At 38.8% G+C, this 230,686-nt stretch carries 234 protein-coding genes, 1 tRNA gene, 1 other RNA gene, 1 riboswitch and 7 other annotated features (1 of these 244 cut by a window edge); of the genes, 29 read left to right on the forward strand and 207 right to left on the reverse strand.

Going from position 1 to position 230,686, the window contains the following annotated elements:
- Positions 1 to 132 precede the first annotated feature (132 nt).
- Both ACFX4R_RS14355 and ACFX4R_RS14360 read right to left on the reverse strand, forming a co-directional pair.
- The gene (locus tag ACFX4R_RS14355; RefSeq protein WP_043976211.1) at positions 133 to 618 is read right to left on the reverse strand and encodes a DUF456 domain-containing protein; all 486 of its coding nucleotides are present in this window, start codon (positions 616 to 618) and stop codon (positions 133 to 135) included.
- Positions 619 to 704: 86 nt separating this feature from the next.
- Positions 705 to 2,360, reverse strand: coding sequence for a Na/Pi cotransporter family protein (locus tag ACFX4R_RS14360; RefSeq protein WP_377569858.1), 1,656 nt, complete (start codon positions 2,358 to 2,360; stop codon positions 705 to 707).
- A 220-nt stretch (positions 2,361 to 2,580) separates the two neighbouring features.
- Between ACFX4R_RS14360 and ACFX4R_RS14365 the strand changes: the two genes are divergently transcribed.
- Positions 2,581 to 3,372, forward strand: coding sequence for a DUF1189 domain-containing protein (locus tag ACFX4R_RS14365; protein ID WP_237074129.1), 792 nt, complete (start codon positions 2,581 to 2,583; stop codon positions 3,370 to 3,372).
- Between the two features lie 147 nt (positions 3,373 to 3,519).
- On the opposite strand, the gene ACFX4R_RS14370 is transcribed toward ACFX4R_RS14365, so the two are convergent.
- A complete protein-coding gene (locus ACFX4R_RS14370; RefSeq protein WP_377569860.1) occupies positions 3,520 to 4,731 on the reverse strand; it encodes an MFS transporter in 1,212 nt (403 codons plus the stop codon).
- A gap of 76 nt (positions 4,732 to 4,807) precedes the next feature.
- Here ACFX4R_RS14370 and ACFX4R_RS14375 point away from each other — a divergent pair, with 76 nt between their 5' ends.
- Positions 4,808 to 5,140 (forward strand): hypothetical protein, encoded by a 333-nt coding sequence (locus ACFX4R_RS14375; RefSeq protein WP_013059203.1) that lies wholly within the window; start codon positions 4,808 to 4,810, stop codon positions 5,138 to 5,140.
- Positions 5,141 to 5,291: 151 nt separating this feature from the next.
- The gene (gene ispG / locus ACFX4R_RS14380) at positions 5,292 to 6,395 is read left to right on the forward strand and encodes a flavodoxin-dependent (E)-4-hydroxy-3-methylbut-2-enyl-diphosphate synthase (RefSeq protein ID WP_201763664.1); all 1,104 of its coding nucleotides are present in this window, start codon (positions 5,292 to 5,294) and stop codon (positions 6,393 to 6,395) included.
- A gap of 37 nt (positions 6,396 to 6,432) precedes the next feature.
- Here ispG and ACFX4R_RS14385 read toward each other — a convergent pair whose 3' ends face one another.
- On the reverse strand, positions 6,433 to 6,798 hold the full coding sequence (locus ACFX4R_RS14385) for a G protein-coupled receptor family protein (protein WP_013059205.1): 366 nt from the start codon (positions 6,796 to 6,798) through the stop codon (positions 6,433 to 6,435).
- Between the two features lie 259 nt (positions 6,799 to 7,057).
- Between ACFX4R_RS14385 and ACFX4R_RS14390 the strand changes: the two genes are divergently transcribed.
- Complete coding sequence (locus ACFX4R_RS14390; protein ID WP_013085038.1) at positions 7,058 to 7,633, forward strand: 5' nucleotidase, NT5C type; 576 nt, start codon at positions 7,058 to 7,060, stop codon at positions 7,631 to 7,633.
- Positions 7,634 to 7,663: 30 nt separating this feature from the next.
- Here ACFX4R_RS14390 and ACFX4R_RS14395 read toward each other — a convergent pair whose 3' ends face one another.
- The 3 genes from ACFX4R_RS14395 to ACFX4R_RS14405 are packed head-to-tail and all read right to left on the reverse strand — an operon-like array spanning position 7,664 to position 9,692.
- On the reverse strand, positions 7,664 to 8,077 hold the full coding sequence (locus ACFX4R_RS14395) for a Fur family transcriptional regulator (protein WP_013059207.1): 414 nt from the start codon (positions 8,075 to 8,077) through the stop codon (positions 7,664 to 7,666).
- Positions 8,074 to 8,916, reverse strand: coding sequence for a metal ABC transporter permease (locus ACFX4R_RS14400; protein ID WP_013059208.1), 843 nt, complete (start codon positions 8,914 to 8,916; stop codon positions 8,074 to 8,076). The genes ACFX4R_RS14395 and ACFX4R_RS14400 overlap by 4 nt, the downstream gene beginning before the upstream one ends.
- Positions 8,913 to 9,692: a metal ABC transporter ATP-binding protein gene (locus ACFX4R_RS14405; RefSeq protein WP_013059209.1), complete on the reverse strand. Its 780-nt coding sequence runs from the start codon at positions 9,690 to 9,692 to the stop codon at positions 8,913 to 8,915. The genes ACFX4R_RS14400 and ACFX4R_RS14405 overlap by 4 nt, the downstream gene beginning before the upstream one ends.
- A 273-nt stretch (positions 9,693 to 9,965) precedes the next feature.
- Here ACFX4R_RS14405 and ACFX4R_RS14410 point away from each other — a divergent pair, with 273 nt between their 5' ends.
- Positions 9,966 to 10,217 carry a DUF2624 domain-containing protein gene (locus ACFX4R_RS14410; RefSeq protein WP_013059210.1) on the forward strand — a complete coding sequence of 84 codons (252 nt, stop codon included), beginning with the start codon at positions 9,966 to 9,968 and terminating at the stop codon, positions 10,215 to 10,217.
- A gap of 49 nt (positions 10,218 to 10,266) precedes the next feature.
- Here the strand turns inward: ACFX4R_RS14410 and ACFX4R_RS14415 are convergent, their stop codons facing one another.
- Positions 10,267 to 11,154 carry a deoxyribonuclease IV gene (locus tag ACFX4R_RS14415; RefSeq protein ID WP_016765580.1) on the reverse strand — a complete coding sequence of 296 codons (888 nt, stop codon included), beginning with the start codon at positions 11,152 to 11,154 and terminating at the stop codon, positions 10,267 to 10,269.
- A gap of 28 nt (positions 11,155 to 11,182) precedes the next feature.
- Entirely contained in the window at positions 11,183 to 12,502 is a 1,320-nt protein-coding gene (locus ACFX4R_RS14420) for a DEAD/DEAH box helicase (RefSeq protein ID WP_013059212.1), read from the reverse strand.
- Between the two features lie 176 nt (positions 12,503 to 12,678).
- Between ACFX4R_RS14420 and ACFX4R_RS14425 the strand changes: the two genes are divergently transcribed.
- Positions 12,679 to 13,392, forward strand: coding sequence for a YqfQ family protein (locus ACFX4R_RS14425; RefSeq protein WP_223272395.1), 714 nt, complete (start codon positions 12,679 to 12,681; stop codon positions 13,390 to 13,392).
- A gap of 128 nt (positions 13,393 to 13,520) precedes the next feature.
- On the forward strand, positions 13,521 to 14,471 hold the full coding sequence (locus ACFX4R_RS14430; RefSeq protein ID WP_013059214.1) for a 4-hydroxy-3-methylbut-2-enyl diphosphate reductase: 951 nt from the start codon (positions 13,521 to 13,523) through the stop codon (positions 14,469 to 14,471).
- Between the two features lie 47 nt (positions 14,472 to 14,518).
- Here ACFX4R_RS14430 and ACFX4R_RS14435 read toward each other — a convergent pair whose 3' ends face one another.
- From ACFX4R_RS14435 to gpr, 35 genes are all read right to left on the reverse strand, one after another.
- Complete coding sequence (locus tag ACFX4R_RS14435) at positions 14,519 to 15,640, reverse strand: Nif3-like dinuclear metal center hexameric protein (RefSeq protein WP_237074126.1); 1,122 nt, start codon at positions 15,638 to 15,640, stop codon at positions 14,519 to 14,521.
- Positions 15,637 to 16,341 (reverse strand): tRNA (adenine(22)-N(1))-methyltransferase, encoded by a 705-nt coding sequence (locus ACFX4R_RS14440; RefSeq protein WP_377569863.1) that lies wholly within the window; start codon positions 16,339 to 16,341, stop codon positions 15,637 to 15,639. Before ACFX4R_RS14440 ends, ACFX4R_RS14435 begins: the two co-directional genes overlap by 4 nt.
- A gap of 168 nt (positions 16,342 to 16,509) precedes the next feature.
- A complete protein-coding gene (cccA, locus tag ACFX4R_RS14445) occupies positions 16,510 to 16,869 on the reverse strand; it encodes a cytochrome c550 (protein WP_013059217.1) in 360 nt (119 codons plus the stop codon).
- Between the two features lie 131 nt (positions 16,870 to 17,000).
- Positions 17,001 to 18,140: an acyl-CoA dehydrogenase family protein gene (locus ACFX4R_RS14450; RefSeq protein ID WP_043976200.1), complete on the reverse strand. Its 1,140-nt coding sequence runs from the start codon at positions 18,138 to 18,140 to the stop codon at positions 17,001 to 17,003.
- A gap of 382 nt (positions 18,141 to 18,522) precedes the next feature.
- Positions 18,523 to 19,656, reverse strand: coding sequence for an RNA polymerase sigma factor RpoD (rpoD, locus tag ACFX4R_RS14455; protein WP_013059219.1), 1,134 nt, complete (start codon positions 19,654 to 19,656; stop codon positions 18,523 to 18,525).
- A gap of 65 nt (positions 19,657 to 19,721) precedes the next feature.
- On the reverse strand, positions 19,722 to 21,530 hold the full coding sequence (gene dnaG / locus ACFX4R_RS14460; protein ID WP_377569865.1) for a DNA primase: 1,809 nt from the start codon (positions 21,528 to 21,530) through the stop codon (positions 19,722 to 19,724).
- Positions 21,531 to 21,571: 41 nt separating this feature from the next.
- Positions 21,572 to 22,042 carry a YaiI/YqxD family protein gene (locus tag ACFX4R_RS14465; RefSeq protein ID WP_026106699.1) on the reverse strand — a complete coding sequence of 157 codons (471 nt, stop codon included), beginning with the start codon at positions 22,040 to 22,042 and terminating at the stop codon, positions 21,572 to 21,574.
- Between the two features lie 315 nt (positions 22,043 to 22,357).
- Entirely contained in the window at positions 22,358 to 23,161 is an 804-nt protein-coding gene (locus tag ACFX4R_RS14470) for a pyruvate, water dikinase regulatory protein (RefSeq protein ID WP_013059222.1), read from the reverse strand.
- Between the two features lie 33 nt (positions 23,162 to 23,194).
- Positions 23,195 to 23,833 carry a transcriptional regulator CcpN gene (gene ccpN / locus ACFX4R_RS14475; RefSeq protein WP_025750542.1) on the reverse strand — a complete coding sequence of 213 codons (639 nt, stop codon included), beginning with the start codon at positions 23,831 to 23,833 and terminating at the stop codon, positions 23,195 to 23,197.
- A 258-nt stretch (positions 23,834 to 24,091) separates the two neighbouring features.
- Positions 24,092 to 24,856, reverse strand: a complete 765-nt coding sequence (recO, locus tag ACFX4R_RS14480; RefSeq protein WP_377569867.1) for a DNA repair protein RecO — start codon at positions 24,854 to 24,856, stop codon at positions 24,092 to 24,094.
- A 27-nt stretch (positions 24,857 to 24,883) separates the two neighbouring features.
- A complete protein-coding gene (locus ACFX4R_RS14485) occupies positions 24,884 to 25,027 on the reverse strand; it encodes a YqzL family protein (RefSeq protein WP_014458193.1) in 144 nt (47 codons plus the stop codon).
- A gap of 155 nt (positions 25,028 to 25,182) precedes the next feature.
- The gene (gene era, locus ACFX4R_RS14490) at positions 25,183 to 26,088 is read right to left on the reverse strand and encodes a GTPase Era (RefSeq protein ID WP_013059225.1); all 906 of its coding nucleotides are present in this window, start codon (positions 26,086 to 26,088) and stop codon (positions 25,183 to 25,185) included.
- Positions 26,081 to 26,479: a cytidine deaminase gene (locus ACFX4R_RS14495; RefSeq protein ID WP_013059226.1), complete on the reverse strand. Its 399-nt coding sequence runs from the start codon at positions 26,477 to 26,479 to the stop codon at positions 26,081 to 26,083. The genes era and ACFX4R_RS14495 overlap by 8 nt, the downstream gene beginning before the upstream one ends.
- Before the next feature lie 91 nt (positions 26,480 to 26,570).
- Positions 26,571 to 26,942, reverse strand: a complete 372-nt coding sequence (locus tag ACFX4R_RS14500; protein WP_043976196.1) for a diacylglycerol kinase family protein — start codon at positions 26,940 to 26,942, stop codon at positions 26,571 to 26,573.
- A complete protein-coding gene (gene ybeY / locus ACFX4R_RS14505) occupies positions 26,926 to 27,396 on the reverse strand; it encodes an rRNA maturation RNase YbeY (protein ID WP_025750544.1) in 471 nt (156 codons plus the stop codon). The genes ACFX4R_RS14500 and ybeY overlap by 17 nt, the downstream gene beginning before the upstream one ends.
- Complete coding sequence (locus ACFX4R_RS14510) at positions 27,393 to 29,501, reverse strand: HD family phosphohydrolase (RefSeq protein WP_043976703.1); 2,109 nt, start codon at positions 29,499 to 29,501, stop codon at positions 27,393 to 27,395. Before ACFX4R_RS14510 ends, ybeY begins: the two co-directional genes overlap by 4 nt.
- Positions 29,502 to 29,564: 63 nt before the next feature.
- Complete coding sequence (locus ACFX4R_RS14515; protein WP_043976192.1) at positions 29,565 to 30,539, reverse strand: PhoH family protein; 975 nt, start codon at positions 30,537 to 30,539, stop codon at positions 29,565 to 29,567.
- 3 nt (positions 30,540 to 30,542) lie between these two features.
- Positions 30,543 to 31,730 (reverse strand): sporulation protein YqfD, encoded by a 1,188-nt coding sequence (gene yqfD / locus ACFX4R_RS14520; RefSeq protein ID WP_016765592.1) that lies wholly within the window; start codon positions 31,728 to 31,730, stop codon positions 30,543 to 30,545.
- 16 nt (positions 31,731 to 31,746) lie between these two features.
- Entirely contained in the window at positions 31,747 to 32,031 is a 285-nt protein-coding gene (gene yqfC, locus ACFX4R_RS14525) for a sporulation protein YqfC (protein ID WP_013059232.1), read from the reverse strand.
- Between the two features lie 59 nt (positions 32,032 to 32,090).
- Positions 32,091 to 32,552 carry a hypothetical protein gene (locus ACFX4R_RS14530; protein ID WP_043976190.1) on the reverse strand — a complete coding sequence of 154 codons (462 nt, stop codon included), beginning with the start codon at positions 32,550 to 32,552 and terminating at the stop codon, positions 32,091 to 32,093.
- Positions 32,553 to 32,583: 31 nt separating this feature from the next.
- Positions 32,584 to 33,567 (reverse strand): flotillin-like protein FloA, encoded by a 984-nt coding sequence (gene floA, locus ACFX4R_RS14535; RefSeq protein WP_013059234.1) that lies wholly within the window; start codon positions 33,565 to 33,567, stop codon positions 32,584 to 32,586.
- Positions 33,567 to 34,898 (reverse strand): NfeD family protein, encoded by a 1,332-nt coding sequence (locus ACFX4R_RS14540; protein ID WP_377569869.1) that lies wholly within the window; start codon positions 34,896 to 34,898, stop codon positions 33,567 to 33,569. The genes floA and ACFX4R_RS14540 overlap by 1 nt, the downstream gene beginning before the upstream one ends.
- 178 nt (positions 34,899 to 35,076) lie before the next feature.
- Positions 35,077 to 35,520: a GatB/YqeY domain-containing protein gene (locus ACFX4R_RS14545; protein ID WP_013059236.1), complete on the reverse strand. Its 444-nt coding sequence runs from the start codon at positions 35,518 to 35,520 to the stop codon at positions 35,077 to 35,079.
- Between the two features lie 15 nt (positions 35,521 to 35,535).
- A complete protein-coding gene (gene rpsU / locus ACFX4R_RS14550) occupies positions 35,536 to 35,709 on the reverse strand; it encodes a 30S ribosomal protein S21 (protein WP_013059237.1) in 174 nt (57 codons plus the stop codon).
- Between the two features lie 226 nt (positions 35,710 to 35,935).
- Positions 35,936 to 37,294 carry a tRNA (N(6)-L-threonylcarbamoyladenosine(37)-C(2))-methylthiotransferase MtaB gene (mtaB, locus tag ACFX4R_RS14555; protein WP_025750549.1) on the reverse strand — a complete coding sequence of 453 codons (1,359 nt, stop codon included), beginning with the start codon at positions 37,292 to 37,294 and terminating at the stop codon, positions 35,936 to 35,938.
- 5 nt (positions 37,295 to 37,299) lie between these two features.
- The gene (locus tag ACFX4R_RS14560; protein WP_377569871.1) at positions 37,300 to 38,052 is read right to left on the reverse strand and encodes a 16S rRNA (uracil(1498)-N(3))-methyltransferase; all 753 of its coding nucleotides are present in this window, start codon (positions 38,050 to 38,052) and stop codon (positions 37,300 to 37,302) included.
- Between the two features lie 19 nt (positions 38,053 to 38,071).
- Complete coding sequence (prmA, locus tag ACFX4R_RS14565) at positions 38,072 to 39,013, reverse strand: 50S ribosomal protein L11 methyltransferase (protein WP_043976702.1); 942 nt, start codon at positions 39,011 to 39,013, stop codon at positions 38,072 to 38,074.
- Between the two features lie 117 nt (positions 39,014 to 39,130).
- On the reverse strand, positions 39,131 to 40,261 hold the full coding sequence (dnaJ, locus tag ACFX4R_RS14570; protein ID WP_013059241.1) for a molecular chaperone DnaJ: 1,131 nt from the start codon (positions 40,259 to 40,261) through the stop codon (positions 39,131 to 39,133).
- A 235-nt stretch (positions 40,262 to 40,496) separates the two neighbouring features.
- The gene (gene dnaK / locus ACFX4R_RS14575) at positions 40,497 to 42,314 is read right to left on the reverse strand and encodes a molecular chaperone DnaK (RefSeq protein ID WP_013059242.1); all 1,818 of its coding nucleotides are present in this window, start codon (positions 42,312 to 42,314) and stop codon (positions 40,497 to 40,499) included.
- Between the two features lie 30 nt (positions 42,315 to 42,344).
- Positions 42,345 to 42,905, reverse strand: a complete 561-nt coding sequence (gene grpE, locus ACFX4R_RS14580; RefSeq protein ID WP_013059243.1) for a nucleotide exchange factor GrpE — start codon at positions 42,903 to 42,905, stop codon at positions 42,345 to 42,347.
- Positions 42,906 to 43,010: 105 nt separating this feature from the next.
- Entirely contained in the window at positions 43,011 to 44,039 is a 1,029-nt protein-coding gene (gene hrcA / locus ACFX4R_RS14585; RefSeq protein ID WP_043976185.1) for a heat-inducible transcriptional repressor HrcA, read from the reverse strand.
- A gap of 91 nt (positions 44,040 to 44,130) precedes the next feature.
- Positions 44,131 to 45,270 carry a radical SAM family heme chaperone HemW gene (gene hemW / locus ACFX4R_RS14590; RefSeq protein WP_043976183.1) on the reverse strand — a complete coding sequence of 380 codons (1,140 nt, stop codon included), beginning with the start codon at positions 45,268 to 45,270 and terminating at the stop codon, positions 44,131 to 44,133.
- Between the two features lie 175 nt (positions 45,271 to 45,445).
- Positions 45,446 to 47,269 (reverse strand): translation elongation factor 4, encoded by a 1,824-nt coding sequence (lepA, locus tag ACFX4R_RS14595; RefSeq protein ID WP_013059246.1) that lies wholly within the window; start codon positions 47,267 to 47,269, stop codon positions 45,446 to 45,448.
- A gap of 128 nt (positions 47,270 to 47,397) precedes the next feature.
- Positions 47,398 to 47,733 carry a DUF3679 domain-containing protein gene (locus ACFX4R_RS14600; protein ID WP_013085063.1) on the reverse strand — a complete coding sequence of 112 codons (336 nt, stop codon included), beginning with the start codon at positions 47,731 to 47,733 and terminating at the stop codon, positions 47,398 to 47,400.
- A gap of 84 nt (positions 47,734 to 47,817) precedes the next feature.
- Positions 47,818 to 48,930, reverse strand: a complete 1,113-nt coding sequence (gene gpr / locus ACFX4R_RS14605) for a GPR endopeptidase (protein ID WP_043976177.1) — start codon at positions 48,928 to 48,930, stop codon at positions 47,818 to 47,820.
- A gap of 256 nt (positions 48,931 to 49,186) precedes the next feature.
- Between gpr and rpsT the strand changes: the two genes are divergently transcribed.
- Positions 49,187 to 49,453, forward strand: a complete 267-nt coding sequence (gene rpsT / locus ACFX4R_RS14610; RefSeq protein ID WP_013059249.1) for a 30S ribosomal protein S20 — start codon at positions 49,187 to 49,189, stop codon at positions 49,451 to 49,453.
- 34 nt (positions 49,454 to 49,487) lie between these two features.
- On the opposite strand, the gene holA is transcribed toward rpsT, so the two are convergent.
- Complete coding sequence (gene holA / locus ACFX4R_RS14615) at positions 49,488 to 50,504, reverse strand: DNA polymerase III subunit delta (protein WP_043976175.1); 1,017 nt, start codon at positions 50,502 to 50,504, stop codon at positions 49,488 to 49,490.
- A 326-nt stretch (positions 50,505 to 50,830) separates the two neighbouring features.
- On the opposite strand from holA, the gene ACFX4R_RS14620 reads away from it, so the two are divergent.
- Complete coding sequence (locus ACFX4R_RS14620; protein ID WP_013059251.1) at positions 50,831 to 50,965, forward strand: YqzM family protein; 135 nt, start codon at positions 50,831 to 50,833, stop codon at positions 50,963 to 50,965.
- 57 nt (positions 50,966 to 51,022) lie between these two features.
- Here the strand turns inward: ACFX4R_RS14620 and ACFX4R_RS14625 are convergent, their stop codons facing one another.
- The 3 genes from ACFX4R_RS14625 to ACFX4R_RS14635 all read right to left on the reverse strand — a co-directional run bounded on the left by ACFX4R_RS14625 (position 51,023) and on the right by ACFX4R_RS14635 (position 54,681).
- Complete coding sequence (locus ACFX4R_RS14625) at positions 51,023 to 53,314, reverse strand: DNA internalization-related competence protein ComEC/Rec2 (RefSeq protein WP_377569873.1); 2,292 nt, start codon at positions 53,312 to 53,314, stop codon at positions 51,023 to 51,025.
- Between the two features lie 68 nt (positions 53,315 to 53,382).
- Complete coding sequence (locus ACFX4R_RS14630; RefSeq protein ID WP_025750557.1) at positions 53,383 to 53,949, reverse strand: ComE operon protein 2; 567 nt, start codon at positions 53,947 to 53,949, stop codon at positions 53,383 to 53,385.
- Between the two features lie 96 nt (positions 53,950 to 54,045).
- On the reverse strand, positions 54,046 to 54,681 hold the full coding sequence (locus ACFX4R_RS14635; RefSeq protein WP_043976171.1) for a helix-hairpin-helix domain-containing protein: 636 nt from the start codon (positions 54,679 to 54,681) through the stop codon (positions 54,046 to 54,048).
- A 96-nt stretch (positions 54,682 to 54,777) separates the two neighbouring features.
- Between ACFX4R_RS14635 and comER the strand changes: the two genes are divergently transcribed.
- On the forward strand, positions 54,778 to 55,608 hold the full coding sequence (gene comER, locus ACFX4R_RS14640) for a late competence protein ComER (RefSeq protein ID WP_025750559.1): 831 nt from the start codon (positions 54,778 to 54,780) through the stop codon (positions 55,606 to 55,608).
- Between the two features lie 40 nt (positions 55,609 to 55,648).
- On the opposite strand, the gene ACFX4R_RS14645 is transcribed toward comER, so the two are convergent.
- From ACFX4R_RS14645 to ACFX4R_RS14680, 8 genes are read right to left on the reverse strand one after another with little or no spacing between them, the layout of a single operon-like run.
- Entirely contained in the window at positions 55,649 to 56,407 is a 759-nt protein-coding gene (locus ACFX4R_RS14645; RefSeq protein WP_043976170.1) for a class I SAM-dependent DNA methyltransferase, read from the reverse strand.
- Positions 56,404 to 56,757 (reverse strand): ribosome silencing factor, encoded by a 354-nt coding sequence (gene rsfS / locus ACFX4R_RS14650; RefSeq protein ID WP_013085071.1) that lies wholly within the window; start codon positions 56,755 to 56,757, stop codon positions 56,404 to 56,406. Before rsfS ends, ACFX4R_RS14645 begins: the two co-directional genes overlap by 4 nt.
- On the reverse strand, positions 56,750 to 57,322 hold the full coding sequence (gene yqeK / locus ACFX4R_RS14655; protein WP_162214981.1) for a bis(5'-nucleosyl)-tetraphosphatase (symmetrical) YqeK: 573 nt from the start codon (positions 57,320 to 57,322) through the stop codon (positions 56,750 to 56,752). The genes rsfS and yqeK overlap by 8 nt, the downstream gene beginning before the upstream one ends.
- Complete coding sequence (locus ACFX4R_RS14660; RefSeq protein ID WP_377569876.1) at positions 57,309 to 57,881, reverse strand: nicotinate-nucleotide adenylyltransferase; 573 nt, start codon at positions 57,879 to 57,881, stop codon at positions 57,309 to 57,311. The genes yqeK and ACFX4R_RS14660 overlap by 14 nt, the downstream gene beginning before the upstream one ends.
- 60 nt (positions 57,882 to 57,941) lie before the next feature.
- Positions 57,942 to 58,241, reverse strand: a complete 300-nt coding sequence (yhbY, locus tag ACFX4R_RS14665) for a ribosome assembly RNA-binding protein YhbY (protein WP_043976166.1) — start codon at positions 58,239 to 58,241, stop codon at positions 57,942 to 57,944.
- Between the two features lie 18 nt (positions 58,242 to 58,259).
- A complete protein-coding gene (aroE, locus tag ACFX4R_RS14670) occupies positions 58,260 to 59,099 on the reverse strand; it encodes a shikimate dehydrogenase (protein WP_080781554.1) in 840 nt (279 codons plus the stop codon).
- Between the two features lie 19 nt (positions 59,100 to 59,118).
- Positions 59,119 to 60,225, reverse strand: a complete 1,107-nt coding sequence (gene yqeH / locus ACFX4R_RS14675; RefSeq protein ID WP_043976164.1) for a ribosome biogenesis GTPase YqeH — start codon at positions 60,223 to 60,225, stop codon at positions 59,119 to 59,121.
- 3 nt (positions 60,226 to 60,228) lie between these two features.
- Positions 60,229 to 60,741: a YqeG family HAD IIIA-type phosphatase gene (locus ACFX4R_RS14680; protein ID WP_013059263.1), complete on the reverse strand. Its 513-nt coding sequence runs from the start codon at positions 60,739 to 60,741 to the stop codon at positions 60,229 to 60,231.
- A gap of 549 nt (positions 60,742 to 61,290) precedes the next feature.
- Between ACFX4R_RS14680 and ACFX4R_RS14685 the strand changes: the two genes are divergently transcribed.
- Positions 61,291 to 61,431 carry a sporulation histidine kinase inhibitor Sda gene (locus ACFX4R_RS14685; RefSeq protein WP_013059264.1) on the forward strand — a complete coding sequence of 47 codons (141 nt, stop codon included), beginning with the start codon at positions 61,291 to 61,293 and terminating at the stop codon, positions 61,429 to 61,431.
- Positions 61,432 to 61,504: 73 nt separating this feature from the next.
- Here ACFX4R_RS14685 and ACFX4R_RS14690 read toward each other — a convergent pair whose 3' ends face one another.
- The gene (locus ACFX4R_RS14690) at positions 61,505 to 62,287 is read right to left on the reverse strand and encodes a phosphatidylserine decarboxylase (RefSeq protein WP_280560322.1); all 783 of its coding nucleotides are present in this window, start codon (positions 62,285 to 62,287) and stop codon (positions 61,505 to 61,507) included.
- A gap of 114 nt (positions 62,288 to 62,401) precedes the next feature.
- Here ACFX4R_RS14690 and pssA point away from each other — a divergent pair, with 114 nt between their 5' ends.
- Complete coding sequence (gene pssA, locus ACFX4R_RS14695; protein ID WP_013059266.1) at positions 62,402 to 62,941, forward strand: CDP-diacylglycerol--serine O-phosphatidyltransferase; 540 nt, start codon at positions 62,402 to 62,404, stop codon at positions 62,939 to 62,941.
- A 175-nt stretch (positions 62,942 to 63,116) separates the two neighbouring features.
- Here the strand turns inward: pssA and ACFX4R_RS14700 are convergent, their stop codons facing one another.
- Positions 63,117 to 63,266, reverse strand: a complete 150-nt coding sequence (locus ACFX4R_RS14700; RefSeq protein ID WP_014458166.1) for a hypothetical protein — start codon at positions 63,264 to 63,266, stop codon at positions 63,117 to 63,119.
- Positions 63,267 to 63,482: 216 nt separating this feature from the next.
- Between ACFX4R_RS14700 and sigK the strand changes: the two genes are divergently transcribed.
- Positions 63,483 to 64,211: an RNA polymerase sporulation sigma factor SigK gene (gene sigK / locus ACFX4R_RS14705; protein ID WP_013059268.1), complete on the forward strand. Its 729-nt coding sequence runs from the start codon at positions 63,483 to 63,485 to the stop codon at positions 64,209 to 64,211.
- A gap of 170 nt (positions 64,212 to 64,381) precedes the next feature.
- Here the strand turns inward: sigK and ACFX4R_RS14710 are convergent, their stop codons facing one another.
- The 6 genes from ACFX4R_RS14710 to ACFX4R_RS14735 all read right to left on the reverse strand — a co-directional run bounded on the left by ACFX4R_RS14710 (position 64,382) and on the right by ACFX4R_RS14735 (position 68,780).
- Positions 64,382 to 64,522, reverse strand: coding sequence for a YrzI family small protein (locus ACFX4R_RS14710; protein ID WP_013059269.1), 141 nt, complete (start codon positions 64,520 to 64,522; stop codon positions 64,382 to 64,384).
- 390 nt (positions 64,523 to 64,912) lie between these two features.
- Positions 64,913 to 65,143 carry a YrhC family protein gene (locus ACFX4R_RS14715; protein ID WP_043976163.1) on the reverse strand — a complete coding sequence of 77 codons (231 nt, stop codon included), beginning with the start codon at positions 65,141 to 65,143 and terminating at the stop codon, positions 64,913 to 64,915.
- 81 nt (positions 65,144 to 65,224) lie between these two features.
- Positions 65,225 to 66,358: a bifunctional cystathionine gamma-lyase/homocysteine desulfhydrase gene (locus tag ACFX4R_RS14720; protein ID WP_280560325.1), complete on the reverse strand. Its 1,134-nt coding sequence runs from the start codon at positions 66,356 to 66,358 to the stop codon at positions 65,225 to 65,227.
- Position 66,359: 1 nt separating this feature from the next.
- Positions 66,360 to 67,283 carry a PLP-dependent cysteine synthase family protein gene (locus ACFX4R_RS14725; protein ID WP_043976161.1) on the reverse strand — a complete coding sequence of 308 codons (924 nt, stop codon included), beginning with the start codon at positions 67,281 to 67,283 and terminating at the stop codon, positions 66,360 to 66,362.
- A 142-nt stretch (positions 67,284 to 67,425) separates the two neighbouring features.
- Positions 67,426 to 68,121 (reverse strand): 5'-methylthioadenosine/S-adenosylhomocysteine nucleosidase, encoded by a 696-nt coding sequence (gene mtnN / locus ACFX4R_RS14730; RefSeq protein ID WP_028411671.1) that lies wholly within the window; start codon positions 68,119 to 68,121, stop codon positions 67,426 to 67,428.
- Positions 68,122 to 68,138: 17 nt separating this feature from the next.
- Entirely contained in the window at positions 68,139 to 68,780 is a 642-nt protein-coding gene (locus ACFX4R_RS14735; protein WP_013059274.1) for a class I SAM-dependent methyltransferase, read from the reverse strand.
- A gap of 139 nt (positions 68,781 to 68,919) precedes the next feature.
- On the opposite strand from ACFX4R_RS14735, the gene ACFX4R_RS14740 reads away from it, so the two are divergent.
- Complete coding sequence (locus ACFX4R_RS14740; protein WP_013085082.1) at positions 68,920 to 69,135, forward strand: DUF2536 family protein; 216 nt, start codon at positions 68,920 to 68,922, stop codon at positions 69,133 to 69,135.
- A 13-nt stretch (positions 69,136 to 69,148) separates the two neighbouring features.
- Here ACFX4R_RS14740 and ACFX4R_RS14745 read toward each other — a convergent pair whose 3' ends face one another.
- From ACFX4R_RS14745 to cymR, 21 genes are all read right to left on the reverse strand, one after another.
- Positions 69,149 to 69,832 carry a YrrS family protein gene (locus ACFX4R_RS14745; RefSeq protein ID WP_057274045.1) on the reverse strand — a complete coding sequence of 228 codons (684 nt, stop codon included), beginning with the start codon at positions 69,830 to 69,832 and terminating at the stop codon, positions 69,149 to 69,151.
- A gap of 117 nt (positions 69,833 to 69,949) precedes the next feature.
- On the reverse strand, positions 69,950 to 71,716 hold the full coding sequence (locus tag ACFX4R_RS14750; RefSeq protein WP_043976159.1) for a peptidoglycan D,D-transpeptidase FtsI family protein: 1,767 nt from the start codon (positions 71,714 to 71,716) through the stop codon (positions 69,950 to 69,952).
- Positions 71,717 to 71,838: 122 nt separating this feature from the next.
- Positions 71,839 to 72,396, reverse strand: coding sequence for an isochorismatase family protein (locus tag ACFX4R_RS14755; protein ID WP_026106703.1), 558 nt, complete (start codon positions 72,394 to 72,396; stop codon positions 71,839 to 71,841).
- Between the two features lie 119 nt (positions 72,397 to 72,515).
- Entirely contained in the window at positions 72,516 to 72,992 is a 477-nt protein-coding gene (gene greA, locus ACFX4R_RS14760; protein ID WP_013059279.1) for a transcription elongation factor GreA, read from the reverse strand.
- 218 nt (positions 72,993 to 73,210) lie between these two features.
- Positions 73,211 to 73,846, reverse strand: a complete 636-nt coding sequence (udk, locus tag ACFX4R_RS14765; protein WP_013059280.1) for a uridine kinase — start codon at positions 73,844 to 73,846, stop codon at positions 73,211 to 73,213.
- Positions 73,847 to 73,853: 7 nt separating this feature from the next.
- Positions 73,854 to 75,116: a peptidase U32 family protein gene (locus ACFX4R_RS14770; protein ID WP_013059281.1), complete on the reverse strand. Its 1,263-nt coding sequence runs from the start codon at positions 75,114 to 75,116 to the stop codon at positions 73,854 to 73,856.
- 39 nt (positions 75,117 to 75,155) lie between these two features.
- Positions 75,156 to 76,085, reverse strand: coding sequence for a peptidase U32 family protein (locus ACFX4R_RS14775; RefSeq protein ID WP_028410597.1), 930 nt, complete (start codon positions 76,083 to 76,085; stop codon positions 75,156 to 75,158).
- On the reverse strand, positions 76,082 to 76,738 hold the full coding sequence (locus ACFX4R_RS14780) for an O-methyltransferase (protein WP_013059283.1): 657 nt from the start codon (positions 76,736 to 76,738) through the stop codon (positions 76,082 to 76,084). The genes ACFX4R_RS14775 and ACFX4R_RS14780 overlap by 4 nt, the downstream gene beginning before the upstream one ends.
- A gap of 181 nt (positions 76,739 to 76,919) precedes the next feature.
- Positions 76,920 to 78,023: an endolytic transglycosylase MltG gene (gene mltG, locus ACFX4R_RS14785; protein ID WP_013085087.1), complete on the reverse strand. Its 1,104-nt coding sequence runs from the start codon at positions 78,021 to 78,023 to the stop codon at positions 76,920 to 76,922.
- 412 nt (positions 78,024 to 78,435) lie between these two features.
- The gene (locus tag ACFX4R_RS14790; protein WP_013059285.1) at positions 78,436 to 78,720 is read right to left on the reverse strand and encodes a DUF1292 domain-containing protein; all 285 of its coding nucleotides are present in this window, start codon (positions 78,718 to 78,720) and stop codon (positions 78,436 to 78,438) included.
- Positions 78,721 to 78,874: 154 nt separating this feature from the next.
- Positions 78,875 to 79,291, reverse strand: coding sequence for a Holliday junction resolvase RuvX (gene ruvX, locus ACFX4R_RS14795; protein ID WP_013059286.1), 417 nt, complete (start codon positions 79,289 to 79,291; stop codon positions 78,875 to 78,877).
- Positions 79,292 to 79,561 carry an IreB family regulatory phosphoprotein gene (locus tag ACFX4R_RS14800; protein ID WP_013059287.1) on the reverse strand — a complete coding sequence of 90 codons (270 nt, stop codon included), beginning with the start codon at positions 79,559 to 79,561 and terminating at the stop codon, positions 79,292 to 79,294.
- A gap of 84 nt (positions 79,562 to 79,645) precedes the next feature.
- Positions 79,646 to 82,279 (reverse strand): alanine--tRNA ligase, encoded by a 2,634-nt coding sequence (gene alaS, locus ACFX4R_RS14805; protein ID WP_097824621.1) that lies wholly within the window; start codon positions 82,277 to 82,279, stop codon positions 79,646 to 79,648.
- A gap of 388 nt (positions 82,280 to 82,667) precedes the next feature.
- Entirely contained in the window at positions 82,668 to 83,729 is a 1,062-nt protein-coding gene (locus tag ACFX4R_RS14810) for an AI-2E family transporter (protein WP_013059290.1), read from the reverse strand.
- A gap of 114 nt (positions 83,730 to 83,843) precedes the next feature.
- Positions 83,844 to 83,978 carry a YrzQ family protein gene (locus tag ACFX4R_RS14815; RefSeq protein ID WP_013059291.1) on the reverse strand — a complete coding sequence of 45 codons (135 nt, stop codon included), beginning with the start codon at positions 83,976 to 83,978 and terminating at the stop codon, positions 83,844 to 83,846.
- Between the two features lie 25 nt (positions 83,979 to 84,003).
- Positions 84,004 to 84,195 (reverse strand): hypothetical protein, encoded by a 192-nt coding sequence (locus ACFX4R_RS14820; protein ID WP_013059292.1) that lies wholly within the window; start codon positions 84,193 to 84,195, stop codon positions 84,004 to 84,006.
- Between the two features lie 141 nt (positions 84,196 to 84,336).
- Positions 84,337 to 86,694 carry an SF1B family DNA helicase RecD2 gene (recD2, locus tag ACFX4R_RS14825; RefSeq protein ID WP_013059293.1) on the reverse strand — a complete coding sequence of 786 codons (2,358 nt, stop codon included), beginning with the start codon at positions 86,692 to 86,694 and terminating at the stop codon, positions 84,337 to 84,339.
- A 24-nt stretch (positions 86,695 to 86,718) separates the two neighbouring features.
- Entirely contained in the window at positions 86,719 to 87,378 is a 660-nt protein-coding gene (locus ACFX4R_RS14830; RefSeq protein WP_013085089.1) for a tetratricopeptide repeat protein, read from the reverse strand.
- A gap of 157 nt (positions 87,379 to 87,535) precedes the next feature.
- Positions 87,536 to 88,648 carry a tRNA 2-thiouridine(34) synthase MnmA gene (gene mnmA / locus ACFX4R_RS14835; protein ID WP_043976151.1) on the reverse strand — a complete coding sequence of 371 codons (1,113 nt, stop codon included), beginning with the start codon at positions 88,646 to 88,648 and terminating at the stop codon, positions 87,536 to 87,538.
- A 106-nt stretch (positions 88,649 to 88,754) separates the two neighbouring features.
- Entirely contained in the window at positions 88,755 to 89,897 is a 1,143-nt protein-coding gene (locus tag ACFX4R_RS14840) for a cysteine desulfurase family protein (RefSeq protein ID WP_025750574.1), read from the reverse strand.
- Between the two features lie 23 nt (positions 89,898 to 89,920).
- Complete coding sequence (gene cymR, locus ACFX4R_RS14845; protein ID WP_013059297.1) at positions 89,921 to 90,337, reverse strand: cysteine metabolism transcriptional regulator CymR; 417 nt, start codon at positions 90,335 to 90,337, stop codon at positions 89,921 to 89,923.
- 226 nt (positions 90,338 to 90,563) lie between these two features.
- Here cymR and ACFX4R_RS14850 point away from each other — a divergent pair, with 226 nt between their 5' ends.
- A complete protein-coding gene (locus tag ACFX4R_RS14850) occupies positions 90,564 to 91,841 on the forward strand; it encodes a replication-associated recombination protein A (RefSeq protein WP_340447095.1) in 1,278 nt (425 codons plus the stop codon).
- 46 nt (positions 91,842 to 91,887) lie between these two features.
- Here the strand turns inward: ACFX4R_RS14850 and pstA are convergent, their stop codons facing one another.
- From pstA to ACFX4R_RS14890, 8 genes are all read right to left on the reverse strand, one after another.
- A complete protein-coding gene (pstA, locus tag ACFX4R_RS14855) occupies positions 91,888 to 92,817 on the reverse strand; it encodes a phosphate ABC transporter permease PstA (protein ID WP_043976149.1) in 930 nt (309 codons plus the stop codon).
- The gene (pstC, locus tag ACFX4R_RS14860) at positions 92,814 to 93,701 is read right to left on the reverse strand and encodes a phosphate ABC transporter permease subunit PstC (protein ID WP_013059300.1); all 888 of its coding nucleotides are present in this window, start codon (positions 93,699 to 93,701) and stop codon (positions 92,814 to 92,816) included. Before pstC ends, pstA begins: the two co-directional genes overlap by 4 nt.
- 124 nt (positions 93,702 to 93,825) lie before the next feature.
- Complete coding sequence (locus ACFX4R_RS14865; RefSeq protein ID WP_043976147.1) at positions 93,826 to 94,710, reverse strand: phosphate ABC transporter substrate-binding protein PstS family protein; 885 nt, start codon at positions 94,708 to 94,710, stop codon at positions 93,826 to 93,828.
- 422 nt (positions 94,711 to 95,132) lie between these two features.
- Positions 95,133 to 95,897, reverse strand: a complete 765-nt coding sequence (locus tag ACFX4R_RS14870; RefSeq protein WP_043976145.1) for a tRNA threonylcarbamoyladenosine dehydratase — start codon at positions 95,895 to 95,897, stop codon at positions 95,133 to 95,135.
- A 162-nt stretch (positions 95,898 to 96,059) separates the two neighbouring features.
- Positions 96,060 to 96,241: non-coding RNA, 6S RNA (gene ssrS, locus ACFX4R_RS14875), on the reverse strand.
- 119 nt (positions 96,242 to 96,360) lie between these two features.
- Positions 96,361 to 98,139, reverse strand: a complete 1,779-nt coding sequence (gene aspS / locus ACFX4R_RS14880) for an aspartate--tRNA ligase (protein ID WP_377569879.1) — start codon at positions 98,137 to 98,139, stop codon at positions 96,361 to 96,363.
- 12 nt (positions 98,140 to 98,151) lie between these two features.
- Positions 98,152 to 99,420 carry a histidine--tRNA ligase gene (hisS, locus tag ACFX4R_RS14885; RefSeq protein ID WP_016765628.1) on the reverse strand — a complete coding sequence of 423 codons (1,269 nt, stop codon included), beginning with the start codon at positions 99,418 to 99,420 and terminating at the stop codon, positions 98,152 to 98,154.
- A 68-nt stretch (positions 99,421 to 99,488) separates the two neighbouring features.
- Positions 99,489 to 99,721 (reverse strand) — a binding site (T-box leader).
- 87 nt (positions 99,722 to 99,808) lie between these two features.
- Complete coding sequence (locus ACFX4R_RS14890; protein ID WP_013059305.1) at positions 99,809 to 99,985, reverse strand: hypothetical protein; 177 nt, start codon at positions 99,983 to 99,985, stop codon at positions 99,809 to 99,811.
- Positions 99,986 to 100,151: 166 nt separating this feature from the next.
- Here ACFX4R_RS14890 and ACFX4R_RS14895 point away from each other — a divergent pair, with 166 nt between their 5' ends.
- Complete coding sequence (locus ACFX4R_RS14895) at positions 100,152 to 101,036, forward strand: N-acetylmuramoyl-L-alanine amidase family protein (protein ID WP_340447102.1); 885 nt, start codon at positions 100,152 to 100,154, stop codon at positions 101,034 to 101,036.
- On the opposite strand, the gene dtd is transcribed toward ACFX4R_RS14895, so the two are convergent.
- The 6 genes from dtd to ACFX4R_RS14925 form a co-directional block, all read right to left on the reverse strand.
- Positions 101,027 to 101,488 (reverse strand): D-aminoacyl-tRNA deacylase, encoded by a 462-nt coding sequence (gene dtd / locus ACFX4R_RS14900; RefSeq protein WP_377569882.1) that lies wholly within the window; start codon positions 101,486 to 101,488, stop codon positions 101,027 to 101,029. The genes ACFX4R_RS14895 and dtd overlap by 10 nt on opposite strands.
- 15 nt (positions 101,489 to 101,503) lie before the next feature.
- Positions 101,504 to 103,702: a RelA/SpoT family protein gene (locus ACFX4R_RS14905; protein ID WP_013059308.1), complete on the reverse strand. Its 2,199-nt coding sequence runs from the start codon at positions 103,700 to 103,702 to the stop codon at positions 101,504 to 101,506.
- A 185-nt stretch (positions 103,703 to 103,887) separates the two neighbouring features.
- On the reverse strand, positions 103,888 to 104,400 hold the full coding sequence (locus ACFX4R_RS14910; RefSeq protein WP_013059309.1) for an adenine phosphoribosyltransferase: 513 nt from the start codon (positions 104,398 to 104,400) through the stop codon (positions 103,888 to 103,890).
- 15 nt (positions 104,401 to 104,415) lie between these two features.
- Entirely contained in the window at positions 104,416 to 106,758 is a 2,343-nt protein-coding gene (gene recJ, locus ACFX4R_RS14915) for a single-stranded-DNA-specific exonuclease RecJ (RefSeq protein WP_340447104.1), read from the reverse strand.
- Between the two features lie 140 nt (positions 106,759 to 106,898).
- The gene (secDF, locus tag ACFX4R_RS14920) at positions 106,899 to 109,136 is read right to left on the reverse strand and encodes a protein translocase subunit SecDF (protein ID WP_237074117.1); all 2,238 of its coding nucleotides are present in this window, start codon (positions 109,134 to 109,136) and stop codon (positions 106,899 to 106,901) included.
- A 137-nt stretch (positions 109,137 to 109,273) separates the two neighbouring features.
- Positions 109,274 to 109,567: a post-transcriptional regulator gene (locus tag ACFX4R_RS14925; protein ID WP_025750585.1), complete on the reverse strand. Its 294-nt coding sequence runs from the start codon at positions 109,565 to 109,567 to the stop codon at positions 109,274 to 109,276.
- A 124-nt stretch (positions 109,568 to 109,691) separates the two neighbouring features.
- On the opposite strand from ACFX4R_RS14925, the gene spoVB reads away from it, so the two are divergent.
- Entirely contained in the window at positions 109,692 to 111,242 is a 1,551-nt protein-coding gene (gene spoVB, locus ACFX4R_RS14930) for a stage V sporulation protein B (RefSeq protein ID WP_322552438.1), read from the forward strand.
- 20 nt (positions 111,243 to 111,262) lie between these two features.
- On the opposite strand, the gene ACFX4R_RS14935 is transcribed toward spoVB, so the two are convergent.
- Positions 111,263 to 111,916, reverse strand: coding sequence for a DUF421 domain-containing protein (locus tag ACFX4R_RS14935; protein WP_405105263.1), 654 nt, complete (start codon positions 111,914 to 111,916; stop codon positions 111,263 to 111,265).
- Between the two features lie 146 nt (positions 111,917 to 112,062).
- On the opposite strand from ACFX4R_RS14935, the gene ACFX4R_RS14940 reads away from it, so the two are divergent.
- Positions 112,063 to 112,446 carry a TIGR04086 family membrane protein gene (locus ACFX4R_RS14940; RefSeq protein WP_014458132.1) on the forward strand — a complete coding sequence of 128 codons (384 nt, stop codon included), beginning with the start codon at positions 112,063 to 112,065 and terminating at the stop codon, positions 112,444 to 112,446.
- 35 nt (positions 112,447 to 112,481) lie between these two features.
- Here ACFX4R_RS14940 and yajC read toward each other — a convergent pair whose 3' ends face one another.
- The 7 genes from yajC to ACFX4R_RS14975 all read right to left on the reverse strand — a co-directional run bounded on the left by yajC (position 112,482) and on the right by ACFX4R_RS14975 (position 117,693).
- Positions 112,482 to 112,745, reverse strand: coding sequence for a preprotein translocase subunit YajC (gene yajC, locus ACFX4R_RS14945; protein WP_013059316.1), 264 nt, complete (start codon positions 112,743 to 112,745; stop codon positions 112,482 to 112,484).
- Between the two features lie 72 nt (positions 112,746 to 112,817).
- On the reverse strand, positions 112,818 to 113,957 hold the full coding sequence (gene tgt, locus ACFX4R_RS14950; protein ID WP_013059317.1) for a tRNA guanosine(34) transglycosylase Tgt: 1,140 nt from the start codon (positions 113,955 to 113,957) through the stop codon (positions 112,818 to 112,820).
- A gap of 23 nt (positions 113,958 to 113,980) precedes the next feature.
- Entirely contained in the window at positions 113,981 to 115,009 is a 1,029-nt protein-coding gene (queA, locus tag ACFX4R_RS14955; RefSeq protein WP_013059318.1) for a tRNA preQ1(34) S-adenosylmethionine ribosyltransferase-isomerase QueA, read from the reverse strand.
- A 23-nt stretch (positions 115,010 to 115,032) separates the two neighbouring features.
- Complete coding sequence (locus ACFX4R_RS14960; RefSeq protein WP_013059319.1) at positions 115,033 to 115,233, reverse strand: DUF2905 domain-containing protein; 201 nt, start codon at positions 115,231 to 115,233, stop codon at positions 115,033 to 115,035.
- On the reverse strand, positions 115,230 to 116,231 hold the full coding sequence (ruvB, locus tag ACFX4R_RS14965; protein ID WP_013059320.1) for a Holliday junction branch migration DNA helicase RuvB: 1,002 nt from the start codon (positions 116,229 to 116,231) through the stop codon (positions 115,230 to 115,232). The genes ACFX4R_RS14960 and ruvB overlap by 4 nt, the downstream gene beginning before the upstream one ends.
- Positions 116,232 to 116,247: 16 nt before the next feature.
- Positions 116,248 to 116,859 (reverse strand): Holliday junction branch migration protein RuvA, encoded by a 612-nt coding sequence (gene ruvA / locus ACFX4R_RS14970; protein WP_013059321.1) that lies wholly within the window; start codon positions 116,857 to 116,859, stop codon positions 116,248 to 116,250.
- Between the two features lie 297 nt (positions 116,860 to 117,156).
- On the reverse strand, positions 117,157 to 117,693 hold the full coding sequence (locus ACFX4R_RS14975; RefSeq protein ID WP_116372478.1) for a BofC C-terminal domain-containing protein: 537 nt from the start codon (positions 117,691 to 117,693) through the stop codon (positions 117,157 to 117,159).
- A gap of 291 nt (positions 117,694 to 117,984) precedes the next feature.
- Between ACFX4R_RS14975 and ACFX4R_RS14980 the strand changes: the two genes are divergently transcribed.
- Positions 117,985 to 119,064 (forward strand): YsnF/AvaK domain-containing protein, encoded by a 1,080-nt coding sequence (locus ACFX4R_RS14980; RefSeq protein WP_013085108.1) that lies wholly within the window; start codon positions 117,985 to 117,987, stop codon positions 119,062 to 119,064.
- Positions 119,065 to 119,170: 106 nt separating this feature from the next.
- On the opposite strand, the gene ACFX4R_RS14985 is transcribed toward ACFX4R_RS14980, so the two are convergent.
- The 6 genes from ACFX4R_RS14985 to nadB all read right to left on the reverse strand — a co-directional run bounded on the left by ACFX4R_RS14985 (position 119,171) and on the right by nadB (position 125,918).
- Positions 119,171 to 119,842 (reverse strand): YhcN/YlaJ family sporulation lipoprotein, encoded by a 672-nt coding sequence (locus tag ACFX4R_RS14985; protein WP_165575786.1) that lies wholly within the window; start codon positions 119,840 to 119,842, stop codon positions 119,171 to 119,173.
- 94 nt (positions 119,843 to 119,936) lie between these two features.
- Positions 119,937 to 120,902: a phosphotransferase gene (locus ACFX4R_RS14990; RefSeq protein WP_241771328.1), complete on the reverse strand. Its 966-nt coding sequence runs from the start codon at positions 120,900 to 120,902 to the stop codon at positions 119,937 to 119,939.
- On the reverse strand, positions 120,892 to 122,172 hold the full coding sequence (safA, locus tag ACFX4R_RS14995) for a SafA/ExsA family spore coat assembly protein (protein WP_043976124.1): 1,281 nt from the start codon (positions 122,170 to 122,172) through the stop codon (positions 120,892 to 120,894). Before safA ends, ACFX4R_RS14990 begins: the two co-directional genes overlap by 11 nt.
- A 214-nt stretch (positions 122,173 to 122,386) precedes the next feature.
- Positions 122,387 to 123,487: a quinolinate synthase NadA gene (gene nadA / locus ACFX4R_RS15000; protein WP_377569885.1), complete on the reverse strand. Its 1,101-nt coding sequence runs from the start codon at positions 123,485 to 123,487 to the stop codon at positions 122,387 to 122,389.
- A complete protein-coding gene (gene nadC / locus ACFX4R_RS15005) occupies positions 123,444 to 124,337 on the reverse strand; it encodes a carboxylating nicotinate-nucleotide diphosphorylase (RefSeq protein ID WP_195695863.1) in 894 nt (297 codons plus the stop codon). Before nadC ends, nadA begins: the two co-directional genes overlap by 44 nt.
- Positions 124,338 to 124,373: 36 nt before the next feature.
- The gene (gene nadB / locus ACFX4R_RS15010) at positions 124,374 to 125,918 is read right to left on the reverse strand and encodes an L-aspartate oxidase (RefSeq protein WP_377569887.1); all 1,545 of its coding nucleotides are present in this window, start codon (positions 125,916 to 125,918) and stop codon (positions 124,374 to 124,376) included.
- An 89-nt stretch (positions 125,919 to 126,007) separates the two neighbouring features.
- On the opposite strand from nadB, the gene ACFX4R_RS15015 reads away from it, so the two are divergent.
- Together ACFX4R_RS15015 and ACFX4R_RS15020 are read left to right on the forward strand one after the other, a co-directional pair.
- Positions 126,008 to 127,144 (forward strand): IscS subfamily cysteine desulfurase, encoded by a 1,137-nt coding sequence (locus ACFX4R_RS15015; protein ID WP_377569889.1) that lies wholly within the window; start codon positions 126,008 to 126,010, stop codon positions 127,142 to 127,144.
- Between the two features lie 15 nt (positions 127,145 to 127,159).
- A complete protein-coding gene (locus ACFX4R_RS15020) occupies positions 127,160 to 127,705 on the forward strand; it encodes a transcription repressor NadR (protein ID WP_043976116.1) in 546 nt (181 codons plus the stop codon).
- 28 nt (positions 127,706 to 127,733) lie between these two features.
- Here the strand turns inward: ACFX4R_RS15020 and pheA are convergent, their stop codons facing one another.
- From pheA to ACFX4R_RS15135, 23 genes are all read right to left on the reverse strand, one after another.
- Complete coding sequence (pheA, locus tag ACFX4R_RS15025; protein WP_028410569.1) at positions 127,734 to 128,606, reverse strand: prephenate dehydratase; 873 nt, start codon at positions 128,604 to 128,606, stop codon at positions 127,734 to 127,736.
- A gap of 28 nt (positions 128,607 to 128,634) precedes the next feature.
- The gene (locus ACFX4R_RS15030) at positions 128,635 to 129,084 is read right to left on the reverse strand and encodes an ACT domain-containing protein (protein WP_013059332.1); all 450 of its coding nucleotides are present in this window, start codon (positions 129,082 to 129,084) and stop codon (positions 128,635 to 128,637) included.
- A gap of 33 nt (positions 129,085 to 129,117) precedes the next feature.
- Positions 129,118 to 130,404, reverse strand: a complete 1,287-nt coding sequence (gene obgE, locus ACFX4R_RS15035) for a GTPase ObgE (RefSeq protein WP_013085117.1) — start codon at positions 130,402 to 130,404, stop codon at positions 129,118 to 129,120.
- Positions 130,405 to 130,455: 51 nt separating this feature from the next.
- Positions 130,456 to 130,992 (reverse strand): Spo0B C-terminal domain-containing protein, encoded by a 537-nt coding sequence (locus ACFX4R_RS15040; RefSeq protein WP_013085118.1) that lies wholly within the window; start codon positions 130,990 to 130,992, stop codon positions 130,456 to 130,458.
- Positions 130,993 to 131,163: 171 nt separating this feature from the next.
- Positions 131,164 to 131,457 (reverse strand): 50S ribosomal protein L27, encoded by a 294-nt coding sequence (gene rpmA, locus ACFX4R_RS15045; protein WP_013059335.1) that lies wholly within the window; start codon positions 131,455 to 131,457, stop codon positions 131,164 to 131,166.
- A gap of 16 nt (positions 131,458 to 131,473) precedes the next feature.
- Positions 131,474 to 131,806, reverse strand: a complete 333-nt coding sequence (locus ACFX4R_RS15050) for a ribosomal-processing cysteine protease Prp (protein ID WP_013059336.1) — start codon at positions 131,804 to 131,806, stop codon at positions 131,474 to 131,476.
- 9 nt (positions 131,807 to 131,815) lie between these two features.
- Entirely contained in the window at positions 131,816 to 132,124 is a 309-nt protein-coding gene (gene rplU, locus ACFX4R_RS15055) for a 50S ribosomal protein L21 (RefSeq protein WP_013059337.1), read from the reverse strand.
- A 14-nt stretch (positions 132,125 to 132,138) separates the two neighbouring features.
- Positions 132,139 to 132,210: a sequence feature (ribosomal protein L21 leader region), on the reverse strand.
- A 78-nt stretch (positions 132,211 to 132,288) separates the two neighbouring features.
- Positions 132,289 to 133,758, reverse strand: coding sequence for an Rne/Rng family ribonuclease (locus ACFX4R_RS15060; protein WP_280560353.1), 1,470 nt, complete (start codon positions 133,756 to 133,758; stop codon positions 132,289 to 132,291).
- Positions 133,759 to 133,839: 81 nt separating this feature from the next.
- Positions 133,840 to 134,706: a M50 family metallopeptidase gene (locus ACFX4R_RS15065; protein ID WP_280560354.1), complete on the reverse strand. Its 867-nt coding sequence runs from the start codon at positions 134,704 to 134,706 to the stop codon at positions 133,840 to 133,842.
- Positions 134,699 to 135,481: a M23 family metallopeptidase gene (locus tag ACFX4R_RS15070; RefSeq protein WP_043976110.1), complete on the reverse strand. Its 783-nt coding sequence runs from the start codon at positions 135,479 to 135,481 to the stop codon at positions 134,699 to 134,701. The genes ACFX4R_RS15065 and ACFX4R_RS15070 overlap by 8 nt, the downstream gene beginning before the upstream one ends.
- A 120-nt stretch (positions 135,482 to 135,601) precedes the next feature.
- Positions 135,602 to 136,402 carry a septum site-determining protein MinD gene (gene minD / locus ACFX4R_RS15075; RefSeq protein ID WP_013059341.1) on the reverse strand — a complete coding sequence of 267 codons (801 nt, stop codon included), beginning with the start codon at positions 136,400 to 136,402 and terminating at the stop codon, positions 135,602 to 135,604.
- A gap of 2 nt (positions 136,403 to 136,404) precedes the next feature.
- Complete coding sequence (minC, locus tag ACFX4R_RS15080) at positions 136,405 to 137,088, reverse strand: septum site-determining protein MinC (protein ID WP_013059342.1); 684 nt, start codon at positions 137,086 to 137,088, stop codon at positions 136,405 to 136,407.
- Between the two features lie 116 nt (positions 137,089 to 137,204).
- On the reverse strand, positions 137,205 to 137,723 hold the full coding sequence (gene mreD / locus ACFX4R_RS15085; RefSeq protein ID WP_013059343.1) for a rod shape-determining protein MreD: 519 nt from the start codon (positions 137,721 to 137,723) through the stop codon (positions 137,205 to 137,207).
- Complete coding sequence (gene mreC / locus ACFX4R_RS15090) at positions 137,723 to 138,604, reverse strand: rod shape-determining protein MreC (protein WP_013059344.1); 882 nt, start codon at positions 138,602 to 138,604, stop codon at positions 137,723 to 137,725. Before mreC ends, mreD begins: the two co-directional genes overlap by 1 nt.
- Before the next feature lie 19 nt (positions 138,605 to 138,623).
- Positions 138,624 to 139,649: a rod shape-determining protein gene (locus ACFX4R_RS15095; protein ID WP_013059345.1), complete on the reverse strand. Its 1,026-nt coding sequence runs from the start codon at positions 139,647 to 139,649 to the stop codon at positions 138,624 to 138,626.
- Positions 139,650 to 139,878: 229 nt separating this feature from the next.
- Positions 139,879 to 140,565, reverse strand: coding sequence for a RadC family protein (radC, locus tag ACFX4R_RS15100; RefSeq protein WP_013059346.1), 687 nt, complete (start codon positions 140,563 to 140,565; stop codon positions 139,879 to 139,881).
- A gap of 15 nt (positions 140,566 to 140,580) precedes the next feature.
- Complete coding sequence (locus tag ACFX4R_RS15105; RefSeq protein WP_043976108.1) at positions 140,581 to 141,150, reverse strand: Maf family protein; 570 nt, start codon at positions 141,148 to 141,150, stop codon at positions 140,581 to 140,583.
- 110 nt (positions 141,151 to 141,260) lie between these two features.
- The gene (locus ACFX4R_RS15110) at positions 141,261 to 142,334 is read right to left on the reverse strand and encodes an SPOR domain-containing protein (RefSeq protein ID WP_377569892.1); all 1,074 of its coding nucleotides are present in this window, start codon (positions 142,332 to 142,334) and stop codon (positions 141,261 to 141,263) included.
- A 118-nt stretch (positions 142,335 to 142,452) separates the two neighbouring features.
- Positions 142,453 to 143,208 carry a prepilin peptidase gene (locus ACFX4R_RS15115; RefSeq protein ID WP_340596358.1) on the reverse strand — a complete coding sequence of 252 codons (756 nt, stop codon included), beginning with the start codon at positions 143,206 to 143,208 and terminating at the stop codon, positions 142,453 to 142,455.
- On the reverse strand, positions 143,205 to 143,396 hold the full coding sequence (locus ACFX4R_RS15120; RefSeq protein WP_097824636.1) for a hypothetical protein: 192 nt from the start codon (positions 143,394 to 143,396) through the stop codon (positions 143,205 to 143,207). The genes ACFX4R_RS15115 and ACFX4R_RS15120 overlap by 4 nt, the downstream gene beginning before the upstream one ends.
- A 185-nt stretch (positions 143,397 to 143,581) precedes the next feature.
- A complete protein-coding gene (locus tag ACFX4R_RS15125; protein ID WP_013059351.1) occupies positions 143,582 to 144,139 on the reverse strand; it encodes a DUF420 domain-containing protein in 558 nt (185 codons plus the stop codon).
- Positions 144,140 to 144,295: 156 nt separating this feature from the next.
- Positions 144,296 to 145,594, reverse strand: a complete 1,299-nt coding sequence (locus ACFX4R_RS15130) for a bifunctional folylpolyglutamate synthase/dihydrofolate synthase (RefSeq protein WP_377569894.1) — start codon at positions 145,592 to 145,594, stop codon at positions 144,296 to 144,298.
- Positions 145,595 to 145,690: 96 nt separating this feature from the next.
- Entirely contained in the window at positions 145,691 to 148,333 is a 2,643-nt protein-coding gene (locus tag ACFX4R_RS15135) for a valine--tRNA ligase (RefSeq protein WP_013059353.1), read from the reverse strand.
- A gap of 82 nt (positions 148,334 to 148,415) precedes the next feature.
- Positions 148,416 to 148,660 (reverse strand) — a binding site (T-box leader).
- 230 nt (positions 148,661 to 148,890) lie between these two features.
- On the opposite strand from ACFX4R_RS15135, the gene ACFX4R_RS15140 reads away from it, so the two are divergent.
- The gene (locus ACFX4R_RS15140) at positions 148,891 to 149,088 is read left to right on the forward strand and encodes a hypothetical protein (protein WP_013059354.1); all 198 of its coding nucleotides are present in this window, start codon (positions 148,891 to 148,893) and stop codon (positions 149,086 to 149,088) included.
- Between the two features lie 11 nt (positions 149,089 to 149,099).
- Here ACFX4R_RS15140 and ysxE read toward each other — a convergent pair whose 3' ends face one another.
- The 8 genes from ysxE to hemA form a co-directional block, all read right to left on the reverse strand.
- Entirely contained in the window at positions 149,100 to 150,149 is a 1,050-nt protein-coding gene (gene ysxE / locus ACFX4R_RS15145) for a spore coat protein YsxE (RefSeq protein ID WP_025750608.1), read from the reverse strand.
- 77 nt (positions 150,150 to 150,226) lie between these two features.
- On the reverse strand, positions 150,227 to 151,390 hold the full coding sequence (gene spoVID, locus ACFX4R_RS15150; protein ID WP_377569896.1) for a stage VI sporulation protein D: 1,164 nt from the start codon (positions 151,388 to 151,390) through the stop codon (positions 150,227 to 150,229).
- 147 nt (positions 151,391 to 151,537) lie between these two features.
- Positions 151,538 to 152,827: a glutamate-1-semialdehyde 2,1-aminomutase gene (gene hemL, locus ACFX4R_RS15155; RefSeq protein WP_377569898.1), complete on the reverse strand. Its 1,290-nt coding sequence runs from the start codon at positions 152,825 to 152,827 to the stop codon at positions 151,538 to 151,540.
- A 16-nt stretch (positions 152,828 to 152,843) separates the two neighbouring features.
- Entirely contained in the window at positions 152,844 to 153,824 is a 981-nt protein-coding gene (hemB, locus tag ACFX4R_RS15160; protein WP_043976082.1) for a porphobilinogen synthase, read from the reverse strand.
- Positions 153,825 to 153,841: 17 nt separating this feature from the next.
- Entirely contained in the window at positions 153,842 to 154,615 is a 774-nt protein-coding gene (locus ACFX4R_RS15165) for a uroporphyrinogen-III synthase (RefSeq protein WP_043976079.1), read from the reverse strand.
- A complete protein-coding gene (gene hemC, locus ACFX4R_RS15170; protein WP_043976077.1) occupies positions 154,615 to 155,547 on the reverse strand; it encodes a hydroxymethylbilane synthase in 933 nt (310 codons plus the stop codon). Before hemC ends, ACFX4R_RS15165 begins: the two co-directional genes overlap by 1 nt.
- Positions 155,548 to 155,560: 13 nt before the next feature.
- Positions 155,561 to 156,394: a cytochrome C assembly family protein gene (locus tag ACFX4R_RS15175; RefSeq protein WP_025750612.1), complete on the reverse strand. Its 834-nt coding sequence runs from the start codon at positions 156,392 to 156,394 to the stop codon at positions 155,561 to 155,563.
- Positions 156,395 to 156,408: 14 nt separating this feature from the next.
- On the reverse strand, positions 156,409 to 157,749 hold the full coding sequence (gene hemA / locus ACFX4R_RS15180; RefSeq protein WP_013085134.1) for a glutamyl-tRNA reductase: 1,341 nt from the start codon (positions 157,747 to 157,749) through the stop codon (positions 156,409 to 156,411).
- Between the two features lie 329 nt (positions 157,750 to 158,078).
- Here hemA and ACFX4R_RS15185 point away from each other — a divergent pair, with 329 nt between their 5' ends.
- Positions 158,079 to 158,564, forward strand: a complete 486-nt coding sequence (locus tag ACFX4R_RS15185) for a LiaF transmembrane domain-containing protein (RefSeq protein WP_013059363.1) — start codon at positions 158,079 to 158,081, stop codon at positions 158,562 to 158,564.
- A 93-nt stretch (positions 158,565 to 158,657) separates the two neighbouring features.
- Here the strand turns inward: ACFX4R_RS15185 and yihA are convergent, their stop codons facing one another.
- The 24 genes from yihA to ACFX4R_RS15305 all read right to left on the reverse strand — a co-directional run bounded on the left by yihA (position 158,658) and on the right by ACFX4R_RS15305 (position 186,316).
- Positions 158,658 to 159,245: a ribosome biogenesis GTP-binding protein YihA/YsxC gene (gene yihA / locus ACFX4R_RS15190; RefSeq protein WP_013059364.1), complete on the reverse strand. Its 588-nt coding sequence runs from the start codon at positions 159,243 to 159,245 to the stop codon at positions 158,658 to 158,660.
- A complete protein-coding gene (gene lon, locus ACFX4R_RS15195; RefSeq protein ID WP_016765665.1) occupies positions 159,242 to 161,566 on the reverse strand; it encodes an endopeptidase La in 2,325 nt (774 codons plus the stop codon). Before lon ends, yihA begins: the two co-directional genes overlap by 4 nt.
- A 259-nt stretch (positions 161,567 to 161,825) precedes the next feature.
- The gene (gene lonB / locus ACFX4R_RS15200) at positions 161,826 to 163,493 is read right to left on the reverse strand and encodes an ATP-dependent protease LonB (RefSeq protein ID WP_029320070.1); all 1,668 of its coding nucleotides are present in this window, start codon (positions 163,491 to 163,493) and stop codon (positions 161,826 to 161,828) included.
- Between the two features lie 151 nt (positions 163,494 to 163,644).
- Complete coding sequence (clpX, locus tag ACFX4R_RS15205) at positions 163,645 to 164,910, reverse strand: ATP-dependent protease ATP-binding subunit ClpX (protein WP_013059367.1); 1,266 nt, start codon at positions 164,908 to 164,910, stop codon at positions 163,645 to 163,647.
- 384 nt (positions 164,911 to 165,294) lie between these two features.
- Complete coding sequence (gene tig, locus ACFX4R_RS15210) at positions 165,295 to 166,581, reverse strand: trigger factor (RefSeq protein WP_016765666.1); 1,287 nt, start codon at positions 166,579 to 166,581, stop codon at positions 165,295 to 165,297.
- A gap of 221 nt (positions 166,582 to 166,802) precedes the next feature.
- On the reverse strand, positions 166,803 to 167,804 hold the full coding sequence (locus ACFX4R_RS15215; protein ID WP_043976072.1) for a tetratricopeptide repeat protein: 1,002 nt from the start codon (positions 167,802 to 167,804) through the stop codon (positions 166,803 to 166,805).
- Between the two features lie 101 nt (positions 167,805 to 167,905).
- Complete coding sequence (leuD, locus tag ACFX4R_RS15220; RefSeq protein WP_162215004.1) at positions 167,906 to 168,496, reverse strand: 3-isopropylmalate dehydratase small subunit; 591 nt, start codon at positions 168,494 to 168,496, stop codon at positions 167,906 to 167,908.
- Positions 168,497 to 168,510: 14 nt separating this feature from the next.
- Entirely contained in the window at positions 168,511 to 169,926 is a 1,416-nt protein-coding gene (gene leuC, locus ACFX4R_RS15225) for a 3-isopropylmalate dehydratase large subunit (protein ID WP_013059371.1), read from the reverse strand.
- Between the two features lie 58 nt (positions 169,927 to 169,984).
- Positions 169,985 to 171,094 (reverse strand): 3-isopropylmalate dehydrogenase, encoded by a 1,110-nt coding sequence (leuB, locus tag ACFX4R_RS15230; protein WP_013059372.1) that lies wholly within the window; start codon positions 171,092 to 171,094, stop codon positions 169,985 to 169,987.
- A 19-nt stretch (positions 171,095 to 171,113) separates the two neighbouring features.
- Positions 171,114 to 172,649, reverse strand: a complete 1,536-nt coding sequence (locus ACFX4R_RS15235) for a 2-isopropylmalate synthase (protein ID WP_025750618.1) — start codon at positions 172,647 to 172,649, stop codon at positions 171,114 to 171,116.
- On the reverse strand, positions 172,636 to 173,661 hold the full coding sequence (gene ilvC, locus ACFX4R_RS15240) for a ketol-acid reductoisomerase (protein WP_013085141.1): 1,026 nt from the start codon (positions 173,659 to 173,661) through the stop codon (positions 172,636 to 172,638). Before ilvC ends, ACFX4R_RS15235 begins: the two co-directional genes overlap by 14 nt.
- 64 nt (positions 173,662 to 173,725) lie before the next feature.
- Positions 173,726 to 174,238, reverse strand: coding sequence for an acetolactate synthase small subunit (gene ilvN, locus ACFX4R_RS15245; protein ID WP_013059375.1), 513 nt, complete (start codon positions 174,236 to 174,238; stop codon positions 173,726 to 173,728).
- Complete coding sequence (gene ilvB, locus ACFX4R_RS15250; protein ID WP_155660677.1) at positions 174,235 to 175,962, reverse strand: acetolactate synthase large subunit; 1,728 nt, start codon at positions 175,960 to 175,962, stop codon at positions 174,235 to 174,237. The genes ilvN and ilvB overlap by 4 nt, the downstream gene beginning before the upstream one ends.
- Positions 175,963 to 176,030: 68 nt before the next feature.
- Positions 176,031 to 176,284, reverse strand: a binding site (T-box leader).
- A gap of 323 nt (positions 176,285 to 176,607) precedes the next feature.
- Positions 176,608 to 176,681, reverse strand: a tRNA-Arg gene (locus ACFX4R_RS15255).
- 126 nt (positions 176,682 to 176,807) lie between these two features.
- Positions 176,808 to 177,320, reverse strand: a complete 513-nt coding sequence (locus tag ACFX4R_RS15260) for a metallophosphoesterase (protein WP_013059377.1) — start codon at positions 177,318 to 177,320, stop codon at positions 176,808 to 176,810.
- Between the two features lie 15 nt (positions 177,321 to 177,335).
- The gene (locus ACFX4R_RS15265; protein ID WP_013085142.1) at positions 177,336 to 177,929 is read right to left on the reverse strand and encodes an XTP/dITP diphosphatase; all 594 of its coding nucleotides are present in this window, start codon (positions 177,927 to 177,929) and stop codon (positions 177,336 to 177,338) included.
- 9 nt (positions 177,930 to 177,938) lie between these two features.
- Entirely contained in the window at positions 177,939 to 178,685 is a 747-nt protein-coding gene (gene rph, locus ACFX4R_RS15270; protein ID WP_043976065.1) for a ribonuclease PH, read from the reverse strand.
- Between the two features lie 134 nt (positions 178,686 to 178,819).
- Positions 178,820 to 179,905 carry a GerMN domain-containing protein gene (locus ACFX4R_RS15275; RefSeq protein ID WP_162215007.1) on the reverse strand — a complete coding sequence of 362 codons (1,086 nt, stop codon included), beginning with the start codon at positions 179,903 to 179,905 and terminating at the stop codon, positions 178,820 to 178,822.
- A gap of 114 nt (positions 179,906 to 180,019) precedes the next feature.
- Positions 180,020 to 180,814, reverse strand: coding sequence for a glutamate racemase (gene racE, locus ACFX4R_RS15280; RefSeq protein WP_025601441.1), 795 nt, complete (start codon positions 180,812 to 180,814; stop codon positions 180,020 to 180,022).
- A gap of 10 nt (positions 180,815 to 180,824) precedes the next feature.
- Positions 180,825 to 181,268, reverse strand: a complete 444-nt coding sequence (locus ACFX4R_RS15285; RefSeq protein ID WP_162215008.1) for a MarR family winged helix-turn-helix transcriptional regulator — start codon at positions 181,266 to 181,268, stop codon at positions 180,825 to 180,827.
- A gap of 211 nt (positions 181,269 to 181,479) precedes the next feature.
- Positions 181,480 to 182,094 carry a PH domain-containing protein gene (locus tag ACFX4R_RS15290; protein WP_043976058.1) on the reverse strand — a complete coding sequence of 205 codons (615 nt, stop codon included), beginning with the start codon at positions 182,092 to 182,094 and terminating at the stop codon, positions 181,480 to 181,482.
- Positions 182,095 to 182,208: 114 nt separating this feature from the next.
- Positions 182,209 to 183,207 (reverse strand): inorganic phosphate transporter, encoded by a 999-nt coding sequence (locus ACFX4R_RS15295; protein ID WP_025750624.1) that lies wholly within the window; start codon positions 183,205 to 183,207, stop codon positions 182,209 to 182,211.
- A 15-nt stretch (positions 183,208 to 183,222) separates the two neighbouring features.
- On the reverse strand, positions 183,223 to 183,855 hold the full coding sequence (locus tag ACFX4R_RS15300) for a DUF47 domain-containing protein (RefSeq protein WP_218039679.1): 633 nt from the start codon (positions 183,853 to 183,855) through the stop codon (positions 183,223 to 183,225).
- A 442-nt stretch (positions 183,856 to 184,297) separates the two neighbouring features.
- Positions 184,298 to 186,316 (reverse strand): penicillin-binding transpeptidase domain-containing protein, encoded by a 2,019-nt coding sequence (locus ACFX4R_RS15305; RefSeq protein ID WP_237074113.1) that lies wholly within the window; start codon positions 186,314 to 186,316, stop codon positions 184,298 to 184,300.
- 240 nt (positions 186,317 to 186,556) lie between these two features.
- Here ACFX4R_RS15305 and ACFX4R_RS15310 point away from each other — a divergent pair, with 240 nt between their 5' ends.
- The gene (locus ACFX4R_RS15310) at positions 186,557 to 186,763 is read left to right on the forward strand and encodes a hypothetical protein (protein WP_013059387.1); all 207 of its coding nucleotides are present in this window, start codon (positions 186,557 to 186,559) and stop codon (positions 186,761 to 186,763) included.
- A gap of 66 nt (positions 186,764 to 186,829) precedes the next feature.
- Here ACFX4R_RS15310 and ssuD read toward each other — a convergent pair whose 3' ends face one another.
- The 13 genes from ssuD to ACFX4R_RS15375 form a co-directional block, all read right to left on the reverse strand.
- The gene (ssuD, locus tag ACFX4R_RS15315; RefSeq protein WP_043976051.1) at positions 186,830 to 187,954 is read right to left on the reverse strand and encodes an FMNH2-dependent alkanesulfonate monooxygenase; all 1,125 of its coding nucleotides are present in this window, start codon (positions 187,952 to 187,954) and stop codon (positions 186,830 to 186,832) included.
- Positions 187,951 to 188,505: an NADPH-dependent FMN reductase gene (gene ssuE, locus ACFX4R_RS15320; RefSeq protein WP_165575775.1), complete on the reverse strand. Its 555-nt coding sequence runs from the start codon at positions 188,503 to 188,505 to the stop codon at positions 187,951 to 187,953. Before ssuE ends, ssuD begins: the two co-directional genes overlap by 4 nt.
- 69 nt (positions 188,506 to 188,574) lie before the next feature.
- The gene (locus ACFX4R_RS15325; protein WP_016765676.1) at positions 188,575 to 189,429 is read right to left on the reverse strand and encodes an ABC transporter permease; all 855 of its coding nucleotides are present in this window, start codon (positions 189,427 to 189,429) and stop codon (positions 188,575 to 188,577) included.
- A 10-nt stretch (positions 189,430 to 189,439) separates the two neighbouring features.
- The gene (locus ACFX4R_RS15330) at positions 189,440 to 190,426 is read right to left on the reverse strand and encodes an aliphatic sulfonate ABC transporter substrate-binding protein (protein WP_237074112.1); all 987 of its coding nucleotides are present in this window, start codon (positions 190,424 to 190,426) and stop codon (positions 189,440 to 189,442) included.
- Between the two features lie 33 nt (positions 190,427 to 190,459).
- Positions 190,460 to 191,203, reverse strand: a complete 744-nt coding sequence (locus tag ACFX4R_RS15335) for an ABC transporter ATP-binding protein (protein ID WP_026106708.1) — start codon at positions 191,201 to 191,203, stop codon at positions 190,460 to 190,462.
- Between the two features lie 190 nt (positions 191,204 to 191,393).
- A complete protein-coding gene (locus ACFX4R_RS15340) occupies positions 191,394 to 192,605 on the reverse strand; it encodes a cation:proton antiporter (RefSeq protein WP_025750630.1) in 1,212 nt (403 codons plus the stop codon).
- Positions 192,606 to 193,106 carry a cation:proton antiporter regulatory subunit gene (locus tag ACFX4R_RS15345; protein ID WP_013085158.1) on the reverse strand — a complete coding sequence of 167 codons (501 nt, stop codon included), beginning with the start codon at positions 193,104 to 193,106 and terminating at the stop codon, positions 192,606 to 192,608.
- A 148-nt stretch (positions 193,107 to 193,254) separates the two neighbouring features.
- Entirely contained in the window at positions 193,255 to 193,581 is a 327-nt protein-coding gene (locus ACFX4R_RS15350) for a hypothetical protein (RefSeq protein WP_026106709.1), read from the reverse strand.
- A 203-nt stretch (positions 193,582 to 193,784) separates the two neighbouring features.
- On the reverse strand, positions 193,785 to 194,009 hold the full coding sequence (gene gerE, locus ACFX4R_RS15355; protein ID WP_013059396.1) for a spore germination transcription factor GerE: 225 nt from the start codon (positions 194,007 to 194,009) through the stop codon (positions 193,785 to 193,787).
- A 174-nt stretch (positions 194,010 to 194,183) separates the two neighbouring features.
- The gene (locus ACFX4R_RS15360) at positions 194,184 to 194,633 is read right to left on the reverse strand and encodes an acyl-CoA thioesterase (protein WP_043976044.1); all 450 of its coding nucleotides are present in this window, start codon (positions 194,631 to 194,633) and stop codon (positions 194,184 to 194,186) included.
- A gap of 63 nt (positions 194,634 to 194,696) precedes the next feature.
- Positions 194,697 to 195,470: a succinate dehydrogenase iron-sulfur subunit gene (gene sdhB, locus ACFX4R_RS15365; RefSeq protein WP_013059398.1), complete on the reverse strand. Its 774-nt coding sequence runs from the start codon at positions 195,468 to 195,470 to the stop codon at positions 194,697 to 194,699.
- A gap of 3 nt (positions 195,471 to 195,473) precedes the next feature.
- The gene (gene sdhA, locus ACFX4R_RS15370; RefSeq protein ID WP_013059399.1) at positions 195,474 to 197,261 is read right to left on the reverse strand and encodes a succinate dehydrogenase flavoprotein subunit; all 1,788 of its coding nucleotides are present in this window, start codon (positions 197,259 to 197,261) and stop codon (positions 195,474 to 195,476) included.
- A 29-nt stretch (positions 197,262 to 197,290) separates the two neighbouring features.
- A complete protein-coding gene (locus ACFX4R_RS15375) occupies positions 197,291 to 197,899 on the reverse strand; it encodes a succinate dehydrogenase cytochrome b558 subunit (RefSeq protein WP_013059400.1) in 609 nt (202 codons plus the stop codon).
- A gap of 489 nt (positions 197,900 to 198,388) precedes the next feature.
- Between ACFX4R_RS15375 and ACFX4R_RS15380 the strand changes: the two genes are divergently transcribed.
- Complete coding sequence (locus ACFX4R_RS15380) at positions 198,389 to 198,916, forward strand: YslB family protein (protein WP_013059401.1); 528 nt, start codon at positions 198,389 to 198,391, stop codon at positions 198,914 to 198,916.
- 51 nt (positions 198,917 to 198,967) lie between these two features.
- Here the strand turns inward: ACFX4R_RS15380 and ACFX4R_RS15385 are convergent, their stop codons facing one another.
- The 8 genes from ACFX4R_RS15385 to ACFX4R_RS15420 all read right to left on the reverse strand — a co-directional run bounded on the left by ACFX4R_RS15385 (position 198,968) and on the right by ACFX4R_RS15420 (position 208,365).
- Positions 198,968 to 200,200 carry an aspartate kinase gene (locus tag ACFX4R_RS15385; RefSeq protein ID WP_043976041.1) on the reverse strand — a complete coding sequence of 411 codons (1,233 nt, stop codon included), beginning with the start codon at positions 200,198 to 200,200 and terminating at the stop codon, positions 198,968 to 198,970.
- 141 nt (positions 200,201 to 200,341) lie between these two features.
- Positions 200,342 to 200,519, reverse strand: a riboswitch (Lysine riboswitch).
- A gap of 65 nt (positions 200,520 to 200,584) precedes the next feature.
- Positions 200,585 to 202,351 (reverse strand): excinuclease ABC subunit UvrC, encoded by a 1,767-nt coding sequence (gene uvrC / locus ACFX4R_RS15390; protein ID WP_013085164.1) that lies wholly within the window; start codon positions 202,349 to 202,351, stop codon positions 200,585 to 200,587.
- 224 nt (positions 202,352 to 202,575) lie between these two features.
- On the reverse strand, positions 202,576 to 202,890 hold the full coding sequence (trxA, locus tag ACFX4R_RS15395) for a thioredoxin (protein ID WP_013059404.1): 315 nt from the start codon (positions 202,888 to 202,890) through the stop codon (positions 202,576 to 202,578).
- A 421-nt stretch (positions 202,891 to 203,311) separates the two neighbouring features.
- A complete protein-coding gene (locus ACFX4R_RS15400) occupies positions 203,312 to 204,292 on the reverse strand; it encodes an electron transfer flavoprotein subunit alpha/FixB family protein (protein WP_013085165.1) in 981 nt (326 codons plus the stop codon).
- A 33-nt stretch (positions 204,293 to 204,325) separates the two neighbouring features.
- A complete protein-coding gene (locus tag ACFX4R_RS15405) occupies positions 204,326 to 205,099 on the reverse strand; it encodes an electron transfer flavoprotein subunit beta/FixA family protein (RefSeq protein WP_016765685.1) in 774 nt (257 codons plus the stop codon).
- An 18-nt stretch (positions 205,100 to 205,117) separates the two neighbouring features.
- Positions 205,118 to 205,891: an enoyl-CoA hydratase gene (locus ACFX4R_RS15410; RefSeq protein WP_322552447.1), complete on the reverse strand. Its 774-nt coding sequence runs from the start codon at positions 205,889 to 205,891 to the stop codon at positions 205,118 to 205,120.
- Positions 205,892 to 205,970: 79 nt separating this feature from the next.
- Positions 205,971 to 206,555: a fatty acid metabolism transcriptional regulator FadR gene (locus ACFX4R_RS15415; protein WP_013059408.1), complete on the reverse strand. Its 585-nt coding sequence runs from the start codon at positions 206,553 to 206,555 to the stop codon at positions 205,971 to 205,973.
- Positions 206,556 to 206,667: 112 nt separating this feature from the next.
- Positions 206,668 to 208,365, reverse strand: a complete 1,698-nt coding sequence (locus ACFX4R_RS15420) for an AMP-binding protein (protein ID WP_237074111.1) — start codon at positions 208,363 to 208,365, stop codon at positions 206,668 to 206,670.
- A gap of 212 nt (positions 208,366 to 208,577) precedes the next feature.
- Between ACFX4R_RS15420 and ACFX4R_RS15425 the strand changes: the two genes are divergently transcribed.
- Positions 208,578 to 209,684, forward strand: a complete 1,107-nt coding sequence (locus tag ACFX4R_RS15425; RefSeq protein ID WP_322552448.1) for a 5-methyltetrahydropteroyltriglutamate--homocysteine S-methyltransferase — start codon at positions 208,578 to 208,580, stop codon at positions 209,682 to 209,684.
- Between the two features lie 151 nt (positions 209,685 to 209,835).
- Here ACFX4R_RS15425 and ACFX4R_RS15430 read toward each other — a convergent pair whose 3' ends face one another.
- From ACFX4R_RS15430 to zapA, 5 genes are all read right to left on the reverse strand, one after another.
- The gene (locus tag ACFX4R_RS15430) at positions 209,836 to 210,243 is read right to left on the reverse strand and encodes a DUF350 domain-containing protein (protein WP_013059411.1); all 408 of its coding nucleotides are present in this window, start codon (positions 210,241 to 210,243) and stop codon (positions 209,836 to 209,838) included.
- A gap of 181 nt (positions 210,244 to 210,424) precedes the next feature.
- Positions 210,425 to 212,788 (reverse strand): endonuclease MutS2, encoded by a 2,364-nt coding sequence (locus ACFX4R_RS15435; RefSeq protein WP_013085170.1) that lies wholly within the window; start codon positions 212,786 to 212,788, stop codon positions 210,425 to 210,427.
- Positions 212,789 to 212,807: 19 nt separating this feature from the next.
- Entirely contained in the window at positions 212,808 to 214,520 is a 1,713-nt protein-coding gene (gene polX, locus ACFX4R_RS15440) for a DNA polymerase/3'-5' exonuclease PolX (protein WP_377569904.1), read from the reverse strand.
- A gap of 198 nt (positions 214,521 to 214,718) precedes the next feature.
- On the reverse strand, positions 214,719 to 215,276 hold the full coding sequence (locus tag ACFX4R_RS15445; RefSeq protein ID WP_014458067.1) for a CvpA family protein: 558 nt from the start codon (positions 215,274 to 215,276) through the stop codon (positions 214,719 to 214,721).
- Positions 215,273 to 215,533, reverse strand: a complete 261-nt coding sequence (zapA, locus tag ACFX4R_RS15450) for a cell division protein ZapA (RefSeq protein WP_013059415.1) — start codon at positions 215,531 to 215,533, stop codon at positions 215,273 to 215,275. The genes ACFX4R_RS15445 and zapA overlap by 4 nt, the downstream gene beginning before the upstream one ends.
- Before the next feature lie 143 nt (positions 215,534 to 215,676).
- On the opposite strand from zapA, the gene rnhC reads away from it, so the two are divergent.
- The gene (gene rnhC, locus ACFX4R_RS15455; protein ID WP_377569906.1) at positions 215,677 to 216,591 is read left to right on the forward strand and encodes a ribonuclease HIII; all 915 of its coding nucleotides are present in this window, start codon (positions 215,677 to 215,679) and stop codon (positions 216,589 to 216,591) included.
- Positions 216,592 to 216,624: 33 nt separating this feature from the next.
- Here the strand turns inward: rnhC and pheT are convergent, their stop codons facing one another.
- The 3 genes from pheT to ACFX4R_RS15470 form a co-directional block, all read right to left on the reverse strand.
- Positions 216,625 to 219,039: a phenylalanine--tRNA ligase subunit beta gene (gene pheT, locus ACFX4R_RS15460; protein ID WP_162215016.1), complete on the reverse strand. Its 2,415-nt coding sequence runs from the start codon at positions 219,037 to 219,039 to the stop codon at positions 216,625 to 216,627.
- 13 nt (positions 219,040 to 219,052) lie between these two features.
- On the reverse strand, positions 219,053 to 220,087 hold the full coding sequence (gene pheS, locus ACFX4R_RS15465; RefSeq protein WP_014458064.1) for a phenylalanine--tRNA ligase subunit alpha: 1,035 nt from the start codon (positions 220,085 to 220,087) through the stop codon (positions 219,053 to 219,055).
- A 54-nt stretch (positions 220,088 to 220,141) separates the two neighbouring features.
- Positions 220,142 to 220,377, reverse strand: a binding site (T-box leader).
- Between the two features lie 48 nt (positions 220,378 to 220,425).
- Positions 220,426 to 221,190, reverse strand: coding sequence for a TrmH family RNA methyltransferase (locus tag ACFX4R_RS15470; RefSeq protein ID WP_198530619.1), 765 nt, complete (start codon positions 221,188 to 221,190; stop codon positions 220,426 to 220,428).
- Positions 221,191 to 221,330: 140 nt separating this feature from the next.
- Here ACFX4R_RS15470 and sspI point away from each other — a divergent pair, with 140 nt between their 5' ends.
- On the forward strand, positions 221,331 to 221,537 hold the full coding sequence (gene sspI / locus ACFX4R_RS15475) for a small acid-soluble spore protein SspI (protein WP_013059420.1): 207 nt from the start codon (positions 221,331 to 221,333) through the stop codon (positions 221,535 to 221,537).
- A gap of 56 nt (positions 221,538 to 221,593) precedes the next feature.
- Here the strand turns inward: sspI and ACFX4R_RS15480 are convergent, their stop codons facing one another.
- Positions 221,594 to 222,679, reverse strand: a complete 1,086-nt coding sequence (locus ACFX4R_RS15480; RefSeq protein ID WP_016765694.1) for a M42 family metallopeptidase — start codon at positions 222,677 to 222,679, stop codon at positions 221,594 to 221,596.
- Between the two features lie 77 nt (positions 222,680 to 222,756).
- The gene (locus ACFX4R_RS15485) at positions 222,757 to 223,245 is read right to left on the reverse strand and encodes a dUTP diphosphatase (RefSeq protein ID WP_016765695.1); all 489 of its coding nucleotides are present in this window, start codon (positions 223,243 to 223,245) and stop codon (positions 222,757 to 222,759) included.
- Between the two features lie 132 nt (positions 223,246 to 223,377).
- Here ACFX4R_RS15485 and ACFX4R_RS15490 point away from each other — a divergent pair, with 132 nt between their 5' ends.
- Positions 223,378 to 223,755 (forward strand): hypothetical protein, encoded by a 378-nt coding sequence (locus tag ACFX4R_RS15490; RefSeq protein WP_016765696.1) that lies wholly within the window; start codon positions 223,378 to 223,380, stop codon positions 223,753 to 223,755.
- 18 nt (positions 223,756 to 223,773) lie between these two features.
- On the opposite strand, the gene ACFX4R_RS15495 is transcribed toward ACFX4R_RS15490, so the two are convergent.
- The 8 genes from ACFX4R_RS15495 to ACFX4R_RS15530 form a co-directional block, all read right to left on the reverse strand.
- On the reverse strand, positions 223,774 to 224,034 hold the full coding sequence (locus tag ACFX4R_RS15495) for a DUF1294 domain-containing protein (protein ID WP_013059424.1): 261 nt from the start codon (positions 224,032 to 224,034) through the stop codon (positions 223,774 to 223,776).
- A 60-nt stretch (positions 224,035 to 224,094) separates the two neighbouring features.
- Positions 224,095 to 224,454, reverse strand: a complete 360-nt coding sequence (rplT, locus tag ACFX4R_RS15500; protein WP_013059425.1) for a 50S ribosomal protein L20 — start codon at positions 224,452 to 224,454, stop codon at positions 224,095 to 224,097.
- 39 nt (positions 224,455 to 224,493) lie between these two features.
- Positions 224,494 to 224,694, reverse strand: coding sequence for a 50S ribosomal protein L35 (gene rpmI / locus ACFX4R_RS15505; protein WP_013059426.1), 201 nt, complete (start codon positions 224,692 to 224,694; stop codon positions 224,494 to 224,496).
- Positions 224,695 to 224,715: 21 nt separating this feature from the next.
- Positions 224,716 to 225,219: a translation initiation factor IF-3 gene (gene infC / locus ACFX4R_RS15510; protein WP_013059427.1), complete on the reverse strand. Its 504-nt coding sequence runs from the start codon at positions 225,217 to 225,219 to the stop codon at positions 224,716 to 224,718.
- A 69-nt stretch (positions 225,220 to 225,288) separates the two neighbouring features.
- Positions 225,289 to 225,411, reverse strand: a sequence feature (ribosomal protein L20 leader region).
- Positions 225,412 to 225,582: 171 nt separating this feature from the next.
- Positions 225,583 to 227,541, reverse strand: a complete 1,959-nt coding sequence (gene thrS, locus ACFX4R_RS15515) for a threonine--tRNA ligase (RefSeq protein WP_377569940.1) — start codon at positions 227,539 to 227,541, stop codon at positions 225,583 to 225,585.
- Between the two features lie 44 nt (positions 227,542 to 227,585).
- Positions 227,586 to 227,834 (reverse strand) — a binding site (T-box leader).
- Positions 227,835 to 227,894: 60 nt separating this feature from the next.
- Entirely contained in the window at positions 227,895 to 228,755 is an 861-nt protein-coding gene (gene ytxC, locus ACFX4R_RS15520) for a sporulation protein YtxC (RefSeq protein WP_016765699.1), read from the reverse strand.
- Between the two features lie 96 nt (positions 228,756 to 228,851).
- On the reverse strand, positions 228,852 to 229,784 hold the full coding sequence (gene dnaI, locus ACFX4R_RS15525; RefSeq protein WP_013059430.1) for a primosomal protein DnaI: 933 nt from the start codon (positions 229,782 to 229,784) through the stop codon (positions 228,852 to 228,854).
- Positions 229,785 to 229,816: 32 nt separating this feature from the next.
- A protein-coding gene (locus tag ACFX4R_RS15530) for a replication initiation and membrane attachment family protein (RefSeq protein ID WP_043976021.1) crosses the window boundary here: on the reverse strand, positions 229,817 to 230,686 show its 3' portion. It continues 558 nt past the right edge of the window; only the last 870 of its 1,428 coding nucleotides appear in the window; the start codon falls outside the window, past its right edge; its stop codon occupies positions 229,817 to 229,819.

The following is a 230,686-nucleotide window of genomic DNA, read 5'->3' on the forward strand; positions in this document are numbered from 1 at the left end:
CCACAGGTAGGACTCGAACCTACGACCGATCGGTTAACAGCCGATAGCTCTACCACTGAGCTACTGTGGAACAATATAACATTTACTAGCGACATTAAAAATTTAACATGTTTCTAGCCTAAAGTCAATATATTATTTTAAAACAGCGTATAAAAAATAGGCAATCATCAGCAGTTGAATAAATCCTTTTGAAATAGCGCCACTAAAAAAGCCAATAACCGAACCTACTCCAATTTTTACTGCGTTGCTAATTGTGGTCCGATGAACAATCAGTTCTCCTACAATCGCTCCGATAAACGGCCCTAAAATAATTCCAAATCCCGGAATGACAAACGGACCTACAAGCAGCCCAACTGTACTTCCCCAAACACCTGCTCTAGTGCCTCCGAATTTTTTCACACCAATAATATTAGCTATATAGTCTGCTAAAAAAAGTGCGACAACTAACAATCCTTGTATCACCCAAAATAACCAGCTATAGGAGCTGAAATCATAAAATAAACCGTATATAACAAATCCTAGAGCTACAAATAGCACGCTTGGGATGATGGGATAAACCAACCCAACAAACGATACAACAAAGCTAACGATAATTAATGCCCAACATAAAATAGCCACGTTCGCACCTATCCTTTTTAGTATTACTATTTATCATACAATAACTACACCTATAAAGAAAGACCTTGCTTAAGCAAGGTCTTTCTTTATGTTACCTGTGAATAGGTCTTTGCATAACGATCGCCCAGTACCGCTTCCGCAATATTAACCGCATGATCCCCGACCCGTTCTAAGTTGCTAATAATATCGACAAAAACAATAGCAGCAGATCCTGTACAAATGTTTTCATTCAGACGTAAAATGTGCTTCTTACGAAGTAGACGCTCCATCGCATCAATCTGTTCTTCTTTTTGAATGACTTGTACTGCTTTTTCTCTATCCACTTTTTCTAAAGAAGAGACAGCTTCTTTAACTGTTAGAATAGTCAATTCGAACATATCAGCTAAATCGTTATTAGCTTCTTTGGTCATCTTTACTTTGTTCGTAATTTGATAATCAACAAGCTCAATAATGTTCTCAAAATGATCGCCAATACGCTCAATATCTCGTGCTGTATCTAGAAGAACCGAATGTTCCTCACTTTCTGCTTCTGACATTGAAGAGCGGGATAACAGCACTAAATAATCAGTAATTTTTTTATCCAGATTATTAATCGCATTTTCAATTTGCATAGTAGCATCAGCATGTTGAGGCTGACGTGTTTTTAAATAGCCGTTTGCCTCTTCCAACCCAAGCGTCGCAAACTCTCCCATACGAATCAGCTCTGCCTTTGCCTGACCAAGAGCAATTGAAGAGGACTGCTCAATAAAAATCGGATCAAGATGCTTAGGCTTAAAGTCTATAACAGCATCTTCTCCAGGAATTAGTTTTGTCACAATTAAAGCAAGCAGACCGATCAACGGGAACTGGATAATTGTATTGGTTGTGTTAAAAATACCATGAGCAAACGCAATCGTCATTTCAGGATTCAAATCCATTGCTACTTTCAAATATTCCACAAAACGAGTAAATAGAGGCAAGATAATCAAAAAGATTGTTGTACCAATTAAGTTAAACATGACATGCGTTAAAGCAGCCCTTCTTGCAGCTACACTTGTCCCGATTGAAGCTAAAATGGCAGTAATAGTTGTGCCAATATTATCTCCAAACAGTACAGGCAGCGCTGCCTGTATATCAATAGCGCCCTGTCCAAAAAGTTCTTGTAGAATGCCAATAGTAGCGCTAGAACTTTGAACAATTACCGTAAATAAAGTGCCAATTACGACTCCTAAAATAGGATTATCGCTCATGCTTACAGTTAAATCTTGAAATTGTTGAAGGGACCTAAGCGGCTTCATTCCACTTCCCATAAGCTCTAAACCAAAGAAGAGCATGCCAAAACCAAAAGCGATCTGGCCAAAGTTTTGAACTGCCTTACTTTTAAAGAAAAAGAGTAAAATAGCTCCCACTGCGAGAATAGGAAGAGCGTAGCTCGAAATGTCAATTCCGATTATAAAAGCTGTAACTGTCGTACCGATATTTGCTCCCATAATAACGCCTATAGCTTGGCGCAAAGTCATAAAACCAGCACTTACTAAGCCTACCGTAATAACAGTAGTTCCTGAGCTGCTCTGAATAAGAACAGTAACTAGGATACCTGCTAGAACTCCCATAAACGGATTAGTAGTAAATCTGTCTAAAATATCACGTAATTTATCTCCTGCTGACTTTTGCAATCCATCTCCCATGAACTTAATTCCAAATAAAAAGATTCCCAGTCCGCCGATAAACTCAAAAATCATTTTTTGAACATCTAGTTCCAAATATCTCAGCTCCTTGATTTTTTTCTAACGACATAAATAAGTCCCTACCATTATTAATGAAGTTTGAAAGTACTGTAAACGGCTTTCCCTTAATGTTTACAATAACTTAACAGTATATTTACATTGTAATTGGAAACGATTTCTAGAACCTATTGTAAACCTTGAATTCTCGCTATAAAATAAGAGATAGTTAGAATTTTTAATATAAGGAGGCTTTACAATGAGCATGCTGAAAAAGATGGCATGGAGTTTTACTTCCTTCAAAAAAATAAGGTCGCTTCGCTTTGAGCATACGAATAAAACAATTGGCTTTGTGCTGTTTTTAACATTTATTTCTTTGCTGCCTACATTTTTCTTTATGACTTTGACGATTGTAAACGGCTATCATATTGCTACTACAGATCTTCCGAAATCTGTTTCTTCTTTTTCTATTTCAAACTCACAGCTTACGTCAAATCAACCTTTCACAAAAAAAGTAAACGGTACCGCTTTTATCTTAAACCCCTCACAGTCTATTGAACGATTTCATTCCCCTGCTCATGCCATTGGTTTTTTAAAGGATGGAATTTACATCACGACTAATTCACAAACACAAACGTATTCATATGAGTTGCTAAACTGGCACCATAAAGATAAAAATGAACTGTTAAACTTGCTGCACGAACAAAAATTTTCTTTATACATACTTGTCCCTATCGCTATGCTTTTACTGTACGTATTAACATCTGGACTAAACTTCCTTTCTATTACCTGCCTTGCTTATCTTGGAAAACTGATTGGACTCATTGCTAAAAAGCAGCTTCCTTTCAAGCAGCTATGGGCACTGAGCGCTTATAGTACGGTAGCCTTCACGCTGCTTTATACGCTTTTTGAAGCTTTTTCTTTGTCTCTAGCACTACATAGCTCTCTTTACTGGATAGGAACATTCTTCATTTACTTGTTGCTCGTCACAAGGGTTCCTATAAGAAAAAAGGTAAAACCTAATAAAGATGCTGGGACAAACGTATTTTAGTTGAAGGAGAATCCAAACGAGGAATCTAGATTCTTGATAGAGAATCCACCTCTTTTGGATTTTTTTATTGATATAGTGAACGCAGGTTTCATGTATGCGGCTGCTTCTAGCTGGTGATTGGAGTGATTTAGTTAAGTCTCAGCCTCTTTATTTCGGTACAACTTTTCTTCTTCCCATTGCAGAAGAAAGAATTTTCAACTGATACAAAACCCACAAACCTCCTGCTGTGAGCAGAATAAAGCTGTAAACAAACATCAGCCTTTCAGTATGCATCCACACTTCAAAAACAACAGGTCCCAACGCTACTCCTAAAAATCTCACCGTTCCATAAATGGATACAATAAACCCTCTTTCTTCGTCTGAAGCCGCTGAAGTAATCATCATATTAATACACGGAAGAACAAATCCTAAGCCGCCAAAGGCGACTGTCAAACAAAACATCAGCACAGGAAGCGTATAAATAATCGTTAATACTCCAAACATCAGGAATAAAAAAATTATCCCTACTATCATTAATTTTTTCATGAGCTCTACATCTGTTTTGATGCGTTGACCGGTCCAATAAGAAACGAGCGTCATCGCACCAAGAGGAAATAAAAAAGCGGTTCCTTTAAAAAAACCGTCTATATGATACGTTTCCTCTATTAGAAAAGATAAATAATATAAAATGCCAAATAATAAAAACAACCCCAATCCCCCGACAAAGAATAAAGGAAAAAGCGATTTTCTTTTATCATAGACAATCCCAATGGCTCTCTTTAAATATTCTTGAACAGATACTGAATCCGAACCTGTTTTCCCTTCTCTCACATACATCACTATACCTACTAAAGCAGCACCTGCAGCTAAAGGATAGACAAAAAACGCGGCATACCATACGACGAGTGCTGCCGATGCTCCAATTATCGGTGCAACCACTTTTCCAACTCCGTTATACACTTCTAAAATCCCGAGGACTTTTGCTCTTTTTTCCCCTTCAAATACATCTCCAGTTAATGCCATTGCCAACGTTGTAGTACCTGCAGCTCCAATCCCTTGAATGACTCTGCCTGCTATCAACACAGCAAAGTTTCCAGAAGAGAATGAAGCACTACTAGCAGCGATGACACTACCTATTATCATCATGATGAGTGAATATATGATTAACTTTTTACGCCCATACCGGTCTGATAAAATCCCTACAGCAGGAATACACAATGCGGCTGGAATTGAAAATGCACTCAGTATCAAACTGGTTTGAACTCCGCTTAAGTGAAGTGACTTTTGAATGCTTGGCAGCAGAGGAATGAGCATGGAATTTCCCAGCACCATGATTAAAGGCAATAAGCCTAATGAAACAATCATTAATTTTTCTTTCAATTTTCGTTCTCCAATCATATTTAAGTAAGACAAGCATAGGCTTTACACATAAGCAGAAGAATGAAGGAGGAGCATAATGAAAAAGCTATGTGCATTAGCCGCTTTCGCTTTTATCGGATATATTTGTCACTACGACATTAAATACGGGACCATTCCCACTGCTACTGAAGCAGTTCAAGTCAGCAAAGCGCAGCCTGCAGAAACAAAAGCCGCCAGCTCTTCTTCCACCTATACAAAAATAAAAATTAAGCCAGGCGATACAGTTTTGTCCGTCATTGAGGAGCTTACAAAAAAATCGATACCGGTTTCTATGAACCAAATGATTACAGACTTCAAAAAGTTAAATAACGGTACAGCGCCTGAGGATATTCAAATTGGAAAAACGTATAAGTTCCCTATTTACAAGTAATGACAGCATTCTTCTTGTCAAGATGGGATAGTCATTGTTAAAATAGCTAAGGTAGTACTTTCTACTAGTTATTTTGTTCATAAAGAGTTATTCTATTAATGAATTCAAATTCTTGATTTCATTTTGAAGGAGAGATTATCACGTGAGTGAAATTATACATCGTACAAAAACACGCCCGGTTAAAGTTGGAGATTTAACAATCGGAGGCAGCAACGAGTTAGTTATTCAAAGTATGACAACCACTAAGACACATGATGTTGAAGCAACGGTTGCAGAAATTAAACGTTTAGAAGAAGCAGGATGCCAAGTTGTTCGTGTTGCTTGTCCAGACGAGCGCGCAGCAGATGCAATCCCTGAAATTAAAAAACGCATTAACATTCCATTAGTTGTGGATATTCATTTTGACTACCGCTTAGCATTAAAAGCAATTGAAGGTGGAGCGGATAAAATCCGTATCAACCCTGGTAATATCGGTCGCCGTGAAAAAGTGGAAGCTGTTGTAAATGCTGCAAAAGCTAAAAATATTCCAATTCGTATTGGAGTTAACGCTGGTTCACTTGAAAAACGTATTTTAGACAAATACGGCTATCCGACAGCAGATGGCATGGTAGAAAGTGCACTTCATCACATTAAAATTTTAGAAGACCTTGATTTCCATGACATCATCGTTTCAATGAAAGCATCGGATGTTAACTTGGCAATTGAAGCTTATGAAAAAGCTGCTCAAGCATTTGACTACCCTCTTCACTTAGGAATTACAGAATCGGGTACATTATTTGCAGGAACTGTAAAAAGTGCAGCAGGTCTTGGCGCTATTTTATCTAAAGGAATCGGAAATACATTACGTATTTCTTTAAGTGCGGATCCTGTAGAAGAAGTAAAAGTTGCGCGCGAATTGCTAAAATCATTCGGTTTAGCTTCCAATGCCGCAACGCTTATTTCTTGCCCAACTTGTGGACGTATTGAAATTGATTTAATTAGCATTGCTAATGAAGTTGAAGAGTATATTTCAACTGTAAAAGCACCGATTAAAGTAGCGGTACTTGGCTGCGCTGTAAACGGTCCTGGTGAAGCTCGTGAAGCTGATATCGGGATTGCGGGAGCACGCGGTGAAGGTCTACTATTCCGCAAAGGCGAAATCGTACGCAAAGTTCCTGAAGAAACAATGGTTGAGGAACTAAAAAAAGAAATTGATAAAATTGCTGCTGAATATCACGCAAAGCAAGAAGCTGAAAAAGCTGCAGCTAAATCATAACTAAAAAAAGCGAGGCGCATATGCGCCTCGCTTTTTTTTATGAAAAGAACGGTAATATAAACGTACCGACAATAATCGATACAACTCCGATCCCTATTGCCCATGCTCCTAGCGTAAGTGCTCCTTTTCTGCGTGCGATAAACCCTAGAATAATCCCAGCGGCACCAAGAATAATTGGTAAAAAGAATAGTGAAAGAATCGAAAGCACGAGTGCGAAACGACCGTATCCCGTTCCTTCTCCTCGTCCAGCGACTTCATGATTGCGATTGCGATCAATATCTATAACTTCACGCTCTGCATGAGGCTCTCCTACTCGGTAAGGAACGCCCACTTCAGCTGCAGTTTCTTCCATGAAATCAGCTTCATATACATCTTTTCTACGCCTTTGTTCTTCATTCTCCATGCTTAATCCCTCGCTTTCGTAAATAAGGAGCATTTATAGTATCTGAATGCGAGGAAAAATTATAAGTGTTAATCTTATACAGCCGCTCACTCTCTTACAAGAAATAGGTACAGACGCAATCACCAGGCCGTGCAGTGATCATTACGTTTTGCCAAAGGCGTATAAAAAGTATTACTGTTTCTCTTTGGGCTTTATGTTACACTAGACAAGAATAATCAAGCACCTAAGTAGAATAAACGTATTAAAGGAGTGCACGTAGTTGACGAAAAAGTTTGGAATTGACATTGATGGAACTGTTACTTCTCCTGAAACTTTTGTTCCTCATTTAAATAAAGCCTTTAACTTAAATTTAACACTTGAAGACATTACAGAATATGATTTCAGCCCTTTTGTAAATGTATCACCTGCTGAACTCGGGAAATGGTTTAAAGCAAATGAACGCTCTATTTACGAAACCTCTCCACTTGCAGACGATGCAAAAGCTGTTTTGCAAAAATGGCATCAAAAGCACGAATTATTCTTTATCAGTGCAAGGCACGATAAGCTATTGGACGTCACGGAAGAATGGTTTCAAAAAAATGAACTATCGTTTCATCACATTGAGTTAGTCGGTTCTCATTTTAAAGTTGAGACAGCAAAACGATATGATGTTGATATCTTTTTTGAAGACAAACATGATAATGCTTGTGAAATCAGTGAAGAATGCAATATCCCCGTTATCTTATTTGATACTCCTTATAATCGCTTACCTGTTCCAAAAGGAGTGGTTCGCGTATACAATTGGCTAGAAGCAGATCAGTGGGTAGCCAGCTGGTTAAAAGAACAGCAAAAATAAAAAAGAGAGGTGCATAACGCCCTCTCTTTTTTATTGATTACATTCTATACATTGACCGTAAATTTCAAATTTATGGCCTGTAATATTGTACCCTCGCAAATCCTCGTCTACATACTCCATCGGACAAGCTTCAATTTCTTTTGTTTTTCCACAATCTAAACAAATGAAGTGGTGATGATGATGGGCGGTCGCACATTTAAATCGAAAGTGCTTTTCGCTCGAAAGCTCCGTCATTTCAAGTACACCTAACTCCACAAACAATGATAAATTACGGTAAATTGTATCAAAACTCAGGCCAGGATAATCGGGCTTCATGTACTCTAATACATCTTTTGCCGTTAAGTACTTATTTGATTTTGAAAACAAGGCAAGCATTTCTTCACGCTTTCCTGTATGTTTATATCCTTGATCTTTTAATAAATGAATGGCTTCAGTTAAATTCATTTTTGTTTCCCCTTCCGTCCTTTATTAATCATAATAGATATGATTAAAATAACAACAGCAATGACAACAATTGTACCGCCTGGTGCTAAATCCAAGTAGTACGCTGAAAATAATCCGCCTAAAACAGATATTTCACCAAAAATCACCGAAAGCAGAATCGTTTGTTTAAAGCCTCTAGCTAAGCGAATGCTTGCTGCTACAGGAAGAGTCATAAGAGATGAAACTAATAAGATACCGACGATACGCATTGATACAGCAATGACAAGAGCAACCATCACAATAAATAAAAAGTGCATCCACTTTGATTTAATCCCAGAAGCAGAAGCGTGCTCCTCGTCAAAAGATAAAATAAACAATTCTTTATATAAGAAAAAGACAATAGCTATAACAAATACGGCTATGACAACAACTGTCCAAAGATCCGAACGACTCACCGCACTTACGCTTCCAAACAAATAATTCATTAAATCATTATTAAAACCGTCCGCTAGCGAGATACAAATTGCACTAATACCAATTCCGCCCGATAAAATAATCGGAATGGCCAGCTCTTGGTAATGCTTGTAGACGCTTCGAAGTTTTTCAATAAAAAGAGCGCCTGTAACGGAAGATACCATCCCTAAATAGACGGGGTTCACTCCTTGCATAAACCCTATTTTCTGACTAAGAAGCAAGCTCGCAGAAATCCCCGCTAGCGTCACGTGACTTAACGCGTCTGCAATTAAAGAAAGACGTCTTACTACGATGAACGTGCCCAATAAAGGAGCTAAGACGCCAATAATCATACCGGTTAAAAATGCATTTCGTAAAAACTCAAATTGAAATAAACTGCTTATCATACGTGCTGCCCTCCATGATGATGATCATGGGTTAACACATGAACATTATGACCATAAAACATAGATACATCATGTTCACAAAGCTGTTCGAATTCTTTGGCATTCCCATGAAAGTGTAGAAATTTATTTAAACAAGCAACGTGGGTTACTTTTTCTGAGACAGTGCCAATATCGTGAGTAACAAGCACAAGCGTAATGCCTTTTTCTTTATTTAACTTTTCAAGAAGCTCATAAAAAGTGTACACATTTTGTGCATCCACTCCGACTGTTGGCTCATCTAAAATTAACAGCTCGGGTTCGCTTACAAGCGCGCGCGCAATAAAAATTCGCTGCTGCTGGCCACCGGATAGTTCTCCTATGTTTCGATTTAAAAATTCGCTCATCCCCACTGCTTCTACCGCTTCTTTCACTTTTTGTTTATGAGAAGCATTCATAAAGCGAAACAAACCTAATTTTGAAGTAAGACCCGTGGAAACCACTTCAAAAACGGTAGCAGGAAAGCCGCTGTTGAAACTATTCGCTTTTTGCGATACATATCCAATTTTACTTCGTTCTTTAAACCTTCTCTGATCTTTTCCAAATAAACGAATTGCACCTTGAGATGGTTTTTGCAAACCAAGCAAACATTTGATTAGCGTTGATTTCCCAGAGCCATTTGGACCAACGAGACCCAAAAAAGCTCCTTTTGGAATTGAAAAACTTATATCTTCTAATACATTCACTCCATCATATTGAAATGATAAATGATCAATTTCAATGATATCAGGTGTATTCATATGCGCCTCACCATTCTTTTTTTATATTTCTCCATACAAAAGAGGGCACGGTTTCTATCGTATACTCCGTTACCCATTTACTTTCTCAGAATCATTACGATTTAGTCATTAATGTAGTATACAGGATTGTCTTTTATTTGTAAACTAAGCCGTTTCACTTCTTCGCTTTCTTGCCTCCGTAAGTTCATCCGGCTCGAAATGTTGTTTTATTACACAATATAGTCACATCTTTCTTTTTTATTCATAAACTGTATATGACGAGGAGGTAATCATATGAAAATTGTACAGCAGATTGTCAATAAGAAAGTAAACAACATTACCCCGAAAGAGCTTTTAAAGTATAGCAAACAATACAACATCCCCATTACAGATCAGCAGGCACACACACTTGTATCCGTCATTAGACAGCAGCCCGTAAATATTTATAACCTTGAAGAGCGCCGAAATTTAATCAAACAAATTGCTCAAGTTACAGATCGTGAAACTGCCAGACGAGTGAACGAATTATTTCAGCAGTTGATGTAAAAGAAGAGGTCATGTCTATAGACATGACCTCTTTCAATCACATATGAAATTACATAAGCTTTTGTTTTAGCTCTGAATCAAAGCTTTGTGCACGAATCATATCAATTTCCAACTGATATGGTGCTTTTTTATTCTTCTTATCTTCTCCTACATAAGGAGTTTCTAGAATTTTAGGAACTTCTTTAAACGCTGGGTGATGAACAATATAATTCAGTGCACCAAATCCAATTTCACCAAACCCAATGTTTTCATGGCGGTCTTTTCGAGCACCGCGTACATTTTTACTATCATTGATGTGAAGCACTTTAATTCGCTGTATTCCTACGGTTTTGTCAAATTCATTTAATACACCGTCAAAGTCTTGAACGATATCATAACCAGCGTCATGAACGTGACATGTGTCAAAACAAACAGAGAGCTTTTCATTGTGCGTCACGCCATCAATAATTTGGGCAATTTCTTCAAAGCTTCTTCCACACTCTGTTCCTTTTCCAGCCATTGTCTCAAGCGCAATTTGAACTTCTTGATCAGCTGTCAACACTTCGTTTAGACCTTTGATAATTTGCTGAATACCGGCATCTGCTCCAGCGCCCACGTGAGCTCCTGGGTGAAGAACAATTTGCTTTGCGCCAAGAGCATGGGTGCGCTGAATTTCAGACGTTAAGAAATCTACTCCAAGCTCAAATGTTTCGGGCTTTGTTGTATTTCCTAGATTAATGATATAGGGAGCATGTACAACAATATCTGTCATTCCATGCTCTTTCATATGCAAAAGACCAGCTTCAATATTAAGCTCTTCAATCTTTTTGCGACGAGTATTTTGTGGAGCGCCTGTATAGATCATAAACGTATTTGCTCCGTAAGAAGCTGCCTCTTCACTTGCTCCTAAAAGCATCTTTTTGCCGCTCATTGATACGTGAGAACCAATTTTCAACATTACTTTTTACACCTCTAACCTATTGCGATTAACGATTGTTGCGTCTTTCACTACGCTTTTTCTTTTGCACATACTTTGTAATTTCACGAGCACGTTTTTTCTTGTAGCCAGGCTTTACTTTCTTCGGCTTTTGAATAAAGCGATGTGCCTCTTCTCCCACTTCATCCGCTTTCTTCACACGCTTTTTACGGCGGTTACGGTCATCGATGGAAACCCATTCTTGCTTTTGAAGATCTTTGTTTACAAACTCGATTCCCATTTTCTCTAGCTTATTTACTGCATCTTCATCTTCCACATCGAAGATTGTAGCAGCAATTCCAGAATGACCGGCACGAGCTGTACGTCCTACGCGGTGAATGTAGAAATCTAGATCTGAAGGAAGCTCAAAGTTAATGACGTGTGAAATTCCTTCAATATCAATACCGCGAGCTGCTAAATCTGTCGCTACTACGTATTGAAATTCTAAATTATTAATTTGCTTCATCATTTTCTTACGGTCACGAGGAGATAAGTCTCCGTGAATTCTTCCTACTTTTAATCCTTTAGACAGTAGGTCATCTGCTACTTCGTCCGCCATTTTCTTTGTATTTGTAAAGACGATAGCTAAATAAGGATTATACGAAATAAGCATATCATGCAGCAGCTTAAACTTGTTACGATGACGCAGTGGAACTAATACATGCTCTAATTTAGCTGCTGCTGCTTGCTTCGGCGAAACATGCGTAAATTTTGGATTTTCCATGTATTTTTTTAAAAATGGCTTTAATTTTTCAGGAATAGTTGCTGAAAAAACAAGCATCTGTAATTTTTCAGGCATATTGCTTGCTAAACGGTCCACATCTTCTAAAAATCCCATATCAAGCATTAAATCAGCTTCGTCTACTACTAACGCCTTTGTTGTATACACAACTAACGCTTTTTCATTTACTAAATCAAACAAACGAGCCGGTGTTCCTACAACAACTTGAGGCTGCTTCTTTAATTTGTCGATTGTACGCTGCTTATCTGTACCGCCGATAAAACATTTTGCTGAAATTTCTTCTCCTTCAGCACTGTGTTTTGTTAGCTTTAATACTTCTTGATAAATTTGAGAAGCAAGCTCACGAGTTGGAGCGGTGATTACAACTTGTACTTCTTCTTTTTTAGGGTCTACCTTTTCAAGTAAAGGCAATAAATAAGCGTGTGTTTTGCCGGTCCCTGTTTGCGACTGACCAATTACGCTTTCCCCTTTCAAAACGGAAGGAATTAAGCGCTCCTGAATCTCTGTAGGCTGATAAAAACCTAATTGTTTAATTGCTTCTATTAAAAATGGTTGAAACTCAAAACGTTCAAAGTTTGTTTTTTCCATAATAGTCTCCTTTTTTACATTCACGTTCATCTTTTAAGGCACAATATATGATTATAATCGATTTTTCCTTCTGTGACTACTTCTCATTCATATTACTAAAACTTATTACCTGTTTCAAAAACATTTTATCGCGAGTTGCATACGATAGTAAAAGAAAATCTACTTTACTAAAGGAGGTGCGTCCTTTGCTACAGCGAAGACCACCATTTCCACCCGGTATGCAAAGAAGAATGATGCCAGGAATGCCACCACAAAACGGCTTTGGGCAACAACCTGGTAACTTTGGCCAATTTAATCCATTACAGCAGTTTCGTAACTTTGCCCAGCAAACAAATGCTCAACAATCATTTTACCCGAATCAGCAAGGCCTGAACCGTGGAGGAGGTAACTTCTTAACTCGCCTATTCCGAAGAGGCGGAAATAGAAACATACCATTTCAACAAGCGGCTGCAGCTGCTCCTCGAGGTTCTTTGTTTTCTGGCCTTTCAGGAGCCCAAGGTGCTGCAGGAGCGACTAACTCTTCTTCCCTGCTTGGAGGTTTGCAAGGATTAACGAACCCTGCTAACTTGAGCTCCATGATGGGGAATGTTCAGCGAGTACTAAAAGCAGCGGAAACGATGGGACCTATGATTCAACAATACGGACCTCTTGTCAAAAATGCTCCTTCTCTGTGGAAAATCTATCAGGCCTTGCGCTCAAGTGATGACACAGATGAAGTACTCGAAGCAGAAGGAACAGAGGTTTCTGAAACTGATGAAAGCAAAGACAGTAAGGTTTTATCGGCAGGCGCAGAAAGTACGGATTCATCCGATGATGAGCTGGATTTCTTTGAAGAAGAAATTGAACATTCATCCAGAGATCGGGTGTCTAAACCAAAACTTTATATTTGATAAATCTGCTGATTCCTTAAGGAAATACCGTGAGCAAAAAAAGAATATCTTTGTATTCTTCCTTCCTCTTTTATATAATAGAAGCGAGTTGAATTGCTCGTCAGGATTATGATGAGGAGGAAATTGAAATGAAAGTTATTAAAATTGCACCGCGCGGCTATTGTTATGGTGTAGTAGACGCAATGGTCATTGCACGAAACGCCGCTTTAGATAAATCATTGCCTCGACCAATCTATATCTTAGGAATGATTGTTCATAATAAACACGTTACAGATGCGTTTGAAGAGGACGGCATTATCACACTGGACGGTGCTAATCGCCTAGAAATCTTAGACCAAATAAATGAAGGAACCGTTATTTTTACTGCGCACGGAGTATCTCCAGAAGTAAAAGAACGAGCAAAAGAAAAAGGCTTAACAACAATCGATGCTACATGTCCGGATGTTACAAAAACCCATGACCTTATTCGCCAAAAAGAAAAAGAAGGTTATGACGTTATTTATATCGGAAAACGAAATCATCCTGAGCCAGAAGGTGCACTTGGTATCGCGCCAGATATCGTTCATTTAATTGAAAAAGCAGAAGACGTAGCCCATTTAAATATTCAACGTGAGAAAATCATTGTAACAAATCAAACAACCATGAGTCAGTGGGACGTTGCAGAAGTAATGGAAAAGGTAAAAGAAAAATATCCGCACGCTGAAGTTCACAAAGAAATTTGTTTAGCTACACAAGTTCGCCAAGAAGCTGTAGCCGAGCAAGCAGGTGAAGCAGATGTTACAATTGTTGTAGGAGATCCTAAAAGTAACAATTCAAACCGTTTAGCTCAAGTATCAATGGAGATTGCCGGCACTGAGGCATATCGTATCGGTGACATCTCAGAGCTGCAGATTGAATGGTTGATGAATGCGAAAACCGTAGCTGTTACGGCAGGCGCATCTACCCCTACTCCAATCACAAAAGAGGTCATCAATTTTCTAGATCAGTTCGATCCAGAAGATGAAACAACGTGGACACGTGAAAAAAGCGTGCCTCTTTCAAAGATTTTACCAAAAGTTCGAACAAAAAAATCGTCTTAATAGACACAAAAGAAGGTGTTGACATTTTTCAACACCTTCTTTCTTTGTTACATAAACGTAAATGGGTTTGTGTCTACTTTTGAATCAAATACTTCACACTCAAAGTTTTTTGCATCAAAAAGACTGTTTAATACACGCGTTACACCTTGTCTCATGACTTTTTCAACATGATGACCAGGATCTACAACGTTTAATCCCATTGCCATTGCATCATGCGCCACGTGGAAATACAAGTCCCCTGTTACATAGGCATCTGCTCCGCTAAATTTTGCGTTTGTAATATATTTGTTTCCATCTCCGCCAAGAACAGCTACTTTTTTCACCGTGGCATCCATAGACCCTACTACTCTAACACCATCCACATCCAATGCTTGTTTAACATGAGCGGCAAACTGTTTTAACGTCATCTCTTCTTTTAACTTACCAATTCGTCCAAGTCCAAGCGTCTCGCCCGTTTGTTCCACTGGATAAATGTCATAGGCCACTTCTTCGTAAGGATGAGCACTGAGCATGGCGCGAATAATTTTATTTTGCTGAACCGCTTCAAAAATAGTTTCAACTTTTGTTTCATTGACACATTCTAACTCTTCTTTTGAGCCAATGTATGGATTGGCTTCTGAAGAAGGTTTAAATGTGCCTTCCCCTTCAGTTGAAAACGTACAGTCGCTGTAAAGACCCACATGTCCAGCTCCCGCATCACAAATAGCTGTGCGCACTGCTTCAGCATGATTTGAAGGAACAAATACAGCAAGCTTTTTCAGCTGAATAGACGTTGTTGGAACCAGCACTTTTGTCTCTTGTAGCCCCAATGCTTCGGCCAACAAGTCATTTACTCCGCCTTTAGCTATATCTAAGTTTGTATGAGCAGCATATACAGCAATATCATGTTTGATGCATTTCTCTAAAATACGCCCTTCAGGACGATCTGTAACCACTTGTTTTAGAGGTCTAAAAATAGGAGGATGATGAGCAATAATCAAATCCACTTGTTTTTCAATCGCTTCGTCTACGACCGTTTCAAGAACATCTAACGTTACCATTACTTTTTTTACAGGCTTGTTTAACGTTCCAATCTGTAAACCAATTTTATCTCCTTCAACCGCTAAATGCTTGGGAGAAAATGATTCAAATGCTTCAATTACTTGAAATCCGTTAGGGATTTTACTCATTTTAACGCCTCCTCAATTAATGAGATGTCTTGGGTAAGCTTTTGAAGTTTTGCTTTGCTTTCCTCGGACTGAGCCTGCTCCATTTGGCTGACAATTTGTTTAAGATGATTTAGTTCATGCGTCCACTTTGTTATAAAAGCAGAAGAGCACTTTTCTTTTAAAATAGGGCCCATTAACACACCGGCTTCCACTTCACCGTTATAAGGAGCTAAGGCGTTTCCAGGTTCAGCGACGATGACTTCATACATACGACCGTCTTCTTCGATGATTTTTTCATCAATGATTTCCCAGTTGTGTTCAATCAGCCAGCTGCGAATATGATGTGAACCAATATTCGGCTGAAGTACAAGCCTTTTTACTCCTTCTAACTTTTCTTTTCCTTCTTCTAAAATCATCGTAATAAGCGTTCCGCCCATTCCGCAGATTGTAATACAGTCTACTTCATTCGGTGATATTACTTCTAGGCCGTTTCCTTTTCGAACGTCAATAACGTCCGTTAAGCTTGTTTTTTTCACCTGCTGAATAGCAGATTGAAGAGGCCCTTCTGTAATTTCTCCTGCTACGGCACCGCTAATATATCCATTTAAATAAGCAAAACACGGCAAGTATGCATGATCTGAGCCAATGTCTGCTATCTTTGCTCCCAAAGGAATCGACTTTACTACTTCTTCAAGTCTTGTTGATAAGTTTAATTCATTCATTTTGTCACCTATTCTCTATGTGATTACTGTTCATTATTTTAACATAGATAGCTGCATGATTCCTATTTCTCTTCATGTTTTCCTTTTAGCTGAATGCTTATAAAAAATCACAAAAAAAAAGCCTGCTTTATAAATGAGCGGCTTTCCAGAAAATCATGTTTCTGAACTCTATTTAATTTCTGATACCCATTTAGCCATTTCCTTCGCTTTTTCCGGAGGAACCAGCCCAGGCGGCATGTTTCCTTTACCGTTTACAACAATATCTGCAATTTCGTCTTGAGAAACTTTTTTCCCAATTCCTTTTAACGAAGGACCTACTCCACCTTGATACTGATCACCGTGACAACCAATACAAGTTTTTTGATAAATTTCTTCTGGTTTAGCTGAAGCCTGCTGTTCCGCGCCACCGCCTTCTTTTTCAGCCGCGATTTCTTTTGCATTATTCAATCCGTTGAACGAAAGCGTTAACATTAAAGCAATCCCAATTACCGCAATTAATAAAAATGGTATTAGCGGATTTCGCTTCACTCACTATACCCCCTTTATGTATTCCCATCCCTAGAAATAACAAAATAGTATAAGCACTTTTATTTTACTTGAAAATGCTCATAAGTGAAAGGGTTTTATTTACATAATTAACTAATTTCTTATTGCGTATCTTAACAGCCAATTTGCCTTGCAATAACCGAGCGCTGAATTTCTGAAGTTCCTTCTCCAATTTCTAAAAGCTTGGCATCTCGTAAATACCGCTCCACGTGATACTCTTTCATGTAGCCATATCCTCCATGAATTTGAACAGCTTGACTGGCTACTTCCATACAAATTTCAGAAGCATACAGTTTACACATAGCAGCTTCTTTCGTAAATGGCTTTCCTTGGTCTTTTAACCACGCTGCTTTATACACCATATTTCTTGCTAACTCAATTTTCATCGCCATATCAGCTAATTTAAACTGAATCGCTTGAAACGATGAAATAGCTTTTCCAAATTGCTTTCTTTCCTGCGCATATGACAGTGCTTTTTCATAAGCCGCTTGAGCGATTCCAACGGCCATTGCGCCAATTCCAATTCTTCCCCCGTCAAGCGTCATTAGAAATTGTTTAAAGCCTTCTCCTCTTACACCGAGTAAATTCTCTTCAGGCACTTCAACATCCTCTAAAACGAGTTCAGTTGTATTTGAAGCATGTAGACCCATTTTCTCGTAATTGTCTATTACAGTAAAACCTCGAGCTTCTGTAGGCACGATAATAGCTGAAATTTCTTTTTTACCTTCTGTACGATTTGTAACAGCTGTTAAAGCTAAAAACTTTGCATAGCTGGCATTCGTAATATAGCATTTACTTCCATTAATCCTAAATGTTCCATCCTTCAACACTGCTTCTGTCTCTGTTCCCCCCGCGTCACTTCCTGCGTTCGGTTCGGTTAAACCAAACGCTCCAAAAGATTCCCCGGAGCATAAAGCAGGTAGGTACTGTTCTTTTTGCTCCTTTGTTCCGAATAAATAAATAGGTGCGCCCCCGAGCGAAACATGAGCTGAGTATGTAATTCCTGTAGAGCCACAAGCTTTACTTAATTCCTCTACGACGATAGCAAAACTAACCGTATCTGCTCCTCCGCCTCCATACTCTTCAGGAAAAGGAAGACCCATTATCCCAAGCTCACTTAACTTTTTAAAAACATCAAGCGGAAATTGCTTACTTCGATCGCGCTCTAATGCATTCGGTGCTACTTCCGCCTCTGAAAACTCTCTCAGCGTCCGTTGAATCATCTTTTGTTCATTGGTTAATTCAAAATTCATTTTTATTCCCCCTAAAAAAATGTATACGCTTACATTATTTAATTATAATTCATTTTTGTAAATTTTCTCAACTTTTAAAACGTTTTAATTTTTTCATGTTATAATAGAGAAGTACCAATCAAAGCAAGAATAAAATGATAGCGATTCCATTTTTCGGATGTTTAAAAGGAATTTGAACAGCTTATGCTCTGTAACAAAAGAATATAAAGGAGCATTTGCAAAACGAAGGACAATTCAGTAAAATATATAAAAGAAGAAAAGTTGGTAAAAAAATCAATATACTTCTTCAAAATGCGTTTTTATGAAATTTATTCCATAAAAAATAGATAGCCCCTTTCCTCTAGGAAAGAAGCTATCTCATAAGCGTTATTTACGCTTTTATCTATTCTAAGAAATCTTTTAAACGTTTGCTTCGGCTAGGGTGACGAAGCTTACGAAGCGCTTTAGCTTCAATTTGACGAATACGCTCACGCGTTACGCCAAATACTTTTCCTACTTCTTCAAGCGTACGCGTACGTCCATCGTCCAGACCAAAGCGGAGTCTAAGGACATTTTCTTCGCGATCTGTTAACGTATCAAGGACGTCTTCTAACTGCTCTTTTAATAATTCATATGCAGCATGTTCAGAAGGTGATGTTGCATCCTGGTCTTCAATAAAGTCACCTAAATGCGAATCATCTTCCTCACCAATTGGTGTTTCAAGGGAAACCGGTTCTTGAGCAATTTTTAAGATTTCACGAACTTTTTCTGGTGTTAAGTCCATATCTTCTGCAATTTCTTCAGGAGATGGTTCGCGACCTAAATCTTGTAAAAGCTGACGTTGAACACGAATTAGCTTGTTAATCGTTTCAACCATATGGACGGGAATACGAATCGTTCTTGCTTGGTCAGCAATTGCACGAGTAATAGCTTGACGAATCCACCATGTCGCATACGTACTGAATTTATAACCTTTGCGATAATCAAATTTTTCTACCGCTTTAATAAGACCCATGTTTCCTTCTTGAATTAAATCAAGAAACAGCATACCGCGCCCGACATAGCGTTTAGCGATACTTACAACAAGACGTAAGTTTGCTTCAGCAAGACGACGTTTCGCTTCTTCATCGCCTTCTTCAATACGTTTTGCTAAATTGATTTCTTCCTCTGCTGACAATAAGTCAACGCGTCCGATTTCTTTTAAGTACATACGAACTGGATCATTAATTTTTACACCAGGAGGTACACTTAAATCATTTAAATCAAACTCTTCTTCTTTTGACAGTTCTTGAATATCGGGATCGGCATCGTCATCATTTGCTTCAGATTCACTCATTACTTCAACACCTTGTTCTCCAAGGTATTCATAATATTCATCCATTTGATCGGATTCAATTTCGAAGTTTGCCATACGCTCTGCAATTTCTTCGTATGTGAGCACACCACGTTTTTTTCCGATTTCGGTCAATTGATCTTTTACTTGTTCAATTGTTAAATCTGAATCAAGTTGTTTTGATTGAGCTGATTTTTCAGCCATCAGATCCCCTCCTTCCAAAATTTTAAGGAAAACCTTCTAAAAGTGGGACTAATACGCAATATCGTTTATTTTAACGTTTTTTTCAACTGTAAAATTTCCATTGCTATTGTCGCAGCTTTTAAATAATCTTTTTGACGCTCTGCTTCTTGCTTTTCTGCTTCTTTTTTTTCTATCGCTAACCTTTGTGGGTAAATCAATATCGTTTGGACATAATCATTCAAAGCTTGCTCCGACAATTCATCATTGATTGACATCATCGCCAATTCTGAAGCTAGACTAGACAACGAAGACTCGGGCAACCGTTCGATAAATTCGCTCGGATTAGGCTCGTGTCCTTCCTCGTAATAAGCATACAAATATAGAACAAGCGCACGATGTTCCTCAACATTGAACTGACCTTGAAGTCGGTCTTGAATTCTAAATGCTACATCCTTATCTTTCAACATATGAGCGATCAAAAAACGTTCTGCATTTTGATAAGCCGGTAATAAGCTTCTCTTTACGACTGGTTGTCTATTTATATTATTTCGATTTGGAGAATCATTATCCTTTTTCTTTTTTTCAGTTCGATACACTTGATACTGCTGTTCTTTAAGCGCATCTAATGAAATGGAAAACTCTTGTGCCAATTGGCGTAAATAATGATCTCGCTCTACAGCTTTCGTAAGGAGGCTTATTTCTTTCAAAACGTCTTCAATGTATTGCATACGTTCAGATTCATTTTGTAGATTTCGTTTTCGACGGAGATACCTCATTTGAAATGCCATAAAGGTCAAGCTGCTATTAATAACATCATTTTGAAACTTCTCTGCCCCGTATTCTTTAATATAATCATCCGGGTCATAACCATCCGGCATCACAGCAATCTTAACGGTACAACCTACATTTGTTAAGATAGCAGTTGCTTTGTGCGCTGCTTCAATTCCGGCAGAATCTGCATCATAGCAAATGATAACGGACTCTACATTTCGGCGAATAATCTTGGCTTGTTCTTCTGTTAAGGCAGTTCCCATTGTTGCGATTGCGTTCGGGCACCCCGCTTTAACAGCCGAAATAACATCTGCAAATCCTTCAAATAAAATAACCTGCTGATTTTTGCGTATATGTTTTTTAGCGCGGTGAAAGTTGTAGAGTGTGCGACTTTTGTTAAAAATAGAAGTTTCGGGACTATTTAAATATTTAGGCTGCCCTTTTATCTCTTTTAGCAGGCGCCCTGAAAATGCAATTGTTTTGCCTTGCAAGTCAGCAATAGGAAACATAATTCGATCACGAAAACGATCAAAGTACGTTTCATCTTGGTTGCGTTTAATGATTAAACCTGCATGTTCCATCTCTTGCGGATTAAACCCACGTTTTGTTAAGAACTTACTTACAAATTCCCACGAATCTAAAGCAAAACCTATCTCAAATTCATCGATAATTTCTCGTGAAAACCCTCGATTTATTAAATAATCATAAGCATCTTGGCCTTCTTTTGTATTTACCAATAAATGATGGTAAAATTTCTTTAAAAGCTCGTGTGCTTCAATCATTTTATTGCTAGGCTTTTGATTATCTTCTTCATGAGGATGTATCTCATGTTCGAAAGGAATATCTCCTTTTTCAGCAAGCTGCTGAGCTGCTTCCGTGAAGGACAGTCCTTCTAATTCCATTATGAATGAAAATGAATTCCCTCCTGCACCACATCCAAAGCAATGATAAATTTGTTTATCAGGCGATACTGAAAAAGACGGTGTGCTTTCCCCATGAAACGGACAGAGTCCAAAATAATTGCGCCCTTGTTTTTTTAGTTGTACATAATCGCTTATGACGTCGACAATATCTACTGAATGCCGAATACGGTCGATTACTTCATCAGGAATTCGATTTGCCATAGTAACAGCTCCGTATTTCATATAATATTCTTCACTAAGTGCTAAATTCCTGCAAGTTTCGACAACATTTTTTCAAAAGCTTGAATGAAATGCTGGCGATCTTCTTCACTAAATGCCTTTGGGCCTTTAGTATGACGGCCTGACCGTCGCTCTTTTGCAGAAACATAACGAAAGAAAAGCACCGTATTCATTTCGTCGTCATTATAGTACTTTCCACGAGGAGACAGTGCGTAAACCCCTCGACTTACTAACATGCTTGCTAAGCCAGTATCTTGAGTTACTACAATATCCTGCTTGACTGCGTGATTTAAAATATATAAATCTGCGGCTTCCTTTTCTGCATCCACATAGACCCATTTTCCTGGTGTAGGATTTGTTTGCATGTGAGCATAGGAAGCAACAAACACAAGATCGATGTCATATGTATGTGTAAGTTCAACGATTTCTGCTTTAACAGGGCATGCATCAGCATCGACAAAAACTTTACTTTTTCTTTTGCTATAACTCTGTATTCTACATCCCTCCAGAGATTCCTTCTAACAATTTGTTATTTCCTGTAGATGGCATTTGTCGAATACTTTTTTCGATTTTGACTTGACTTTTATATAAATAGTTTATTCGTTCTTAACAAAGTCTAAACCTAAAACTATTCTTTTTTATCACAATTTTTTATTATAATATAAACAACCTATATTTTCTATACCAAAGTCACTTGTTTTTAAAAGTTCTGTCATATTCATCTTTGGGATATTTTCTTAGGCTTACAGCACACAAACATAAGAAAGCAATCTCCTTTATGTCACGCACAGAGGAGATCTATCGTTTATTTATTTCTTTTTGATGGTATTAAGAATGATACCAGCTGTTTCTTCTACGGCTCTGTTGGATACGTCCACCACTTCACAGCCAATCTTATCTACAATCCCTTGGAAAAATTCAAGTTCTTCTTTAATACGGCCAATATTAGCATAAATTGCTTTATCGTTTAGCCCAAGAGACTTTAAACGCTCTTTACGAATATCGTTTAACTTTTCAGGACTAATAGTAAGTCCTATACATTTCTCAGGTGATACGTGAAACAGCTCTTCTGGTGGATCTACCTCAGGTACAATTGGAACATTGGCTACTTTCAAACGCTTGTGTGCTAAAAATTGAGAAAGAGGTGTTTTAGATGTTCTTGATACACCGATTAATACAATATCCGCTCTAAGAATGCCTCTCGGGTCACGCCCATCATCATATTTCACTGCAAATTCAATTGCTTCTACTTTCTTAAAATAATCTTCGTCTAATTTTCTAGCCATTCCAGGCTCATAGCGAGGAGAAAGTTGATAAGAAGATTGAATTTTATCAATTAAAGGTCCAATAATATCAAATACCTCTACCCCGTTCTTGGACGCTTCTTGAATTAAAAATTCTCTCATTTCAGGCTTTACTAGCGTAAAGCCAATAATAGCGTTGTTCATCTTCGCTACTGAAACCACTTCTGAAAGTGTTGCGATGTCCTCTACGTAAGGTACTCTTTTAATTACAAAGTCCGTCATATTGAACTGACTTGATGCAGCCTTTACAACTAGTTCAGCCGTCTCACCTACAGAATCCGAAATGACATAAAGACATGGGTTGTTCATATTTTGTGCATCCCCTTTTTAATCCTTTTTCACTTATAATACTTCATCATTTGCTAATGCTACTAGTAATTTTGTAATATTTGTTTTGGTAATGCGTCCCACCACTTCAAAATTGCCGTCCCCCTCTTTAATAACGGGCATAGCATCAATCTGTTTTTCAATTAAGATCTTAGCAATATCAATTAACAAATCTTCGCGATAGCAATATGTAATGTTGGGCATTCTCGTCATGATAATATGAACAGGAATAGATGTGAGCTCTTGCTTTCCGATACTCGCGCGCAATAAATCTTTACGCGACAGTACTCCCACCAGCTGGGATTTCTCATCCACTACAAAAAGGGTCCCCACGTCTTCTAGAAACATTGTACAAATAGCATCATATACCGACACATTTTCGTTCACAACCACCGGGATAGACTGATATTCTTGCACCTGTATTTTTTTTATTTTATCTGTAAGAAGCTGTGCTCCTGTTTTACCTGTGTAAAAGTAACCTACGCGCGGTCGCGCTTCTAAATAACCAGCCATTGTTAAAATAGCCAAGTCCGGTCTTAGCGTTGCCCGCGTAAGGCTAAGCTGATCTGCAATATGCTCGCCTGTAATAGGGCCTTCGTCTTTGACAATTTGCAAAATTTGTTCTTGTCGTTTGTTCAGTTCGATTGTACTCACCACCTAATCATTAAATGTGACATACTATTTATAAAACATTATATACTTTTTAAGCAAAAGTAAAAGCTATAACTTATTAATTTTAGCATTTTATCTTTTTAGAATGCCGTTTATTTTACCACGGCTTCTCAAAAAAAGCAGGCATTACGCTTATAATAAGTGAAGCTACCTCTTCGCTCCACAGTAAAAAGGGTGTCCTCTACACACTACGAGGCACCCTAGCGACAGCAATTCCTTGCATATCACTGATTATCTTTTCTATTTCTCATCAGAGAGCGATTGTTTTAAAGACTCCATCTGATTCAAAAAACGCTTTGTTTTTAAAAACAATCCTGAATATTCTTCGTAATATTGATCAATTACAAACTTTAATTGTTTTTTTGTTTCAGGCTTAACAGAAATAGAACCTAACCGCTTTAAATCAATATAATAAAATAGCCTTAATAGTTTAACCGTCATCGGACTAATTTTCAAATGATAAGGATCTTTTTCTAAGCATCGATGACAAATAAACCCGCCTTCTCGAATGGAAAAATGAAATGTTCCTTCACCTTGGTGGCAGACTGCACATTCATTTAATGTAGGATGAAGACCTAGAACGTTTAACATTTTCATTTCATAAATAAAAGTTAAGATCTCTGCATCATACTCTTCGTTCATATAATGAATGGTTTGGTGCAGCAGCTCAAAAAAAAATGGATTTGGTTTATTGTTCTCAGTAGCTTTATCCGTTAATTCAAGAATATAAGAAGCATACGCTGTTGTGAAGATATCTTCGCGTATGCTTCTCATAGATGAGATAACTTCTCCTTGATGGAGAGTGCCCATTCCTGAACCTGCTTGTATAAAAAAGTATCCATACGTAAATAATTGTGTGACAGAAGCCAAGCGACTACTAGGCTTTTTTGCCCCTCTTGCCATGAGACCCACTTTTCCGAGTTCACGTGAATAAATGGTGACAATTTTATTTGATTCACCGTAATCATTCGTTCGAATGACAATTCCTTCACACTTTTTAAACAATCATCATCACCGCCATCTTACAGAAGGCTAAGACAAGGGAGAATTGAGACTTTCGCTGTTGTCCTCATATGTTTCGGGTCTTTCTTTCACTTCATTTTCAAGTTCCTTAAAAATGAGATAAGTATCAATGCTACCTGTTTGTGAAAAAATGTTCCAAGTAAAATTCAACATAGAACTCCCACCTTTCTAACCATAAAGATCAGATACATATTTCAATTCCTTATGTTTAGAATAGCCTTCCGACGTAAAATCATGTAACACAATTTTTTACAAATTACCTTCTTTTATGAAGGGATATAAATCAATGCAAACAAGAACTCAAATGATTAATATTCGTCTTCTCTAAATCCAAAGTCACGGAGATGCGACGCTCGGTTTCGCCAATCTTTTTGCACTTTTACCCATAGTTCTAAAAATACTTTTGAACCTAAAAGGGCTTCAATGTCTGCTCTTGCTTTTCTTCCTACCTCTTTTAACATCTTTCCTTGCTTTCCAATTACGATGCCTTTTTGTGAATCTCTTTCGACGATAATTGTAGCGCCCACGTAAACAGCACCATTATCTCGTCTTTGCATAGAATCCATCACAACGGCAATAGAATGAGGTATTTCTTCCCTCGTTGCATGCAGTACTTTTTCACGAATTAATTCCGTAATAATAAAGCGCTCTGGGTGATCAGTTACTTGATCTGCCGGATAATATTGCGGACCTTCCGGCAATCGCTGCTTAATTTGATCAAGCAAACGCTCCACGTTATTTCCTTGTAAAGCTGAAATTGGCACAATTTCAGCAAAAGGATATAAGTCTTTATAATTCGTGATAATTGAAAACAATTCGTCTGGATGAATTTCATCAATTTTATTAATCACAAGGAAAACAGGCGTTTTTGTGTCCTTTAAACGCTCGATAATAAATTCATCGCCTCGACCTAAGCCTTCTGTTGCGTTAATCATAAATAAAATTAAATCTACTTCTTTAAGCGTATTTTGCGCTACCTTCATCATAAAGTCGCCTAATTTATGCTTTGGTTTATGAATTCCTGGTGTATCAATAAACACAATCTGCGCCTGATCTTCCGTGTACACACCCTGAATTTTATTTCTAGTTGTTTGCGGTTTGTCACTCATAATCGCAATCTTTTGACCAATTACTCGGTTCAAAAAAGTTGATTTCCCTACGTTTGGTCTTCCAATAATTGAAACAAAACCTGACTTAAATTCATTATTACTCATGTAAATCCTCCGATGAAAATGCTCCTGGAAGTAATTCTTCCACAGTTAATTCTTGTATGTCATTTTTTAAATTGGTTAATATAACTTTCATTTCTTTTGGACAAAGCTCAGAGATTACTTGTCTGCATGCTCCACACGGAGAAACAGGACGATCAGTATCAGCTACTACAGCAAGTGCTGCATACTCTTTATCACCTTCTGAATAGGCTTTAAATAAAGCCGTACGCTCAGCGCAATTGCACATGCTATAAGCTGCATTTTCAATATTGCAGCCGCGATAAACCTTTCCATCTTTCGTCAATAAAGCTGCACCAACTTTAAATTTTGAATACGGTACATAAGCCATTTCACGAGCTTTTTTCGCCTCATCAATCAGTCCGGTCTTATCCATTTATCCGCTCTCCTTTTGCCCTTCTACATGTCTTTTAACTTGTCCTTTTTTATTATACCACGGGGGTGTAAAGAACCAAAAAGAATCCTTTTTAAAACAAATACTTTAAGAAAATAATTCCTCCTATAAGGACAGCAAAACACGCATAGACCAACACCGCGGCTGCGGCTGCATCTTTTGCGTGTTTTGCTAGTATGTGATATTCAGGAGAAACTAAATCGACAACTTTTTCAACCGCTGTATTCATTAACTCCAAGCTGAACATGCCTGCAATCAGAAGCAGCACAACCACCCATTCACCAGCTGTAATTGACAGCACGGCTCCTAAGAAAAGGACGATGAAAGAAGCTGCTACGTGAATTTGCATATTTCTCTGTGTTTTACAAACATAGATAAACCCTTCTATTGCATAACCAAAGCTACTGACAACTTTAGCTATCCCCTTTTTATCGCGAGAGTCCATATTGTTCTAAAATATCTTTTTGACGTGTAAACATCTCTTTTTCATCTTCTGATGTTTCATGGTCATATCCAAGCAAGTGCAAGAAACCGTGAACCGTTAAGAATCCTAGCTCCCTCATAAACGAGTGATTGTATTCTTCTGCTTGCTCATGAGCTTTTGGAATCGAAATGACAATGTCCCCTAGGACTCTTGGCATCTCATCTCCGATAATTTGCATTTCATCTTCGCCCATTTCTTCTAGCGCAAACGATATTACATCCGTTGGCTGATTTTTATGGCGGTATTGATGATTGATTTCTTGAATTCGATCATTATCCACAAATGTAACGGATACTTCTGCATCCTCTTGCAGATTTTCATATATAGCAGCGGCTTCAAGCAGCTTTTCAAGCTCTTTTTGCTGTTCTTCACTTACTTCGTTTGTTTCATCAATAAAATCAATAACTAAACTCATACCTTCACCTTCTCTTTTTTTATCTCTGGATATTCGATTCGGGAATGAAAAATCCCATTTAAAGTTTCACATAGTGCTTGGCGAATTAACTCTAGCTCTTTGAGCGTTACGTTACACTCGCTAAGCTGCTCGTCCTGCAAGCGATCTTTAATAATATTTCGCACCAAGTTCTCAATTTTTTCCGGAGTCGGATTGGACATTGACCTTACGGCTGCTTCTACACTATCAGCTATGCAAATAACCGCTGCTTCTTTCGACTGAGGCTTTGGTCCAGGATAGCGATATTCTTTTTCATCAATTTTTTCTTCTGTTTGTTCGAGTGCCTTATGATAGAAAAACTTAAGCAGAGTGGTTCCGTGATGCTGCTCTGCAATATCTACAATCTCTTTTGGAAACTTGTGATTCCGCAAAATGGTCGCTCCATCTGTAGCATGTGCGATTATAATATTTTTACTAGTCTTAGGACTTAGTTTATCATGCGGATTAGTAATATTCATTTGATTTTCAATAAAATACTGCGGTCGCTTCGTTTTACCAATATCGTGGTAATAAGCCCCGACTCTCGCTAATAAACCGTTAGCTCCTATCGTTTCGCACGCCGCTTCAGATAAGTTTGCCACCATTACGCTGTGATGGTATGTTCCAGGTGTTTCGGTTAAGATTTTGCGTAATAGCGGATGAGTAGGACTCGATAATTCAATCAGCTTCATCGTAGATAAAATGCCAAATCCACTTTCAAAAAACGGTAGCAAACCTATAGCTAAAACGGAAGCGATAACACCAGATGCAATTGACATCATGCTGTAATAGCCAAGCTCTACAGTGCCGATATGACCATTTTTAATAAAAATAATCGCAAAGCTGATAATTACGTTTACCATAGCCACAAATAGACCTGCCTGCAAAATCCGTGAACGTCTGTGCTGCCTGCTTAAAAATAAAATAGCAGCAATATTGCTAATTAAAAAGTAGATCCCAATGTTCATATTAAACGAGGTTGTTAATTCACCATTAAAAATAATGCTTCCACAAATAGCAAATACAATGCTTGATAAAATAGCAATGCGTTCATCCATTAAAATTCGAATCAGCAAACCTCCCACCGCAACAGGAGCTAAGAAACCAATTTCTGATAAATCAATTTGCTGAAACAAGCTTAAGATTTTCATGAGGCCAATCGTAATGGTTGCTACTAATACATACAACAGCAAGGGCTGATATGTCTTGGTGTGAAATTCACGCAAATAGTAAATGAGGCCCGCTATCATCATTACAATCAGCAAAGCTAACCCCGCAAAAGGCTGAATAGATCCTTTATTATTCAACAATCCCGCGAGCTGGAGCTGACGATATATATCAGGATTAATAAGCTGATTTTCTTCTACGATAATCTGGCCTTGTTTGATTCGGACAGGCTCCACTTTTTCCACAGCTGCTTGACGGTTTTCAGCTGTTTTTTGTGGATCATAAATCACGTTTGGAATGATAGCGAATTTAGCAATTGCATTCATTGAATCCTTTAGAGAATTGCTGACATTGGTGTAAACAAGCTGACTTTCTACTTGATCTTTTTTCTCTTCTACATCGCTAATCTTCACTTGATCTTTCATCACGTGATGAACGGCCGTGACTACAGCATCTTTCGCAATCGATAAATCACTGTTAGAAGACTGAAGCAACTGCTTAATGGTATCCTTTGGCAAGTTTTTTTGAATGTCTTCAGGAAGCTTGTCCTCTAGCATTTTTTGTTTGGTTTTTAATACGGCATCGATACTGTCATCTTCATGATCTTCTTTTTCATATTCTGTATTAACTTCCATCATCGCATCAAAAATAGATGCAACAAGGTCGACTTGGTTCTGTGCGTATTCTGTTTTTTGTGTATACACATCTTCAACGGCTTGTTCTGCCTCTGCCCGTTTTTTCTCTGTGCTCTCTTTATCTTCAATGGTAACGGGTGAGTAAATGGTTTGCGGAGAAATAGATAGTAATCTGAGATCTAATTCCTGCGGCTTTACATTGCTATACATAGACGCAAACATCATTACACCTAACAAGGCATATAACCCAATTTGAATTAACCGTAATCGCTCGATCTGTGCCATTGTTTGCTTGATTATCCGAAACGTTGACACAAACGTACCCCCTTTTACAAAAAATAGACCCTATTAAGAAAGGGTCTTTTGGTCAGCTTGTTCGTACGCTTGAACGATGCGTCCCACAAGTGGATGGCGCACAACATCTGACTGTTCTAGATGAACAAACGAAATACCTTTAACATTGGTCAGGATTTTCGAGACAGCCGCTAGACCAGACTGAGCTCCTTTTGGTAAATCAATTTGTGAAATATCTCCTGTAATCACCATTTTAGACCCAAATCCTAGTCGTGTTAAAAACATCTTCATTTGCGCCATCGTGGTGTTTTGCGCTTCGTCTAAGATAACAAACGCATCATCTAGTGTACGACCTCGCATATAAGCAAGAGGTGCTATTTCAATAACTCCGCGTTCGATTAGGCGTTGCGTATGTTCTGTTCCTAATACATCATGTAATGCATCATACAGAGGCCGCAAGTACGGATCTACTTTTTCTTTCAAATCTCCTGGCAAGAAGCCAAGACTTTCACCTGCTTCAACAGCAGGACGTGTTAAAATAATACGCTGCACGTGACCATTTTTAAGAGCATTAACGGCCATGACAACGGCTAAATACGTTTTACCAGTACCAGCAGGCCCAATTCCAAATACCAAATCATTTTTCTTAATAGCCGAAATGTATTGACTTTGTCCTAATGTCTTAACACGAATAGTCTTACCTTTTACATTTTTACCAATCTCTTCTTCATATACATCTTCAAAAAACTCGAGAGAATTTTTCTTAGCTAATTGAATCGCATACACAACATCTCGTTCAGATATGGAAATATTTTTCCGGATAATGTTCAGTAACTTTTTAAGCATTTCTTCCACTAGCTGAACATTTTCTGTACTTCCGGAGACTACAACAGTCTCACCTCTTGATATGATAGAGACCTGCATTTCTTCTTCAATTCGCTTTAAATTCGCATCTTGTACGCCAAATAATGAAATGGCTTCATTTGAATCATCAAGTTGTACGTTAATTGTTACTAGCTGTTCTGACATTCATCAATCTCCTTGAATAATTGGTTGAGTGTTCGCAATATTTTCTATAACTTGGTAATGTATTGATAATCTAACTTTACCATTGTCCTGTTCTTGGTGCAAAACTTTTTCACCTTTTATTTTAGCATCCTCACCTAAAGTTGATAGTAATTTTTTTCGACCGATTTCCAAAGCTTTTTCCACCGCCTCTTGTTTAGAATAGACGCGCTGCGAGTTCTGTTCTTCTCGTACAGCAACTTTCTCATACGACAGAGGTAATTTCCATTTAAAAAAATAGAGTGGATGCTCCACTTTTTCTGTCACCTTTGAGGCGTATTTTTCTTTGTTAAAAGCCCAAAGAGGCATTTTAAAAGCTTGAAAATCTAAATAGTGCTTCGTATATCCATTACCCGTTAATACCTGAAAATCAGTTTTTAAAGGCACTTCCACCTCAGACTTATACCATGTTTCACCGTAGACTTTCCCTTTAGCAGCTACTACTTTTTTATTTTTTTCGTTTCCAATAATACCCGAAACTAGGACCTCGCCTTCGTTGACAAAATCATTAACCTTGACTAAAGGTTGTCCTTTTTCGACAAACAAATTCGTAATAATGGCTTTCTTTTTAGCAATTAAATGTTGGTAAGGTGTTTTTTGCTGAGGCTTGGGCTCATTTTTTTCAACCACTTGGAAGTGATAAGAAGTGCCGCGCACTTCTACTCCCACCCAGGTAATATTGTTCATATTATCTGTTAAATAGCGCTGAATTTTTTCAGGACTTTCTAACAGAAATTGAAACTCTCCTCTTTTTACACCTATTTTGGCAAGCTGCTTAGTCATTTGATGTTCCGTTTGTGGTTCTGCACCGCTAATTTCCACTTTCCACACCATGTTGGAAAGCAAACCAAGAATAATAAAAAAAGAAAGAAAACCTAAAGCAAATCCACTATTTTTGATCACTCGTTTTGTTAAAAAAGGAAAACCTCTGCCTCTTATAAAATAAATTTTACAATCTGCGTTGCGAATTAGTATACGAATTTTTTTTACATCTTTCAATAATATCGTTGCTGTCGCTAGCTGACCGTCAACTTTATGGACATTCGAAATCATAATCTGTTGTCTCACACAATTATTTAAAAAACGTTCAATTCCTTTTCCAACAATTCGAATACGTACGGTACCAATAACAAAGTTTGTCCATCCATTCTTCATTTTTTTCCTCCTTGTGTTATTGTTCTAAATAAAGAACTTGATTGATTTTACCTTCTAAAACCAGTTCTTCTGGCAGTATTACTTTAATGACCAGTCCTTCACCTCGAATTAACATTTGTCCCTGTTTTAGTAACACGCGTATTTCAGTATCAGAAAAGGCTAATAAACCTTTATGATTTTCAATATAAATGTGTATTTGTCCAACTAACGTAATACGGGGAAGATCCATTAATACATCAGCGGGTAGTTCCATTGTTTTTGTCATCCATCTTTTCATTTGGTGTCTCCACTTTTTGCTCATAAAAAGAACCCCCTTTCATCTCATGTTTATGAGAAAGGGGGTTAATGTATCACATCTATTTATCGTTTATATTTACGTTGTTTCGATTTTGGCGGCCCTAGAATTTCGGACCATATCACTCCTTGAACAGCTTCTTTACGAGAAATGGGCTTAAAAACGTTTTTCTCACCCGTGATTTTTGGTTTGTCAACTGTGATTTTCTTTTGAATAGATGGTTCATGATACGGACGATTTTTTAGCTCTTCCAATTTTTCTTGCAAAGGATTTGTTTCTGCTGAAGAAACAGTTTCCGGCTCCATACGAGCTGTTTTTGGCTCTTCTTTGACAGGTCGATATCTAGGTCTTTCCCGCCTTGAAGGATTGTTTACAGGAGGCATAGGAGCTCTTTTAGAACGCTGCTGTTCTTCCTCTTTTGACTGAGCCATAAAACGCTGCACAACGTTAAAAATAATTCCTCCAATGATGACAAAAATGAAAGCATTATTAATAATTAGTTTAATAAGCGTTTCAACGATATTCATTAGGAGAAAACCTCCTTGTTAAGCTGATTCATTATTTCTCATCGTCTTCTTTAGACATTTTCCCGATTGAATCACGCATATCCGTATCAGCAGTCAAGTTTTGAATATTCATATAATCCATGACGCCAATATTGCCAGAGCGCAGTGCTTCTGCCATCGCTAACGGTACTTCTGCTTCTGCTTCTACTACTTTTGCACGCATTTCTTCTACTTTTGCACGCATTTCTTGTTCTTGAGCAACGGCCATAGCACGACGTTCTTCGGCTTTTGCTTGTGCAATATTTTTATCTGCTTCCGCTTGGTCTGTTTGAAGAACTGCCCCAATATTTTTACCAATATCGATGTCAGCAATATCAATGGATAAGATTTCAAACGCTGTTCCTGAATCCAGTCCTTTTCCTAACACCGTTTGAGAAATCATATCGGGATTTTCCAATACTTTTTTGTGATCTTTTTGCGAACCGATTGTAGAAACAATCCCCTCGCCAACACGGGCAATAATCGTTTCTTCTCCAGCTCCCCCTACTAGTCGATCAATGTTTGCACGAACAGTAATTCGAGCTTTTGCTTTGACTTCGATTCCATCCATAGCCACCCCTGCAATAAAAGGTGTTTCAATAACTTTTGGATTAACGCTCATTTGTACAGCTTCTAGCACATCACGGCCCGCTAAGTCGATAGCTGCTCCGCGCTCAAATGTTAACTCAATATTTGCTCGGTGCGCTGCAATCAGCGCATTTACCACACGGTCAACGTTACCGCCTGCTAAATAGTGGCTTTCTAATTGATTAATGGTAATACCTAAACCTGCTTTACTTGCTTTAATTAACGGGTTCACAACGCGAGATGGTATCACTCGACGAAGTCTCATTCCGACCAGTGTGAAAATACTAATACGAACACCTGCTGCTAATGCTGAAATCCATAGCATAATCGGTACAAAAGTGAAAAAAACAGCTAAAGCAATAATTGCTAGACCAATAACTACAAAAAACAATACGCTACCTACTTCCATTAATTAAGGTCCTCCTTTTTCAAAGGCTCTGTAAGCTTCCGCACCACAACCCTTGATCCCTCTACTTTTATAATATTTACTAACACATCTTTGTCTAAATATCCGCCTTCAGTGACTACATCCACATACTCTTCATCGATGAGCACGGTACCTGAAGGACGAAGCGGTGTTGTTGTTTTACCTTGTTTTCCTATTAATTCATAACGATTTTGATTCGACACGTAGCCAGATTCAGTATTAAGTGAATCATTAAGCACCATTTTTTTGAAAGGTGTAAGCTTCCTTTTAAAAAATTTCATCATCACCAACGCACCTCCCAGTGCCACCACTATTGCAATTACAAGAGAAATTCCCATTTCGACATTATTATCTGTTGACATAAAAAAACTTAAAATGATAGCTCCAAGTCCTAGTAGTCCTAAAACTCCGCCTGGTACTACAATCTCTAACAGAAGCAATATAATTCCTGCTATAAATAAAACGAGCGCTTCCATGCCAGCTAATCCTGCTACCATATGACCATAGAAAAATAAAAGAAGTGAAGCTATTCCAATAGAGCCCGCAATACCAAATGAAGGCGTAAACAATTCAATTACAATTCCTAAAGCACCAATGGATAATAAAATGGGAACAACAAGCGGATGGGTAAGAAAACGAGCAATTTGTTCACTTACACTCATTTTCGCATACGTCAGTTTAGCATCTTCATAGCCAAGTACGCTTAGGAGACCGTCTAAATTTTTTACAGTCCCTTCTGAATAACCAACTTGCTCGGCTTGCTTAGGAGTGAGCGTCAGCAATTCATTTCCTTTTAAGTTGAGCTCAGGTATTACCATCTTGGTATTTGCCATCGCTTCTGCATATTTAGGGTTTCGGTTATTTTGTTCTGCTGCGCTCTTCATAGCCGATAACCAGTAGGACTGAGCTTTTTTTCCTGCGGCATTTCCCTGTTGGTCAATCACTGCTGCCGATCCCATTGTAGAACCGGGTGTCATATAAATTTGATCGGCGTTAAGTGCAATATACGCTCCGGCTGATAATGCTTTTTTATCGACAAAAGCAGCGGTAGGAATAGGTGTTGAGGTTAAGCTTTTAGCTATTTCAGAAGCTGCATCTACAGCTCCTCCAGGAGTATCTATGTCCAATATAATCAAATCTGCACCGTCATTTTCCGCATCTTTAATGGATCTGTTTAGAAAAGAAAGCAGTCCATTTTCTACCGTTTTATTTACAGGAATAACGTGTACACGCTTCACGTCAGCGGTGCTAATAGTGGGGAATAACCCAGTGGCTAAGATAAGAAAGCACACGAAAGAAAATAAGGTTTTCACCGAATACACTTCCCTCCTTCCATAGATAGTATGAGCATGTATCTGTATATACGAATAACTTTAACAATAGTTTCAAATTTTTTAAAATTTATCTATTTTATTCTTTGCACAAGAAAAATAAAACATACGTTCGATTATTATCCATATAAAAAACACCTTACACAAGGTAAGGTGTTTTTTATGATAAGTGTTGAAGGACAAGCTTATTAACAAGAGAGCCATCCGCTTTGCCTTTTACTTTCGGCATAAGCGCTCCCATAACTTTCCCCATATCAGCTTTAGAGGAAGACTGCGTTTCTTCAATCGTCGTTTTAATAATTTCAGATAACTCTTCTTCAGTTAGCTGTTTAGGAGCGTAAACTTCTAAAACCGCTAATTCAGAATGAATTTTATCAACAAGATCTTGACGACCTGCTTTCTCAAATTCATGGAGGGAGTCTTTACGTTGTTTGAATTCGCGAGAAATAACCGTCAACTCGTCTGCTTCAGTTAGGTCGGTTCCTAACTTAATGGCTTCGTTTTGAAGAGATGCTTTGACCATACGAATGACCCCAAGCTTCTCTTTCTCTTTGTTTTTCATCGCTTGTTTCATATCACTATTTAAACGCTCGAGAAGACTCATAAATCCACCCTCTTATTAGAACTTGCGTTTTCTAGCAGCTTCAGATTTCTTCTTACGCTTTACGCTAGGCTTTTCATAGAATTCGCGCTTTCTTGCTTCTTGTAACGTACCAGTTTTTGAAACTGAACGTTTGAAGCGACGAAGAGCATCTTCAAGCGATTCGTTTTTACGAACAACTGTTCTTGACATTCTAATTCCCTCCCTCCGAACAAAACCACTAACATCATAATGAAATGACATGTTAGACATGTCTTTTGCAATTATAATATAATGATTCCTTAAGGTCAACCGCTTTACATAAAGTAATGCAGTTATTCCCCCTTTATTTTATGAACTTTCTTGATAAAACATTACTCGTTCAGCTTTTTTACACGTATGAAAAAAGCTGCGTATACACGCAGCTTTTCAATAAGTGTTATGAGCTCATTTTCACCTGATCTTGAAGATGAACCTCATCTAGCACGCGAACAAACTCACCTTCATTATAAGGATATCCAGCTTTTGAAATTTTCACTTTTACAAGCTTTCCAACCATTTCTTCAGACGCTTTAAACACAACCTTTAAGTAGTTATCAGTATATCCTACATATAAACCACTTTCAGGATCTTCTTTATATTTTTCTTCCGGAATTACTTCTAGTACTTCTCCTTCAAACGTTGAAGCATATTCTTTTGCCAATTGATTTGAAAGTTCGATTAAACGATGCACACGTTGATTTTTTACTTCTTCATCAATTTGGTCGGTCATACGAGCCGCTGGCGTACCTGTACGTTTAGAATACGGGAATACATGAAGCTCTGAAAAACCGTGCTCTTTAATAAAGTTATACGTCTCCATAAACTCTTCTTCTGTTTCACCTGGGAAGCCAACAATAACATCTGATGTAATCGCTAATCCAGGAAGAGCTTCTTTCAGACGGTTTAAGCGCTCACCAAAGAACTCCATTGTATACTTACGACGCATGCGCTTCAATACCGTATTTGAACCTGATTGAAGAGGAATATGCAAATGACGTACAACCATTTCTGATTGATCTAGTACCTCAATCACTTCGTCCGTAATTTGACTTGCTTCAATTGACGAAATACGAATGCGTTTTAATCCTTTTACTTGAGACTCTAAATCACGAAGAAGCTGGGCAAGATTGTAATCTTTCATGTCTTCTCCGTATCCGCCAGTGTGAATACCTGTTAACACGATTTCTTTATAGCCCGCATCCACTAGCTGCTGTGCTTGTGCTACTACTTCTTTAGGATCACGAGATCGCATTAAACCGCGCGCCCATGGAATAATACAGAATGTACAGAAGTTGTTACAGCCTTCTTGAATCTTTAACGAAGCACGCGTACGGTCTGTAAAAGCCGGTACATCTAGCTCTTCATATACGCGTGTTTTCATAATGTTTCCTACGCCGTTAATCGGCTGACGCTCTTTTTTAAATTGTTCAATATAATCAAGCATCTTAACGCGGTCTTGTGTACCTACTACGATATCAACACCAGGAATGGCCATAATTTCAGCTGGCGAAGTTTGAGCATAACACCCAGTTACACAAATAACCGCATCTGGATTTTTCCGCACAGCTCTACGAATAACTTGACGGCTTTTTTTATCTCCTGTATTTGTTACCGTACATGTATTAATTACATATACATCGGCAGTTTGTTCATATTCAACACGCTCATAGCCTTGGCCTTTGAACAATTGCCAAATTGCTTCTGTTTCATAGTGATTTACTTTACACCCTAGCGTGTGAAAAGCAACTGTTGACATAATCGTCACCTCATTAACTCAGTTTGATAAGATATAGCAGACAGCGCATATAAAGGAGCTGTTTCTGCTCGTAAAATCCGCGGACCAAATCCGCTTATTGTAAATTCATTTTCTTCTAATACTTCTACTTCCTGCTCGGTCAAACCACCCTCGGGGCCTACAACCACAAGCACGGAATGGCCCGGTTTTAAAGCCGAAAGAACAGCGTGCAGATGAGATGTTTTTCCTTGCTTTGCTCTTTCTTCATAGGCTACAACTTTATGAGTATAGTCACCGCTAATTTCTACTAGCTTTTTAAAAGAAATTGGGGCTTCTACTGCTGGTACAATCGTACGATGAGATTGTTCTGCAGCCTCTTTAGCAATCTTGTTCCAGCGATCTACTTTTTTTTGACTCTTTTTATCATCCCATTTAACAACTGAACGAGCCGCAATAAAAGGGATAAACTTATACGCCCCAAGTTCTGTCCCTTTTTGGATAATAAGCTCGAGCTTATCCCCTTTAGGCAGACCGTTCACAATTGTAACATGGACTGGAAGCTCTTTTTCTTCGCTTATCCATTCTATAATAGATGCTTTCACTTCGTTAGCGGAAATATTTTCAATTTCACACAAAGCAGCTTGCCCCTGTTCATTACAGGCAATAAACTGTGACCCTTCATTCATTCTCATGACGCGTGAGATATGATGGGCATCATCCTGTGTCACTATGACACTTTGCTCTTGAAATTGATCATTTGGCAGAAAATAACGTTGCATCTTGACACCTTCTCACTTGTTAAGCTTGTTTTTGCGCAATAATTGCTACCCAGTCTTCCATAAGCGTTACTTCTTGAATAACAAAGCCCGCTCCCGTTAGCGCTTTTTTGACATCTTCTTTTTTCGCACTAATAATACCTGATGTAATGAACATGCCTCCTGGCTTTAATACCTTTGCAGCATCGTCTACAAAACGAACGATTACTTCAGCTAGAATATTCGCCACAACAATGTCAACAGGTCCTTCTATACCTTGCAATAAGTTGTTTTGACCTACTGTTACGACGTTCCCAACTTGATTCAGTTCAATATTTTCGCGAGCAGAACGGACGGCTACTTCATCAAGGTCTAGAGCTTGTACATTACTTGCTCCTAACAGAGCTGCGCCAATGCTTAGCACTCCTGAACCTGTACCCACGTCAATAACAGTATCTCCTGCTTTCACTGTTCTTTCCAATGCTTGAAGAGACATAACCGTTGTTGGATGCGTACCTGTCCCAAAAGCCATTCCGGGATCAAGCTCGATAATCAATTCATCTGTGCTGACTTTTTCATAGTTTTCCCAAGTTGGTACAATCGTAAAACGCTCTGAAATTTTCACGGGATGGTAATATTTTTTCCAAGCAGTGGCCCACTCTTCCTCGTTCACTTCACTGATCGTAACTTTGTTAGCTCCTAAATCAAAGTCGTAAACAAGCAGTCCATTAATTTCTTTTTTGATACCATCCACAGTTTCTGCTAAAAAGCTGTTAACTGGAAGATATGCTTTAATCACTACACCTTCTTCTGGGTAGTCTTCTACGTTTAAATCGTAGATTTCACCAAAAGTTGTATCTCTTTCTTTCACTAAATCAGCAGGATCTTCGATGACTACCCCGCTAGCTCCTGATTCATGTAAAATATGAGAGATGGGTTCAATTGCTTCTTGCGCTGTATGAATACAAATTTCAGACCATTTCATTGCTACCAACTTCATCCTTTCTGCCTTCAGTAATATAGGATTTTAAATATGAACATGACAGATGACAGGTTGGCAAAGTACCTTTACCAACCTGTCTCTGTTTACTATGAAAGACAATTATTCTCCTTTAATTGCTCGTTTTACTTTTGCAAAAAAGGAATCATGCTGCTCATCAACGGCTTCTTGACCGCTCAGTTCAGCGAACTCACGCAATAATTGTTTTTGTTTTTCTGATATTTTTGTGGGAGTTACAACTCGAACGTGAATATGCTGATCTCCTTGACCATATCCTCGTACGTTTGCCACACCTTTTCCTTTTAAACGGAATTTCGTTCCCGTTTGTGTACCAGCAGGAATCTTCAACTTCACCTTGCCGTGTAGAGTTGGTACTTCTACTTCATCACCTAGCGCTGCCTGAGCAAACGTTAAAGGCATTTCGCAGTAGATATCGTCTCCATCACGTTCAAAGAATTCATGAGTGCGCACGTGGAACACTACGTATAAATCTCCCGGAGGACCACCATTTACCCCTGGTTCTCCTTGAGCACTTACGCGCAGCTGTTGACCATCATCTACACCAGCTGGAATTTTAACATTAATTTTACGTCGTTTTGTTACTTTACCGTCACCGTGGCACGTTGCACATTTGTCTTTAATGATTTTTCCTGTACCATTACAATGATGACACGCACGTCGATTTACCACGCGGCCAAACGGCGTGTTTTGTTCAACGTTTAACTGACCTGAACCATTACAGTGCGAACATGTATCGACTTTTGTTCCAGGTTTTGCACCTGAACCGTGACATGTTTCACACGTTTCTTCACGTGGAATTTCAATTGTTGTTTCTTTTCCGAAAACAGCTTCTTCAAAAGAAAGTGTCATCGTGTATTGTAAATCGGCACCTTGTCTCGGAGCATTAGGGTCACGTCTGCGACCACCACCACCAAAGATCGAGCTGAAAATATCTTCAAAGCCGAAGCCGCCAAAGTCTGAGCCGCCTCCACCAAAGCCGCCAAAGCCTTGATTTGGATCAGTATGACCAAATTGATCGTATTGTGCTTTTTTTTGGTCATCACTCAATACTTCATATGCTTCTTTTACTTCTTTAAATTTGTCAGCAGCATCTTCCGCTTTGTTAATATCTGGATGATATTGTTTAGAAAGCTTGCGGTATGCTTTTTTTATTTCATCTTTTGTAGCGCTCTTACTGATACCGAGTACTTCATAGTAATCTCGCTTACTCATCAATACTCACTCCCGAATCGTTTCACATAAACGTAATTGTATCATTATTAATAATTCCATAGCAACATAAAAGTTACTTTCTATTGCTCCCGTGCGCGCAGAGAGCTAAGTGAAAAACTTTCCCTTTCGCTTTTCCACGTTAAAAAAGTCAAAGCCAAGAAATAAGCTTGACTTTGACTTTTTAAAAAGATGTGAATCGCACCATGGCGTCATTCACGTTAGTCGTCAAGATGCATTATTTTTTGTCGTCGTTTACTTCTTCAAACTCTGCATCTACAACATCATCATTTTGAGCGCCTTGTTCACCTGCTTGCTGAGCTTGTTGAGCTTGCTCATACAATTTTACAGTTAACGCTTGAACGATTTCTTGAAGTTCATCTTTTTTCGCTTTGATTTCTTCAAGGTCATTCTTTTCAATCGCTGCTTTTAAAGCATCTTTTGCTTCGTTAGCTTTTGTTACTTCAGCTTCTTCTACTTTTCCTTCAAGATCTTTTAGTGTTTTTTCAGTTGTAAACACTAATTGATCTGCTTCATTGCGTAGTTCCACTTCTTCTTTACGTTGCTTATCAGCATCTGCGTTTTCTTCCGCTTCTTTTACCATGCGGTCGATTTCGTCATCTGATAAACCTGTTGAAGATTTAATTGTAATAGCTTGCTCTTTGTTTGTACCTAAATCTTTTGCACGAACGTTTACGATACCGTTTTTGTCAATATCGAATGATACTTCGATTTGAGGTACTCCGCGTGGTGCAGGTGGAATATCAGTTAACTGGAAACGACCTAGCGTTTTGTTGTCTGCAGACATTGGACGCTCACCTTGAAGAACATGAATATCTACAGCCGTTTGGCTATCTGCAGCCGTTGAGAATACTTGTGATTTACTTGTTGGAATCGTCGTATTACGCTCAATTAGCTTTGTAAATACGCCACCCATTGTTTCGATACCTAGTGATAAAGGCGTTACGTCTAGTAATACAACGTCTTTTACATCACCAGTTAATACGCCACCTTGAATTGCTGCACCAAGTGCAACTACTTCATCAGGGTTTACACCTTTGTGAGGATCTTGACCAGTTTCTTTTTTGATTGCATCTTGTACCGCTGGGATACGAGTTGAACCACCAACTAAGATTACTTTATCAAGTTCGCTTGCAGAAAGGCCTGCATCTTTTAAAGCTTGACGCACAGGAGCCATTGTACGCTCTACAAGGCCTGCTGATAACTCGTCAAATTTAGCACGTGATAAAGATACCTCTAAGTGAAGAGGGCCAGCTTCTCCAGCAGTGATAAATGGTAAAGAAATTTGTGTAGATGTTACGCCTGATAAATCTTTTTTCGCTTTTTCAGCCGCATCTTTTAAACGTTGAAGCGCCATTTTATCTTTGCTTAAATCAACGCCGTTTTCTTTTTTGAATTCAGCGACTAAATAGTCGATGATTACTTGGTCAAAGTCGTCACCACCAAGGCGGTTGTCACCTGCAGTTGCGCGAACTTCAAATACGCCGTCGCCAAGTTCTAGAATAGATACGTCAAACGTACCGCCACCAAGGTCATAAACTAAAACTGTTTGATCTTCATCTGTTTTTTCTAATCCGTATGCAAGTGCTGCTGCAGTAGGCTCGTTAATAATACGCTCTACTTCTAAACCAGCAATTTTACCAGCATCTTTTGTTGCTTGACGCTCAGCATCATTAAAGTAAGCAGGAACTGTGATAACAGCTTTTGTTACAGGCTCACCTAAATACTCTTCAGCATACCCTTTTAAATGTTGAAGAATGATAGCTGACATTTCTTGAGGCGTGTATTGCTTGCCTTCTGCTTCAACCTTATGGTCTGTACCCATATGACGTTTAACTGAAATAATTGTGTTAGGGTTTGTAATAGCTTGACGTTTCGCTACTTCCCCAACTTGACGCTCACCGTTTTTGAATGCCACAACTGATGGCGTTGTACGGTTTCCTTCTGGATTTGGAATTACTTTTGGTTCGCCGCCTTCTAATACAGCGACACAAGAGTTAGTTGTACCTAAATCGATACCAATGATCTTACTCATTGACAATGACCTCCTTCATAATATGTAGTGTTATTGATTCACTTTAACCATCGCAGGGCGGATGATTTTATCTTTTAATTTGTAACCTTTTTGAAGCTCTTCTACTACTGTGTTCGGTTCGTATTCATCGTCTTCTACTTGCATCACTGCTTGATGCTCGTATGGATCGAATGTTTTCCCGACTGATTCAATTGCTTCAACACCTTCTTTTTGAAGTGCCTCTACTAATTGACGGTATACCATTTCTACACCTTGCAGCACGGATTTAGTTTGTTCATCCGCTGTGTTAACTTGTAATGCACGTTCAAAGTTATCAAGTGCTGGTAAAATATCCGAAACTAATGATTGAGCACGGTATTTTTGAGCAGCTTCTGCATCGAGACGTGAACGACGACGGAAATTATCGAAATCAGCTTGTAGACGTAAGTAGCGATTCTCTTCTTCTTCAAGCTGTTGCTTTAATTGATCATTTTCTTGTTGAAGAGGGTTTACTTCCTCAGACACTTCAGCTTCAGTTGCTTCAGCAGAGTCTGTTTGAACTTCTTCAACCACTTCTTCGTTTTGTTCTTCTACTTGCTTTTCGTTTGACAATTCATTCACCTCCCTTAAATGTTTACACACATTTTCACATTTTAAACAACGTTTTTTATTTTATCACAGGGAAAGGATGGAAGTAATATATTCCACCCGATTCCTTTATTCTTTATACAAGTTTGTTAACACTTGAGACATATCTGATGACAGCAGCGTAAGCAAACTAATCACACGCGCATATTCCATGCGGGTCGGTCCCAGTATAGCAATTGTACCAAGCTGTTCGTGACCAAAGGAATAACTAGCTGTAATTAAGCTGCACCCTACCATTTCATTCAATTTATTTTCATGACCGATTTTCACATGTATGCCAGCCTCATTTGGGCTTAACAGCTTATAAAACTGCTGTTCATGTTCAATAATGTTAAACAGCCCGCGAATTTTATTAAGATCATGAAATTCCGGCTGAGCAAACATATTCGTTTTGCCGCCAACTACTAATTTGCCATTCATGTTGAGCTTTAATGCATCATTGAGTATATCCATCGTCTGCTCATATCCTTGAATGTGGCTTTTTAAGAGCGTCGCTACTTCTTTGTACATTTTATCATGTAAATCAGTAATGCGAACGCCGATGAGCTTTTCGTTTAAAATGTTAACCATTTTTTCAATATCGGAAGGTTGAATACTGCTCGGCAGCGTAATCGTCCGACTTTCAACGTGTCCTGTATCGGTCACAATAATGGCAACAGCTGACTGAGCCGTTAAAGGTAAAATCTGCAGCTGTTTTAACTTATGGCTGACCGCTTTTGGTCCTAGCACAATAGACGTTAAACTCGTTAAATCAGATAAAATTTGCGCTGACTTTTGAACGAGCTGCTCCAGTTCTACAATGCGTTCAGCGAATACCGAACGTACCGTGGAAACGTCGCTTGCTTTCAAGTGCTCGGGGGACACTAGATGATCAACATAATAACGATAACCTTTCTCAGACGGAACGCGCCCTGAAGAAGTATGAGTTTTTTCAATAAATCCAAGTTCTTCTAGGTCTGACATCTCATTACGAATCGTAGCCGAACTAAAATTAAACTCTTCTTTCTTAGATAATGTTCGAGAGCCTACCGGCTGCGCAGATCGAATGAAATCATCAATAATGACTTGTAAAATTAATAACTGTCGATCAGTAAGCACGCTTCATCACCTCTGTTAGCACTCTAAAACTCTGAGTGCTAAATCTAATAATAAATTACCAAATCACTATAGCGATGTCAACGATTTGATATTAGATTATCCCAATAAAGGCTTGAAAAACTTCATTCCCCAAAAATCGACCATTGTGTGTTAAAAAGACTGAGCTGTTGTCTTCACCCAAAAGTCCTTTCTCTTTGTATTCTTGAATAGGTTCTCCAAATACATCTTTTAATTCTCGATTGAATTTTTTCTTAAACTCCTCTTTTGAGACTCCCTTCGTTTTACGAAGGCCCAAAAACATTTCTTCTTCCATTTTTTCAGCCTCGGTCACGCTCACTTCATTGAGATATGCATTTCCGTTTTGCTCAACCGAATCAATGTACTTTTTTAATGGTCCAATATTTGCTCGTCTTATTCCGTCTATATAGCTATGTGCGCCTGCGCCAATTCCGTAATAATCGTCGTTGTTCCAATATGTTAAATTATGAATACTCTCGTAGCCTGGCTTTGCGAAATTACTGATTTCATATTGATGAAAACCTTGTTTGTCCATTTCTTTCATGAGCAGCTCATACATAGCTGCTTCTTCTTCTTGAGCAGGCAGAGGCAGCTTCCCTTTGTTCATTAAATTATAAAACACCGTTTTAGGTTCAATAATCAACGAATAGGCAGACATATGCTCCACCTCTAATGAAAAAGCCGTTTGAAGCGTCGAAGAGAAATCAGCTACCGTTTGCTCCGGCAGGCTATAAATTAAGTCTAAGCTTATATTCGACATTCCAATCCTTCTCGCTTGCTCAACACAATCAAATACCTGTCTGTTTGAATGCACACGTCCAATTTTCTCCAATAATCTTTCATTAAACGTTTGTACACCAATGCTTAAACGATTCACACCATAATCATGGAGAAGCTGAAGCTTTTCTTTTGTCAATTCATTCGGATTCGCTTCAAATGTAAACTCACCTTTTTCGTCATAAGGGAGGTACATACGAATCGATTCTAAAAAATACTCCAGCTGCTGTTCATCTAAGGCTGTGGGCGTTCCGCCCCCAACGAATATCGTGTTTAAATTGGTCGTTGGATAACGTTCGACTGTTTGTTTCATTTCTTCTCGCATGCTTTCCAAATACGGCATAACGGGCTGATTTTTGAAAAACACTTTATTAAAGTCACAATAATGACAAATATGATGACAAAACGGGATATGCAGATATGCTGCCTTCACCATGGACTTCCACCTCAATCACATTTATAAATGATAAAAATACCGCAGAGTCTCTCTGCGGTATTTTTATCTATGTTTGTTCACACTTATTTACAGCGCTCAAAACTCTTTACTATCGTATCAGATTAGCTTGATTTTCAAAACTAATTTGACATGTTAAATAATAGAATTTCAGCTATTAATCTTCGTCCATGCGAAGCACAGCCATGAATGCTTCCTGCGGTACTTCAACAGAACCGACCTGCTTCATACGTTTTTTACCTTCTTTTTGTTTTTCAAGAAGTTTACGTTTACGAGAGATATCTCCTCCGTAACATTTTGCTAAAACGTTTTTACGAATGGCTTTAATTGTTGAGCGCGCGACGATTTTTTGACCGATTGCCGCTTGAATAGGCACTTCGAACTGTTGACGTGGAATAAGCTCTTTAAGCTTTTCTACAATGACTTTACCACGATCGTACGCCGAATCTCTGTGTACGATAAAGGACAGTGCATCGACCGTTTCGCCGTTTAAGAGAATATCCATCTTCACAAGCTTCGAAGGCTGATATCCAATAAGCTCGTAATCAAACGAAGCATAGCCTTTTGTATTTGATTTTAATTGATCAAAGAAATCATATACAATTTCAGCCAGTGGAATTTCATATACAATACTCACGCGATTAGCATCCAAGTACTGCATATCAATAAAGTTGCCTCGCTTCTTCTGACAAAGCTCCATCACAGCACCTACATAATCGTTTGGTACCATCATCGTTGCCTTTACATACGGTTCTTCCACACGTTCAATCTTTTGTGGGTCCGGCATATTAGACGGATTATCTACAGACAGATGAGTCTCGTCTGTTAAATACACGTCATAAATAACGCTTGGAGCTGTTGTAATTAAATCAATTTTAAATTCGCGTTCAATACGCTCTTGGATAATTTCCATGTGAAGCAACCCTAAGAATCCACAGCGGAAACCAAACCCTAAGGCCTGAGACGTCTCTGGTTCAAACTGAAGTGCAGAGTCATTTAGCTCTAACTTTTCTAGTGCTTCACGAAGATCGTTATACTTTGCTGTATCAATTGGATACAGTCCGCAGTATACCATTGGATTCAGACGACGATAACCAGGAAGAGGTTCACTTGCTCCATTTTTAGCAAGTGTAATCGTGTCCCCTACTCGCGTATCTCCAACGTTTTTAATAGCTGCTGTTAAAAACCCTACGTCGCCAACAGAAAGTTCATCTTTAGCAACGGCTTTTGGCGTTAACACACCTAGCTCCGTTACCTCAAACTCTTTTCCTGTTGCCATCATTTTAATTTTGTCGCCTACTTTTACTCGTCCCTGTACGATACGAATAGATGCAACTACACCTCTGTATGCATCATAAAATGAATCAAAGATCAGCGCTTGAAGCGGTGCATCTGGATCCCCTTCAGGAGCAGGAACTTTTTCAACAATTTGTTCTAAAATTTCTTCGATACCAATTCCTGCTTTAGCTGAAGCTAATACAGCTTCCGACGCATCTAATCCAATTACGTCTTCAACTTCTTGACGCACTCGCTCTGGCTCTGCACTCGGCAGGTCAATCTTATTAATAACAGGTAAAATTTCAAGGTTGTTATCAAGTGCTAAATACACGTTTGCTAGTGTTTGAGCTTCAATACCTTGAGCTGCATCTACTACTAGAATTGCACCTTCACACGCGGCTAAACTTCGCGACACTTCATATGTAAAATCGACGTGTCCCGGTGTATCAATTAGATGAAAAGTATACTCTTCTCCATCTTTTGCTTTGTATTGAAGCTGCACAGCATTTAATTTAATGGTAATTCCACGTTCACGTTCCAAATCCATCGAATCTAAAAGCTGAGCTTTCATTTCTCGCTGTGTTAACGCATTTGTTTTTTCTAAAATACGGTCTGCTAATGTTGACTTACCGTGGTCTATATGAGCAATAATCGAAAAGTTTCTGATTTTCGATTGTCGTTTCAATCTTGCTTCTCTATCCATATTTTTTTCACTCCTACTGAAAATCGGCAAAATACACTAAACTAAATTATAACAACACATTCGTCAACATTCAATAAGCATTCCATTGGGGATTTTTCCATACAAAAAAGCAGAAAGAGATTCTGCTTTTAATTAAGAAGATGATGGATAGCCTTAAAAGCTTTTCCTATTGTACTTTTCACGCCTTCCGCTAAACTTTGACCTAGCGAGGAGAAAAAGTTAAAAGCCTTTCGTTTTTCTAGAAACTGCTGTTTTTCGTCAATATTCACGACTTTTTTTGAACCTAAAACAGCCGCTTCCACCTGACCATCTGACGTTTTAGAAACATTAATAACATGTTCAATCGAAGGATCATTATATCCCTTCATTTTAATCAACCCTTGCTGAGCCGTCTGCATCCCTAAAAATACAATGCACAGTAAAAAAATGGTTAGCACTACTGATTTTAAAGTAAATTTAATCATATTATTAGGCCCCTTACTTCTTTATCTTCTGTAGTACTAACCATTATGACTATATTGTGAAGAACTCATTCATCTAAAAGCGTATTAATGAGTATAGGCTCCAAAGTTCTCTTGATCCACTTCATGATGCAAAGCAGCGTTAAGTCCTCCTGCAACTACATTAGCCATATCTTCAATAAACATATCCACTTCTTTTGGCGTAACCATCAAATTATGGCCTAAAGGTGCAAGCACTTCATGAATAAGACGTCTTTTTTCTTCATCGGGAAGGGTGCCAATCATACCGAGATACGTTTGACGCTGCTCTTCATTAGGTAAATCATCCTCCGTGAGCTTCTTTTTTTCTCCAAACGTCATACCAGACGGAAGCAGCGACTTAGACGGCTTTCCCTGCTCTTTCATTTCTCGGCCAAAATGTTTTAAGATAAAGTCAATTGTATCGCTTGTAATGGAAACAGCATCCACCACCGTTGGAATACCTATTGCAATAACTGGAATGCCAAGTGTTTCATAACTGATTTCTTTGCGTTTGTTTCCAACCCCAGACCCCGGATGAATACCTGAATCTGAAATTTGAATGGTCGCATTTACCCGTTCAATCGAACGAGCGGCCAGCGCGTCGATTGCAATGATAAAATTTGGATTCACTTTCTTTACAACGCCAAAGATAATATCACTTGTCTCAATACCCGTCATTCCCATTACTCCCGGGACAATGGCGCTAACGGGTCTAAAGCCATCTTGCACGCTTTCAGGCTGTAGCTCAAACAGATGTCTTGTAATCAACAAATTATCTACTGCCTTTGGTCCAAGCGCATCTGGTGTAACACTTAAGTTTCCAAGACCCACTACAAGACAGCTAGCATCATCTGGAATGTTGAGGCTTTTAATAAAAAAATTCAGCTCTTTAGCAAATACTTCTTCCATGGCCTCTTGCTTTTCAGTATCCTGCTCGCGAATGCCTACCGATTCAAGGGTTACATATCGGCCTTTTTTCTTACCGATTGCTTCTGCGCCTTCTTCCGTAATTTCTACCATTGAAATTTTGACACCTTGTTCTTCTTTTTCTTTTACAATTACGCCTTTGATTTCTGACTGATTATTCGGTTTAGGCTGATTTTCTAACGCTATGTCTTTTGCTTCGACAGCTAAATCCGTGCGCACGCTATATTGACTTAAATCAAGTTCTTTTTCCATTTCTTAACCTCCTAGACAATCTTTGTTGAAATTATTGTCACCGAGGACTGGCAGATTCATGCATTTAAGAAATGAAAAGTGGAAGGAAGGGCGCAATATCAGCTACAAGCTTTTAAAGAGAGCTCTGTCATATAAAATTCCTTGTCAAGGCTATTGCATTCTGTCCTTGTGTTTGATAAAATATCTTTTGTTCTTATTGTGAAGAATGTCGAGTTCTATATAATCTCGATTGTTATCATTTCGGGAGGTGAAACGGATGCCAAACATTAAATCAGCTATCAAACGTGTAAAAACTACTGAAGCTCGCCGTGCTCATAACATTCAAGCTAAATCAGCTATGCGTACTGCAATCAAAAACTTTGAAGCTTTAGTTGAAAACAACGATGTAGATAACGCAAAAGCAGCATTTGCTGTTGCTTCTAAAAAATTAGACAAAGCTGCACAATCTGGTATTATCCACAAAAATGCTGCAGCTCGTCAAAAATCTCGCTTAGCAGTAAAACTTAACGGTTTATCTGCATAATTGAGACAAAAACGATCCCATTAGGATCGTTTTTTTATTGCGCTCTTTTTAATAAAAACAGCTGTAAAATAAGCGCTTTATCCATTTTCCCCGTCTTCATTTCATAATCTGCCTCTGCTAAATCCTTTAAAATTTCTTTAAGCTGCTGTTCCTCAAAACTTCTGCTCTGCTGCAAAGCAATTTTCACACGAAACGGATGAACCTTAATCGTTTGAGCAATTTGCTGCTGACCGTACCCTTGACTAGACAGCTGCTTCGTATGATAAATCAAACGAAACTGCGTCGCTAACAAAGATAAAATTTTAATAGGCTCTTCGTTATTACGCAGTAAATCCTGATACATATTTAAAGCAGTAGAAACCTTTCGCTGAATAACAGCGTCAATAAGTGTAAATACATTTTGTTCAAGCGTTTTTGCCACAAGCTTAAGCACAACTTCTTTTGTAATGACTCCGTCTTGTCCAACGTATAACACCATTTTTTCAATTTCATTTGTCACAAGCGTTACATTAAGACCCACAAGCTGAATAAGCAGCGTCACAGCATCTTCATCCATATTCACTCCATCTTTTGAAAGTAAATTATGAATCCACTGCTTCATTTCTTTTTCACCAAATTCGTTCGCTTCGATGTAAGCTGCTTGTTTTTTTAATAATTTTGTTATTTTTTTTCTTTCATCCAGCTTTTCATAAGGGGCTAGTAGAATTAACGTTGAAAAAGACGGGGGCTGCTCCACATATTGCTGCAGTTTTGCTAGATCATGCTCTACTTTATCTTTCGATTTTTCAGCCGTTAAAAATGCTGCATTTTTCGCAACCACTACACGCTTGTCTCCTAAAAAAGGAAGCGTTTCAGCATCTTCTAGAACTTGATCAATCGATGTTTCTTCTAAATCGTATAGTGACAAGTTAAATTCTTTATCTTCTTCATTTAACGTATAGCCGACGATTTTATCTCTAATCTTTTTACTCATAAATGCATTGACCCCGTGTATTAAGTAAACGGGGGCTATATTATTTTTGGTAATACTTTTTAAGCTATCAACTGCCAACGTATATACGCTCCTCTTTTTTATTCATCTATATTGATTATGTATAGTTACTGATAAACAAAATACAATTTCTATCGTAAAGGTGTTATGAGTTTTTGGCAACAATACAAAAGGAATTGCCTTAAAACGACAATTCCTCAGTTTATGATAAACATTAACAATATAAGCCCTAGGTTACTTATTTGTTAATGATTAAACCCTTATCTCTATTTTCTCCTCATGTCCATAAAGTATAGTTGTTAACTGTTGTCAGTTTGTGAAAACGCTTTTAAATTGTCTAGATTTTTAAAAAAAGTTAGATTATACTGTAAACAGGAGGGGTGTTAATGAACCAATTTGAAGAAAGTGTCCAAAGTAAACGCAACGACGCTGTCGATTCTGCCGTAGGATTTGGTGTTTCATTTGGCTTTTTCACTGCCTTATTTGTTATTGCAACTGTGATTCACTACTTGGGTTCGTAAAATTGCTTCAAGGCTGCTTCTTAGCAGCCTTTTTTAGTTCGTTTTTCTTACTATAGACTATGGAAGTTGCTGCGAAAACGTTCCTGACTTTTTTGTAAATTCATACATTACCCCACCATCTTCATCCGTTCGATAAATATACACTCCGTAGCTTTTCAGAAGCTCTAATATTTCTTGATGAGGATGACCATAACGATTTTTTTGTCCCGCTGAAACAAGCGCTACTTTAGGATTTAAATGTTGAACAAACTCTTCTGAAGTTGAAGTTTTACTGCCATGATGCCCAACTTTTAATACATCTGCTTTAAGGTTTGGAAAGGCTTTCAATATTCTTTGTTCTCCTTCCCTTTCTAAATCTCCGGTGAATAGCCATCTTAAATTTCCTAACTTAGCGTCTATTACAATTGAGCCGTTGTTGCTCGTTTCTTCGAAACCTGTCGGAGAAATAATCTGAAATAACACACCTCCTTCTTGCCAGCTATCTCCTTGTTGAACAATTTGAACAGGCACGCTTTGTTTTTGAGCAGCGATCACCAAGCCAGTCTCTACATCATTTAATTCAGCTTTTTTCCCAAGCACCAGCTCTCCGACAGCCACTTGTGAAAATAAATGCTGTGCCGCCCCTGCGTGATCATAATCGCCGTGTGTAATAATCATTTTATCTACCCTTGTTATTCCTTTTGAATGCAAAAAGGGAACAAGTACATCTTCTCCCACGTCAAAAGAAGAACGCCGTTTTTGCCATGGTTCTTTTGGAAATGAAACGGTTCCTCCGGTATCGATCATATACACACCTTTTCGATAAGGAAGCTCAATGATAAAGCAGTCTCCTTGTCCTACATCGACCATTGTGACCGTTCCTTTTGGATTCAAATAAGGATACATACATTGTGCGGCTAACAATGCCACGAGAAGAAACATATAGCGAACGAAAAATTCTCCTTCTTCGACCGCCACAAATAAAGCATAAATGCATAAGTACATGCCCAAAAACAGCACAATGTGGGGTTTTCCCGTTACAAAATCAGCGGGAATCCACTCAAAAAAGCCAAGCAATTTTTCACAAAAAAGTAAAAGAATATGAAGAATCTGCTCCAGCAGTTCACTCACTCCCGGCAAGAGGATACGAACAAAAAGAATGAGCAAACAAAGAGGTAATATAACAAGAGAAAACAGCGGTACAAAAACCATATTTAATGGCAAACTGAGGAGAGATACTCCATAAAAATAGTACAACAATAAAGGAAGTGAACTGACTTGTGCAATCGCTGAAACAACCATGAGCTGGCTGAAAGAAGAATGAAAACGAGGTAAAATCGTCTGACTCGATAAAATCAATGCAAAACTAACGGCAAAAGAAAGCTGAAATCCTACATCAAATAAATAGTACGGCTTAAAAAGCAGCATGGCTATAAAAGCAAGGCTGATGCTATCAACCAAAAGAATTTTTCTTTGTATCTTTATCGATATAAGCATCAGCATACTCATAAAAACAGCTCGGACAACTGAAGCGCTGCCACCAGCCAAAACCATGTATACAGGAAGAAGCACAAGTAAAAGCGTAATGGCTCGCTCGCGCGTTATTCCAATCCGAATGAGCAAATAAAAACACATTGCTGTCAGCAGTCCAACATGAAGACCTGATATGGCAAGCAAGTGTATTAAACCAAATTGCTGATAGCGCTTGATACTCTCTTCTTCGATGCCGGTGCGCTCGCCGTAAATTAGTGCCTGCATAAACCCAGCGCCTGGATCCGACATATTTTGTTGAATATAATTAATTCCTTTTTGACGAATAAAGGTAAGGTACGTAAGTGGAGTTAGAGTGGGGAGCTGGCATTTTACCAAATCAAGTCTCTTGACGTTAAGCTGCCAATGAATAGACTGATGGTACAAATATTGCTGATAATCAAATGCATGAAGGTTGCGAGCAGGTGAAGGAGAAGTTAATTGCCCCGCTAGTTGACAAACTTGATGAATCGTTAGCTTTTCGAGCTGCTGTTTCTCTTCCAACGTTTTTAGTTTATAAAAAGCCATGACCTCTTCATTTTGAACCGTAAACTTAAAAGTAAGCTTGTCGCCGTCACTATGCGGCACAGATGAAATTTCGCCTGTAAAAGAAGAAGATTCAGTTAAAAGAACCGTTTTGTTATGCTTATTTGTCTCAGCTAATAGGCAGACGCACAAAACACTCAACAGTGCAGAAGTAATAACCACTTTCCTCGGACATTGTAGCCATTGAAAAATGAAAAGCACGATTAGCAAAAACAGGCTTACAGCGGAATGATTATCATATACATATAAAGCTATCATCATGCTAAAAGCACAGTAAATATAATATCCTTTCACTTTTAGCTCCTTTCTTCTTAAAAGAAAGAGGCTTCTTACTGTTACTAAGTAAAAAACCTCTTTTACCTTTAATTTGCAGTAAACAAAGCGAGAGCTTCACGCTGTAAATTCATCACTTCTGCTTCGTCCGCTCCGCTTTTTTCTAAACGAGCGAGAACATCCGTCACAAATTGAAGCTTCTCTTTACTTTTTAAGTCAATGATTGCTTCATCAAGTTCAACTTTTGCTGTTTTCACTCCCGCCTGTTGAAATAACTCAACAGCATACGGATGATTTTTGTAATCATTAGCGTAATATACTGTTTTAATTCCCGCTTGAATAAGGGCTTTACAGCAGTTTAAACACGGAAAATGCGTGACGTATACTTCCGCATCTTCTGTTTTCACACCAAACTTAGCACACTGCAAGAGTGCATTCACTTCTGCATGAACAGTTCTTACACAGTGTCCATCAATCACATAACAGCCTTCGTCAGCACAATGCACGCCTCCGCTGATCGAGCCGTTGTATCCTCCAGCTATAATACGTTTATCACGCACCACTGTAGCCCCAACAGCCAGACGTTCACAAGTGCTTCTTAAGGCTAGCAAATGGCTTTGTGCCATAAAATATTGATCCCATGAAATCCGGTTCATCTCATTCCCTACCTTTTTATTTAAAACTGAATAATTATAATTATACTTGTCTCTTTCATAGTGTAGCGTTTCTTTTCCTTCTTCGTCAATAAGTCTCTACTGTACCGTAATTTGAGCTTTAATTTTTTCTAGCGACTTCTCGCCAATACCTGATACTTGCCCCAAATCCTCTACTGTTTGAAACAAGCCATTTTCCTCTCGATATGAAACGATGGCACTCGCTTTTGAAGGTCCAATGCCATTTAGTGTTTGCAGTTCATCAGTGTTCGCTGTATTGATATTAACAAGGGGCTGATCATTTGAGGTTCCTGAGGAAGAGATTGAAGAAACTGGAGATGAAGGCGGGATTTCTTCTCCAGCAGCTGGGATGTAAACAGCCATTTCATCTTGTAGCTTGCTAGCTAAGTTGAGCTGTCTTAAGTCCGCTTCTTTTGTAGCGCCTCCGGCTTGTGCTAGAGCATCTTTTACCCTTGCATCTTTCGGAAGCTGGTATACACCGGGCTTCTGAACAGCTCCTTTAATATCCACCATAACAAACGGAGAATCTTGGCTCGAAATTACTTGATCAGACGACTCTCCTTCTTTTTTTACAGCAGAAGATTCTGCCTTTATCATATCTGAGGTTTGAAGAGAACTTTCCGGTTTCTCTCCGCCTGTGCGATAGATATAAAAAGCCAAGCCAACTGCTAAGCAAATACACCCAATTAGCCATTGTTTTTTTGAAAAAGTCAAATTGTACACTCCTTTGAATTTTGAAGTAACGTCATAAATTCCATTACGTCTTCATAGTGTTTAGAAGAAAAGGCTTTTGAAGGAGGGAATGAATCAGTGAACATAGGGTTTATCGGAACAGGAAACATGGGGAAAATATTAATTGATGCGTTTATTGAATCAAAAGCCGTACGTCCTTCTAAAATTACTATTATGAATCGCACAAAAAAAAGAGCCAAAGAGATTCAACAGCAGCATAAAAAAATTCATGTTGCTGATACAGCTGAAGAAGTTGTTCACGCATCCAAAGTCATTTTTATTTGTGTTAAGCCATTGGATATTCACCCCCTTTTAATAAAATTAGAACCACTGCTGACGAAAGATCATTGCATTGTATCCATTACCAGTCCAATTAGCGTAGAACAAATCGAACGCCTCATTCCGAGTCAAGCAGCTAGAATTATCCCCAGCATTACGAATCGGGCATTAGCAGGTGTTTCTCTTTTCACGTTTGGAGAAAGGTGTACGCCTTTTTACCAAAATTATTTACATGAATTATTTTCATCTATGTCAAAGCCTGTGGCTATTGATCAAACGATTACGCGCGTATCATCCGATATCGTAAGCTGCGGTCCTGCATTCTTCAGCTTTTTGCTTCAACGCTTTATTGATGCAGCAGTTCAAGAAACAAATATTTCTGAAGAAGAAGCTACCGTCATGGCCAGTGATATGATTATTGGAATGGGAAAACTGTTGGAAAAAGAAATATTTACGCTTCCTACCTTGCAGGATAAAGTATGCGTAAAAGGCGGTGTAACCGGAGAAGGTATTAAAGTTTTAGAAGCTGAACTCGGAGAGATGTTTGTGCACGTATTTCAAAAAACACATGAAAAATTTGACGAAGACATTGAGCTTGTTCACAATCAGTTTGATAGTCTTATTCCATAATTTCTGTAGAAATCCTGCTTTGAAACAAAAAAAGAAGCCTCTACTCGGCTTCTTTTTTTTGCGCAGAGAAAAAGATGCGCTCACTGTTTGAAGTAGGCTCACTCATTTTGAAATCTGCACTTACTTCTATATTTATAAAACCAGCTTCGCTCAGCCATGATTGATAATGGTCAATCGACCAAGTGCGCTGAGCATGCACCTCATCAAAGCGATGATATGCATCCATTTCTTCATCATAAGCAAAAAACGTAATATCATGCTCTACGCGCGTGTCTGTATCGTCATAGGTGCAGTTCCAAATGTATGACACGTCTTCATCTACGTAAGAAAAAGATTGATTTCCAAATACGTCTTTCATCTTGTGCACTGAATGAACATCAAATATAAAGAGCCCACCTGGTTTTAAGTGCTTATATACACGTTGAATGGTTTCTTGAACTTCTTTATCACTTTGCAAATAGTTCAAAGAATCACAAAAGATTACTACACAGTCGAACTCTTTCAATAACTCAAGTTCCGCCATGTTTTGCTGAAAAAGAGATAGCGTTAACCCTGCTTCTGCCGCCTTTTCCTGGGCTACCATAAGCATATCATCAGACAAATCAACGCCTACTACGGAGAAACCTTCTTGTGCAAATCGAACGGAGAGTTCTCCCGTGCCGCAGGCAAGGTCTAATATACTGTCAGGCTTTGTTTTCGCTTTTGCCACCTGCTGATTAAAAAATTCAGCCCAATCGTCATACGGAACGTCTGCCATTAGCTGATCATATACGTAGGCAAATTCTCCGTACCTGCTCATAGCTGTAGCTCTTCTGAACTTACAAATGGTGCATCTCCCCATAAGCGTTCTAAGTTATAATATCCGCGCTCATCTTTATGGAAAATGTGAACCACAACATCTCCAAGATCAACAAGAACCCACTTAGCCTGCTCAAATCCTTCTAAACGCTTCACAGAAATGCCTTGTTCGTGTGCTTTTTCTTTAATTTCACGAGCGATTGCCTGCACTTGTTTATCTGAGTTACCGTGACAAATAACAAAATAATCTGCCACAAGTGAGATTCCTTCCATATTTAACGCTACGATATCGATTGCTTTTTTATCGTCTGCTGCTTCTACAACAAGAGATAGCAATTCACGTTCAGTCATGTGTTTGACCTCCTAAGATTAAATCATTATATGTCATCATCGTATCGGGATAAACGGCCTGATGTTTAGTCATTAAAAAAGAAATGGTGTTTTTCAGTGATTGAATAAGTGCTGCATTTAAGTCCGTTTTAGCTAACTCCCGCACTTCATCAACACCTGGAAATCTCCTTCCGGGTTCAATGTAATCAGCAACGTACACAATTTTTTCAAGTAACGTCATGCCAGGTCTTCCAGATGTATGGTAAGCAATCGCATCCAATACTTCCTTATCCGTAATCCCTATTTCATTTCTCACTAAAAACGCGCCTACTGGAGCATGCCATAATTCTGTATTGTATTCCAATAAAGAAGGGCTCATGTTTTGATCAATAATAATTTGCTTCATCTCTTCCTTCGGACGAAACTTGGCGTAGTCATGAAAAATAGCAGCCAATTCTGCTTTTTTTTCGTCTGCTTCAAAACGCTTAGCTAATTCAATTGCTGTTTCCATTACCCCGACAGTATGAATATAACGGCGTTCTGTTAACTGTTTCTTTACGATTTCTAATGCCTCAGTTCGATTCATATAATTGATTCTCCTCGATATATTGTTTAACACCAGCAGGTATAAAATAACGAATGGTTTCTTTCTTTACTACTCGTTCGCGAATAAAGGAAGAGGAGACATCAAACTGCGGAACTTCTACTTCTTTTATCGGGTAAGGGGACGTAATGGTATACCCCGGGCGTTTTACACCTACAAATGTAACCAAATTGACTAATTCATCAATTTCATACCACTTCGGCAAATATTCTACCATATCAGCACCAACGATGAAATAAAACTGATATGTTGGATATTTCTCCGTTAGTATTCTCATCGTATCATATGTATATGAAGGCTCTTTGCGCTCAAATTCGATGGGCTGCAGGGTAAATTGATCATGTTCTTCAATAGCTAGCTTTAGCATGTGTAAACGATGATATGGCTCAATAGGCTCTCTGATTGTTTTATGAGGTGGAATATACGACGGCATGAACCATATCTCATCTAATTTCAAGGCATGCAAAACCTCATTTGCCATCATTAAATGCCCCAAATGAGGCGGATTGAATGTTCCACCTAAAATTCCAATACTCTTCAACAATCCCCGACTCCTTTAATTTACTTCATTTTTAAATAGAGCGGGTTTCCCCGCTCTATTTCATTTCACTTTTGGAAGCATTAACTGCTTATTTTCGCGTGATTCTTTATATAATACAATTGTATTTCCAATCACTTGTACAAGCTCTGCTTTTGCTCCTTTTGTTAATCGAGCAGCAACCGTGTCACGATCTTCGTCACAGTTTTGCAGAATGCTTACTTTTAATAATTCTCTTGCTTCTAATGCATCAGCAATTTGACCAATCATATTTTCATTGACTCCACCTTTTCCTACTTGGAAAATTGGATTTAAATGATGTGCTTTTGAACGTAAAAAACGTTTTTGTTTACCTGTTAACATAAAAACCTCCGTTGTATCTTATCTCTTAGTTAGTGTTGAAAGAACAATGTGTTCCATTGCCTCTTCGTCAGGACGGACGTTCGTCCACTTTTCAAATGCAAGTGCACCTTGCAGTACAAACATACCGACACCGTTATGAGTGCCTGCCCCTTTTGCTTCAGCCTCTTTTAAAAGCTTTGTTTTTAAAGGGTTGTAAATAATATCGCTGACTACGGCTTCTTTTTGCAATAAAGTAAGTGCTAATGGCAGCTCATCCACGTTAGGGTACATTCCCACTGAAGTGGTATTAATAATAATATCGAATGTATCTAATTGTTTTTCTGCATCAGAAATAGACATCGCCGCTGTTTTCGTCGAAAAAGGCAGCTCGTTAGCTAATACAGCTGCTTTTTCGGCGGTACGATTGCATATCGCAATTACCTCAGGAGCATGCTGAGCTGCAATTGTATAAAAAATAGCTTTTGCAGCTCCTCCAGCTCCAATAATTAAAATTCTTTTTTGGGATAAGCTTCCTTCTACTGCTTTGAGCAAAGACGTCACATACCCCTCACCGTCGGTATTGTATCCAATATAACGGCCATCTTGATTAACAACTGTATTTACAGCGCCAATTGCCTTTGCTAATGGATCGACTTCATCCAAATGCTTCATAATATCAACTTTATAAGGAATCGTGACATTAAATCCTTGAATGTTTTTATCTTTTAGCTCTCCAATGGCTGACTCAAAATGAACAGGTTCAATTGGAAAAGCTTCATAATGAGCATCCATATTCAGACGTTTAAAGGCATCATTTTGCATCAATGGCGATAGTGAATGCCCAAGCGGATAACCAACTAGCCCATATAATGTACTCAAGATTTTTTCCCCTTTTTGTTTAAATTAAAGAATCGCGCACAAATACGCCGACTCCTTTTGGTGCATGCGCCACAACTTTTGAACCTGACTCATTAACCGTCACCCAGCCCAGCCCTGAAAAAACAATATCCGTTTTTTCATTTTTTATTGTAAATTCATGTGCAACCAGTTCAGGAAACTCATCCATTTGCTCTGGGCGCGGCGGCTGAAGCAGTTCACCTGCTTGCTTTTCATACAACTCATCTGCTTTTTCAAGCTTCGTACGATGGATATGCAAATCGTTCGATACATAACATGTTAATGACTTGCGGCCCCCCTGTACATAATCTAAGCGCGCCAGTCCTCCGAAGTATAACGTTTGCCCTTCATTTAGCTGATAAACCTTCGGCTTTATTTCTTTTTTAGGAGAAATCAGCTTTAAGTCTCGTTTATCTACATAGTGAGCCATTTGATGGTGATTAATAATACCAGGCGTATCATATAGAGATGCGCCGTTATCAAGCGGGATATCAATCATATCCAGCGTTGTGCCCGGATATTGAGATGTAGTAATAATATCTTTTTCTCCCGTTACTTCTTTAATAATGGCATTAATAAATGTTGATTTACCAACGTTTGTACATCCCACAACATATACATCTTTACCTTCGCGATAATGTTCAATGGCTTCGGCAATTTCTCGAATTCCTTGTCCTTTTTGCGCACTCATGAGGAACACATCCACTGATTTTAGCCCAAGCTCTTTCGCTTCTCGCTTCATCCAATGAATTAGTTTATTTTTCTTTATAGACTTTGGCAGTAAATCTGCCTTATTTCCCACTAAAAGGACCTTGTTATTTCCAACAAATCGATGCAAACCAGGTAACCAGCTGCCGTTAAAGTCAAAGATATCTACAACTTTTACAACTAAACCGTCCGTTTGACCAATTCCATTTAAGATTTTTAAAAAATCATCATCTGTTAAGGAAACATCTTGTACTTCATTATAATGCTTCAAGCGAAAGCATCGCTGGCAAATAATAGCTTCTTTTTCTAGTGCTGATTTTGGAGCATAACCAAGTTCATTTGGTCGTTCTGTTTGAATCTCCACTCCGCATCCTACGCACTGTAATTTTTCTTCACTCACGTTTTAATCCTCCCAGTTAATCATACCTTTTCGTTTCATCCAACCTAGAATTCTTCGTTCCATTTTACGGTTAAATTTCGTTACAAATCCATCTGTTTGCGCAACTGGTACAACCAAAACCGTATATACGCCGAGACGATTTCCTCCTAATACATCCGTTAAAAGCTGGTCACCAATCACTACAACCTCATCTTTTTGCAGCTCCATATCACGAAGAGCTCTTCTAAATGCTTTACGCATCGGTTTGCGTGCTTTATATACAAATGGAAGTCCAACTGGATCTGAAAACAGCTTGACTCGTTTCTCCACATTATTCGATACAATCGTAATTTTAATTCCACTATCTTTCATTAACTGAAACCACTCAATTAATTCCGGAGTGGCATCAGGGCGATCCCATTCCACCAACGTGTTATCTAAGTCGGTAATAATTCCTTTTATTCCGCGCTCTTTCAAATCGTCTGGCTTAATTTGAAACACGTTTTTCACATGTTCATTTGGTAAAAAAAGTTTCAACACGTATCATGCACCTCGAATATATAGTTACATACTAAAATTAACGCCGTCTATCATTATAACGACTTCTTGTTATTTTCCAACCTAAAATTTTATTCTCTTCAAAAACAGGTCTTTTCTTAGTATAAAGGATATGCCTTGTGAATGCTTTAACTTTATACAGAAAGTTATTGACAAAAGGTAGCAAACCTCTATTTGTTCGTAGGCTTACGATATATTCACCCTCTGCAAACTTAAAATAAAAAATAGTGCAGAAAACGTTTATTACTGATCAAATAGGGTAAGTGGTAAACAAATTCTGTTAAAAGTTTTCGACAAAAAATGATAAGCCTAATTATGTGGATAAGTTTATACACATTATCCTCTGTTATAGTTCAGCAATTAATGGTAATTATAAACAACATACCCACATTTTATCCACCGAAAGCTGTGGATAACAGAACGATTGTTCCTTTATTTGATTCATGTTAGATTATAAATAAGGAATTTATTAGCATTTAAATATAACTTTTTAGGATATTTATTTTAGTAGGAGGTGGCGGCAATCTTATGAGAAAATTATCAGATGAGCTGCTTATTGAATCATACAGCAAAGCAACCGAACTGCAATTAAGCCCTGATTTTATAAAATTAATTGAAGAGGAAATTGAAAGAAGATCATTAAAGATTAGCATACAAATTCCTTCTTAACGAATAAAAGAGCCTTCTTAATAAAAGAAAGCTGCATCTTCATTTATCTATCTACTCTTTTATTATATAGGCTCTATTTTTTCAAATGAGCAATTGGTTCTCCATACTTTACATAAGAACCTGAGTGGACGTTAGAATCAAAAATGATTGAGTTCTTCTCAAATAATAAAATGACAGTCGAACCAAACGTGAAGTAAGCCATTTCTTCCCCTTTTTCGACTACTTCTTTTTTAGAAACCGCTTCAATGCTGTTGATAAACATGGCTCCTACTTTTACCATCAGCATGTGACCATTTTCAAATGTTAACTCCGTGAGCTTCCGGAAATTTTTCACCAGCGGTTCTTTTCCGTACTTGATTCCTAATGAATTTACTGGATAAGACTTTTGTCCAACGGTCCACGTATTCCCCACTTGGGCTTTAAGAGGACTGTGAATACGATGATAGTCTTTCGGACTAAGATAGAGAATAATAAACTGTCCCTCTATATATTTTTCAAGAATGAGATCATTTGAAACCATTTCCTGTATAGAATAAGGTTTGTTTTTTACAATCATTTCTTTTTGAGGCGTAATGACTCCATATGCTTCTATCTTTGCATCTACAGGACTGACAACGCTGTCTTTCTGCTGGTCGACCGGACGGGCAGAAGGATTCAAACGGCGAATAAATAGCTCGTGTAAGGTTTGATAGTGATGCAGAGGCTTGTCCATTTCTTCTTTATTTACTTTAAAAACTTTTGTATAGGAGGGTATAACAAACCGACTCCATTTAGAAAAAGTGAATTTCCGAATGAGCTTCGATGATCCTTGATGATTCGTAAGCTCAATAAACGTTCGATACAGGTGCTGCAACAATAATTTTACCTCCACATACTGAATAGTTCTTTACTAGAATAAGGTTTGCGTCTACAATGAAATTACCATTATTTTTACCTTTAGTTCATTCCATCCTTTAAAGGAGTGAGGAAATTGTTTTTATTAGACTATCTAGATCATACAATTAAAAAGCTGAGATCCCAAGCGGCAAACTCCTTAACGATTGTTAATTTAAGTTTAGGAAGCTTTGCTATTTTATTTGTCATGAAAAATGAATTGAACTTAAGTTTATTACTGATTTTTTTAGCAGCGTTAGCAGACCGATTCGACGGCATGGTAGCCAGAAAGCTGCAAATTGAATCTGAACTTGGAAAACAACTGGACTCCATGTGCGATATTATATCATTTGGCATCGCTCCAGCTCTACTACTTTATCAAAGTATTTTGTCTCACTTTGGTGCTGCAGGTTCAATTGTTACCATCTGTTACATTGCTTGCGGAGCACTTCGTCTTGCTCGCTTTAACATCACAGAAAATACTGGGTATTTTACAGGGCTCCCTATTACCGCAGCAGGTTGTTTATTAACTCTTAGCTACTTGGGCGTCCCTTATTTGCCTTCACACTTTTATATGTTTTTAATTATCGTACTCGCTTGCTTGATGATTAGTACTTTCAAGCTAAAAAAAGTGTAGAGCTCCATTTACTTTTGCAGAGGAATATTATCGTCTTGCTTCTTTTCCTAGTTATAGAATAAATCATCTTCTTTAAGAAACAAAGCAAAAATTCCTTAAGAATTCTTAAGAATGAATGGTTCTATTCGGTAGGATATGTCATCTAAAAAAACTCATGCACATGCATGAGTTTTTTTTAACACCAGCAGCTAAAAAACCAATAGAAGCTTCCGAAAATTAATAACAGGACAAACAGAACAATCAACAATCCAAGTCCCCAGCCGAAGCCTCCTCCACATGGGTAAGCTGGATAATTAGGATAACAGCAGCCTCCGTAACCGTACATACTTTCCCTCCTTACACTATGAACTACTACTAGCGTATGTACATACTTTTTCTCTGTATAGGCTGGTAACTATCTATAAAGAAAAATCTGTGGACTTTTTCAAACTCTCTTGTCCCCGGGGGGAATTTTAAACGTACAGGCAAAGACATCCTTCTTTTTACATATAGTGTAATGTTAGTCTCTCACAAGTTGATATCCCCTTATGGAGGTGAAGAGATGTCTGCATTATTTACCGCACTAGGCTATTTCTTTAAAGAATTGGTTTTCCTTGTTTCCTACGTAAAAAACAATGCCTTTCCTCAACCCTTGTCTGCTGCTGAAGAAAAGAGATATTTATCTTTAATGGAACAAGGAGATCAAGAAGCGCGAAACCTTCTTATCGAACACAATCTCCGGCTCGTTGCGCATATTGTTAAAAAGTTTGAAAACACGGGAGAGGATGCGGAAGATTTAATTTCAATTGGGACAATCGGTTTAATTAAAGCAATCGAAAGTTATTCGCAAGGAAAAGGAACAAAATTAGCTACTTATGCCGCACGATGTATTGAAAATGAAATATTGATGCACTTGCGAGCGCTCAAAAAAACAAAAAAAGATGTGTCTCTGCATGATCCAATTGGCCAGGATAAAGAAGGAAATGAAATCAGTTTGATTGATGTATTAAAATCAGAATCAGACGATGTAATTGATATGATTCAACTAAATATGGAATTAGAAAAAATAAAAGAATACATCGATATTCTCGATGATCGGGAAAAGGAAGTAATTGTTGGTCGCTTCGGTTTGGATCTGCAGGATGAAAAAACCCAGCGAGAAATTGCAAAAGAATTAAATATTTCAAGAAGTTATGTTTCGCGAATTGAAAAGCGAGCGCTGATGAAAATGTTTCACGAATTTTACAGAGCCGAAAAAGAGAAAAAAAAGAGCGGAAAGAAGGAGAATTAATCCTTCTTTCCGCTCTTTTTTTAAAATAATTTCCAAATAATAATCCGTAGCAAACACATCATTACTCCCCCTACTAATCATTTAGGTGGAATCTTTCTCCACAAGTAGCCATACAACGATATATCCTTTTTGATTAATCATCATTCATCCACTCCTTTCCACTGTTCAAATTAGAAATGACGGTAAAACTCATACTTGCGGTCTTTTATTTCTTCTTCTAATTGTCTTACATACTGTTCATGCTTAATTTCTGCCTCAGAGTATTGACGAGACTTTATGGTAATAGTTAAAAAGAAAATGTTCAGTGTCATTACAATCACCTCCTTATACACAAAAAAGCCACAGTAATGCATAAGCATCCTGTGGCTGAAAAATAATAAAAACCACAGGGCTACTATTCGCACCTGTGGTGAATTAACGTGTTTTAATGATCAAAGTAAGAAAGTTACTTGATACAGGAACACGGCCGAATAGTATACGTATATAGACGATTTTTGAACATAGTTGAAACTAGATGACCCATAACTGATAAACGTCTTAACATATGACTCGACCTCCTTTTAATAAAGTATTTTCCTTACAATGGTAATTATATCCACGGACTCATAAAAAGTAAACTGTTTTTTTGAAAAATAGGGAATTTTTTTATTTTTTCAACCCTCATAAAAAAAAGACGATGTATGATCGTCTTTTTATATCTATTATTCTTTTTCTTTCATTAGTTCTTTTTTCAGTTTTTTAGTTTGATAACTAAAATAAAAGGCAAGGGCGGCAAAAAGAATAACGATGGCTTCCATTATTCCAAGCTGCATATCACTTTTTTCACCTTGGCCAATCATAACACCAATGTACAAGAATGTACTTACGGCTAGAAGGACGTAAATAAAGCGGCTGTAATCTTCAATTTTTGCTTTGATGCTTTGAGCTTTCATACAATCACCTTCTCAGTAGAATGTTATAACTCTACTCTATCATAGATCTATAGGTCTATAAAAATCCTATTTTTACCACCCTCATTTCAATGCCTCTTCTAAGTCTTCAATTAAATCTTCTACATCTTCAAGGCCTACAGAAATACGAATTAATCCATCTGTAATTCCTAGCTCTTCACGTCGGTCGCTCGGTATAGAAGCATGAGTCATTTTAGAAGGAATGGAAATAAGGCTTTCAATGGCTCCTAAACTTTCTGCTAATGTAAAATACTTCACTTTGCTCAGTACTTGTTCGGCTTTCTCTTCGCTTCCCACATCAAAAGAAACCATTCCTCCAAAACCTCTTGCCTGCTTTTTAGCAATGAGGTGGTTTGGATGGGTTTTTAATCCTGGATAATATACTTTTGTAACAGCAGGATGAGCAAGTAAAAATTCTACTATTTTCCCAGTGTTGAATTCATGTTCTTCCATTCGTATTCCTAATGTTTTAATCCCCCTCATCAAAAGCCAAGAATCTTGGGGCCCTAAAATGCCTCCAGTCGCATTTTGAATAAAATGAAGGTCTTCTGCCAATTTAGACGAATTCACAACGGCTAGCCCTGCTACAACGTCACTGTGGCCGCCTAGATACTTAGTTGCACTGTGCAGAACGATATCCGCACCTTTTTCGATAGGGTTTTGCCAATACGGGGTACTGAATGTGTTATCAACGATGGTAAGTAAATGATGCTGTTTAGCTACTGAAGAAGCCTGCTGCAAGTCAGTAATTTTTAGGAGAGGATTCGTGGGAGTCTCGATATAAATAGCTTTTGTGTTGGGGCGAATTTCTTTCTTAATATTTTCGATGTCGCTTGTATCAATAAAAGTAGCTTCAATGCCAATACGGCTCAGCACTTTTGTAATCACTCGGTACGTTCCTCCGTAAACGTCATCTGTAATTAGCACATGATCTCCGCTGTTAAACAGCATGAATACAGCAGTAGTAGCTGCCATACCAGATCCAAACGCAAACCCAGCATATCCTCCTTCAATTTCTTTGATAAGTTCTTCTAAGGCGTGTCGTGTAGGGTTACCGGTTCTAGAATATTCGTATCCCGTATGTTTCCCAGCTCCCTCTTGTTTATAAGTGCTCACTTGATAAATAGGAACAGAGACAGCACCCGTCTGTTCATCGCCAACAATTCCACCATGAATTAACTGTGTTTTACGTTTCATCTTATCTTCCTCCACTGTAAATATTTTTACTTAAGTACCGTTCGCTGCTATCGGGAAAAATAGTGACAATATGAGCGCCTTTTTCTGCATTTTTTGCTTCGAGCAGGGCTGCTTCGAAGGCTGCTCCTGAAGAGCTCCCTACTAGTAACCCTTCTTTTAAAGCCAGCTCTTTCACTCTTTGAAAAGCATAAACATCTTCAACAGTATGAATAGCATTAAAATAAGACCGCTCCATATAATCAGGGATGAACTCCATTCCAATTCCTTCAGTTAAGTGAGGGCCGGATTTCCCTCCGTTTAAAATCGAACCTTCTGGCTCAACAATGACTGTTTTTAGAGAAGGATTTTTTTCTTTCAAAAATTTTGCTGTACCCATAAATGTTCCACCTGTACCTGCTCCAGCTACAAACACGTCGATTTTTCCATCAAGCTGTTCATATATTTCTGGCCCTAAGGTTTTGTAATAAGTCATAGGATTGGCCGGATTAGCAAACTGCTGAGGACAATAAGAACCAGGTATTTCACGCAGCAGCTCTTGAGCCTTGTTTATAGCACCTTTCATACCAGCTTCAGTAGGTGTTTGAACCACCGTTGCCCCCAAAGCCTTCATAAGCTGCTGTTTTTCAATACTGAATTTTTCTGGAACACATAGTATAACATTTATTTCGTGCTGAAGAGCAGCTAAAGCCAGCCCAATCCCCGTATTTCCAGCAGTAGGCTCAACCACCGTTCCGCCTCGATTCAGTCTTCCAGAGCTAAGAGCTTCTTTCAGCAGTTCTTTTCCTAAACGATCTTTTACACTTCCTCCTGGATTAACATATTCCAGTTTAGCAAATATCCTGATTTCTCTGGGTAAATCAAATTGTGTAATCTCAATCATAGGTGTGTTTCCAATCAATTCATGAACGTTTTTGGCTACCTTCATAAGCTTGAACACCTCGCTATCGAATAATATAACTTAACCTATAAATAAAGTCGGAATTAAGGTAAAAATATAGTCTACACCCCATGTTATGATAAACGATGCAGAGTGTAGACGAAAACAAACTCTATATTTTACGAACAGCTTATTTTAATTTTGTAATAAAATTCAATACTAATTTCGTTGAATTAACAGCTGCTTTTTCTAAAAATTGCTCAAAAGAAACATTTGATTCTTTGCCGGCGATGTCAGAAAGAGCACGAAGAATAACAAACGGTACGCCAAATTGATAGCATACTTGAGCAACAGCCGCCGCTTCCATTTCAGCTGCATACAGGTCTGGAAACTTAGAGCGAACAAACTCTACGCGCACAGGATCGTTCATGAACGAATCACCTGTAGCAATTAGCCCTTTTACAATTTTCATATCCGTTACTTCAAGAGCGCTTTCTTCAGCAAGACGAACTAGTTTTTCATCTGCTTTAAAAGCTGCAGGCAAGTTTGGTACTTGACCGTATTCATAGTTGAATACCGTTACATCTACATCATGATGACGAACTTCTGTTGAAATAACCGCATCTCCTACGTTTAACTCCGGATGGAAGCCGCCTGCTGATCCTGTATTAATAACGTAATCAGGTTTGAACTTCTCTAGTAAGATGGCTGTAGATAACGCAGCATTTACTTTTCCAATACCTGATTTTAATAATACAACCTCCACACCGCTGATTGTTCCTGTCGAGTATTCACATCCTGCGATTACTGTTTCTTGACGATTTTCAATTTTATCGCGTAAAATCGTCACTTCTTCTTCCATTGCTCCAATGATTGCTACTTTCATTTTAAAACCTCTTTCTACTATTGTTTCGTTGCCTCCAATACCCACACAAAGTGATTAAATTGTGTAAAGGTTATGTGAAAACCATTGCTTTCAAAGATTTGCTTTAAGACGGGAATCGTTGTATAGTATTCCCTCTCTAGATCTTCTGCTAGTTGCGTATACCCTTTTTGTTTTGCCTGAACAATGGTATCAGCAAATGAATCTGCTGTTTCAAACATTGTATCAGCAAACACTATTTTACCACCGGTTTGAAGTAACTTTCCATAGTTTATCACAGCTTCTTCTTTTTCTTTATCTGTCAAATGATGAAAAGCATACGTACTAACTAAGCTCTCTGCTGGAAACAATGATGTATCAAATTGTAAAAAGTCTCCTGGTGTGACTAAAACATCTGCCCCTAATTTCTGGTGTGCCAATTGTCTCATTGGTACTGAAGGTTCAATTCCTACTACAGTCAGTTCTTTTTCTAACAGTTTTTTTGTTAAGTTTCCAGTCCCTGTTCCAAATTCTATCACATGCCCTATTGAACGGTCTGCTACATACTCTAAGATTTCATTATAATTGCGAAACACTTCTCTATACTGTTCATCTTTCCCGCTTACCGATGCATCATACTCATTCGCCCACTTTTCAAAGATATCTAAAAACTCTAACCCCATAAAAAACGCCTCCTTATAACTAATAATTCTTATGGATATAGTATGTTTTTAGCTATCGTTTGTTCTTCATTTACAAATTATTTTAAGCTTTTAACTTTCTATTTGCTATACTATAGTAATGAGGTAAGGAGGTCGTAAGATGAATTTTGAATTTGAAATGATTGAAGATAAAATAGAATTTTTTGAAGCGCCTGATGTTAAAATGCTTGAGAAACAAATTGCGGAAAAAATTGATCAAAATAAAGCGATTTTGCTTGAGGTTCATAGCGTATCTCATCAAATGTCTGTGGACTATGAACAAGGTAAAAAACTGTACTCTGCGGTTGTTCATTTCAAATTAAAAAAGCAGCGCTAGCGCGCTGCTTTTCTTATTGAAGCTTATCCACTACTGCGGGCTTCCAGCCTTCTCCATCTACCCATTCAATTTGAACGCGGTATTTTGTTGATGAGTTGCCTTTAGGACTAACCGTAGCTACCGCTTTACCTACGCCACCGTTATTCCCTAAACGCCATACGGTCATATTGCTTGGGCTAATGCCTGACCCTTCGCCTACAGCTTTTAGCATTTCGTTCCAATCCGTTGATCCTTTTTTATAAGTTGCTGCAGGTGCATCTTGTGACGTACCTACTGAATCCCATGAAGGATCTACCTTGCGTTCTGCCACGCCAGGCTCTGGATTTTTCTCTACTTCAGCCTGTGAATCTGAGTCATTTGATTCTTCATCTGTTGCTTGATCATCTTCAGAGCTTTGGTCATCTTCAGAGCTTTGGTCATCTTCAGAACTTTGATCGTCCGTTGCTTGATCATCTGTTGCTTGATCATCTTTCGAAGAATCATCGTCTTTTTTAGCCGTCTTGTCCGTTTTTTGGTCATTTGTTTGCGGATTGTTTTGAGTTGTTTCCGCTTGGTTATCCGATTTATCCTTGTTTCCAAGAATCATCGTACCACCGACAAATACAATTAAAACTGCTACGACAGCAATTAACAGATTATATAATCGGTTTACTTTTTTTTCTTTGTTTTCGTGTCTTGAAGAACGATTGTTATTCATTGCTACAATTTCCTCCAACTTTTATAATGCTTTATTCTAACATGTGTTTTCTTATACATGAAGCATCAAAATTTATTTGAAGTATATTTGTAATATTTTTTACAAATTCTTCTTGTTTTAACGTGTATTTAAGTCATACATCCCTTTAACAATATCATAAAATACGCTGTTTGTGGGAGATATCGCACTTTTTGTATTTAAATCCACTACTACCATTGCATATTTTGGATCATCTGCAGGAAAGTAACCCGCAAACCATTTATTGACGATATCTTCTTTCACATTGATTTCAGCAGTTCCTGACTTTCCTGCCACTTCATAAGGAAGCGTTTGAAATCTTCTTCCTGTTCCTTTTTCGCTCTGTACGACACCTTTTAAAAGCTGTTGCATAGAAGCAGCTGTGGCTTTATTAATGGTATCTCCTTTTAGCTCGTGCTCTTTAAACGTATACAATGACGTGTTGTTTTTATACTCTAGTGCATCTACAGCTTTTACCTGTTTCTTTTCTCCTCCGCGTGCAATTGTCGCCATCATATTTGCTACTGCAAGCGGGGTCACTTTTACATCAAGCTGTCCAATTGCCGTTTGAGCTACAGCATTTGGTACTTTCTTTTCTCTTTCATTTGTCCAAACTCTTCCCGATTTTTCTCCTAAAAACTGCTTAAAATGTTCAAAGTGAAACACATCACCCGTCCATCCTACAGGCTGAATAAGCCCTAACTTATCGGCATATTGTTCAAGGATATTCGGATTAGATATTATCATTTCTTTTGCTAGCTGTGCAAACGTTGCATTACAACTTTGCGCGAAGCTTTCTTCAAACGTCAGCTGCCCTTTTTGATGATCTTCTTCTACATTATTGCCATAAATACTTTTATCACAGTTATAGGTAAAAGAAGGCTGAATTTTATTTTGTTCAAGCGCTGCAGCTGCTGTTATGGTTTTAAATATAGATCCAGGAGTTTGTGGCGTCAGCAAACGATTTTCTACGCTGTCTGAACCATTTTGCTTTTTAAATGGATCTTTCTTATTAATCGAAGGCCTACTGGCCATCGCAATTACTTTATTGTTTTTTATATCAATTAAGACGGCTCCTCCGTCTTTTAACTTATAATGATTTAATGTATTCTCTACTAGCTCCTGAGCAGACAAATCAAGCGTCGTACGCACACTGACTGGATAATACGGGTTAGCTGTGCCCGTGTATTTTACATCGATGCCAAACATAGGCCCACCTAGGCGATCAACATGATAAAGGAGCTTAGACTCCTGTTCCGGCAGCAAAAACTCGTCAAAAGCCCTCTGCATCCCTGAGATACCTACAGGCGTAGTTGATTTAATTGCTCCATTTTTTAATTTGTCACTATACTTCTCTTCAATTATTTGTTTGCTTTGTGCCTCTAGTCCGATTAAATGTTCAGCAAGAGGAACTGGACGCTCATCTTTTAGAGGAATTCCAAATACGCCAGGTACCTTTAATGCATTTATTTTTTCGACTTGTGCATGGGATAATTCTTTTGTAATAACAACCGGTGTTTTAGCATTCGCTAGTCTGTTCGTTAGTTCCTTTGGTTGCATTCCCACGATTTCACTTACTTGCTGAACAGGCCACTTCATTTTTTCTAAAAATGGAAACAGGACTAAGCGATTATGGGTGATAGATGTTAAAGACTGTCCATTTTTATCTTCAAATTTCCCTCGCCCGTCATCTACCACCATTTCCTGCGTACGCTGTTTTACGCTTCCTTCAATTAAGTTAATCTTTTTGTCAGTAAAAGATTCTGTGCTGACAAGCTGAAGTTGAACAAGCCGTGCTCCCAGTCCACTAATTAATAATAAAATAAAAATAAGAGTAATATAAATTCGCTTGTGAATTATTTTCATGACTACACCTCACTCTTTACAAGTGTCGACGTTGCCATTACTTTTAAAACCATTATCTTAAGAAATATTCATTCTTTTTTTCGTTTCACAAAAAAACTTGCTGATTCAGCAAGTTTTTATTATTAATTTTCTGTTAAAAATTGTTGAGTTGTTCTTAGCTTTCCTATTTTCGGAAAGATGTAAGAAAGAGTTGCTTCATGCTCTTCTTTTGTAAATGTCGCCATGGCATCCGTGATAAAAATTTGGTTATACCCATACTGAAATGCTTCACGAGCTGTGCTTTCCACACCAATATTTGTTGCAATCCCGCAAAGGACAATTGTATCAATTCCTCTTCGGCGAAGCTGAAGGTCTAAATCTGTCCCAAAAAAGGCTCCCCACTGACGTTTTGTCACAATATAATCATTCTCTTGAACATTAAGTCTTGGATCGAATTCCGCCCAGTCTGCAGGTCTTTCTTGAGGAGCAGATGGCTTTTGATCCGTTTCTGGCGTTAACGCATCTTTTCCATCTTGAAAATCTACTCGTACAAAACTAATAAATCCATTTTGTTCGCGGAAACGATTCACAAGCTGAACAGATTTCTCCACAATTTCGTCTCCTCCAATTGGAACAATCCCTTTTTGTAAATCAATTAAAACAAGCGCTGTTTTAGCAAAATCGATATCTTTCATTTTCATCTTTCCTTTCTTACATATCTTTTCTATTCACTCCGCTTTTTAAAATCATATAAAAAAAGCTGACGCGTGTCAGCTTTTTTACTTACGAGCATTCAGTAGAACGCTTCCAACCAAATGTTTTACTTAACAGATACAATTTTCACTGACATATCTCCACCAGGAGTTTGAACAGTTACTTGATCTCCAATTTGTTTGCCCATTAGACTTTTAGCAATTGGCGAATCATTTGAAATTTTCCCTTCAAACGGATCTGCTTCTGCACTACCTACAATTGTATACGTTTCTTCGTCACCATCTGGCAGCTCTACAAATGTTACAGATTTACCTAATGATACAATAGAAGAGTTTTCTACATCTTCTTCAATAATTTTCGCATTGCGAATCATATTTTCAAGCGTTGTAATACGGCCTTCTACGAAAGCCTGCTCGTCTTTTGCAGAATCGTACTCAGAGTTCTCCGATAAATCTCCAAAACTGCGGGCGATTTTGATACGCTCTACAACTTCTTTACGTTTTACTGTTTTTAAATATTCTAGCTCTTGCTCTAGCTTTAGCTTTCCTTCTTCTGTCATTGGAAATACTTTTTCTTGTGCCATAATCCCTTCACTCCTTCTTGAACTCAAAATCTCTAGTGTATACAGTCCATTTCTGTATGTACAAAAAATTTTCCACTCTGTGGAAAAATCAGTTAATAGAGAAATGACAGCTTCAAAACAGAAGCTGCTCGTTTCTCTATTCTTTATAATGTTTGTGTTTAGTTAGCAGAATATGTCTGCATTGTCTTCAAAAAAATTCCTGCATCTATGCTATGTTATTATAAAATGGCATTTTGTTCAAGAATTGTTTGAATTTTAGTGACCATCAAGTCAATCGCTACGTGGTTTTGACCGCCTTCAGGAATGATAATATCTGCATAACGTTTTGTTGGTTCAACAAACTGATTATGCATCGGGCGAACGACAGATACGTATTGATCAACAACTGACTCAAGCGTACGCTCTCGTTCTTTAATATCACGAAGCATACGACGAATGATACGAAGATCCGCATCTGTATCTACGTATAGCTTGATATCCATTAAATTACGCAAGCGCTGATCTTCTAGTACAAGAATACCTTCTAAGATAATAACATCTTTTGGTTCTTCTCTAATTACCTTTTCAGAGCGCGTATGAATTGCGTAATCATATACCGGTTTGTCAATGCTCTCATAATTTAATAAGTTTTGCAAGTGTTCAATCAGCAAATCATTATCAAATGCTAAAGGATGATCGTAGTTTGTTTGCAAACGCTGTTCAAACGGTACATCGCTTTGATCTTTATAATAATAGTCTTGCTCAAGAAGCATAATAGAATGCCCTTTAAAATATTCATAAATAGCTTTGGTTACAGTTGTTTTACCAGAACCGGATCCACCAGCGATACCGATTACAACGGGCTTTTTCCCCATTTTATATTTAAATCCCCTTTCGCATCATGTTATATGAAAATAGAGGTTGGTCCACTTTAAATTTCACAATTTGCAGCGGATGACGCGCAGCATCTAGTTCATTGCCATCTTCGTCCCAAATTTTATCTATTTTTTGCGTAAAGTTTTTAATTTCCGGACCGAAAAATTCCACTTCTTCTCCCGGTTTAAAATAGTTACGCTGTTGCAATGTCACGATGCTTGTTTCTTCATCATAATTCAATACTAAACCAGCAAAATCAAATTTTGTTTTCTTGCCGTGTACGCCAAACATTTGCTCATCTACTCCAGGAACTCCTTCAAAAAAGGCAGGAGCCGTATCGCGGTTTGCACATTTGTCTAGCTCATCAAGCCATTCTTTTTGAATCACAAAATTCTCAGGATCTGCACAGTATGCGTCAATCACCTTGCGATACACGCTCACCACTGTTGCGATATAGTGAATCGACTTCATACGTCCTTCAATTTTTAAGCTATCAATACCCAGCTCAATCATTTGAGGGATAGATTGAATTAAATTTAAGTCTTTTGGACTCATTGCAAACGGATCGTCTTGCTCATCAAATAAAGCCGTTTCCGTTTTACCGTCTTCTACTTTAAATAAATCATAGTCCCAACGGCATGATTGACAGCAGCCTCCGCGGTTTGAATCACGCGCTGTCATATGGTTACTTAGCACGCAGCGGCCTGAATAGGCAATACACATCGCTCCATGAATAAAAGCTTCAATTTCAATATCCACTTTTTCTTTCATTTCGCGCATTTCTTCAGCACCCGTTTCACGAGCAAGTACAACACGTTCTAATCCTTCTTCTTTCCAGAACTGAACGGCTTTCCAGTTTGAAAGTGATTGCTGCGTACTTAAATGTACTTCAAGCTTAGGTGCAACGCGTCGACAGGTTTCGATAATTAACGGATCAGCGACGATGATTCCAGAAACACCAGCGCGCTCTAATCCCATTAAATAATCTTCAAGTCCGTCCATATTTTCATTATGAGCAAAAATGTTTGTTGTAACATAAATACGTGCGCCGTATTTGTTTGCAAACTGAACACCTTCTGCCATTTCTTCAAATGTAAAGTTATCTGCATTTGAACGAAGGCCAAACTCTTTTCCTCCGATAAACACAGCATCTGCTCCATAGTGTACGGCAACTTTTAATTTTTCAAGGTTACCGGCTGGAGCTAACAACTCAGGCTTCTTAGTAATCACTCGTTTACCTTCTACTACAGTATCGATTTGAACAGCCATCGTTTGTACCTCCTTTGTTTATCTTTCTTTGCATGCTTTTTAATATACCGTTTCTTTAAAGAAAAACCCTGTGTCTAACGGACGGTTAATCGGCTGCAAGCTTTCAATTTCTTCTAACAAATCGTCTTTAACGTTTTCGTATTCTTCACGGTCATCTACACATAAATCAATCGCTTGACGATATTTTTTTGTTACTTCTAAAATATATTGCGGTGACTTTAATACGCCGTCAATTTTGAATACATCTACTTCAGCATCAATCATTTCGGAAAGCTCATCGATAATGCACATATCATTTGGACTCATAATGTGCGTTCCATTTTCATCTTCGAAAATTGGATACTTATTGTTTCGCTCATTATCAAGTAAAAACATATCTTTTTCCACTTTACGATTTTCAATTTCCATGACTTTTCCTTGATACTCAAAGTAGTTGCCAAGAAGTGAACGTTTTGATTGGAACATGCACGTCATGCCATGCACCTGAACTTCAATTTCTACTTCGGCTTTTTCTTTGATATCAATGATGCTATCCATGCTTAGCTCACGAGCAAGAACTGCGCGCTTAGCTCCTTTACGCCCCCAGTAGTTACATGAATACCAGTTTGTGCCCGTTGTTTCAGTACTCCAGTGCATCTTCATTTCTGGAGCTGTTTCACGCACTGCCATCAATACAGCAGGATCTCCAAATACAATCGCATCCACGCTTGCTTCTTTTAAGAATAAAATATATTCATTTAGTTCGGCGATTTTATCATTGTGAAATAATCCGTTCATCGCTACGTAGACTTTTGCATTATGCTGATGAGAAATATTTACAGCTTCTACGATATCTTCACGTTTGAATTCACCTGCTAAACGCAAACCGTAGCGCTGTTCACCAACCATAATAGCTGTTGCTCCAGCTTGTAGTAATGATTCGATTTCTGAAACTGCAGTTGGTGTCACTAATAGTTCTGGTTTTTTCATTCTTGGTCACCTCTTTTAATACTAATCGCGATTCCGTCTCCAATAGGGAGAATAGTTGTATAATAATCGGGATGATTCATCAGCCACGTATTGTATGCCTGAATTTTTTTAATTAAGCTGCGACGTCGACGTGTTTCTACTTCGGCCAAATCGGTCGCTACATGACCTTTAAATAGTACGTTATCCGAAATAATCATTCCTTTAGAAGAGAGCATCGGCTCATAATGTTCAAAAAAACGCTGATACTGACCTTTAGCTGCATCAATAAACACTGCATCATAAGGACCATGACGTTCAATCTCATCTCTAAGCTCTAGTGCATCTCCAAACAACGACACAATTTTATCTTGTTTTCCCGCCCGTTCAATAAATTCTTGCGCTTTTTGGTAACGCTCTTCATTTCGTTCTACCGTAACCACTCGTGCCTCTGGAAGCGCATGGGTCATTCGAATAGACGAATATGCAATCGCTGTTCCAATTTCTAATATATGTTTTGGCTGATGAAGACGAAGAATTTGCAATAGCGTTTCAACACCAATCAATTCCATAATCGGAACGTGATGTTCTTTTGCATAAGCTTCCATTTCTTCAATAAGCTCCTGGCGCTTAGGAATAAGCTTTTCCACATACTGCTCTACGTTTTGTAAAAGCAAAACACTTCCTCCGTTCTCAGAAGTACATTTTACATTATGTTTTCATAACGTTTTATTACTGCAAAATAGTAAGACAACTAGTCTATTATAAGTTTTTTTCGTTTTTACGTAAACCCGATATATTTTAACATAAAAGATGGGGAATGCGAAGTATCGCGATTCCCCAATTTTAAATTTCCACTTATTTTTCGGTATTTTGCTTTTCTTTACCTGTAATATGCTTGGCTTTTTCTTTGTTATGTTCTTCTAACGTTTTGGTAAAAATAACTTTTCCTTCAGGTGTGGCCAAGAAGTATAAATAATCTGTATTGGCTGGATGTAACGCAGCTTTGATTGACATCAAACCAGAGCTGGCAATTGGTCCTGGAGGCAACCCTTTCACTTTATAAGTATTGTAAGGGGAGTCCACTTCTAAATGCTTATAGAACACGCGGTCTTTATGCTCTCCTAAGGCATATAAGACGGTTGGATCCGTTTGAAGAGGCATATTTTTTTCAAGGCGATTATAAAAGACGCTGGCAATTTTTTCTCGGTCGACTTTTGCAGTTGCTTCCTCTTCAATCAGAGAAGACATGGTTAACAATTTATGTGCACTGAATTTTTTCTTCTCCATTTGCCCACTGTACTGACCTAATACATTATTTGTTTTCCCTACCATTTTATCCAATATTTCATCTAACGACACATTTTTATCATAAAAATCATACGTAACGGGATATAAATAACCTTCTAGCGGATGTTTAATATCTTTTTGCATCACTTCATCCGTTACTAAATCTGGATATTTTTCTTTCATTTTATTGACGAATGCCTTATCGTCTAGCTTTTTCATGACTTCGTCTTTTGTAAACTTTGTATTTTTAGCAATGATATCAGCAATTTCGACAAGCTGACGTCCTTCTGGAATGGTGACACGAATATCCGGTTGTTTTGAAACCTCGCCTTTTTCCATTTTTTCAACCATTTCCCCTAAGCTCATGGAAGGAGAAAATAAATACGTTCCAGCTTGAAATCCAGACACATGGGTTAATTTTACGTAATAGCGAAATGCACTTTTACTTTTAATTAAATCTTCTTTTTGCAATACCGTACCAATCGATTGGACGGAAGAACCTTGTGGAATGGTCACATTTACTTTTTTATTGCTGTTTCGATCCACGGGCGTTAAGCGGGATTGAGCATAGAAAAATGCACCGCCAACTAGTAAAAGAAGTACGATAATTGTAATAAAAATAACTCGTTTTTTTCTTGAACGATTAGGTGGTAAAAATGTTTGTTGCGACAAGCAGCTTCCTGGTTAAATCTACTTCTGTAAAAGAAGATACAACCAGTTTCACCTCTTTTCTTCTTGATTTTTTATAAGTATGAACAGAGAGGAGACATGAGATTGCGATTCATTCGTATCGCCTATAGGTGTGAGATGGTATCGCTTCCTTAAACTCTCGCCTCTTCTAAAATTTTTCCATGATTTATGTTATTGTCTGCCCAAAGTCTAGTTTCATCCGTTCAAACAATGAATTCTTTTATTAAAATGCACTCTCACACGCAGGAATTATTATACTACAATTTATCTTATTTTTCGTCATTATCATACAATCTGCCCTAAGAATGCAAGGAAAAACCTTTTTATATCTAAAAAGAACAGCCGCTATGTAAAAAAAAGCTGATAACGATTGTCATCAGCTTTTTCACTATAATTATTCGCCTTCTTCGTCAAGGAATGTATTAACCATTTCCTCAACCATGTCCCACTCTTCTTCTGTTTCAATCGGTTGAAGCTCACCGTCTTGACCGTCTTCACTTGGTGTGAAAGCAGATGCATGAATTTCAATTTCCTCTTCATCATCTTGGTCTGCTCCGATTGGATAGTAAATTACATATGATTTGTTATATTGATCAGAATCAAATGTGAATAAAATTTCGCATAGCTGCTCATTTCCATTCTCATCGACGATTGTAATTTTATTTTCTTCTACGCTCATGTTTGCACCTCATTTTATATTGTAAGCTCTTAGCTTAACTTTTTCTTCAGCGAAAAGCAAGCCGTTCAGTTATTTCACTTCCCTTTTACGTACAAAAGAATATGCAAAAGGGAAATTCATAACTTTTCAGCTGAGGCAAAGCCTGCTGCTTTTCTTACTGCTTGCTGTCTAAGTATCCTTGAAGAATCATAACAGCTGCCATTTTATCGATTACTTTTTTGCGTTTCTTGCGGCTTACATCGGCAGACAGCAGTACTCGCTCTGCTGCCATCGTCGACAAGCGCTCGTCCCACATCATCGTTTCAATGTTAAGTTTTTCTTTGACGTTGTCAGCAAACTCAATGCACGCTTCGCCTCGAGGGCCAATCGTACCATTCATATTTTTAGGAAGACCCACTACGATTTTCTCTACGGAATATTCGTCAATTAGTTGCTGTAAACGAGGATATGATTGCTCCATCTGCTCATCTGCAATTTTAATTGTTTCAATTCCTTGCGCTGTCCATCCCATTTCATCACTAACTGCCACACCAATTGTTTTGGTTCCTACATCTAATCCTAATACGCGCATTTATGAATCCTTTCGATGCTGTTGTAAATAAGATTTAACAAGTTCTTCAATGAGCTCGTCTCGCTCTAACTGGCGAATTGTGTTTCTCGCATCGTTATGACGAGGAATGTAAGCAGGGTCTCCTGATAACAAATACCCAACGATTTGGTTGATCGGGTTGTAGCCTTTTTCTTGCAGTGCGTCATAAACCGTAAACAATACTTCATGTACGTTTGTTTCAGCTGGCTCATCTTGAAAATTAAATTGCATGGTTTTATCAAATGAACTCACGGTCCCACCTCACTCTCTTAATTTGTGAACACATTGTGCACTATGCTAAGTCTTATTTATATTGTACACCAAGAAAGAGGAGAATTAAACGGATTTAACCCATTCTTCTACAGTGCCAAGTGCTTTTTCAATTTGGCTAGCGTCTTTTCCTCCAGCTTGCGCCATGTCAGGACGTCCGCCTCCGCCTCCGCCGCAAATCGTCGCTACTTCTTTAACAAGTTTGCCTGCATGATGGCCCTTAGCAATTAAATCTTTTGTTACACCTGCAATAATATTTACCTTTTCACCTTGTGGAGAAGCTAATACGATCACAGCGGATTCTAATTTTTGTTTTAAATCGTCAACCATTGCGCGAAGGTTATTCATATCCGTTGCATTCACTTTCGCTGCTAGTACATTCACACCATTAATGTTTTGCACGCGGTCAACGAGATTGCCAGCTTCAATATTGCCAAGCTTTGTAGATAGTGAATCATTTTCACGCTGAAGGTTACGAATTTCTTCTAGTAATCCTTCAACTCGCCCTACTAAATCACGCGGGTTGGATTTTACTTTTGCCGCAGCTTCTTTTAGTAAGCCTACTTGATCGTTCATTAACTGATAGGCAGCTTTTCCAGTTACAGCTTCAATGCGTCGAGTACCTGCACCGATTCCCGATTCTGATACAATTTTAAATAAACCGATAACAGACGTATTTGGCACGTGACATCCACCACATAATTCTAAGCTGTAGTCGCCTACTTGTACTACGCGCACGATATCTCCGTATTTCTCACCAAATAGCGCCATTGCACCCATCGCTTTTGCTTCGTCAATTGCTTTGTTTTCAATTTGTACAGAGATGCTGTCCCAAATCTTTTCATTAACGATTTGTTCAATTTTCTCGAGCTCTTCTTGTGTCACTTGACCAAAGTGAGAGAAGTCAAAGCGCAAGCGATCCGCTGTTACTAAAGAACCCGCTTGATTAACATGCGTTCCTAACGTATCTTTTAATGCTTGATGCAATAAATGCGTTGCCGTATGGTTTTTCACAATCGCACTGCGGTTTTCTTCATCAAGCGTCGCCGTATATGTTTCACCTTTTACAAGCTCACCGTTTGTTACAGCTACCGTTTGGACATTTTGGCCGTTTGGCGCTTTTTGAACGTCTTTTACTTGCGCTGTTCCTGCAGCACTTTGGATCGTACCTTGGTCCGCAATTTGACCGCCGCTTTCTGCATAGAATGGCGTGTGGCTTAAGATGACTTGCGCTTCTGTTCCAGCTTCAGCGCGGTCAACAAGCTCACCGTCTACAATAATTGCTTCAACAACTGTTTCTACTTCATTTTTATCATAGCCAACAAACTCACTTGCAACGGTTACTTCACCAAGTACGCCGCCTTGAACTTGCATAGAACTAGAATCTTGACGAGCAGCACGCGCACGCTCACGCTGTGCTTCCATTTCACGTTCAAAACCTGCATGATCAATTTTCATGTTCTCATCTTCTGCATATTCTTCCGTTAATTCAACAGGGAATCCATACGTGTCATATAAACGGAAAACATCTTCGCCTTGTACCGTATCACTGTTTTGCGCTTTTTCTTTTTTAATAACGGTTGCCAAAATAGCTAGTCCGTCATTTAACGTTTCGTGAAAACGCTCTTCTTCATTTTTTACTACGCGCTGGATAAAATCCGTTTTTTCCTTTACTTCCGGATAGAAATCAACCATGATTTCACCTACTACCGGCACTAGCTCGTACATGAACGGACGATTAATGTTTAACTTTTTAGCATAGCGAACTGCTCGGCGTAACAAACGGCGCAGCACATACCCACGGCCTTCATTTGAAGGAAGCGCACCATCACCTACAGCAAATGTTACCGTACGAATATGGTCAGCAATGACTTTAAATGCCGTATCTTGCTCATCATTTGTACGATATTTAGCGCCTGAAATGTTTTCTGTTGCTTCAATAATTGGCATAAACAAATCTGTATCAAAGTTTGTTTGCACGTCTTGAATAACAGAAACCATACGCTCTAAGCCCATTCCCGTATCGATGTTTTTCTTTGGAAGCGGCGTGTACGTGCCATCAGGATTGTGATTAAATTGAGAAAATACAAGGTTCCAAATTTCTAAATAGCGCTCATTTTCTCCACCTGGATATAATTCGGGATCAGTTAGGTCATTTCCATATGCTTCTCCGCGATCATAAAAGATCTCTGTATTTGGACCACTCGGACCTTCTCCGATATCCCAGAAATTACCTTCTAAACGAATGATGCGCTCTTTAGGCACGCCCATTTTTTCATTCCAAATCTTAAATGCTTCTTCATCTTCAGGGTGAACTGTTACAGATAGCTTATCTGCGTCGAATCCAATCCATTTATCGCTCGTTAAGAATTCCCATGCCCATTGGATGGCTTCTTCTTTGAAATAATCACCGATAGAGAAATTGCCAAGCATTTCAAAAAACGTATGATGGCGAGCCGTTTTACCTACGTTTTCGATATCGTTTGTACGAATGGATTTTTGTGCGTTACAAATACGCGGATTTTGAGGAATAACACGACCATCAAAATATTTTTTTAATGTAGCTACTCCACTGTTAATCCATAATAAAGATGGATCTTCATGCGGAACTAAAGATGCGCTTGGTTCTACATCATGGCCTTTTTCTTTAAAGAAATCTAAATACATTTGACGAACTTGTGCTGACGTCAGTTTTTTCATGATTGGTCCTCCTTTAATACTCTTCTTATTTATAGACAAAAAAATGATGACATAAAAGCATCTATTTTCTCCGTGTACAAAAGCAATTGCTAGTTATTTGCACACAAAAAAACTCTCATCCCTGTAGCAGGGACGAGAGTTGAACTCGCGGTACCACCCTGATTATAAATGCCAAAAGCATTTATCACCTTCATAGCGTTAACGTTGCTGACACGGCAGGTTTTAGCCTGCACTCTGGACTAGCGTTCAGCTGCTCTTTGTTTAGCGCTTCTTTCAGCCAAGGAAGCCCTTCTCTAAAAACCAGTGTGCAACGTACTCGATCCATCATTGTGTTTAAAATATGTAGCGTTTTCTTATGGCGATATTATGACAAATTAACCGCTCTTTGTCAATGTTTGAGCGTATAAGAGCGGATATGCAAAATAGATATTTTAATGACTGCTAAAATTGGCACAGCCAAAATGAGACCCAATACTCCTCCAAATTCTCCTCCTAAAAGGAGCGCAAGCATGATAAACAAAGGATGAATATGAAGACTCTTTCCTACGATAAGCGGAGACAGCACATTTCCCTCTAGAAACTGCAGCACAAAGATTATAATGACAATGGTAATAACCAACTTTATCGAGATTGTGGCTGCAATAATAGCCGCTGGAACTGCACCAATAATCGGGCCAAAATAAGGAATGATATTCGTTACACCAATAATGAAGCCTAAAAGAAGTGCATAAGGTACATGAAAGAACCACAGTGCTGCCGTGGCAATCACACCAATAATGAGACAAACAAAAAACTGCCCTCTAATATAATTGCCGAGCGATTCATTCACATCCGATAAAAAACGTTCGCCTGGTTTGTGCCACTTTTTAGGCGTGACATAAGCCGTTGCTTTCTTAATAGAGGAAAAATCCTTCAGCATATAAAAAACAATAAATGGAATAATGATTAAAATTAAAAAAGAGGTAATCAATGACTTTAATCCTTCGGCCACTTTTGTAAGCCACACGTTGAGCGTAGCCTCTACATCATCAATGCTGCCTTCAATTTTCTCATGTACACCGTTTGGAAGTGAAGTTGTACGATCATGAATCGATTCTACCCAATGTCTATATGTATTCGTAAAATGAGGCAGCTGTTCGTTTAAATCTTTTACTTGTTCCACAAAAATAGGATACGACTTATAGGCTCCAAACCCAATTCCTCCAAAAAAGATGATGTAGATCAGTAAAATAGCTAGAGGACGAGGCACGCCTTTATCATGCGTTTTTTCAATAAGCGGATGAAGTAAATATGTAATGAATGCTGCAATAAAAAAAGGCAGCAGTGCTTTTAAAAACATGTAAATAACAGGAAGCCATAAAAACTGGACTTTAAAAAAGACTAATATGCACAGCAGCGCTAATAACAGCAGTCCGAATCTATAGAACCATTTGAATGAACTATCTTTCAACGTAAACTCCTCCTCTCTTCTATTTTTTGATAAAGGAAGGAGTTTATACATGCTGTTGTCTCTTCTGCCTGCAAAAAAGCACTATTGCAGCTCAGTGCAATAGTGCTTTTTTTATTAGTGAATAGCTTTCATCATACGTTTACGCATTTTTTTCATATTTCTTTTTGTAAACATCTCTCGATCATCTGCCATTTTAAATGCATAAGCTCCAAGACCGAAAGCGACTACTGACGGAATAATTCTGCCCATTGCTCTTCCTCCCGGTAAAAAAGAATTAGAAATTAATTGTGCGCTCGTCGTCTGAGAACAAATCATCAAGCGAGCTCAATGTTCCATCTTCTTCTACTTGGTGAGTATTAATTTGTCCTTTTGAAATAGTCATTTCAATAAAACAATTCCAACAGTAATACTGATTTACACCAATTTTGCCAACGTCAATACTTTTACAGTTTGGACATTTAAACAAAGTCGACACCTCTTTATACGTTCTACTTATATAAACGCATTATGTCCACTTCTTTCCATGTCCATACTTTATTTTCTGACAATTAGCAAAGAAGGATGGCAACAAAGGAGTTTATTTAACTCTTTGTTAGCATACGAAAGGTTACATGAAATCATACGGCGTAACGTTTTCCATCCCAATATTTGCATCTTTCATAAATGGAATTTCGGGATCTTCTATGTCGTTATCCAAGCTTTCTCGAAGCAACGGCTGTAAATTCGTTTGGCGAACGCTGTCTTCATTTCGGCTAACTCCCAGCTGAAACGCTTCGTCTTCTCCGCATAAAATTAAAAACTGTTTGCTTCGCGTAACGGCGGTATAAAGTAAATTACGTCGCAGCATCCGGTAATAGCTTTTAACAATTGGAAGCACAACAATTGGAAATTCACTTCCCTGTGATTTATGAATGGAACAGCAGTATGCATGAGTTATTTGATTAAAGTCTTGCTTTGTGTAAGTTACTTCATTTCCTTCATATGAAATAACCAGCATATCCTGTTTTTCCGTATTTTCTTTGGCAAAGAAAACCGAGACAATTTCTCCCATATCTCCGTTAAATACGTTGCTATCCGGCTGATTTACAAGCTGCAGCACTTTATCTCCGACTCGGTACGTAATATCTCCGTGCTTAAGCTCTCTTCTTTGTTCAGAAGCCGGGTTGAATAATTCCTGAAGAACTTCATTCAGCTTATCAATACCTGCAGGACCTTTATACATAGGAGCTAAAACTTGAATATCTTTAGCCGTATAGCCTTTTTTTAACGCATTCCCGCAAACTTGTTGCACGACGTTCGTGATGTGCTGTCCTTGACAACGAATAAAAGAACGATCTCCTTGCTGCCTTGATAAGTCTTCCGGAAGCTTTCCTTTTTTTATTTCATGAGCCAAATCAATAATTGACGATCCTTCCGCTTGCCGGTATACATCTGTCAGCCGGACGGTAGGAACTACTTCTGAACTCAGTAAATCTTTTAACACCTGTCCCGGCCCTACTGAAGGAAGCTGGTCTTCGTCTCCAACTAAAATAACCTGTAAATTAGCAGGAAGAGATTTAAACAGCTGATGAGCAAGCCACAAATCTACCATTGATACTTCATCCACAATCAGTAATTTTCCGTCAATTGGATTTTCCTCATTATGATCAAATCCTTCTTGTCCGTTCCATTTTAATAATCTGTGAATGGTAACTGCCGGAAGTCCCGTCGCTTCGCTCATTCGTTTAGCAGCGCGTCCAGTAGGTGCCACAAGTAAAACAGGAAAAGCTTCATCTTTTTTATAATCCCCTGGATTTAACGAACATCCGTGAAGTTCTGCATAGAGTTCGACTATTCCTTTAATAACCGTTGTTTTCCCTGTACCTGGTCCACCTGTTAAGAGAAGCATCGGAGACATTAAAGCGGTTTGTATGCCCTTGCGCTGAGAAGGTGCATATTGCACGTCTAATCGCTCTTCTAGTTCACCCAGTGCCAATAAGAATTCTGATTCTGGAAACTGCTCTTCGTACTGTGTTTGAGCCATAATTTTTTGAATAGCTTTAACCAGCCCTTTTTCAGCATAGAAAAGGGGAGGAAAATAAATTTTTTCGTCTTGAATGATAAGCTTTTTGTCTGCTTTTAATGCGTCCACTTCTCTTGTAAGATCCATTTCAGACAGGTTCTCATGCCTGCTTTTTCGAAGAAGCTCTGCTGTTTTTCCATATAGTTGATCTGCCGTGACGTATACATGTCCCATTTGATTGCATTCTTGCTCAATGACATATAAAATACCTGCACGCAAACGATCAGGATGATTGGTTGCCATACCAAGCCTCTTTCCAAGTTCATCGGCCCTGCTAAAGCCAATACCTTGAATATCTTCTACGAGCTGATAAGGATTATTTTGAACAATTTCAAGCGCTTCTTGTTTGTACGCTTGGAAAATCTTCATCGAAAGCTGCGGTCCAAACCCAAGGTCTGTCAGCTTTACCATTACTTCTTCTAACCCTTGATGTTCACGAAGCTGCGTGACTAAAGCTTCTGCCTTGTCGGCTGAAAGCCTCGGAACCTCTTTTAGCACAGACTCATTTTGCAAAATACGAAAAATAGCGCGTTCTCCTAGAGCGTCCACAATGTTTTCAGCAGTTTTTTTACCGATTCCGTGAAATAAATCGCTAGACAGGTACTGAACAACCCCTTGCCTTGATTGCGGAAGTTCTTTTTTAAACTGTTCAACATGAAACTGCAGACCAAACTTTGGATGCTCTTTGAAGTCTCCGTAAAACGTGTATACTTCATCTTCATTCAGCTTAGGAAAATAGCCTGTAACGACCGTTTCTTTATCTTCAATCTCTAAATTTGTTTTTTTGATCCGTATCCGCGTAACGTTATATAAGTTTTCTTCGTTATGAAAGACCGTTACAATCGACGTGCCGCTTATATAATGACGTTCTGGCTGTGAAGGGTTCACTTGTTCTTCGTTCATGTTATCCTTCCTTTACCCGCTTTCTTAATGTTCTAATGTAGACAGAACTTGTTTGGCATTTGCTGCCATTACGTGATCTGGCTGCACGTTTAAAGCTTCATCTAACATCTCAATCGCCTTGTCTTTGTCATCTTTCATAGCATACGCTACGCCTAAATTATAAAAAGCATCGGCGTGTTCTGGCTCTTGATTGACTACCTTAAGAAATTCAGCAATCGCTTCATCTACCATTTCGAGCTGTGCTAAACAAAGACCGTACTGAAATTTTGCTTCTACATCATGTTCGTTTAGTTCTACCGCCCGCTGAAGATAAGGCATCGCAAAACGAATTTCTTCCATATGAAACAGCGTTAAACCAAGCATAAAGTACGCATCGGATGAATCTAAGCCTTTTTTGATTGCTAAATCAAAGTAGTGCTTTGCCTGCTCAAGCTGCTCTGCATTAAAATAAATATTTCCTGCTCCGTAATACGCTGTTGCCGTTTCTTCATCTAATTCAATCGCACGTTCATAAAATTTCAAAGCACGATCCATCTCACTAACAGCCGCTAACAAATTGCCAAAATTCACATACACAATTGGATCTTTTGGATTATCTTCAATTGCTTCTGAAAATGTTTTAGCAGCCTCTTCAAATTTCCCTTCCTGCATATACTGAATTCCTAGCTGATTTTTATCTGTCATTTTTTCGTTCACTCCACTGTTTTAGTTATGATTTAAGAGATTTTCACATCATGAAAATCTACAATATGTAAGTTATTAGTTTACCCAGTAAGTAAAGTATATCATAGAAAAACCTCAGCTATATACGGCCGAGGTTTTTCGTTCTTGCTTATATGAATTATACGTACCAGATTTGCTCTTCTTCTTGAAATACTTTGTCAATTGTTGCTCCGCCAAGACATTCATCGTCTTTGTAAAACACAACTGCTTGACCTGGCGTAATTGCGCGAACAGGTTCAGCAAAAATAACCTTAATTGTATCATCATCGACTTTTTCAACGGTTACTGCTGAATCAGTTTGACGATAGCGGAATTTTGCTGTGCACGTCATTGGTGACGACCAGTCACGTTCGCTTACCCAGCTGACATTGGTTGCTGTAAGAGATGTAGAATAAAGAAGCTCATTGTGAAAGCCTTGATCGACGTATAAAACATTTTTTTCTAAATCTTTTCCGACTACAAACCAAGGTTCACCGCTGCCTCCAATACCTAAACCGTGGCGTTGACCAATCGTGTAGTACATAAGACCGTCGTGCTTGCCTTTTACTTCGCCGTCAAGCGTTTGCATTACACCTGGCTGAGCAGGAAGATACTGACTTAAAAATTCTTTGAAGTTGCGTTCACCGATAAAGCAAATACCTGTGCTGTCTTTTTTCGTTGCTGTAGCAAGGCCTGCTTCTTTCGCAATTTCACGCACTTTTGATTTCTCAATTTCACCAATCGGGAACATTACTTTTGAAAGCTGATCTTGTCCTAATTGATTTAAGAAATACGTTTGATCTTTATTTCCATCTACGCCTCTAAGCATTTTATACTCCCCGTCGCGGTACGCAACGCGTGCATAATGTCCTGTCGCTAGATAATCTGCTCCTAGCGTCATTGCATGCTCTAAAAAGGCTTTGAATTTAATTTCTTTATTACACATTACATCAGGATTCGGTGTACGACCTGCTTTATATTCCTCTAAAAAGTAGGTAAATACTTTATCCCAATATTGTTTTTCAAAGTTGACTGCATAGTAGGGAATACCAATTTGATTACATACGCGAATAACATCGTTATAATCTTCAGTCGCAGTACAAACGCCGTTTTCATCCGTATCGTCCCAGTTCTTCATAAAGATTCCGATCACATCGTATCCTTGTTGTTTTAATAAAAGAGCTGCTACGGATGAATCAACGCCTCCGCTCATTCCGACTACTACACGTGTATCTTTAGGTGATTTTGTCAACTTCGCCACCTCCGTTTTCTTCATTTTAATTAAATTGTTCGCTAAAAAGCGAAAGAAACGACACAAACCATCAGTGAGGGATGAAGACCCTACTGATGGCTGCTATTTACATCGTTAGTCGCTTAACGATGTTTGCTGTTTGACGTGCGGTTTTTTCAATTTGCTCAGCTGAGTTTCCTAAGCCAAAGCTAAATCGAATAGAAGTTGTTAAACGTTCAGAACCTTTTCCAAACATAGCAACAAGCACATGAGAAGGATCGATTGCTCCCGCTGTGCAAGCTGAACCGCTCGATGCCGCAATTCCTGCTAAGTCTAAATTCACGAGCATCGATTCAACATTTGTTTTTGGAAATGATAAATTTAACACATGTGGCAGAGAATTTTCAAGATGTCCGTTAATTTCAAATGAAATACCTTCTTCTTTCAACACAGCTACCATTATTTCTTTGTATCTTCTATATTCATCTGCACGTGTTTGCAGCGTTTGTTGCGAAATTTTCACAGCTTCTTCAAACCCGACAATACTTGTCATGTTCTCAGTTCCAGCTCGTCGTTTGCGCTCTTGTTCTCCTCCAAATAGCAAAGGAGACAGTGAAACATGAGCAGCTGCATATAAAAAGCCCATCCCTTTTGGTCCGTTAATTTTATGAGCAGAAACGGATAAAAGATCGACACCTAATTGTTGCACATTTAACGGAATTAATCCATAAGCTTGCACTGCATCCGTGTGGAAATATGCTCCATGCTCTTTTAATAGAACTCCAATTTCTCCAATTGGCTGAATAGCACCTACTTCATTATTTCCAAACATCACCGACACAAGAATTGTTTGATCGGTTAGGGCTGATTTTATTTCATCCACAGATACTTGTCCGTACTCATTAACTGGTAAGTAAGTCACTTCAAAGCCCTGTGTTTCTAAATATTCACACGTATGAAGCACAGCGTGGTGTTCAATTTGCGTGGTAATAATATGATTTCCTTTATGGCGGTTTGCAAGAGCTACTCCGATCAGTGCCATATTATCTGCTTCTGTCCCACCACTTGTAAAAATCAGTTCATTTTCGTGTGCTCCAATACTTGCTGCAATCGTTTGGCGAGCTTCGTCTAAATAGCGTCGACTTTCCCGCCCGTAGTGATGAATACTAGACGGATTTCCAAAGTACTCATGCATAAAAGTCGTCATTTTCTCAACGACTGCTGGATGTATTGGAGACGTTGCTGCATGATCAACATAAATACGTTCCAAAATAAACGCCTCCTAGCTCATTATTAAATATAAAACATATAAGACGCTTGATCATCATCAGAATGATTTGCTAAATCTTCAAGCGTTGTACTATCTAGCACTTCTTTAACCGCATCTCGAATACGAATCCACAGCTCGCGTTTTGCAGGCTCTTCATCTTCAATTCCTTCTACAGGACTAATAGGACCTTCTAAAACAGAAATAATATCACCAGAAGTAATGTTAGCAGGTTCATGTGCTAAGATGTAACCTCCATAAGCTCCGCGCACGCTTTTTACAAGCCCAGCGTTACGCAGCGGTGAAATAAGCTGCTCTAAATAATGTTCAGATAAGTCATGCGTTTGAGCAATAGTTTTAAGCGAGATAGGACCTTCGCCAAAGCGCTTCGCAAGCTCAATCATAATCGTTAAACCGTAGCGTCCTTTTGTTGAAATTTTCATACGATACACTCCTTCAATACACTTTTTTTATTTATGAAAAAAATAAGACCCTCACGTTGTCACTGAATGCTGTGATGAGTCGTTTTTTACTAAGCTATATGAACTTCTCTATATGCATTTCTTGCAAATGTAACTGTTGATATTATAACATACTATGCCTATAAGATAAATTTCCACCACCTATTCACCGCTTGTGATACAGTGAAAGAAAAGAAAGGAGAAAAACATGGCTACAAAACCTCTCGCATTTCGAATGCGTCCGACTCATTTAGATGACGTTATCGGACAGCAGCATTTAGTTGGCAAAGATAAAATGATTTATCGAATGGTAAAAGCAAATCACTTAAGCTCGATGATTTTATATGGACCTCCAGGCGTTGGAAAAACAACAATTGCCACGGCTATTGCAAAAACAACCAACACGGCGTTTCGTCAGTTGAATGCCGTTGTAAACAATAAAAAGGATATGGAAATTGTCGCCGAAGAAGCCAAAATGTCAGGCAAAGTAATTCTCCTGTTAGATGAAGTTCATCGCCTTGACAAAGCTAAGCAAGACTTTTTGCTTCCTTACTTAGAAAACGGCATGATCATTCTAATCGGAGCGACAACAAGCAATCCTTATCACGCAATTAATCCTGCTATTCGAAGCAGATGCCAAATCTTCGAATTAAAATCTCTTACGCCAGATGATATCAAAATGGCGCTAACAAGGGCGCTCAACGACTCATCAAACGGATTTGGGGATAGAAAAATTATTGTAGAAGATGACGCCATGAACCACTTTGCCAACAGCTGTAACGGTGACGTGCGCTCGGCTTTGAATGCTCTGGAACTGGCTGTTTTATCAACAGGTGAAAGCGATGGTAAAATCATTATTACCTTACAAACGGCAGAAGAATGTCTGCAGCAAAAATATTTTTCACATGATAAAAATGGTGACGCTCACTATGATGTATTATCGGCTTTTCAAAAATCGATTCGCGGCAGCGACGTAAATGCCGCTCTTCATTATTTGGGACGGCTAATTGAAGCAGGAGACTTGATCAGCATCAATCGTCGCCTTTTAGTCATTGCCTATGAAGACATTGGACTAGCTGATCCGGATGCCGGCATGAGAACTCTCGCAGCTATTCAAGCAACTGAGCGATTAGGACTCCCAGAAGCACGTATCCCGCTTGCAAACGCCGTTATTGAGCTTTGTCTATCACCGAAGTCCAACGCTGCTTACAAAGCATTAGATGAAGCGATAAGCGATATTAAAAAAGGGCTTTCCGGCGACGTTCCCCCTCATTTGAAGGATGCTCATTACAAAGGAGCAGAGAACCTTGGCCGAGGCGTTGAATATCAATACCCGCATGATTTTGATAACGGATGGGTCCTTCAACAGTATTTACCGGATCGCATCAAAAACAAACAATATTTTCATCCTAAACAAAATGGACAAGAAAAATACTTTTCAAAAGTTTTCAATCGTTTAGAGACATTAAAAAAAGAAAATGGCTGAAACTGTTGCTCAGTTTCAAAGCCATTTTCTTTTTTGTCTTTATCTATTAAGCTGCACTTTTAACGTCTTTGCGTTTTTTCGTTTTTGTTGAACCTTTAAAGTAGCTGTCTAAAAGTTTAGCGACTAAACGAGCGATTATGTTAAACAACAGAACCATAATGATTAAAATAGCAGCTGACTTTGTTGCAATCAATCTTGCATCAGGTACGATTCCTTCAGAGTTTAATTTCCAAATGTGAACGGCAAGCGTCTCTGCTGGTCGAAAAATATTAAACGGGTTTACAGGACTCGTTAAGTCAGCATTTGAATTTAACATCGGCGTCGTTAAGCCAGCCGTATAAATCAACGCAGCTGCCTCTCCAAAGATTCGTCCCGCTGTTAAAATAACGCCTGTGATAATTTGTTGAATCGCTGATGGAATGACGACTTTGACAATTGTTTGCCATTTAGTCGCACCCAACCCTAAACTCGCTTCTTTTACACTCGCAGGAACAGATGCAATCGCACTTTCACATACGCGTGTTAAACCCGGTAAATTTAAAATTGTAATCACAAGTGCTCCGCCGATAAGCGTATAGCCCCAGCCTGAAAATGTGACAAAAATTAATAATCCAAATAAACCAACTACAATGGACGGTAATGACGCCATTGTTTCGATACATAAGCGGACGAAATTTAAGAAACGACCTTGCTTCGCGTACTCCGCTAAGTAAATTCCGGCTCCTAAACCAAGAGGAATAGAAATGATCAGCGTTAAAACAAGCATGTAGAACGAGTTAAACAGTTGGGGTCCGATACCGCCTCCTGCCATCGTATTGCTTGGCTTTCCAAATAAAAAGTTCGGATCCCAAAATCCCCAACCTTTAGCGATAATTTCAACAACTAAATACACTAATAGCAACACAACTAGAGCGGCAATGCCATAAAAAATACCTGTCCATATATTATTTACTGTGCGTGCATTTTTGTTTCTCATTGATGAGCACCTCGTTTCCCAATTGCTCGGATAATTAAAATGAACACGAAAGAAATAAGCAGTAAAATCATGGCTAACGTCCACAGTGCGTTATTCCATGCCGTTCCGTTTAACGTATTAGACATATCCATTGTTAAAATACCTGTTAATGTTGCCGTTGGGCTATATAAGCTTTCAGGAAGCTTAACCGTGTTTCCGATAACCATTTGAACAGCTAGCGCTTCTCCGAATGCGCGGGCAAGCCCTAACACGATACCTGTTAAAATACCTGTTTTAGCAGATGGAATAATGACTCGGCTAATTGCCTGCCATCTTGTTGAACCTAGTCCATAAGAAGCTTCTAAATATTCAGGTGCTACGCTTCGAATTGCATCGTCAGCAATACTTGCAATTGTCGGAAGAATCATGACGCTTAAGACAATAATTCCGGCAATCAAACTAAAGCCCACTCCGCCGAAGTTATCGCGAAGAAGCGGCACTAAAATTGTAACCCCTAAAAGACCGTATACCACTGAAGGAACTCCTACTAAGAGTTCTAAAACGGGTCGTAAAACCGTTGAACCAAATTTAGGCGAAATATAGTTGTTAAAAATGGCGATAGCAATTCCAATTGGAGCACTTATAATAACGGCTCCGATTGATACAAGCATGGAACCTAGAATAAACACAAGTGCACCGTATTCTTTATTGTTTGGACTCCATTTTGTTGAAGTCAACATTTCACCGATTGATATATTACTCTGTAAAAATGACTGTATGCCTTTTTCACAAATAAATACGATAATAGCTAACGTAACAAGTACAATTAAAATACCGCAAAATGTAGAAAGCGTACGGCCAATGTATTCGCTTTTTACATAATTAATGGATTTTTTCCCCTTCATCGCTCTGTCTCCTTACATATTCAGTATATATTCGCTTTTCTTTTTATTCGCTATATACTTTATTAACATTCAAATAGAATAAGACTGACTGTGTTAGTCAGCCCTATTCTTTTTAAAAACACTCTTATTTTTTGAACTCAGTCATTGGGATATATCCCATATCTTTTACTTGCTTAGCAAAGTCTTTACCAGCTACGTAGTCAATGTACTCTTTTGCACCATCTTTTGGCTCACCGTTTGTAATCATGTACTCATAAGACCAAAACGGATATTTTTTAGAAACAATGTTTTCTGTTGTTGGCTCTACACCATCAATATTAAGCATTTTTAAACTTTCTTTTTTATCGCCAATTAAATACGACATAGCAAGGTAACTTACTGCTCCTGGCGTTGAGTTTACTGATTGCTCAACCGCTCCGTTTGAATCTTGAGCTGTACCAACGCTGTCATTTACTTTTGCGTCACCCATTAATGTTTTCTCGAATGTAGCACGTGTACCAGATGATGCTGGACGGTTGATTACGTTAATTTTCTCGTCGTTTCCGCCAACTTCTTTCCAGTTTTTAATTTCACCAGAGAAAATCTTTTGAATTTGCTCTTTTGTTAACGATTCTACTTTTACATCTTTATTTACAACAAGTGCGAACCCAATGCCCGCTACTTTCGTATCGACAAGTTTATCTGCTTTTGATTTATCTTCGATTTTATCGGCTGCTGGAACGTCAGAGTTTCCAATGTCAACTGCTCCTGATGCTACTTGGTTAACACCCGTTCCACTACCTCCACCTTGTACCGTTACTGAAAGGTTTGGATATTTTTCAGTAATTCCATTGGCTGCTTCTTCTGCAAGTGGTTGTAAAGCTGTAGATCCCGCCGCTGTTAACGTACCTGAAACTTCTTCTTTGCTGCCCGAACCACTGTCGTTGCTTGCTCCGTCTTTACCACATGCTGCTAGTGCTCCTACCATTAAAAAAGCTGCTAATGTTACTTTAAAACCCTTTGTTTTCATTACATTACCCTCCAATAAATATATGTGTAATTAGTACTAGTCCTTTGTACTCGAACAACAGGTACAAGACACATTATACGAGTAGATTGTTGTCTTTATATGAAGTGAATTTTAAGTTACTGTAAACTTACTTATTTGGGGTTTATTTTTTCTTATTTCTATCAAAACCCTTGATACATAAGACTTTCTGAATATTGCTGTAGAAGATATAAAAGAAAGAAAGCCAAAACGTAAATTTTATGTAAATAAAGCGTTAAATAAATTTACATAAATCTCTTTTTTTAATACAGTGTAAATTCACCATCAAGCCATATTTTTCAATTTATTAGTACTTTTTATACATATCAAACAGAAGATTCCATCCAAAGCATAAATAGAACAGATATTTCCATAAAAAAAAGAAGGCTGCGATAGCCTTCTTTTTATTCATCACCTACGCGGCGAATCTTAATATCACTTAATAATTCATTGATAACATGGCCGCCCATAATTAATCCTGCTACAGATGGAACAAAAGCATTAGAAGATGGGGGCATTTTCGCTTTGCGAATTTGCGCTTGATCGTTTCCTACTTCTTTGCGAACTTCTTCGCGAATAACGATTGGACGTTCATCAGAAAAAACGACGTTAATTCCTTTGCGAATTCCTTCTTTACGCAGACGAGTACGAACCACTTTTGCAATCGGATCTGTATGTGTCTTTGAAATGTCTGCAATTTTGAAACGTGTTGGATCCATTTTATTCGCAGCACCCATACTTGAAATAATCGGAATATCACGTTTTAAACATTCTTTCATTAAATGAATTTTATACGAAATCGTATCGGATGCATCCACTACGAAGTCCGGTTTGTAACTAAAGAACTCTTCATACGTTTCTTCCGTATAAAACATTTGAAGAGAAACGACGTCACATTCTGGGTTAATATCCAAAATACGCTGTTTCATTAATTCTGTCTTGGGCTGACCTACCGTAGAAAGCAGCGCGTGAATTTGACGATTTACGTTTGTAATATCAACATCGTCTTTATCTACAAGAATTAAACGCCCTACTCCTGACCGAGCCAAAGCCTCAGCAGAAAACGACCCTACTCCTCCTATCCCTAAAATAGCAACTGTGCTACCTTTTAAAGTAGCTAGCCCTTCTTTTCCTATCGCCAGTTCATTACGCGAAAACTGATGCAACATGTTAAAACACTCCTCTATTAAATACACCAACGTGTATGATTAATTCAAATAAACAACGAAATTGACTATATCATATTTTTAGCAAAACGAACATGAGCATTCGTTATTTATCCATAAAAAAACTCTATGCAAATAATTACATAGAGGATTTTTTATATGTATGCTAGTCCCGATCGTGCCGTCTCGAGTGCCTTCGTTTTGAACCCGCTCTCGGCAGGTGGGTGCTCTGCTTTAACCATTGTAAGTCCTCGAGATGAGGCATGTACGCTCGTTAAAAACTCCGAGCTCCCAAGCAAAAAATTGTTCGGTCAAAACTGGATTAAGGACGAACACATCAGGACTATTTAGTTCTTGAAAGTATCTTATCACAGAAAAAATCACTTTGCAATTAATAAGTAAAACAAAAAAAATCGAGCCTGTCACGTTCCAGTGACAGGCTCGATTTAACAGACGGTTCAATCGATTACGCTTCTGTTTTTTGCTTTTTCACCTGCAAATGCAGCTCGTCTAATTGCGCTTCACTTACTTCACCAGGTGCGTTTGTTAATAGACAGCTTGCACTTGCTGTTTTAGGGAAGGCAATTGTATCACGCAAGTTTGTGCGTCCTGCTAGAAGCATAACCAAACGATCAAGACCTAATGCAATTCCGCCGTGAGGAGGAGTACCGTATTCAAATGCTTCAAGTAAGAAACCGAACTGCTCATATGCTTCTTCTAATGTAAATCCAAGCGTTTTAAACATTTTTTCTTGAATATCACGCTCGTAAATACGTAAAGATCCTCCGCCAAGTTCGTAACCATTCAATACTAAGTCATATGCTTGTGCACGGACTTGTCCAGGATCGCTTTCTAACATTGGTAAATCTTCACGAACTGGCATTGTGAATGGATGATGAGCCGCGTAGTAACGGTTGTCTTCTTCATCATGCTCAAGAAGAGGCCAATCTGTTACCCATAGGAAGTTAAATTTCGTTTCATCAATGATTCCTTGTTCTTTTGCAAGCTTTAGACGAAGAGCGCCAAGTGCATCTGCTACAACTGACTTTTTATCAGCTACAAATAAAAGTAAATCTCCTTCTTCCGTTTGAAGAGCTTCAGCAAATTGCTTTTGCTCATCTTCATTGAAGAATTTTGCGATCGGTCCTTTTAAGCCGCCAGCTTCAACTTTCAGCCATGCTAACCCTTTAGCACCGTAAATTTTCACGAACTCTGTTAGAGCATCGATATCTTTACGTGAATAGCTAGAAGCGCCACCTTTCACGTTAATTGCTTTTACTTCTCCGCCGTTTTCAACTGCTGCGCTAAATACTTTGAACCCGCAGTCTTTCACAAGCTCTGATAAGTTGACTAGCTCCATTTCAAAACGTGTATCCGGCTTATCTGAACCGTAGCGACTCATCGCTTCATCATATGACATGCGCGGGAAAGGCGTCGTTATATCTAAATCTTTTACTCGCTTCATTACTTTAGACATCATTTCTTCCGTCATTGTCATGATGTCCTCTTGAGATAAAAATGATGTTTCAATATCGATTTGAGTAAATTCAGGCTGACGATCTGCACGCAAGTCTTCATCGCGGAAGCAGCGAGCGATTTGATAATAACGCTCAACTCCGCTTACCATTAGCAGCTGCTTAAAGATTTGCGGTGATTGAGGAAGAGCATAAAACTCCCCTTCGTGCACGCGGCTTGGCACAAGATAATCACGTGCGCCTTCTGGCGTACTTTTCGTTAAAATAGGTGTTTCAACATCTAAAAAGTCATTTTGATCCAAGAAGTCACGAATTGTTTTTGTAATGTCATTGCGCATTTTAAGCGTGTTAAACATCTCAGAACGTCGAAGGTCTAAATAACGATATTTTAATCGAACATCTTCTGATACTTCCGTTTGATCTGCAATGGCAAAAGGAGGTGTTTTGGCTTTGTTTAATACCGTAATCTGCTCAGCGTGAACTTCAATTTTACCTGTTTTTAAGTTCGAGTTAACAGTTCCCTCTTCACGAGCTACAACAGTTCCTTGCACTTCCAGTACGAATTCATTACGTACATCTTCAGCAATTTTTAGCGCTTCAGCAGATTTTTCAGGATTAAATACAACCTGTACAACTCCGCCGCGGTCGCGTAAATCAATAAAGATTAATCCCCCTAAATCACGGCGTTTTTGAACCCATCCTTTTAATAGAACTGTTTCGCCAGTTGCTTGTTCTGTTACATCTCCACAGTAGTATGAACGTTTTGTCATCATGGTTCCCCCTTATACTTGTTTTTGCAAATAGCTGACCAATTGATCAATTGATACTTCTTGCTGTTCGCCAGATTCCATATTCTTTACATTTACAACTTGTTTTGCTAGCTCATCTTCACCTAGAACAACAACAAATTTTGCTTGTACACGATCAGCTGCTTTGAACTGAGCTTTCATTTTTTTATCTTGATAATCTTTATCGGCTACAAAGCCTGCGCGTCGAAGCGTATTTACAATTGAAACGGATTTTTCTTTTGCTTCATCGCCCATGGTTACTACATAGCAATCTACGCCTGTTTCTACCGGAAGCTCAATTCCTTCTGCTTCCAATGCAGATAATAAGCGTTCGATACTTAAAGCGAATCCGATACCCGGTGTTTCAGGTCCGCCGATTTCTTGAATCAGCCCATTATAACGGCCTCCGCCACAAAGAGTTGTAATGGCGCCAAATCCTTCTGCTTCACTCATTAGTTCAAATGCTGTGTGATTATAATAATCTAACCCGCGTACCAGCGTCGGATCTACAACATAGTCAATATCTAAATCGGTTAAGTACTGCTGTACTTTTTCAAAATATTCTTTTGAATAGTCGTTTAAATAATCAAGAATAGACGGCGCTGTAGCCATCAGTTCATGGTCACGATCTTTTTTACAGTCTAAAATACGAAGAGGATTTTTCTCCAATCTGCTTTGGCAGTCGCTGCAAAATTCTCCAATGCGAGGTGCAAAGTGGTCGATAAGCGCTTGACGGTGAGCTTGACGACTTTCTGTATCTCCTAAACTGTTAACAACCAACTTTAATTTTTTTAATCCAAGCGATTGGTAAAAGCTCATTAACAGGGCAAGAACTTCAGCATCAATAGCTGGATCATTTACTCCTAATGCTTCTACGCCAAACTGAACGAATTGACGGAAACGTCCCGCTTGAGGTCGTTCATAGCGAAACATAGGGCCAATATAAAACAGCTTGGTTGGCTGCGTTGGATTTCCAAACATTTTATTTGAAACAAATGATCGTCCAACTGCAGCTGTTCCTTCTGGGCGAAGCGTTAAGCTGCGGTCACCTCGATCTTTAAATGTGTACATTTCTTTTTGCACGATATCTGTTGTTTCTCCCACTCCGCGCAAAAATAATTCAGTGTGTTCAAACATTGGTGTACGAATTTCTTGGTAGTTGAACGCACGGCAGATCTCTCTTGCTCGCTGTTCAACAAACTGCCAATATTCTACTTTGCCCGGTAAAATATCTTGTGTGCCTCTAGGTATTTGAACTGACATAACGTGATATGCCTCCTATTTTTAAAATTTACAATACAAAAAAACTCTCGCCTCTACTATTTTTCCATAGTAGGGACGAGAGTTAATCTCACGTGGTACCACCCTAATTGAAACATATGACATGTTTCCACTCATTTCGTTAACGCACGAACACGTTCATCTCCTACTAAGTTTCCCTTTTCAGAGTGAAGCCTCCTGAGTGTTCTTTCATAAAGTCATCATGTAGAAATGCTTTCAGCCTAAGACATTTCCTCTCTAGCCATGTGTCATCTTTACTACTTTTCTCGATCTTTGGCTTATCAATATAAAAATGTTATACATTCATTTTAATTTAGCAATTGCTTTCTATATTACGAATGAAATGAGCAGTTGTCAAGCACCTTTCATGTTAAGAGCGGTCTAATTGTTTTCTTAGTTTCTGAATATCTCGAAGCGTTAAACCAAATTCAGAAGCCAATTCAAGGGATGAAGCTTCACTTTCTCTGTCAATAAAATCATGAAAATGAATGCCGAATACCGGATTTACCTGCTGAAATGATTGTTCACCTTTTTCACTAAACTTCATCGTTTCTTCCTCCCTGCCTACACTTACTTATCCTTTTATTAGCATTGCCCAAAAAAGATGTTTTTACATAAGAGAAAGGATTTTTTTTATTTTCATCGAATACTCTATTTTGTTATAAAAAGGAGGTCTATCTATTCGCCATCTAAACATGAAGTCTGTATCTGTTTTGGCTGCAAGTATCCTTTTATTACTGTGCTCTTCCTCATTTGAGCGCCCAAATGTACCGGTGCATCAACCCATTATTGTAACAGCTGACTCTCTTCATGTACGGAGCGGTCCAGGACGTTCATTTTCAATTACAAATAAATTGACGAAGAATACAAGACTATCCGTTTCAGACCGTCAAGGAGATTGGTATTATGTAGAAAGTTCGGGTATTCAAGGCTGGGTGTTTAAAAAATTCACGAAAACCGTAGCGCTTGGCAGCGTTCAACCTAGCATGCAGGTAGCACAGCGTCAGCCTGTCTATACGCTGAGTAAAAGCTTGCGGCACCTAAAGGGCAAAACAATTATTATTGATGCAGGCCATGGTGGAAAAGACAAAGGAGCCATCGGCACACAGGGCACATATGAAAAAGACCTCACTCTCCGAACAGCACTTATTTTACAAAACAAACTTCAAAAAGAAGGCGCACACGTCATTTTAACCCGCACCCATGATGAGTACCTTCTACTTTCACAGCGCACGCTGCAATCGACTAAAGCAGATGCTTTTATAAGCATTCACTACAACAGTACGAACAGCTCACAGCTAACTGGCCTTATGACGTATTATTACCATCAGCATCAGGACAGTCCACTCACACATTCTATTCATCAGTCCCTTATTAATCATGCAAAATTGAAAGACAAAGGAGAACGTTTTGGAAACTATTATGTTCTTCGCGAAAATACACGTCCGAGTACATTAATTGAACTGGGCTTTTTAAGCAACGAAAGGGAAGAAACGTATATTAATTCCATCAGTTATCAGCAAATGATTACGTCCGCTATCGCTGAAGGATTAAATCACTACTTTCAAAGCAAAGAAAAAACGCAGGCTCATCTGTGAGTCTGCGTTTTTTCTTTGCTTTCTACAATAAGTGTGACCGGTCCGTCATTTGTAAATGATACGTCCATCATTTCACCAAATGCGCCGGTCTCTACTCGAACATTTTTTTCTGATAATACTTTATTAAAATAGTTGTAAAGCGTTACAGCATGATCTGGCCTAGCAGCTTCCATAAAGTTTGGTCTTCTGCCTTTTCGGCAATCTCCGTACAGCGTAAATTGAGATACCGATAAAATTTCTCCTTCTACATCTAGAAGCGACAAATTCATTTTGCCAGACTCATCATCAAACACTCGCAAATTCACAATTTTATCTGCTACATACTCTGCATCAGCTTCAGTATCGTCATGGGTAATGCCCACTAAAAGCATATATCCGTGCTTAATCTCACCGACCGTCTCTCCTGCAACAGTTACTTTTGCATTCTTTGCTCTTTGTACGACTACTCTCATGTATAACTACCTTTCTTAATGCATAATTCGGCGAACTGAATAAATGTCTCGAAGCTGCTTAATGCGCTCAACCACTTTATGAAGGTGACTGATGTTATGAATAGAAATTGACATATGAATCGTAGCCATTTTGTTTCGGTCCGATTTTCCTGAAACGGCTGAAATATTCGTTTTAGTCTCGTTTACAACCTGCAGAACTTCATTTAGTAAGCCTCTGCGGTCGTATCCGGAAATTTCAATTTCCACGTTAAACTCTTTGCCTTCTTTAATATGTGTTTCCCACTCTACAGGAATAAGGCGGCTTTCAGCATCATCTGTGTGAACGTTTAAACAATCTGCTCTATGAACAGATACTCCTCGCCCCTTTGTAATAAAACCAACAATCTCATCTCCAGGAACTGGATTACAGCATTTAGACAAGCGAATCAGCATGTTCTCTACACCCGGTACGATAACCCCGGAATCTTTTCGTTTATGCTGGCGAACACGCTTGGCTGCAGTGTCGCGTGCAATATCATCAATTTGGATCTCTTGTTCTTGATCACGCTGCTTTCTCCACTTCTCGGTTAAACGATTAGCTACTTGAGCCGCAGTTAATCCGTTATACCCAATAGCTGCATACATATCATCTTCGTTTGAGAAATTAAACTTCTCCGCTACTCGTTTGATATTATCAGCTGTTAATACTTCTTTTAAGTCAAACTCCATTTGACGAATTTCTTTTTCAACCAGCTCTTTGCCTTTTTCAATATTTTCATCGCGGCTTTGCTTTTTAAAGAATTGGCGAATTTTATTTTTGGCTTGAGACGTTTGAGCAAGCTTTAACCAGTCCTTGCTTGGACCATACGAATGCTTAGACGTCAAAATTTCGATAATGTCCCCCGTTTTCAAACGGTAATCAAGCGTAACCATCTTGCCGTTGACTTTTGCTCCAATGGTTTTATTTCCGATTTCAGAATGAATACGATAGGAAAAATCAATTGGAACAGAACCCGAAGGAAGCTCAATGACGTCGCCTTTTGGCGTAAAAATGTAAACCATGTCAGAAAACAAATCAACTTTTAAAGATTCCATAAATTCTTCTGCATCGTTTGCGTCATTTTGAAATTCTAAAATTTCTCTGAACCACGTCAACTTTTCTTCAAATGAAGCATGCTCAGCTGTTTTTCCTTCTTTGTAAGCCCAGTGAGCAGCAATTCCATACTCAGCAATTTGGTGCATGTCAAACGTCCGAATTTGAACTTCTAACGGATCACCTTTTGGTCCGATAACCGTCGTATGAAGAGACTGGTACATATTTTGCTTTGGCATTGCAATATAATCTTTGAAACGTCCCGGCATTGGCTTCCAGCACGTGTGAATAATTCCTAACACCGCATAGCAGTCTTTAATGCTATTTACAATAATGCGCACAGCTAGTAAATCGTAAATTTCATTAAACTGCTTGTTTTGCAGTGCCATTTTACGATAGATGGAATAAATATGTTTTGGACGTCCTGAAATTTCAACTTTAATCGACACTTCATCTACTTGCTCTCGAACTTCATCAATAACTTCAGCCAAATACTGCTCGCGTTCCGCACGCTTTTTCTTCATCAAATTTACAATGCGATAATATTGCTGAGGATTTAAGTAACGTAAAGCTGTATCTTCAAGCTCCCACTTAATTTTTGAAATACCAAGACGATGAGCAAGAGGAGCAAAAATTTCAAGCGTTTCATTTGAAATGCGTCGCTGTTTTTCCTGCGGTAAATGCTTTAGCGTACGCATGTTATGAAGACGATCCGCAAGTTTGATCAGTATGACTCGAATATCTTGAGCCATTGCTACAAACATCTTGCGGTGATTTTCAGCCTGCTGCTCTTCTTTAGACTTATATTTAATTTTTCCCAGTTTTGTTACGCCGTCTACTAACATTGCTACTTCTTCATTAAAAGCTTTTTCTAAATCTTTTAGTGTTATCTCTGTATCTTCAACCACATCATGTAGAAATCCAGCTGCAATTGTTGCTGGATCCATGTCTAGATCAACTAAAATTCCTGCGACTTGAATCGGGTGGATAATATATGGTTCACCCGACTTGCGATATTGTTCTTTGTGAGCTTCTTTTGCAAAATCATATGCTTTTTGTACAAAAGCCACATCTTCTTCATTTAAATATCGCTTCGTATTGTCAATGACCTGTTCCGCTGTTAGGACTTGCTCATTTGCCATGAAATCACCTTTTATCAACTAGCATTTTTAATTCATATTGTAACTATTATCTTGAAAAAATCCAAGGATGTAAAGCCTTTGCGTTTAATTTATCAAATTTACATCATTTCCATTTTACGTATTAACGTTTTTTAACGAAAAAAGAGCACCTGTATCAGGTACTCTTCTTTATGTGATCGTTCTTCTTAATACGTCATTAATGTGAATACATCATAACCGTCTAGTTTGTCACGGCCATCAAGGTAAGAAAGTTCAATTAAGAACGCAGCTCCAACAACAATTCCGCCTAATTCTTCGACAAGCTTAATTGTCGCTTCAATTGTACCGCCTGTTGCTAATAAATCATCTGTAATCAACACGCGCTGACCTGGCTTAATTGCATCTTTGTGAATCGTTAATACGTCTTTACCGTATTCTAAACCGTAATCTACTTTGATTACTTCACGCGGTAATTTTCCTTCTTTACGAACAGGTGCAAAACCGATACCTAACGCATATGCTACTGGACAACCAACGATAAATCCGCGAGCTTCCGGTCCTACGATAATATCAACTTGTTTATCATTCGCATATTTTACAATCTCATCCGTTGCGGCACGGTATGCATCACCATTGTCCATTAATGTTGAGATATCTTTAAATGTAATACCTGGTTTTGGCCAGTCAGGTACAATTGTAATATAATCTTTAAAATTCATTCTAATGTTGCCTCCTCATTCCATCGAACGCTTAAAAATATCTTGAAATTGATTTTTAAGCTGTACATATGACGTATAAATAAAGTTTTTTTCTATTTCAATCTGCTGCTGCTTTTGGCGATAAGTCGCAGATTCTATTAAATCACGTTTCGCAGAATTTTTCACTAACGAAATTAAGCCATTGTTTATTGTAACAAATTCTAACTCAAAAAACACCTTTGCCATAAAATCAATCGTTTCTTTTGACCAGCCCTTATGAATCGCTAAATCTTCTTTGTAGCGTTTTAAATCAAATGGACCCTTTTTCGCTAAAAAGCCGTAAAACCATTTAAAATGATCGCGAGTTGGGATTGTATCAAAATAATGGTCTTCTTCCGTTAAGAAAATAGCGTATAGTCTAGAAGGGATACCTTGGACAAACAAACATTCAAGCCATTTCTGTGAAGGAGGCAAATCTAATAAAACGATTTGTTCCCCTGCAAACATACATGCTTTTGCCTGTTCTTCATCTTGAATAAGAACAACATGCTCCATCGGCAGCAACGACTTGTATTTATCAATTGTTGAAGCGTGGAAAGCAACAACTTTCATTTGATCCGTAAATACCTGCTGAAAGAAACGTTTGACATCAACTGCACTGCGATAATCAAACATCTGCCATTCATCTACAGAAATATCTTCCACCATCAGCTGCGGCTTGCGCATATTATTCCACTCATTAATAGATAGTTCACCTACTAATGATACTTTAGCTATAGGAGATACTTCATCTAATATATAGCCTAACCCAAATCCTACTGCATCAACCGATACACCGCTGTCTTCAAACACGAGTTTTAAATGATTTTTATTAGCACCAATTTTCCGCATAGATGTTGTATGAACATCTTTAATGAGAACTTTTGGCTTCGGGTTATGCATACCAAATGGAGCAAGCGCACTCATTTGTTCAATGTTTTCCAGCGTAATTTCCTCTGTTGTGCATACTGTATCAACTGATGTAATTGGAATAAAATCCTGTTCGGTTAACACGTTGCTTGCTTGTTCATTAAGACGTCTGCGCAGCTCTTCTACATCATCGCTGTTTAATGTCATGCCGGCTGCCATTGGGTGCCCTCCAAAATGTGGCAAAATGTCACGGCACTTAGATAAGTTCGCGAATAAGTCAAAACCTTCGATACTTCTTGCTGAACCCTTGGCAATACGGTTTTCAGAGTCAATACTTAGTACAATTGTTGGTCTGTAGAATTTTTCTACGAGCCTAGAAGCGACAATTCCAACAACGCCTGCATTCCATCCTTCTCCCTCTACAATAAGAACGCTGTTTTCACCCGGAGGATACATACTCTCAACAAATTCAACGGCTTCTTCTGTAATATCGTTTACGATTTGCTGCCTTTCCTTGTTTAACGCATCAATTTCTTTAGCTAAACCTTTTGCCTCTTCAGCATTTGTCGTCATAAGCAAATGAACAGCTGGATCCGCATCTTGAAGACGTCCTACTGCATTAATGCGAGGAGCCATCGCAAATCCAATTGTATCCTCATTAATTTCTTCACGTTTTACTCCACATACGCTCAGCAGCGCTTCAATTCCGGTGCGCTTCGTGAGCTTGAGATAATCAAGACCTTTGCGAGCAATTAAGCGGTTTTCGTCGACTAAAGGAACTAAGTCAGCAATTGTCCCAATTACTGCTAGTTCTAACAAATGTTCTGGAAGCTCCCCTAACAGCGCATGAGCGAGTTTAAAAGCCACCCCTACACCTGCCAGTTCTTTAAATGGATATGTACTTCCCGGCAGCTTTGGATGAATAATTGCATAAGCATCCGGTAAAACTGGCCCTGGCTCGTGGTGATCGGTAATAATTAAATCAAAATTTAATTCACGTGCATACGCAGTTTCTTCGACTGCCGAAATACCTGTGTCGACCGTAATCACCAGCTGATAGCCGCCCGCGTTTATTTTATCAAATGCCGCCTTATTCGGCCCATAACCTTCTGTAAAGCGATTAGGAATATAAAAATCAACATCAGCTCCAAGCTGCTGTAAAGCAGATAACATAACAGAAGTGCTGCTGACGCCGTCAGCATCGTAATCTCCATAGATCATAATTTTTTCATTATGATCAATTGCTTGCTGAATACGAGCTACTGCTTTGTCCATATCGTGCAACAAAAACGGATCGTGGAACGTTTGTGCATCAACGTGTAAAAACTCACGCGCCGCTTCTACTGTTGTCATGCCTCTATTAAGTAATAACGAAGCTACTAGAGGTGTAATATTGAGGTTTTCTACAAATTCATTAACAAGTTGTTCATCACATTCTTGAACATTCCAACGTTTTTTTGACTGTAACATGTCTCTTCACCCCTTAACCCACATTATTATACTAGAGTGGATGAAATGGAGCAACGAAAGAAAATAAGCACATTTTTCTGACAGTACGTCTTGAATTTTCACGCACAAAAAAACGTGCGAATACTTCGCACGTTTTTGAATTACTTGCTTTCTACTTCTTTTTGTTCCTCACGCTTCAACTGTTTTCCTTTCCACACAAGCCATAGCTGAGCAGCAATAAACACAGATGAATATGCACCAAGGATTAAACCTACTAACAGAGCAATTGAGAAGTTTTGAATCGATTCACTTCCGAATAGAAGAAGTGCTACAACTGCAATCACAACTGTTAACACGGTATTCATCGAGCGAGTAAACGTTTCACGCAAACTTAGATTTACGATAAACGCTAAGTCGTCAAACGTTTTGGATTTAAATTTCTGCATATTTTCACGAATGCGGTCAAACGTAACAATCGTATCGTTAATTGAGTAACCAACAATCGTCAAGACAGCGGCAATAAACGTTAAATCAACCTCTAACTTCGTTAAGCTGAAGACCGTAACGATAAAGAACGCATCATGCAACAGGGCAAGCACGGCTGCAAGTGCCATGTAAAACTCAAACCGTATCGTTACATAGATGATAATTCCAATTGAAGCAATGGCAATTGCCATCATTGCATTTTTCGCCAGTTCTTTTCCAACCGTCGGCGAAACGGTGCTTACATTTGGTTCAGAACCATATTTATCTTTAAAATGATCTTTTAAATTGGCAATTTCTTTTTTATTCAAGACCCCAACTACACGTACGACACCCGTGTCATTACCTTTTCCTGTAATGACTACGTCATCCGTTTTGATATTAAGGGACTTCATTTCACCCTGTATCTCAGACTGTGTAACGGTATGATTTGCTGGAATCTCTATACGAGTTCCGCTCGTAAAGTCAATACCAAGGTTCAATCTGAACACAACAACCGAGATAATACCGATAATAACAAGCACGCTTGAGAACGTGAAGAATGCTTTACGGTATTTAACAAAATCAAGTTTATCCCATGCTGTAGGCAAAACGGTTGTGCCGTCGTCTTTACTTAGGTCGTGAATTTGTTCTTTCTTTACGCCAAAGTAGCCTGGTTTTTTATCAAACCAGCGGCTGTTTACTAAAAGACTCATTAATAACCGCGTACCGTATACGGCCGTAATAAAGCTTAGTACAATCCCGATCATTAACGTTGTAGCAAATCCTTTTACTGAACTTTGACCATAAAAGAACAATACAAGAGCCGCTAGCATCGTTGTAATATTGGCATCAAAAATGGTCGCAAGAGAGCGACGATTTCCTGCCCGGTATGCAGATATAACAGACCTTCCTGTTTTGAGTTCATCTTTAATCCGCTCGTAGGTAATGATATTCGCATCTACTGCCATACCTACGCCGAGAATAAGAGCCGCGATACCTGGAAGCGTCATAACCACGTGCATCAAGTCAAATACAACTAAGTTCAAGTAGATATAGAAACTGAGTGTAATAATAGCAATAAGCCCCGGTAAACGGTAGAAAAACAGCATGTAAAGGAAGATAATTCCGATGCCGATAATACCCGCTAATATAGTCGTGTGAAGAGCTTCTTCTCCAAACTGTGCTCCAACGGATGTAGAGTATAGCTCATCCAATTTAACCGGCAGCGACCCGGCGTTTAGTAATTCCGCCAGCTGTGTTGCACTTTTCACTGTGAAGTTTCCACCTGAAATCTCAACATCTGGCTGTGTTAACACGCTGCTAACAGAGGCTGCAGATAGATACTTCGGATTTTGTTTTGTCGCTTCTTTTTGGTACGAGTCTTTTCCTTCTTCATAGTCCAGCCAAATGACAATTAAATTGTTAGGTGCTGGTTTTTGAGAAAGCTCTCGCGTGATCTTTTCAAATTTTTTCGCATTTTTTAACTTTAGTGAGACGCTAGGCTGATTGCTTTGGTCAAACGATTGCTTTGCTCCGCCTTGCGCTAAGTCTGTACCATCCATCAACACCTTATCGTTCACGTCACGGAACGTTAAGTTTGCTTGAGTTGATAACAGATCCCTGGCTTGCTTTTGATTCGTGACACCAGCTAGCTGAACGCGGATACGGTCATTCCCTTCAATTTGAATGCTAGGCTCACTAACTCCCAGTACATCGACACGTTGACGCAGCGCTTCAACCGTGCTGTTAAGTGCCTTTTTGTCAATGACATCGCCTTTTTTAGCTGGACTGACTTTATATAAAATTTCAAATCCACCTTGAAGGTCGAGGCCAAGTTTAATATCTTTTGTAATTCCAGTCATCGTTGTTCCGATTGTACTAAACACAAGCAGTACTAAGAGGAAAAAGGCAACGATACGTCCTCTTTTAACCATCGACAGAAAATCCTCCTTCTTATGTAAAAAACATGAAATGATAACAATAGATAAATGACCAATCTAATTATCATTCATAACCTAATGTCTGTCAAATAAAGACCTTATCAAATTTTAATACATGTATTTTACAAACTCTACTTTAATAATTCTTTCCAGTCTTCTCCATTATTAACACTTGAGAACATATCAGATTTATAAGATTCAATTGTTACATAGCTCATCACCTGCGTGATCTTAACAGATAAAATATCATTTACCACTTGATGGAGAGATAGCTCCTTTTCTTTTTTCCATTTTTTCATTTCTAAATAACTCAATAAATCGTTCTCCGTTACTTCTTCATATCCAAGCATATGAAATTCTTCCATTTTGCTGGATAAGACAGGCTGTATAAGTTCTTTCGAAGCTGAAATAAATGGATGTGTCATATCGATCCTCCTTTCTGTTTGACATGTCGCGTAAAATTTCTTTCTCGTATGAGGAATACTTGTCATGCTTGGACACCGGGGGCGCATATATTCACTGTATAAACCTCAAGAAAGCAGTGAGTATATGTCTAAATTTTTACAGGGAACTATTATTTTAATAATTGCTGGCTTAATTACACGTGTACTCGGGTTTGTCAATCGAATTGTGGTGGCTCGAATGATTGGAGACGAAGGTGTGGGACTTTATATGATGGCGGTCCCCACGCTGGTATTAGTAATCACCTTAACACAGCTTGGGCTACCGGTTGCCATATCCAAGTTAGTGGCAGAAGCAGAAGCTTTAGGTGACAGGCATAAAATAAAAAAAATACTTGTCGTCTCTTTAAGTATTACGTGTACGCTGAGCGTTTTATTTACGCTCGGACTAATATTATTCGCTCCCGTTGTAGCAAAAACCTTCTTTACAGATTCACGTACGATCTATCCGCTGCTTGCGATTATTCCAGTTATTCCAATCATCGCCGTCTCGTCTGTCATCCGCGGATATTTTCAAGGAAAGCAGCAAATGAAGCCTGCTGCTTATTCTCAAATTATCGAACAAGTGGTGCGCATTACGTTAATTGCCGTATGTACAAAAGCATTTTTGCCCTATGGAATTGAGTACGCTGCGGCTGGTGCTATGCTATCTTCCGTATTTGGAGAACTAGCTTCACTGTTTTATATGATGTTTATGTTCAAGCGAAAGAAGAAAATAACGGTAAGACGAAAATTTTTTGCTTCTTTACATGCGGGCAAAGATACGTTCTTTGACTTAATGCGAATTGCTCTTCCCACGACAGGAAGCCGCATGATTGGGTCAATTTCTTGGTTTTTAGAACCGATTGTAGTAGCTCAAAGTTTAGCAATTGCAGGAGTAGCGACAGCTGTAGCAACTAAGCAGTACGGAGAATTAACAGGCTTTGCACTCCCTCTCCTGATGCTGCCTTCTTTTGTAACGGTGTCTCTATCCACGTCTTTGGTTCCCGCAATCAGTGAATCTCTTGCACAGAATCAAATGAAGCAAATCGAATATCGGCTTCATCAAGCTCTCCGCTTGTCGTTTGTAACAGGCGGGCTAGCCGTTGTTGTTCTTTATGTATTTGCTAATCCGGTAATGGAATTGATGTATGGTTCTGACAAAGCTGCTATTTTTGTCAAAGTCATGGCGCCTTTTTTTATCTTTTATTACTTTCAAGGGCCGCTTCAAGCTGTTCTGCAGGCGCTAGACCTTGCAAAAGCCGCCATGATTAACAGTTTTATAGGAGCAGCGGTCAAAACATCTCTTATCTTCTTACTCGCAACTCAGCCAAACCTAGGCATTATGGGAGCTGGTCTTGCAATTGTTGTGGGAATGATGCTTGTCACTCTTTTACACCTGTCTACCGTCATGAAAAAAATCACGTATAAGATTCATGTGTTTGAGTATCTTCGCAGTTTTTCTGTAATGGGAATATCAGGTTTTACCGGACACTTCGCTTATATGAACCTTTTTATTTCCATCCCTTTGAGCTTAAGAACCGTTTTATCGATTGCACTTACAAGCGTTGTATACGTACTGTTTTTGCTGCTTTTTAGACTGATAACAAAAGAAGAATTAAACCGTTTTTCTTTTTTACGCTATTTTAAACGAAAATAAAACGCGGAGCAATCCGCGTTTTATTGTTTCACATCTACCAAATCTATAAAAAATTTTCCGTTGTCGTAGCTGCAATATGAAATCTTATCTAAGTTTGAATACCCTCGCTTTTCCAGCTCTGTCCTTAACCATTCCGTCGTTTTATGTTCATGCAGCAGATGCTCTTCTTGAATAATGCCGTCAATGATAAAAGGCAAATTCAAATTGCCTTTTTCACCTGATTGCTGATCTTTCTCAAATACGGATAGCCTTCCTGAAGATTCTAAAATAGCAAATTCAACATCAGCTACATTTTTTATATTTTTATCACGCAGCTGCACGAGCAAGTCATTGAAATTATATCGCTGCCTTTTCATTTCATGTTCGTTTATTTTTCCGTTTTCAATGATAATACTAGGTTTGCCATCAATAAAATTTCGCATTCGATTGCTTTTAAGAGACCATATAGCTAAGCCGATTTGAATAATAAGAAGCGTTAACATCGGAAGAATTGAATACAGCAAGGGATCTTTTGGGTTTTCAATAGCCATTACTGCCATTTCAGCAATCATAATAAAGACAACTAAATCCAAAATGCTCAGCTCTCCTATTTCCCTTTTACCCATGACGCGAAAAATAATTAAAACTACTACGTATAAAAGCACGGTTCGCGCAACCATGATCAATAGTTCCACTGCAAAGACCTCCTTTATGTATTCCCTTGTAGTTTGTACCATTTATTTTAAAATAGCCTTACTTTTATGCGTCTATTTTGAAGTCATCCCGAATATGCTCGTACTAAGGGTTCACCTATCTTTTTATTTCATGAGGGGGAAACAAGTTGGGTGCAAAACGAATGAGCAACGCTGTATTTGCAGGAGTAGCAACAATCTTAGTGATGGCTTTAGCGATTAGCATTATCTTTTCGCTTATTTTAAAGTTTACATCGCTTGAAGAACAGTCGGTCCGTTTATTTTTACTTATTCTCTCATTTATTACACTGTTTATCGGAGGATTTATCGCGGGAGGACGAAACGGTTCAAAGGGACTTCTCGTTGGAGGAGCCACTGGTATTTCTTATTCTTTTTTAATGTTTTTACTACAATTTCTCGGCTATAGTCACCTGTTTTCTGCACAGCAGCTTTTATTTCACGCTGGATTTATTGGAGTCGCTATTCTCGGGGGAATTGTTGGCGTAAACATTGCCGGTTCACGAGAAGCATAAAAAAACGTCACGTACATGTACGTGACGTTTTTTTATTAATCTACGCTTCTTACTTCACGAATAGCATTGCGGTCAAACGTTAATTTTGAACCGTCAGTGCTGCGAACCACAACTTGTGACTCATCGATTGCGTCTACCAAACCGTGCATACCGCCAATCGTTACAACTTTATCGCCTTTTTTAAGTGCTGATTGCATTTGCTGTACGTTTTTTTGACGTTTTTGCTGTGGACGGATTAACAAGAAATAGAAAATGACAAACATTAAAAGTAATGGCCAAATATTTTGTAAAACACCCATGAAAACTCCTCCTTTTATTTATATTATCAACAGGTACTCATTCATAAATTTGATGAAAATTCCTGTAGTGACCTAGAAATTCTTTGCGTCTGGACCGTTAAACCCATATTTTTCAAAGAACTCATCACGGAAATCGCCAAGTCGGTCTTCGCGAATGGCTTCACGGACTTGCTCCATTAAGTTTAGCAGAAAATATAAGTTATGGTAAGATGTTAAACGAATTCCAAACGTTTCATTACAACGAATTAAGTGGCGAATATACGCTCTTGAATAATTTTGACACGTGTAGCAGTCACAGTTTGGATCAATCGGACCGAAGTCTTCTGCATATTTTGCATTTTTAACAACAAGACGACCTTCGCTTGTCATAAGCGTTCCGTTACGTGCAATACGCGTTGGTAATACGCAATCAAACATATCGATCCCGCGAATCGCTCCATCAATTAACGAGTCAGGTGATCCTACTCCCATTAAATAACGTGGTTTATCGGTTGGTAAGTATGGCGTCGTAAACTCAAGCACACGATTCATCACATCTTTTGGTTCTCCAACTGACAGCCCTCCCACAGCATAACCTGGGAAGTCCATTGAAACTAAATCAGCTGCACTTTGACGGCGTAAATCTTCAAACTCTCCGCCTTGAACAATTCCAAAAAGACCTTGGTCTTGAGGGCGGCTGTGAGCCTCAAGGCATCGCTCTGCCCAGCGGCTTGTGCGTTCAACTGAACGTTTTAAGTAGTCATATTCTGCTGGATAAGGTGGGCATTCATCAAATGCCATCATAATATCAGACCCAAGCGCATTTTGAATGTCCATCGCTTTTTCTGGAGATAAGAAAAGCTTGTCTCCATTCAAATGGTTGCGGAAATGGACGCCTTCTTCTTCAATACGGCGCAAATCACTTAAGCTAAAAACTTGGAAGCCGCCTGAATCCGTTAAGATGGGACGATCCCAGTTCATAAATTTATGAAGGCCTCCCGCTTTTTTAACAATTTCATGACCAGGACGAAGCCATAAATGATACGTATTACTTAAAATAATGCCTGCTCCCATTGCTTTTAAATCTTCCGGAGACATTGTTTTTACTGTAGCTAATGTGCCTACCGGCATAAAAATAGGTGTTTCAAATGAGCCGTGAGGCGTATGGACAATCCCTAAACGCGCTCCTGTTTGTTTACAAGTTTTTATATGTTCGTAACGAATTGCTGTCATTGATGTATTCCTTTCATGTTAAATTACAAAATTAGCATCGCGTCGCCGAAGCTGAAAAAGCGATACTTCTCTGCTACAGCTTGTTCATAGGCAGAAATGACGTTTTCTCTTCCTGCTAAGGCACTTACAAGCATAATGAGCGTAGATTTTGGAAGGTGGAAATTTGTAATCATTCCATCAATTGCTTTAAATTCATACCCTGGGAAGATAAAAATGTTGGTCCAGCCTGAAGAAGCAACAAATTTGCCGTTATGCTCAGTTGCAATCGTTTCAAGGGTACGGGTAGAAGTTGTGCCTACTGAAATAATGCGACCGCCTTTTTCACGTACGCTGTTTAGTAAAGCAGCGGTTCCTTCACTCACTTGATAAAACTCTGAGTGCATATCGTGCTCTTCTAAGTCGTCAACGCTGACTGGACGGAATGTACCCAATCCGACATGAAGCGTTAAAAATGCAATATGCACACCTTTTTCTTTTAACTGTTCAAGCATCTCTTCTGTAAAGTGAAGACCTGCTGTTGGCGCTGCTGCAGAACCTTGTTCGCGAGCAAAAACCGTTTGGTAGCGCTCTTGATCATCCAAGCGTTCTTTAATATAAGGCGGCAGCGGCATTTCTCCCAGTTGTTCCAGAACCTCATAAAAGATGCCTTCATAGTTGAATTCCAACAAACGTCCGCCTTGGTCGCTCGTTTCTTTACATACAGCTGTCAGACGTCCGTCACCAAACGAAATAACCGTGCCTTCTTTTACTCGCTTAGCCGGTTTTACAAGCGTCTCCCACGTATCGCCTTGTGTTTGTTTTAAAAGCAATACTTCAATATTAGCACCTGTATCTTCTTTTGTCCCAAATAATCGTGCAGGAAGAACACGCGTGTCGTTTAACACTAAACAATCTCCTTCTTGCACATAATCAAGAAGGTCATGAAACATATGATGCTTCACACTTCCTGTTTCCTTGTTTAATACCATGAGTCTTGACGCATCTCGCTGCTCAAGCGGCGTTTGGGCAATCAATTCTTCTGGTAAATGAAAATCAAATAAATCTACTTTCAAAATGTTCACCTGTTTCTACTTAATTATTTAAATTTGCCAATTACATAAAAAATAAGTGATAACACAACGCTTACTAGAATACATGTCACAATCGGGAAATAAAAGGTTGTATTTCCTTTTTTGATAAAAATATCGCCAGGAAGCTTGCCAACGAACTGCCATAACAGCCCAATGACGACTAAAATGCCCCCTAATGTGATAAGCATCTTAGGCATATCATTCACTGATCAGGCACCTCCAGCTGAAAATGATCATAAACCAAAGGCGTCACAATTCGTCCTCGCGGCGTTCGCTGTAAAAAGCCGATTTGTAATAGATACGGCTCGTATACGTCTTCAATTGTGTGAGACTCTTCACCAATAGTAGCCGATATGGTGTCTAACCCTACAGGTCCGCCCCTAAATTTTTCGATAATCCCTCTTAATAATTTATGGTCAATATGATCAAGACCTAAACGGTCCACCTGCAACATTTCTAATGCTTCGTTGGCAAGCCTTTCGGTTATGGCTCCGTCTCCTTTGACCTGAGCAAAATCTCTGACTCTTCGAAGCAAGCGATTCGCAATACGCGGGGTTCCCCTAGCACGCCTAGCCATCTCAAACGTAGCTTTCTCATCAATCTCTACATCTAAAATAGCGGCTGTCCTTTCCACTATCGAAGCAAGATCTTCTTCTTGGTAATATTCTAAACGGCTTAAAACGCCGAATCGATCACGCAAAGGAGAAGATAAAAGCCCTGCTCTTGTCGTTGCACCTACTAGCGTAAACGGAGGCAAATCCAGACGGACGGAACGTGCACTCGGTCCTTTTCCAATAACAATATCTAAACAGAAATCTTCCATTGCTGGGTACAGTACTTCTTCAACCGAACGATTTAATCGATGAATTTCATCAATAAAAAGCACATCTCCAGGCTCTAAGCTGGTTAAAACTGCGGCTAAATCGCCTGGACGCTCAATAGCTGGTCCTGAGGTCGTTCGGATTTGCACGCCCATTTCATTAGCGATAATAGTAGCAAGAGTTGTTTTCCCCAATCCTGGAGGACCATATAAAAGCACGTGATCTAACGTTTCGCTTCGCATTTTGGCAGCTTTAATAAAAATGTCCAGATGGGATTTTACTTTATGCTGACCAATATACTGCTGTAAGGTTTGCGGCCGCAAACTTTGCTCGATGATTTCTTCTTCACCAAGAACATCTCCCGTTACAATACGATCGTCCATTTTACTCCTCCCTTACTTATTGTTTCAATAATCGCTTTAACGCTTCTTTAATATACTGATCCGTTGTCATCGTTTCCTTCATTAAAGCCGGAACAATTTTTTTGATTTCTCTTTCTGCATAACCTAATACTTTAAGTGCTTCAATCGCTTCATCCAGTGCTTCTGAACTTTGAGATTTGACTTCTTGTGCGTCCAAATCTGCGAATAAAGAAGGAACGGCATCTGGTACAATATCATGCAGCTTTCCTTTTAAATCTAGAATCATCTGTCGAGCTGTTTTTTTACCTACTCCTGGAAACTTAACTAAAAACTTCTCATCTTCCTCTTCCACAGCTTGGACAACCTGCGCTGGATTACCTGACGCTAAAATAGCTAAACCGCCTTTTGGGCCAATTCCTGACACGCTAATTAACTTCATAAATAAATCCTTCTGTTCTCGGGAAGCAAACCCGTAAAGTGCAATTACGTCTTCTCTTACATATTGATAGGTGTAAACCGTCTTTGGTTGTTCATCAATTGAAAATACATATGGATTCGGCGTAAAGACTTGATAGCCTATCCCATTGTTTTCGATTACTACATACTCAGGATTTATATATGTAACAGTACCTTTGATATAATCAAACAATAAGCTCTCTCCTTAATCACGTACGCGCGGGCAGTGACCTTCCACTTTGCCTACGAAGAATCCTGCCCGCATCGTTCTCTATTTTCCTTTAAAGCTGCTTTTTAAAAAGACGTTCAAGAGAACGTTTGCCTCTTTTCATCTTTGCCAACCTATTTTTACAATAGCTATAAAAAATAGAACCGCACACTTTTATTGATGAATGACCTTTTAAAATATATACAATACTAGACTGCTGAATACCATTTTAACATATCGCCAAAAGCAAATAGAAGCAATTTAGAATGTTGCATTCAATAATTATTTTACCATACTAAAAAACGGCTGCTTGATTGAAAGCGGCCGCTGCTGGAGCTGATAGATTTTATAGAAATTAATGAGGGAAAGATATTCATCTTTTGATTGAATGCGAATACCTTTCTTTAATTGTTCATGCTGATAGCTCTCAAGCCTTTTGATGTCAATTTGAAAAAACGATTGTATAATGTGCTGCGACGAAGCTGGTTTGCCTTCAAATGCTGAGAGAATACCGTTAACAGAAAGCCCTACATAACCGTTCTCTTTTAAAATAGGTGAAATATCGTCTATGCTTGTTCTAAAAACTAGCTCTTGATCCGTTTCTTTAAGCAGTCGCCAATTTTTATATTTTTTCATTAATTGTTTTTTCGTCATAGAAGGGCTTTTGATCATCTCTTGACTTACAACTCCATCCACATACACGCGCTCAAGAAATAATGTCATCGGCTCCTTTTCATTCGCATCTGCACGGTATGGCATTATACAAAGCACAATACTTACTAGCATTAAAAAAGCTGCTTGATGAATGACTTTCTTCACTCACCTTCACCTCACACGTTAATCATACTCTTTTTAGTATTATCTAAAAAGGTTTTGTGAAAATCTACACTAATAGTTTGACCTACTTATTTTCTTTTATCCTCTTATTTTATGAAGCAAATCCCTTTTACGATATTATGTTAAGAAAACATGGCGTATTTGTTACACTTGCACACTATTTGTAAAATTTTCTCTTGAACGTTTTAATTAAATTTTCGCAGGGTATGTACATAGTGGAAGTAATTGTAAGGACTTCTATTATCTATTTTCATAAAAAAGGGAGCTGAAGTAATGAGAATGAATAAACGTGTAGTCGGAACTTTTTTTTCAGAGAAAGAAGCTTTAGATGTTATCCATAATTTAAAGCGTCAAGGTTATCGAGAAACAGACATTATGGTTATTTCTAACAGTAAAAGCAATACATTTCAAATAGGTCACGATACAAATGTAATTATTGAAGCTGGTTCACCTGCCGTAAGTTCATTAGCTGGCGTCATGATGGATAACTTTTTTACCATGATGACAGGCGGCATGGGGCTCAAACAAGGAAACGGCTTGAAATCAAAATTAATCCGCATGGGCATACCAGACTTCTCAGCCGTGCAGTGCGAAACAGATGTAGCTGCTGGTAAAATTCTAATCTTGATAGATGCCGTAAGCTCTGAACAAACTCCAGCGTACGGAACCTATACGGAACACAACGAGCATAGAGCCGTCCAACTACGTGAAGAAAAATTAGATGTCTTAAAAGAACGCGTCCAAGTGGGTGAAGTAAAACTCCACAAAAAAGTAATAGAGGAAGAAAGAACTGTACACGTTCCTGTTACGAGAGAAGAGTTTTATATTGAACGTCGCCCTGTAGTTGATGGAGACTATAACGCTGGGCCACTTACAGAAGATGAAATTATTCGTGTTCCAATCATGGAAGAACGAGTGGAAATAACCAAAAGACCAGTTATTGTTGAAGAAGTAATTATAGGAAAAAAACTTATTCAAGAAACAAAAGAATGGACTGAAACAATTAAAAAAGAAGAAGCAAGCGTAGAACCTGATGGACTCGCGAGCCCTGAAGTATACGAAAATATGATGAACTATACAGACCATACTTACGCTCAAGTTTCTGCAGCTCTAGCAAGCGACGTGGAAGCTGAATACGAAAATAGTCAGACAACTAACAACGAGAAGCCAAACACACAAGCTAATGAGACAAGCTCTTCTGCAAAAAATGTAAAAAATACAAAGAGTGTTGCTACGGCACCAGCAGATACGAAAAAAAGAGAAGGTCGCCTCAAACAAAATGAAACTAACGCTCAAAAGGAAGAAGCGGAATCCAAAACAACAAACAAATCTGCTTCTAACAAGAAAAATTAATAGTTACATGTTCGAGGAATAGCTGCCTGGCTTCAATGGCAGCTTTTTTATATGTCTTCTCATCAAAAAAAAAACAGCCGTCCTTCACAGACAGCTGCTTCTTCATTTAACGATGTTTATGATTGACATTCTCATCGACTGATTCAAATAGACCATTGAAATTAGTTTGAATCGTATTTCGGTCTTTTCCATTTCGAATATCGTCATCAAGAGAGCGAGCGTTCATAAATACATCATGATCTACTTTTACTTGAACATTGTAGTCCTTTGCAATAGGCTTTACTTTATCGAGCACGTTTTGTTTTAAACGGCCGTTATTTATGTCTTTGGCCGGATCCACAGCAACTAATAGCTGATCTCCACGGACAACGGCGCGACTATTTTCTACACCTTTAACACTTGCAGCCCGATCAGCCACTTTTTCCGTAAAGTCTCTTGGATAATCTTCACCATAATACATATTAGCAACGCCATTTGTACGATCATTTGTACGATCATTTGTATTATTGATGTTTCCATAAGGGTTTGTCGGATTGTCAAAACGTCCATCACTTACGTTTAACGGATAATTAGGTGTTCCATTCCCATCTAAAACTTCAGTCATTGGACCTTTCGGATTATCTACGCGATGTTCATTCGCTTTTTCATTTGTATGATACCCAACAGGCTGTGTCGTATCTGTATAGCGCTGTTCCATACCTTGGTCTTTGTTATTACAAGCGCCAAGTCCCATCATACATGCAAAAGCTAAAGAAGTTGCTACATACCTATTCAACATAATCGCCCCCTAATTTAAGCTCTATTTACTCTGAGCTTACTATTAGGATTAAAAGACGAGCCGTTTCTTATTCGATGAAGTGTTTATAAACTCTTTACATGTCATGTAGGTTTTGTAAGTGCTGGTAAATCACTCGATAAAAATGTGTACGCTGTGACCATTCTTCGACTGATTGTTGCATTAACCTTTGGCGATTTGCCCATGATAAAGCAGAGGCATTTATATTCCAGTTTCTCATCAGCATCGATGGAAATAGTAAAGAAGCAAGAAAAAAACGCTGCTTGCTTAATTCTTTTATTTTCGAGTGTTGAAGTAGTTCTTTCATCGACCACTGGACGTAAGGCAAAAAGCGCTGCACAAGCTGAACATAGTCATAAAGAGCAGGAGCTTTAGCCGATAAGTCAAAATCAATCATAACAATACCCAAGTGGTTTGTTTTCAAGAAATTATGTGAAGCAACGTCACCGTGAATAATGGAACAGTTCAACTCACTATCTTTGAAACGTTCCATTAAGACTAAAGCTTTTTCTCCCCAATTCACAATGTCTTTATATACATGAAATTGATTAAATTCCCTAAATATATGTGAGGTTTCTCGAAAAGAGGAAAGCCGCTTTTTCCATTTTAAAATAAGATCATACTCAGAAAGCTTGGTATACGCGGCTAGTTTCTTTTTATGAACTTCTCCATGATAGCGGATCAATGCTTGTAATACTTCTTCGCGATCCTGAAAACTTTCATACGTTACCTCTTTTACTTGCTTAACAAAAGGCATCATCGCCCAATACAAATGACGGTCCTTTATATAAAGTTCACCTTCTGGGTAAGCTTCGAAATTAACAGCGTACCCTTGTTGAATCTGAGATAAAAAATGATAAACATGTTCAATTTTACTTTTGTCTCTGTATGCTTTTATTACTTTTTTTCCTTTATTCGTATCCGCTATGATGACATGAGGCTTTTTCATACGATAGGTCTCAACGTGAATATCTCTTTTTTTCAAATAGAGAAAGAGACGATTTAAATTAAAATCGTCTCGTGTATAATAATCAATCTTCATCTTCGTCGTACTCATCATATTCTGGAATACTAAATGCATTTGGGTCAAACGCAGGATACGGAGGTACACCAATCATGCCATATGGGGCTGGATAGGGTGCCCTTGGGTCCTGAAAGCCATAAGGTACCTGCTGTTGGTACTGTGGATAAGGCTGCTGTGGTGCATAGTCTTCAGGTCTTGGTTCACCGCAGCCGCAGTCTCCTTGCTGCTGTGGCGCATAGTGCTGCCCATAATGGTAAGGCGCGTTTCCATAACCATCGGAAGAACTTTCATAATGGCCACCTGTCATAGCTCCTTGTACTTGTGGATACATCGGTGCTTGATGATAGGCCGGATAAACGGGCTGCTGATATCCCCATGGAGGCGGACAAGGAGAACATTGTACCGGTCCATAGCAGCTGTGTGGCATCATTGGATACATTGGCATCGGTGCCATGTGAGCGCCCATCGCATGTTCTTCGAACGACTCGTTTTCATAACCGTGATGATACATTGGAGCCTGTTGATACATTGGCATTGGATATGGCTGCGGTGCATACATTGGCGGATGACACGGCATATAATTAAATCCGCAGCCTGGCATTACAGGCGATATCGGCATGATTGGGTAACATGGCATTTGAGGAGGCATTTCTATACTCTCCATCTCTGGACTTTCTGGCGATTCATGCTTAGGTAGTTCTTTTGGTGCTTCTTTTTTTGGAGCCTGCATCGCCATATTAACGGTGTAATAATTGTTAATATCAATCTCAGGTGCAATTGGCTTTAATTTAGGAAGCTTTGGCGCAACTGGCATTTCTTTTTTAGGCTGCGCAATGGGTGCTTCTTTTTTAGGCTGCGCGACCGGCGCTTCTTTCTTTGGCTGCGCAATCGGCGCTTCCTTTTTCGGTTGAGCAATCGGTGCTTCTTTCTTTGGCTGTGCGATTGGTGCTTCTTTTATCGGTTGCATAAACGGTGTTTGAGCAGGCTGATTAGCTGACTTTTTCTCATCCGGACTTTCATCAATTTCCGTTACTGGATAAGCTTTTGTGGATTGGTCACTATAAGGGTGTTGAACTTTAGGCATTTCTTTTATACCAGGTGAAGGAGCTCCTTCTTTTTGAACAGGCACTCCGCTTGTCGGCACTTTAATTTTCATTCCAGGCATAATCATGTCTGGATTGCTTAATTGAGAATTCGCTTTTTTTAACTCTTCAAAATTAACCCCATACTTTTCAGCGATTTTCCAAAGGGTATCCCCTTTTTGAACGATATGGATTTTCAACGTCATTCCCCTCCCGAGTAGAGTCTCTGCCATCTATATGTGCAAAATCAAAGTAAGTTCTGTTTGTTCATCACAAGATATGCCTTGAACCATTTTTTTATTCATTTTGCCCACAGTTTGGTTCAAGTTTTTATGATAAAGAAAAAAAGACTTATCAACACAAACAATATGTCAATAAGTCTTCTTTTAGACCTTCTCTTTTTAATTGTCTTAAAAATCTTTATGCTCGTTCTAACATATTCGTTAGCGCTTTGATCGCCCCTTGTGCTGTATGTTTATCCACCTTGATTTGATTCACTTCTGTTCCTTCTTCGATGCTTTCTAAAGCCCAAAGCAAGTGAGGTAAATCAATTCGGTTCATCGTCAAACAAGGACACATATAGGGATTAAGCGAAACAATTTCTTTATCCAGATGACTGTTGATAATCCGTTTTACTAAGTTCATTTCCGTGCCAATGGCCCATTTAGAGCCTGAAGGGGCTTTTTCAATTGTATCAATAATATATTTTGTAGAACCTGCATAATCTGATTTTTGCACCACTTCATAAGAACATTCCGGATGAACAATAATATTCATCTCAGGCTGCTTCTCGCGTAAATAATCAATATTTTTAACCGTGAAATTTTCGTGCACAGAACAGTGACCTTTCCACAGAATCACCTTGATATTGTTTATATCCCCTTCATATTCAAGCATTTCTTCAATAGGATTCCAAATGGCCATTTCATCTAGTCCAACACCTAAATCATAAGCTGTGTTTCTGCCCAAATGCTGATCTGGTAAAAAGAGAATGCGCTCTTTTTTAGAAAATGCCCACTCCACCATATTTTTTGCATTTGAAGATGTTACAGTTGCCCCATCATGTTCGCCCACAAAAGATTTAATTGCAGCTGTAGAATTCACATACGTAAGCGGAATAATCGTATCTCCGAAAAGATCCTGTAAGACAGGCCATGCCTTTTCTGTTTGCTGAATAGTAGCCATATCAGCCATTGAACAGCCAGCTCGCATATCGGGTAAAATGACTTTTTGATTTTCAGCTGTTAAAATATCAGCTGTTTCTGCCATGAAGTGAACGCCGCAAAACACAATATGCTCAGCTTCTCTATTTTCAGCTGCTATTTGAGCCAGCTGTAAGGAGTCTCCTACCGCATCTGCAAATTCGTACACTTCATCTTTTTGATAATGATGGCCGAGCAGAAACAATTTGCTTCCGAGCTTTTTCTTGATTTCTAGTACTCTTCTTTTCATTTCATTTTCTGTGAGCTCTATATATTTAGCGGGCAGCGTTTGCTGCTGAAGCGTTTGTAATAAACTCATGATTTCCTGTTCCCCTTTCTGTTAATAAGTCCAAGCTGATATCGATAGCCCCTGCTGAATGCGTTAAAGCTCCAAGTGAAATATAGTCCACTCCGCTGTCCCTAAAAGAATGGAGCGTGCCAAGCGTAATTCCACCGGATGCTTCTGTGACAATATGAGCGGGAACCAGTGGTATCCAATCTTTAATGACTTCTGGAGAACAGTTATCGAACATAATGACATCTGCTCCTGCCTCTATTGCTTCTAGCAACTGACTTTTGTTTTCAATTTCTACTTCCACCTTAACCATATGTCCAACCTGCTCTCTTACTTTCACAACAGCGTCTAGAATAGATCCTGCATGTGCAATATGGTTATCTTTTAACATGACGCCATCGTACAATCCAAAACGATGATTATAACCTCCTCCAGCACGAACGGCATACTTCTCTAACATTCGCATACCAGGCGTTGTTTTTCGCGTGTCACATATACGCGTATGTGAGCTGCCAAGCAGCGCTACGGCTTTGTGCGTCATCGTGGCAATGCCACTCATTCTTTGAAGTAAGTTTAAGATTACCCGTTCACCGGTCAAAATAGATCGCACGGGTCCTGAAACGGTAGCTATTTTATCTCCAGGCTTAAGAACATCTCCATCTTTTTTCTCCAAATTCACTTTCACGTCAGGGTCTATTAAATGAAATCCTTCTTTAATCAATTCCACACCTGCGATAATACCTGATTGCTTTGCCGTGAACACAGCTTCCCCTTGGTCAGACGGAGAAAAAATAGCTTCACAGGTTATATCTCCATCTCCAATGTCTTCTATAAAAAAAGACTGCAATAGTTTTTGTAATTTCAACGTGTTCATTGTGCTACCTTCACCTTTCTTTTTAGATTTTCTTGCTTATAAAATCAATGATTGTTTTGTTGAAGCAGCAGACTGCTTAATAATTCGCTTATGCTCCCATTCTTGGTTTTCATGCGGAAAGTCACTTCGGTAATGACCTCCTCTACTTTCTTTTCTTGCAAGAGAGGACTCGGCAATAAGCAGACCTGTAGCTAGCATATTGCAGATGGTCGCAGCTTTCCTCGAATATATAACTTCTTGGTCAAGAGGTATTCCATCTAGATAATTTGTGAATTCATGCACAATAGTAGACAATTCGTTTTCATGACGAATGATTCCTACACAATCCATCATTTTATGCTGAATTTGTCTTGTGGCAGGCAGTGTTTTAGGCATGTCTTTATAGACGTAACGGACGGGGGGATAACGAGATATCGTTCTCGCTTTATGTAAAATATGACGCCCTGTCCGTTTTCCAAATACAAGACACTCTAACAATGAATTGCTTGCTAGACGATTTGCTCCATGAACGCCTGTAGAAGAAGCTTCCCCCACGGCATACAATCCTTCAACGCTTGTTTGTCCGTAACCATCTACTTCAATTCCACCCATTAAAAAATGTGCGCCGGGAGTAACAGGTATTCGTTTTTTGTCCAGTTGAATTTTATACTTCCGACACAGTGCCGTAATCGTAGGAAATTTTTGTTGGAAATGAGCCACTTTTTCAATGTCTAAAAATACAGAGCTTCCTTTTTTCATTTCATTAAAAATTGTCCTTGCTACAACATCTCGCGGTGCTAAATCCTTAAAGGGATGAACGCCTTCCATTATGCGTTCATTCCATTCATTTACCAGTACGCCACCTTCACCTCGAACCGCTTCGGATACTAGACCTTTCGCTTCATTTTGATACAAAAGCGTCGGATGAAACTGAACAAATTCTAAGTCCGCTAATTTTGCTCCAGCCCTGTACGCAAGCGCTAGCCCATCTCCCGTCGCAAGCGGCTGGTTGGATGTATGCTTGTACAAAGCGCCGATTCCTCCGGTAGCAATAACCGTTTGACGAGCATGATATATAGTAATTTTGTTGTTTTCACCTTGTCCGATAGCACCTCTGCACGTTCCATCTACAGTTATTAAATGCTGAATCATTTCGTTTTCAATGACTGTAATATATGGCAGTACTTCTTTTCTCAAAAAAGCGAACAGCGCTTGTCCTGTTGCATCCCCACCTGCATGCAGAATACGATTCGTACGATGGGCTCCTTCTTTTCCAAAATGCAGCGTACCATCTGGATTTTTATCAAACTTCATTCCTTTATGAATCAATTCATTTACTACAGCCGCACCTTCTTCCACTAAAGTGCGTACCGCTTGTTCATTGCAATGCTTATTGCCCGCAACCAACGTATCATAGAGATGTTCACTCCAGTGATCGCTGCTTCCAATAGCAGCTGCTACTCCGCCTTGAGCAAGAACTGAGTTATTGCGGTCAAGTTTCCCTTTCGTTACCATTACAACTCTGTTATGACGACACAGTTCATAAGCTGCAGAAAACGCTGCTACTCCGCTTCCAATAATTAAAACATCCGCCTCTAACATTTTACACCTCTTTATTTACATGTGTCTTGACACCTATATTTACATATTATTAAATGAAAGACAAGAAGTTTTTTTATCGGAGGGAGAAAATGATTTATCTGGACTATGCAGCAACAACGCCAATGAGACAAGAAGCAATTGAGGTATATACTGAAGCGGCAACAAGCTATTATGGAAACTCCAGCAGTCTTCACACACTTGGAACACAAGCAGAAAATTTACTGACGCTATGCAGAAAAAAATTAAGCCTGTTAGTAAATTGCCGAGAGGATGATCTTTTTTTTACAAGTGGGGGAACAGAAGCTAATTACTTAGCTATTCATTCTCTTTTAAAAGGAAAAAATGATGAAAGAAAACATATAGTGACAACGAAGCTTGAACATTCTTCAGTCCTTCATACGTTGCAGCAGCTTGAAAAAGAAGGATTTTCCCTATCTTATGTACCTGTAGATCAAAGCGGAGTTGTGTCTGTAGACGACTTAAAGAAGACGATTCGACCTGACACTGTGCTAGTAGCCATTCAGCATATCAATCATGAGCTCGGTGCAATTCAGCCAGTTGAGGATATTGGCCATTTTTTATCTAAAAAAGAAATTCTCTTTCACTGTGATTGTGTTCAATCTTTTGGTAAGCTTCCTATTGATGTTAAAAAGCTGAAAGCTGATAGCATCTCAGTCTCTAGTCATAAAATTTACGGACCAAAAGGTGTAGGAATGGTATACATGAATTCAAGTTCTTCTTGGAAGCCTATTTACCATAAAGCAACTCATGAAAAAGGCTTTCGCCCTGGGACTGTAAATACAGCGGGCATTGCTGCCTTTACTGCAGCAGCTGAATGCGCATATGCAGAAATGAAAACCGCCCGAAGCCATTATGAACGCTTAAAATCGTACTTACTGGAAAACCTAGATCCTCTTGCTCCTTTTATAGAAGTAGAAGGCCTTGGGAACTCTCATTTTCCTGGAATTATTGGACTGACGTTTTCAAACATACAGGGTCAATATGTTATGTTACAATGTAATCGTCACGGAATTGCTATATCTACGGGAAGTGCCTGTCATGTAAATCAGCAGGAACCATTAGCTTCTCTGCTTGCGATTGGCAAATCGACTGAGAATGCTAAGAACTTTGTACGTATTTCATTCAGTCAACATTCAACGTTTAAGCATATTGATCGACTCATATCCGTTTTTCATTTATTACAGCAAGAATTTATGACAGTGTAAAAGGAGGGATTAAAGGTGCCAGGAACTCAAAAGAAAATTCTTGGAGAAGAAAGAAGAGAACTTATTCTACAATGGTTACAAACAGAGAATAAACCAATGACAGGCAGTGAGCTTTCGAAACGAACGAACGTTAGCCGCCAAGTCATTGTACAAGATATTTCGCTGCTTAAAGCTAAAAATGAGCCCATTATCGCAACAAGCCAAGGATATATTTACATTCAAAATCCATCTCAAACTACCGTGCATCAGCGAATTATTGCCTGTCAGCATACGCCAGAAGATGCTAAAAAGGAGCTTCTCCTGCTTGTTGACCACGGCGTTCTCGTAAAAGATGTAACAGTTGAACATCCTGTGTATGGTGAATTAACTGCTTCCGTTATGATTCAAACCCGAAAAGAAGTAGAAACGTTTATAGAAAAAATTCAAGAAACAAACGCAACTTATTTATCTCAGCTAACAGATGGGATTCACCTTCATACGATTGAAGCAGATACAATTGAAAAACTGAATGCTGCCTGCTTAGCTCTTGAAGCGGAAGGCTATTTAGTTTCGAATGAATAAAAAGGTGTTATAACAAAAAAATCCCGCTTTAAAGCGGGATTTCTGTTTCAAGTAGTGTATGGGGATAGCTTCCTAAAAGCTCTACGCTACAGCCTAGTGCCTCAAGTTCAGCCATAGCCCCAGGGATTAATACTTCATCCATTTTTTGTTCAATATCAACGATAAAGAAATAGTTTCCAAGCCCTGTTTTCATAGGACGGGATTCTATTTTAGACAGATTTAGCTTACGCCAGGAGAAGGCTGAAAGCACTTGATGAAGTGCTCCTGCCTGATCAGATGGAAGTGTAATCATTAACGTGGTCTTGCACCCATTTCCAGCTAAAAATGGCACCTCTTGCGCTCCATCTTTATGCAAAATAACAAACCTCGTTGTATTATGATCATAATCATGAATGTTCGGGCAGGCAATATGTAATCCATATTCATGGGCTGCTAACCCATTCGCAATAGCTCCAATATTAAGCTCAGGGTGTTCGCTTACATACTTAGCAGCAAACGCCGTTGATGTCATCTCTTCTACTGCAGTTGACGTACATTCTCCGTGTAAAAATTTATGACACTGCGCAATTGCATGAGGATGAGAATAAATCGTTTCAATGTTTTTCCACTGTTCTGCACGAGATGGATGAACCATTAAATGCTGACGAATTGGAAGCACAATTTCTCCAACAATCGGCAGACGACGTTCATGAATAAGATAATCAAGTGTTAAATTTACAGATCCTTCAAGTGCATTTTCTAACGGTACAATTCCATACTCAATTTCTCCGTTATCCACTGCATCAATGCATGCTGGAATTGTTTTGTATGGAATATGGTCGTGCTGTTTAAATACGCCTTGGACGGCTACATGTGTAAATGTTGCCTTTGGTCCTAAATATCCTACTTTCCCCACAATCATGCCTCTCCTTATCTATATCTGTTTGCCATTATGCCCCTGAACCAAGCACGTCCACTTTATCTACAAACTCTAAGCTTTTCAGTCTTCGCAGCATTTCATTTAATTCAACATTCATGCTTGCTGTATCTAATGAAAGAGTTACGTTGGCACGCCCTTGTAAAGGGATGGTTTGGTGAATCGTTAACACATTGCATCCTGATGATGCAACGGTGCTTAATAAATGTGATAAAGTTCCTGATCGATCTTCAATATGAAAAAATAATGAAATAATTCGCTGTTTGACAACCGTCTGAAACGGAAAGACCGTGTCGCGGTACTTATAAAAAGCACTGCGACTCAAGTCTACGGCTTGTACAGCATCTGCTACCGATTCAGCTTTTCCCCGTTCAATTAACAGCTTCGCATCCAATGTTTTTTTCATCGCTTCTGGTAATACATCTTCGCGAACTAAATAAAACTGCTTATCGCTCTTATGCAAGTAAAGCCCCTCCCCTTATCCTATGAACAACAATTAGTCAATAAATTCAAATTCATATTCAAACAGCTTTACAATATCGCCATCTTTTGCTCCTCGTTCACGAAGGGCTTCATCGACGCCCATGCCTCGAAGCTGACGCGCAAATCGACGAACGGATTCTTCACGTGAGAAGTCAGTCATCTTGAATAATTTTTCGATTTTTTCACCGCTTAATACGTATGAGCCATCGCTATCACGCGTAATAACAAATTCCACTTCTTTCTTTTCATGCTTGTACAGTACGCGGTGCATAGATAGATCTTCCTCTTCTTGCATTGGGAATTCCGGCGTAGTTTCTACAAGATCAGCTACTGTAAATAACAGTTCGCGGATTCCATTACGCGTTGCTGCAGAAATTGGAAAGACTTTCACTTCGTCTCCTACTTTTTCTTTGAATGCAGCTAGATTCTCTTCAGCTTGCGGGATATCCATTTTATTTGCTACCACTACTTGCGGACGTTCTGTTAAACGCATATTATATTGACGCAGCTCTTCATTGATGGTTAAGTAATCTTCATATGGATCACGGCCTTCTAAACCTGACATATCGATTACATGGACAATAACGCGGGTACGTTCAATGTGACGTAAAAACTGATGACCTAATCCTACACCTTCATGTGCACCTTCGATTAGCCCTGGTAAATCTGCCATCACAAAACTGCGATTATCTTCTGTTTCAACTACTCCTAAATTCGGATTAATTGTTGTAAAATGATATTCAGCAATTTTTGGCTTTGCAGCAGACGTTACGGATAATAACGTTGACTTTCCAACACTTGGAAAACCAACTAATCCTACATCGGCTAATACTTTTAATTCAAGAATTACATTTCTCTCTTTACCTGGCTCTCCATTTTCTGAAAGCTCCGGTGCTGGATTTGCAGGTGTAGCAAAACGCGTATTCCCACGCCCTCCGCGTCCACCTTTAGCAATCACTGCGCGCTGGCCGTGCTCAACTAAATCAGCAATCGTTTCGTTCGTATCTTCATCTAACACAACCGTACCTGGTGGAACTTTTACAACCATCGGCTCAGCGTTACGTCCGTGCTGTCCTTTTGACATTCCATGTTCACCGCGGCTTGCTTTAAAGTGACGCTTATAGCGGAAATCCATCAGCGTACGCAATCCTTCTTCTACTTCAAAGATGACATCTGCACCGTGACCACCGTCACCACCTGCAGGACCTCCTTTTGGTACGTACTTTTCGCGACGAAAGGCAACCATTCCATTTCCTCCGTCGCCACCTTTTACATATACCTTGACCTGATCTACAAACATTTCTTTTTCACTCCGTTCTATATCTTAGCTCCTGCAATAGCAAAAGCGCTGTTAACTTATTGTGAGCATAAGGCTAAATTCATCTTCAGACATATGCTGTTCAACCAATGCAACTCCTTGAGCGCACTCATAACATTGTAGCTTGTTTTGTAGCTTCTGTATATCTGTTAGTATTCCACTAAAGTCAAAAAAGAAACGAATTCCCTGTTCTTCAATGCATACTGAAATACTCAAATAGTTTTCTGCATGATAATCAACATATTTTTCGAGTGCTTCTGTCAAATAGCAACACCAGTTGTATACGAACTCATCGTATTGTGATAAATCCTTCAATTCTCCGAGCACTTCCACATCTAAGCGAACAGCATGGTTATTCCAATGATAGGTCATAACAAAGCCCGCAAACAGTCGCATATTGATGTTTGTTAACTTGGATTCATGTTTGGATTCATTTACAATTTCTTCAATGATTTCATTCGCTCGATCAAGCCGATTCAACGCTAGATTGCCTTTGATTAATTGCAGCTTATTTAACCAATCATGCCGCGCGTATCTTAATACTTCTACGACATCCCATTCTTTTTCCATCTTAGCACTCCTAACTTTGACTCGAGCATAAGTATTTCACAACGCTGACAAACATCTCGTATCAATCTTCTTAGATATGTTCGATTATAACAAATTCCAATGGGTAATAGGTGAAATATTCTACAAAAAGAAAACTCTAACCTACTTGGGTTAGAGTTTTCTTTTTGTATCTTATGCTTCTTGAGCAACAGGGTATACAGATACTTTTTTACGGTCACGACCGAAACGTTCAAATTTAACGATACCGTCGATTTGAGCGAATAAAGTATCATCTCCACCACGACCTACGTTTGCACCTGGGTAAATTTTAGTACCGCGTTGACGGTATAAAATTGAACCACCAGATACGAATTGGCCATCAGCACGTTTAGCACCAAGACGTTTCGAGATTGAATCACGACCGTTTTTAGTACTACCTACTCCTTTTTTAGAAGCGAAGAATTGAAGGTCTAATCTTACTAACATGACATCCACCTCCTGTTTAGTTGTCGTTAATTTTTATATAATTACTGTAATCTAATTCGATCGTTTTCAGTGAAACAACCATACCTTCTAATAGCAATTGAATCTGTTCCAATGTGAACGAATCCACATCTTTTGGAATCTCACAACGGAGATACCCACCATCTCCACCTTGCTCTAAGTGCGGTTCAACCCCACTTATTGAAAAGATAGCATTAATTGTCCCAAATGAAACTGCAGATGCTCCCGCACAAACAAGATCTTTTCCGTGTTCGGAAAAGTCAGCATGTCCACTCATCGTGAACCCGTCAACTTTCTTATTTGCATCACGAGAAATCGTCACCTTAATCATTTGTTATAATTACGCGTTGATAGCGTCGATTACAACTTTTGTGTAAGGTTGACGGTGACCTTGCTTACGACGATAGTTTTTCTTTGCTTTGTATTTAAATACAGTGATCTTTTTAGCGCGACCTTGTTTTTCAACTTTAGCCGTAACTGTTGCACCTTCTACGAAAGGAACACCAACTTTCACGCTGTCGCCACCTACAAATAATACTTTGTCAAAAGTAACTGTTTCGCCTTGTTCACCAGCAAGTTTTTCAACGTAGATTGCTTGACCAGCCTCTACTTTAATTTGCTTACCACCAGTTTCAATAATTGCGTACATTCTCTGCACCTCCTCTAAAAACTAAGACTCGCCATCACAGGTGTTCAAGTGAACTTAAAACCTGTTCTGAGCGGTTGTAGCACGGGTGCTACAAACCAACATATTAAATCTTACTACAAATCAAAGGTTAGTGTCAATTGGAATTCATGTTTTCTTCTAAAATTTTATATAGAAGCAGAGACCCTTTTTTGGATCTGCTCATTCGACCCCAATTGACGCAAAACAAATGCGTTTGTATAATCATTGCTTGGCGTAAGATATACGGTTTTTTTTACCATTTTCTCTAAAGCGTTGAGAAATCCTTGAGCCTTCATTTCATTTATAACATCACTTCGCGCCTCAATCCAAATAGCCTCTTCTTCCGCGCCGCGATGTTCCCAAATTACACGTTCAATTTGAAAAGCAGCCGTTTTGGAATCAATCATTTTACCGGTTCCTTCACATACTTCACAAGGCATAGTTAATGTTGATCCAATACTATTGCGCACTTTCTTCCGCGTTAATTGCAATATGCCAAGCTCTGTAAAGCCAACTACATTCGTCCGCACTTCATCTTGTTCACATAGCTTTTTCATGTATCTTTCTACTTCTGTCCGATCTTCTTTATGAGGCATATTTATAAAATCAATTAAGATCATGCCGCCTAAGTGACGTAATTGCATCTGTTTGGACAGTTCATACGCAGCTTCCATATTTGTTTGAAGCATTGTCTTTCGAATATTATCTTTTCCTGAAAACTTCCCCGTGTTCACATCCACGACCGTCATCGCTTCCGTTTCGTCAATAACGATATAGCCTCCGCTTTTGAGCCACACGATTCGCTTTAAAAGCTTCTCTATTTGCCGTTCCACATCGTAAAAAGAGAAAATATTTTCATTTCCTTTATAGTACTCTATTGACGAGTTAGGGTAGGTAGTTTGAAGATGCTGATATAGCTCGAAGTCATCTACTACTATCCCATCAATTCCTTGTTGAAGTGCAGCTTCCACTCTTGTTTCGAGAAAATCTTGTCCTTTGCTGACTAGGGCAGGAGCTTTCATTCCCTGTGTCTGTCGTTCAAGGCGCTCATATTTTTTCTGTAGCTCTTTTATTTTATGTTGGACCGCGGCTTCTGATTTTTCTGCAATCGCTGTTCGAAATAAAAAGCCTTCCATCCCTTGTTTTAACCGCTCACCAAGCTGTTTCCACTGTTGTCGTTTTGGCTCAGCTATTTTTTTGGATACAGCGACATAGTTTCCGTGCGGTAAATATACAAGCTCATCAGAAGAAAATTCAATGATACCCGTCAGCTTGGGCCCTTTTGTCCCAATGCCTTCTTTTACAACTTGAACCAATACTTTTTCTCCTTCACGGATAAAAGCAGACATCGGCTGCTGATCTTTGTGAGGATTCTCTGACTGCTGATAGGATACAAGTTCATTTCGATGAATAAATCCGTTCATTGATAAACCGATATCGATAAAGGCTGCTTGCATATGCGGTAGTACTTTTACTACTTTACCCCAATATATATCACCAATAATCTGATTCTCGCTTTGTTCTTGTAAATAGATTTTTTCTAGTGCTTTATCGTTTATCACGGCTATACGTTTTGAAGAAGTAGCCGCGTTAATAATACATGCCTTCACATACATTGCCTCACTTTAATCTAAATTCATAGGAAAAAGTTCGGTCAGTGCACCGAACTTTTTCATTCTATTCTATGTTACTAGAAATCAATAAACTGTTACAAGTTCGTCTAGTTGGCTATTTGTTCTTTTTTCTACAAAGTAAGCGTGTAAAAGTTCATTTTCATCAATTTGTACATGCTCGCCTGTTTGAGATGTAGCAATAATCATATGCTTACAACCTCTTTGGAATTTTTGCAGAACTTGATGGAGCGTCTCACTGGTTGATACACTTAGTGTTTTTAAAGCTCCAATTTGATGCTCTTTGCCATGATATCTCTCCAACAAAAAGCGCATGTAGACAAATTGCCTGCTCTTCCATTCTAAATATCCGGATATAATTAAAAATGAAATAACAATCCATAAGTGCAGCTGAAAAGGATGCATAATGACGGCATAAATAATACCAACAGCTAAAAAAAACGTTGATAACCGGAGCGCAAGCTTATGCGCTTCTAAAAATGGTAAAGACCGACTGCAAATTAAAAAAAGCAGCTTCCCTCCGTCCAATGGCCAAATGGGCAAAAGATTAAACAGTAAAATCACCGTGCATTGAAACATAAATTGCTCATACGTTTCCAAAGACAACACATTTATTTTCATTAATAAGAAAGCAGCTCCAAACATCCAGAGATGCTGAAGAGGTCCACTTATTATCACAATAAACTCTTCTCGAAATGGACGATTCCCATGTTCATCTACTTCTGCTACTCCCCCAAAAGGTAAGAGCATAATTCTGCGAATCCGCCAAGAAAAACACTGAGCCGCTACGGCGTGGCCCAGTTCATGAATAATTACAATAATAAATAACAAAAAAAGCTGCTTTACCGTAGCCGTTAAGATACCAATTACGAAAATCCCCCAAAACAATGGATGAATGTGAATTTTCATCAATAACGAAAAAGCACTATTCAAATTGAATCACCTGACTAGGATCAACAAACTTATCGCCTTTTTTAATAGCAAAATAGAATGTTCCAGCATCGCCTTTTTTACTGTTTTCCACAATTCCTACTTCTTTGCCTTTATTCACAAAATCATACATACTAACATTGATTTTTTTGAGCTGTCCATACCAAGTTTCGGTTCCATCGGCATGTTGAATAATAACGGTATTCCCAGTATCATCACGTTTCCCTACATACCTTACGATACCTTCACTCATTGCTTCTACAACCGAATCCACTCCTGTTTGAACCGTCACGCCTTGCTTACTTTGAGCAAATGTTTCCGTTACTTTCCCTGAAGCTGGAGTAGCATATTCTCCGCTTACACTTTGCTCCGTTTTGCTAGACTGTTTATTCGGCAATAGCGTTAACGGCTTCCCAAACTTATCTTCGTACCAGGAGGAAACAGCTGCAAACTGAAATTCTTTATCCATTGTTTGTTGAACCACCACTCTGGCATGTTCAAAAGTAGGAGAAGCGTTCTTGAACATAATCCCTACAATTAACACTAAGCAGGCTGAAGCTAAAATTTTAAATAAAAAGCGTTCTTTTCGAAATAACGGGTGATATTCCTTTGCTGATGGTGTGTATTCAACCGCAGAATAATCCATCGATCCATATTTTTCTTCTTCACTCATTAAGGACGTATGAAGAGGTTCTTGAGGAAGACGCTTTGTTGTATTTAATTGTTTTCGCTTACGCTCAGCAATTCGTTTACGGATTTCATCAGCACGTCGATTCATGATTCATCATTCTCCTTGTTCTTATCGTATAATCAACTATATGACTTGTCCGTGGAGCTTATGACAGCTTGACTCTACAAAATCAAACAAATAAAAAAAGCTTCCTCTATCGGAAGCTTTTTAAGAACGAACACCAAAGAATCGTTTAATACGTGCAAACATTCCCTTATCTTCTTCATCTAACGATTGAAGAGGAACCGTTTCACCTAGAATACGTCTTGCAATATTACGATATGCAATTGATGCTTTGCTTGATGGGTCCATGACAATTGGTTCACCGTTGTTAGAAGCACGAATAACATTTTCATCGTCAGCAACGATTCCAATTAAATCAACAGCTAGAAGCTGAGAAATTTCTTCCACGTCCAGCATGTCTCCATTTTTCATCATATGACTACGGATTCGGTTAATAACCAGTTTTGGAGACTCGATATCCTCTTGCTCCAATAATCCAATAATACGGTCAGCATCACGAACAGCTGAAACTTCCGGTGTTGTCACAACGAGTGCCTTATCAGCGCCAGCTACGGCGTTCTTATAGCCTTGTTCAATACCAGCTGGGCAATCAATAACCACATAGTCATAGTCTTGCTTTAACTGAAGAACTAACTCTCGCATTTGTTCTGGTTGAACAGCTGTTTTGTCACTCGTTTGAGCAGCAGGAAGTAAGTACAAACATTCAAAACGCTTGTCCTTAATCAAGGCTTTTTGCGGTTGGCATCGACCTTCTACCACGTCTACAAGATCATAAATAATACGATTTTCAAGCCCCATTACAACATCCAAGTTGCGTAAGCCGATATCAGTGTCTACTAGACACACCCGCTTTCCAGCTAATGCTAGAGCAGTACCTAAATTGGCTGATGTCGTTGTTTTTCCAACTCCACCTTTACCAGACGTAACAACAATAGCCTCTCCCACTGTCAAATTCTCCTTTCTACCCTGGTCAAATTCGGTCTTAGATGCGGTAAAGTTTGCACGCGATCTATTACCATTTGATCATTATCATCTAAGTATGCACATTCCATTATATTCTCTTCCTTCTCACTGCGCTCTTCTTCTGATCGGGTAATAATATCAGCAATGCGCAGCTGTGAAGGTTTCATTAACGATGCAGCAATAACGGCGTTTTTATTGCCGCGATATCCTGCATGAGCAATCCCTTTTAAAGCACCTAATACAAATAAATTTCCTCCAGCTACAACGGTTCCTCCGGGATTTACGTCTCCGACTAGAAGCAAATCGCCTTCTACATGGAGAACCTGTCCTGAACGAACTACCTTTGTAACAGATACTAATTCACTTTCTTCTCTTACGCGGACTGCATCTTGCTTTAAAATAACGTTACTATCAATTTGTTTAACTACTAAATACTGATTTTCTTCTATGAGCGCCTTCAATTCGGTTTCCTGCTCTGTAGTTAAATAACGATTTCCGATTTTGACATACACTGTGACGATCTGATCGGCATCGCCATGCTTATTTGTCAAAAGCTTCGTCTTAAGTTCCGTCAAAAGCTCTGCAAATGAACATGTATCATTGAGATGCAACGTTAATCCATCTTTTGTTCCTTTAATTGTCACATTTTGTTGCTTTTGTTTATTCAAGACGCTCACCTCAACGAATATATAATTTCGACAGAGACTTACTCAATTCCTTTTTTTCGTTTCTTCAATCAGCATTTTTATCCTATCATGAACGAGAAGCGTAATGTATGTTCCGATCAGCGTTCATCGATAAATTTAGCAAAATATTGAAAACATCTTTGAAGCGGAAATGCAAAAATGAGTGCAAATATGGCATTTAAAATGATGGTTGCGTAAAATCGCTCTTGCAAGAAGCGACCAATGGTCATATCGGATATATTAATAATGCTATTAATTCCATATACATAAAACTCAATAATGGCTACAGCTAATAGCGACATGCAGATTACGATAAGCGTATTTTGCTGAAAAATCTTCATTAGTTTTGATACGATATAGCATACGGCCGGCAATCCAAGCGCGTATACTCCTAAGACATCCGTAAAGGCAATATCATACATGAATCCAAGGATTACCCCATATAGCATCGCTTGCTTTGGGTGATAATACACTGACATAAAAGCCAGTACCACTACAACAAAGTGAGGCGATAGAATCCAGTCTCGCCATGGTGATGCCATGGCGACAAAATTAACAAAGATACTTTCAAACATAAAAACGACAAGCACGAGAATAGGAAGGACAAACCGCTTCATCAGTTAGCCTCCTCCGCCCCTAAATCGTCTTCAGCAGCGGGGGCACTTCTTTTAGCTACAACTACGTTATCTAAGTCATACAAGTCAGCAGCAGGTTTGATATAAGCTTTTTTCGTTAATCCATATTCATCAGGCTCAATTTTTGTGATAACGCCAATTGGAAGATTGCTAGGGAAAATGCCGTCTTCTTGTCCTAAACCAGACGTTACTACTTTTTGCTTTTCTTTAATATCAGCATCAAATGGAATACGACGCATAACAAGCGCCTGTTCTTTATCATCATAGCCTTCAATTAAACCAAACACTTCTTTTTTAGCCTGAATTTTAGCAGATACACGGTTTGTACGATCTGATGAACTAATTAACTGCACAGTAGATGTGAACTTAGATGCATGCTTCACTTTACCAATCAGCCCTTCAGGAGTCATAACAGCCATATTTTCCTGCACATTATGAACCGTCCCTTTATCAATGGCAATTACCTCATGCCAACGGTCTGGATTACGAGCAATAACTGTTGCTTCGATTGGGTTGTATTGACTTAAATCCGTTTTTTTGTCGAGCTGTGCTCTTAATTTTTTATTTTCTTGCTGCAAAGCGTTGGCTTTCGTTTCTAATTGCATGCGTTCGTCTAAACGGGCTTTTAATACCTCGTTTTCTTCGTATGTACGCTTTAAGTCACCTACATTCTGAAAGAAACCCGCTACAAATTGTGCGGGTTCATTAAAGGTAGCCTGAACAAGACCAACCGTATCTTTGACAAACTGTTCAGGCCACGTTACATTTTTACGACCATTTAACGAAAAACCAATCAATGCCACTAATACAATAATACTGACTAATAAAATAACTAAACGTTTATTTAAGAAAAATTGTGGCACGATCTACACCTCTTAATATTTAGCGATATGAATCGCTTGTACGATTTTTAAATAAATCAATGTGTTCTAACGCTTTACCAGTTCCAATTGCAACACAGTCAAGCGGATCTTCTGCGATGACAACCGGCATATTTGTTTCTTCACTAATAACTTTATCTAAATTACGTAGCAATGCGCCACCGCCTGTTAATACAATACCGCGATCCATAATATCTGCCGCAAGTTCAGGTGGTGTTTTTTCTAATGTACTTTTTACTGAATCTACAATAGAAGCCACTGTATCTTTTAGCGCTTCTGCAATTTCTTCTGCTGAAATTTCGATTGTTTTCGGTAGACCTGTTAGTAAGTCACGTCCGCGAATTTCCATGTTTTCAATACCTTCTGGAATTCCGGCAGAACCGACTTCTACTTTTAATGCTTCTGACGTACGCTCACCGATCATTAAATTGTAATTCTTGCGAATATATTGAATAATCGCTTCATCCATCTCGTCCCCAGCGATACGGATTGACTGACATGTTACGATTCCTCCTAAGGAAATAATCGCAACTTCTGTTGTTCCTCCGCCAATATCTACTACCATACTTCCCGTTGGCTCCCAAACCGGTAGATTGGCGCCGATTGCTGCAGCAAACGGTTCTTCAATTGTATACGCATCACGCGCGCCAGCCTGACGAGTCGCATCAATAACGGCACGTTTCTCAACAGCTGTAATGCCAGAAGGTACACAAACCATTACATACGGCTTACCCGCAAACAAACTTTTTGTTTTTTGAGCTTGATTGATGTAATATTTCATCATCGTCGCAGTTGTTTCGTAATCTGCAATAACTCCATCTTTCATTGGACGAAGGGCTACTACGTTCCCAGGTGTACGACCAATCATATTTTTTGCATCGTTACCTACCGCAACGATTTGTTTTGTATCAGTTTGCAAAGCCACAACAGACGGCTCACGCACAACAATTCCTTTTCCTTTTACATAAACGAGCGTATTTGCAGTACCCAAATCTATTCCAAGGTCTCTAGTACCGATTCCAAACATGTGTCTCTTCCTTTCTCTTACCAAAATGCAAAGGTAAAAATTCCATAATTCAATTTCTTCATTTCATAAGTAACATTTTTTATTTTCTATACTTTTTTCATAGATGTCAACGCCAAATATTGTATGATAAAAAGTCATACTTTGTCTATTAATAACGAATGATTGTAAAGAACTTGTCATTTAAAATCATGACTACTATTATAACCCAAGGATTTTAAAAAGCATAGCCTTACATGTATCCTTTTTCTTTTAAACTAATATATTTTCGATCTCCGATAATTAAATGATCTAACAATTCAATTCCTATGATAAATCCGCACTCTTTTAAGCGCTTCGTTACCTCTATATCTTCTCTGCTGGGAGTAGGGTCGCCGGAGGGATGATTATGAATACAAATAAGGGATGCAGCTGAACGACGAAAGGCTTCTTTAAATACTTCTCTTGGATGGACAATAGATGAATTGAGGCTTCCGATAAAAATGGTTTGCTTGTGGAGAACTTGATTTTTCGTGTTGAGGTATAAACAGACGAAATGCTCTTGAGACAGCACGCGCATTTCTTCCATCACATAATTAGCTCCGTCTTCAGGGCCATGAATGGTATATCGCTGACTAGATTTCCGCTGTACAATCCTCTTACCTATTTCAATAGCCGCTATAATTTGAATTGCTTTTGCAGGTCCGATACCTTTAATATTCATCATTTCATCAAGCGATGCATGCTGCAAAAGTTGAAGACCTTCAAAATGCGTTAATATGCGATTGGACAGCTGAAGAACAGATTCATCTTTGGTTCCAGTACGCAGCAAAATAGCAATAAGCTCGTGGTTAGAAAGACTAGAAGCACCCATTGACACAAGGCGCTCTCGAGGTCTTTCATCTTGAGGAAAATCTTTAATTAACAATGATTGATCCAATTTCGCCACTCCTTTTTAGTAAACGAAACCGTATTTTTTTAGCTCACGTATTGTTCGGGAGAGCGGCAAGCCCACCACGGAGAAATAGTCTCCTTCAATTTTTTTAACTAGCGCAGCACCGAGACCTTGAATTCCATAAGAACCAGCCTTATCCATAGGCTCTCCTGACTCTACGTACTGTACGATTTCATCTTCTTCAATCGGCCAAAACTCTACATCTGTTTGTTCATAAAACGTATGAACTTTTGCATTTGATACGAACGCTACTCCAGTTAACACCTGATGTTTTTGACCTGACAGCATCGTAAGTGTTTCAATCGCTTCTTGGTTCGTTTTTGGCTTTCCTAAAATACGATTGCCATATACGACAACTGTATCGGCACCTAGGACAATATCCTCTTTATGATGCGAAGCGACGTCCACTGCTTTTTGCCTAGCTAAATCCATTACTACCTCGGACGGAGTGTATAATGGATTGATGATTTCTTCAATTGTACTAACGTGAACGGTAAAGGGAATGTGAAGCTGCTGAAGTAATTCTTTTCGACGAGGAGAGCCTGAGGCTAAAATTAATGTTTGTTTCATACATCTCACCTTTGCATTTTGATTTAAAAAAGAAGGACACACCGTTATTTTAGCAATTTCATCCCCAAATGACAATAAACAAGTGAGGCAGCATTACACTACCTCACTTGTTAAGACGTTACAAGGCTTTCATACTGCTGAAGAGCTTTTAACACGTATCGCTGAGCAAGCCAAGCATCTTTACTGCTTTTATTATCTTCATATGAAGAAAGAGAAGCAGCAGCTTTTTGAAGGGTGCTCACCATGGTTTTAATGTCTTCATTTGACGCTTCTTTCTGAACTTTTGTCAGCTCTTTTTTCAGAGATTTGATATCGGCTACCCGCTGTCCTTCAATCGCTTTAACAGATTGATCTAAGAGATTAGCCATAAACGGCTGCGCTGTTGTTATAACCGTTTGATCTTTTTTCCCTAATTCGCTAGTGGGCTTAATTTCATAAGACTTTACATATACATCTTTACCTTGTTGTTTATAAGTTTTACTAAGTGCGTTCGCTTTTTCTTCTCCAGTGGCAGCACCAACGACAAGAGAATAGGTTTTAGGTGAAAAGATCTCGCCTGCTTCGTTCTCTTCTTTCCATTTATCCATTGCTTTATTTGCAGCAGTTTTTGATGAAAAAGCACCTGCTTGAACAATGTAAAAGGAAAAAGGTTCTAAAGTAGAAGCAGCAGCTGATGTCCCCTTCGATTCCTGTTCGCTTTTCTTTTCAGCTTTACCAACACTTTCAGTGGTAGACGCTGTTTGAGAAGTTTTTTCTTCTTTCGTTTGCTCACTTGTTTGTGCTTTGCTTACAGGCTGTTCGCTTCCTGTCATCATTTTCACACCAACCATACCGATGCCGCTGCCTATTCCAACTGCTAGCAGTACAATCACAGCTGTTCGTTTGATCACACCGCCGCTTACCGTTTTAATCGAAACATTTTTAGGATGTAATCGCGGCTTTTTCTTTTTTTCATTTCTTACATCTTCAATAAACACCACTTTATTTTCTTCCACATGAGAATCTGTGGATCCCGGTTCCGGAAGAACCCACGTAAACTCGTCTTTTTCTGGCACTTGTTCTTCCTTGGATTGACCGTTGATTTTAATTGAAATTTTTCGTTCCTGCTTGTCCACTGCCCCACCGCCTTTAGTTAACGTAGTCTTAGTACCGGTTGCAAGCTGAGGTAAACCGACATAAAACATACACTTTTTTCCATGCTATCATAGAAGAAAAAAAAAATAACAAGACATTTGTCGTCTTGTTACAAAAGGTTTTCGCTATTTAGTTACAGAAATTTTAAATTTGTCGAAGACTTGAAGCTCAATAAAAATAGTTGCTAACATACCAATCTATCAATTCGTTTCCATGAAAATAAGCAGCGATTGTGCCTATAAAAATAAATGGAACGAAAGGAATTGGTACACCTACCTTTGCCTTTTTCATTAATAACGCTCCTATACTAACGATTCCGCCTATTAATATAGCTAAAAAAAGCGATAGCAAAACAAGCTTTACTCCAAGCACAATACCAATCAAAGCATACAGTTTAATATCTCCTTCTCCAAGCCCTCCTCTGCTGAGAAATGCGATTAGAAAGAGGAGAAAAAATACGATTCCTCCTCCCATTAAGGAATCACTCCACGAATTTAATGGAATGAAAAGACGCTCAAGTAGAAAGATAGGCAAAAAGAAAAGCAGCACCTTATTTGGGACAATCATATAGACTATGTCTGAGACAACTATAATTGTTAAAAAAGAAACAAAGGTTAATATGACAATCAGTTCTAACGTCATATTCAATCTAAAAAAAGCATATACAAATAAACTTCCTGTCGAAAATTCTATGAATGGGTAGATGAAGGAGATTTTTTTGTGACACATACTACATTTTCCTGCATTTTTAATGTAGGAGACTATGGGAATTAATTGTTGTGGAGAAAGAACGTATAAACAGTGTGGACAATGAGATCTTGGAGATAAAATAGATTTTTTCTGAGGTATTCTAAGTCCTGCTACGTTATAAAATGAACCTAACGTGATACCTGAAACAAATGCATAGAGGTAAATTAAACTCATACTATTTCTTCCATCTCAGGCCTGCTGCTTAATTGTAGGTTTTCTTTTGAGTGAAGGAATGTATCTCGTTCCCTTAAATAGCTGCCAAGAAACGGAATGAGAAAAGCTGCAAGAAGACCTATTACGATAACCAGTACGATCACTTTCATTAGAGAAATTCCTTTATTCCTCGTTGACAGTTTATCCATTTCAATATCTCTCCTTTATTGATTAGTATCAAACAGCTCCTTGGTTAATAAACTGAATCATAATACCCACAAAAGTAATATTCTGTATGCCTCCTTCCTTAAAACACACTTTTTATAGGTAATAAGGATTATACCACTAAAAAACAAAAACAGCATAAAAAAACGTCTGCAAAAGCAGACGTCTTTTAATAGTAAGGAGCCATAAATAAGTAGACAATTACACCTGTAAGACTTACATAAAGCCAGATTGGCATTGTCCATCGCACAATTTTTTTGTGTTTTTCAACTTGCATTGTCCAGCCCCACACAAGTGCAAACAGTGCCAGCGGAACAATAATCGCTGCTAGGAAACTGTGTGTGATCAAAATGAAGAAGTAAATGGGACGAACGATTCCTTCTCCACCGAACGTAGCTGTTTCTGTGGAAATGTAATGGAATGTTAAATATGAAACTAAAAAGAGCAGTGTGGAAGTGAATGCTGCTAAAATAAAACCTTTATGAGCATTAATATTTTTCCTGAAAATTGAAATCAACGCTGCAACTAAAAAAATAAACGTAAAACTATTCAAAATAGCATTTAACCGTGGAAAGATAGTCAAATCAAAACTTACTTTTCCTTGATAGCCAATATTCGAAAAGAATAGCAGTAAAATAATAACATTCGCTATCACTGAAAAGGTAAGAATAATACCGGTAAAGTTTTTATTACTTTTTGGTACAATTTTTTCATTATTCTTACTCATGTTAACAATCTCCTTATTTAGTGATGTACATGTTTATTATATATCACTTACCTAGGGGGTGAAAGTGACAATACTTTGAACTTAGTGCTTCCTTATTATCCGTATCCCTTCCTCACATTATGTTAAAAGCAGCAAGATTTCACTTGCTGCTTTTGCTCATTTTAGAAGAAAAGCCCTTACTTCTGATATAAAATACAGAGACCCTGTAATCACGACCATGTCTTGTTCACCTGTCGCCTTTTCCTTTACGTAAGCAATTGCTTTTTTCCACTCTTCATCCATATGCTTATTATGATGAGTACTCATCTCATAAAGCTCCCCAGCTGGGCGAGCACGAGGAAAGTCAAACGACGTAAATGTAATACTTGCAGCGATTGTTTCAAGTTCTTGAACCATTCGATCAGCACTTTTATCATTTAAGCAGCTGAAAATTAAATGAATGTTTCGATTTTCATAATGAAGGCGTAAAGTAGATAACAAGCTATCAATGCCTTCTGCATTATGAGCCCCATCAATAATCGTTAAAGGATGCTCATTTACTATCTCAAAGCGGCCGTTCCACTTTGTATGCTGAATCCCTTTTATCATTTGCTCATTGGAGATAGAAAGCTTTTTCTTTTCTTTTAAATAACAAACGGCCATGAGAGCCAAAGCTGCATTTTTCACTTGATGATAGCCAAGCATATTTAATTCTAAATGTTCAAATGTGCCATACGGCGTTTTTAACGCAAAGCCTTCTCCATTTGCTAATGGCTCATAGTTTTTAATGTCAAAATCTTTTCCTAACACAAATAACGAAGCATGCTTTGACTTTGCTTCTTTAGTAATGACATCAAGCGCCTTCACTTGCTCTGCACCGGTAATAATAGGGACTTCTTTTTTAATAATCCCCGCTTTTTCTGCTGCAATTTCTTCTACCGTATCACCTAATATTGCCATGTGATCAAATCCAATGTTTGTAATAATACTCACCATAGGATTCACAACGTTTGTTGAGTCATATCGTCCTCCAAGACCTGTTTCAAACACAGCATAGTCAACTGACTCATGATAGCCGAAATAAAGAAAAGCCATGACTGTAATCACTTCAAATTCCGTTGCTGATCCTAAGCTTGTATGTTCTAGTCGCTCCACAACAGGCTTTATTTCCTGAACAAGAGCGGTCATTGCTTCATTTGAAATAGGCTGTCCATTCACGCTGATCCGCTCATTAAATGTTTCGATATAAGGAGAAGTAAACGTTCCAACTTTATACCCTGCTTCTTCTAACATGTTTCGCAAATAAGAAACGGTAGAACCTTTACCATTCGTCCCAGCAACATGAATAGCATTTAGATTTTGCTGCGGAAAATCAAGCTGCTCTAGCATCCATTCCATTCGTTCTAACCCCGGCTTGATTCCAAAGCGAAGTCTGTTATGAATCCAATCAAGCGCTTCTTCATATGTCGTTATCATCTTTTATTCACCTTTCTTTTCCATCGCTATTATTATGTAGAGAAAAAGCGTCGCTATACAAGCCACGCTTTTTCTGTTGGTTCATTAACCCGTCGATTATCCGCGTAATTCAGCAATACGAGACTGAACAGCTTCGCGTTTTTCAACATAATCCTGCTCTTTTGCACGCTCTTCTTCTACTACTTTAGCAGGCGCTTTTGCAATAAAGCCTTGGTTGTTTAATTTCTTTTGTACACGTTCTACTTCTTTGTTTAACTTGTCGTATTCTTTTTCTAAACGCGCGATTTCTTCTTCGATATTAATTAAACCTTCAAGAGGTAAAATTAATTCTGCGCCTGTTACAACAGCAGTCATCGCTTTTTCATCTAATGAAACATCTGTTGAAATCACAAGCTCACTTGGATTACAGAAACGTTCTACATACGCACGGTTCTTTTCGAGCTGGCTTTGAATATTTTCATCTTTAGCTTTGATAAATAATTTTACTTGTTTGCTCATCGGCGTGTTCACTTCAGCACGAATGTTACGAACAGCGCGGATAATATCTACAAGTAAACGCATATCGTTAGCAGCTTCTTTATCAGAAAGCTCAGGGCGTACTTCCGGCCATTTAGCTACTGTAATCGATTCGCCTTCATGCGGCAAGCTTTGCCAAATTTCTTCGGTAATAAACGGCATGAATGGATGTAAAAGTCGCATTGTGTTATCAAGTACATAAGCTAAAATTGAGCGAGTTGTCTTTTTAGCTGCTTCATCTTCTCCGTAAAGAGGAAGTTTAGCCATTTCAATGTACCAATCGCAGAAATCATCCCAAATAAAGTTATAGAGAATACGTCCAACTTCACCGAATTCATATTTGTCAGCTAATTTTGTTACGTGCTCAATCGTTTCATTTAAGCGCGTTAAAATCCATTTATCAGCAACTGACTTTTCGCCTGATAAATCAAGCTCTTCAAATGTGATGCCGTCCATGTTCATTAATGCAAAACGAGAAGCATTCCAAATTTTATTTGCAAAGTTCCACGTCGCTTCGACTTTTTCAAAGCTGAAGCGTAAATCTTGTCCTGGTGAGCTTCCTGTAGATAAGAAGTAGCGAAGAGAATCTGCACCGTATTTCTCGATTACTTCCATTGGGTCTACACCGTTACCAAGTGATTTACTCATTTTACGACCTTCAGCATCTCGTACAAGACCGTGAATGAGTACATCGTCAAACGGACGTTTACCCGTAAATTCAAGACCTTGGAAAATCATGCGAGATACCCAGAAGAAAATAATATCGTAGCCTGTTACAAGCACGTTTGTTGGGTAGTAGCGTTTGAAATCAGCTGCATCCACATCGGGCCAGCCCATTGTTGAGAATGGCCATAGCGCTGAACTGAACCATGTATCTAATACATCTGAATCTTGTTCCCAGTTTTCGATATCTGCTGGAGCCTCATGATCTACGTATACTTCTCCAGTTTCTTTATGATACCAAGCTGGAATGCGATGTCCCCACCAAAGCTGACGCGAAATACACCAGTCGCGAATATTTTCCATCCAGTGTAAGTATGTCTTTTCAAAACGATCAGGCACGAAGTTTACTTTTTCTTCTTGCTTTTGAAGATCTACTGCTTTATCTGCTAACGGCTGCATTTTTACAAACCATTGAGTTGATAAATAAGGTTCAACAACGGCACCGCTTCGTTCACTGTGACCTACTGAATGCATGTGGTCTTCAATGTTGAACAATACACCGTCTTCTTGAAGGTCTTTAACAATTTGCTTACGGCAAGCAAAACGATCCATTCCTTCATATTTACCTGCTTTGTCATTCATCGTACCGTCCTGATTCATCACTAAAATACGCTCTAAATTATGGCGGTTTCCAATTTCAAAATCGTTCGGGTCATGAGCAGGCGTAATTTTCACCGCACCAGAACCGAATTCCATATCTACATAATCATCGCCTACGATTGGAATTTCACGACCTACAATCGGAAGGACAACCTTTTTGCCGATTAAGTGCTTATAGCGATCATCTTCAGGGTGAACAGCTACAGCCGTATCTCCTAGCATTGTTTCAGGACGAGTTGTTGCGATTTCAATATGTCCAGAACCATCTGCCAACGGATAGCGCATATGATAAAACGCACCTTGTACATCTTTGTAAATAACCTCGATGTCTGAAAGAGCTGTTTTTGTAGCTGGATCCCAGTTAATAATATATTCTCCGCGATAGATTAACCCTTTTTTGTAAAGCGTTACGAATACTTCGCGCACTGCTTTAGAAAGGCCTTCATCAAGCGTGAAGCGCTCGCGTGAATAGTCTAAGCCAAGTCCTAGCTTCGACCACTGCTGGCGAATAAAGCTTGCATATTCTTCTTTCCATTTCCATGTTTCGGCTACAAAATTTTCGCGGCCTAGATCGTAGCGGCTTTTCCCTTCGCTGCGAAGCTTTTCTTCTACTTTTGCCTGCGTTGCAATCCCCGCATGGTCCATGCCAGGAAGCCATAAAACGTCATAGCCTTGCATGCGCTTCATACGCGTTAAGATGTCTTGTAACGTTGTATCCCAAGCGTGGCCTAAATGTAGCTTGCCCGTTACGTTTGGGGGTGGAATTACAATTGTATATGGCTCTTTTTCAGGGTCATTTGTTGCTTCAAAAAACTTCCCGTCTAACCAATACTGATAACGATTTTCTTCAACGGCTTTTGGATCATACTTCGTTGGAAGAGTCACTTCTTTTTCAGACATAATGTATACCTCCATAATATAAAGTTTCAGTCTTTAGAAACTGTGTAAAGCTTTTATAAACATAAAAAAACTCCTTTCCTAATAAAAGGACGAAAGGAGTTGATTTCGCGGTACCACCTTTTTTTATAGACGTATCCCGTTTGATAAGCCTATACACTTCATTTCATAACGGTTGATTAACCGGCTTTTTCTACTGAGCTATGCAGCTGTTCAAAAAAGCTACTCATAGGCGACATTCCGAGTGCACATTCTTAAGAAATCTCACAGCAGCTGATTTCTCTCTCTGAAAGACGAACATCCCGTACTCTTCCTATTCACTGTATTTATGTATGAATTTCTCTTAATTATACTATATGAAAAAATGTTGAATCGTCAATAATCTTCTCCACTTTTTTACGATTATATTCATAATTTTTTTGTTCTGCTCTTTATTTTTTCATTCACTCGCTAATTTTGGAAATAAAATGAAGAGTCCGCTCAAAAAAATGACACCATTTCTTTCTTTTTTCATATACTTACTTTAACCTGGGCACGTGGATTGAAAGGGGCATGTACAAATGAAGAAACGAATAAATGTAAATTCGTATCAGCTGCAGCGGTGGCTCAAAACAGCAGGAGCGGCTTGTGGACAGTTTATTGTTCCTTTAACAATTTTTCAAGGTATACGTACACTATTTTTCCCTACAACCTTTGATGTACTGTTGTTGGCACTGCTTGCCATACTAGCGGTTGCTTTATATTCGGACTGGATTTAAAAACCCAAGCGCTATTCGTTCGCTTGGGCTTGTGCAGCTGCTTCCGCTGCCATTTTTTTTTGCTGATCTACTTCAAATATTTTAATATTGAGCTGTTCAATGTTTTTCGTCAGCCAGTATGCTCGAATAAATGACTGCATATGTTCAAGCTCTGTTTTACTTTCTTTATGCTGCCTATATTGAACGATACACTGATACAAGGGTTCTGGAAACGCCAAATAACTGTGTAAAAGCAGCCGTTCCTCTTCTCTGAGAGCAAAATGTTTTTCATACGTACTAAACCACTCATAGCTGTCATAGGTAGTTACTGGGTATGTGCGAAGAGTACGGAAATAAAATGAGACCAAATCATAAATCGGTGAAGCATCTTTTGCATGTTCAAAATTAATAAAAAAACCATTTCCCCGTTCATCATAGATAAAATGTTTAGCCGATAGCTTTCCATGAGACGTAACCAGCCGGATCTTTTCCTTTTCTTCCATTTCATCGTTCCACTGATCGAGCTTTCCAAAACCAAATTCAAGCGCTCTTGTCATTTCATAATAAAACGTACAGTAATGCAATTCAAACGGGGACATATAGATTTTTTTCTCGCATTCTGCTACATACTGCTTCAGCTCTTCCTGACGTTTCTCCCACGTTTCTTTCATCGATGTATAATGATTTTCTATATCTTCTTTTTTCACTTCTACTTCCTGCGCCGAAGCGCCGTGAAGCTTAGCAAGCTCTTGAAATAATTTATGATATCGAATATCACGCTCTTCGGTCGGATTATTTGGGAGCCACGGCATTAAGTAATACGAGCCGCTTTCATCTGAAACAATGGGCTGAGAACGCTTTGTTTGATAAATAGGGACAAATCCCATCCATCCTTTTTGATACACGTTCTGCAGCTTTTGAATGAAGTTTTGATTTCGTTCTTGATGATTCGCCATTTCTTTAAGCGCAAATACGCCGGTTTTCGTATAGACTTTTTTTACTTTTCCGTAGTCTTCGATAAAGTCAACATCTAAGTCATATTCTTTTAACAATACTTTGTAGTCTGCTACTGTCCGCTGCATCTATATTCTCCTTCCTCGTAAAAAATAAAGAAAACAGTTAAGACATTATATGCGTCAAAACTGTTTTCTTTCCGACTTTAACGAACGGGAATATTTAAGATGCTTCCTTCTTCCAGCTCATATTCATCTTCTAAATTATTCACTCGTAAAATGTTTTGTACATTCGTATTATAGCGGTTTGCTATCGTATCAAGCGAATCTCCGTCTTGAACAATACAAAGCTTCCACGTTGAAAAAGCTTCTTCTTCCCGCGAAAAGAGCTTTGTTAAATAAAGGGCGTTTTCATTTCGGCCGCTTTCATTTTCTTCTTTCCGAAATTCAACAATAATCTTTTCCTCTTCTTGTTCAGCTTCTTCTTGCTCAGCCTCTTGTTGAACGTCACCATACGTATTCAATTCACTAGCTTGCGATTCTTCGAAGCTTTCTTGCTCTTGACGAAGCTGAAACAGTTCAATCACATTGTCTTCTCTTTCTTCCTCGATTTGGGCCTCTTTTTTCACTTCGACTTCAAATGGTTCATATGCTTCCTCTTCATATTCCACAACCGGCTCAGCACGAGATTCTTTTTTAAATACAGATGAAAAATAACTAGGGGTCTCTTCTGAATGCTCTTCTGAATGCTCTTCTGAATGCTCTTCTTCAATAGCCTCTGCCTCTAAAAGTGCGGGAGCTTCACGATAGCTTACGTCAAACTCTTGTTCTTCTTCTTCTTGAGCAACGTTTTCAGTATATACCTCTTCAGCATCGTCCACTTCTTCATAAGAGACGATGTGCTTTTCCTCCGAAAACTCTTCCTCTTCTTCTCGTTCCTCATGCTGTTCTCCGTACAATCCTGTGATGGACAAGTCAGCCATTAGCTGCAGCTGATTTGTGTCTGGCAATTCATAATCAAATAAATCAATAGATACATATACGTCTTCAATACTTTGAATACGATTTTTAGGAATGGTAATATCAACAGGAAATTGATGTGATAATTCAGCCGTTCCGTCTTCACGGACAGAGATAGATTGCACTTGATTCTCATTTGTATATTCGCGTAACGAGTGCTCTCCCTCGTACGTTTCGTATTCACCTGTTAATTGTAATGCTCCTCGAATAGACACGTATTGGTCATATTCTTGAATAGATACTTGAGGCTCTAAGGAGATAGACAAAAGTTGTGAGACTTCCTGTCCTTTTTGAAACCATACTGATTCTTCTACGGAAAAACGCAGACATGATAAATTATCCTGCGACAAATTGTTCTCCCCCTTCCAACACCCGCCAGGTAATAGCGCGGTCATTAAAGATGTATGAACAAATAAATTAAAATATGTCTTTAAAACTAAAAAAGCTTACGGAATACTCCGTAAGCTTTGATATAAAAGTCAATCTTATTTATCTGTTTATCCACGTAACTTCGAAAAGGCTTTTTCAGCTGCTGCAATTGTATGTTCAATGTCTGCATCTGTATGAGAAGTTGATAAAAACATTCCTTCGAATTGAGAAGGAGGTAAAAACACGCCTTCATTAGCCATTTCACGATAGTAAGCTGCAAAATAATCTAAATTCGATGTTTTCGCTGTTTCGTAATTTATTACCTGTTCGTTTGTAAAGAAGAAACCGATCATTGAACCAGCTCGGTTTACCGTAAACGGCACATCATATTTTTCAGCTGCTGCCATCAATCCTTCTTCTAAGCGATCTGCTTTACGAATGAACTCATCGTAGGATTGAGGTGTCAGCTGCGTTAACGTCTCGTATCCAGCTGTCATCGCAAGCGGATTACCTGATAATGTACCTGCTTGATAAATCGGGCCGCTTGGTGCAACTCGCTCCATAATTTCAGCTTTACCACCGTAAGCACCTACTGGTAAACCGCCACCGATTACTTTTCCTAAGCAAGTTAAGTCAGGCATAATGTTGTAGTATCCCTGTGCACAGTTGTACGCTACGCGGAACCCTGTCATTACTTCATCAAAAATTAGCAGTGAGCCATATTCTGATGTGATATCACGAAGCCCTTGTAAGAAACCTGGCTGAGGCGGTACCACACCCATATTTCCTGCTACCGGTTCAACGATTACTCCAGCAATGTCATCTCCGAATTCTTTAAAAGCATATTGTACGCTTTCTAGATCATTGTACGGCACTGTAATCGTGTTTTTAGCGATTCCTTCAGGCACTCCCGGGCTATCTGGTAGGCCTAACGTTGCAACGCCTGAGCCAGCTTTAATTAGAAGAGAGTCACCATGTCCATGGTAACAGCCTTCAAATTTTAAAATTTTGTTGCGGCCCGTATAGCCACGTGCTAAACGCAGTGCGCTCATCGTTGCTTCCGTACCTGAACTCACCATACGGACGATTTCAATTGAAGGAACGCGCTCAATAACAACCTTAGCAAGCTCATTTTCAATTAATGTTGGTGCACCAAAGCTTGTACCAGATTCCGTTACTTTTTTTACTGCTTCAACTACTTGATCGTTGGAATGTCCGTGAATTAAAGGTCCCCATGATAAGACGTAGTCAATATATTTGTTGCCGTCAATATCGTAAATCGTAGCGGCTTTTCCTCGTTCCATAAAAATAGGATCCATATCTACTGATTTAAATGCACGAACAGGACTGTTTACTCCACCCGGCATTAATTGCTGCGCTTCTAAAAAAGCTGCTTTTGACTTTTCATAACTTCTCATGTGTAAGCCTCCTTAATTACTTGTCAGATAACCAGCGTGCTGCGTCTTTAGCATGATACGTTACAATTAAATCCGCTCCTGCACGCTTCATGCTAATTAATTTTTCAAGAACAATCTCTTTTTCATTTACCCAGCCGTTTTGAGCTGCCGCTTTAATCATTGAATATTCACCGCTCACATTATAAGCTACTACCGGTAAATTAAACGTATTTTTTACATCGCGCATAATATCTAAATATGATAGAGCCGGTTTTACAATTAAGAAATCTGCTCCTTCTTCGACATCAGATTCCGCTTCTCGAAGTGCTTCTAAGCGATTGGCTGGGTCCATTTGATATGTTTTACGGTCTCCAAATTGAGGAGAAGAATGCGCTGCATCGCGGAATGGTCCGTAAAAAGCAGATGCATATTTAACAGCATAAGACATCACGGGCACATCTTCAAATCCAGCTTCGTCTAGACCGTGGCGAATAGCTGCCACGAAACCGTCCATCATGTTTGAAGGCGCAATAATATCCGCTCCTGCTTTAGCTTGACTGACCGCTGTACGCGCTAATAAGTCAAGGCTAGGATCGTTTAAGATTTTTCCGTCTTCAATTACACCACAGTGGCCATGATCTGTGTATTGACATAAGCATGTATCTGCGATAACAACAAAGTCTGGAAAACTTTCTTTAATTTGACGAATACCTTTTTGGACAATTCCGTGGTCATGGTATGCCTGTGAGCCGACCGCATCTTTTTCAGCGGGAACACCAAATACCATAGCTGACTTGATTCCTAAATCGACTAACTCTTGGATTTCATCATTCAAGTAGTCTAAAGAAATTTGATCCACACCTGGCATTGATTTTACAGCATTTCTTTTTTGTTCACCTTCTACAATAAAAATAGGATATATAAAGTCTTCAGCATGTAAATGTGTTTCACGTACAAGCGCACGCATATTTACAGAATTACGAAGACGACGATGACGTGTAAATTGTAAATCTTTCATGTTAAAATCCTCCTTTATTATTCAAAACAACTAACCAACATATCTATCATACCATTTATTGTGTATGTGTTAGGAACAAGATGCTTAATTCCATATTCGCTCGCTGTCTGACTCGTAATAGGACCGATGCAAACAACTTTGGTTCTATTTATAAGCTCAAGCCAATTAGGAATATCTTTAACTGACTCGACAAAAAATCTCACTGTAGAAGAACTTGTAAAAGTAATGGCATCAATTCCTGTTTCTAAATGTTGCTTAACCAAGCGTTCAGAGTCTTGATTTCGAATGGTCTGATATACAACTAAATCTGTTACCTCACAGTCTTTTAAGCCATCTTTTAAAACAGAGCGGGCTAATTGTCCTCGTACAAGGAGAACTCGCTCGTGATGTGACACATTTGCTTTTAACGACTCAAGAAGTGATTCCGCAACGTATTCTTTTGGAACAAGTTGCACGTTAACATCATGTTTTTCTAGCAATTTTGCGGTTTTTTCTCCAACCGCAGCCACTTTTAATCTTTTTAAAGCACTCCAACTGATATTTAACTCTTGTAGCCATTCAAAGAAAAAAGAAATGCCGTTTTGACTTGTAAAAACAATCCAATCAAAACAGTCAATCGACAGCAGGACATCTTCCACTTCTTTTTCATTGTTAGAACGTGCGAACGTGAGGACTGGTAAGCTTAAAGGTATGCCTCCAAGCTTTTTAATCTGTGCTGCAAATGAATGAGCCTGCTTCGCTTCTCTTGTAATCAAAACTTTTTTTAAAAAAAGAGGAGCCTCATGACTCATTATTTGTCCAGCTCCTCTTTTACACGGTCAATTAAAAGCTTAGCTCCTTGAGATGTTAAGCGCTCAGCAGCTTCTGAACCGATAGCAACGGGGTCTTTTCCCGTAATTTGCTCTTTGTAAATCGTTTTGCCATCAGGAGACGCGACTAGCGACGTTAGCTCAATGTTTCCGCCGTTCAATATACGCCCATAACCCGCAATCGGCACTTGGCATCCGCCTTCCATCTCTTTTAAAAATACGCGTTCAGCTCTAACAGCACGAGCGGTTTCATCATGATTTAGAGCTTGAAGAAGCGATAATAATTCATGGTCATTTTCTCGGCATTCGATAGCTAAAGCTCCTTGTCCTACAGCGGGAACGCTTATTTCCGGCTCTAGGTACTGAGTGACCGTATCTCTCGACCAGCCCATACGAGATAACCCTGCAGCTGCCAAGATAATTGCATCGTAATCTTCATTTTTTAATTTCTCTAGGCGTGTGTCGATATTTCCTCGAATCCATTTAATTTCGATATCTGAACGCATAGATAGAAGCTGTGCCCCTCGACGCAAGCTGCTTGTCCCAATCACAGCACCGCTTGGTAGCTCCTCAAATCGTTCACCATTTTTTGAAATAAGCGCATCACGATGATCTTCTCGTAAAGGAATACATCCAATCGTTAATCCTTCTGGCAAAACAGCTGGCATATCTTTCATACTATGAACGGCCATATCAATTTCTTCATCTAACATGGCTTGTTCAATTTCTTTTACAAAAAGACCTTTACCGCCTACTTTGGACAGCGTTACATTTAAAATTTGGTCCCCTTTTGTAACCATTTCTTTAATTTCAAACTCAAAAGGAAGACCTTGTTTTTTTAACTGTTCAATGACCCACTTGGTCTGTGTTAACGCAAGTTTGCTTCGACGAGAGCCGACAATAATTTTTCGCATGTTGTCCTCCTAATTACGAACCCCAAAAGTGAAAATTCGATAAACTGCCAAATAAAAAGAAATTAATAAGTAAGACTAAGAACAATCCAATATTCCACATTGCGATTGCCTTTCCTTGAATACCTCTACGCAGTCTAGCATACAAGTAAGCGCTGTATGCAACAAACATTAAAAATGAACCTAACACTTTTGTATCGTACCAATGAAAATCTACGTATTTAATATAAGCCCATATGATTCCTAAGATTAACGAAAGCAATAACAGCGGTACACCAATTAAAATTAATACATAGGACATGTAATCTAGCTTTGTTAAATCTTCAATTCTTAGCAAGCGCTTGCCCCACTTCTTCTTTTTCAATAAATTATACTGAACAAGATACAGAGCGGAAAAAACAAAAGAGACTGAAAAAGCGCCGTAAGATAAAATAGCCATGGTAATATGAATGATTAATAATTCTGACACAAGGCGCTCCGACTGGACAGCAGTGTATGTTTCAAGTGGAGCAAACGTATGAATAGCCATAATTAAGAAACCAATCACATTTGTAAAAAACACCATAAAATCAACGCGAAACAGGCGATTAATCACAAGTGAAAGAGTAATTAAGACCCACGCGTAAAAATACAGCCCTTCAGAAACGGTAAGAATAGGAAACCTTCCCGTCTCAAACATTCGTAAAATTAAAAAGGCTGTTTGCAAAACCCACACAATAGAAAGTAACCAGAAGGCTATCGAGTTTGCCTTCCGGTTATTTTGTACAAAATCAATAAAATATAATAAAACGCTCGCCGCGTATAAAATCACAATCAATTCATAGATTCTGGTTAATTCCATATCAACCATTATTCAATCCTCACTTAAGACTGATAAGCTACTGAATGAGACGTAATCGATGTATGAAGCTGCTCTTCTTTTTCTTTTTGCAAAGCAACTTCCTGTTCAATATTAAAAATCTTCATGAACAGCTCTAAAGACTCTTCAGCATGTTTCTCTCCAGCCAATTCTTTCGCGTGTAAAATTGGATCGCGAAGAAGTTGATTAATTATACTTTTTGTATGTTTATTTAAAACTTTGCGCTCACGCTCAGATAAATCTGGGAGCTTACGATCAATGCTTTTCATCGTTTCAGCTTGAATGGTAAGTGCTTTTTGACGAAGTGCAGAAATAACAGGCACAACGCCTAATGTACCAAGCCAAGACTTGAAAGCAACAATTTCAGCTTCAAGCATAATTTCAATTTCATCCGCAGCTTTTTGACGCTCTTGCAAATTGGATTCTACAATCCCGTTTAAATCGTCGATATCATATAAAAAGACCGTCTCTAGCTCATCTAGTTCTGGATCTAAGTCACGCGGAACGGCGATGTCTACCATAAACAATGGACGACCTTTACGCGTACGCTCGGCTTCACTCATCATTTGTTTCGTTACTACATAGTCATTAGCCCCTGTTGAACTAATTAAGATATCTGCTTCGCTTAAAGCATGTTGAAGATCAGCAAATGGTTTGGCTTCTCCAGAAAAACGGTTTGCTAGCTCTTGTGCCTTTTCAAATGTTCGATTCACTACCGTTACTTTTTTAGCTCCGCTGCCATATAAATTCTGTACGGCAAGCTGACCCATTTTTCCCGCACCAAGAATCAACACATGTTTGGACGATAAGTCTCCAAAAATCTTTTTAGCAAGCTCTACGGCTGCATAGCTGACAGAAACTGCATTTGCACCAATTTCTGTTTCATGATGAGCTTTTTTGGCTAATGTCACAGCTTGTTTAAACAGCTGATTAAAAACCGTTCCAATTGTTTCTTCTTCTTGAGCAAGCAAAAAGCTTGAACGCACTTGTCCAAGAATTTGTGTTTCACCAATCACCATTGAATCTAATCCACATGCTACTCGGTATAAATGTTCGATGGCTCCATCATTTTCATAGATGGTTAAATAAGGCGAGAACTCTTCTTTATCTATTCCGAACCATTCAGCTAAAAATGCTTTTACATAATAACGGCCCGTGTGTAATTGATCAACAACAGCATAAATTTCCGTACGATTGCATGTTGAAACAATGATGTTTTCCAAAATACTTTTTTGGCCGCTTAACGTTTTCATGGCAGATGCTAGTTCTTGCTCATTAAAACTAAGCTTTTCTCTTATTTCAACAGGGGCTGTTCGAAAGTTTAAGCCGACTGCTATAATATGCATTTGTACATACCCCCTATAATTGAAATGTGCTTATTTATCCGAATTTGACGGGCAGTAACCCCTAAATTCCCAAAGAGCTACAGTGAGATAACTGCCCGTAAAATCCGGCGTTCTTCATTCTACTATTCGTAAAAAGCGGCGTACATTACACAGGTGTAAGCTTCGCCTTATCTCTAACTATTATAACATGTTCTATAAGTCATTCGAAAAAAAAATGTGAACAGTCTTTGAAAACATGTGTTAAGATATTAACTGTTATTCCGTAATAAATTGTATCAAAAAAGCAGCGTTTTATCACGTTTTCTGTTTTGAAACACCTGGAGGTTACTATGAAAAAGCAATCAATGTTTTTTGGTGTCTTACTAGTTGGATTTGGAATCTTTTTCTTACTGAATGAACTACATATGAGCATTGCAGCAAAGGTATACACGTGGCCTGTACTGTTAATTTTAATAGGAGCAGCCCTGTTAACTGAGTCTGCTTTATCTCAAGATCATTCAAACTTGCTTGCAAGCTACATATTAATCACTTTAGGTATTCATTTCTATGTAAGTGAACAAATTCCCTTTTGGCCTACGAATATTAGCATGGTCGTTTTTATGGTGGCCATTAGCTTTTTACTCAGTGCTAGAAAAGCCAAATCAGGCTTTTTCCAAGGCGGCACTCTTTTAATTATTGCCATTTTAATGATGTTTTCAGACCGTCTTAAACTATTTTTGCCAAAAGTTGAAGACGGCGTAAATTATTTAACAACCTTCTGGCCTATTTTATTGTTACTAGTTGGGCTATATTTATTATTTTTCAAACGAAAGTAATCTATGTAAACAAGTTAAAAAAATGGAACGTTTGACTCACTTCCTGTTAGAGTGATGATAAACGTTCCATTTTTTTAGATTCTATTCCTTTGTTTAGTGAGTCATGCGATACTGCAAAGATTTCCACGCTTTATCTTTTCCTTCACCTGTTTCAGATGAGAAATGAATTAATTCATCATTTGGATCTAAGTCCAGCGTTTCTCTCACTACTTTTAAGTGCTTTTGCCATTTTCCTTTAGGAATTTTATCAGCTTTCGTTGCAATAACCATAACGGGAAGGTCATGGTGCTTCAAAAACTCATACATCATAACGTCATCCTTTGAAGGAGCATGGCGTAGATCAACAATCATTAACACAGCTTTAAGCTGCTCACGATTTGTTAAATACGTTTCAATCATTTTCCCCCATGCTTCACGCTCTTTTTTAGACACTTTTGCAAACCCGTACCCAGGTACGTCTACAAAGTGAAGGATTTCATTAATTAAAAAGAAATTAAGCGTTTGAGTTTTTCCGGGCTTAGACGACGTACGCGCTAAGCTTTTGCGATTGAGCATCTTGTTAATAAAAGATGATTTTCCTACATTTGAACGGCCTGCTAACGCAAACTCTGGCAGGTTTTCTTTAGGATATTGTTCAGGGCGTACGGCACTGATAACAATATCGGCTTGAGTTACTTTCATTTTACCTCTCCTACTAGCGCATGTTCCAATACTTGGTCCACATGTGACACAAGAACGATGTCTAATTCCTCTTGTACACTGTCAGGAATATCTTCAATATCACGTTCATTATCATGAGGGATTAATATTTTAGTTAATCCGGCACGATGTGCACTAAGTGACTTTTCTTTTAAACCGCCGATTGGTAATACGCGACCTCTTAGTGTAATTTCTCCTGTCATTCCTACTTCTCTACGCACTGGTTTACCCGTTAGTGCTGATACTAGAGCAGTGGCAATGGTAATTCCTGCAGAAGGTCCATCCTTTGGTACAGCTCCTTCTGGAACATGGATATGAATATCATGTTTTTCATAAAACTTTTCATCAATTCCTAGTTTCTCTGCATTTGAACGCACGTAGCTAAATGCTGCCTGAGCTGATTCTTTCATCACGTCTCCAAGTTTTCCAGTTAGCACTAGTCTTCCTTTACCAGGGGACAAGCTTACTTCAATGGCTAGCGTGTCTCCTCCTACAGTTGTGTAAGCAAGACCTGTAGCAACGCCGACTTGATCTTCCGTCTCAGCCTGTCCGTAACGGAACCTAGGCTTGCCAAGGAATTCTTCAAGCGTTTTGGCCGTCACCACCACGCGTTTTTTCTCGCCAGAGACTACGATACGAGCTGCTTTTCGACAAATGGAAGCAATTTCGCGTTCAAGGTTACGAACACCCGCTTCTCTCGTATATAAACGGATGATTGCTGTTAACGCGTCATCGCGAATCTGCAAATTGCCCTTTTGCAATCCGTGATTTTCTAGTTGGCGCAGCAATAGGTGACGCTTCGCGATTTCAAGTTTTTCCAGCTCCGTGTAACCAGCAATTTGAATAATTTCCATTCGATCGCGCAGCGGCCCCGGAATCGTAGCTAAGTTATTGGCTGTAGCCACGAACATCACTTTTGATAAATCATACGTTTCTTCTATATAGTGATCGCTGAAATTATGGTTTTGTTCAGGATCCAATACTTCTAACAAAGCAGAAGACGGGTCTCCACGGAAATCATTTGACATTTTATCGATTTCATCAAGCAGAAATACCGGATTAATCGTTCCTGCTTTTTTCATTCCTTGAATAATGCGTCCAGGCATAGCTCCCACGTACGTGCGACGATGACCGCGGATTTCTGACTCATCTCTCACGCCGCCTAGAGACACTCGTACAAAATGACGATCTAGAGACGTGGCAATTGAACGGGCTAGGGATGTTTTCCCTACGCCAGGAGGTCCTGCTAAACATAAAATAGGGCCTTTAAGAGATTTTGTCAACTGCTGCACAGCTAGATATTCTAATACGCGTTCCTTCACTTTTTCAAGGCCATAGTGCTCATCGTTCAGCACTTGTTCAGCATTATGAATATTGAGCGTATCTTCCGTTTCATTTGTCCAAGGTAGCGCAATCAACCACTCGATATAATTTCGAATGACTGAGCTTTCAGCGGAGGTAGCAGGAATTTTTTCATAGCGATCCAATTCTTTAAACGCCACTTGTTTGACATGGTCCGTCATCCCACTTGCTTCAATTTTTTCGCGAAGTGTTGCTACTTCTCCTGTCTTTCCTTCTTTGTCTCCAAGCTCTTTTTGAATCGCCTTCATTTGCTCACGAAGATAATACTCTTTCTGAGTGCGTTCCATTGATTTCTTTACACGCTGTCCAATTTTTTTCTCCAGCTGCAAAACTTCTTGCTCGTCTTGAATATGAGAAATGATCGTATTTAATCTTTCCTTCACATCAGTTATTTCTAAAATTTCTTGTTTAAGCTGAATTTTTATTGGTAAATGAGAGGCTACAATATCCGCTAATCTTCCTGGTTCTTCAATGTCGCTTACGGTTGAAAGAGTTTCAACGGACACCTTTTTGGAAAGTTTTATGTATTGTTCGAAATAGTCTAAAAGCGTGCGCATCAGCGCTTTATCTTCTACATCAACCTGATGTTCTTCGTTTTGCTTTTCCACGTGCACAACAAAATATTCTTCGCTGTCTTCAAATTCTGTAACGGTTACGCGATTTAATCCTTCTACTAAGACGCGCATCGTTCCATTCGGCAGCTTTAGCATTTGTTTAATTTTTGCTAACGTACCGGTTCTATATAAATCCTCTTTTGTTGGCTCATCGATACCCATATCTTTTTGTGATACTAAACAAACTAAGTGATCATCCATCATTGCTTTTTCTAATGCTTGCACAGATTTATCTCGCCCAACATCTAAATGAAGCACCATTGTCGGATAGACGATCAAACCTCGTAAAGGCAATAGCGGCATTGTCAATTTTTCTTTTTCTGCCATGCAATGAACACCTCCAATGCTCGTCAATTAAAGTATGTAAAGTGTGAATTCTTTTAACAATTTTATCTCATTTGTATACACATGTCTAACAATAGTAATTACTAATTGTACCATGAGAAAGAATTAAAAGGCAAAACATATCTTTTTAAGCTCTTTTCATAAAAAAACGCCTTTTTCGTTGGCTGTGTATAAAGGTTTTATACGCGAAAAAGGCGATGAATATTCATCTGACCATTAATTTTTAATTATCATGATAGAATTAGCTAGATTCTCTATTTGAAATAGCTGGATCTACCGACAAATGTGCAACATGCTCATGTACAGACAATAGCGCTTGTTCAAACACCTCTGTTAAATGATGGACAGGAATAATATCGATACCTTTTACCTTTTCTACCATTGCATTCATATTTTCCTTTGGCACAATCACCGTCTGAACGCCTGCTTGTTTTGCTGCCTTGATTTTTGGAATCACACCGCCAATTGGCTTTACGTTGCCGTGCAGACCAATTTCTCCTGTCATTGCTACCGTATGTTTAATTGGCACTTCATAAATCGCTGAGTAGATCCCTGTTGCCATCGCAATACCAGCAGAAGGTCCATCAATTGGCACGCCTCCCGGAAAGTTTACATGAATATCATACTCATCGGCTGGAACATCCATTGAACGAAGAACCGTTATGACATTTTCAATTGAGCTTTTAGCCATACTTTTACGGCGAATAGACTTCCCTTGAGTCCCTATACTTTCCTCTTCAACGATACCTGTAATAATAATGTTCCCTTTCTCTTTTGCAGGAATCGCTTTGACTTCAATTTCTAAAAGTGCTCCAGAGTTGGGCCCGTACACTGCTAATCCATTAATAAGTCCCACTTTTTCCTCATCTGCAATTTTCGGATCGTGCCTTGGAGATAGTTGACTAGAATGAACAATCCATTCAATATCTTCATTTTTAATGTCCGTTCGTTCCTCTGATATCGCTAATCCAGCCGCAATTTGCATCATATTAACCGTTTCACGTCCATTGCGTGCATATGTAGAAAACAGAGATAAACCTTCTTCTGATATATCCATTCTTACTTTATTTGCTGCTTTTTTTGCAACTGTAATAATTTCGTCGCGATCAAGCTCACGGAAAAATACCTCTACGCATCTGGAACGAATGGCAGGCGGAATTTCATTAGGCGTTCTAGTCGTCGCACCAATCAAACGAAAGTCTGCTGGCAACCCATTTTGAAAAATATCGTGAATATGTGTTGGGATTTGTGTGTTTTCTTCGCTGTAATAGGCGCTTTCCATAAACACTTTTCGATCTTCTAGAACCTTTAACAGCTTATTCATCTGAATAGGATGGAGCTCTCCAATTTCATCAATAAATAAAATCCCCCCGTGTGCATCTGTAACCGCTCCTTGTTTTGGCTGCGGAATTCCAGCTTGGCCCATGGCACCTGCTCCTTGGTAAATAGGATCATGAACAGACCCAATCAAAGGATCAGCAATGCCTCGCTCATCAAAACGCGCCGTAGTTGCATCTAACTCTACAAATACAGCCGATTGTTTGAAAGGTGATTTTTTATTTTTTTTTGCTTCTTCTAACACTAGACGTGCTGCTGCGGTTTTTCCTACTCCAGGCGGCCCATATACAATCACGTGCTGTGGATTAGGGCCGCAAAGGGCCGCCTTTAGTGACCGAATTCCATCCTCTTGTCCGACAATATCGGAGAAGCTAGACGGCCTCACACGTTCGGCAAGCGGCTCAGTTAAAGAGATGGCTCTCATTTTCTGCAATTGCTCCATTTCTTTCTTTGAATCCCGGTCAATTGAGACTTTTTGCGTACGCTGATTGCGTAATAAATTCCAAAAATATAAGCCAATGATGATACCAAAAAAGAGTTGGACCATTAAGGCAATATTCGTCCAGTTCATAGATAAACCTCCTGCGCAGTTTAGTAAGATAATTATCAGTTATTATCTCCCTGCAGCAGTAGGAATAAACAAGATTCTAGTAAAAAGTAAAATTTAGTTGTGCTTCATCAACAAAAAAAAGCCGGGTACTCAAATTGAGTACCCGGCTTTTTTATGCTGATGTTTTGCTGCCTTCTTGAATAGTAGATCCGTCTTCTAATACGAACTTAGGAGCCGCTTGATCACGAACAGTTTCACCTGTGATAATACATTTTGTAATATCATCACGTGAAGGAAGATCAAACATTACATCTAACATAATACCTTCAATGATTGAACGTAGACCACGAGCACCTGTTTTACGCTCGATTGCTTTTTTAGAAATTTCTACTAAAGCCTCGTCTTCGAACTCAAGTTCAACGTCATCAAGTTCAAGCATTTTTTGATATTGTTTCACTAGTGCATTTTTCGGTTTTGTTAAAATCTCAACTAGCGCTTCTTCATCAAGAGGCACTAAGCTAGCAGTAACCGGTAAACGACCAATAAACTCTGGAATTAAACCAAATTTCAATAAATCTTCCGGTAATACTTTTGCTAGTAACTCTTTTTCTGTAAAGTCTTGTTGTTTTGTTTCTGAACCGAAACCAATTACTTTTTTACCTAGACGACGCTTAATAATAGGTTCGATTCCGTCAAATGCACCACCGCAAATAAATAAGATATTTGTTGTATCAATTTGAATAAATTCTTGATGAGGGTGTTTGCGTCCACCTTGAGGAGGAACGCTTGCTACAGTACCTTCTAAGATTTTAAGAAGAGCCTGCTGCACACCTTCACCTGATACATCACGTGTAATAGATGGATTTTCAGACTTACGCGCTACTTTATCAATTTCATCGATGTAGATGATGCCTTTTTCAGCTTTCTCCACATCGTAATCAGCTGATTGAATTAATTTTAATAAGATGTTTTCAACATCTTCTCCTACATAACCCGCTTCTGTTAGAGATGTTGCATCTGCAATCGCAAACGGTACGTTTAAAATACGAGCCAATGTTTGAGCTAGTAAAGTTTTACCGCTTCCTGTAGGTCCAATTAATGCAATATTACTTTTTGATAACTCAACGTCATCAATTTTACTGTTTGAATTGATTCGTTTGTAATGGTTGTATACCGCAACGGATAACGATTTTTTCGCATCCTCTTGACCAATTACATACTCATCTAAAATGTCACGAATTTCTTTTGGTTTTGGTACATCTTTAAATTCTACTTCTTCTTCTGTACCTAACTCTTCTTCTACGATTTCCGTGCAAAGTTCAATACATTCATCGCATATGTAAACACCTGGACCCGCAACTAACTTGCGTACTTGTTCTTGTGTTTTACCACAAAATGAGCATTTTAACTGCCCTTTTTCATCGTTAAATTTAAACATAATTTTCACCCCTTGTAGTATTTACTAAAGTGCTCGAAGCTGATTTCTATCCGCGCTATAGCCCAACAACATGAACAACTCATCTATTTGTAGGTAAATGCCCCTCTTTATTACATAGTAAAAGCGCTATGAAAAGATTTGTATTGCATTTTACCATACATTTTCTTGAATAGATACTAAAACGTTTTATGTATATGTTGTTGATGAGCATAACAGAATGGAGATCTGCTATTATATAGTGTCCTCTTATTGGGCCTATTTCATAACCACGGATTTCAAACAATGGGTTAAAGCTGCTTCTACGGTGTTGGTTATGATATAAAAAAACTATTGAAGTTTATAAAACAAGGCACGATCAAGTCGCGCCTTGTTTCTTACTTACTATTATGCAACAGCTTTGCTGTTTTCTACAAGAAATTCAACTGCTTTACGTACTTTCATGTCTTCTTTAATGCTATCAAGACTGCCAAGCACTTTCTTAATTTCTTCGACAGGCATGTTGTACATTCCTGCCATGTTTTCTAATTCTTTTTCTACTTCTTCTTCGCTTACTTCAAGATTTTCAGCTTTTGAAATAGCTTCTAGCGTTAAGTTGATTTTCACACGCTTTTCAGCATCCGGACGCATTTGGTCGCGAAGAGCTTTTTCATCTTGACCTGAGAATTGGAAGTAAAGTTCAAGGTTAAGACCTTGCATTTGTAAACGTTGTTCAAACTCTTGCATCATACGATCCATTTCAGTGTTGAACATTGCTTCTGGAATTTCTACTTCAGCATTTTCAGCAGCTTTTTCTACTAAAGTGTCGCGAAGAGCTGATTCCGCTTGATTCTCTTTATCGCTTTGTAATTTTTCTTTTGTTTTTGCTTTTAACGCTTCTAAAGTTTCTACTTCTTCATCTACGTCTTTTGCAAACTCATCGTCTAAAGCTGGAAGCTCTTTAGATTTGATTTCGTGTAATTTCACTTTGAATTTAGCAGCTTTACCAGCTAGCTCTTCAGCGTGATACTCTTCAGGGAATGTTACTTCCACTTCTTTTTCAGCGCCTACTTCAAGACCAACTAGTTGCTCTTCAAAGCCAGGGATGAATGTGTTAGAACCGATTTCTAAAGAATAGTTTTCGCCTTTTCCGCCTTCGAATGCTTCGCCATCAACGAAACCTTCAAAGTCGATTACAGCTGTATCACCTTCAGCTACAGTTCCTTCTTCTTTAACAACTAGTTCAGCGTGACGCTCTTGAAGTGTTTTTAATTCAGCTTCAACGTCTTCGTCTGTTACAGTTGTATCTACTTTTTCTACTTCTAAGTTTTTGTATTCGCCTAATTTAACTTCAGGCTTAACAGTTACTTTAGCAGTGAAAACTAGAGGTTGTCCTTTTTCGATTGTTTCAACATCGATTTCTGGACGATCAACCGGCTCGATACCAGCTTCAACAATTGCATTGCTGTAAGCTTCAGGTAATAAGATATCTAGTGCATCTTGGTATAAAGATTCTACGCCAAAACGTTTTTCGAAAAGTGGACGAGGCATTTTACCTTTACGGAACCCTGGTACGTTTACTTGTTTTACAACTTTTGTGAATGCTTTATCTAAGGCTTTATCAAACTCAGCAGCTTCAACTTCTACTGTTAAAACGCCTTGATTTCCTTCTTGTTTTTCCCATTTTGCAGACATGAATGTTTCCCTCCAAAATCATTTTAAGTAGTGATTTCTAAACTAGATAATGCAGATAGCCTATCAGTTCAACCCTCAATCATTATCTATTTAACTCCCTATTACTTTAAAGTAAGTAGGAATGTAATGTAAAGATGAAATTCTACTATACGTATTTAAGTGCATTTTACAACCATTATATTATAACATACAACAATGACGTTTCAACTAAACACCACATTTTATATAAAAGAAATTTCTTCAATTTCTTTTAGCTCTTTAATTGCCTTTCTTAATTCAGCTGCGGAGAAACTTCCATCTTCCTCTGCTACAGCTACATCTGACTCTTCTCCTTGCATCATCAGACTAACAGCATACACCGCTTCTGTCCAAAGTTTTACATTATCACCCGGTAAAAACGGAAATGTAATAAATAAATGACGCTGCCATATTTCAACGGCAACCTGCAGCAATGTAGGATTTTCATGCTCCAGCTTTTCCGTCAGCTGCGCTTCTACTTGCTCGGCAAACAAATACGGTGTTGTTCGTTGAAGCTGAAGCGCATTTACTTTTTTCGTCTCTCCAAACTTACTAATCATAAAATCAATGTCTACTTCTTCTTCCATGACTGTTTTTAAAGCGACTGTTTTTACGATAGGGTGAACAGCTTCAGATGAAAATAGCTGTTCCAGAAAGAAGCGCTGCTTTTCAATTCTCTTTGTTTTTAATGAATGAACCCATTCAAGCTGATCTTGAATATTGTCTAGAGCTGTGAATGATTTAAACTGCTCTAGCTGTTCTTCTTCTGTTTGTTCTTCTATGACTTGTTCTTGATTCATTCTATTCTTGCAGAACTCCAATAGCTGATAAAGCTGTTCAGCATGTTCAGAAGGGAGTTTGTGTTCTTGAATAACTGCTTGTAGAGTGACATATCCTTCATGATAGTGACCAAGCTGAATTAACACCATGAGGTACATTTGCAAATTATGATAATAATCGCCAATATCTTCTTTCAGCATTTGCTCACACAATTCTTTAGCTATTCCTGCATCACCGAGCTCCACGTGACAAATAACAAGACCAAGTAAAATTTCATGATGCTTATTATCAAGTTCATAGGCCTGCTCAAATAAAGGAAGTGCTTCTTGAAACTGCTTGTGCTGCATATGATCTGTAGCTTTTTCAACCAACCGTTCTTTTAATAGAGGAAAAGCTACAATTTTGTTTTGTTGTTCATTCGACATGTTTTCTCCCCACTTCGCGGTCCATTTGCTTTACAGTTTAGCAATTCGGTTAACGGAACGCAAAAAAATCGAGCAAAATCATCATTTTGCTCGATTTTTGGTTAATATCTTACCGTTTTTGCTTCATAAGCAGAAATGTCGTCTTCAAAAGAAAGCGTATAGCCAATTTCATCATATCCGTTAAAAAGCATATATTTCCAATGGCCATTGATATCAAACGTACGTTCAAAGCCTGCTTCATCGGTAATTTTTTGCTGATGAAGATCGATTGTACAGGCGTAAGAAGCACTTTGAGACTCTTTCATTAAATAGGAAACATCTTCTTTTGGTAAAACAATAGGTAAAATACCATTTTTTAGACAGTTTTGTTTAAAAATATCCGCAAATGAAGGTGCGATAATGGCACGAAACCCATAGTCTAAAAGCGCCCATGGCGCGTGTTCACGTGACGAACCACATCCGAAGTTCTCGTCAGCTACAAGAATTGTTGCTCCTTGATTTTGAGGCTGATTTAATTCAAACGTTTCATTTAACGTTTCATCTTCATTATATCGCCAATCAAAAAATAGAAATTGGCCAAACCCAGTACGCTCAATTCTTTTCAAAAATTGCTTTGGGATAATTTGATCAGTATCTACGTTTGCTCGGTCGAGACCTGCTACTTTCCCTGTGTGGATTGTAAAAGCATTCATCTGTGTTCTCCTCCTTATCGCACCGCTTGTTCTTGTAGTTTGCGCACATCAACAAAATGTCCATATACCGCTGCCGCTGCTGCCATTACCGGGCTTACTAAATGCGTTCTGGCGCCTTTTCCTTGACGTCCTTCAAAATTGCGGTTAGAAGTGGACGCACAGTGTTCGCCTTGTGGAACTAAGTCAGAGTTCATACCTAGACACATGCTGCAGCCTGAGTCTCTCCAATCAAAACCTGCTTCAATAAAAATAGCAGATAACCCTTCTTCTTCAGCCACTCGCTTTACTTTTTGAGAACCTGGTACAATGATCGCTCGCACATCTGGTGACACTTTCTTTCCTTTAATAAAGGCTGCCACGTCACGAAGATCAGACAAACGAGCATTCGTACATGAACCGATAAATACATGCTGAACTGGAATCTCTTCTATTGCCATGCCAGGCTGTAAGCCCATATACTCAAGTGCTCGTGACAAAGACTTTCTCTCAGCTTCTGTTTTACACTCTTCTAATGTAGGAACTTGCTTGCTAACATAAGAACTCATCGCCGGGTTTGTTCCCCATGTTACAACAGGTTCAATTGTATCTGCATCAATTTCCAGCGTTTCATCGTACGTTGCACCTTCATCTGTTGCTAAAGCTGCCCAAGCTTCCACTGCTTTTTCAAACTGTTCTCCTTTAGGAGCATACTGACGTCCTTTAATATAAGAGAACGTGACATCGTCTGGACTGATTAAACCAGCTTTTGCACCGGCTTCAATAGACATATTACAAATGGTCATGCGCTCTTCCATTGAAAGATCGCGAATACATTCGCCCGTAAATTCCACGATTGAACCCGTTCCAAAATTCACGCCGAATTTTTGAATTATTGCTAACACAATGTCCTTAGCATAAACGCCAGGCTGCTTTTTGCCATTCACTTTCACTTGTAGCGTTTTTGGTTTCGCTTGCCATAGCGTTTGTGTTGCTAAAACATGCTCTACCTCACTCGTTCCTATCCCAAAAGCAAGCGCTCCAAATGCACCGTGAGTAGATGTATGACTATCTCCGCACACAATGGTTTTTCCAGGCTGAGTTAATCCTAATTCCGGTCCAATGATATGCACAATTCCTTGCTCTTCACTTGTTAAATCTAAAAGCTTCACACCAAACTCATGACAGTTTTCAGATAGTTTGTCTACTTGTTTCTTTGCAATTGGATCTTTAATATTAAAACGGTCAACCGTTGGAATGTTGTGATCCATTGTAGCAAACGTTAAGTCTGGACGCTTCACTTGGCGATTTGCCACGCGAAGACCTTCAAATGCTTGAGGAGACGTTACTTCATGAATAAGATGAAGATCGATATATAATAAGTCCGGCTTCCCCTCTTCTCGACGTACAACATGTTGTTCCCAAAGCTTATCAATAATTGTTTTTGGTTTCATACTGCTCCTCCTTTCTGATTATGAAAAACGTTTCTCACAAAACGTGAGAAACGCATGATTAACTGTAAGCTGTCATAATGCTTGAAATGGCAGAATCATTGGCAATTACCGCAGTTATCGCCTCCACCATTTTATCGGTACCTAAATAATGATTACCGTCTGCTAAGTCAGCTGTTCGATGACCTGCATGTAATACACTTTCAACTGCTTGTTCAATCACTGCTGCTTCTTTTTCTAATCCAAACGAATGTCTAAGCAACATTGCTGCAGATAAAATAGCAGCAATCGGATTAGCTTTGTTTTGACCAGCAATATCTGGTGCAGAACCGTGAACCGGTTCGTATAGAGACGGACCATCAGCCGTTAAGCTCGCAGATGGCAACATTCCTAACGATCCTGTCAGCATAGAAGCCTCATCACTCAAAATATCACCAAACATATTTTCAGTTACCACTACATCAAAATACTTCGGATTACGAATTAACTGCATAGCAGCTGAATCTACAAGCATATGCTCAAGCTCTACATCCGGGTAGTCTTTTGCTACTTCTTCAGCTACTTCACGCCACACTCTACTAGACTCAAGCACATTCGCTTTATCAACAGACGTTACTTTTTTACGTCGATTTACAGCCGTATCAAATGCTTGGCGAATAATTCTTTCTATTTCTGTACGCTTATAAAATAATGTGTCGACAACTGTTTCTTCATTTCCTTCTGTTCGACGCTCGCTAGGCTTACCAAAATATAAGCCTCCTGTTAGCTCACGGACGATAATGAAGTCAACACCTTCAATGTATTCTTTTTTCAGAGGAGAGGCATCCGCTAAGCTATCATAAAACGTCACCGGACGAAGATTAGCATATAAATCCAGTTCTTTTCGAATAGCTAGCAAACCTTTTTCCGGTCGCAAATGTGAAGGGTTACGATCCCATTTTGGCCCTCCAACCGATCCAAGTAATACAGCATCCGCCTGCTTACAAGTCTCAATTGTACTTTCTGGAAGAGGTGTGCCCGCCTCATCAATTGCAGCTCCGCCAATTAGTCCATACGTAAACTCAAATTGATGATCAAAGCGCTCTCCAATTGCTTTTAAAACAGCAACAGCGCCTTTTGTTACTTCTGTTCCTACGCCGTCACCCGGTAATACAGCGACTTTTTTTGTCATGGTGGTCTCTCCCTTCAGTTCACATTACTTCTTGCTTTGTACGATGCTGCTGAATAGCAATTAAACGATTAATGGCGTTCAGATATGCTTTCGCTGACGATTCTAATACGTCAAATGCTACTCCGCGTCCGCTTGCTTCAGTTCCTTCGCTTTCAACCTTCACAAATACTTCAGCCAGTGCGTCCGGCCCACCGTTAATAGACTGAATACGATAGTCTAATAGTTTTACATCTTGTTCAACACAGCGCTGCAGCGTATTATAGATAGCTTCCACGCTTCCAGATCCCGTAGCTGCTTCTTGAATCTCTTCGCCGTTTTCTTTGCGAAGCGTAATCGTAGCCGTTGGAATATTGTTCGTACCATACTGAACTTGCAGACTTTCAAGCTTATATTCACTGTCTTTGCTAACTTGCTTTTGAATGACTAATGCCAATAAATCATCATCGGTAATGTCTTTTTTCTTATCTGCTAAGTCTTTAAACTTCTCAAAAAGCACGTTTGCTTCTGTATCTTCCAATGTGAATCCAAGCTCTACTAAGCGTGTACGGAACGCATGACGGCCTGAGTGTTTACCAAGCACAATTGGATTTTGTTTAACACCCACAAGTTCTGGGGAAATAATCTCATATGTTAACGGATTTTTTAAGACGCCATCTTGGTGAATACCTGATTCATGAGCAAAAGCATTTTTTCCGACAATTGCTTTATTTGGTGCAATATTCATTCCGGTAAGCTTACTGATAATGTCACTCGTACGCTTAATTTCAGGCAAGATAAGACCTGTGCTCGCTTGATAGAAATCTTGACGGACATGAAGCGCAAGTGCTACTTCTTCAAGTGCTGCGTTACCCGCACGTTCTCCGATTCCGTTAATCGTTCCTTCAATTTGAGTAGCTCCTGCTTCAATCGCAGCCATTGAATTGGCCACAGCTAGCCCTAAGTCATCGTGACAGTGAGCTGACAAATCAACTTTATGAATATTTGACACGTGTTCTTTTAAGTAATTAAATACTGATTGATAGTCACCAGGAGTGATAAATCCTACTGTATCTGGAATATTAACGACTTTTGCACCAGCATCAATAACGGCTTCTACAATTCTAGCTAAAAACGGTAAATCTGTTCGACATGCATCTTCAGCAGACCATTGAACAACCGGGAATTTTTTACTTGCGTACTTCACCATTTCCACTGCTGTTTCAAGTACTTCATCAGGTGTTTTTTTCAATTTATGCTGCATATGAATTTCGGAAGTAGCGATAAAAACATGCAGTCTTGGTTCTGCACTTTCTTTTAACGCTTCCCATGCAATGTCAATATCTTTTGTAACAGACCTTGCAAGGCCTGTTACAGAAGAATTTTTGACAATAGACGCAATTTCTTTTACGGATTGAAAATCACCTTTTGAAGAAGCGGGAAATCCGGCTTCAATGATGTCGATACCTAATCGCTCTAACTGCTTAGCAATTTCAAGCTTTTCTTGTAGGTTCAAATTGACTCCAGGTGACTGTTCACCATCGCGTAGCGTCGTGTCAAATAGTTTAATTTTTTGCACTAGCGATCACCGCTTCTTTCTTTTGTTTTTTAACAAATGGCATCATTTCACGTAATTGAGCGCCAACTTTTTCAATTAAATGTTCGTTTTCACGGTTATTGATAGCTGTAAATTCCGGACGATTTGCTTGGTTTTCTAGGATCCAGCCTTTTGCAAATTTACCTGTTTGGATATCTTCAAGCACTTTTTTCATTTGTTCTTTTGAACGCTCATCTACAACGCGTGGTCCTGAAACGAAGTCACCCCATTGAGCTGTATCAGAGATTGAATAACGCATGCCTTCCATTCCGCCTTCATACATAAGGTCAACAATTAATTTTAATTCGTGTAAACACTCAAAATATGCAACTTCCGGTTGGTAGCCAGCTTCTACAAGCGTTTCAAAACCAGCTTTAACTAATGAAGTTAAACCACCGCAAAGTACTGCTTGCTCACCGAAAAGATCTGTTTCTGTTTCTTCTTTAAATGTTGTTTCTAACACACCCGCACGAGCTGAACCGATTGCTTTAGCATAAGCTAACGCTACGTCTTTTGCTTCTCCAGTTACATCTTGGAATACTGCGAATAACGCCGGTACGCCAGCTCCTTCTTCATACGTTCTTCTTACAAGGTGACCAGGACCTTTTGGAGCTACTAAGAATACGTCAACGAATTCAGGTGCTACGATTTGGTTAAAGTGAATGTTGAAACCGTGAGCAAATACTAAAGATTTTCCTGGTTTTAGTCCTGGAAGAATTTCTTCGTTATAAACTTTTGGCTGATACTCATCTGGAAGTAATACCATTACTACTTCTGCTTGTTGAACTGCATCTTTTACAGATAATACAGTGAAACCGTCTTGCTCTGCTTGGTCCCATGATTTACCTTTACGTAATCCTACTACCACGTTTACTCCGCTGTCGCGTAAGTTTTGTGCATGGGCATGACCTTGTGAACCATAGCCTACGATTGCTACTGTTTTACCTTGTAATAATTGATCCTTTGCATCTCCGTTATAATATACCTTTGTCATAATAAATCTCTCCTCTTAGTTTATATAGTTTTATATAGTTTACTTGGTTAGTAACTAGCTAGAATTAAATGATTGATGAAAGTTTGGCTGCCGCTTTTTGCGTACCGCGCGGAACAGCTACTGTTCCCGTGCGCGTTACTTCTTTTAATCCATAAGGCTGAAGCAGATCAATCATCGCTTCAATCTTGCTGGATTCACCTGTTACTTGAATAATCAAGCTGTCGCGGCTTACATCAATGATGGTTGCACGGAAAGGTTCAATTACTGCATAAAGTTCGTTACGGCTCGCTGGCGTAGAGGCTACTTTCATTAAAGCAAGCTCTCTTGATACCACCGCTTGATCCGTAATATCTTGAACCTTCAACACGTCAATCTGCTTATTTAACTGCTTAATCACTTGTTCAGCAGCGTTATCATGCTCTACGTTCACAACAAATGTCATGCGTGATACATCTTCAGATTCAGTGTGACCTACCGAAATACTCTCAATATTGAAATTTCTTTTTGTAAATAACCCCGTCACGCGATTTAATACGCCCGCACGGTTTAATACAGTTGCTGTAATAATTCGCTTCATGGTTTCACCCCTACCATTTCATGTAATCCTTTTCCAGGTGCAACCATTGGATATACGTTTTCTTTAGGTGCGACAAAGAAATTTAGTAGAACAGGTCCATCTGTTTCCATTGCTTCTTTCAAAGCCGCATGCGCTTCTTCTTCAGTAGAAGCTTGTAAACCTTTGATATCATAAGCTTCTGCAAGCTTCATTAAATTAGGCTGATTCGGAATTAAAGAGTGTGAGTAGCGTTCTTCATAGAAGATTTCTTGCCACTGACGAACCATACCAAGCGACTGATTGTTAAGTACAACCACTTTTACAGGTAAATTTAATTCTCTAATAACTCCTAATTCTTGAAGCGTCATTTGAAATCCACCGTCACCAACGACTGCTACAACTGTTTTATCTTTGTTTGCCAGCTGAGCGCCGATTGCAGAAGGTAATCCAAAGCCCATAGTGCCAAGACCACCTGAAGTTACCCATCGATCTGGATTATTAAATGTGTAGTATTGAGCTACCCACATTTGATGTTGCCCAACGTCCGTTGTAACCACGGCATCTCCATTTGTATACTTGTGAAGCAACTCAACTACTTTTTGTGGTTTTAACACGTCCGCTGAGTTCTGATACCATAATGGATATTCTTGCTTCCACGCCGCTAATTTCTCATGCCATTTCGTATAATCTCCAACTTCTCCTTCTTGCAGAAGCAATTGCTTCAATACTTCTTTTGCATCTCCAACAATTGGAATCTTGGTTGGAACATTCTTTCCAATTTCCGCTGGGTCGATGTCAATGTGCGCAATTTTTGCATTTGGTGCAAAATGCTTTAAGTTACCTGTTACTCGGTCATCAAAGCGTGCACCGATACTAATGAGAAGATCACTCTCATAAATTGCCATGTTTGCTGTGTACGTTCCGTGCATGCCAGCCATTCCTAAATGAAGCGGATGATCTGCAGGAAAACAGCCCAATCCTAAAAGCGTATTAATAACGGGAATATTTTGACGCTCAGCATAATTTTTTAATTCTTCTGAACCTTTACTCAATAGCACTCCCGCACCTGCTAGGATAACAGGTTGTTTTGCAGCTGCTACTGCGTCTGTTAATTTTTTAACCTGCAGCTGATTTGGAAAATAAGTTGGCTGATAGCCAGGTAAATCAATTTCTCCTTCGTAATTAAATGTTCCATCACCCTGTGCCATATCTTTTGGAATGTCGATTAAGACTGGACCAGGTCTTCCTGTTGTCGCAATATGAAATGCCTCTTTGATGATTCTCGGCATATCGCTGATATTGCGTACTTGATAGCTATGTTTTGTAATTGGCATTGTGATCCCTAATACATCTGCTTCTTGGAACGCGTCAGAACCAATTACACTTGAAGCTACTTGACCAGTAAAAACAACTAAAGGAAGTGAGTCAATCATCGCATCTGCCAAACCTGTTACGATATTTGTTGCACCAGGACCACTTGTTGCGATAACTACACCGGGTTTGCCTGAAATTCTTGCGTACCCTTCTGCTGCGTGAATTCCACCTTGTTCGTGACGAGCAAGTACGTGAAACATTCCTGAACCATATAGCTTATCGTAAATCGGTAAAACGGCTCCCCCTGGGTAACCGAAGATGACGTCAACATTTTCTCTTCTTAGAGATTCAATCAACATGTCAGCTCCATTCATTTGTGCCCCAGTGCTTACAGGTTCTTTCGTTTGCATATTGGCTCCCACTTTTCTCATCCTTTCGTTTTCTAGATAAAAGAAAAAAGACTTCTCACCCCTAAATAGACCCTATCAAATGATATAGGTCAAGGGGCGAAAAGTCTTTTGTACTTTACGCGGTACCACCCTCGTTTGTAATCGTAATGATTACCTTATGAATGTATACTGTACATTCTTTTTGATAACGAGTGCTTTGGAAGTACACTCGGTCGCCCTTACTTAATTTCAGGGTGACACTCTGAGGTGAGTTCATTTTGAGTTGGTAACATCGGCTTCCAGCAACCCGACTCTCTGTTGATACCTAAACATCAAAACTACTTATCCTCTTCAACGTTTTAAAACGCTATATGCTTTTTGAACAATGCTTTACACATCATATTTTAAATTAATTACAATTAATTAAAATTTTTAGAAAACTTATATTTGAGGACTATCTTACGCCCATTTCTATGCATAGTCAACCACTTTTCAAGATTTTTTTAGACAATTTAGACTAAACAGAATATTTGAATGCGTTTTCATTATTGATGTAATAAGGGTTTACAGCAGTTCAAAAAGTTTTTCTGAAACGTTCATTTGTACACACTGAATGAACAAACATTCATTTTTAAGATAAATAAAAACCTGGCTTTTACTTTTTAGTAAAAGCCAGGTTTTTCTGGACGTCCCAGGAGAGATTCGAACTCCCGACCGACGGCTTAGAAGGCCGTTGCTCTATCCTGCTGAGCTACTGGGACATAATGTTAAAGTGTATCAAAGACAATACTTATTATATTCAAATATAATTTAAAAGTCAACGTTTTTTTTGAAATTTTATGAGAAGAGAGGTAAAAAACCTTCTCTTCTCCCTATATTTGGCTATATTATGCTGAAAGTGTACAGGTTAACTGCATGCTAGGAATATGTTTACCGCTTATATCGTAAAACTGCACGGTAGCTTCTGTACCATCCATTACTAGTATAGCATACGTACGTTCTTTTCTCATACGAGGAAGTAACATACTTCCTGGATTGATAAATAAAACTCCGTCCATGAGCTCAGCTCCAGCTATGTGAGAATGCCCAAAACAAACAACGTTTGCCCCGACTTCTCTCGCTTTGTAATGCAGATTCATCATAGACATTTTAACATTATATAAGTGACCGTGTGTAACCAGACACGTAGCTTCTCCAAGCGACTCTACTCGATCATTAACGTAAGATGCATCGTAGTCACAATTTCCTCGAACGCCTAAAAATGCAGACATTTCTTTGCTGTCTTGCGGCAACTCAGAGTCCCCACAATGGATCATCTTATCTACATCAGCATGTCTCTCTCTGATAGTGAGCAGCTCTTCTTGTAACCCGTGGCTATCGCTTACAATTAATAGTTTCACACGTCATCACTCCTTCTAAAATTGCGCATCAATTAGCGGTGCTAGTCTTTTTAACGCATTTGCTCGGTGACTAATCTGATTTTTTTGCTCTTTGGTCAATTCTGCCATGGAGCATCTCCATTTTTCTACAAAGAAAATGGGATCGTACCCAAAACCGTTTTCCCCTCTTTTTTCCTCCAAGATGTGCCCTTCACACGTGCCTTCTACAATTTCGGTTCTCTTTCCGGGCACTGCAATAGCAAGAGCGCAATGAAAGCGTGCGGTGCGCTTTTCAAACGGCACGTCATTTAATTTTTGAAGTACCTTCTCTATATTAGCATTATCATCTTTATTTTCACCAGCATAACGCGCGGAATAAACGCCTGGCTCCCCGTTTAAGGCATCAATAGCAAGCCCCGAATCATCGGCAATGACTGGCTTATTTAATGCGGATGAAATGGCCTCTGCTTTTAGCGTGGCATTCTCTGCAAATGTAACGCCCGTTTCTTCCACGTCTTCAATCTCAGGAAAATCAAGAAGTGATTTTACTTTAAATCCCTTCGGTGAGAAAAGTGTTTCAAAATCTTTTACTTTGCCTGCGTTTTTAGTTGCAATAATGATTTCACGCACGTTAATCCCTTACCTTTCTTTAACCGGAATGTAGGCAGCCAGGTGATCAAGAACTCCCTTTTGCTGTTCAATCAATTGATAAACACCCTTTTCCCCTAAATCTAGAAGATGGTTTAACTGTTCTCTCGAAAACGTCGATTCCTCTCCCGTTCCCTGTAATTCTACAAACTGTCCGCTTCCTGTCATCACAATATTCATGTCAACTTCCGCTGTCGAATCTTCTTCATAATTTAAATCTAAAATCGAATTTTCTCCATGAATACCTACTGAAGTCGCAGCTAAGTAGTCACGAATAGGAATTTCTGTGAGCTTGTTCTCTTCAACCAGCTTTCCAAACGCTAAAACCATAGCCACAAAAGCACCTGTAATCGATGCTGTTCTTGTGCCGCCATCTGCTTGAATAACATCACAATCAATCCAAATTGTCTTTTCTCCGACCTTTTCCAGATCGACTACAGAACGAAGAGCTCGTCCGATTAGACGCTGAATTTCCATTGTTCGTCCTGTGACTTTACCTTTTGATGATTCACGTATATTTCTTTGTGCCGTAGCTCGAGGCAGCATAGAATATTCGGCTGTAATCCATCCTTTTCCTTGCCCACGCATAAAAGGAGGCACTCTGTCGTCTATGCTTGCGGTACAAATAACCTTTGTGTCTCCCACCGAGATTAATACAGATCCTTCTGGATGCTTTAAGTATGAAGTATGAAGAGATACAGATCTCAATTCATTAAATTCCCTACCGTCTAAACGCATTAAGCATGTCCTCCTATTCATTCATTTATATGTAATAGTCTCTTCCATTTTAACTATAAAACAGCGGAAAGAGGTCGCTATTTCAGCAGACCTCTTTCTACTTAGTCCTTTACTAGTATAACAAAAATTTGTTTTTAAAAACTACCTGTGTTCACATTTTTCGGTCTTGAAACTGGTTCCGTTAATTTTTTCCCTTTTTCATCTTTTAGCGTTTTTTTGCCATTCACTTTAATGGCAACGCTGTCTACGGCTTTTTGTTCCGTCAGAGATAACACTAAGGAGTCGAGAACATGCTGAGAAATTTCCGTTCCTTTCAAATTCCCAAAGATGTTTTTATTAAAGTTCAGCGTTAACTCACCGTCCGCATACTTTGGAGCTGCTACGAGCTTTGCATCGGGATTAAAGTCTGTCACTAAACCTGATGCAGGCGCTGGTCCTTCTACAAGCTCGTTCACAATTGCAGTGTACATATCTTTGTCATCAGAAGCAATTCGTTTTGTGACAGGAACATAGTAAGTTTGTTTGCCCTCTTGAGCTAAGTAATAAATCGTAACTGGCTTCGTTTGAGTTACGTCAACTACTCCAGTATTATCAAAGTTAATGCCATCTGCTCTGCTCAACCCTTTACTGATTGGCGTATGATTTACAGGCATCTCATCTTTATCATAGCCGTTAATGCGAATTTTAACTTTATTTACGCCTTCAAACTGCGTCAGCGTCCAAGTGACGGCCTGCAGAATACGGAGTTCATCTTCTTTTTTATACTCAGCAAATTCAGGTGAAAAATCTGCTACCATCGTGCCGTCACTTTCCAGCTTTGTCCCTAAAACTCTTGTATCAGCAGGAAGAACCGCTCGGAAATTATTTGGCAATAAGTTTGTGACCGGTCCACCCTCTACTAAATATTCAAGAGACTGTTTAGCGACACCTTTTGATTTAGGAATTTCAAGCGTCTGGGGAACAACGTACCCGTTTTTATCAATTAAGTAGATTTCTCTTTTGGTAGGCGCAGATGTTTCTGCGGCTTTACTTTGTTTTTTATTAGCTTCCGTTACTTTCGCTTCAGTCGCTAATGATTTTTCATCTTTCACATAGGTGACATCCTTTGGCGGATCAATTTCCTTTGCTGCGTTATCCCCTCCGAAAAGTCCACAGCCGGATAACAATACAGATGTGGTCACCACGGCGGATATGAGAACAAGTTGGGTCTTTTTGGACATTCCTTTCCCTCCTCAGACTGTTTGTACTACTATGTATACGAGCTTTTTTGCATTTTAGACCAGCTCAAAAAAGTTTTTGTCCACAAGAAAAAACCGAGCATGATATGCACGGTTTTAAAGCTTGATATGTTCAACATTATATACAGGGTGCTCAAACCATTTAGATGCAATAGATTGAAACAGTTCTGTTGATCCTGTTGTAAAGAAGTAGTGTTCAGGCTCCATGTTTCTAGGAGCTAGTAAATTGCTATAAGAAAGAATGGCACTTACCTCTATTGCCGTTTCTTCGCCAGAACTGATTAACTGAACTCTAGGCCCAATTGCTTCTTGAATAACTGGCTTTAATAACGGATAATGCGTACATCCTAAAATAAGGGTATCCATATCTGTATGATAAAAAGGTTTTAATGTTTCTTTTACAATTCGCTGTGCTTCCGGTCCTTCATAATTACCGCTCTCTACAAGAGGTACAAACAAAGGGCATGCTAAATTTTCCACTTCCACTCTCGTATGAAGAGCGCGGAGTGCATGTGTATAGGCTTGACTTTTCACGGTTCCGTTTGTGCCGATTACGCCTATTTTATGATTTTTAGTTACTTTAAGCGCAGCGCGTGATCCTGGTTCAATGACGCCTATAACCGGAATATCGAGCTGTTCTTGAATTTCATCCAGCACAACTGCCGTAGCCGTATTACACGCAATAACAAGCATTTTAATATCTTTATCTACTAAATAATTAGTCATCTCCCACGTGAAAGCTCGTACTTCTTCACTAGGGCGAGGACCGTATGGGCAGCGGGCTGTATCTCCAATGTACATAATTTGTTCTTTCGGAAGCTGTCTCATAATTTCCTTTGCTACCGTTAATCCGCCCACACCTGAATCTATAACACCAATTGGTCTACTCAAAACAATCGCCTCATTTTTCTTTCATTTCATCATGCAATTTTCGTAACGTTATTCGTAAAACTTCCGTTTCACTCGGAGAGAAGTTTGCCAGTACGCCATTTAAATACGTTTGTCGCTTTTCAATTACTTCTTCGATAACACGTGCTCCTTCAGGAAGCAAATGAATACGCACTACGCGGCGGTCTTTTGGATCTTTCACCCGAACCACCAACTTATTTTTTTCCATACGATCTACTAAATCTGTCGTTGTACTACAAGCAAGAAAAATACGATTTGATAAATCACCAATCGTCATATCTCCACGTTCAAACAGCCACTGCAAAGCAATAAACTGAGGTGGCGTAATCGTATAGTCTTCTAAAATTTCTCTTCCTTTTTGTTTCACAATCGCTGCAATATGTCGAAGTGACTTCTCTAATTCTGCCACTGTATCCTCATTATTTTTTGCTGTCATACCGTAATCCTTTCCACCTATAAGTCTTATTTTCTATTATTTCTTTCAGTTAAACCCGTCTCTATTGTTTCTCTTTTCTATTTTATATTGTGCTCTTTTTTCAGTGATTTTTCAAGGTTAACATGAGGATTCTACAACGTTCATCATAAGTCTACATACTCTCATTCAGCATTAAAAAACAGCTGTTCCATAAAAGGAGCAGCTGTTTCTATTAATTATTGATATACAGCTCGAAAACTGAGCTGAAATCTTTTGTTGTGTAGGCTGTTTTTTTATCTAATAACCAAGAAAACGCAGCTTCGTTAATTTCTTTAAATTCACCAGCAACACTTCCACTTGTATTTCTTGTACTGCTTAGCGTAGAAGAAGCTAGCTGAATGCTTTGTTTAGCAAAATCGAGCGCAATTTCATTTTCACGCGTTATTTCAGATATTTTAAACAACGCTTTATATAAATCTTTTACCTCTTCTATATGCTTTTTGTGTACATCGATAGAAAACGTCTCCGAGCCAATTTTAAATTTAATTTCCACATCTAAATCGACAGTTCCAGCCGTTTCTAGCATCACGTTTGAAATGTGATTTGTGCTGTAGTTATAGCGGCGAAGCATTCGCTTTTTGCTTGTAGCACTTGTTCCATCAAGATGAATGAGCGCTTTATTGGTAAAGCAATATTCATCTGACTTTGATTTGATTAGAAAATAAATTTTTTCTTGTTCTTCATGCATAACGTAATCGTCTGCATCTACCTTGTCATAATCAACTGGCTTAATAACAGAACCAATATCACTTAGCCCTAATACATCAGCAGCCACTTTTCCAAACATTTCCCCATCTCCCTTTTAAAAACAATTGTGTTATTTTCATGTTTTAAGTGTACTGTGCAAATGAGGGGATGTAAATAAAAAAAAGGAGCTTCTTAAAAAGAAGCTCCACATTTATTAAAATAACAAATTTAAAATCATATAGATAAGTGCAGCTAATGAAGCTGAAATTGGCAATGTGATAACCCATGTAATCACCATGCGCTGTGCAGTTCCCCATTTTACACCTTTCACTCGGTGAGCAGAACCTACACCTAAGATAGAAGATGAAATAACATGAGTAGTACTGACAGGTAGATGAACAAACGTTGCTCCAAAGATAATGGCAGCACCTGTTAAGTCCGCAGCTACTCCATTAACAGGACGAATTTTCATAATTTTACCGCCAACGGTTTTAATGATTTTCCATCCACCAATTGACGTTCCAAGTCCCATTGCCACCGCACAAGCCAGCTGTACCCACCACTGAATCTCAGTACCGCTTTGCATATTGTTAGCAATAAGCGCTAGCGTAATGATACCCATTGCTTTTTGCGCATCATTCGTACCGTGTGTGTAAGATTGTAGGGCTGCAGTCAGGATTTGAACGCGTCGAAAACGCTTATTCGTTTTCGTCAAGTTATGGTTTTTAAACGTTAGTTTGATAATCGTATAGACGATATAACCTACTACAAAGGCTAGAACTGGTGAAATTAGAAGGGCTTCAATGATTTTGATGAAACCTTTGTAATTTAAAGCACCAAATCCAGCAGCTGCAATAGCTGCTCCTGCAATCGATCCAATAATTGCATGAGAAGAACTACTAGGGATACCGAAATACCATGTGATTAGGTTCCACGCGATAGCAGAAATTAATGCTGCTAAAATAACGACAGAACCATTTTGAAGCGTATAAGGATCAACGATATCCTTTGTAATCGTTTTGGCTACGCCCGTAAACGTCATAGCACCGACAAAGTTCATGGTTGCGGCTAAAAGAATTGCATGTCGCGGTTTTAAAGCTTTGGTTGAAACAGAAGTCGCAATGGCATTAGCTGTATCGTGAAATCCGTTGATAAAGTCAAAACCAAGTGCACCAACTACAATTAGAATGGTTAATATTAGCATCGAATCCATTATAATATAGCCCCGTTACGCATTCTTCATAATAACTGATTCTAAGTTGTTCGCAACCGTTTGACAATAATCCGCGATTTCTTCTAGCGTTTCATAAATTTCTTTATATTGAATAACTTTAATTGGATCTTTACATGTTGCAAATAATTGTTTTAGTGCACGACGATATAATGTATCACAATGTGACTCATACTCTTTAATTTTAATTGCATGTTCACTAATTTGAAGAAGCTTTTTCTCAGACAACAAATTAATAGTAATTAAAATCTCTTCAGCACAGCCTTGAATATTTTTAACAAATTCAGCTACATATTCATCAAATGTCGTAATTGAATGAATTTCCATTAAAGCAGCAAAGCTGTCGATGCCATCAAGTACATCATCCATGCTCATTGCTAGCTGTAAAATATCTTCACGCTCAATTGGAGTAATAAATGCTTTGTTCAACTCAGTAATCACTGTATGCACGTATTTATCACCTTTTGATTCATACGCTTTTAAAACATTGGCAAATTCCTTTAGGTCAGATACATTTTGAAGTTCAAAGCTGCCTAAAAAATCTGCTGAGTCCTTAATATTTTGGGCAATGTCCATTAACATTTCAGAAAACTTGTCTTTTTTTCTTTTGATCACGTTGCAATCCTCCATCCAATTTATCGAAACTTTACCACTCGTTTTTTCTCTCTATCTTTTTATATGTGTTCTAGTTTCTTTTTTCATTTAAAGTAATGGATAAAACTTAGCTGTTCATTACTATAACGAGAGAAACCACCTCTCTTGTGTATCAAAAAATTCTAAAAAAACAAACGTTTACCAGAGCAAAAGTCCCAAAAGGTGGTTCTTTTACTTATAGGTTATGCGATTCATTTTTTTACGCCAAGTCAAAAATTACTCCTATTATTGTTAATTGTCAATAACTTTTCAAACACATTTTTTTAGGTCTCTTTACAATACATTAACAATAATACGTTCATTCCTTTTAAAATAAGGGTTTTCAGAGTTTGTATAAAACTGGGATTTACAAAAACTTAACATTACTCCCCTTGTGTAAATAATAAAAGCCAGCTCCTTTAGAACTGGCTTTTATTATTTACTTATTATATTGCTGAAATACATTTTTTACTTTCGGCACGACGTAATGACTTCCGCCTTTATCTTCTACTCCTTCAACCATCATTGAAACGAGTAGGTTTTTCTGTTTTGTATCCACAGCTACAAACCAGCCGTTTTCCTGCCCTTTTTCACCTTGAGTTTTCTTTAATTCTGCCGTTCCAGTTTTTCCAGCTAGGGTTAACCCATCTATCTTTGCAGCATGACCCGTACCGTTTTTATCTTCAATGACATCAACTAAATCATTTTGAATTAATTGCGCCGTTTCTTTAGATATTACTTGTTTTTTCCATATTCCACTCTCATTACCGTTCATAAGAATAGGCTTTACTATGTTTCCATCGTTTACAATCGATGTATACATCAATGCCAAGTGGAGAGGATTCACTTGCAGTTTCCCCTGGCCATAGCCAGAGTTTGCTAATACTCCCTCATCTTTAATATCTTGATCACCTGCAATTTTAGACGTTTCAAAAGGATAATTAACAGGCATTTTTTGATTGAACCCAAACTGTTTTAAACCACTGTTAAATTTGTCTAAACCTAGCTTCAAAGCAGTCTGCGCAAAATAAATATTATCAGATGTAACATAAGCATCACGTAAATTAACATTCGGCTTGCTTCCCACTCGTGTTACGTAGAAATTTCCCCAGCTTTTATCTTTTTGCCATTTCTTCCCGCTGATTGATATACTTTCGTTTGGATTTACCGCACCTTCATCAACCGCTAAAGCTCCCGTGACTAACTTAAATGTAGATCCCGGGGAATACGTTTTGGTAAAGCGATTCATTAACGGCTTATCGGGATTCGTTGAAAGGGATTGGTACGTATTAGCATCGATTCCAAAAGAAAAAGAATTCGGATCAAAAGCTGGCGTGCTTACAAGACCTAATATTTCTCCCGTTTTAGGTTGAAGAGCAGTAGCTACTCCTTTTTCAGCTTTTAACTGTTCATAAAGGGATTTTTGAACATTCGTGTCTACCGTAACTTGAATGCTTTCCCCGTCTTTTGGATTCATTTTTGCAATTTCATTCTTTTTATTACCATCTTTATCTACAGTATAAATCGTGACGCCGTCTCGAGCACGAAGCTTATCTTCATATAAAGACTCTAAGCCAATCATTCCAGCTTTAGACTGAGCATTATAGCTTTCATCTTTATGCTCTTTTAAATATTCCGCTGTGACAGGCGCAACGTATCCAACTAAATGGGCACACGCTTCTTCACAAGGATATACGCGCGCATTTACCTTTTTTTGTTGAATGCCTTCTACTTTTTTCAAAGAATTCTCTAAATTAGAGGCGTCTTTTTGACTAACTGTTTTAATAGGAACAAATTGATTCTCTTTCACCCAAGAAGCGCTCAGTGCTTGATTAATACTTTTTTCTGAAAGAGCAAGAGTCTTGCTTAATTGTTGTATCGCTTGCTCGCCGCCTTTAGAAAACTGCTGGGGAACAACTCCAACTTGAATCGCTTCTCCGTTTTGAGCTAAATATTTCCCTGAACGATCCATAATTTCTCCACGCACGGCTGACTGAGTAGCTACTCTTACTTGCTCTCCTTGCTTAAGTCCTTTAAAAATCATATTAGGCTTCCAATTAATATACCAATTCTCTGTATCCCCTTGTTTTTCTTGAACCACAGCAGCATTTTCTTTAAATGAGATTTCACCGGCTACAGAGTTCATGTTTACTTCAAAAGGTAAAACAGCTTTATGGTCTTTTATTTCTAAGTCTTCTATTTTACTTGCCTTCACTTTAAGCTTGTCCGCTTCAATTGCATCATAGATATTTTTATATCGATTCACAAAATCTTTTTCTGAAATCGTCTTTTTAGCATCTTTAGACAAGTATCCATACATGCCTTTAAAATCTTCTTTATTCCACATAGCTACATATTTATCAAATCGATCCTGTGCTTTCTGTTGATCATTTGAGCAACCGGCAGTTATTAATAAGAGAATTGCCATAGTAAAAAATAGCCACCCAATTCGTCTCATGATGATTTTCCCCCTTTTTTCAATACCATTTCTCTATCATATAAAATTTTACATAAACTTTCCATCGGAAAGTTAAGATCAGGAATTAATTGGTATTACAACCCACTAAATTTACATATCGACAAAAAAATCAATAGGTAAATAAGAAAAAAATTGAACATTTTGTGAATATTTTGTGTCTTTTTTGGAAAGTATTTGATATAATAATTGTAAGAAGAAAAAGAATAGGAGGCGACTAAAATGAGAAGATTCTTACAGTTTTACTTTATGTTTAGTTCTCTGTTCTGTTTTGGAAGCGTTTTCGTCCTACTTATGTCTCAAGAATATTATTTTGCACCGTTATTCCTCACACTGGGCTGTTTAAATATTTTTCTCTTTAAAGTATATATTCAAGAAAGTCGAAAAGATAAACAAGCTGCACCTGAAAAACCTAAACCAACAATTTAACGAACTCGTCTCTCGGCTGAGATGAATGTAAAAGAAGAACCGGTGAATTTTTCACCGGTTCTTCTTTTACGACGTTGAAGCTTTTGGAAACCTATCGTTTGCAATAATCTCACCGATGCTTTCACTCTTTCCTTCACCGTCATCAATATTTAAAAGCGGGAACAATAACTCTCCTACGTGATAAGCCTCTTCTAAATGCGGATAGCCTGATAAAATAAAAGATTCAATTCCTAAAGCTTCATATTCTTTTATTCGTTTCGCTACATTTTCAGCACTGCCTACTAGTGCAGTTCCTGCGCCTCCCCGGACGAGCCCTACACCTGCCCATAAGTTAGGGCTAATCGTAAGTTCCTCTCGGGTTCCTCTGTGAAGGCTCGCCATTCGCTGCTGCCCGACTGAGTCATACCTAGCAAAAGTACGCTGTGCAGCTTGAATCGTGTCGTCGTCCAAATGCTGAATTAATCGATCGGCTGCTTGCCAAGCTTCTTCTTCCGTTTCGCGTACAATAATATGCAAACGAATCCCAAACTTAACGGTTCTGCCTTCTGCTTCTGCTTGCTTTCTCACAGCCGTTATTTTTTCTCTTACTTGTTCAGGAGGTTCGCCCCACGTTAAATACACATCAGAATGTTTTGCTGCAACTTTTTGTCCTGCGGGTGAAGATCCGCCAAAATAAATAGGTGGAGAAGGTTTTTGAACAGGTGGATACAACAGCTCGCTGTTCTCTACATGAATATGTTTTCCTTCATAATTAACCGTATCTCCAGCCAATAACCCTTTCCACACATCTAAAAATTCATCCGCAGCTTCATAACGTTCATCATGTGATAAGAAAAGGCCGTCTCCGACTAATTCTGCTGGATCTCCTCCTGCTACTACGTTAACTAGTAAACGACCTTTTGAAATTCGATCAAGAGTCGAGGTCATGCGCGCTGCCACGGAAGGAGCCATAATGCCGGGACGTACCGCTACTAAAAATTTCAAACGCTCTGTTTCAGGTATAAGTGAAGCAGCCAATAGCCACGGGTCTTCGCATGATTTCCCCGTTGGAATCAAAACTCCTTCAAACCCTAACCGGTCAGCTGCTTGAGCAACTTGCCGAAAATATGAATAGTCTGCTGAACGACCTCCTCGATTTGTCCCTAAATATCTTCCATCTCCATGGGAAGGAATAAACCATAACATTTTCATGATTCAACACTCCTTTTCGTTTGTTCTAGATGATATCCCAGCTCTTTTAATGAACGTTTAATTCTCACTTCTGCTTCTTCCGCAATAAACTCAATTTCATTTTCTTTCGTATAGGCCACCTCAGAATCAACAATATAAACTCCATGAATAAGAGCAGTAGCTCCTAAAACGGATAAAGTCGGCTTAAATACATAATCAAGAGCCAGTAGGTGAGCAATGGTTCCACCTGTGGCTATCGGCAGCACGGTTTTATTGTGCAAACCTTTTTCAGGTATTAAATCTAAAAATGTTTTTAAAATTCCTGTGTAGCTAGCTTTATAAATTGGGCTGACAATAATAACGGCATCAGCATCTGCCACTTTCTTTTGAGCTTCTTGAATCGCAGGGCTAGAAAAGTTAGCATATATTAAGTCTTCAGCGGGCAAGTCACGAACATGCACGGTTTTCACTTCATATTTTTCATCTTGTAGATATGCTGCAATATACTTGCTTAAAGCAGCTGACCTTGATTGCTTTGAAGGGCTTCCTGTAATAATTGTAACCTGGATCATTATCATCTCTCCTTTTAACTTATAAAACTGATAGATTTACAAGGATTAATACGTATATAAATCCTTCTTTTATTTTTCACCTGCGTAGCTGTCTCTCCATTTAAGAAGACGCTTTTCTAATACTCGGACAAATGAATCGGTTAATTTGCCTACAACAGCAAAAATAATAATTCCGACAAAAACTACGTCCGTTTGAGAAAACTGTCTAGCATCCATAATCATGTATCCTACACCTTCACTTGCTCCCATTAATTCAGCAACTACCAGTCCGAGCCATGCAATACCTAAAGACAATCGGACACCAAGTAAAATATTAGGAAGAGCAGCTGGTAAAATGAGTTTTGTGATTTGTTTCCATTTACTAAATTGAAGAACACGAGCAACATCAAATAATTTCGAATCAACGCCGCGAATGCCTAGATACGTATTAACATAGATTGGGAAAAATGCACCGTTTGCAATTAGCAATATCTTTGAAATTTCACCAAAGCCAAACCATAAGATAAATAAAGGCGCCAACGCAAGGTGAGGAACAGTTCTAAGCATTTGAATAGATGGATCCATATAGTGCTCCGTTTTCTTTGAGAAACCGACAATTACACCAAATAGTAACCCTAGTCCAGCTCCAACGGCAAAACCTATGGCAGCACGCAAAATACTGATTTGAAGGTTAGCTCCAAGTTCTCCAGATACGATGAGCTGTTTGAAAGAAAGTATGATATCAACAGGTGTAGGAAGTACAGTTTTGGATACATAGCCCGCAGAACCAATGATTTGCCACACGACAATAAGCAGAAGTGGCACGACAAGAGAACGAAGAAAAATCCCCTGCTTATTTTTCGCTTCTTCCTTTCTTTTTTTCATTTTTTGCAAGTGAGCTGCTGAAGACTGGACGTGTCCTGAAACCACAGATGTTTTACTCATTTTCATCACCTCATTTGTCTTTTAATGCTTTTTCAATAAATGAATTATCAACGACATCTCCAGTATCAATTTTCTTTTTAATAACGCCTAAAGATTGTTGAAAATCAGCTGTCCGCTGTTGTTCTGCAATAATTTCTTTAGAGGTTGGGCGATTATAGGCAGGATTATTTTTTAACACTTGTCTTACTACGTCTTTATCTAGATTTTTTTGTTTTGCTAAAATATCCACAGATTCTTCAAAATGTTCGTTTTGCCATTCAAGCGCTTTTTGATAAACTTGTAAAAACTTAACGACTAACTCTGGATGATCTTTTGCAAAGCCTTCTCTTACAATAGTAAAACCTGGTGAAGCAACCTTTAATGAATCGCCGTCTGCTAAAATGCGAGCTTCATTTTTTAAGTTTTGCAGTGAGATAAACGGTTCCCAGATTGACCATGCATCCACTGATCCATTTTCAAATGCTGGCTGAGCTTCGTCTGGCTGAAGCTGAATAATCTTTACATCACTTGGCTTCAACCCATTTTGGTCAAGAGCTCTGTACAATAAATTAAAACCGCTGCTTCCTTTCGCAACCGCGATCTTTTTACCTTTTAAATCTTTTACGCTTTTAATCTTGCTGTTTTTCCCTACTAAAATGGCATTTCCTTTCAACCCGTCGCTGGAATTAGCAATTTCTAAAAACGGAATGTCTGCGCCTTGACCAGAAATAACCGGTGAATTTCCAACTTGGCCGAAATCCAAATGTCCAGATGCTAAACCTTCAAATTGCGGAGGACCGCTTTGAAACTCTGTCCATTTAACATTTAAACCTATTTTTTTAAATTCTTTTTCAAACCATTTTTGGTTTTGTGCCAGCATTAAAGGACCTAAGCTTTGTTGGATACCAATATTAATTGTAACGTTTTTTGAATCTTCTCCGCTCGCTTTTTCTTTCGTCCCGCACCCAGCCAATGCGAGAACAAGTACAATAGCTGCGGTTAAAAGTAGTTTTTTCATCTGTTCTGTCCCCTTCTCTGTCTTATTGAATCTTTAATGTTCTCCTGCTTCTTCAAATTCTTTCAGTACTTGCTGCCTTAGCTGCTGAAACGGTAACTCTGTCTTTTTTCGCGGATGACTAATTTCTACTGGAACGACCCGGCTAATTTCTCCTGGTCTGGCACTCATAATCACAATTTTAGTTCCCAAGTAAATGGATTCATCTAAATCATGGGTAACAAAAATCATGGTTGTTTTTTCTTTTTTCCATATGTCTAGCAGCACATCTTGCAAATGAGTGCGCGTAAAAGCATCTAACGCACCAAACGGTTCATCTAACAATAAAACCTCTGGATTTCTTAAAAGAGCACGCGCAATAGCAACTCGTTGAGACATCCCCCCAGATAGTTCTCGAGGATAAGCTTTTTCAAATCCTTTCAGCCTGACAATATCAATTAACTCATCTACGCGGCGCCGAACGTTCGAATCTTTCAGCGATAAGTCAGCCGCTATATTTTGCTCTACATTAAGCCAAGGGAACAAGCGGTGTTCTTGAAAGATCATTCCTTGTTTAATGCTAGGTCCGGCTATGTACTTCCCGTTGATTTCAATACGCCCTTCATAATCCATATCAAGTCCTGCAATCATTTTAAGCAGTGTACTTTTTCCGCACCCGCTCGGACCAATAACGGTGATAAATTCACCTTTATTAATCGTAAGATTTACATTTCGCAATGCTTGAGTTACTTGTTCTCCTTTTTGAAATGAGCGGTTAACAGATTGAATGACAACACTCACAGCAGTTCCTCCTCCTTGAATTTTTAAATTAAAAGCTCGTTCATCTAAAAACACAAAAGCTCCTACCTGAAAAAGGTAGGAGCTTTCGGTTGACCGATCAGCCCGTTGCTATATTTAACTGATTTGTTATTGGATTATTTTGAATTTTATCATATTAATCCGATTTGTCAACTGCGTTTTATATATTTTATCACTTTGATTCTTGAGGATTTGGCTTTTTCCATTTAAATACTGAGTTTAAAAATCCGTATATATGCTTAGACTCCTTCGTTAACAAAGGGCCAATAATAGCTAAGATCAATACATAAAGCGCGGCGAATGGCTGAAGAATTGCGGATAATCCTCCTTCAATTCCAATGTTAGCCATAATGATCGAAAACTCGCCTCGTGACATAATCGTTAACCCAATGTTGGTAGAGGCCTTGTGTGACAGCCCGCTTTTTCTTCCTGAAATCATACCGGCTGTAAAGTTACCAATGATCGTAAGCGCAACTGCGCCAAGCGCAAGCCATCCTGCATCCCACAGCGTAAGAGGATCAATACTTAACCCGAAGCTGAAGAAAAAGATAGCTCCAAAGAAATCACGAAACGGTACGACAAGATGTTCAATCCGATCGCGATGTTCCGTTTCAGAAAATACAAGTCCAAGCAATAACGCACCAATTGCTTCTGCCACGTGAATTGTTTCTGAGAAGCCTGCCACAAAAAACAATACCGCAAAAACGACGATTATAAAGATTTCGTTTGATGAAATATTTAAAAGTTTATTTAGCAGCGGCGTGGCTTTTCGAGCAATGATAAAGAACAGCATCATATAGCCAAACGCAATTAAAATAGATGTTAAAGATCCAGCAAGCGATCCGTGGTCTCCAAGCACCAACCCTGAAACGACAGAAAGATAAACGGCTAAGAAAATATCTTCAAACATGATGATCCCTAATATCAGTTCCGTTTCTGGATTCGCTGTTCGTTTTAAATCAACCAATACTTTTGCGACAATTGCGCTGGACGAAATCGTAATAATTCCAGCGATAATCAGCACTTCAAGAAGAGGATTTCCTGTCAGGTATCCATACAATAATCCTAAAGTGAAGTTAATTAAAATATAAATAGATCCTCCCACCGCGATGGACCTGCCTGATTTAATTAGCTTTCCAACTGAAAATTCTAATCCTAAATAAAAGAGTAAAAAGAGAACTCCAATTCTCCCCATGAATTCAATAATCTCTTGGCTTTCAATAAACTTTAAACTGAATGAACCAAACTCAGGAGCATGGGGACCGACCGCCATGCCCAGCAGAATGAGGAATGGAATAATCGTAAATTTAAATTTATGTGCTAGTATAGCCGCTAAAGCTACTAGTAACAAAGCTGTCCCAACTTCAAATACTAAATGATCCAATTATGAACTACCTCCTTGTGAAAGCAATTCTTTAATGAGCGTTTTTAAATTTCCTCGTTCTCCAGAGATAACAAGCGTATCTCCTTCTTCAATTAACGTATCTGGTCCTGGAGTTGATAATTTTTTTTGCGTGTTTTTAATGACGGCGATGATAGTGACATCATAATTGCTGCGAACGTCAATTTCACCAATTGTTTTACTGTGAGCTTTCGCTTGTTTTTCAACTTTGTACCATTCAATAACTAAGTCATTGAATGCCACTTCAATGGTTTCCATTGCTTTTGGCTTGTAAATCATGCCGCCTAAAATTGCAGCTAGCTGTCTTGATTCCGTATCTGTTAACGTAATGTCAAAAATGCTTTCTTCTAAATCTTTTTGATCGAAGTGATAGATTTCACGTCTTCCATCATCATGAATGATAACGACTACGCGGTTTCCTCCGCTTGTCTCAATTTCAAATTTACGGCCGATTCCTGGTAACTCCGTTTCTTTAATCATCATTGAATGATCACTCCTATAAAGTTTTTAAAAAGAATTTTTTAATTTTGCCGCGTTATTTGCCTAGAAAATCCGCATAGCAAATAAGCCTAAGAATAGTTGGTAATTTTAGGTTTGAAGAAAAGGCTGTTGAAATTTCAACCTTTTTTATTTAATTGAGGTAACTTGATTGAAAGATTTTTGGGTAAAAAAGTGTTTTCTTGAGGATAAAATACGCAATTTGATGCGTCGGAATGATGAGTTTGGCACTCACCCATACTAAAGCAAAAGTTACTATCACACTTTGTATGAGAGATCCTATTTGTTTAACGCTGTGCTTAGCTCCTGGAGACATGTGCACGATATCCGTGTAATGCTGAACCGAACTTTTTGTGACCTTCACTTTTTCAAAGTCGTTATCAATAAATTTATCTGGCAAACTCGCAAAAGGCAAACAGAATATCATGCATAACAATAAGCTCATCCATATATTTTTCATCATCTCACCTCTCTTTCTTCTGAACTAGTATCTCCTTACTTAAAAGTATACGTACTCTGAAATTCAATTTCAAGCAATAAGTTTTTTTTATAAAGATTTACCTTTTTTATAATTTTTTCTTAACGTTATTCTTTTTAGATATGTATGCGACACTGAAAAAAATATACAAAAAGCTGGCTTTCTAAGAAGAAAGCCAGCTCATGTTATAGTTCAAGTTCTCCCATTCGAAGGAGTTCTACGACTGCTTGAGAACGCCCCTTGACTCCAAGCTTTTGCATCGCATTAGAAATATGATTTCGAACTGTTTTTTCGCTAATGAATAGTTCACTCGCGATTTCTTTTGTTGTTTTGTCCTGTACTAAAAGCTCGAATACTTCTCGTTCACGCTTTGTAAGTAGCGGTTTAGGTTGAAACTCTTTTTCTTTCAATGTAACCCTCCTTGCCTGATCCTGAGTTGAACTATCGGATGGGTGTAAATTTAGTCAACATATCTTATGTGCGGTATGCCTACGCGGTTACTAGTTTTAGAAAAAATATGCAAAAAACTCTTTTTCACCTTTAAAAAAGAAAAAAAGCCTGAAGAAAGAGCCTTCAAGCCATTTTCATATATTTGATAAACACCTTTTCATCTCTTCATTCCACGGGACGCTTTTTCCTGTTTCTTTAGAAATTTGCACCATTGTTCCTCTCCCGGTGAGTACAACCTCTTTTTGCTCATTTTGAATCATATAGTGTAAATCAACCGACGAACGTCCAATTCTATGAGCTTTTACAAAAACAGATAGCATGTTGCCAAAATACACTTGTTTGACATAATCGCACTGCAAATCAGCCACCACCGGTATCGTTCCCTCATGCTCACTCGTCCACTTTTGCATAAAGCCAATATGGTGAAAGAATTCCGTACGTATTTGTTCAAAATAAACAAAAGGAACCGTATTATTTAAATGCCCAAACATATCTGTTTCCGAAAATCTTACCTTGATCTCCTGCTTAAACGAAAATGACTCTTTCCAATGATCCATGTCTTCAATATACGAAATATTATTCATCTGTATTTCCTCCGTTCGTCATAGACAAAATAAAACCTCTCCGCATGGAGAGGTTTTGAGTGATTATACTTGATCGCTACCAAAGAAACTTCTGAATGCTTGAATTGTTGTATCGCGGTTCAAAGCTGCGATTGAAGTAGTCAATGGAATTCCTTTTGGGCATGATTGAACGCAGTTTTGAGAATTCCCGCAGTTCGCTAGTCCTCCATCACCCATAATCGTCTCTAAACGTTCTCCTTTATTTAACGCACCGGTTGGATGGGCATTAAACAGGCGAACTTGAGAAAGCGGTGCTGGACCGATGAAGTTTGACTTGTCGTTTACATTTGGACAAGCTTCTAAGCAAACGCCACATGTCATACATTTGGATAACTCATACGCCCACTGACGTTTCTTTTCAGGCATACGCGGTCCTGGACCTAAATCGTATGTGCCATCGATTGGAACCCATGCTTTTACTTTTTTTAGTGAATCAAACATACGGCTGCGGTCTACTTGCAAATCACGAACCACAGGAAATGTTTTCATTGGCTGTAAGCGAATTGGTTGTTCTAGTTTATCAACAAGAGCTGTACATGACTGACGAGGTTTACCGTTGATGACCATTGAACAGGCTCCGCATACTTCCTCTAAACAGTTCATTTCCCAGTTTATCGGAGCAACCTCTTTACCTGAAGCATCAACAGGGTTACGTCTGATTTCCATCAGTGCTGAAATAACGTTCATATTCGGACGATACGGAATTTCAAACTCCTGATTGTAAGGAGCAGATTCAGCTGAATCTTGACGTGTAATAATGAAGCGCACTGTCTTTTGGACTGTTTGTTGTTCACTCATTGATTAACGAACCCCCTCTTGTTGTTTTTTTGGTTTTTCATCTTTTTTCTTTGTGTAGTCGCGTTTACGCGGTTTAATTAACGATACGTCTACCTCTTCATAATGGAAAGAAGGAGCCGTTTTCTTATCCACAAAAGATGCCATTGTTGTTTTTAAGAATTCTTCATCGTTACGATCTGGGAAATCTGGCTTATAATGAGCACCGCGACTTTCGTTACGGTTGTAAGCTCCTAGCGTTACAACACGTGAAAGCTGAAGCATGTTTTGCAACTGACGAGTAAATGTTGCCGCTTGATTACTCCATTTAGCTGTATCATTAATGTTAATACGATCATAGCGTTCAATTAATTCTTGAATCTTTTCATCTGTTTTTAACAGTTTGTCATTGTATCGTACGACTGTCACGTTGTCAGTCATCCATTCCCCTAGCTCTTTATGAAGAACGTATGCATTTTCTGTACCTTGAAGATTCATGATATTGTTCCATTTCTCTTCTTCTTCTTTCACATGACGATCATATACGCTTGAAGAAATAGCATCTGCGCTCTTTTCTAAACCATTGATGTATTCAACCGCTTTAGGACCGGCAACCATACCACCATAAATAGCTGATAATAATGAGTTTGCTCCTAAACGGTTCGCTCCGTGCTGTGAATAATCACACTCACCAGCTGCGAATAAGCCAGGAATATTTGTCATTTGATCGTAATCCACCCATAAACCGCCCATTGAATAGTGTACGGCTGGGAAAATTTTCATTGGTACCTTGCGCGGATCATCGCCCATGAATTTTTCATAGATTTCGATGATACCTCCAAGTTTAATGTCTAGCTCTTTTGGATCTTTATGTGAAAGGTCCAGATAAACCATGTTCTCTCCGTTGATTCCTAACTTCTGCGCTACGCAGACGTCAAAAATTTCACGAGTTGCAATATCACGAGGTACTAAGTTACCGTATGCAGGATATTTTTCCTCTAAGAAATACCAAGGTTTACCGTCTTTATATGTCCAAACGCGTCCGCCTTCTCCACGAGCAGATTCACTCATAAGACGAAGCTTATCATCTCCTGGGATAGCAGTTGGATGAATTTGAATAAACTCTCCGTTTGAATAATATGCACCTTGCTGATACACGATAGATGCCGCTGAACCTGTATTAATAACTGAGTTCGTCGATTTTCCAAAAACAATTCCAGGTCCACCTGTAGCCATAATAACCGCGTCAGCTGGGAACGTTTTAATTTCCATTGATTTTAAATTCTGTGCAGAAATTCCGCGACAGCTGCGCTCATCGTCAAGAACAGCACCTAAGAATTCCCATCCTTCGTACTTTGTCACAAGTCCGGCAACTTCATAACGACGAACCTGCTCATCTAATGCGTACAATAATTGTTGACCCGTTGTTGCTCCAGCAAAAGCCGTACGGTGATGCTGCGTCCCGCCAAATCGTCTGAAGTCTAACAAACCCTCAGGAGTACGGTTAAACATAACACCCATGCGGTCAAGTAAGTGAATAATACCAGGAGCTGCTTCACACATTGCTTTTACAGGTGGCTGGTTGGCTAAAAAGTCTCCGCCGTACACTGTGTCATCAAAGTGTTCCCATGGTGAATCTCCTTCACCTTTCGTGTTTACGGCTCCGTTGATTCCACCTTGCGCGCAAACTGAGTGAGATCTTTTTACCGGAACTAGTGAAAATAAATCTACTTGCTTGCCAGACTCAGCAATTTTTATTGTTGCCATCAAGCCAGCTAAACCGCCACCGACTACGATGATTTTTCCGTTACTCATCGGAACCCCACTCCTTCAAAACCTTAATTTTATGCAAATGCGAATAATGTACGAACACCTACAAATGTAAGTGCTAAGAAGATTGCTAATGTCACATAAGTTGAAATTCTTTGAGAACGTGGTGTTACAGTTAACCCCCAGCTAACTCCAAATGACCATAGACCGTTTGCAAAGTGGAAGATCGTAGATACAACACCAACTATGTAGAATGCAAGCATTGCCGGGTTGCTTAAAATTCGTTCCATCATTTGAAAATCTACTTCTTTTCCAAGCGCAGCTTGTATTCTGGTTTCCCATACGTGCCATGTGATGAAGATAAGTGTGATTACACCTGAAACACGCTGAAGGATAAACATCCAGTTACGGAAAAAACCGTAGTTGTTAACGTTTGTTTTAGCAGTGAATGCGATGTAAAGACCGTATATTGCGTGAAAAACGATTGGTAAGAAAATAATGAAAATTTCTAGAGCATAGCGGAAAGGTAAGCTCTCCATGAAGTGAGCTGCTTGATTAAATGATTCTTCTCCCTTTGTCGCGAAATGATTCACAACTAAATGCTGTGTTAAGAAAATCCCGATTGGTATTACCCCAAGTAATGAATGGATTCTCCGATATTGAAACTCTCTGTTTGCCGCCATCTGCGTAGACCCCCCTTAGTTAAATGAACATAGTTTGTGAAGAACTTTCTTACTCCCACTAGACAAATAGATTAATCGTGAATACAGGAAATGAAAACCTTTGCATTTCCTAATAAAGTATGTGACAGGTTAATTTTACTCCCATCGATTAAGAGCGTCAAGGCAAGATGTTTAAATCTTCTATAAAATATAAATTTATAAAATTTTATATTTGTTAACGCTTACTGTATTGATGTTACAGATTTTTTCTTTCTATTATAATATTGCTTGCCACAAATAAGTAAGCGTTTACTTTATGCTTTTATTGTAAACAAGTTCACAAAACATTTACACAGGTAAAAGTACCCTTTTAAAAGGTATATTATGGATTTTTCATCTTTACATCTAACTCTTTTTACCATAATAAAGATCCTCTTACATTTTATTAAAAAAATGCGTGAGAGGTTTTTTAGATTTGTATATAATAGTAGTAAAGAAAGAGGGGAAAGCATGAGCAATTTACAAACAGAATCACAGCAAGAACTTGAAGAGACGATGGAAACATCAGAACCTAATGTCACAGCTGAAACAGAGAGAACTCTTGATCACGTTTCATATTTCGGATACAGCCTTTTGCGTGACGTGTTAATTCCAGAGCTTCTTGGAGACGAAACAAATACCATTTCATACTGGGCAGGAAAACACCTTGCTCGGAAATACCCATTAAATACAATGGATGAAATCGTCGCTTTTTTTAAAGCAGCTTCCTGGGGAACACTGACGCTTGCAAAAAAAGATAAATATTCACTCGAGCTTGAGTTATCAGGTGATGTGGTCAGCAAAAGATTTCAGCAGGAAACTTGTTCGTTTCATCTTGAGTCAGGATTTGTGGCTGAACAGATTCAGCGTCAAAACAACTGCCTAACAGAAGCCTACTTAACACATAAAGAAAAGAACGGAAAAGTGCTGATTTCCGTGCAGTGGGACCGAAAAGATATCTTACCTACCGAAACACGCGCGGAGCGTTATAAAAAGTAGGAAATACGTATATATAAAAGACGTGGAGATACCACGTCTTTTTTCTCTTCTTTATACTTGCACTGCTTGCTGCTCTTCTAATTCAAATGCTACGTGAAGCGTCTCAACAGCTTTTACCATATCAGCATGCGGTACAACTGTAGATACTTTAATTTCAGACGTGCTGACCATCTTCACTTCAATTTTCTCTCCTGCCAGCACTTCAAACATTTCGGCTGCAACGCCTGGATTAGAAATCATGCCAGAGCCGACAATTGATACTTTAGCCAAACCGCTTTCATGTTCAATACGCGTATATCCCAAAGTAGATTTATACTCTTTTAAGACGGCAAGAGCGGCGTCTACGTCTACGGTTTTAATAGAAAATGAGATAGAGAGACGATTATTAGCCGTTACGTTTTGAATAATAATGTCCACATTTAACTGTTCTTTTGCTAATGCTGTAAAAATAGTAGAAAGAGTTTGCAACTCGTTGTTTAACCCTTCAATTGTCACTCGTGAAATATTATCTTCAAACGCAATTCCTCTTACGACTAAGTTTTGTTCCATTGAAACTTCCTCCTCAACAATCGTTCCATTCTCGTTTTCTAAGCTTGAACGCACTTCTAGCGGTACCTGATAATTTTTTGCAAACTCAACAGCGCGCGGATGCAGCACCCCTGCTCCCAAATTAGCTAATTCTAACATTTCGTCATATGAAATAGAGTGAAGCTTACGAGCATCTTCTACATAGCGCGGATCTGTCGTAAACACTCCTGTTACATCTGTATAAATATCACATTTTGCAGCTTTTAATGCTGCGGCAAGAGCTACTGCCGTCGTGTCAGAGCCGCCTCGACCTAATGTTGTAATGCTACCATCTCCTGAACAGCCTTGGAATCCAGCTACTACTACGATTCGGCCTCTATCTAATTGGCTTTGAATACGAGTCGTGTCAATGTGCTGGATTCGTGCATTGCTGTGAACTGCTTCCGTCTGGATACCAGCTTGCCAACCTGTTAGCGAAGTTGCTTCATACCCTTTATATTGAAGGGCCATTGTTAACAGGGAAATCGTTACTTGTTCTCCAGTTGTAAGAAGCATATCCATTTCGCGTTTGCTTGGACTGTCCGTAATATCACTTGCTAATTTCACCAGTGCATCTGTAGTTTTGCCCATTGCCGATACAACAACAACTACTTGGTTACCGCGCTCTGCTTCTTGAATAACACGGTTTGCTACATGTTGGATACGTTCAACAGAACCAACAGATGTTCCACCAAATTTTTGAACGATTAATGCCATAATTTTGTTCATTCCTTTTCAATAAATTTGCATATGCAGGATGATGAGAAGCTAAATTTTTTTACTCAGACAATAAAAAAAGCAATGAGATGAGCTCTCATTGCTTAACGAACGAAAATTATAAAACATAACCGTCCACTGCCGTGAGATAGCTCTCCAAGAATCTACATCTTGACAATCCTACGTTTATTCAACGCAGAACCAGCAATCATTACTATGAGGTAATGTTCACTTCGGCAAATTTCCCTTTCCGCATCATTCATAAGAGCTCATACCCTTCCTGATACGTACTGATTAAATTTGCACCTCTATCTTCACTTCATTTGATGAAGTGTCGTATGAAATTAGTTAATAGCTTATCAAATATTTTCTATTATTTCAAGACTATTTTTGCAATGTTTCATAAATTTTTTCAGCGATGTTTTGAGGAACACCTGAATTTCGAATATCATCAACCGTTGCTTCTTTCAATTTTTTCACCGAACCAAAATACTTTAACAAAGCTTTTTTACGTTTTTCGCCCACTCCCGGAATATCGTCCAGAACAGACTGAAAAGCGGACTTAGAGCGCACTTGACGGTGGAAGGTAATCGCAAAACGGTGAACTTCATCTTGAATTCGCTGAAGCAAATAAAATTCTTGACTATTGCGTTCGAGCGGTATGATTTGAGGAGGCTCACCAATCATCAGGTTGGAGGTTCTGTGCTTATCATCTTTGACAAGACCTGCTGTAGGCACTAAAAGTCCCAATTCATTTTCGAGAACGTCCTGTACTGCAGCTAAATGCCCTTTGCCTCCATCTACAACAATTAAATCTGGAAGCGGAAGACCCTCTTTTAACGCTCTGGAATACCGTCTGCGAACGACTTCTCTCATGGAACTGTAATCATCTGGTCCCTTTACGGTCTTAATTTTATATTTGCGATATTCTTTCTTTTCCGGTTTCCCATCAACAAAAACAATCATCGCAGAAACGGGATCTGTCCCTTGAATATTTGAATTATCAAATGCTTCAATCCGATAAGGAGCGGCAATTCCAAGCTCTTCTCCTAACCGTTCAACTGCGCCAACCGTGCGCTCTTCATCTCGTTCAATTAAATAGAATTTTTCACCGAGCGCAATTTTTGCATTTTTACACGCAAGTTCTACTAATTCTTTCTTTTTGCCTCGCTTTGGATGCTGAACCTCTACTTCTACTAATTTCTCAGCCAACTCTGCATCAATCGTTGCTGGAACCATTACTTCTTTTGGCTTAATATTTTTGGCATAAAACTGACCGATAAAAGTTAAGAAATCTTCTTCTGGCTCTTTATAAAAAGGAAACATAGAAACTTCTCGCTCAATTAACTTCCCTTGGCGAATAAAGAAAACTTGAACACACATCCAGCCTTTATCATAAGAATAGCCAAACACATCTCGATTGACAAAATCATTAAACGTTACTTTTTGCTTTTCCATTGTCGCTTCGATATGAGCAATTTGATCTCGATATTCTTTAGCCCGTTCAAAGTCAAGTTCTTCTGAAGCTTTTAACATTTTTTCAGTTAATTCTGTTTTGACATGCTCATATCCACCATTTAAAAACCGCGTGATATTTTCAATAATTTGTTTGTTTTGCTCTTCTTTTACTTCTTTTACGCAAGGAGCTAGGCATTGCCCGATATGGTAATACAAACAAGGTCTGTCTGGCATGGTAGAGCACTTTCTTAATGGATAAATGCGATCAAGAAGCCGCTTTGTTTCATTTGCAGCTTGAACGTTAGGATAAGGCCCGAAGTATTTCCCTTTATCTTTTTTTATTTTTCTTGTAATAACAAGTCGGGGCTGCTTTTCAGCTGTAATCTTAATAAAGGGATAACCCTTATCATCTTTAAGCATGATATTGTATTTTGGATCATGCTTTTTAATTAAATTCATTTCTAAAATAAGTGCTTCTAAATTAGAAGATGTGACGATATATTCAAAATCGACAATGTCGTTTACAAGTCGAAGCGTCTTTCCGTCATGAGATCCGGTAAAGTAGGAGCGCACTCGATTTTTTAATACTTTTGCTTTTCCTACGTAAATGACCGTTCCATATTTATCTTTCATCAAGTAACAGCCGGGCTGATCCGGTAAAATAGCCAGCTTTTCTTTTAAATAATCGTTCATATTTTTCTCCTTCCTCTTCTCTTACTCTGTCCATCTATACATTCGCTTATGAAGCGTAATCTACATTCTTTCCTGCTTTACAATACATGCACATAAGCCGGATTTATGGCGGTGTTCCTTACATCTAGTATAAAACAAACGAACGCATATTCGCTAAATAAAAGTATTCCCAAAAGAGAAAAAGTGGAGAAAAAGAAAAAACCTAGCCTGAGCTAGGTTTTGACTTACGCGTGTTTATTAATTAATTCTGTTAATGCTTCTTTTGGTTGGAAACCAACTACTTGGTCAACTTTCTCTCCATCTTTAAATAATACTAAAGTTGGGATACTCATAACACCAAATTTTCCAGCCGTTTCTTGGTTTTCATCAACGTCTACTTTCACGATTTTAACTTTATCGTTAAGTTCGCCATCGATTTCTTCAAGAACTGGAGCAATCATTTTACAAGGGCCACACCATGGTGCCCAAAAGTCAACAAGCACTAGGCCTGATTTAATTTCATCTGTAAAGTTTTTATCTGTAGCATGTGCAATAGCCATTTTAATTCCTCCTAAATATATGCAATATCCAAATTCTACTCACAGTATATCACCTTCAAATAAGGTTTGCTAACTTTTTGCTTACATTTATACTGTTTATTCTCCGCTCTAGTTTGTACAATTCACATAAAAACATACGTAGAAAATTTCGTTTTCCATGAGGCTGAGACATAACGAAATGAATCCTATCTAAAGACGAACGAATAGTATACAAGGGCTGAACCGCTTGCGACACCGCAGATGATTTCTGTGCAAGACTTTGCTTTCTGCAGGAGTCTTCGCCTTGCCCTCCAATCAACTGCTAGAAAGACCCACACACATGAAACCTGCGTTTACCCTAACAAAAAAACGAACCACTAATCAAACATCTTGATCAATGGTTCATTTTTCACTTCGTCTAAAATCCTTTTGTCTCAGCCTCTTACGCAGACTGTACTTTCAGCTTTTTGAATTCTTCCGTTAGCAGAGGCACCACTTCAAATAAATCTCCAACGATTCCGTAATCAGCTACTTTAAAAATATTCGCCTCAGGATCTTTGTTAATGGCAACAATAATTTTTGAATTTGACATGCCGGCCAAATGCTGAATGGCTCCCGAGATTCCGCAGGCAATGTATAAATCTGGTGTGACTACTTTGCCCGTCTGACCGATCTGAAGAGAATAGTCGCAGTAATCTGCATCGCACGCTCCGCGAGACGCCCCAACAGCTCCATTTAACACGTCCGCTAGTTCTTGGAGAGGTCCAAAACCTTCCGTGCTTTTTACACCTCGACCACCTGCAATCACGACTTTTGCTTCGGATAAATCAACCCCTTGCGTTGCTTTCCGTACAACTTCTTTTACAACTGTACGCAGGTTTTTGATTTCAACATTTAAATCCTCTACATCGCCTGTACGTCCCTCATCTTTTGCAAGCGGTGAAATATTATTTGGACGAATCGTGACAAACGTAAAAGCATCGGTCATGATTTTCTTTTCAAATGCTTTACCAGAATAAATTGGGCGGGTGAAGACTACTTGATCCCCTCCAACTTCTACATCCGTCACATCTGAGATAAGTCCTTTGTCTAAGCGAGCTGCCAGTTTTGGCGCTAGGTCTTTGCCAAGAGCCGTATGGCCAAATACGATAGCTTCAGGTTGTTCACTTTCAATGATGGCTAATAACGCCTGAGCATAACCATCCGATGTGTAAGCAGCTAAATCTTCATGCTCCGTCACAACAACTTTATTCGCTCCGTATGCAATAAGCTCTTCACTTAAAGCTTTTACGTCCTTTCCTACTAACGCTGCAACAATTTCCCCACCGTCAGCTACAGTAGACGCTGCGGAAATCGCTTCAAACGATACGTTTCGTAATCCCCCATCACGTGCTTCTCCTAGAACTAACACTTTACGTCCCATTGCAATACCCCCATTGTTTTAACTTTTGACTTATTAAATGACTTTTGCTTCTTTATGCAGTAAATTGACCAGTTCTGTCACTTGATCTTTTATATCTCCTTGTAGTACGCGTCCTGCGTCTTTTTTCGGAGGCAAATAAATTTCAATTGTCTTTGTTTTTGCTTCTACATCATCTTCATCTAAATCTAAATCATCCAATTCCACTTCAACCAACGGTTTCTTCTTCGCTTTCATAATCCCTGGAAGAGATGGATAGCGAGGTTCGTTAAGTCCCTGCTGAGCTGTTACTAAAAGAGGAAGCGACGTTTCGATAACCTCGGAATCACCTTCCACATCGCGTACAACAGTCACTTTTTCACCTTCGATATCTAATTTTGTAATCGTCGTAATATAAGGGATTTCTAACTGTTCTGCTACGCGCGGTCCCACTTGGCCCGAACCTCCGTCAATCGCTACGTTTCCTGCCAAAATTAAGTCAGGAGATTGTTCTTTTAAGTACTGTGCCAGCAGCCTAGAAGTCGTGTACTGATCGCCATCTTCTATGTCATCTTCCGTATTGATTAAAACCGCTTTATCTGCTCCCATAGCCAAAGCTGTTCGGAGTTCTTTTTCTGATTCTTCCCCTCCTACACTCACGACCGTAATCTCCCCGCCATGCTTTTCCTTTAGCTGAATAGCTTCTTCAACTGCATACTCATCGTAAGGATTAATAATAAATTCAGCCCCATCTTCAACAATTTGACCATTTTTTAATGAAAGTTTCTCCTCTGTATCGAATGTTCTTTTTACTAACACGTAAATATTCATTCAATTCCCCTCCTAAGCTTATTTTCCTAAAAATTTAGGCTGGCGCTTTTCAATAAAAGCGGCTACGCCTTCTTGAGCATCCCTGCTTTTGAATACGCTTCCAAAAAACTGCGCTTCTTTTTTGATGCCGCTGTAATAAGCATCTGTTTTTACATGCTGAAGCAGCTGCAAGGTGGCTTTAACAGAGATTGGGCTTTTTTTGGCAATTTTTCTAGCAAGTAAAAATGTTTCATTGATAAGCTGACTTTCTTCAAAAGCTGCATTTACCAATCCTAACTCCACTGCCTCGCTTCCGGATATTGGATCACTTGTCAGCATCATCTCACAAGCCTTATGAACTCCTACATAACGAGGTAATCGCTGAGTTCCTCCAAATCCTGGTATAATCCCTAACTGAAGCTCAGGCAAGCCCAGCTTAGCATTTTCTGTTACCAAACGGATATGGCAGCTCATAGCAAGCTCCAACCCTCCGCCTAAAGCAGCTCCATGAATAGCTGCAATCACTGGTTTTGGGTAATTTTCAATATACTCAAAGAGCTCTTGACCGTTAACAGCAAGCTTCTCGTATTCTTTTTCCTGCTGAAGTGATGTGAATTCTTTTATATCAGCACCGGCACAAAAGAATTTCCCTTCACCTTTAATGACGATAACCCTTGTCTCTTTACTATCTTCTAAATGTTTTAAAACACTTGAAAGATCTTTTAATAAGTCTTGAGACAAAGCGTTAGCAGGTTGTCTATTCAACGTAATGAAACTTATTGCATCAACAGTTTCAACCTGGATAATTTCCATTTGTTTACGCCACCCTTTCTTTCTATTTTCATTACCTTGCGCTTTTCCCCTCGCAGGGGAGCAGCAGGCTCACTTACGATTATGAGCCGCTGCAGCCGTTTAACAGCAGGGAATGGACTTTATCTACCGATTCTATTAGACCATATCGATGATCGTTCATTACCCATGTTGTGACAGTTTCATCAATCGTTCCAAAAATCATCTGTCGCGCAAGACGAATATCTATATTTTCAGAAAACTCACCCGTTTCGATTCCTGTCTGCAAAATAGAATCAATGAGAGTCAGATAATCTTTTAATACATCGTTAATTTTCAATCTTAAATCTTTGTTCGATTGACGCAGTTCGAGCTGGGTCACTGTAGCTAAATGATGATCCTCCGCTAGAAACGAAAAATGTTTGTCAATTAACACATGAAGTTTTTCTGCCGCGGTTTCAATTCCCGCCAGTTCTTCATAAATTTTTTCTACAAATTGTCCCATCTTCTCTTGAAACAAGGAAATCAAGACATCTTCTTTGTTTTTAAAATATAAATATATCGTACCGTCTGCAACTCCAGCCTGCTTAGCAATTTTAGAAACCTGAGCATTGTGGTATCCGTTTTCTGCTATTACTACTACAGCTGCATCGATAATCTGTTTATACTTTGGCTTATTTCTTCTCAATCTTATACGCTCCTTTAAAATATGAATGATTATTCATTCATATCTTTATAATAAAGAAACCGCAAGTATCTGTCAATTATGTTTCAGGAAAAAAATCAAAGGCGACGATCGATTACGTCGCCTTTTTATGCTTTTCATTTTCTTCATCAATCAGCGCTCGTCGCAGAATCTTACCGACCGCTGTTTTGGGAAGCTCATTTCGAAATTCATAAAGGCGCGGAACTTTATAAGCAGCTAAATACTTTCTAGAAAACTCATTTAACTCTTCTTCAGTACATCTTACACCATTTTTTAATACAATGTAAGCCTTCACCGTTTCTCCTCTATATGGGTCAGGAACACCCACCACTACAGCTTCTTGAATTTTTTCATGCTCATATAATACTTCTTCAACTTCTCGAGGATAGATATTATATCCCCCGGCAATAATAATATCTTTCTTCCGATCTACTACATAAAAATAACCTTTATCATCCATATAGCCAACATCACCTGTTAGCAACCATCCGTCTCGCATAACAGCCTCCGTTTCTTCAGGCTGCTTCCAATATCCTTTCATTACCTGAGGACCTTTAACCGCAATTTCTCCTACTTCGCTTACAGCAGCTTCTTTACCTGTTTCAAACGAGAGAATTTTGGCATCTGTGTCTGGCCAAGGCACTCCAATGCTTCCTGGTATCCTCTCTTTCCAAAGAAAATTAGCATGAGTAACAGGAGAGGTTTCCGTTAATCCATATCCTTCCACTAATTTACCTCCGGTGAGCTTTTCAAACTGCTCCTGCACTTCCACAGGAAGTGGAGCCGAACCGCTCATACATGAATCAATAGAAGATAAGTTGTATTTTGCTAAATCAGGATGGTTTAATAATGCAATGTAAATCGTCGGCGCACCTGGAAATAAAGTAGGCTGCTGCTTATGAATGGTTTTGAGCGTCGTTTTTGCATCAAATTTAGGCAGAAGAACCATCTCATAGTTTTGCAAAACCGATAAAACAAGAACCGTTGTTAAACCATACACATGAAAAAATGGGATAATTCCAAGCACTTTTTCTTTTCCATGCCTGCAGCGGTATAACCAATGTGAACACATCGTTGCATTGGCTACCAAGTTTTTATGAGTAAGCATGACTCCTTTTGGAAAACCTGTTGTTCCCCCGGTGTATTGTAAAATCGCGATATCTTCGTCTGAAATTCCCTCAGCGTTACATACTGCGGGAGAGGATTCATCTATAATACGTTTAAATAAATGAGTAGTCTCCGTATGACTCACATCCACGCTTATCTTCTGCTGTTTGCGCTGAATAAATGGATACATTATGTTTTTGGGAAATGGGAGATAATCTTGAATAGAGGTGATGACTACGTGTTTTATTTTTGTTAACGCTTTCATTTTTACTACACGCGGATATAGCAAATCGAGTGCAATAATCATGGTCGCTTCTGAATCATTAAGCTGATACTCTAACTCTCTTTCCGTATACAAAGGGTTTGTTTGAACGACTACTCCTCCGGCAAGCAGAACCGCATAAAAGGAAATGACAGCTTGAGGGCAATTTGGAAGCATAATGGCTACTCTATCCCCTCTTTTTAATCCCAGTTCAATAAGGTAAGATGACAGCTTCAGAGAATCTTGATGCAGCTGGGAAAACGTCATTTTTTTCCCTAGAAAATAGATTGCGCTTTTTTTAGGATCCTTTTGAACTGCTTCTTCAAAAAGCTGTGCTAAATTTTTTTGTTCATAATGAAGCCTAGCAGGTATTTCATCCGGATATTGAGAAAGCCATATCTTTTCGGTGGATTCCACACGCATCCTCTCCCTCAAAAAAAATAAAAAATTAGAATTTTCTAATTAAAATTATAGTTCATTCTTTTTTTAGATGCAATCGTTATTGAATGTTCTCTTTCCTACCTAATCACTCTTTCATCCTGCAGCGTAATAAATAAAAATTGGATTTACCCCTGTACATTATCCGAATTTTTTGTATATAATAAAAATTAGATTTTTTTAAGGAGCTGTATGAATTGACAACAACATTGACTAAAGGACCGTTCAAAGCAGATCACGTTGGAAGCTTTTTGCGTCCCGAGCGTATCAAACAAGCACGATTACAAGTGGAAAACGGGGAAATGACAAAGAAACAGCTTCGAGCAATTGAAGATGAAGAAATTCGTAAACTCGTAGAAAAGCAAAAACAAATTGGATTAAAAGCCGTCACAGACGGTGAGTTTCGCCGCGCGTGGTGGCACTTTGATTTTCTGTCAGAGCTTGTTGGCGTAGAACTTTACGAAGCAGAGTCCGGAATTCAGTTTCACGGAGTCCAAACAAAAGCTCACGGTATAAAAGTGACTGGAAAACTAGATTTTAATCACCACCCTATGATTGAAGATTATAAATTTCTTCATCAAGCTGCTGGAAAAGAACACGTAGCTAAGTTCACCATTCCAAGTCCTAATATGCTATTTTTCAGAGGTCATATTGAAGAGTCTTCTTACTCGGATACGGATGTATTTTTTGCTGATTTAGTTAAAACATATCAAAAAGCCATTCAAGCATTTTATGATGCCGGATGCCGCTATTTACAGTTAGATGATACTGCGTGGGCAGTCTTTTTCTCAGAAAAAGGACAAGAACAAATCGCGTCAAAAGGTTTCACGCCCCAAGAATTACTGAAACGTTTTACAAATGCGATCAATGAATCCATTGCGCATAAGCCAGATGATATGGTCATTACAATGCATATTTGCAGAGGGAATTTCCAGTCCACTTATACAGCAAGCGGCGGATATGAAAATGCGTCCAAAGCTATTTTCAGTCAGTTAAACGTAGATGGACTATTTTTAGAATTTGATGATGAACGCTCAGGAGGATTCGAACCTCTTCGACATGTAAAGCGAGATGATCTTCAGATTGTCCTTGGTCTTATCACATCAAAATTTGGAGATTTAGAAGATCCTGAAGCAGTGAAAAAACGAATTGCTGAAGCGGCAGAATTTGTTTCTCTTGATCAAATTTGTTTAAGTCCCCAGTGCGGATTTGCTTCTACAGAAGAAGGAAATTTACTAACTGAAGAACAGCAGTGGGATAAAGTAAAGCACGTGATTTCAATTGCTGAAGACGTATGGAAGTAGTCATTAAAAAAGCTGACCTGCTTTAAGGTCAGCTTTTTTGCTGTCATCATGATGTTAGGAAAAGCTATATAGATAAATAGATAAGACCAATAAGCATAAACACTCCGCATAAAACGAGTAAAATTTTCGCTAACTTCTCCATGACTCTCTCCTATCCTATCCCTGCTCCTATTACATAGGACATACCGATTGAAATAACAAGTGAAATAAACCCAACGGCTCTGTTATCTTGTTCAATTTCGTCATCGATTCGAAATTTCGGCGTCAAAAATTCGAAAATAAAATAGCTGACTAGTAAAAGAACGAATCCATATATTCCCCACCCTAGCATTCTTAACAAGTTGTCGTTATGCTCAATCGAATAGCGAAAAATATTAGCTAATCCAAATATTTTTCCACCTGTTGCCATCGCAACAGCCATATTTCCTTTTTGAATCTCTTCCCAATTCTTATACTTAGTAACGAGCTCAAACACAACAAGAAAGACGACAATGCTCAAGACAACCACGCTGTAATAAGCGGCGGATTCAATATACGGGTCTTTCCAAAAATCCCTCATTTTTGCATCACTCCTAATTTATATTACGCTCCACGTAATGAACTGACAGGTCTCTTTCCTTTACTTGTATCGTTCTTAAAAGAGATAGAAAACCCAGCATAGTCCATGAGCCATGTCGGATTTTCTATCTTCATATATGCTTGTTCAGCGCATCGACTGACACCTTTATTTCAGCACTCTTTTATTTAAATTCCACAACCGTAACGCCAGAACCTCCTTCAGAAGCTTCTCCGAAACGAATATTTTTGACAGAACGATGATTTTTCAAATATTCCTGTACACCTTTACGAAGAGCTCCAGTTCCTTTACCGTGGATAATCGAAACGCGCGGATAGTTGGCTAATAAAGCATCATCAATATATTTTTCAACTCGAATCAGCGCATTTTCATAGCGCTCTCCTCTTAAATCCAGTTCTAGATTTACATGATAATCTTTTCCTTTTACCGTAGCAAGCGGCTTCGTTTCTACAGGTTTTGGAGAACTGATATATTCGAGGTCTTTTTCTTTCACCTTCATTTTCATAATTCCCATTTGTACTTGCCATTCATTATTGCTTACTCGTTCCACAAGCGTTCCTTTTTGTCCCCAGCTTAAGACTTTCACTTCATCTCCAGCTTGAAGAGTGCGCTCTTGTTTTTTCGGCACAGCCGGTTTCTTTTTACTTTTTTCAAGAGTTGGAACTGCATCTTCTAGACGCTTACGCGCCTCAATCAATTCATGCTCTTTTACAAGCGCATGATTTTTTTGACTCATTTTACGCAAATCGCTAATGATTTTCTCTGCTTCTTCAGATGCTGCTTTAACTGTGGCTTGAGCTTTTTCTTCAGCTTTTTCGTACAGCTTATCTCGTTTTTCATTAAACTCAATAATCTGACTCTGTAATTCTTTATGAAGCTTCTGAGCCTCTTTTCTTAGCTCTTCAGCTTCTTCTAGCTCGTGTTCAGATTGACGACGGCTATCTTCAAGAGAGGCAATCATATTTTCTACTTTATTTGTTTCTGAGCCAATATAGCCTTTGGCACGTTCAATTACTTCAGCACTTAAACCTAAACGTTTTGAAATCTCAAAAGCATTGCTTCGGCCCGGTACACCAATCAGCAGCTTGTAAGTAGGGCTCAATGTTTCAATATCGAACTCTACGCTAGCATTGACCACTCCTTCACGGTTATAGCCGTACGCTTTTAATTCAGGATAGTGAGTAGTCGCAACTACGCGAGCGCCTCTTTCATATACTTGATCTAAAATCGAAATCGCAAGCGCTGCACCTTCTTGAGGATCCGTTCCTGCTCCCAATTCATCGAACAAGACCAGACTTTCGTGATCTACTTTTTGTAAAATATCTACAATGTTGACCATATGAGATGAAAAGGTACTCAAACTTTGTTCAATCGACTGCTCATCTCCAATATCAGCAAATACGTGTTTAAACACAGCCATTTCCGATCCATCCAGCGCAGGAATCTGCAAACCTGCTTGAGCCATTAACGTAAATAATCCAAGTGTTTTTAACGTTACGGTTTTACCGCCGGTATTTGGCCCTGTAATAACGATAGACGTATATTGATCACCTAGCTCAATATCATTGGCAACGACATCTTCCTGTGCAATAAGAGGATGTTTTGCCTTCACTAACTTAATATAGCCTCGATCGTTCATTTTAGGTTTTGAAGCTTTTAGCTCATGGCTATAGCGCCCTTTAGCAAACATGAAGTCCAGCTCACCTAACAGATAAACGTTTTGACGGAGTTCATTTGCCACTTCCGCTACCTGAACGGTTAAAGCAATGAGAATACGCTCAATTTCTTGTTTTTCTTTTACTTTTGCTTCTTGAAGCTCATTGTTTAACGTCACAATCGCCTGAGGCTCAATAAATAAAGTTGCTCCGGATGAAGACTGATCGTGCACAATGCCTCCATACGCACTGCGATATTCTTGCTTAACAGGAATAACAAAACGTTCGTTTCGAATGGTAACAATTGCATCTGACAACATTTTTTGAGCAGACGAGGAGCGAATAAGGCTCTCTAGCTTTTCTCGAATACGAGACTCCGTTGAGCGAAGTTTTTGACGAATGCCTCTTAGCTGGTCGCTTGCACCGTCTAGCACTGTACCATTCTCATCAATACTCATTTTAATTGTTTGTTCTACCTCAGGAAGAGGCATTAGTTTTTCGATATGTTCAGTTATAATTGGAAGCTGTAAATCTTCGTCTTCCACTACTTGCTCGATAAACTGCTTGACTTGTCTTGCAGCATAAATAGTGCTTGCTACATCAAGAAGTTCATTAGAGCTTAGCGTTCCCCCAATTTCAGCGCGCTTCACGCTAGGTCGAACGTCAAAAATGCCCCCTAGCGGTACGTTGCCACGCAATCGCAGCACGGTTGTAGCTTCATCTGTTGCTTCCTGCCATTTGACTACTTCTTCATACTGAGTCGAGGGAATCAAATTCGCTACTTTTTCTCGGCCTAAAGAAGAAGCTACTTTTTTCTGAAGCTGTTCCTTAACTTTATTAAACTCTAGTACATGAAAAATACGTGATTGCAAAACTGATTCCTCCTGTTGCTTATTTATTTCGATTTAAAAAGGCGGTTAATTCTTTGAGACTATACGTATTTAATACCGTTTCTGGTTTAAGCCAGCCTTTAATTCCAGTAGATATTCCAATTTCCATATGCTCTAGCATGTCTAGATTGTGAGCATCTGTATTAATAGCAATTTTAACTCCTGCCTCTTGGGCCTTTTTTATGTGTTCAGCGGCTAAATCTAAACGGTTTGGATTCGCGTTTAGTTCAAGAGCCGTTTTTGTTTCTTTAGCTAATTCAATCAACATATCAATATCTACATCATATCCGTTGCGGCGACCAATCAAACGACCGGTCGGATGAGCGATTAAATCTACATGAACATTGTTTAACGCTTGCTTTAAGCGATTCATAATTTCTTCGCGTGATTGCGAAAAACTAGAGTGAATGGACGCAATAACAAAATCTAGCTCAGCTAGCAGTTCATCATCATAATCAAGTGTTGCATCAGGCAAAATATCCATTTCAATTCCTGCTAGTATTGTAAAATCATCGAACTGTGCGTTTAAACGATTAATTTCTTCACGCTGTTTACGAATGCGTTCAGGCGTTAGACCGTTAGCTACTTTTAAATACTGAGAATGGTCTGTAATCGCCATGTACTCATAGCCTCGTGCGCGACATGCTTCCGCCATTTCTTCAATCGAATACGCCCCGTCGCTCCACGTGGAGTGCATATGCAAATCACCTTTTACGGCACCGTAGGTCACAAGGGTTTGAGGCTTTACAAATGCATCTACTTCCGTTCCATCTTCACGAAGTTCCGGCGGAATAAAAGACAGCCCAAAATGTTCATAGAATGCTTGTTCAGACTCAAAAGTCATAACTTCGCCTGTCTCCGCATTTTCAACGCCATACTCGCTAATTTTTTCACCGCGTTCTTTTGCTAATTGACGCATACGCACATTATGATCTTTTGATCCTGTAAAATGGTGAAGCGTTGTGGCAAACGCTTTATCTTCTACAAGCCGAAAATCCACAGACACATCGTACTCATAGGCTAACGTTACCGATACTTTTGTATCTCCATTTGCAATGATATCCTTCACATTTGGCAGCGATACTAGCTGTTCACGGACAGCATGAGGCTCAGCTGTTGAAATAATAAAATCAAGATCTTTTACGGTTTCCCTCATGCGGCGAATGCTCCCTGCTTGAGAAAAACGCTCAATGCTATGCATCTGTTTAAGGGCTTCTAAAATTTCTTCCGCTATTGGAAGCATAAAAGCAAGAGGCAAACGATCAGGACGCTTCCCAAACTCTTCAATGGCAGCGATAATTTTTTCTTCTGTCTTTTTACCAAAACCGCTTAGTCCCTGCACTCGATTTTCCATACAGGCCTGATGCAGTGATTCCATATCTCGAATATCTAGCTCTTTATATAATTTAGCGATTTTTTTACCTCCAAGCCCCGGCAGCTTAAGCAAAGGAATAAGTCCTTCAGGAACTTCTTGCTTTAGTTCTTCTAATACGCTTGACTCATTTGTTTCCATATACTCTGTAATGACTGCAGCCGTTCCTTTTCCAATCCCTTGGAGCTTGGTAAAATCCTCAATCTCTGTCAGCGTTCTTTCGTCCGTTTCTAGCGCTGCAGCTGCTTTTCGAAAAGCGGAAATTTTAAAAGGGTTATCTCCCTTTAATTCCATATATGTAGCAATTGTTTCTAACAATTTAATAATATCCTTTTTATTCATCTCTTTTCACCAGCCTATTATCATAATAACGAAACTTTCAAAAACATGATGAGTGACATATTTACTCTCTCAAGTTTTCATCTAGACATACTTTTATCCTCATGAAAACCGCAGATCAGACTGCGATAAAAAAAGAGGGTATCTCAAAAGTATTATGACACTTTCGACACACCCTCTCAACAAGCTATTGTAATTTCATTACATTACACCATACTGAGTCCACAAATCTTGAATCGCAGACGATAAGTATGGAGTATTTTGTACGATATTGATTGCAATTGAAGACTGTTGAATTGGCGTTTGAATTTCACTTACAGGAATCACGGCTCCAATGTATAACAAAATAAAAACGATGATATACACTTCAACGAATCCAAGTGCACCTCCGCCCCATTTATTTAACTGGCGCAGAATTGGCAATTCGGTTAAAGCCGTTAAAACAGAGCCTGCAAGGCGAAGTACAATGTGAGTAGCAAAAAATAAAATCGCAAATGCAATCATTCGATAAAAAGCGTCTTCTATTGTTCCAGAATCAAATACAAACGATGCGACACTTTGCTGCTGAATATTGTCCGGAAACGGAATCAGCAAGCGAAGTCGGCTTGCCAAATCTCCACTAAACATATAAGCGACGATAAACGAAACCGCAAAACTGACAATATGAATGAGCTGCAAAATAAATCCTCTTTTAAGACCTGTTACAAAGCCTAGAAGAAGCAATATAATTAAAATGATATTAAGCATTGACTCAGTCATTCCTCTTTTCCATAAAGTTTTTGTTCAAGTCTCTCATAGTCTTCTTTCAGTTTTATATATTCGTGTACAGCATTCACAGCTGTTAATACTGCTAATTTATTGATATCTAAAGAAGGGTTTTTAGTACTGATTTCACGCATTTTTTCATCCACTATAGAGGCGACAAGTCGAATATGGCTTGTACTTTCGCTACCGACGATGCTGTACTGCTGACCAAAGATGTCAACTGTCGCACGTGTTTTATCTTGTCTTGACACGAGAAAATCCTCCGTTCCACGAAAAATCCTAATCCCTATCATACCACGAAGAAGACTTCAATGGAAACATATCTATATTTAAGCTATCATAAGGGATAGTGCTTATAAAGTAAACTAAAATACCCCGAAAGGAGTGAAGCATTATGTCACATGCTGTTATTAAGGTATCAGCTGATAGAATAGCTAAAATGAAGCTTCATTACACATCCTATCTGCAGCCCAAACTGCCGCAGGGAAGTATTTTTTCGGCTAAAACTCCCGGCTGTTCTATCACTGCGTACCGCTCTGGAAAAGTACTTTTTCAAGGAAAAGAAGCTGAAACAGAAGCGTCTAAGTGGGGAGGCTCTTTAGATGCTGCGAAAAAGGCTCCTGTCTCACACCTCCCATCAAACTTCAGCTCACTATCAGTCATCGGTTCTGACGAAGTAGGGACAGGAGATTATTTTGGTCCTATGACCGTAGTTGCTGCCTATGTTCAAAAAGAGCAGCTTCCTTTGTTAAAAGAATTAGGAGTACGAGATTCAAAAGAGTTAACAGATGCTAAAATTATTGAAATTGCCAAGCAGCTTGTTTCTTTTATTCCCTATAGTTTGCTTGTTTTACATAACGAAAAGTATAATGCATTTCAAGAAAAAGGCATGTCACAAGGTAAAATGAAAGCTCTGTTGCACAACAAAGCTTTATCCAACGTGTTAAAAAAATTGGATCCTGAAAAACCCGATGCCATTTTAATTGACCAGTTTGTCGAAAAAAACACCTATTATAAACACGTGGTAAAGGAAAAAGAAATTATCAAAGAAAATGTCTTTTTCAGCACAAAAGGAGAAAGCGTTCATTTATCTGTAGCTGCTGCTTCCATTATTGCCAGATACGCATTTTTAAAACAAATGGATTTGCTGACGGAAAAGACCGGGATGGTTATTCCTCGCGGAGCTGGCGCACAAGTTGATATTGCCGCTGCTAAAATCATTAAGAAACATGGCGTGAATGCGCTGAACTCTTTAGCTAAAATTCATTTTGCTAATACGGAAAAAGCTTTAAAATTAGCTAAAAAATAAGAGATGTGGAAATCCACATCTCTTTTCTTATTCTTATGAACGAAGCGTTGCACCAAATTCTTTTTCTACAGCCTCTAACACTGCACCATGTGCTTTTGCTACTTCTTCATCAGTTAATGTACGTTCAGGATCTAAGTATCGTAAAGAGAAAGCTACAGATTTCTTGCCTTCTTCCATACGCTCGCCTTCATATAGATCAAATACCGTCACGTCTTTTAAAAGTTCTCCGCCCGTCGTATAGATGACGCGCTGAACTTCTCCTGCAAGAACGTTTTTATCTACCACAAGTGCAATATCACGTGTAATAGATGGGAATCTTGGAATAGCTGAATAACGAACTTCTTCGACATCTGCAGCTAATAGCTCTTGAAGGTGTAATTCAAATACGTATGTTTCACGAAGACCATACTGTTTCTGAGCAACAGGATGAACTTGACCTACGTATCCAATTTCTTTTTCATCTAACCATACAGCCGCTGTACGTCCAGGGTGCATACCGTCTTTTTTAACAGGAGCATATGAGATTCGTTTCTCCAAACCAAGCTGTGCAAATAACCCTTCTAGTACACCTTTAATCACATAGAAATCAACGACTTTCTTTTCACCTTGCCAGCCGTGAGCATGCCATAGACCCGTGATTGCACCAGCTACGCGCTCCTGCTCATCCGGTAATTCTCCTTCACCTTTAGATAAGAACACTGAGCCTGTTTCGTATAGCGCAATAGAATCCGACTGGCGAGCATTATTATGCTTCACTGCTTCTAGCAAATGAGGCACTAAGCTTTGACGAAGGATGCTGCGATCTTCACTCATCGGCATTGCTAGACCAATCGTACTTGTTGCATTTAGTGCAAACTGAGTAGCTTTTTCAGCGCTCGTTAGCGAATATGTTGTTGTTTGTGCTAGTCCCGCACCTTCTAAGAAACGGCGAACTTTACGGCGTCCAAGCTGATACTCTGTTAGTCTTCCTGGAGTTGCCACTGTTACAGGAAGCGTTGTAGGAAGGTTGTCATAGCCATACATACGCGCTACTTCCTCGACGATATCTTCTTCAATTGTAATATCGCCTCTACGAGTTGGCACTGTTACAACAATGGTTTCGTCTTCCACTTTGTTTTCAAATTGAAGACGGTTCATAATGTCTTGTACTTCTTCCATTGATAGCTCTGTACCAAGCACATCGTTAATACGGCCAAGTGACACAGCTACAACAGCAGGTTCCACAGTTAGTGTATCTACTTCTACAGTACCGCTTACCACTTCACCTGAAGCGTATTCAGCCATTAATTCTGCTGCGCGGTCAGCAGCTACACGCGTACGGTTAGGATCAATTCCTTTTTCAAAACGAGCGCTTGCCTCACTGCGAAGACCGTGGTCTTTTGAAGCTTGGCGAACCGTTAAGCCTTTGAAGTAAGCTGATTCAATGAGAACATTTACCGTATCGTCTTTTACTTCGGAGTTCGCTCCGCCCATTACACCTGCAAGAGCTACCGGCTCACTGCCGTTTGTAATGACAAGCTGATTGCCTTTTAATACGCGCTCTTGATCATCAAGTGTTACAAACTTTTCGCCTTCTGACGCGTGACGTACAACAATTTCTTTTGAACCAAGACGATCATAGTCAAAAGCATGCAGCGGCTGGCCGTATTCAAGCAAAATATAGTTGGTAATATCAACAACGTTGTTATGAGGTCGAATACCAGCTGCCATTAAACGCGTTTGCATCCATAATGGTGACGGAGCAATTTTTACGTTTTTCACAACGCGCGCTACGTAAAGCGGATTGTCTTCTTTTGCCTCTACTTTAACGGAAATATAATCAGCTGCTTGCTCATCAGACGTTTGCACGTTTACTGACGGATACTTCACTTCACGACGTAAAATAGCAGCCACTTCATGTGCTACGCCTAACATACTTAAGCAGTCTGAACGGTTTGGTGTTAGCCCTAGTTCTAATACTTCATCGTTTAAGTTTAATGCATCTAGTGCATCCGCTCCTACTTCAGCATCGCTTGGGAACACGAAGATGCCTTCTTGATAATCTTTTGCCACAAGCTTGCTTTCAATGCCAAGCTCTTGAAGAGAACAAATCATACCGTTCGATTCTTCACCGCGAAGCTTAGCACGCTTGATTTTAAAGTTACCTGGAAGTACAGCTCCCACTTTTGCAACCGCTACTTTTTGACCTTGTGCCACGTTTGGTGCTCCGCACACGATTTGAACGATTTCTCCTCCGCCAAGATCTACTTGACAGCGGCTTAATTTATCAGCATTTGGATGCTGTTCACGTTCTACAACGTGACCAATTACCACTCCGCTGATGCCTTTATTTAAGTTTTCTACACCTTCAACTTCAATTCCACTTTTTGTGATTTTATCTGCTAACTCTTCTGCCGTTACGCCTGATAAGTCAACATACTCTTGTAACCAACGATAAGATACAAACATCGTAGCCCCTCCTTTATACTTGTTTAAATTGATCTAAGAAACGAACATCATTTGTATAGAAATGACGAATATCATCCACGCCGTGTTTTAACATAGCAATACGCTCTACACCGATTCCAAAAGCAAAACCACGATATTTAGTTGAATCGTATCCAGCCATTTCAAGGACATTTGGATGAACCATGCCAGCTCCTAAAATTTCAATCCAGCCTGTTTGTTTACATACATTACAGCCTTTACCTCCACATTTTGCACACGATACGTCTACTTCTACAGACGGCTCAGTGAACGGGAAGAAACTTGGACGAAGACGAATTTCACGGTCTGCACCGAACATCTTTTTCACAAATACTTCAAGCGTGCCTTTTAAATCGCTCATACGAATGTTTTCGTCTACTACAAGACCTTCAATTTGCATGAATTGATGAGAATGCGTAGCATCATCGTCATCGCGGCGGTACACTTTACCCGGGCAAATAATTTTAACAGGTCCTTTGCCTTCATTCTTGTTCATAACACGAGCTTGAACAGTTGATGTATGCGTGCGAAGAAGCGTTTCTTCCGTAATATAAAACGTATCTTGCATATCACGTGCTGGGTGACCTTTTGGCAAGTTCAGCGCTTCGAAATTATAGTAGTCCTGCTCTACTTCCGGTCCTTCTGCTACTTCATAGCCCATTCCTAAGAATAAATCTTCTACTTCTTCAACCACGCTTGTTAGCGGGTGATGCGTACCTGCTTTAACAGGGCGTCCTGGAAGCGTTACGTCGATTGTTTCTGAAGCAAGTTTACGCTCTACCTCAGCTGCTTCTAACGCCGTTTGTTTTTCTTCAATTTTAGATGCAATAGCTTCACGCACTTCATTTGCAAGTGCTCCCATTACAGGACGCTCTTCAGCTGAAAGTTTTCCCATACCGCGAAGCACTTCTGTGATAGGGCCTTTCTTTCCTAAATAAGCTACGCGTACGTCGTTTAATTCTTTTAAAGCACTTGCTGCTTCGACTTTTGCAATTGCTTCTTGTTGAAGTTCTTGTAAACGTTCTTTCATCACTTATTCCTCCTTTTAACGTAAAAAATGACAAATAAAAAAACCTCCTCCCAAAAAAGGGACGAGGATTAGTCGCGTTACCACCCTTGTTAACTATATACACAGACGTATACAGTTCACTTCATTCAAGTTAACGGAATCTCCGGAACACCTTTACATCTATGTAAGATGGTCTAAGTGTCAACTCAAGAGGTGAATTCACTTATTACATTTATAAAAATGCTTTCAGTCGCGGCATTTTCTCCCTGCATAAACGGACATAAGCTACTGCTCTCTTTCATCGTTTTTTACATATGTAACTATTGTATTATTATAGTGAAAACACGTTCTCGATGCAACTACATTCCGCGTAAATAATAAAGTAAGATTCCAGAAGCGATGGCAACATTTAGCGACTCGCTCTTTCCATAGATGGGAAGGTACAGATTCTGATCCGTTTGTTCCAGCACTTTCTCGCTTACGCCGTTTCCTTCATTTCCCACAATCAGCGCAAATTCGTTTGAAGGTTTTACGCATGAGTAGACCTTTCCATTTTGTAGAGACGTGCCGTAAACTGCTATTCCTCTTTCTTTTAACAGTGAAATCATTTCGAGTAAATCGCTTTTTACAATTGGAAGATGAAAAATAGCTCCTTGCGTTGAACGAACGACTTTTGGGTTGTACACATCCACGCTGCCCTCTCCAACGATAATAGCGTCCACTCCGGCAGCATCAGCGGTTCGAATAATCGTACCTAGGTTACCTGGATCTTGCACCGCATCTAAAAGCAATACTTTCTGTGCTGTATGAATGATTTCTGCATGCTTCGTTTGAAAACACACAGCGATAATTCCTTGAGGTGTTTCGGTGTCAGATAATAATTTGATTATTGCTTCGTTGACAACGGTTATTTCAATACCGTCTATGTTCCACTGTGCTGGCACTTCGATCGATTCGCGTATAATTAGTTCCTTTACGCAATCCTTATTTTTGATAGCTTCTTCGACTAAATGAAAGCCTTCTACCATAAAAAGGCCCTGCTTATCACGGTCTTTTTTATTATGCAGCTTTTTCCACGCTTTTACCTGCGGATTTTTAACTGAATCAATTTGTTTCACAAACATAACTCCTTTATCTATATAAAAATAAATAGTTCGATTACATTTTGCTCAATAATCATTAGATAAGTTTCACTTTATTGTACATAGAAATCGCAAAGAAAACAAAAACTATTGGTAACTTTACGATAGCTGAGGTGAAAATGATGGATCTTAATTTACGAAATGCTGTTATTGCAAACGTTTCAGGAAACTCAAAAGAAGAGCTTGAAGCTACAATTTCTGACGCTATTCAAAGCGGCGAGGAAAAAATGCTCCCTGGACTTGGTGTTTTATTTGAGGTGCTTTGGGAAAAGTCTCCAGAATCAGAAAAAGAAGAAATTCTGACAACGCTTGAAAACGGTTTAAAATAAATAGCCTTGTCCTATGTACAGCAAAAAGCTCATTCTCCTAGGAGAATGAGCTTTTTTTAATTATACGTAATTGCGTTTACCGTATTTCGGTCTAAGCGTTTAATTACTTCCGCAATTAATTTAACTGCATTTTCATAATCATCACGATGAAGCATCGCTGCATGAGAATGGATATAACGAGTTGCGATCGTAATTGAAAGTGCTGGCACCCCGTTAGCTGAAATATGGATAGAACCTGAGTCCGTACCGCCTCCAGCGATTGCATCAAATTGATATGGAATATTTAATTCATCTGCCACATCTACCACTGTATCTCGAAGTCCTTTATGAGAAACCATGGAAGCATCATATAAAATGATTTGCGGACCCTCTCCCATTTTAGAAGATGCTTCTTTATCAGAAACACCAGGTGTATCTCCAGCGATGCCGACATCAACAGCAAATGCAATATCCGGTTCAATAAAGTTAGCGGATGTTTTTGCACCTCGAAGTCCAACTTCTTCTTGCACCGTTCCTACACCATACACAACATTTTCATGTGTTTCATTTTTTAAAGCTTTTAATACATCGATAGCGATTGCACAGCCGATACGGTTATCCCAGGCTTTCGCTAGCAGCATCTTTTCGTTGTTCATAACCGTAAATTCGAAATAAGGCACAACCTGATCACCAGGTTTCACTCCCCACTCCGCTACTTCTTCTCTGCTAGAGGCACCAATATCGATGAACATATCTTTAATGTCAACTGGCTTTTTACGAACTTCTGGAGGCAGGATATGAGGAGGCTTTGAGCCAATAATCCCCGTTACCTCTCCTTTAGATGTAACGATGGTTACGCGTTGAGCAAGCATCACTTGAGACCACCATCCGCCTACCGTTTGAAAACGAATAAAGCCGCGTTCATCAATTTGAGTCACCATAAAGCCTACTTCATCTAAGTGACCGGCTACCATAATTTTAGGCCCTTGTTCGTTGCCCACTTTTTTTGCAATCAAACTGCCTAGCCCATCCGTCGTTACTTCATCTGCATAAGGTGCAATATATTTCTTCATAACCTCACGCGGTTCACGCTCATTGCCAGGAATTCCTTTTGCATCTGTTAGTGCTTTAAGCATCGTCAATGTTTCATCTAACTTTGTCATATGGATTACCCCTTTCATATGTATACCTCTATTATAGCTAAAAAGAGGTTGAAGTAAAATTTCCCATCCCTTTATTTCTAGTATCCTTGTTCTTGGCGTTTAAAATTCACTTCATTTTTTGAGATGTACGCCTTTTCAATATGTTCAGCGGAAAAACCAAACATATCGCCAAGCGTCATGTAAGATACAAACATGTCCACATAGTTTTCTTTCGACTGATCCTGCTCGAAAGCAGCAACTTGTGCAAATACCTGTAAAAATTGTGCTGTTTTTGAATCACTTGCTTTTGCATCTGGTAACTCAGTTAAATCATCGTATCCTTTTTCAATCCCTAAAGAAAGGATAAAATGTACACCGTCCACAAATTCTTCTAAAATAACAGCGTCTTCAGCCGGAGGTTTGACGCTCCAAAATTTGAAGCAGCGCGTTTCGTTTGCCAGCTCTCCCATTTCGACAAGCAGTGCTAAAAGCTTTCTCGGAATCAAATCTTCCTTATGAAGCTCATGCTTATCCTCTATATGCTGATCCAGCTGGCGCTGCATGGTAAATAGCTGTTGTAAATTCAATGTAATCACTCCTGTAATTATGTATATCTTCTTCTTTTTAAACCAATAAAGAAATTATATCAAAAATCATGAAACTTTTTAGAAACTCGAACGTAAAGTAAGAAAACTGTGCCTTGTAAAGGAGGGAGCGTTATGTTTGTTATTGTTATCGTTCGCGTGTTCATTTTCGCGCTTGTTGCTTACACACTATTAAAGCTGGTTCAGCATTTTCGCAGTCCAAAGCGGAAGCTTGTAGCAGCTCAGGAACATCAGCAATTTTTTGTCGTTGACGAAAAAACGAATATCCGCAAAAATTTTCTACTAACGTATAAAGGTATTTTATTTGAAGGAGAAAAATACAGCAATCCCAATGAACCAGAATCTTTGTCAATTACAATGGTGTTAACAGATCCATCTCGATTACATGAACTGCAAAAGCAAGATTTCAAGCTACTGGAAAGCCACGTACACGACATGTATCCAAATGCTCCTATTCGCTGGAAAAGCCCCGTTCGAGAATTTTTACACTGAGCACAACATCATTTGTGCTCAGCTGATAACAAAAAAGAAAAGTAAATCAAGAGCAGCAAGAATAGGAAAACCTACTGTAAACGATGTGTGCTTCGTTTTATGACGATAGCAATACATACCAATTAGTCCTCCAAGAGCTCCTCCGATAGCAGCTACCGTCCACAGTGTGCTTTCGGCAATTCTCCACTCATGTCTTTTCGCTTTTTGTTTATCTCTATACATCATTCCTACCCCTACTATATTAATAACAATAAAATAGGTAAGCAGCAGTTCATTCATGATATGTCCTCCGATAGCAAAAAAGCCTCATCATCTAAAGATGACGAGACTTTATATTCATTACTTATCTAAGCCTTTTTTAGCAGCAGTTGCTAATTCAGCAAATGCTTTTTCATCAGCTACAGCTAAGTCAGCAAGCATTTTGCGGTTAACTTCAATACCTGCTAATTTTAAACCGTGCATTAAACGGCTGTAAGAAAGACCGTTCATACGAGCAGCTGCATTAATACGTGTGATCCATAATTTACGGAAGTCACGTTTTTTCTGACGACGGTCACGATAAGCATACATGTGAGATTTCATAACTTGCTGATTAGCAACTTTATATAATCTATGCTTCGAACCGAAGAAACCTTTAGCTAATTTTAAAACTTTTTTACGACGTTTGCGTGTTACTGTACCGCCTTTTACGCGTGGCATAATTGTTTACCTCCTGTATTGTTTCTATCTCAACCCAAATTACTTAATGTTATCTAATAAGTGACGGATACGTTTGAAGTCACCTTTGCTTACTAAAGAACCTTTACGTAATTTACGCTTTTGTTTTGTAGATTTGTTAGCGAATAAATGGCTTGTGTAAGCACGAGCACGTTTTAATTTACCGCTTCCAGTCTTTTTGAAACGCTTTGCAGCGCCACGATGTGTTTTCATTTTTGGCATGGGGTGTTCCTCCTCGTTCTATTACTTTTCGTTTTTAGGTGCCAAGACTAAGAACATGCTGCGGCCTTCCATTTTAGGAGCCGATTCAACTGAACTTACATCTTCGCAAGCTTGTGAAAAACGTTCAAGTACTTTTTGGCCAATCCCTTTATGAGTAATGGCACGACCTTTAAAGCGAATAGACGCTTTCACTTTGTCACCTTTTTCAAGGAACTTGCGTGCGTTACGAAGTTTAGTGTTAAAATCATGTTCATCAATTGTTGGACTTAAACGAACTTCTTTTAAGTTTACAACTTTTTGGTTTTTACGAGCTTCTCTTTCTTTACGTTGTTGCTCATAGCGGAATTTACCGTAGTCCATAATACGACATACCGGCGGTTTCGCATTTGCAGCAACCATTACTAAGTCAAGATTTACTCGTGAAGCAATTTCTAATGCTTCATTTTTTGATTTAATTCCTAATTGTTCACCGTTTTGATCAATTAGACGAACTTCGCGAGCTCGAATGCCCTCGTTTACCATCATGTCCTTGCTAATAAGTAGCCACCTCCAAGGTTTAATGAGCGAATACGCTTGCTTAGACCGATTATTAACTCACACAAAAAAGTGTGAGTACATACTGCACCCACACTTCTATCGTTTTAATTAAGATACGATGTACCTGCTAACTGCTTTATGCGTCACTCAGGTGAGAAGCGGGTGCTTCTTCTTCTGTATAAACAAGTATTCAATTACTTAAGCTATTATAGTATCAACAAAGACAAAAGTCAATGATTTCGTTCTTTTTTCACAACAAAAATTATTGTATCAAAGGAAAAACATTTATGCAACAGTTTTTTATAAATGTTAGATAAAAAAGCAGAGAATTTCAATTCTCTGCTTTTTTCATTAGCGAGATGCTTCTGCTTTTACATTTTGTAAAAAGGCTTGGAAGTCCACTGTTTCTGAATTCTGCTCACCGTATTTACGTACGTTTACTGCTTTATCTTCTACTTCTTTATCCCCTACAACAAGCATATAAGGAATTTTTTGCATTTGAGCCTCACGGATTTTATAGCCGATTTTCTCATCGCGAGAATCAAGTTCCACACGAATACCCGCCAGCTGCAGCTGTTCTTGCACTTCTTTTGCATACTCAAGGTGAACGGTAGGTGATACCGGAATCACTTGAACTTGTACAGGTGCTAACCACGTTGGGAAAGCTCCTTTGTATTCTTCGATTAAGAAAGCTACAAAACGTTCCATTGTTGACACCACGCCGCGGTGAATAACAACCGGTCGATGTTGTTTCCCGTCTTCTCCTACATACGTTAAATCAAATCGTTCAGGAAGTAAGAAATCCAATTGAACCGTAGATAGCGTCTCTTCTTTACCAAGAGCTGTTTTAACTTGAACATCTAGTTTTGGACCGTAGAATGCCGCTTCGCCTTCAGCTTCATAATAATCAAGGTCAAGCTCATCCATTGCGTCTTTTAACATGCTTTGTGCTTTTTCCCACATTGCATCATCATCAAAGTATTTTTCTGTATCTGCAGGGTCACGGTAAGATAGACGGAATGAATAATTTTCAAATCCAAAATCTTTATAAACCGCTTCAACTAAGCGAACTACACGAATAAATTCTTCTTTGATTTGGTCGGGACGTACGAAGATATGCGCATCATTTAGCGTCATGCCTCGAACACGCTGAAGTCCTGATAATGCTCCTGACATTTCGTAGCGGTGCATCGTTCCAAGCTCAGCAATACGGATTGGAAGCTCACGATAGCTGTGAATACCTTGTTTGTAAACCATCATGTGATGAGGACAGTTCATCGGACGAAGAACCAGGTCTTCGTTATCCATTTCCATTGCAGGGAACATGTCATCTTGGTAGTGCTCCCAGTGACCAGACGTTTTGTAAAGTTCTACACTTCCGAGCACTGGAGTGTAAACGTGCTGATAACCAAGGCTTACTTCTTTATCTACGATATAACGCTCGATAATACGGCGGATCGTCGCACCTTTTGGAAGCCATAAAGGCAGACCTTGTCCTACTTTTTGAGAATTTGTAAATAAGTTTAGCTCTTTACCAAGTTTACGGTGATCACGTTCTTTTGCTTCTTCAAGAAGACGAAGATGCTCGTCTAAATCTGCTTTTGTAAAGAATGCTGTACCGTAAATACGCTGCAGCATTTGATTATCGCTGTCTCCGCGCCAATAAGCACCCGCCACGCTTAATAGTTTAAATTCTTTAATTTTGCCTGTTGACGGCACGTGCACGCCTCGGCAAAGGTCAAAGAATTCGCCTTGTTGGTAAATCGTAACCTTTTCACCTGCTGGAATCGCATCGATCAATTCAAGCTTCAGTTCATCGCCAACTTCTTTAAAAAGTTGAATGGCTTCTTCACGAGAAACTTCTTTTCGTTCAATTTCAATATTTGAATTAACGATTTTTTTCATTTCTTTTTCAATTTTACCTAAATCTTCAGGAGTAATTGATTCTTCCATATCGATGTCATAGTAAAAACCGTTTTCGATAACCGGCCCTACACCTAGCTGTACTTTTGTATCTTTGTATAAACGTTTGATTGCTTGAGCCATTAAATGCGCTGTACTGTGACGCATAATTTCAAGCGCTTCAGGAGCATCTTGTGTAATGATTTCAAGACTGCCATCTTCTTCGATTGGCGTACGTAAATCCAGCAGCTCGCCGTTTACTTTGCCTGCTAATGCTTTTTTCTTTAATCCCGGGCTAATAGAAACCGCAATATCTTCTGTTGATGATCCTTTTGGATACTCTTTAACAGCTCCATCAGGGAATGTCATTTTGATTACTTCTGACACAACTTTCCACTCCTTTAACATAACTGAATAAACTTTTTGTAAAAACAAAAAACTCGTCCCTTATCAAAAGGGACGAGTTGTGTATACACGCGGTACCACCCTTGTTTCCTCTTCGTATCTTGGATAACCCAAAGAACCCGAAGCGGCTCGAGGTTTTATAACGGAAATTCCGTCAGTAATTACTAGAGGCTCTGCTCGTTTACTACTGAAGTTTAGAGGTGGTAAGAATATATTCCGTGTTAGGAGATTTTCAGCCTGGATCTCCCTCTCTACAAACCGTAAATATACACTCATGTCCTCATCATAACTTGTAACATATAGCTGTTTTTCAATATGCATTTATTATATTCATTTTCAAAATAGAAATCAACCTTTCACGTTATATTTTGCTTTTGATCAAACGGAAATTCATTTTTTTCGTATAACATAACTTTTTCTTGGAAGATATTTTGAATGGTATAAACAAAATCATGATCATGCTGGTCGCTATACAGATGAATAGCAGCTGGAGATAAACTTAGCAAAGGCGCGATAATAGTTGAGTCTATGTATAATGATTCTTGTTCAGATAAAAAGGCCTCTGCTAGAGCTGCACATTCACGTTCAGGAACATATCTACTGTTGTGGTCGTACAGTACAAACTTGTTTTTGTTCAAGTGCATTACATATACGTTACCTGTAGATGACTGTCTTTCATTAGCTGCTTGACGCAGCTGATGAATAAGAATTTGATAGTCTTGTTCAAGCTTATATTCATCAATCGCCAGCTCGGCATAATAGCGCAGCCGCTCTTGATATTCTTTTAAACGGAATTGGAGAAAAGACTCAAAGGTGAATGTTACATTATGAATGAAGAAGTCTTGAAGAGCCTGGCGGATAAGTAATTCTCTTGGAAGAGAAAATGTTTTTTGCGGAATTTCGCCTCTCTCTCCTTCCATAATCCCCCCCATAATTTGAAGCAGCAAATCTTGCTCTTCCTCTTCTGAATAGAAAAATTGTTCTTTTAATATGTTTACCATCATCTTTTTTTCTTTCTTTTTTAAAATTACGTGGGTTAATACCGGTATCACCATGTCTTGTAAAATGGCCTCTCTATTGTATGTCTCATCAATGACTAAAAGCTGATTATTCACCAGCTTCAAGCACTGTGAACCATATGATAAAGCGCTTCGCTTCGCGCATAAAGACTCATATACAACGACTGCGTCTTCTACATATTTAAAGAATATTTTCATTCCTCATAGCCCCCCTTTGGACACGCTTTATTAATGTATATGGGGCAACATGCAAAAAAATGAGCAAGTCGTTACAAGAAATGTAAAACGACCTGCTCATCTATTTCGTTTATTCTCTCCATTCATTTCAACAGGAATGGCTAGAGACTTAATTCGTTCCATGACACGAGCGGCTTTGAGCTCTTCCTGCTCGCCTCTTTGGGTATAAGTCAAATGATGTTGTAGCTCTTTAAAATTTAAATTCGAGCTGAAAAATGTCGGCAAATTTTCGAGCATACGGAATTGTAAAATGGTTCCGAGCACATCGTCTCGCATCCAGCTCGTTACGGATTCTGCTCCGAGATCATCAAGCATAAGAACCGGTACTTTTTTGACATACTCTATTTTCTCATTGAAACTTTGATCTTGAAACGAACCTTTTAACTCACGTAAAAACTCAGGGACATACAGAATGGTAGATTTCACTTTCTTTTCAGCTAACGCATTGGCAATTGCTCCAAGAAAATACGTTTTCCCCACACCAAACGAACCATGTAAATATAAAGCTTTCATTTTCTTATTCGGCTCATATTCTCGCACAAAATCTCTTACTAGTTTAATGGCTTCAAATCTTCCCTGCTCAATTTCAATATCAGACATTGTTGCCTGTAAAATTTCTTTAGGCACGTACATACACTGAATAAAAGATTCTTGTTCTTTTCGCTCATCTTCTTGTACTTTTCTAGGACAGCGTTCATACTGTAAATCAATATTACGGCCTTTTACAACCAGCTGAGGGTGGTATCCTTTCACCATGTTGACACAGCTTTGCAGAGAAGGACACTTGTCACAGCATTTGCTTTGATCGATAAATTCATGCATCTTCATCAGACCTCGGTCAACCATTTGCTCATCTAACTCATGGCGATGCTCTTGCAAAAATGTTTTGACTTCAGGATTAGACAGGATACTGTTTCTTAATGCTTCTAAGCGTGCTTTAAAATCCTTTTTGTTCACTAACTGATTTAGTGAATCATTGATAGGCTTCATCTTTTTCACCTCATCTCTATCATACCTGCTTTTTATTCTTTATGCTTTTGTTTTAGCTCTTGATCTAACTGCTTGAGCTCTTCTTGTAGCTTTCGTTTTTCTTCTTCAAATCCGTCCACTTCTTTTGAAGGCTGCTTTTTCTCTTCTTTTTCTTCATCGCTCAGCCACTCTGGCACCATTTCTTTACGCACAATTTTTCGTCCAGCCGTTTTTTTATTTTGCTTTGCTTCGGTCCAATTCTGATATTCTTTCTGTTCATTTTTAGCTAAATTCATGGCATCTTGAACAGTTTGTACCTTTTTGCGCGCCCAGTGTCCAGCAATTTTCTCTACATAGCTCTTAGATAATTTCATATCGGATCTCAGCATCACGTAGTAAATTAGAACATTTACTACCCCTGGTGAAAGCTTTTGGTTAAACATCACTTCTTCGATCATTTGCAAATCTGCTTTTGAAGGCTCTGCTCCCCCGGAAAACTCGATCAAAAGCTGTCGAGGAGAAGTCACTTCAAGCTGTTGAATGAGCTGCTCTTCCTTTGTCTGCGGCTGCTTTTCCTGCATGGTACGAAGCATAGGCGGCTGAATTTGTTCGCTTAGATTTGGAAGTGCTTCTCCATTTTCAAATTGGTAAAAGGACTGTGCTGCTTTTCTAAGCAATTCAATATCAACTTGATCGTTCTCATTTAGCGAATCGAGCACCACATTTTTCATTTGAAGAGGATCGATACCGTATAAAAAGGCTAGCTTTTCAATCGCTTGTTTTACTTTAGATGTAATAGACCTTTTCGAAATCATTGAATCTGTTAGACCTGCTAAAAATAAATCAAAATCAAAGGAATCCGGGCTCATCTCAATAGAAGCGCGTTTGGAGGAATCCACAAAGTCCGTTTGAGCATCAGGAGA

Source organism: Priestia sp. YIM B13490, from assembly GCF_042787735.1.
Taxonomy (GTDB): domain Bacteria; phylum Bacillota; class Bacilli; order Bacillales; family Bacillaceae_H; genus Priestia; species Priestia megaterium.

Bases quoted from the DNA above. Each gene is read 5' to 3' on its own strand.
- ACFX4R_RS14630 (WP_025750557.1), bottom strand. From the start codon at position 53,949: ATGAACCGGATTTCATGGGATCAATATTTTATGGCACAAAGCCATTTG.
- ACFX4R_RS14865 (WP_043976147.1), bottom strand. From the start codon at position 94,710: ATGAAAACAAAGGGTTTTAAAGTAACATTAGCAGCTTTTTTAATGGTA.
- ACFX4R_RS14510 (WP_043976703.1), bottom strand. From the start codon at position 29,501: ATGGCACAGATCGAGCGATTACGGTTAATTCAAATTGGGTTATATGCC.
- dnaG (WP_377569865.1), bottom strand. From the start codon at position 21,530: ATGGCAAATCGAATTCCTGATGAAGTAATCGACCGTATTCGGCATTCA.
- ACFX4R_RS15110 (WP_377569892.1), bottom strand. From the start codon at position 142,334: ATGTTTTATGTCGGTTTACCTCAGCTTGCAACCGGTACTAAGACTACG.
- pstA (WP_043976149.1), bottom strand. From the start codon at position 92,817: ATGAGAAACAAAAATGCACGCACAGTAAATAATATATGGACAGGTATT.
- ACFX4R_RS14375 (WP_013059203.1), top strand. From the start codon at position 4,808: ATGAAAAAGCTATGTGCATTAGCCGCTTTCGCTTTTATCGGATATATT.
- ACFX4R_RS14850 (WP_340447095.1), top strand. From the start codon at position 90,564: ATGGCTACAAAACCTCTCGCATTTCGAATGCGTCCGACTCATTTAGAT.
- sdhA (WP_013059399.1), bottom strand. From the start codon at position 197,261: ATGAGTAACGGAAAAATCATCGTAGTCGGTGGCGGTTTAGCTGGCTTG.
- nadB (WP_377569887.1), bottom strand. From the start codon at position 125,918: ATGTTAGAGGCGGATGTTTTAATTATTGGAAGCGGAGTAGCAGCGTTT.
- ruvB (WP_013059320.1), bottom strand. From the start codon at position 116,231: ATGGACGATCGTATTGTAACGGGAGATGTTCTTGGTGAAGAAGAAATC.
- ACFX4R_RS14385 (WP_013059205.1), bottom strand. From the start codon at position 6,798: ATGGAGAATGAAGAACAAAGGCGTAGAAAAGATGTATATGAAGCTGAT.
- hemC (WP_043976077.1), bottom strand. From the start codon at position 155,547: ATGCGAAAAATTATTGTCGGCTCTCGTCGAAGCAAACTTGCGTTAACA.
- ACFX4R_RS15130 (WP_377569894.1), bottom strand. From the start codon at position 145,594: ATGATAACGACATATGAAGAAGCGCTTGATTGGATTCATAACAGACTT.
- ACFX4R_RS15050 (WP_013059336.1), bottom strand. From the start codon at position 131,806: ATGATTAAGGTGACGATTTCTCGTGATGCAAATAAGAAAGTTGACGGG.
- ACFX4R_RS14400 (WP_013059208.1), bottom strand. From the start codon at position 8,916: ATGATAAGCAGTTTATTTCAATTTGAGTTTTTACGAAATGCATTTTTA.
- mreD (WP_013059343.1), bottom strand. From the start codon at position 137,723: ATGAAGCGGTTTGTCCTTCCTATTCTCGTGCTTGTCGTTTTTATGTTT.
- ACFX4R_RS14815 (WP_013059291.1), bottom strand. From the start codon at position 83,978: ATGGGCAGAATTATTCCGTCAGTAGTCGCTTTCGGTCTTGGAGCTTAT.
- ACFX4R_RS14775 (WP_028410597.1), bottom strand. From the start codon at position 76,085: ATGAAAAAACCAGAACTATTAGTGACACCAACTGCAGTTTCAGAAATC.
- dnaJ (WP_013059241.1), bottom strand. From the start codon at position 40,261: ATGAGTAAGCGAGATTACTATGAAGTACTCGGTATCAGTAAGAGCGCT.
- hemW (WP_043976183.1), bottom strand. From the start codon at position 45,270: ATGGTGAAGGCAGCATATCTGCATATCCCGTTTTGTCATCATATTTGT.
- ACFX4R_RS15185 (WP_013059363.1), top strand. From the start codon at position 158,079: ATGAAAAAGCAATCAATGTTTTTTGGTGTCTTACTAGTTGGATTTGGA.
- nadA (WP_377569885.1), bottom strand. From the start codon at position 123,487: ATGAGTTTATTACAAACGCTTCAGCAGCAAACGCTGCCCGCTAAATAT.
- rpmA (WP_013059335.1), bottom strand. From the start codon at position 131,457: ATGTTAGTAAGATTAGACCTTCAATTCTTCGCTTCTAAAAAAGGAGTA.
- ACFX4R_RS14910 (WP_013059309.1), bottom strand. From the start codon at position 104,400: ATGAATTTTAAAGATTATATTACAATTGTACCTGACTGGCCAAAACCA.
- ACFX4R_RS15015 (WP_377569889.1), top strand. From the start codon at position 126,008: ATGATTTATCTGGACTATGCAGCAACAACGCCAATGAGACAAGAAGCA.
- clpX (WP_013059367.1), bottom strand. From the start codon at position 164,910: ATGTTTAAATTTAACGATGAAAAAGGGCAGTTAAAATGCTCATTTTGT.
- ACFX4R_RS15360 (WP_043976044.1), bottom strand. From the start codon at position 194,633: ATGAATAATATTTCGTATATTGAAGACATGGATCATTGGAAAGAGTCA.
- rph (WP_043976065.1), bottom strand. From the start codon at position 178,685: ATGCGTTTAGACGGTAGGGAATTTAATGAATTGAGATCTGTATCTCTT.
- ACFX4R_RS14515 (WP_043976192.1), bottom strand. From the start codon at position 30,539: ATGTCAGAACAGCTAGTAACAATTAACGTACAACTTGATGATTCAAAT.
- ACFX4R_RS15285 (WP_162215008.1), bottom strand. From the start codon at position 181,268: ATGACAGCAAAAAATAATGAGGATACAGTGGCAGAATTAGAGAAGTCA.
- recJ (WP_340447104.1), bottom strand. From the start codon at position 106,758: ATGTTACAGTCAAAAAAACGTTGGAATGTTCAAGAATGTGATGAACAA.
- yhbY (WP_043976166.1), bottom strand. From the start codon at position 58,241: ATGTTAACAGGTAAACAAAAACGTTTTTTACGTTCAAAAGCACATCAT.
- udk (WP_013059280.1), bottom strand. From the start codon at position 73,846: ATGGGGAAAAAGCCCGTTGTAATCGGTATCGCTGGTGGATCCGGTTCT.
- era (WP_013059225.1), bottom strand. From the start codon at position 26,088: ATGAGTAATAATGAATTTAAGTCAGGTTTTGTTTCAATTATTGGAAGA.
- ACFX4R_RS14790 (WP_013059285.1), bottom strand. From the start codon at position 78,720: ATGAGCGTAGAAGAAAATAAAATTACAATCGTCGATGAGAATGGAAAT.
- gpr (WP_043976177.1), bottom strand. From the start codon at position 48,930: ATGGAAAAAGAACTTGATTTAAGTCAATATAGCGTGCGCACGGATTTA.
- floA (WP_013059234.1), bottom strand. From the start codon at position 33,567: ATGGAAGTAGGTAGCGTATTGTTTTTTGTAGTTATTGGTCTAGCAATT.
- ACFX4R_RS15105 (WP_043976108.1), bottom strand. From the start codon at position 141,150: ATGAAACAAACATTAATTTTAGCCTCAGGCTCTCCTCGTCGAAAAGAA.
- ACFX4R_RS14530 (WP_043976190.1), bottom strand. From the start codon at position 32,552: ATGAATATCGTTGAAACGCTTATTAAACTAATTATTAATAATGCTTTC.
- ACFX4R_RS15345 (WP_013085158.1), bottom strand. From the start codon at position 193,106: ATGATGATTAAAGAAACGGAGTTACCAGGAATCGGCCGTAAATTTGAA.
- ACFX4R_RS14720 (WP_280560325.1), bottom strand. From the start codon at position 66,358: ATGAAACGTAAAACACAGTTAATTCATGGTGGAATTGTTGGCGATGAA.
- nadC (WP_195695863.1), bottom strand. From the start codon at position 124,337: ATGAACACGTTGAAATTACAAAAACTATTGCAGTCTTTTTTTATAGAA.
- uvrC (WP_013085164.1), bottom strand. From the start codon at position 202,351: ATGAACGATTATTTAAAAGAAAAGCTGGCTATTTTACCGGATCAGCCC.
- ACFX4R_RS14620 (WP_013059251.1), top strand. From the start codon at position 50,831: ATGAACCAATTTGAAGAAAGTGTCCAAAGTAAACGCAACGACGCTGTC.
- ACFX4R_RS15405 (WP_016765685.1), bottom strand. From the start codon at position 205,099: ATGAATATTTACGTGTTAGTAAAAAGAACATTCGATACAGAGGAGAAA.
- hemB (WP_043976082.1), bottom strand. From the start codon at position 153,824: ATGAAAGATTTACAATTTACACGTCATCGTCGTCTTCGTAATTCTGTA.
- ACFX4R_RS14420 (WP_013059212.1), bottom strand. From the start codon at position 12,502: ATGGAAAAAACAAACTTTGAACGTTTTGAGTTTCAACCATTTTTAATA.
- lon (WP_016765665.1), bottom strand. From the start codon at position 161,566: ATGGCAGAAAAAGAAAAATTGACAATGCCGCTATTGCCTTTACGAGGT.
- ACFX4R_RS14715 (WP_043976163.1), bottom strand. From the start codon at position 65,143: ATGAAAGCTCAAAGCATCAAAGCAAAAATTGAAGATTACAGCCGCTTT.
- ACFX4R_RS15380 (WP_013059401.1), top strand. From the start codon at position 198,389: ATGAGCAATTTACAAACAGAATCACAGCAAGAACTTGAAGAGACGATG.
- ACFX4R_RS14870 (WP_043976145.1), bottom strand. From the start codon at position 95,897: ATGTTGCATCAGTTTTCGCGTAATGAACTGGCGATAGGAAAAGAAGGG.
- yqfC (WP_013059232.1), bottom strand. From the start codon at position 32,031: ATGAGCAAAAAGTGGAGACACCAAATGAAAAGATGGATGACAAAAACA.
- mtnN (WP_028411671.1), bottom strand. From the start codon at position 68,121: ATGAAAGTAGCAATCATTGGAGCAATGGAAGAAGAAGTGACGATTTTA.
- ACFX4R_RS14440 (WP_377569863.1), bottom strand. From the start codon at position 16,341: ATGAATGAATTAAACTTATCAACAAGACTTGAAGAAGTAGTAAAGTCG.
- dnaI (WP_013059430.1), bottom strand. From the start codon at position 229,784: ATGAAGCCTATCAATGATTCACTAAATCAGTTAGTGAACAAAAAGGAT.
- yqeK (WP_162214981.1), bottom strand. From the start codon at position 57,322: ATGAATCGAACTGAGGCATTAGAAATCGTAAAGAAACAGTTAACAGAA.
- greA (WP_013059279.1), bottom strand. From the start codon at position 72,992: ATGGCACAAGAAAAAGTATTTCCAATGACAGAAGAAGGAAAGCTAAAG.
- ytxC (WP_016765699.1), bottom strand. From the start codon at position 228,755: ATGAAAATATTCTTTAAATATGTAGAAGACGCAGTCGTTGTATATGAG.
- ybeY (WP_025750544.1), bottom strand. From the start codon at position 27,396: ATGAGTTTAGTTATTGATTTTATTGATGAAACAAACGAAGTAAGTGAA.
- ACFX4R_RS15445 (WP_014458067.1), bottom strand. From the start codon at position 215,276: ATGACTGAGTCAATGCTTAATATCATTTTAATTATATTGCTTCTTCTA.
- ACFX4R_RS14545 (WP_013059236.1), bottom strand. From the start codon at position 35,520: ATGAGTCTTCTCGAGCGTTTAAATAGTGATATGAAACAAGCGATGAAA.
- mtaB (WP_025750549.1), bottom strand. From the start codon at position 37,294: ATGTCAACAGTTGCTTTTCACACGCTAGGGTGTAAAGTAAATCACTAT.
- ACFX4R_RS14430 (WP_013059214.1), top strand. From the start codon at position 13,521: ATGAAAGTTATTAAAATTGCACCGCGCGGCTATTGTTATGGTGTAGTA.
- rpsT (WP_013059249.1), top strand. From the start codon at position 49,187: ATGCCAAACATTAAATCAGCTATCAAACGTGTAAAAACTACTGAAGCT.
- ACFX4R_RS15115 (WP_340596358.1), bottom strand. From the start codon at position 143,208: ATGAGTTTAATTTACCTCTATGCATTTGTTTCAGGTATCACGTTAGGT.
- hisS (WP_016765628.1), bottom strand. From the start codon at position 99,420: ATGTCAGTTCAAATACCTAGAGGCACACAAGATATTTTACCGGGCAAA.
- ssuD (WP_043976051.1), bottom strand. From the start codon at position 187,954: ATGAAAATGTTATGGTTTATTCCTTCCCATGGAGATGGAAGATATTTA.
- rpoD (WP_013059219.1), bottom strand. From the start codon at position 19,656: ATGGCTGAAAAATCAGCTCAATCAAAACAACTTGATTCAGATTTAACA.
- leuD (WP_162215004.1), bottom strand. From the start codon at position 168,496: ATGAATGCTTTTACAATCCACACAGGGAAAGTAGCAGGTCTCGACCGA.
- ACFX4R_RS15410 (WP_322552447.1), bottom strand. From the start codon at position 205,891: ATGGAAATTATCCAGGTTGAAACTGTTGATGCAATAAGTTTCATTACG.
- ACFX4R_RS14560 (WP_377569871.1), bottom strand. From the start codon at position 38,052: ATGCAACGTTATTTTCTGCCAAATGATCAATTTCAAGAGCAAAGTGTC.
- ACFX4R_RS14495 (WP_013059226.1), bottom strand. From the start codon at position 26,479: ATGGATAAGACCGGACTGATTGATGAGGCGAAAAAAGCTCGTGAAATG.
- aspS (WP_377569879.1), bottom strand. From the start codon at position 98,139: ATGACAAAACGTTCATACTACTGTGGAGATGTAACAGAACAAGCAACT.
- ACFX4R_RS14710 (WP_013059269.1), bottom strand. From the start codon at position 64,522: ATGACACTGAACATTTTCTTTTTAACTATTACCATAAAGTCTCGTCAA.
- ACFX4R_RS14500 (WP_043976196.1), bottom strand. From the start codon at position 26,942: ATGGACTCTCGCGATAAAAAGGGGATAGCTAAAGTTGTCAGTAGCTTT.
- infC (WP_013059427.1), bottom strand. From the start codon at position 225,219: ATGATGGTAAACGAGGGCATTCGAGCTCGCGAAGTTCGTCTAATTGAT.
- ACFX4R_RS14645 (WP_043976170.1), bottom strand. From the start codon at position 56,407: ATGAGCAGGTACGGAGAATTTGCCTACGTATATGATCAGCTAATGGCA.
- ACFX4R_RS14450 (WP_043976200.1), bottom strand. From the start codon at position 18,140: ATGAATTTTGAATTAACCAATGAACAAAAGATGATTCAACGGACGCTG.
- sdhB (WP_013059398.1), bottom strand. From the start codon at position 195,470: ATGAGTGAACAACAAACAGTCCAAAAGACAGTGCGCTTCATTATTACA.
- hemA (WP_013085134.1), bottom strand. From the start codon at position 157,749: ATGCATATTATAGCAGTCGGCTTAAACTTTCGAACAGCCCCTGTTGAA.
- ACFX4R_RS15125 (WP_013059351.1), bottom strand. From the start codon at position 144,139: ATGAGTAAGAATAATGAAAAAATTGTACCAAAAAGTAATAAAAACTTT.
- rpsU (WP_013059237.1), bottom strand. From the start codon at position 35,709: ATGTCAAGAACAGTTGTTCGTAAAAACGAATCGCTTGAAGATGCTCTT.
- alaS (WP_097824621.1), bottom strand. From the start codon at position 82,279: ATGAAAAAACTGACGTCAGCACAAGTTCGTCAAATGTATTTAGATTTC.
- ACFX4R_RS14405 (WP_013059209.1), bottom strand. From the start codon at position 9,692: ATGAATACACCTGATATCATTGAAATTGATCATTTATCATTTCAATAT.
- ACFX4R_RS15330 (WP_237074112.1), bottom strand. From the start codon at position 190,426: ATGAAAAAACTACTTTTAACCGCAGCTATTGTACTTGTTCTCGCATTG.
- ACFX4R_RS14980 (WP_013085108.1), top strand. From the start codon at position 117,985: ATGAGAATGAATAAACGTGTAGTCGGAACTTTTTTTTCAGAGAAAGAA.
- ACFX4R_RS15140 (WP_013059354.1), top strand. From the start codon at position 148,891: ATGAAGAAACGAATAAATGTAAATTCGTATCAGCTGCAGCGGTGGCTC.
- ACFX4R_RS15480 (WP_016765694.1), bottom strand. From the start codon at position 222,679: ATGACAAAGTTAGATGAAACATTGACGATGCTTAAAGCACTAACAGAT.
- ACFX4R_RS14685 (WP_013059264.1), top strand. From the start codon at position 61,291: ATGAGAAAATTATCAGATGAGCTGCTTATTGAATCATACAGCAAAGCA.
- ilvN (WP_013059375.1), bottom strand. From the start codon at position 174,238: ATGAAGCGAATTATTACAGCAACTGTATTAAACCGTGCGGGCGTATTA.
- polX (WP_377569904.1), bottom strand. From the start codon at position 214,520: ATGAATAAAAAGGATATTATTAAATTGTTAGAAACAATTGCTACATAT.
- recD2 (WP_013059293.1), bottom strand. From the start codon at position 86,694: ATGAACGAAGAACAAGTGAACCCTTCACAGCCAGAACGTCATTATATA.
- ACFX4R_RS15295 (WP_025750624.1), bottom strand. From the start codon at position 183,207: ATGGATTCGATGCTAATATTAACCATTCTAATTGTAGTTGGTGCACTT.
- ACFX4R_RS14890 (WP_013059305.1), bottom strand. From the start codon at position 99,985: ATGAAGTTTAGTGAAAAAGGTGAACAATCATTTCAGCAGGTAAATCCG.
- ACFX4R_RS15175 (WP_025750612.1), bottom strand. From the start codon at position 156,394: ATGGTTGATATGGAATTAACCAGAATCTATGAATTGATTGTGATTTTA.
- ysxE (WP_025750608.1), bottom strand. From the start codon at position 150,149: ATGCAGCGGACAGTAGCAGACTACAAAGTATTGTTAAAAGAATATGAC.
- ACFX4R_RS15305 (WP_237074113.1), bottom strand. From the start codon at position 186,316: ATGAGACGAATTGGGTGGCTATTTTTTACTATGGCAATTCTCTTATTA.
- rpmI (WP_013059426.1), bottom strand. From the start codon at position 224,694: ATGCCAAAAATGAAAACACATCGTGGCGCTGCAAAGCGTTTCAAAAAG.
- ACFX4R_RS15430 (WP_013059411.1), bottom strand. From the start codon at position 210,243: ATGAGGGATTTTTGGAAAGACCCGTATATTGAATCCGCCGCTTATTAC.
- ACFX4R_RS14990 (WP_241771328.1), bottom strand. From the start codon at position 120,902: ATGAAGATTGATTATTATACACGAGACGATTTTAATTTAAATCGTCTC.
- yihA (WP_013059364.1), bottom strand. From the start codon at position 159,245: ATGAAAGTAACTCAAGCCGATATTGTTATCAGTGCCGTACGCCCTGAA.
- ACFX4R_RS14905 (WP_013059308.1), bottom strand. From the start codon at position 103,702: ATGGCAAATGAGCAAGTCCTAACAGCGGAACAGGTCATTGACAATACG.
- ACFX4R_RS14470 (WP_013059222.1), bottom strand. From the start codon at position 23,161: ATGAACAACCCATGTCTTTATGTCATTTCGGATTCTGTAGGTGAGACG.
- ACFX4R_RS15375 (WP_013059400.1), bottom strand. From the start codon at position 197,899: ATGGCGGCAAACAGAGAGTTTCAATATCGGAGAATCCATTCATTACTT.
- ACFX4R_RS15120 (WP_097824636.1), bottom strand. From the start codon at position 143,396: ATGGATAAACTGTCAACGAGGAATAAAGGAATTTCTCTAATGAAAGTG.
- tgt (WP_013059317.1), bottom strand. From the start codon at position 113,957: ATGACAGCAATTCGTTACGAACATATAAAAACTTGTAAACAAACAGGA.
- ACFX4R_RS15490 (WP_016765696.1), top strand. From the start codon at position 223,378: ATGTTTGTTATTGTTATCGTTCGCGTGTTCATTTTCGCGCTTGTTGCT.
- ACFX4R_RS14750 (WP_043976159.1), bottom strand. From the start codon at position 71,716: ATGAAAATAATTCACAAGCGAATTTATATTACTCTTATTTTTATTTTA.
- spoVB (WP_322552438.1), top strand. From the start codon at position 109,692: ATGTCTAAATTTTTACAGGGAACTATTATTTTAATAATTGCTGGCTTA.
- yqfD (WP_016765592.1), bottom strand. From the start codon at position 31,730: ATGAAGAATGGATGGACAAACTTTGTTATTGGTACCGTACGTATTCGA.
- ACFX4R_RS14740 (WP_013085082.1), top strand. From the start codon at position 68,920: ATGAATTTTGAATTTGAAATGATTGAAGATAAAATAGAATTTTTTGAA.
- lonB (WP_029320070.1), bottom strand. From the start codon at position 163,493: ATGAACTGGACGAATATTGCCTTAATGGTCCAACTCTTTTTTGGTATC.
- pheA (WP_028410569.1), bottom strand. From the start codon at position 128,606: ATGATTGTGGGGAAAGTAGGATATTTAGGACCAAAGGCAACATTTACA.
- pheT (WP_162215016.1), bottom strand. From the start codon at position 219,039: ATGTTTGTATCTTATCGTTGGTTACAAGAGTATGTTGACTTATCAGGC.
- ACFX4R_RS14830 (WP_013085089.1), bottom strand. From the start codon at position 87,378: ATGACAGATAAAAATCAGCTAGGAATTCAGTATATGCAGGAAGGGAAA.
- ACFX4R_RS14410 (WP_013059210.1), top strand. From the start codon at position 9,966: ATGAAAATTGTACAGCAGATTGTCAATAAGAAAGTAAACAACATTACC.
- ACFX4R_RS15095 (WP_013059345.1), bottom strand. From the start codon at position 139,649: ATGTTTGGAATCGGTACTAGAGACCTTGGAATAGATTTGGGTACTGCA.
- ACFX4R_RS15350 (WP_026106709.1), bottom strand. From the start codon at position 193,581: ATGAAAAATATATGGATGAGCTTATTGTTATGCATGATATTCTGTTTG.
- rnhC (WP_377569906.1), top strand. From the start codon at position 215,677: ATGTCACATGCTGTTATTAAGGTATCAGCTGATAGAATAGCTAAAATG.
- dnaK (WP_013059242.1), bottom strand. From the start codon at position 42,314: ATGAGTAAGATCATTGGTATCGATTTAGGTACAACTAACTCTTGTGTC.
- tig (WP_016765666.1), bottom strand. From the start codon at position 166,581: ATGTCTGCAAAATGGGAAAAACAAGAAGGAAATCAAGGCGTTTTAACA.
- rplU (WP_013059337.1), bottom strand. From the start codon at position 132,124: ATGTACGCAATTATTGAAACTGGTGGTAAGCAAATTAAAGTAGAGGCT.
- ACFX4R_RS14725 (WP_043976161.1), bottom strand. From the start codon at position 67,283: ATGAAGGTAGCCAAAAACGTTCATGAATTGATTGGAAACACACCTATG.
- ACFX4R_RS14745 (WP_057274045.1), bottom strand. From the start codon at position 69,832: ATGAATAACAATCGTTCTTCAAGACACGAAAACAAAGAAAAAAAAGTA.
- lepA (WP_013059246.1), bottom strand. From the start codon at position 47,269: ATGGATAGAGAAGCAAGATTGAAACGACAATCGAAAATCAGAAACTTT.
- ACFX4R_RS14985 (WP_165575786.1), bottom strand. From the start codon at position 119,842: ATGTTGAATAGGTATGTAGCAACTTCTTTAGCTTTTGCATGTATGATG.
- ACFX4R_RS15385 (WP_043976041.1), bottom strand. From the start codon at position 200,200: ATGGCATTAATCGTTCAAAAATTTGGTGGAACATCTGTTGGTTCTGTT.
- ilvB (WP_155660677.1), bottom strand. From the start codon at position 175,962: ATGAGAAAAGTGGGAGCCAATATGCAAACGAAAGAACCTGTAAGCACT.
- ACFX4R_RS15310 (WP_013059387.1), top strand. From the start codon at position 186,557: ATGAGAAGATTCTTACAGTTTTACTTTATGTTTAGTTCTCTGTTCTGT.
- ACFX4R_RS14600 (WP_013085063.1), bottom strand. From the start codon at position 47,733: ATGATTAAATTTACTTTAAAATCAGTAGTGCTAACCATTTTTTTACTG.
- ACFX4R_RS15060 (WP_280560353.1), bottom strand. From the start codon at position 133,758: ATGTATGTGAAGGCATGTATTATTAACGCGGCTACTTCTTCAAAACGT.
- trxA (WP_013059404.1), bottom strand. From the start codon at position 202,890: ATGGCTATTGCACATGCTACAGATAAAAACTTTACAGATGAAATTAAA.
- ACFX4R_RS15420 (WP_237074111.1), bottom strand. From the start codon at position 208,365: ATGCGTGTGGAATCCACCGAAAAGATATGGCTTTCTCAATATCCGGAT.
- secDF (WP_237074117.1), bottom strand. From the start codon at position 109,136: ATGGTTAAAAGAGGACGTATCGTTGCCTTTTTCCTCTTAGTACTGCTT.
- ACFX4R_RS14925 (WP_025750585.1), bottom strand. From the start codon at position 109,567: ATGACACATCCATTTATTTCAGCTTCGAAAGAACTTATACAGCCTGTC.
- leuC (WP_013059371.1), bottom strand. From the start codon at position 169,926: ATGAAACCAAAAACAATTATTGATAAGCTTTGGGAACAACATGTTGTA.
- hemL (WP_377569898.1), bottom strand. From the start codon at position 152,827: ATGAGAAGTTATGAAAAGTCAAAAGCAGCTTTTTTAGAAGCGCAGCAA.
- ACFX4R_RS14755 (WP_026106703.1), bottom strand. From the start codon at position 72,396: ATGAAAATGAAAGATATCGATTTTGCTAAAACAGCGCTTGTTTTAATT.
- ACFX4R_RS14395 (WP_013059207.1), bottom strand. From the start codon at position 8,077: ATGAATTTAACTGAAGCCATTCATTTATTAAAAGATCAAGGATATAAA.
- ilvC (WP_013085141.1), bottom strand. From the start codon at position 173,661: ATGACAAAGGTATATTATAACGGAGATGCAAAGGATCAATTATTACAA.
- ACFX4R_RS14700 (WP_014458166.1), bottom strand. From the start codon at position 63,266: ATGTACGGTTACGGAGGCTGCTGTTATCCTAATTATCCAGCTTACCCA.
- ACFX4R_RS15325 (WP_016765676.1), bottom strand. From the start codon at position 189,429: ATGAGTAAAACATCTGTGGTTTCAGGACACGTCCAGTCTTCAGCAGCT.
- ACFX4R_RS15470 (WP_198530619.1), bottom strand. From the start codon at position 221,190: ATGTTTGTGAAACAAATTGATTCAGTTAAAAATCCGCAGGTAAAAGCG.
- ACFX4R_RS14415 (WP_016765580.1), bottom strand. From the start codon at position 11,154: ATGTTGAAAATTGGTTCTCACGTATCAATGAGCGGCAAAAAGATGCTT.
- ACFX4R_RS15165 (WP_043976079.1), bottom strand. From the start codon at position 154,615: ATGAGTCATGAGGCTCCTCTTTTTTTAAAAAAAGTTTTGATTACAAGA.
- ACFX4R_RS15215 (WP_043976072.1), bottom strand. From the start codon at position 167,804: ATGTCGAATGAACAACAAAACAAAATTGTAGCTTTTCCTCTATTAAAA.
- ACFX4R_RS15135 (WP_013059353.1), bottom strand. From the start codon at position 148,333: ATGTCTGAAAAAGAAGTGACTCTTCCAACGAAGTATGATCCAAAAGCC.
- yajC (WP_013059316.1), bottom strand. From the start codon at position 112,745: ATGGGTGTTTTACAAAATATTTGGCCATTACTTTTAATGTTTGTCATT.
- safA (WP_043976124.1), bottom strand. From the start codon at position 122,172: ATGACGTTGAAAATCCATATCGTTCAAAAAGGGGATACCCTTTGGAAA.
- ACFX4R_RS14770 (WP_013059281.1), bottom strand. From the start codon at position 75,116: ATGGCTGTTCAAATCGATACTGTAGTAGAAGGTAAACGAGTGATTACT.
- obgE (WP_013085117.1), bottom strand. From the start codon at position 130,404: ATGTTTGTAGATCAGGTCAAGGTATATGTAAAAGGTGGCGACGGAGGA.
- ACFX4R_RS15495 (WP_013059424.1), bottom strand. From the start codon at position 224,034: ATGAATGAACTGCTGCTTACCTATTTTATTGTTATTAATATAGTAGGG.
- thrS (WP_377569940.1), bottom strand. From the start codon at position 227,541: ATGTTAAAGGAGTGGAAAGTTGTGTCAGAAGTAATCAAAATGACATTC.
- rsfS (WP_013085071.1), bottom strand. From the start codon at position 56,757: ATGACTGAACGTGAATTGCTATCTCTTGTTGTAGAAGCAGCAGACGAT.
- sspI (WP_013059420.1), top strand. From the start codon at position 221,331: ATGGATCTTAATTTACGAAATGCTGTTATTGCAAACGTTTCAGGAAAC.
- ACFX4R_RS15040 (WP_013085118.1), bottom strand. From the start codon at position 130,992: ATGGAAAAAGAATGGGATGTCGTAGAAGTATTAAGATACGCGCGGCAT.
- ACFX4R_RS14735 (WP_013059274.1), bottom strand. From the start codon at position 68,780: ATGGGGTTAGAGTTTTTAGATATCTTTGAAAAGTGGGCGAATGAGTAT.
- sigK (WP_013059268.1), top strand. From the start codon at position 63,483: ATGTCTGCATTATTTACCGCACTAGGCTATTTCTTTAAAGAATTGGTT.
- cymR (WP_013059297.1), bottom strand. From the start codon at position 90,337: ATGAAAATTTCAACAAAAGGACGCTACGGTTTAACGATTATGATTGAG.
- prmA (WP_043976702.1), bottom strand. From the start codon at position 39,013: ATGAAATGGTCTGAAATTTGTATTCATACAGCGCAAGAAGCAATTGAA.
- ACFX4R_RS14365 (WP_237074129.1), top strand. From the start codon at position 2,581: ATGAGCATGCTGAAAAAGATGGCATGGAGTTTTACTTCCTTCAAAAAA.
- leuB (WP_013059372.1), bottom strand. From the start codon at position 171,094: ATGACAAAAAAAGTCGCTGTATTACCGGGTGACGGCGTAGGAACAGAA.
- dtd (WP_377569882.1), bottom strand. From the start codon at position 101,488: ATGAGAGTAGTCGTACAAAGAGCAAAGAATGCAAAAGTAACTGTTGCA.
- pstC (WP_013059300.1), bottom strand. From the start codon at position 93,701: ATGAAGGGGAAAAAATCCATTAATTATGTAAAAAGCGAATACATTGGC.
- ACFX4R_RS15275 (WP_162215007.1), bottom strand. From the start codon at position 179,905: ATGTCCAAAAAGACCCAACTTGTTCTCATATCCGCCGTGGTGACCACA.
- ACFX4R_RS14485 (WP_014458193.1), bottom strand. From the start codon at position 25,027: ATGTTGAATTTTACTTGGAACATTTTTTCACAAACAGGTAGCATTGAT.
- ACFX4R_RS15400 (WP_013085165.1), bottom strand. From the start codon at position 204,292: ATGGGACGTAAAGTGTTAGTTCTAGGAGAAGCACGTGATGGGGGATTA.
- ACFX4R_RS14435 (WP_237074126.1), bottom strand. From the start codon at position 15,640: ATGAGTAAAATCCCTAACGGATTTCAAGTAATTGAAGCATTTGAATCA.
- rplT (WP_013059425.1), bottom strand. From the start codon at position 224,454: ATGCCACGCGTAAAAGGCGGTACAGTAACACGCAAACGTCGTAAAAAA.
- ACFX4R_RS15300 (WP_218039679.1), bottom strand. From the start codon at position 183,855: ATGGAGGATTGCAACGTGATCAAAAGAAAAAAAGACAAGTTTTCTGAA.
- pheS (WP_014458064.1), bottom strand. From the start codon at position 220,087: ATGAAAGAACGTTTACAAGAACTTCAACAAGAAGCAATTGCAAAAGTC.
- ssuE (WP_165575775.1), bottom strand. From the start codon at position 188,505: ATGATCCAGGTTACAATTATTACAGGAAGCCCTTCAAAGCAATCAAGG.
- ACFX4R_RS15290 (WP_043976058.1), bottom strand. From the start codon at position 182,094: ATGTTTGGAAAAGTGGCTGCTGATGTATTAGGGCTAAGTGATATTGGT.
- ruvX (WP_013059286.1), bottom strand. From the start codon at position 79,291: ATGCGCGTATTAGGATTAGATGTAGGAACCAAAACAATTGGTGTGGCA.
- ACFX4R_RS15070 (WP_043976110.1), bottom strand. From the start codon at position 135,481: ATGAATCGACGTGCTGATGAAATCCGTAAACGAATTGCTGAGCGTAAG.